Origin of the sequence: Actinomadura chokoriensis (assembly GCF_039529475.1) — a bacterium.
Classification (GTDB): Bacteria; Actinomycetota; Actinomycetes; order Streptosporangiales; family Streptosporangiaceae; genus Spirillospora; species Spirillospora bangladeshensis.
The window spans coordinates 1-220886 of sequence record NZ_BAAAMW010000007.1 but is presented as its reverse complement, the minus strand read 5'-3'; the positions used below and the strand labels follow the sequence as shown (position 1 = coordinate 220886).

Sequence of the window (220886 nt, the reverse complement as noted above, 5' to 3'; positions counted from 1 at the left end):
CCGGACCGCACGCGGGACGGGCGCCCGCGCCCGGGGAGAGCACCGGAGGGACGGCGTCATGACCCCGGCCCTCACCGCGCCCGCCGAACGGTGCCGTACACCCGCCGCCGGGCGCGTCCGGCGGCTGCTCCTCGGCGGCGACGCCGACCCCCGCTGGGCCCGCCCCGCGTTGTGGGCGGTCCTGGTCCTCGCCGCCGCGCTGTACGGGTGGGGGCTGCCGGAGGCCGGATACGCCAACTCCTACTACTCCGCCGCCGTCAGGAGCGGCACCGAGAGCTGGAAGGCGTTCTTCTTCGGCGCCCTGGACGCCGGCTCCTACATCACCGTCGACAAGCCGCCCATGGCGCTGTGGGTCATGGGCCTGTCCGCCCGCGTCCTCGGGTTCGGGACCTGGAGCCTGCTGCTCCCGCAGGTCGTCGAGGGCGTCGCCGCCGTCGCGGTCCTGTACGCGGCGGTGCGGCGGGCGTTCGGGCACGCCGCGGCGGTCACCGCCGCCGCCGTCCTGGCGCTCACCCCGATCACCGTCGCGATCAACCGCGACAACAACCCCGACACCCTGCTGGTCCTGCTGATGGCCGCCGCCGCCTGGGCGTGCCAGCGCGCCATTGCGACCGGGCGGCCGCGGCCCCTGCTGCTCGCGGCGTTCCTGGTCGGCTGCGGCTTCAACACCAAGATGCTGCAGGCGTTCCTGGTCGTCCCCGCGTTCGCGCTGGCCTACCTGATCGCGGCGCGGCCCCCGATCGTGCGGCGGGTCCTGCACCTGGCGGCCGCCGGCGCCGTCCTCGCGGTGTCGTCGCTGTGGTGGGTGCTGGCCGTGGACCTGATCCCGGCCCGCTCGCGCCCCTACATCGGCGGCAGCACCGACGGCACCGCCTGGGACCTGGTCATCGGCTACAACGGCCTCGGCCGCGTCCTCGGCCAGGACGGCGGACGCGGCGGACCCGGGGGAGGCGGCGGGTTCGGCGGCCGGGCCGGCGCCGGGCGGCTGTTCAACGACATCCTCGGCGGGCAGATCTCCTGGCTGATCCCGTTCGCCGTCCTCGCCCTCGCGGCCGGGCTCGTCCTGCTGCGGCGCCGCCCCCGCACCGACACCGGCCGCGCCGCGCTGATCCTGTGGGGCGGATGGCTCGCCGTCCACTACGCCGTGTTCAGCTTCGCGCAGGGCACCTTCCACCCGTACTACTCCACCGCCATGGCGCCCGCCATCGCCGCGCTCACCGGCGCCGGAACCGTCCTGCTGCTGGCCGCCCACCGGCGGTCGGCGGCATGGGCGTGGGTCCTGCCCGCCGGGATCGCCGCGACCGGCGCGTGGGCGTTCGTCCTGCTGGACCGCACCCCGGACTGGCATCCATGGCTGCGGTGGCTCGTCGCCGCCGCCACCGCCCTCGGCGCCGCCGCGCTGGTCATCGGACGCCTCGTCCCGCGCGCCGGGACCCGCACCCGGACCCGCGCGGCCGTCGCGGGGCTCGCGCTCGCCGCCGTCGCGGCCCTGGCCGGGCCGGGCGCCTACGCCGCCTCGGCCGCCTCCACCGCCTCCAACGGCACCAACCCCCTCGCCGGGCCCGCCACCGGGAACGGCTTCGGCATGCCCGGCGGCCCCACCGGCCCGCCCGGCGGAATGCCCGGCGGAATGCAAGGCGGGCGCCCCGGCGCCATGACCGGCGGGCCGGACGGCCGGCGTCCCCCGTGGCAGAACGGCGACGACCAGAACGGCGACGGGCGCGGGCGGCGCACCGGACCCGGCGGATTCGGCGGGCCCGGCGGGGGCGCCGACTCCCAGATGATCTCCTACCTGCAGCGCAACCAGGGCGGCGCCACCTGGCTCGTCGCGGTCCCCAGCGCCCAGGAGGCGTCCTCGATCATCCTGCGGACCGGGCGGCCCGTCATCGCCATGGGCGGGTTCACCGGCGGCGACCCCGCCATGACCGTCGACAAACTCCAGCGGTACGTGCGGGAGGGCGAGCTCCGCTACATCCTGCTCGGCGGGCGCATGGGGCCGGGCGGCGGCGGAAGCTCCGCCGTCACCGCCTGGGTCCAGCAGCACGGCACCCTCGTCGACGCGAGCGAGTACGGCGCGTCCACCAGCTCCGATCCCTCGGGCACCGGCTCCCCGAGCATGCCCACCGGCGCCCGGCTGTACCGGCTGGGCTGACCCCGACCGACCACGGGAACTCCAGATGACCTCCACGATCCAGGCCGCCCCGCCCGCGCACCGCACCCCGCGCGGGCGGCGCGGCCTCCCCGGCCGGGTCCTGCGCCGGGCCCTGCGCGGCCCCGCCGCCGACCCCGCCTGGGCCCGGCCCGCGCTGCTGGTGCTGCTCGCCGCGACCGCCGTCCTGTACCTGTGGGGGCTGGGCGCGTCCGGGTGGGCCAACGCGTTCTACTCCGCCGCCGTCCAGGCCGGCGCCACCAGTTGGAAGGCGTTCTTCTTCGGCTCCTCCGACGCCGCGAACGCCATCACCGTCGACAAGACCCCGGCCGCGCTGTGGCCGATGGCGCTGGCCGCCCGCGTGTTCGGCGTCAACGCCTGGAGCATCCTGGTCCCGCAGGCGCTGATGGGCGTCGCGACCGTCGGCGTCCTGCACGCCGCGGTCCGGCGCCGGTTCCCCGCGTGGGCGGCGCTGCTGGCCGGGGCCGCGCTCGCGCTGACCCCCGTCGCCGCGCTGATGTTCCGGTTCAACAACCCCGACGCGCTGCTGGTGCTGCTGCTGTCCCTCGGCGCGTACGGGACGGTCCGGGCGCAGGAGACGGCGAGCACCCGCTGGCTGCTGTTCGCCGCCGCGTGCGCCGGCACCGGGTTCCTGGCCAAGATGCTGCAGGCGTTCCTGGTCGTCCCGGTGTTCGCGGTCGTCTACCTGGCCGCCGCGCCGGCCCCCGTCCGGCGGCGGCTGTGGCAGCTCGCGGCGGCCGGGGGAGCGCTGCTGGCGTCGGCCGGATGGTGGGTCGCCGCCGTCGCGCTGGTGCCCGCCTCGTCCCGCCCCTACATCGGCGGGTCGCAGCACAACTCGGTCCTGGAACTGGCGCTCGGCTACAACGGGATCGGGCGCCTGAACGGCGAGGAGACCGGCGGCCTCGGCAATCTCGACCAGGACGCCGGATGGGCCCGCATGTTCGGGCCCGTCATCGGCGGCCAGATCTCCTGGCTGCTGCCCGCCGCGCTGGTCCTGCTCGCCGCCGGGCTGTGGGCGACGCGCCGCGCGCCCCGCACCGACCCCGCCCGCGCCGCGCTGGCGGTGTGGGGCGGGTGGCTGCTGCTCACCGCCGCGATCTTCAGCTTCATGCGGGGGATCTTCCACGAGTACTACACCGTCGCGCTGGCGCCCGCGATCGCCGCGCTCACCGGCATGGGCGCCGCGCTGCTGTGGGAGCGGCGCCGCACCGCCGGGGCCGCCGCGGCCCTGTCGGCGGCCGTCGCCGTCACCGCGCTGTGGGCGTACGTGCTGCTGGGGCGGTCGCCGGACTGGCATCCCCGGCTCGCGCCCGCGGTCGCCGCCGCCGGGCTGACCGCGGCGGCGGGTCTGGCGGCCGTGCGGCTGCTGCCCGGCCGCGCCCTGGCCGGGGTCGCCGCGCTGGCGGTCCTGTCCGGGCTGGCGGGGCCCGCCGCGTACGTGGCCGAGACCGTCCGCACCCCGCACACCGGCGCCATCGTCACCGCCGGTCCCGCTGTCTCCGGCGGGACCGGTCCGGGCGGACGGCCCGGACGGCCCGGGCGCGGCGGCCCCGGCGGCGGGAACCGGGGCCCGGCCGCCGCCCCGCCGCCCCAGGGAACCGGGCAGGCACCCGGACAAGGTCCGGGCCCGCGGCTCAGGCAGCGGTTCGGGCAGGGGTTCGGGGCGGGCGGCGGCGGGCGGGGCGGGCTGCTGAACGCCGGCACCCCCGCCGCGGCCGTCACCGCCGCGCTGAAGCGGGACGCCGCCTCCTACACCTGGGTCGCGGCGGCCGTCGGATCCAACACCGCCGCCGGCTACCAGCTCGCCACCGGCGAGCCGGTCATGGCCGTCGGCGGGTTCAACGGCACCGACCCCGCGCCGACCCTCGCCGGGTTCCAAAGCCTCGTCCGCCAAGGGAGGATCCACTACTTCATCGGGACGGGACGCGGCGGCGGCATCGCGATGCGCGCGCAGAGCGGCAGCGACGCCGCCCAGCAGATCAGCGCATGGGTCGCCGCGAACTACGCCCCCACCACCGTCGCCGGCACCGTCCTGTACGACCTCGGCGGCCGGTGACCGGCGTGATGTAGTGGGAAGGAGAACGGCACCAGCGCCGAGGGACAGGGAGTGAGCAGATGGCCGGCACGCTCGATGACACCGCCGTCGCCGAACGCCTGGGCGGGCTGCCCGCCTGGGTCCGCGACGGCGAGGCGATCCGCAGGCAGGTGGAGGCGCCCTCGTTCATGGCCGGGATCGACGTCGTCGCCGACGTCGCCCGCGCCGCCGAGGACGCCGACCACCACCCCGACATCGACATCCGGTGGCGGACGCTGACGTTCACCTTGTCCACCCACAGCGCCGGCGGCATCACCGCCAAGGACTTCGACCTCGCCGCCAGGATCGACGAGATCGCGACCCGGCACGGCGCCGGATAGGCGCGGCGTGGCCGTCCAGGTGGCGGTGTGCGGGCCCGGCGAGTGCACCGAGCGGGAATGGGACCTGGCCCACGAGACCGGGCGGCTGCTCGCCGGGCGCGGCGCCGTCGTGCTGTGCGGGGGGCTCGGCGGCGTGATGGCCGCCGCGGCGGCCGGGGCCCGCGCCGGCGGCGGGACCGCGGTCGGGGTGCTGCCCGCCGCCGACCGCGCCGCCGCCTCGCCCGACCTCACCGTCGCCGTCCCCACCGGGCTCGGGCAGGCCCGCAACAACGTCCTCGTCAACGCCGCCGACGCGCTCATCGCCGTCGGCGGGTCCTGGGGGACGCTGTCGGAGATCGCCCTGGCCATGCGCGGCGGCCGGATCCCCGTCGTGCAGGTCGGCGGATGGCGCGTCCACGACGAGGAGGGGCGGCCCGCCGGCGGGATCGTCCACGCCGCGGACCCGGCCGCCGCCGTCGCGGCCACCGGCCTGTGGGACTAGCCGGCGGGCCCGTATCGGCGGGGCGGGTCAGTGGGCGGAGAAGCCGCCGTCCACGAAGATCGACTGGCCGGTGACGTAGGCCGCCGACGCCGACGCCAGGAACACCGCCGCGCCCGCGAAGTCGTCCGCCAGACCGTTGCGGCCGACCATGGTGCGGGCGGCGAGCGCCTCGACCTTGACCGGGTCCGACGACAGCCGCTCGTTCAGCGGCGTCATCACGAACCCCGGCACGAGGGTGTTGGCGGTGACGCCGCGCGGCGACCACGCCTCGGCCTGCGACCGGGCCAGCGCCACCAGGCCCGCCTTGGACACCCCGTAGGCGCCGCTGGTCACCGACGCGCGGAACGCCTGCTGCGAGGCGATGTGGATCAGCCGGCCGAAGCCGCGCTCGGCCATCCCGGGGCCGAACCGCTGCCCGAGCAGGAACGGGGCGTCCAGGTTCACCGCCATCGTGGTGTCCCACACGTCGGCGCCGAGGTCGTCCATCGGCGGGCGCAGGTTGACCGCCGCCGCGTTGACCAGGATGTCGGGCTCCCCGAACGGCGCCGCGGCCGCGTCGGCGGCCTTCGCGACCGCGTCCCGCGACCCCAGGTCGGCGCTGACGGACGCGGCCCGGCAGCCGTGCCCCTCCAGTTCGGCGACGGTGGAGGCCAGCTCCGCCTCCCGCCGGGCGACGACCACGACGGACGCGCCCGCGCGGGCCAGCGCCACCGCGATCGCCCGTCCGATCCCGGAGCTGCCCCCGGTCACGACCGCGACGCGGCCGCGCAGGGAGAACAGCTCCGACAGGTACGGGAGAGGGGAGGGCCGTTCGCTCATGACGGCAGAGTCTACGGTTCCCGTGGCCCCTCGTCCGGCCCCTCGTCCGGCCCAGCGTCCTGCCCTCCGCTCGGGCTCTCATCGGGGGCGTCGTCGCCGCGGCGGCGGTCCCGCCAGATCACCACGGCGATCACCGCGACGACGACGAACGTCGGGACGAAGAACGGCACCGCCGAGATGATCGGGTGGGTCGCCAGGACCCCGTCCGCGACGACCGGGGCTGCGGTGATCACGGGGCCTGCGCCGGGAGCCGGCGGGCGATGCGCGCGACGCCCCAGCCGAGCGCGATCACCAGCGCGAGCGTGCACGCCAGCACCACCGCCGAGCACACGCCCCACAGCCAGCCCGGCACGTCGGTCTTCAGCTCCCGCTGCAGGATCGACCGCTCGCCCTGCACGTCCCGCGTGAACTCCGCCGGGGCGGGCAGCTCCCCGGCGCCGATCGCCGGGTCGGCGGGCAGGTAGATCGGGACGCCGGCGAGGGTCCGGCCGTCGTGGACGCGGACCAGCGTCTTCCAGCCGCCGTGCAGCGGCATCGGCTCGCTCGTCCGGTAGACGCCGTCGCGTTCCCTCACCAGCCGGTCGACGTGCAGGCCCTTGCCCTGCCAGCCGGTCACCGTCACCCACGCCGCCCCGTCGACCGCGTCGGCGGGGGAGAAGGCGATGCGGGCGCCTGCGGTGCGGTGCGCGGCGTCGCCGCGGACGCCGGTGAGCGTCACCGTCGCGGTCCGGGCCGCCGGGACGTCGATGACCAGGCCGTTGGCGACCGCCGCCGACACCGCCAGGATCGCCCCCGCGAAGACCCCGCGCGCCAGTGCCGGGCGCGGCGACCGGCCCGCCAGCCCCTCTCCGAGCAGCGCCCCGCACAGCCCGCCCGCGACGCCGCCGGTCACCGCCATGAGCATGCCCTCGGTGAGGACGTCGGGCGTCCACGGCAGCCGGAACGCCGCCTGCCCGTAGGCGTACTCGGCGCCGAACCCGGCCGTCCCGATCAGCAGCCCCGACACCGCGCCGGCACCAGCGCCGCGGCCTCCACGCACAGCGCCTCGGCGAAGTACAGCGGCACCGCCGCCCACAGCTCCCCGATCACCCCGGCGACCGCGACCGACACCCCGCCCCGCACGACCATGTAGAACCCGACGGCGGCGAGCGCGGCGCCGCGTCCGGCCCACAGCCGCACCGCGACCAGCGCGCAGCCGGCGGCGAGCGCGATCAGCAGCGGCTGGTGTCCCGAACCCGGCCTCGCCGCGGCCGCGTGCGTGCTCATCGGCTCCACCGGGTTCGACGGCATCACCCGCACCACCTACTGGCGCGACAACGTCGACCCCTCCAGCGTCGCCGCCGGGACCGTCGGGCTCGCCGCCGCGATCGGCGCCGTCGCGGTCCTGTACGCCGCCGCGCTGCGGCTCAGCGCGCGGCTGACCGGCCAGGACCCGGCCGCCCTCCCCGGGCGGTTCGCCGCGACGCTCCTGCCGATCGCGCTCGGCTACACCCTCGCCCACTACTTCTCGTTCTTCGTCCTGGAGGGGCAGACCACGTTCATCCTCGCCAGCGACCCGTTCGGGACGGGCGCGGACCTGCTCGGCTCCACCGGCAACCGCATCGACTACGGACTCGCCGGGCCGACGCTCACCGCGCAGGTCCAGGTCAACGCCATCGTCCTCGGCCACATCGCCGGCACCGCCGCCGCGCACGACCTCGCCCTGCGCGGCCCCGGCGGAACCCTGCGCGGGCAGCTCCCGGTCGCCGCCGTCATGGTCGCGCTCACCTGCGCCGGCCTGTTCGCCCTGCTCAGCGGCTGACCCGGGGCGGCACCGCACCTCCCCGCCCGCGACCCGCCCGCGGCCGTGGCGCGGAGTCGCGCAGGTCAGGACGCGAAGCGCCAGCGGGCCGCGCCGTAGGGCTCGACCGTGCTCAGCGCCACCACCGTGTGGAAGTCGAACCGGTACAGGTGCCAGGGCGGCGGGCCCGCGCTCTGCGCGCTGAACGGCGCGGTGAAGGCGTCGCCCTCGACCCGCGCGGGCCAGCCGCCCTCCCGGTAGGCGGCGGCGACCGGCTCCAGCACGCCCGGGTCGGTGACGCGCTCGGCCGTCCCCTCCAGCACCACATCGCCGCTCGGCGTGCGGACCGACAGCGTGCACGCCGGGTTCTCCGCCAGATTGCGGGACTTGCGCGTGCCCGGCCCGCTGACGAAGAAGATGTCCCCGTCCCGCCACAGCGGGCCGATGCCCGCCGAGTGCGGGCGCCCGTCCGGGCGGACGGTCCCCAGGAACGCCGCCGTCTCCATCTTCGGCAGCGCCGCCACCAGCGCGTCCCGGACACCGTCCCACGCCAGCTCCGGGCTGCCGTAGATGTCGAGATTGCGGGCCTCCACGGGCTCACGGTCGGTCATCGCGTCCTCCTCCTTCGGCTCGGCGCCCGCGGACTCCCGCGAGCTCTCCCGGTGCAGACCGCGCGGCGCCGCCGGACTCATCGGCGCCCCGGTCCCTAGAGTGGGGATCATGGCTCCTTCGATCGCCACCGCCGACCGCGTCTGCCGCCCCGAGCTGCTGGACTTCCTGCGGCCCCGCCACCGCGCCCTGCTGTCCACCGCCCGCGCCGACGGCCGCCCCCAGATGTCGCCGGTGACCTGCGGCGTCGACGAGCAGGGCCGCATCGTGGTCTCCACCTACCCAGAACGCGCCAAGACCCGCAACGCCCGCCGCGACCCGCGCGTGTCGCTGTGCGTGCTGTCGGACGACTTCAACGGCCCCTACGTCCAGGTCGACGGGACCGCCGAGGTCATCGACATGCCCGACGCCGCCGACGCGCTCGTCGGCTACTACCGCTGCATCGCCGGGGAGCACCCCGACTGGGACGAGTACCGCGCCGCGATGCGCCGCCAGGGCAAGTCGCTGATCCGCGTCACCATCGACCGGTGGGGCCCGATCGCCACCGGCGGCTTCCCCGCCCGCCTCGCCGCCGGCGGCTAGATCGTCCCCCACGCGGGCGCACCGTCCCGGCCCCGCGCCCGCTCCAGCAGCGGCGGGCAGGACGTGCCCGGCGGCGTGCCGGCAGCCTCGCCCCACGCGTCCGGTGCACGTCCAGCACCGCGCACATGCCGCGGCCGGCGTCGCCGATGGCGCCGTGCGCGATGTGCAGCGGCAACACCTTCCACACCGGCGTCGCCGCGCGCCCGGAAACGGACGGCGCCGTACCTGACAGGAGATGTCAGCTTCTCCTGGAAGTGTGAGGGGCGTTCCCGAGATGAAGGAGTCGCACATGTCCGGTATCGCGGAGTTCGCCGCCGTCACCATCGACTGCCCGGAGCCGCCCGCCCTCGCGGCGTTCTACGCGGCGCTCACCGGCGGCGAGATCACCTACGACACCGCCGAGGCCGCCGCCGTCACGCTGCCGGGCGGCCTGGACGTCTACTTCCAGGGCGTCGCCGGGCACCGCCCGCCGACGTGGCCCGAGGGGGACCGGCCCCAGCAGTTCCACCTCGACCTGTACGTCGACGACCTGGACAAGGCCGAGGCGCGGGTCGCCGAGCTCGGCGGCACCCGGCCGGAGTTCCAGCCCGGCGAGGACCGCTGGCGGGTGCTGGCCGACCCGGCCGGGCACCCGTTCTGCGTGTGCCTGCGCCAGGGCTAGAGCACCCGCACGGGCAGGCCGCCGCGCGGCCGCATCGCGGTCACGCTCGTCGGGGTGACGGCGGGGGAGAGCAGGCGCAGCCGGGTGCGGCGCAGCAGGCACGCCAGCATCGTCTTGATCTCCACCGTCGCCAGCGCCGAGCCGATGCAGCGGTGCGGCCCGCCGCCGAACGGCAGGTACGTCGAGGCGGTGGTGGGGCGGTGCAGCTCGCAGGACGGGTCCCAGCGGTCGGGGCGGAACCGCCCCGCCAGCGGCCACACCTCCGGCATCCGGTGGGTGACGAACGGGGAGTACAGCACCATCGCGCCCGCCGGGATCCGGTGCCCGCCGTAGGTGAAGTCCTCCACCGGGACGCGGGCGCTGAGCACCGCCGGCGGGAACAGCCGCAGGGTCTCGTTCACCACCCCGTCCAGGTAGGTCAGGGCGGGCAGGTCGGCGGCCGTCACCGGGCGGTCGCCGACCACCTCGGCGACCTCGCGGCGCGCCCGCTCCTCGGCGCCGGGGTGGGTCAGCAGCGCGTACACCGCCCACGCCATCGCCGCGCTGGTGGTGTCGTACCCGGCGGAGATGAGGCTGATGACCTGGTCCTGCAGCTCCTGGCGGGTCAGGCCCGTGCCGTCCTCGTCGCGGGCGGCCATCAGCATCGCCAGGACGTCGCCGTACCCGCCCTCGCCCCCGTCTTCGACGCCGTCCCCGACGCCGTCCCCGGCCCGGGACTCGCGGCGGCGGCGGTCGACCTCCTCGTCCACGCGCCGCGCCACCTGCGCGCGGGCCGCCGCGACCCGCCGCATGGAGGGGTTGGGCACCGACCGCAGCGCCATCTGCAGCACGAAGTTCCGGTCGATCGCGGCGAGCGCGACCTGCAGCCGCCGCCCGATCACCTCGGCGTCGGCGGCGAGCCGGTCCCCGAACAGCACCTCCACGGTGCTGCGGCGGATCACCGACCGCAGCTCGGCGTAGGCGTCCAGCGTCCGGCCGGGCCGCCAGGACTCCAGCGCCGCGTCGGTGTTGGCCGCCATCCGCGCCACGTAGCCGCCGACGCGGCGGTGGTGGAACGCCGGCTGGACCAGGCGGCGCCGCCGCCGGTGGTCGGCGCCGTCGCTGACGATCAGCGCGGTCTCCCCGTTCACCGGCACCAGCAGGTCGAACGCCTCCCGCCACCGGAACAGCCCCGAGTTGGCGAACACGAACGCGTTGGCGTCCGGGCCGAACAGGTGCACCAGCGGGCGGCGGCGCGTCCCGACGGCGGCGACCGGGCCCGCCTCGGCGTACAGGCGCAGCAGGCTCGCGCACGGGTTGCGCGCGAACGCGATGCCGTGCCGGGCCGTCAGCGACGGCGAGGGCCCTCGGGCCCTGCGGGTCGTGGATCGGGGGGTCTCGCGCACCGGGGACTGGGGGGCCACCCGCCCACTATGGCACGCCCCCGGGCGGGGCGGCGGCGGGCGCGGTGGGAGGATGGGACCCGTGACGGACGACATCGGCGCCGTCCCCGGCGCGCGGACGCGGGAGCGCACGGAAGGGGCCCCTCGGCCCAAGCCGGGAACGCAGACCGTGGACCGGTCGGTGGCGGTACTGCGCTCCTTCGAGGACGCCGACCGGCAGACCCCCACCGAGATCGCGCACCGGCTCGGGCTGTCGGTCAGCACCGCGCACCGCATCGTGCACGCCCTGCAGGCCACCGGGATGCTGGCGCAGGACCCGGCGACCGAGCGGTACTTCCTCGGCCCGACCACCGCGATCCTCGGCCGGCTCGCGCTGGAGCGGATGGGCGCCACGCTGCTGCAGCCGGAGCTGACCGCGCTGCGCGACGGCACCGGCGAGTCGGTCAGCCTCGGCGTGCGGGCCGGCGACGAGGTCGCGATCCTGCTGCACCTGCCGTCGGTGCATCCGCTGCGCTACGACCAGCCGCCCGGCGACCGCAACCCCATCCACACCTGCGCGATGGGCAAGGTGCTGCTGGCCTACGGCGGCGACCCCGTCGCGATGGACGAGCCGTTCCACCGCTACACCCCCGCCACCCTCACCACCCGCGGCGGGCTGGAGGACGACCTGCGGCGCGTCCGCGCCCGCGGCTACGCGCTCAACGACGAGGAGCGCCTGGTCGGGGTCCGGGCGGTGGCCGCGCCGGTCCGCGACGGCGGCGGACGGGTGTTCGCGGCGGTCGCGCTGCAGGGCCCGGCGGTGCGGTTCGGCGACGACCGGCTGCCGGGCCTGGCCGAGGCCGTCCGCGCCGCCGCCGGCCGCCTCACCGGCCTGCACCGGCACCTGTCGGCGACGTAGACCCCCCGGCGGAGGCGACCACGGCGTCCGACGAGGCGTCCGACAAGGCGACCGGGGCGGCGGAGGCGGCCGCGGCGACGGCGGTGAGCTCCTCCAGCAGCGCCGCCACCGCGGGCGGGCGCGGACCGGCCGCGACGACCGCGCTGATGCGGCGGCTTCCGACGGCGGGCACGTCGGGGACGGCGACGCCCGGCTCGGTGTGCAGGCCGAGCGCCAGCGCCGGCAGCGTCGTGACGGCCAGGCCCCGCGCGACCAGCCGCTGGATCGCGACGTGGTCCTCGGTGGCGAACGCGATGTCGGGGACGAACCCGGCCCGCCCGCACGCCCACCGCAGGTGGTCGCGGCACCGGGCGCAGCCCGACGCCCACGTCTCGCCGGCCAGGTCCTCCAGCCGCGGCCGCTCCGCCGCCGCCAGGGGGTGCCCGGCGGGGACCAGGAGCCTCAGCGGGTCCTCGGCCAGCACCACCTCCCGGAACCGGGCGTCGGCGTCGGGCGGGGTGTGCGCGTAGCGGAACACGACCGCGATGTCGGTGTCGCCCGCGCGCAGCAGGGACAGCGCCTGCGGCGGCTCGGCGTCCACCAGCGTGACCGCCACCCCCGGCGCCCGCTCGGCCAGCCGCGCCAGCGCGTCCGGCAGCAGCCCCGCGACCGCCGTCGGGAACACCGCGACCCGGACCCGTCCGGCGCGCAGCCCGGCGATCGCCGCGATCCGCTCCCGCGCGTCGTCCATGCGGGCCAGGACGTCCTCGACGTGCTCGACCAGGACACGGCCCGCCTCGGTCAGCCGCACCCCGCGGCCGTGCCGCACCACCAGCGGCGTGCCGACCTCGGCCTCCAGCCGCGCGATGTGGTGCGACACCGCCGGCTGGGTGTAGTTCAGGGACCGCGCGGCGGCGGTCATCGACCCGAGCCGCGCCACCTCCCGCAGGATCCGGCCCCGGTGCAGGTCCAGCATCCCCGCAACATATCAACCGCGTTTATGGGACGCCCAGGAAACCGTACTTTGTGCTATGGGACCTCGGGGGACGACGATCGGGGCATGACCCTTTCCATCGCAGCGGCGCAGCGCGAGTTCGGCGCCGGCGTCGCCTACCTCAACACCGCCACCTACGGGCTGCCGCCGCGCGCCGCGCACGAGGCGATGCTCGCCGCCGAACGCGGCCGCGCCGCCGGGCTCATGGTCCCCGCCGACCTGGACGAGGCCGTCACCCGGTCCCGGGAGGCGTTCGCGCGGCTGCTCGGCGTCCCCGCCGACCGGGTCGCCTGCGGGCCGCAGGTGTCCTACTTCACCGGGCTCGTCGCGGCGTCGCTGCCCGCCGGCACCGAGGTGCTGGTCGCCGACGGCGACTTCACCTCCGTGCTGTTCCCCTTCGCCGCCCGCCCGGGGCTGGCCGTCCGGTCGGTGCCGCTGGAGCGGATCGCCGCCGAGGTCCGCTCCGGCACCGGCCTGGTCGCGGTGTCGGCGGTGCAGTCCGCCGACGGCCGCATCGCCCCCATGGACGACCTCATCGACGCGGCCCGCGCGCACGGCGCCCGGATCCTGCTGGACGCCACCCAGGCCGCCGGATGGCTGCCGCTGCCCGCCGGCCGCGTCGACTGGCTCGTCGCCGGCGGCTACAAGTGGCTGCTCGGCCCCCGCGGCACCTGCTTCCTCACCGGCGCCGCCGAGGCCCTGGACGCGCTGCCGGCCATCGGCGCCGGCTGGTACGCCGGCGCCGACATCTGGGACTCGGTCTACGGGCTGCCGCTGCGGCTGGCCGCCGGCGCGCGCCGCCTGGACCTGTCCCCGGCCTGGCAGAGCTGGGCCGGGCACGCCCCCGCCCTGGAACTGCTCGAACGGGTCGGGATCGCGGCGATCCACGACCACGACGTCGCGCTGGCCCGCCGGTTCCGCGCCGGGCTCGGCCTGCCGCCCGGCGACTCGGCGATCGTCGCGGTCGCCGTCCCCGACGGCACCGACGCCGTGCTGCGCCGCGCCGGGGTGATCGCCTCCGTCCGGGCGGGACGGCTGCGCTGCGCGTTCCACCTCACCACCACCGAGGCCGACGTCGACACGGCAGTCGGACTGCTCGCCCCCCTCACCGCCGCGTAAGCCGCGGGGCGAAGTTCTTACAAGGTTCGAACAAGGTGCGCCCCCAGGGCCCGGCGGGCCGACCCGGGCGCGCCGCGCGGCCTACGTTCGTCGCCATGAACGTACTGCTCACCGGGTCGGCCGGATTCATCGGCTCGCACATCGCCGCGGCGCTGACCGCCGCCGGGCACCGCGTCCGCGGCCTGGACGCGCGGCCCGACGGGCTCGGCGGCCCGCCCGCCGACGTCCGCGACGCCGCGGCCGTCGCCGCGCGGCTGGCGGGCGTCGACGCCGTCTGCCACCAGGCCGCCAAGGTCGGCCTCGGCGTCGACATCGGCGACCTGCCCGACTACACGTCGGCGAACGTGCAGGGCACCGCCGTGCTGCTGGCGGAGATGGCCCGCGCCGGCGTCGCCGTGCTCGTGCTGGCGTCCTCCATGGTCGTGTACGGGGAGGGCGCCTACTCCTGCGACCGGCACGGGCCCGTCCGGCCGGGGCCCCGCCCCGAGGAGGCCCTGGCGGCCGGGCGGTTCGAGCCCGGCTGCCCCGCCTGCGGGCGGCCCCTCACCCCCGGCACCGTCGGCGAGGACGACCCGCCCGGCCCCCGCAACGTCTACGCCGACACCAAGCTCGCCCAGGAGCACCTGGCCGCCTCGTGGGCCCGCGCGACCGGCGGGACGGCCGCCGCGCTGCGCTACCACAACGTGTACGGGCCGCGGATGCCGCGCGACACCCCCTACGCGGGCGTCGCCGCGATCTTCCGGTCCCGGCTGCTGAACGGCGAGGCGCCGCTGGTGTTCGAGGACGGCGGGCAGCGCCGCGACTTCGTCCACGTCCGCGACGTCGCCCGCGCCAACGTGCTGGCGCTGGAGCGGGCCGCGGCCGGGCCGCCGCGGCCCGGCGGGCTGCGCGCCTACAACATCGCCAGCGGCGAGCCCCGCACCATCGGCGCGATGGCGGACGCGCTCGCCGCCGCCGCCGGCGGTCCCGCCCCCCGCGTCACCGGCGGCTACCGGCTCGGGGACGTCCGCCACATCGTCGCCCGCCCCGACCGCGCCCGCCGCGAGCTGGGCTTCGCCCCGGCGGTGGCGTTCGCCGACGGCATGGCCGAGTTCGCCCGGACGCCCGTCACCAGTTCGTAAGGGTCGCCGACCCGTCACCGAAAGTAGCGTCGGACCCGTGATCGATGTCGTTCTCCCGTGCCTCGACGAGGCCGAGGCCCTGCCCTGGGTGCTGACCCGGATGCCCGAGGGGTTCCGGCCCCTGGTGGTCGACAACGCCTCCACCGACGGCTCCGCCGCCGTCGCCGCCCGGCACGGCGCCCGCGTCGTCCCGGCCGCCGACCGCGGCTTCGGCGCCGCCTGCCACGCCGGGCTCCTGGCCGCCCGCACCGAGGTCGTGTGCGTCATGGACGCCGACGCCTCCCTCGACCCCGCCGAACTGCCCCGGCTGGCCGCCGCGCTCGCCGGCCTCACCAGCCCGGTCGGCCCGGCCGGCCCGGCCGCGGGCGGCGGGCCGGGGCTGGTGCTCGGGCGGCGGCGGCCGACCGGGCGCGGCGCCTGGCCGCCGCACGCCCGCCTGGGCAACGCCGTCCTGGCCCGCTCGCTGAACCGCCGCGCCGGCACCCGCCTGCACGACCTCGGCCCCATGCGCGCCGCCCGCCGCGCCGACCTGCTCGCCCTCGGCGTGCGCGACCGCCGGTTCGGCTACCCGCTGGAGATGGTGCTGCGCGCCGCCCGCGCCGGCTGGCGGATCGGCGAGATCGACGTCGCCTACCGGCCCCGCACCGGCGCCTCGAAGGTCACCGGCACCCTCGGCGGGACGGTCCGCGCCGTCCGCGACATGCGCCGCGTCCTGGCCGAGGTCGCCCCATGAACCCCGTGAACCCCGTGAACCCCGGGGGCCCGGCGGGCCCCGCCGACCTGATCGTGATCGCCAAGGAGCCCGTCCCCGGCCGGGTCAAGACCCGCCTGACCCCCGCCTACACCCCGTGCGAGGCCGCCGCGCTCGCCGAGGCGTCCCTGCGCGACACCCTCACCGCCGTCGCCGCCGCCCCGGCCGTCCGCCGGACCCTCGCGCTCGACGGCGCGCCGGGCCCGTGGCTGCCGGGCGGGTTCACCGTCGTCGGCCAGCGCGGCGCCGGACTGGACGAGCGGCTGGCCGCCGCGTTCGACGACGCCTGGGCCGGCCGCCCCCTCGTCCTGATCGGGATGGACACCCCGCAGGCCACCCCCGCGCTGCTGGCCCGCGCCGCCCGCGGGCTGGGCCGCTGCGACGCGGTCGTCGGGCCCGCCTCCGACGGCGGGTTCTGGCTGCTCGGGCTGCGCCGCCCCGACGCGCGGCTGCTGCGCGGCGTCCCGATGTCGCGGTCCTACACCGGCGCGGTGCTGCTCGCGCGGCTGCGCGCCGCCCGGCTGCGCACCGGGTTCCTGCCGCGGCTCACCGACGTCGACACCCCCGCCGACGCCCGCGCCGCCGCCGCGGCCGCGCCCGGCGGGCGGTTCGCCGCCGCGCTGCGCGGCCTGCGCGCCGGGAGCGTCCCGGCATGATCGGGGAACTGTACGAGGAGGCGCTGCGGGGCCGCGGCCCCGTCGAGATCGAGCACGCCGACGGCCGCCGCCCGCTGCCCCTGCAGGACTGGCTGTCGGCCCGGCCCGGCGACGGCGGCCTGCTGGACCGCTGCCGGGGCGCCACCCTGGACGTCGGGTCGGGGCCCGGGCGCCTCACCGTCGCGCTCGCCCGCCGCGGCCTGCCCGTCCTCGGCATCGACCTGGCGCCCGCCGCGGTCGCGCTGACGACCGCCGCCGGCGGGCCCGCGCTGTGCCGGGACGTGTTCGGCCGCGTCCCCGGCACCGGCCGCTGGCGGACCGTGCTGCTCGCCGACGGCAACATCGGCATCGGCGGCGACCCGGCCGCCCTGCTGCGCCGCGTCCTGGCGCTGCTCGCCCCCGGCGGCCGCGTCCTGATCGAGGTCGGCCCGCCCGGGACCGGGGCCCGCGTCGAACCGCTGCGGCTGCGGTCGGGGCCCTCGGTCGGCGAATGGTTCCCCTGGGCGCACGTGTCCGCCGACGCCGCCGCCGCGCTCGCCGCCGCCTGCGCCGCCACCGTCACCGAACTGTGGGAGGAGGCCGGCCGATGGTTCGTCGCCCTGCGTTCCTGAGAGCGGCGCTCCCGAGACCGCCCGCGCTGGTCACCGCGCTGCCGGGGCGGTTCACCAGCCGCCTCCACGACGAGCGGACCGCGTCCCTGCTCGGCATCGCCCTCGGCGCCGCGGTCGCGGTCTCGTTCGGGACCGGTCTGGTCTCCCACTTCATGCAGCAGCCCGCCGGATGGATGGACTGGCCGTCGCGCCCGGTGAACCTGTACCGGGTCACCCAGGGCGTCCACGTCATCGGCGGCCTGGCGACGGTGCCGCTGCTGCTGGCCAAGCTCTGGACGGTCTACCCCAAGCTGTGGCAGTGGCCGCCGGTCCGCTCCATCGGCCACGCCGTGCGGCGGCTGCTGGTGTTCGTCCTGGTCGGCGCGGCGCTGTTCCAGTTCGTCACCGGCGTGCTGAACATCGCCTACTGGTACCCGTTCCGGTTCTTCTTCACCACCGCGCACTACTGGACGGCCTACATCCTCGCCGGGGCGCTGCTCATCCACATCGCCAACGAGGGCGCCAAGGCGCGCCGGGCCGTGATGACCCGCCCGCAGGACGCGGTGGGCCGCCGCGGGTTCCTGCTCACCGTCGCCGCCGCGAGCGGCGCCATCGTCCTCACCACGGCGGGGGAGGCGGTCACGCCGCTCGCGCGGCTGGCGGTGCTGGCGCCGCGCCGGCCCGGCACCGGGCCGCAGGACGTCCCGGTCAACAAGTCGGCCGCCGCGACCGGCGTCACCGCCGCCGCCCGGGACCCCGGCTGGCGGCTCACCGTGACCGGCCGCGTCGCCCGCGAGGTCACCCTGTCCCTGGCCGACCTGCGCGCCCTGCCGCAGCGCACCGCGCGGCTGCCGATCTCCTGCGTGGAGGGCTGGAGCGTGGAGGCCGACTGGCACGGCGTCCGGCTGCGGGACGTCCTGCGCCTGGCCGGCGCCGACCGCGGCGCCCGGGTGCGGGTGGAGTCGCTGGAGCGCGGCGGCCGCTACCGCGCCTCGCGGGTCGACCCGCCGCACTGGCACGACCCGCTGACCCTGCTGGCCCTCGGCATGAACGGCGCGCCGCTCGCCCTCGACCACGGCAGCCCCTGCCGGCTGATCGCACCGAACCGGCCCGGCGTCATGCAGACCAAATGGGTGCACCGGCTGGTGGTGTCGTGACCGCCCGGGTCCTGGCCTACGCGGCGGGCCTGGCGCTCATCGGCCTCGGGCTGCGCGGCGTCGTCGCCGACGTCCCGGCCGCCCGGTGGGCGGCGTGGTTCGCCGGGCCGGCGGTGCTGCACGACGCCGTCCTGGTCCCGCTGGTCCTGGCCGCGGGCGTGGCGACCGGGCGGCTGCCGGGACGCTACCGGCGCATCGCGCGGGCCGCGCTCGTCACCGCCGCCTGCGTCACCGCGGTCGCGCTGCCGCTCGTCCTCGGGTACGGGCGCCGCGCCGACGAGCCGTCCCGGCTGCCGCTGCCCTACGGCCGCAACCTCGCGATCGTCGTGGCGGCCGTCGCGGTGCTCGCCGCCGCCGCGGCCGCCGCGCGCTTCGCCGCCGACCGCCGCAGGGGGCGGGGGCGGTGACCCTCACCGGCGAGCGGTCCCCGGCCGGGACGGCGCGGCGGGCTCGGCGGCGCACCGGGTGGGTCGCGGTCGCGGTGTGGGCGGCCGGGATCGCGGCGGCGTTCGCGGTGGGCTGGTACCTGCGCCGCGCCGGCCTGGCGACCGAGGACCGGCTGCCCCCGCTGCACGCGCGGGCCCGGCCGGTGCCGCTGACCTGGCGGCTGGTGCCCGCGGCGGGCGCCGCGGCGGCGGCCGTGGCGGCCCTGCCCCCGCTCGCGGCGCGGCTGCCGTGGCGCGCGCTGCCGCCGCTGGCGTGGGCGGGCTCGGCCGCGTGGACGGTGGCGCTGGCGGCGAGCGACGGCTGGGGCGCGCTCGCGGCGCCGCTGGACGCGCCCACCGAGTACCCGGCGGGGCTGGCGCAGGTCCGCCCCGACCCGCTGGAGTGGCTGCGGACCTTCACCGACCGGCTCGCCGGCTACACCACGCACGTGCGGGGGCATCCGCCGCTGCCGACGCTGCTGCTGTGGGCGCTGGAGCGGGCCGGGCTCGGCGGCACCGGCTGGGCGGCCGCGGCCGTCATCGCGGCGGGCGCGTCCGCCGCCGCCGCGGTCGCGGTCACGGTCCGGTGCGCGGCGGGGGAGCGGGCGGCGCGCGCGGCCGTGCCGTTCCTGGTGCTGGCGCCGCTGGCGGTGTGGATCGCGACCGCGATGGACGCGTTCTTCCTGGCCGTGGGCGCGTGGGGGACGGCGCTGCTCGCCCTGGCGGCCCGCCGCGCCGCCAACCGGGCCGCCAACCGGGCCGGTGCGGGGGCCGCCGCGGGGGGCGGGGTTCTGGCCGGGGCGGGCGGGCTGCTGCTGGGCTGCCTGCCCTACCTGAGCTACGGGCTGCTGCCGCTGTTCGCGGTGCCGCTGGCGGTGCTGCTGCTCACCCGCCCCCGACCCGCGGTGCTCGCGGCCCTGGCCGGGGGCCTGGCCGTCGCGCCGGCCGCGTTCACGCTGCTGGGGTTCTGGTGGCCGGACGGTGTCGCCGCCACCCTCGACACCTACCTGGTCAGCCGCGGGTCGGCGCAGCGCTCCTACGCCTACTTCGTCCTGGCGAACCTGGCCGTGCTGGGACTGCTGACCGGCCCGGCGACCGCCCGCGCCCTGCCCCGCGCGGCGGAGGCCCTGCGCGGCGCCGCCCGGGCGCGGGCCCTGCCCCCGCAGGCCGCGGTCGCCTCCCTGGCGGCGGCGGCGCTGGTGGGCGTGCTGACCCTGGACGCCTCCGGCGTGACCAGGGGCGAGGTCGAGCGGATCTGGGTGCCGTTCGCCGCGTGGGCGGTCGCCGCCGCCGCGCTGCACCGCCCCCCGGCCCGCGGATGGCTCGCCGCGCAGGCCGCGACCGCCCTCGCCCTCCAGGCCCTCGTCCTGTCCCCCTGGTGACCGGCCTCGGCCGGGACCGGGCGGCTACCAGGGGACGGGGCCGGCGTCGTCGAAGAAGCCGCCGGTGGGGCCGTCGGCGTCCAGGGTGGCCAGGCGGATCGCGATGGCGGCGCCCTGCTCGGCGGTCCGGTCGGTGCTCCGGCCGGTGACGCGGGTGAACTCGGCGGTGAAGTCGGTGGCGCAGGCGCCGGGCGCGGCGGCGTTGACCTTGACGGCCGTGTCGCGCAGCCGCTTGGCGTACTGGATCGTCAGCATGTTCAGCGCCGCCTTGGACGCCGGGTAGGCGGCGGACGCGGCGGTGTCCCAGAAGTAGTGGCCGGGGTCGGTCATCGCGGCCATCGAGGCGGTGCCGCTGGAGACGTTCACGATCCGCCCCGCCGGCGCGCGGCGCAGCAGCGGCAGCATCGCGTTGGTCACCCGGTACACCCCGAACAGGTTGGTGTCGAACACGCGCCGCACGACGTCCAGGTCGGCCTCGTCGGGCGGGTGGACCGGGCCGCCGGAGATGCCGGCGTTGTTGACCAGCACGTCCAGCCGCCCGGTCTCGGCGGCGACGCGCCCGGCGGCGGCCCGCACCGACGCCGGGTCGGTGACGTCCAGGGCCACCGCGCGGACGTCGCGGCCGCCGTCCCGCAGCCCGGCGGCGGCCTTCTCGCCCAGCGCGGGGTCGCGGGCGCCGAGCAGCACGGTCATGCCGCGCTCGGCCAGCCCCCGCGCGATCGCGAACCCGATGCCCTTGTTCGCCCCGGTCACCAGGGCGGTCCGGGGAGTGGTGCCGTTCGTTTCGTCCATGCCTCCAGCCCACCACCGCCGGCGCCGCCGGATCCAACACCGATCGCACCCCGATCAATACCCTGGAGGTATGGACGTGGTGGAAACGCGTGAGCTCACCTACTTCCTCGCGGTCGCGCGGGAACTGCACTTCGGCCGCGCCGCCGAGCGGCTCGGCATCGCCCAGCCGCCGCTGTCGCGGGCCATCGGCCGGCTGGAGCGGCGCCTCGGCGTGACGCTGCTGGAGCGCACCTCCCGCCGCGTCGCGCTCACCCCGGCCGGCGAGACGCTGCTGGCCGAGGGCGCCGCCGCGCTGGACGCCGTCGCCGCCGCGCCGGCGGCGCCGGGCCCCGGCTGGTCCTGGCGATGAAGCCCGGCGGGGACGGCGGCGGCCTGCTCCCGGCGATCCTGGCCGCCTACGAGCGCACGCCGGACGCGGTGCCGGTGGAGATGCTGCTCGGCTACGGCGCCGACCGGGCGCTGCGCGACGGCCGCGCCGACGCCGCCCTGCTCTACACGCCGCGGCAGGACGTCACCGGCCTGGCCGTGCAGGAGCTGCTGGAGGAGCCGCAGGTCGCCGTCCTGCCGCGCGGCCACCGGCTGGCGCGCCGCGCGGAGCTGGCGCTGGCGGACCTGGACGGCGACGACGTCCCGCCCGCCCGCTACGGGCACGCGCTCGGCGCCGCGCCGCGGATCGGCGACGGCGGGCAGCTGATGCAGCTGATCGCGCTGGGCCGGGCGGTGGCGGTGCTGCCGGCGTCGATGCGGGGCCTGCTGCGCGACGACCTGGCCGCGGTCCCGGTGCCGGACGCGGCCCCGTCCACGCTGGTGCTGGCCTGGCCGGAGGCGTCCCGGTCGCGGGCGCTGGCGGCGTTCGTGCGGGCGGCCTGCGAGGCCGCCGACGGGGCCGCCGCGCGCCGCCGCTGACCTGCCGCGCGCCGCGGCGGGCGCCCGCGCGGGGTCAGGCCCGGCCGGGCAGGAGGGCGCGGAGCTCCGCGGTGAGGGCCTCGGCGGCCTCGGGGCGGCCGTGGTAGGCGGCGGGGGTGTTCTGGAACAGCACGGCCCGCCACCGGCCGCCGTCCCGGGCGGCGGTGAGGGCCTGCACCGCGTTGGCGGCCGGGTTCAGGTCGGACGCGCCGGGCGGGACCATCCCGGCGACGGCGCGCAGCACGGCCGCGCCGGGCGCGATCAGCCGCACGTCGCGGACCGCGGCGACGTAGCGGGCGGTGGCGTGGTCGGCGAACACCCGGTCCATCCGCGCGGCGATCTCCGCGCGGCCCGCGTGCAGGCTGCCGTCGAACCCGATGCACGCGCCGTCGTCGCCGAACGGCGCGGCGAACGCGGCGCCGTCGCGGGCGTTCCAGCCGTCCAGGATCCGCCGGTGCAGGGCGCGGACGGCGTCCAGCTCGGCGGCGTCCGCGTCGGCCGTGGCGCCGCCGGGATCCCCGGTGCTGATCACGGCCGCTCCTCTCCCTCGGTCCCGTCCCGAACCTAACGGGGCCCGCCGACGACCGGCAAGGGCCCGGGGGCGCCCCGGCTGAAGGGTTAGTCGGGCGGCCAGGTGATGAGGGTGTGGCCCCAGGTGACGCCCGCGCCGAACCCGGCGAGCAGCACCAGGTCGCCGCCGTGCAGGCGGCCGCCGCGGACGGCCCGGTCCAGCGCGTAGGGGATGCTGGCGGCGCCGATGTTGCCGACCTCGTGCCCGACGATCGCCAGTTGCGCCGGGTCGAGGCCGGCGCCGGCGGCCAGCGCGGCGACCAGCCGCGGGTTGGGCTGGTGCGGGACGACCAGGGCCAGGTCGGCGGGCTTGACCCCCGCGGCCTCGGTGGCCTCGGCGACCAGCCGGGGGAAGATGTGCTCGATGAAGCCGCGGACGGCGCGACCGTCCATGTGGATGGTGTGGCCGAGCCCGGCCAGGGTCTCGGCGGTGGCGGGCGTGCGGCTGCCGCCCGCGGGGATGAGCACGTCGTCGGTGCCCGAGCCGTCGGACCCGAGCGTGACCGGCCCGATCCCGTAGGGCGCCGGGACGGGCCCGATGACGGTGGCGGCGGCGCCGTCCCCGAACACCGCGACGGTGCCGCGGTCGGCGGGGTTGAGGAACCGCGAGTACACCTCGACGCCGACGACCAGCGCGTGCTCCCCGGCGCGCCCCCGGCCGGGGCGGCCGGCGGCGTGCTGGGCGGCCAGCCAGCCGAGCGCGGCCTGCAGCCCGAACACGTACCCGGTGCAGGCGGCGGCGACGTCGAACGCGGCGGCGCGGCGGGCGCCGAGCAGGGCCTGGACGCGGCAGGCGGTGGACGGGGCGACCAGGTCGGGCGTGGAGGTGCCGAGCACCAGCAGGCCGATGTCGTCCGGCTCCAGCCCGGCGGCGTCCAGGGCCCGCGCGGCCGCCGCGGCGGCCAGGTCGGAGGCGGACTGCCCGGGCGCGGCCAGATGCCGGCGGCGGATGCCGGTGCGGTCCTCGATCCACGACGGGTCGAGGCCCAGCGAGCGGGACAGCTCGTCGCTGGGCACGCACCGCTCGGGCAGGCAGGACCCCGTCCCGCGGATCGCCCATCCGGTGCCCTCCCTCACGGCTGCGCCCACCGCGGTGCCCACTGCCGTGCTCGCTGCCATGCTCGTTTCCCCCTCGCACCACGGACGGTTGTCAGACCCACTGCACGAGTGAATAATCCCATTTCACGGCCTATGTTCCATATCTGCGTTTTAAGCGGCCTTTATTCCTTAATAGGAAAGTCGGCCTTCCTTCCAGGTAAGGAGACCCCGCGTGCCGTCCACCGCAACCGGCCCCGCCGCAACCGACACCGCCGCAACCGATCCAGCCGCAGCACTCGAACCCGGCGACCTCTGCGCCTTCCTGTTCCCCGGCACCGGCTCGTCCGGGGTGCCCGACCTGCCCGCCCTCGCCGCGACCGGGCCGGGCGCCGCCCGCGCCGTCGCCGACGTCCTGGACGCCGTCCAGGAGGGCCTGCCCGCCACCGGATGGCCGTCCCTGCGCGCGGTCCTGCTGGAGGACTCCGCCCAGTACCGCGCCGCGTCCCGCACCCCCGGCGTCGCGCAGCTGTGCGCCTACGCCGCCTCCGTCGCCGTCGACCGCGCCCTGCGCGCCGCCGGCGTCCACCCCGCCTTCGCCGTCGGGCAGAGCTTCGGCGAGATCGCCGCGCTGGTCAGCGCCGGCGCGTTCACGATCACCGACGGCGCCCGGATGGCCGTCTCCGCCGTCGGCGTCCTGGCCGACCGCGGCCGCGGCGGCGGCATGGCCCTGCTGGAGACCGGCGAGGACGGCGCCCGCGCCTGCATCAAGTCCGCCGCCGCCCCCGAGGTCGTGGTCGCCTGCCTCAACGCGCCCTCGGTCACGATCGTGTCCGGGCCCGACGGCCCCCTGGACACCGTCGTGGACGCCGCCAAGGCCGGCGGCGTGCGCGCCGTGCGGCTCGCCGTCCCCTACCTGTCGCACCACCCCGCGATGGCCGGCGCCGACGACGAGTGGTACGCGATGATCCGCCACCTACCCCAGCGGCCCCTGGAGCTGCCCGTGCACTCCCCGGTCCGCGGCCGCGCCTACACCGACGACGACGACCTGCACCGCGCCATGGCCGACTGCATCGTCAAACCCGTCCACCTGCCCGCCGCCCTGCGCGCCGTGCGCGCCGCCGGCGCGACCGTGTTCGCCGAGGCCGGCCCCGGCGACGCGCTGTGCCAGTGCGCCCGGCTCGCCGTCCCCGGCGCCCGGACCCTGGCGCCCCTGCGCGACCTGCCCCGCCACGGCCGCACCGGCAAGGCCGCGCCCGGCGTCGCCCCCGGCACACCCCCGGAAACACCTCCCGGAACAGCCCCCGGAACACCGCCCGGACGGGAACCGGGGCACGCGGGCCGCGGGGGAGGGGAGCGGTGATGGACGCCAAGACGCGGGCCCGGCTGGAGGAGGCCGTCCCCGAGGAGTTCTTCACCTACCCCGCCGACCTCACCGCCCGCGAGCACCAGGCCCTCACCTACGCGCGGCTGCGCCGCGCCGGCCTGGCCGCGCCGCCCGCCGCCGACCTGCTCGCCGACCCGCCGGCCCTGTGCGCGCTGCTGGACCGCGCCGCGATCGCCGACCCCGCCCTGTTCCACCTCATGCTGCTGCACTACACCCTCGCGCTCGGCCCCATCCTGCGGTTCGGCGCCGGCCAGGACGGCGCGCGCGAGGCCCGGGACGCGCTGGAGTCCATGGACGCCGCCGGGACGCTGCTGATGACCGAGGTCGGCCGCAGCAACAGCCACCTGTCGCCCCGCACGATCGCCCGCCACGACCCCGCCACCGGCGGGTTCGTCCTCACCACCCCCGACCCGCGGGCCGCCAAGTTCCCCACCAACACCGCCCACCCCGCCGTCGCCAAGACCGCCGCCGTCTACGCCACCCTCGTCCACGGCGGGCAGGAGCGCGGGGTGTTCGTGTTCGCGGTCCCGCTGCGCCGCCCCGACGGCACCGTCCCGCCCGGCGTGCGGATCGTCCCGGCGCCCGAGACGACCGGGCTGCAGATCGACTACGCCGCCGTCCTGCTCGACGGCGTGCACGTCCCCTACGGGGCCTGGCTGCGCGACGGCGCCCGCATCGACGCCGGCGGCGCCTTCCACGACCCCGCCGGGTCCCCGGCGGCGCGGCTGACCCGCTCGATGGGCATCGCCCCGCCGGTCTGGCGCGCCGTCATCTCCGCCTCCGCCGCGATCACCCGCGCGTCGGCCGGCATGCTGCTGGCGCACTCGGCGGGACGCACCACCCTCGGCCGGCTCGCGCCCCGCCGCCCCCTGACCGACTACCGCAACCAGCAGGAGGCCGTGCTCGGCGCCCTCGCCGCCGCGTACGCGCTCACCGCCGTCGCCGCGCACGTCACCGAACCCCGCCCCGCCGCCCCGCACACCCCGGACGGCGACTCGGACGGCGACTCGCCTGGCGGAGGCGGCCCCGCCACCGCGTGGGCGCCGTGGTCGGCCGTCGACCGCGACCTGGCCCTGCTGAAGGCCGCCGCGACCTCGCAGGCGCAGGAGACGGTGTCGGCGTGCCGGGTGCACAGCGGCGCCCCCGGCTTCGCCGCCGTCGAACGCCTCAACGCCTACCGCGGCCTCGCGCACGCCTACCAGAACGCCGGCGGCGACAACGAGCTCATCCTCTACGACACCGCCCGCGCCATGGCCGACCTGGACCGCTACGCCCCGCCCGAAACGGGCGCCGAACCGCCCGACGGCGGCGACCCGCACTCTCCCCGCGTCTGGCTCCACCTGGCCCGCGACGGCGAACGCCGCATGCGCGACCGGCTCGCCGGCCGCGTCGAGGCCGCGCTGCGCGACGGCGGCGACGCCTTCACCGCCTGGAACGCCAACCTCGTCCTGGCCGCCCGCACCGCCTCGGCGTGCGCCGACCGGATCGTCCTGGAGATCTGCGCCGCCGGAGCCGAATCCGCCGGAGCGGGATCCGCCGCGTCCGAGCCGACCGGGACCGGGGCCGTCCTGCGGCTGCACGCCCTCAACGTCCTGGAGCGCCGCGCCCCCGACCTGCTCAACGAGGGCGCCGCCCCGCCCGGCCTCCTGGACCTGCTGTGGGAGGCGCGGCGCCGGACCTGCGACGAACTGGCGCCGCACGCCGCGGAGCTGGCCGCCGCGCTCGACCTGCCCGCCCCCGTCACCGCCCCCACCGCGTTCCTCACCGGGCCCACCGGCCCATGACCGCGTCCCCTACGCTCGGCACCGGACGAAACGGCACGCCACGCCGCGAATTCGCCAAGGAGCGGGGGGAACCGGCGAGGGATGGCTACCGTTCTCGTAAGACAGACCGATCGCGGGTGGAACCCCACCCGCAGTCCGATACGGAGGTAGACAACAGTGGGAGTCAGTCTGAGCAAGGGCGGCAACGTCTCGCTGACCAAGGAGGCTCCCGGACTGACCGCCGTCGTGGTCGGTCTGGGCTGGGACGTGCGGACCACCACCGGGACCGACTTCGACCTGGACGCCAGCGCCCTGCTGGTCTCGGCGGAGAACAAGGTGCTGTCGGACCAGCACTTCGTGTTCTTCAACAACCTCAAGAGCCCCGACGGCTCGGTCGAGCACACCGGTGACAACCTCACCGGTGAGGGCGAGGGCGACGACGAGCAGATCAAGGTCGGGCTCAGCACCGTCCCGGCCGAGGTCGCCAAGATCGTGTTCCCGGTGTCGATCTACGACGCCGACGGCCGGCAGCAGAACTTCGGGCAGGTCCGCAACGCGTTCATCCGCGTGGTGAACCAGGCCGACAACAGCGAGATCGCCCGCTACGACCTGTCGGAGGACGCCTCGACCGAGACCGCCATGGTCTTCGGCGAGCTGTACCGCAACGGCGCCGAGTGGAAGTTCCGCGCGGTGGGCCAGGGCTACGCCTCGGGCCTGTCGGGCATCGCCTCCGACTTCGGCGTGAACGTCTGACCCGACCGCAGGCCGAATGGGGCGCCCCGGTTCGTCCGGGGCGCCCCGTTCCATGCCCGGAGCGGGCCGGTCTGCGGGCCGGGGGTCAGCCGGCGGGGACGACGGCCATGGCCTCGATCTCGACGAGCAGATCGTCGCGGACCAGCCGGGACACCTCCACCAGCGACGCCGCCGGGGCCACGTCCGCGGGCACGAACTCGGCGCGGACCGCCCGCACGACGCCGACGCCGCCCGCGTCGCGCAGGAAGTAGCCGAGCCGCACGACGTGCTCCCAGCCGGCGCCGGCGGCGGTCAGCGCGGCCTGCAGGTTGGCGAACACCTGCCGCGTCTGCGCCTCCAGGTCGCCGGGCCCCACCAGGTTCCCGGCGGCGTCCAGGGCGATCTGCCCGCTGACCACCACCAGCCGGCCGGGGACGTCGACGGACACGGCGTGGCTGTAGCCGGGGCCGGGCGCCAGGCCGGGCGTCTCGACCCGCCGGACGCCGGGCCGCGGATCACTGCTCGTCACAAGATCATCCTACCGGGCGGGGCCGCGGTCACCCGAGGAGCCGCTCCCGCAGCCGCGTCTTGAGGATCTTGCCGCCGGGGTTGCGGGGGAGCGGCTCGTCCTGGAACCACAGGTGCTCGGGCACCTTGAACGCGGCGATCCGCCCGCCGAGGAACTCCCGCACCTCCCCGGCGGTGACCTCCGCCCCGGGGCGCGGCACGATCACCGCGCCGACCTCCTCGCCGAGGACCTGGTGCGGGACGCCGATGACGGCGCAGTCGGCGACCGCCGGATGCTCGTACAGGGCGGCCTCGACCTCGGCGCAGTAGATGTTCTCGCCGCCGCGGATCAGCATGTCCTTGGCGCGGTCGACGATGTAGACGAACCCGTCGGCGTCCAGGCGGGCCAGGTCGCCGCTGCGGAACCAGCCGCCGGTGAACGCCTGCGCCGTCGCCTCCGGCTTGTTCCAGTAGCCCTTGATGACGTTCGGGCCCTTGATCAGCAGCTCGCCGACCTCGCCGGGCGGCAGCTCCTCCCCGGCCGGGCCGACCACCCTGACGTCGCAGACCGCGACGGGCGGGCCGACGCTCTCGGGCCGCTCCAGGTAGTTGACGCCGCCGTTGTAGGTGGTGACCGAGGACGTCTCGGTCAGCCCGTAGCCGTTGCCGGGCACCCGCTGCGGCAGCCGCTCGCGGATCGTGTCGAGCAGGGCGGGCGCGGCCGGGGCGCCGCCGTAGCTGACGCCGGTGAGGCTGGAGGTGTCGTAGTCCCCGAACTCGGGCGCGGTCAGCACCTGCCACGCCATGGTGGGGACGCCGCCGAACCCGGTCACCCGCTCCCGCTCGATCAGCTCCAGCGCCCGCCGGACGTCCCACTTGTACATCAGCACGACCGTGCCGCCCTGCAGCGCGCTGGTCACCAGCACCGAATGGCAGCCGGTGGCGTGGAAGAACGGGACGCTCAGCAGCGTCACCCGCGGCTGCGGCGCGGTCAGCTCCTCGACCGTCCGGCCCGCCCGCACCCCCGCCGACATGATCCCGTAGGCGAGGCTGACGGGGTTGGTGGCGATGTTGCGGTGCGTGCCGAGCGCGCCCTTGGGACGTCCCGTGGTGCCGGAGGTGTAGAAGATCGTGGCCTCGTCGTCGGGGTCGATCGCCACGTCCGGCGGCGACGCCGCGGCCGGGTCGCCGGGGTCGCCGAGGACGCCCTCGAACGGCTCGGCGCCCTCGGGGAGGGGCCCGTCGGGCCGCGCGACCAGGCACGCCACGCCCAGCCCCGGCAGCACCCCGGCGAGCCGCTCGGCGCGCTCGGCGTCGGCGATGAGGACCTTCGCGCCGCTGTCGGCCAGCCCGTACTCCAGCTCCGCGGCGCTCCACCAGGCGTTCAGCGGCACCACGACCGCGCCCGCGACGGCCGCGCCGAAGAACGCCACCGACCATTCGGGGTAGTTGCGCATCGCGATCGCGACCCGGTCGCCCTTGCCGACCCCGTAGCGGTCGGCGAGCCGCCGCGCGAACGCCGCCGCGGCCGCGTAGTGCGCGGCGAAGGTGAGCCGGTCCTCGCCGTAGACCAGGAAGTCGGCGTCGCCGTGCGCGCGGGAGGCCTCCAGGATCTCGCGCAGCGTGGGCGGGGCGTTCTTCCACACCCGGGTCCGCACGCCGCGGATCTCGACCTCGTCCATCTCGAACAGGCTCCCCGGCGCGGTCATCGCCGCCCGGACCTCGGCGATGCCCGGCAGCCCGCCCTCCGCCACATCGGCGACCCGGTCACCGCCGACCCGAACGTCACCGTCCTGCCTGTCACGGTCCTGCACGTCACGGTCCTGCACGTCACGGTCCTGCACGTCACGGTCCTGCACGTCACGGTCCTGCACGTCACGGTCCTGCACAGCGCGCCTCCCGCGGGGTGGACGGCGCGCCGCCGCGCGGCCCGACCGCCGAACACGATTCGGTGCGCCGTCCCGAAAATCTATGATCCACGTCACCCGCAGGTCAACGCCCCCGCGCCGGACCGCGGACGGGGCGGGGCGGTCCCGGCGAAGATCCTCACCTGCGACAATGGGGGCATGAGCGAACGCGGGCCGATCCAGTACTGGCTGTCGGACATGGACGGGGTCCTGGTCCACGAGGGACGCCCCGTGCCCGGCGCCGAGGAGTTCATCCGGCGGCTGTCGGCGGCCGGCACGCCGTTCCTCGTCCTCACCAACAACTCGATCTACACCCGCCGGGACCTGTCGGCCCGGCTCGCGGCCGCCGGCCTGCAGGTCCCGCCCGAGGCGATCTGGACCTCCGCGCTGGCCACCGCCCGGTTCCTGGCCGACCAGCGGCCCGAGGGCTCGGCGTACGTGATCGGGGAGGCGGGGCTGACCACGGCGCTGCACGAGGCCGACTTCGTCCTCACCGACATCGACCCCGACTACGTGGTGCTGGGCGAGACCCGCACCTACAGCTTCTCCCAGATCACCCGCGCGATCCGGCTGATCGAGGGCGGCGCCCGGTTCGTGGCGACCAACCCCGACCCGATCGGCCCGTCCCCGGAGGGGTCGCTGCCCGCCTGCGGCGCCGTCGCCGCGATGATCACCCGCGCGACCGGGGTGGAGCCCTACTTCGTCGGCAAGCCGAACCCGCTGATGATGCGGACCGCGCTGAACGTGGTCGGCGGGCACAGCGAGTCGACCGCGATGATCGGCGACCGGATGGACACCGACGTCGTCGCCGGCATCGAGGCCGGGCTGGAGACGATCCTGGTGCTGACCGGGGTGACCCGCAAGGACGAGATCACCCGGTTCCCGTTCCGCCCGAACCGCGTCGTCGCCTCCATCGCCGACCTCATCGACCTGGTCTGACCGCATCTGTCCGCGTCTGTCCGGGCGGCGTCCGGCCGCGCGGGGTCAGCCGACGGCGCCGAGCGCGGTCATCAGGCTGAGCGCGTCCGACACGACCCAGTACTCGGTGAACCGGCCGCCCTCGGCGCGGAAGAGGTCGTGCCCGCGGAACGACACGCGGGTGCCGGGCGCGGCGGTCGCACCCGGAATCCCGCCCCGGTAGGAGCCGTGGAAGCTCCACGCGGCGGCGACCATGCCGTCCCCCCGCGAAGCCCCCGCCGCGGAGCCGGGTGCGGGGCCGATGACCGGGCCGGCGTCCAGGGCGGTCCGGACGTCGGTGAAGTACTCGTGGGACCGGCGGACCTGCTCGGCGGCCTCGGCGGGGCCGTGCACCTCCAGGCCGGGCCAGTGCCCGGTGAAGCCGGGGGCGAGGATGTCCCCGGCCGCCGCGTGGTCGCCCTGCCACACCTCGAACAGCCAGCGCCGGTACAGCGCGTCCAGAGGGTCCATGCGGGCCGTCCTTCCCGGCGGCGCGCACGGCCGAACATAGACTCGGAGGCGCCATGCGCATGATCAGACAGGGCGGGTCCCGGGAGCTGGAGATCCGCAGGTCCCGGTTCGCGTGCACGCTCGCCCGCGTCGCCGACGAGGCCGAGGCGGCCGCGTTCATCGCCGCGCACCGCCGCGCGCACCGCGACGCCACCCACAACTGCACCGCCTACGTCGTCGGCGAGCACGGCGAGATCACCAAGAGCAGCGACGACGGCGAACCGGCCGGGACGGCAGGCGTCCCGATGCTGGAGGTGCTGGTGCGGCGCGGCCTGACCGGCACCGCCGCGGTCGTCACCCGCTACTTCGGCGGGGTGAAGCTCGGCGCGGGCGGCCTGGTCCGCGCCTACACGCAGGCGGTCGCCGAGACCGTCGACGCGGTCGGGGTCGTGGAGCTGCGCCCGGTGGTGACGGTCACCGTCGGCGTCGACCACGCGCTGGCCGGGCGGTTCCTCGGCGACCTGCACGCGCGCGGGCACCAGCCCGCCGACGTCCGCTACGGGACGGCCGTGGAGGCCGACGTCGCGGTGCCCGCCGAGGACCTGGCGGCGTTCCGGGCGTGGGCGGCCGAGGCCACCGCCGGGCGCGCGACGCTGCGGCGCGGCGCGTCCGGCCACATCGAGGTCCCGGTGACCTGACCCTCCGGCCCCGCCCCCTCCCGGCGGCCGGGGCAGCCGGGTCGGGCCGGCTCAGGCGAGGAAGTCGGCCAGGACGGGCGCCAGCGCCTCGGGCGCGACATCGTGGGTCTGCCCGTCCAGGACCCGCTCCGCCCCGGCGGGCAGCAGCGCGGCGACACGGCGGGCGGTGTCGCGCATCCACGCGGGGCTGTCGCCGCCCGCCACGACCAGCGCGGGAACGGTCACCCGCCGGATGAGGGCCTCGGGCATCGCACCGCCCTCGGCGTCGTCCATGACCGCCGAGTCGTAGGCGAGGGTCGGCGCGAGCGCCTCCAGCGCCGGCCACATCGGCGCGCCGCGCGCCTGCGCGACCATCTCGGGCGGCATCCCGACACTGCCCATGAACAGCGCGAGGGCGTCGCCGCGGCGGCCGTCGGCCAGCAGCCCGGTCAGCTCGGTGTTGTAGGCGCGGGACCGGATGAGCCGGTCGTCGTGGCCGGCATGGAACGGCGGCTCGTACAGCGCGAGCCGGGTGACGGGCAGCCCGGCCGCGGCGGCGCGCAGCGCCAGCACCGCGCCCGACGACATCCCGTACACCGCGGCGGACCCGCCGGCCGCGCCGATCACCGCGGCCAGGTCCTCGATCTCGCGGTCCACGGCGTAGGGCGGGGTGTCGCCGCTGCCGCCGCGGCCCCGCCGGTCGTAGGTCAGGACGGTGTGCCGGCCGGCCAGCAGCCCGGCGAGGGCGGCGGCGGAGCCGCGGTCGTTGAGCGCCCCGCCCACGCAGACCAGCGCGGGGCCGCTGCCGGTCCGCTCGAAGGCGATGGGCGTTCCGTCCCTGGAGTGCACGGTTTCCATGAGGGTGTCCTTCCCAGATCGCGCGGCTTCGGCGGCCCCGTCCCACCCCACCACCGAACGCGACGCGCCGCCACCGCACCCGCCGCGGCGGGTGTACCCTTTCCCGCGATGAGCAGCGGGACGGTCGCCGGCGACCCGGTGAGGGCGGGGATCCTCCAGGCCGCCGCCGCGGTGCTGGCCGAGCGGGGCGGGTCGGCGGGCATGGCCGACATCGCCGCGGCCGCGGGGGTCGAGCGCGCGGTCCTCGACCGCTGCTTCCCCAGCCGCGACGCGCTCCTGCACGCGCTGTACGAGGCCGCGCTGGACGACCTGGCGTCCCGGCTGGAGAGCGCCCGCCTGGACACCGTCCCGATCGAGGAGGCCGTCGCCCGGATGACCCGCGCGACGATCGCCGCGGCGTGCAGGCACCGGGTGCTCGGGCTGCTGGAGGGCGCGCCGCGCGAGGCCCGGCGGGTCGAGCGGCGGCTCGCCGGCCCGGTGCGCGCGGTGTTCGAGCGCGGCGCCGCGGGCGGCCACTTCCGCCGCGACCTGCCCGTCCACACGCTCGCCGAGATGTACTTCAGCCTGCTGGAGGGCGTGGTGTCGCGGGTCATCCGGAACCGGCTGGACGTGGAGGAGGCCGGCGCCGCGGCGACCACCCTGTTCCTGTCCGGGGCGCTGGCCCCGCCCCCGCCGGCCGAGTGACGGCCCGGACGGCGGGCGGCGGCATAGCCTGAGGCGCGGACGTCCGGCGAAGGCGAGGTGCGTGGGCGGTGGCGGGGCTGGAGCCGTGGGTGCTGGCGGGACTGGTCCTGATCGGGCTGGCGGCCGGTGTCGGGATCACCGCGGTGGGGCCCGGCGGAGTCCTGGTCACGGTGGGGCTGTTCGCGTTCACCGACCTGTCCCCGGCGCAGGTCGCGGGCACCGCGATCGTCACCAATGTCGCGACGGGGCTGCTGGGCACGGCCGTCTACACGCGGTCGGGGCAGCTGCGGGACCCGGGCACCCGCCGGACCGCGGCGCTGCTGGCGGGCGGCGCGGTCGCCGGGACACCGCTGGGCGTCCTCGCGAACGGCCTGGTCACCGGCCGGGTGTTCGGGATGCTGCTGGGCGCGTTCCTCGCGCTGGTCGCAGTGCTGGTGCTGTGGCGCCGCCCAGGCGACGCGGCGGCCGGCGGGACGGGCGGCGGGGCGATCGGGTGGCCGGTGGCCGTCGCGGTCGGCGCGGGCGTCGCGGTGGTCGGGGCGATGTTCGGGGTCGGAGGGCCGCTGCTGTGCGTCCCGCTGCTGATCGCACTGGGGGTGCCGGTGCTGCCCGCGCTGGCGGCGGCGCAGGCCCAGTCCGTGGTGATCGCCGCCGCCGGGACGGCCGGGTACGTCGCGGCGGGCGCCATCGACTGGCCGCTGGCGGCGCTGGTGGGCGTCCCGGAGCTGGCGGGCGTGCTGGCCGGGTGGGTGATCGCGCGGGCGGTCCCGGCGGCGGCGCTGAAGGGCGCGCTCGTGGTGAGCCTGCTGGCACTGGCCCCCTACGTAGCCCTGCACGGCTGACCCCACCCTCGGCGCGCTTGCCTCACGGCGCGCTTGCCTCACGGCGTGGGTGATCCATGGCGTGGGTGATCCATGGCGTGGGTGATCCATGGCGTGGGTGATCCATGGCGTGCTTGGCATACGGCGTGGCTGACCTACGGCGGTGGTCGACCTACGGCGTGGCTGAGCCACCGGGTGGGTGGGCGGGGGTCAGGGGCGGGCGCGCAGGCGGCGGAGCATGCGGGCGTCGGTGAACCCCACCGCGCGGGCGGCGGCGTCGGTGGTGGCGCCCTGCGCGATGAGCTGCTCGGCGTGCTCGAGCCGCAGCTCCTGCTGGTAGCGCAGGGGTGTGAGGCCGGTCGCGGCGGTGAACCGGCGGGTGAGGGTGCGTTCGCTGACGCCCGCGGCGGCGGCGAGGCGGTGCAGCGGCAGCGGACGGGTGTAGCCGGCGTCGATGAGGTCCTGGGCGCGGTGCACGGGGTCGGACAGGTGGGAGCGGTGCCGGAGCATGGCGCCGGCCTGCGGCTGGTCGCCGTTGCGGCGCGCGTACACGACCATGGCGCGGGCGACGCGCGCGGCGGCGGCGGGGCCGTGCCGGGCGGCGACCATGTGCAGGGCCAGGTCGATGCCGCTGGCGATGCCGGCGGAGGTGACGACGCGGCCGTCGGTGACGTACAGGACGTCGCGGACGACGGTGGCGCGGGGGTGGCGGCGGGCCAGGACGTCCTGCAGCTCGTGGTGGGTGGTGCAGCGGCGGCCGTCGAGCAGGCCGGCGTGGGCGAGGGCGAACGCGCCGGCGCAGACGCTGGCGACGGTGCCGCCGGCGGCGTGGTGGGCGGCCAGGCGGCGGGCGGCGCCGGCGGAGACGGGCGGTGCGTGGACGGGGCCGGGGCCCCACCGCCAGCCGGGGACCAGGACGGTGTCGGCGGCGGTGAGGTCGGGCCAGGCGGCGGGCGCCCGCAGCGGCACGCCCTGCGCGGTGGGCACCTCCGGCTCGTGGTCGGGCCCGCCGGCCGGCTCGTGGTCGGCGATGTAGGCGAGCCGGTAGGGCAGGCCGGTCTCGGCGGCGGTGGAGAACACCTGCGCGGGGCCGGCGAGGTCGAGCAGGTGCAGGCCGGGGACGAGCAGGAAGGCGATGCGGTTCACGATCCGGTCAGGCTACCGCGCCCCGCCCGCCGGGACCGCCGAGCCCTCGGGGGCGAGGTCGCCGAGGGCGGCGATGGCCGCGAAGCGTCCGGCCAGCGCGTACTCGGTGCGGGCGATGACCTGGTCGGCGTGCAGGGTGGCGGGGTCGGCGAGGATCTCGGCGACGGACCGGCCGGGCGGGGCGTCGCGGTGCGGGATGGGGAAGGTGGCGGTGGCGTCGGTGACGAAGGTGACGCGGTAGCCGAGGTCGGCGGCCAGCCGGGCGGTGGTCTCGCAGCACTGCTCGGTCTGGATCCCGCAGACGGTGACCTCGCCGATGCCGCGGGCGGTGAGCAGCTGCTGCAGCCCGGTGGTGGTGAAGGCGTTGCGGGAGGTCTTGGTGAGGACGGGCTCGCCGTCCGCCGGGGCCAGGCCGTCCATGAGGCGGACGTGGCCGAGGTCGGGGTCGAACGGGCCGCCGGTGCCGGGTTCGGCGTGCAGGATCCACACGACCAGGTCTCCGGCGGCGCGGGCGGCGGCGGCCAGGCGGGCGGCGCGGTCGGCGATGTCGGGCGCCGAGACCGCCTCCCAGCGGGGCAGGCGGCGGAAGGACTCCTGGACGTCGATGACGAGAAGCGCTCGGTTCATGCCTGCGATCCTGGCCGGTCCGGGCCCGCCGGGGCAGACACGATCGCGGCGCGATGCGGAACGATCCGGTCACCGCCGGGCGGCGGACGGAAAGGATCTTGGCGGGTGGCGGGAGGGGACGTCCTGGACGGGCATCCCCCGGGGGACGGGGTGCGCACGATCGAGGGGGCAGCACATGGGCGTGCACGGCACGGGCGGTCCCGGCGCGGGCGGCCCGCGCGCGGCCGGCGGCGGCGCGGCGGCGCCGAGCGTCGGCGTGGAGGAGGAGTTCCTGCTGGTGGACGCGGTGTCGGGGGAGTGCGTCCCGGACGCCGAGGGCGTCCTCGCCGCGGCCGGTGCGCACCGCTGGGCCGCGACGGGCGGGTCGTTCCAGGCCGAGCTGCTGACCTCGCAGGTGGAGGCGGCGACGGGCGTGTGCCGCGACCTGGCCGGACTGGGGGAGCAGCTGCGGTTCGGGCGGGCGCGGCTGGCGGCGGCCGCGCGGTCCCGCGGCGCGCTGCTGGTGGCGTCCGGGACGCCGGTGCTGGACGGCCGCCCGCCGCCGCCCGCGTCCGGCGACCGGTTCGCCGCGATCATGGCCGCCTTCGGGGACGTGGTGGAGGACTACCAGGCGTGCGGCTGCCACGTCCACGTCGGCGTCCCCGGGCGGGAGGCCGCGGTCGCGGTGGTGAACCATCTGCGGCCGTGGCTGCCGGTGCTGCTGGCGCTGTCGGTGAACTCGCCGTTCGACCGCGGCCGCGCGTCCGGCCACGCGGCGCGCCGGATCGTGGAGATGGCGCGGTTCCCGGGCGCGGGGGTGCCGCCGTGGTCGGCGACGGCGGCCGAGTGGGACGCGCGGGTCGCGGCGCTGGTCGAGGCGGGCGCGCTGGTGGACGCCTCGATGACGTTCTGGCTGGCGCGGCCGTCGCCGCGGTGGCCGACGGTGGAGGTGCGGGCGGCCGACGCGGCGGCGACCGCGGACGAGGCGGTGCTGCAGGCGGCGCTGGTGCGCGGCCTGGTCGGCGCCGCGCTGGCCGATCTGGCGGCCGGCCGGGAGGCGCCCCGCGCCGACGGGCAGCTGTGCGCGGCGGCGCTGTGGAGCGCGGCCCGCCACGGCCTGGACGGCGCGCTGGCGGACCCGGTCACGCGGCGGCCCGTCCCGGCGTGGCGGCTGGTGGACGACCTGGTCGCCCGCGCCGCCCCCGCCCTGGAGGACACCGGCGACCTGGCCACCGTGTTCACGCTGCTGGAGGCGCTCCGCCGCGCCGGGACGGGCGCGGACCGGCAGCGCCGCGCGGCCCGCGCCGGCGGACCCCGCGCCGCGGTGGAGATGCTGGCGCGCCAGACCCGGTCGGGCCGCCTCACCGGGCTCGGCGGGCGCCCGTCCGGCGGCCTGTCGGGCGGGGCGCCGGACGCGCCTCCCGAGCCGTCGCCGCCGCCCGATGAGACCCAAGGGGAGAAAACGGGCGTATGGGACGCGCGTGAGCGGGTACCGGAGCCGGACGCCCCCATGACGGACGCCCCCCTCACCACGGAGGACACATGACCGCTCCGCAGGCCCCGGCCCGGGCCCGCGCACGCTCCGGGACCGCGCACCACGCGGCCGCGCCCGCCGCGCCGGCGCCGCGGGCCGCGCCCCCGGCACCGCCGCCGCCGCGCGGCCCGCTGTCACAGGCCGTGACCGCGGCGCTGGCGGCCGGACCGCCGCCCGGCGGCCCGGCCCGCCTCCCCGGCGCCGCCGAGGCCGCGTCCGCCGACCCCTACGGCGACGACCTGCAGCTGGCCCTGCACACCTGCTACGAGCTGCACTACCGGGGCTTCGCCGGCGTCGACCCCGCCTGGGAATGGGACCCGGACCTGCTGCGGCTGCGCGGCGCCCTGGAAACGGTGTTCCTGGACGCCCTGCGCCGCGACACCCCCGCCGGCGGCGACGTCGACGCCGCCCTGGAAGAGCTGCTGGTCGAGCCGGTCGACGCCCGCGGCGTCTCCCACCACCTGCGCGACGGCGCCCCCCTGTGGCAGCTGCGCGAGCACGCCGCACTGCGGTCGGTGTACCACCTGAAGGAGGCCGACCCGCACGCCTGGGTCATCCCGCGCCTGCACGGCCCCGCCAAGACCGCGCTGGTCGCGGTCGAGAACGACGAGTTCGGCGGCGGCCGCCCCGCCATGATCCACCAGGGCCTGTACGCGGGTCTGCTGGACGACCTCGGCCTCGACCCCTCCTACGGCGCCCACGTCGACGCCGCCCCCGCGCAGATGCTCGCGACCGTGACCATGATGTCGCTGTTCGGGCTGCACCGCTCCCTGCGCGGCGCGCTGGTCGGCCACTTCGCCGCCGCCGAGATCACCACGGCGCCGTCCGCCCGGCGGATGGCCGCCGCGCTGGAACGAGCCGGCGCAGGCCCCCGCGCCCTGCTGTTCTACACCGAGCACATCGAGGCCGACGCCGTCCACGAGCAGGTGCTGCGCCACGACGTGATCGGCGCGCTGCTGGCCGGCGAACCGGACCTGGCCGCGGACGTCGCACTGGGCGTCCACGCGACCCGGCTGCTGGAGGACCGCCTGGGCGCACACCTGCTGGACCGCTGGCGGGCCGGGCGGACGGCACTGCGCCGCCCCCTGCCAGAGGCACCGCCCGAGGCACCGCCCGAGGCACCGCCCGGGGCGCCCGACGGCGGCGGAGAGGGGGAGGGGCGATGATGCTGCTGAGACCGCCCGGGGTGTACCGGCCGCAGTCCGACACCTCGCTGCTGACCGGCGCGCTGAGCCGGACCCTCGCCCGCGCCGGGATCCCGGCCGGCGCGCGGGTGCTGGAGCTCGGCACCGGCAGCGGCGCGGTCGCGCTGGCCGCCGCCCGCGCCGGCTGCGACGTCGTCGCGGTGGACGTGTCCGCCTCCGCCGTGCTGACCGCGCGGATGAACGCGCGGGTGCGGGGCCTGCCGGTCCGGGTGCTGCGCGGCGACCTGTTCGCGCCGGTCGCCGGCGAGGTGTTCGACGTGATCGTCGCCAACCCCCCGTACGTGGCGGGCGACATCGACCCGGCGGCGGCGCGCGGCCGCGCCCGCGCGTGGGAGGCCGGACCGGACGGCCGCGCGCTGCTGGACCGCATCTGCGCGCGGGCCCCGCGGCACCTGGCACCGTCGGGGACGCTGCTGCTGGTCCACTCGGCGCTGAACGGGGTCGCGGCGACGCTGGTGTCGCTGCGCGCCTCCGGGATGCGGGCGTCGGTGGTGGCGCGGCACCGCGAGCCGTTCGGGCCGGTGATGCGGCGCCGCGCGGCGCGGCTGGCGGCGCGGGGCCTGCTGGGGCCCGGGCAGCGGCACGAGGACCTGGTCGTGGTCCGCGCCGACCTGATCGCGGCGCGGACCGGGCCCGTCGAGGGCGGTGAGGGCCATGCCCGCGAGCACCAGCCCGCCTGACCCGCGCCCCGGGCCCGCTGCCGGGCCTGGCGGTGGCGCTGATGTGGCCGCCGGGGACCGGCGGCGGGTGCGGATCGTGCCGGGCGGCCCGATGCTGGTGGAGGGCCCCGTCGAGGTCGTCCTGGAGGACGGCTCCACGGTCGTGTCCGACCGGTGGCTGGTGGCGCTGTGCGCGTGCCGCCGCAGCCGCTCCTACCCGTTCTGCGACACCAGCCACCGCCGCCGCGTCCGCACGTCCCCCGACGCGCGCTCACCCGACGCGCGCTCACCCGGCGCGGGCCAGACCGGCGCCGGGTGAGGCGGAGGGGGCACGGTCAGCCGCCGAGGCTCTCCAGCGCGACCTCCAGTCGCTGCGCCAGCGCCTCGATCCGCTCCTCGTTGGCGCCGGTGTCCAGCTCGGCGATGACGGCGTCCCGCGTGGTGATCACCAAGGCGTCCTCGGGGCCGCCGCCCGCGCTCGGATCGCCCGGGACGACGGTGGCGCGGCCCCCGACCACGACGAGCGCGGCGTCGCGGTCGGTGGAGGCCAGCAGGGTGTGCAGGTGGTCGGAAGTGATCGTCGGCATCGGGTGACCTCCAAGGAGAGCGGTGACGATGGCCAGGGAAACCCTGGGGAACCCAGGGGAACTGCGCGGGCGAACGCCGCGGGAAGCGGTCCGGTCAGGGGCGGCGGCCGACGCCGGAGGCGAACTCGCGGGCGCGGGCCGGGCCGCCGGTCCCGGGCGCCAGCGGCGGCGTGTCGCGCCCCGCGCCGGCGCGCAGCCCGTCCAGGAACTCGCCGAACGCCTCGCGGGCGCTGTGCCGGGGCGTCCAGCCGAGCTCGGCGCGGGCCCGCCCGGTGTCCATGACCGGGATCTGCATCGCCAGCTCGAACAGGCCCGGCGACGCCGGCACCAGGTGCAGGTTCCACGCGGCCGCGAGAAGCGCCCGCACCCCCCGCTGCGGCACCCGGACCGTCCGGGCGCCCAACAGGTCGGCGATCTCGGCGGCGTCCATGACCGGGTCGGCGGCGATGTTGAACGCGCCGCGCACGTCGCGGGTCGCGGCCAGCCGGAACGCCTGCCCCGCGTCCGCCGAATGCAGGAACTGCATCCGCAGCCCCGGCATGTCCGGCACGAACGGGATCAGGTCCGGCCGGACAAGCCGGCCGGGCAGCAGCGGCCCGGCGAACAGCCGCCGCTGCTCACTGGCGCTCTGCCGCTCGAAGACGAACCCCGGACGGATCCGCACCACGCGTCGGCCCGGATTCGCGGCCTCGAACGCGTCCAGCAGCCGCTCCACATACGACTTCTCCCGCGAGTACGCGGCACCGGGCCACCCGTGCGTCGGCCACGACTCGTCGACCGCCCGGTCCTTGGGGCCGGGGGAGTAGGCCCCGACCGACGAGGAGTACACCACCGCCGGCACCCCCGCCTCGGCGGCGGCATCGAACACCCGCCCGCTGCCGACGACATTGGCGTCCCACGTCACCGCCGGCCGGTGCGTCGGCTGGAACAGCCACGCCAGGTGGATCACGACGTCGGCGCCGCGCAGCAGCGGCACCAGGTCGCTGTCGGTGACGTCGGCCTCCGCCCACTCGATCTTCCCCGTCCCGGCCGGGTCGGTCTCCCGCGCCGCGCCCGGCCCCGGCGCGCGGCGGGACAGGCCGGTGACGGCGGTGACGGCCGGGTCCTCGGCGAGCGCGCGCAGCGTGCTGGTCCCGATGTTGCCGGTGGCGCCGGTGACGACGACGCGCATGGCGATCTCCCCCTCGTCGGCGGTGCTCGGTGCGGGACGGGCGCACGGCCGCGCCCCCGCAGGTGGACGCCCCATTCCCGGCCTGCGCCGATCTATGCCCCGCCCCCCGCACCCCCCAGCACGCCCCCCGGGCCCGGCGCCCCTGAGGGACGGTCAGGCAGGGCGGCAGTGCAGGCACGGCCGGTACCCCGCCGACCGCGCCGCCGCCAGATCACCGAAACCGCGCCGGTGCCCCGGCGTGATCCGCCGCGCGTCCCCGCACGTCGGATAGCACACGATCCCCGTCGTGTCCGAACCGACCAGCCGCACCCCGCGCCGCGCCAGCTCGGCGGCCTCCTCCACGTCCACGTCCTCGGCGCGCAGCAGCCGCTCCTTGGCGTCCGCACCGAACACGTACTCGCCCAGCGACCCGTCCGACCGGGTCACCCGGTGGCACGGGATCAGCAGCGGCACCGGGTTGCGGCCCAGCGCCGACCCCACCGCGCGGACCGCCTTCGGCCGCCCCGCCAGCCGCGCCACCCACGCGTACGGGCGGGTCTGCCCGCGCGGGATCTGCGCCGCGGCCGCCAGCACGGCGGACTCGAACTCGCTCAATCCCCGCAGGTCCAGCGCCAGCCCGCCCGGACGGCCCCGCCGCAGCGCCGGCAGCAGCCCCGCCGGCGGACGCGCCCCCGGCAGCAGCGGACGCGCGAACCGCGCCCGGAACGCCTCGGCGAACTCCCGCTCGCCCATCCCCGCGCGCAGGTAGGCGACACCCCGGTCGGTGAAGGCGACCTGCAGGTCGCCCAGCGGCCCCTCCTCCAGCGGCCCGGGGACGCGGACACGGCGCGCGGCGATGCGGTCCAGCAGACCGGGCGGCGCGTCGGCGGCCAGCCCCGCCAGCTCACGCGCCAGCGGATCCGCCCCTCCAGCCGCTCCGGCGGCATCGGTACCGGTCATCGCGGACCTCCCTCCCACTCGTCCCGCCGCTGCCCCTCCCGGGCGGCGCGCAGCCTCCGCAGCCGCGCCAGCCCCCGGGAGACGTGCGATTTCACGGTGCCCTCCGGCAGCTCCAGGACCGCCGCCACCTCCGCGACCGGCAGATCGGTCACGTGCCGCAGCACCACCGCGGCCCGCTGCGCCTCCGGCAGCTCGGCCAGCAGCCCCGCCAGCTCCCGCCCCGTCTCGCGGCGCGCCGCGGCCTCCTCCACCCCCTCGCCCGGATCGGGCGGATCGGGGGCGTCCTCGATCGGACCCGCCGCGGCCGGCCGCCGCGCCGCCGACCGGACGCTGTTGCGCCACACGTTCGTCAGGATCATCAGCAGCCACGCCCGCGGCCGCAGCTCGGCGATCCGCTCCGGCCCGTACCCCGCCAGCGCCCGGTAGGCGCGCAGGAACGCCTCCGCCGACAGGTCCTCCGCCTCCGCCCACCGCCCGCACAGCCGCAGCGCGGTGGAGAACACCGCGCCCCGGTACGCCTCGTACAGGTCGGCGAACCCGGCGTCCAGGTCCCGCGCGAGCGCCGCGGCGACCTCCGCGCCCGCCGCATCGGCCGCACCCGCATCCCCACCGCCGCCGGCACCGCCGCCGGCACCGCCGCCGGCACCGCCGCCGGCGGTGTCGCGGGTGCGGGAGGAAGCTTCGTCCGTAACCGTCACATCCGTTCAACACCGCCCCGGCCCGCCCGGTTGCGCCCGCGGGATCAGCCGAGCCAGCCCGGACGGATCACGCCCATCTCGTAGGCCAGCACCACCAGCTGCGCCCGGTCCCGCGCCCCCAGCTTGGCCAGGATACGGCTCACGTGCGTCTTCGCCGTCGCCGGCGACAGCACCAGCCGCCCGGCGATCTCCTCGTTCGACAGGCCCGCCGCCACCAGCTCCAGCACCTCCCGCTCCCGGTCGGTGAGCGCGTTCAGCTCCACCGCGGGCGGCGGCGCGGTGATCCGCGACGCGAACTCGGCGATCAGCCGCCGCGTCACCGTCGGCGCCAGCAGCGCGTCCCCGCGCGCCACCACCCGCACCCCGTGGATCAGCTCCGGCGGCTCGGTGTCCTTCACCAGGAACCCGCTCGCACCCGCCTTGATCGCCCCGTACACGTAGTCGTCCAGATCGAACGTCGTCAAGATCACCACCCGGACGGACTCCAGCCGCGGATCGGCGATGATCCGGCGGGTCGCCTCCAGCCCGTCCAGCACCGGCATGCGGATGTCCATCAGCACCACGTCGGGCCGCAGCTCGCCCGCCCGCGCCACCGCCTGCTCCCCGTTCCCGGCCTCGGCGACGATCTCGATGTCGTCCTCGCCCTCCAGGATCGACCGGAACCCCGCCCGCACCAGCGTCTGGTCGTCGGCCAGCATCACCCGGATCACGCGCTCTCCTCCATGTCCTCCACCTCGCCCTTCCCCGCCCGATCATCCCGGCCGCCGCCCAGGGGCAGCCGCGCCGCCACCCGGAACCCGCCCGCCGCCCCCGGCCCCGCGGTCAGCTCCCCGCCGACCGCCGCCGCACGCTCCCGCATGCCCCGCAACCCGTTCCCCTCCCCGGCCGCGCCGCCCGGCACCGGCCCGTGCCCGTCGTCCTCGACCAGCACCCGCACCTCACCCGGCAGGCACCGCACCTCCACCGTCACCACCGCCGCCCCAGAATGCCGGACGGCGTTGGTCAGCGCCTCCTGCACGATCCGGTACCCGGCCGCCCCCACCGGCGCCGCCACCGCCTCCAGCGCCGCCGTGCCCGCCGCCCCCGGCTCCGGCAGGTCACCCGCCCGCCGCACCGAGAGCCCCGCCTCGGCGGCCCGGTCGAGCAGCTCACCGACCCGCGCCAGCGACGGTGCCGGCGACGGCGCCACCGGCCCGCCGGGTTCCGCGCCGCCGTCGCACTCGTCGACCTGCCGCAACACCCCCAGCACCCCGCGCAGCTCCCGCAGCGTCTCCTTGCTCGCCGCCTTGATCGCCTCCAGCGCCGCGTACGCCCGCTCCGCGTCGTCCCGGCGGTGCAGCGCCGCACCCGCCTGCACGTTGATCAGCGACATCTGGTGCGCCAGCACATCGTGCAGCTCCCGCGCGATCCGCAGCCGCTCGGCCACCGCACGGCGCCGCGCCTCGGCCTCCCGGTCCCGCTCGGCCTCCGCCGCGCGCCGCTCCGCCGCCTCCGCCCGGTCCCGGCGGCTCCGCACGTACTGCCCCAGCGCCACCGTCACCAGCAGCCCCAGCGACAGCGACGCCACCCCCCGCGCGTCGGTGACCGCGTCCGGGTCGCCGCCGTCGCCGCCGCCCCGCGCGAACGCCACCGCCAGGAACCCCGCGTTCACGACGATGACCGCGCCCAGCGACACCGCCAGCCGGCACTCCACCGCCGCGTTGAACAGCGCCACCCACAGCACCGCCGCGACCGGCCCGTCCGGAAACCCCATCGGGTAGTACAGCACCGCCACCGCCACCGCGACCACCAGCACCGCCACCGGAGCACGCCGCCGCCACGCCAGCGACACCGCCGCCACCGCGATCAGCGCCAGCCCGCCCGGCCACAGCGACCGGTCCCCGGGCTTCGCCGCCGCCGCGCTCATCCACACCGTCACCACCAGCACCGCCGCGGCGAACGCCGCGTCACCCGCCGGACCGCGCGCCAGATCGCGCAGCCGGCGGAGCGGGAACCGCATCGGGGGCGCCGTCACCCGCCCAACCGTAGTTCAGCCGCACCCCGCCCCGCGATCTTCAACCACCCCCCACCCTGACTTTCGGCAGTAACACCGCATTTCACCGGCCAGTAGCGTGGAGCCCGTGAACGACTCCGCGGCCACCGACCCCCACCCGGGCGACCCCCACCCCGGCGACCGCGGCGCCGCGGCCGCCCGGACCCGCCGCGCCGCCGCCGACGACGCCCGCGGCACCGCCCGCGCCAGGGCGCACACGCTCGCCTCCACCGCCGCGCGCACGGCCGCGCGCACGGCCGCCTGCACCGGGCGGGCGCTGCGCCCGTCCGCGCTGCGCGCCGCGGTCCGCCGCCCCACCCGCGCAGCCCTGCTCAAAGACGCCGCCCTCTACACCGTCCTGGCGTTCCCCGTCGCCGCCGGCCTCGTCACCCCGCTCGAACCCGGCCGGGCCTCCTGGTGGCTGGAAGCGGCCGGCCTCGCCGTCCTCGCCGCCGCCATCGCGGTGTCCCGCGCCTGGCCCACCGCCGCGCTGCTCACCGCGATCTCGCTCACCGCCGTCCACGGCAACTTCGTGTTCGCCATGCCCGTCATGTCCTACCTGACCGGCCTGCGGACCCGCCGCGCGCAACCCGTCCTGTGGGGACTCACCGCCGTCCTCATCGGCGGCACCGTCCTGTCGGTCGCCCGCGGCCTCGCCGTCACCACCTGGTTCCCCTCCACCGTCTGGCTCGTCCTCCTCGGCGTCCTGCCCTGGCTCATCGGCCGCTACTGGCGCCAACACCAGGAACTCCTGCACGCCGGATGGGAACGCGCCGAACGCCTCGAACACCAGCAGCGCATCATCGCCGAACGCGAACGCCTCCGCGAACGCACCCGCATCGCCCAGGACATGCACGACTCCCTCGGCCACGAACTCGCCCTCATCGCCGTCCGCGCCGGCGCCCTCCAGGTCGCCCCCGGACTCGACGGCCGGCACCGCGCCGCCGCCGCCGAACTGCGCACCGGCGCCGCCGACGCCACCGACCGCCTCCGCGAGATCATCGGCGTCCTCCGCGAAGACGCCGGCCACACCCCCGAAGACGCCCCCGCACCCGTCCGCCCCGCCCGCGAGAGCATCACCGACCTCGTCGACCGCGCCCGCGCCTCCGGCGTCCCCGTCCACCTCACCGGCGCCGCCGCCCTGCACGGACTCGCCCCCATGGCCGCGCTCACCGCCCACCGCATCGTCCAAGAGGCCATCACCAACGCCGCCAAACACGCCCCCGGCGCCCCCATCACCATCACTCTCACCCGCCGCGCCGGCGCCCTCCACCTCACCGCCGCCAACGACCCCCCGCCCGGCCGCACACCCCTCCTCCCCACCGGCGGACGCGGACTCACCGGCCTCACCGAACGCGTCCGCCTCCTCGGCGGCACCCTCGACGCCGCCCCCGACCCCCGCGGCGGCTTCACCCTCACCGCGCACCTCCCCGACACCCCGCCCCCCGCAACGGCACCCGCCCCCGGCACACCGCCCGGCGCACCACCCGTCCCGGCGGGGGAGTGGCCCTCCGAATCCGCCCTCCACCTCGCCCGCGAACGCCTCCAGGTCCGCCGCGGCCTCATCACCGCCATCACCGTCCCCATCGCCCTCATGGCCGCCCTCGGCGCCGTCATGGCCGGCTACTACATCTACGTCACCCTCAACTCCGTCCTCCCACCCGCCGACTACGCCGCCCTCCGCGTCGGCACACCCCAGCACCAGGTCGAACAGACCCTCCCGCGCCGGCAGACCCTCGACTCCGGCGTCGTCCACGCCGCCGTCCCCGAACCGCCCGGCGCCGACTGCCGCTACTACCGCCCCGACGCCAACCTCCTCGGCACCGCCCGCATCTACCGCCTCTGCTTCACCGGCGGACTCCTCACCGGCAAGAACAGCTACGACACCCACAGCCTCGACCCCGACCGCACCGACCGCGACCACCCCGACCGGGAGAACGAGTGATCCGGGCCCTCCTCGCCGACGACGAGACGATGATCCGCGCAGGCGTCCGCGCCATCCTCACCGCCGACCCCGGCATCGACGTCGTCGCCGAGGCCGCCGACGGCCGCGAAGCCGTCGACCTCACCCTCCGCCACCGCCCCGACGTCGCCCTCCTCGACATCCGCATGCCCCGCCTCGACGGCCTCGCCGCCGCCGCCGAACTCCGCCGCGCCGCCCCCGCCACCGGCGTCATCATGCTCACCACCTTCGGCGAGGACGACTACATCGCCCGCGCCCTCGCCGGCGGCGCCAGCGGCTTCCTCCTCAAATCCGGCGACCCGCACGAACTCATCGCCGGCGTCCACGCCGTCGCCGGCGGCGCCGCCTACCTGTCCCCGAAGGTCGCCCACCGCGTCATCACCCACATCGCCGGCAGCCGCCTCGACGGCGGCGCCCGCGCCCGCCGCCGCACCGACACCCTCACCCCCCGCGAACGCGACGTCCTCACCCTCCTCGGCTCCGGCCTGTCCAACGCCGAGATCGCCGCCCGCCTCCACCTCGTCGAAGGCACCGTCAAGGCCTACGTCAGCGCCATCCTCACCCGCCTGGACGTCCGCAACCGCGTCCAGGCCGCCGTCCTCGCCCACGAGGCCGGCCTCGTCGACACCACCCCCGACACCCCCTGACCCACACCACCACCGCGTGCCCCCTCCTGCCGGTTCAGTGGGTGTCCGCAGGCCGTCACAGAGGCCCCGGGCGGGACGGTTCGTCGTCAACCGCGCATGTCAGCAGGACGGACGCGTTTCAGGCGCCCGGGCGGCACCGACCAGCCTGCCGCCAACTCCAGCACCCGCCCGCGCAGCCGGCGGCCTCGCAGCCGACGGCCTCACAGCCGACGGCCTCGCGCCCGGTGCCCTCGCGTCACGTGGCCTCGCAGGCGGCGGCCATGCACCCCCGCGGCCATGCATCCGCGCCCGGGGGAGGAGACGCCGAAGGGCCGCCCACCGGTGGTGCCGCGGCACCACCGGTGGGCGGCCCCAACGAGGCCCGTCCCGGCTAGGGGAGAGGGCCCTGGCGGCGCGTCACACCGCCCATCACGTCCGGCATCGTCACCGCCGCATCGTCCATCGGCGCGTTCACCGGAGCGGCGCCCATCGCCGGACCGGCACCGGCATACGGCGCCCGCGCACCCTGCCCGACCGGCACTCCCAAGCCCGGCGAACCCGCACCACCTCCAGTGGCGGCCGGACCCGCGCCCAGCAGCACCGCGCCCGCCGCCACGCCCCGCAACCCGTCCACCAGCGGACGCAGCACCCGCACCAGCACCAGCGCCACCAGCGGAGCCACCACGACCCCCACCAGGAACCCCGCCGCCACATCATGCGGATAGTGCACGCCCACGAACACCCGCGAGAACGCCATCAGCGCCGCCAGCGGCAGTACCAGCGGCGCCAACGCCCGCCACGCCACCACGATCGCCGCCGCCGACGCCGCCGCGATCGTCGCGTGGTTGCTCGGGAACGACCAGTCGCCCTGCGGCGGACACGCCGCGATGTGCACCGCCCCCGCCACCGCCCGGCACGGCCGCTCCTCCTGGATGAAGCTCTTCGACACCTCGCTCACCAGGTACGCCGACACCACCGCGAACGGCGCCGCCAGCGCCAGCCCCATCGCCCGCGCGTCCAGGCCCCGGGCCCGCCACCAGCCCGCCACGAACAGCACGGCGAACAGCAGCAGCCCCGCGTCGGTGCCCACGTCCGCGACCTCATGCACCCAGGACGGCGTGCCCTGCGCGAACTCGGTGATGTCCCGGTACAGATCGGCGCTGAAATCCGGCGCTCCCATGCTCTCCCTCACGCTCACAGGCGGCCCACGCCCGACACCCTTGAGACACCGGGCCGACCGCCGAAGTTCACCCTATGGCCACCATCGTGCGAAGCCTGTCACTTTCCCGCGATCAACCGCCGGACAACGGCCCCACCCGCGCCACCCGATCCCCGTCCGGCCGCGACTCCGACTGAGACTCCGACCGCGACTCCCGCTGAGACCCCGGCTGCGGCTCCGGGACGGTCGTGCGGCGGTGCCGTACGAAACGCACACCCTCCACCACCGCCGTCACCGACAACGCCAACCCCAGACCGACCGCCACGCCCTTCACCGGGTCGTCCTCGAACGCCACCCCGCCCACATAACCCAGCAGCGCCCCGTACAGACCCCACGACACCGCCGCCACCGCCGCGAACAGCGAGAACCACCGCAGCGGGTACCCCACCGCGCCCATCGTCACCGTCACCGCCGTCCGGCCGCCCGGCACGTACCGCGCCACCACCAGGATCAGCCCGCCCCGCTCGGCCATCGTCCGCCGCGCCCACCCGAACGCCGCATGCCGCCGCGTCCCCGGCCGCAGCCCCCGCACCCAGCGGCCGCCCGCCCGCCGCCCCACCAGGTACGACACATGGTCACCGGTGAACGCGCCCAGCGCCGCCAGCACCACCACCGGCACCAGCTCCGGCTCACCCGACGCCGCGTACACCCCCGCGGTGATCACCAGGCTCTCGCTCGGCACCACCGGGAAGAACCCGTCGATCGCCGCGACCGCGAACAGCACGAGGTAGAACCACGGCGACGTCACCGCCGTGTCCACCAGACCCAAGATCCCGTCCATGCCCCGACGCTAGGAAACGGCCGCCCCCCGGCGGATCCCGCGAACGGCCACCGCCATCCCCGACTTTCGGCAGGGGCCCGCCCCGCGACCTGCGAACGAAGGACACCCCGTCCCTCCTACCGAAGGACGACCCCACACCCCCCGCCTCGGACGACACCACCCCCGCAGAGAACCCCGCCCCACACCGCCCGGCACTCGCGCACCGGCTGAAAACCGTTCGCCCCGCCCCGCACCCGTCCGGCACACTTCACCCACTGTGGGACACCTGCACATCTTCGACATGGACGGCACCCTCCTCGCCGGCACCACCGCCAACCTCGAAATCGCCCGCCACCTCGGCACCCTCCCCGAACTCCGCGAACTCGAGGCCCGCTTCGCCGCCGGCACCCTCGACACCCGCGGCTTCTCCACCGAGATCCACCGGCTCTGGCGCCACCTCACCCCCGACATCGTCGCCACCGCCTACACCGCCGCCACCTGGCTCACCGGCATCGCCGACGTCTGCGCCGACATCCGCGCCCGCGGCGAGCACTCCGCCGTCATCACCATGTCGCCCGACTTCTTCGCCCGCCACCTCCTCGACCTCGGCTTCGACGACGTCATCGCCTCCCGCTTCCCCCCGATGCCGTTCACCGGCACCCTCGACCCCGCCGGCATCCTCACCCCCGCCGACAAGGTCGGCATCGCCGACCGGCTCCGCGCCCGCCACGGACTCGCCCCCGCCCAATGCACCGCCTACGGCGACTCCATGTCCGACGCGCCCCTGTTCCGCCACCTCGCCAACACCGTCGCCGTCAACGCCGACCACCACCTCGCCGACATCGCCGCCCTCGACTACCGCGGCACCGACCTCAGCGAGGCCTACGCCCTCGCCCGCACCCTCCACCCCGCCTGACCGCCCCGGACAAGGTGCGCGGCGGGGGAGCGGCAGGGGAGCGGCGCGTCAACCGCCCCGCCGGCCCTCCACCGGACCCAGCAGCGGATGCACCCGCATCGCCGCCTCCAGCTCACCCGGCAGCTCGTCCCGGTACCGGCCCAGCGTCGACAGGTCCGCATGCCCCAGCACCCGCCGCACCGCGTCCATGTCCGTCGCCGCCGCCAGCAGATGCGTCGCCGTCGTATGCCGCAGCCCATGCGGCGTCACACTCCGCCGCCGCACCGGCTCCACCCGCTCCAGCACCCGGTCGATCACCCCCTGCACATCACCCCGCGCCAGCCGCCGCCCCCGCCACGACAGCAGCAGCGCCTTCGGCTCCCGCCCCCGATCCAGCAGGCGCCGCCCGTCCGCCAGATACGCGTCCAGCACCTCAACCACCGGACGGGGGAGCGGCACGTCCCGCGTCCGCCCGCCCTTGCCGAAGATCCGCCAGTACCGCGTCCCGCCGTTGACGAAAAAGTCCTCCGCGTTCGCCGCCGTCAGCTCCGACACCCGCGGCCCCACCGCCGCCAGCAGCAGCACGATCAACCCGTCCCGCAGCTCCGTCCGCTGATCCCGCCGCCGCGCCGCCACCGCCGGCCCGTCGGCCAGATCACGCGCCGCCCCCAGCAGCCCCTCCGCCTGCTCCACCGTCAGCGCCCGCCGCTCCGCCCGCAGCCCGCCCCGCTGCTTCGGCCGCACCGTCACCGCGTCCATCGGGTTCAGCTGCACCCACCCCGCCACCACCGCGTACCGGAAGAACGCCGACACCGAACGCCGGAACCGCGCCTGCGACGCCGCACTCTGCGACGGCCCGCCGCCCGGCTCCGCCGGCGGCCGCCCCCGCCGCCGCTCATCCGGCTTGCGCGCGAACCGAAGCAGCACCTCATCGACGTCCTCACCCGTCAGATCGTCCAGCACCCGGTCGGCGCCCGCCAGCGCCGCGAACGTCACCACGTCCCGCGCGTACACCTCCGCCGACGCCGGCGCCAGCGCACCCGTCGACGTCTTCGCCCGCACCATCTCCCCGTAACGGTCCACGCACTCGGCCACCGTCAGCCGCTGAACATCGGAAGGTCGCACCCGCCGGACGCTACCGCCCGCCCCCGACAGAACGCCCGTAGGATCGGCACGGTGACGGACCTCGCACTGTTCGACCAGGTCGGCGAGATCATCCGGGGATCGGCGCCGCCCGCCCTCGGCCACCCCCGCGTCCAGGTGCGCCACAACGGCGTCAAGGCATGGTTCGGCGACCCCGAACCGCAGCGCGAGCACTACGAGGCCCAGATCATCCCCGCCGAGCTGGCCCCCGGCGCCCGCGCGCACGCCGTCGAGATCGGCTTCCACGCCGAGTACCGCGACGAACCCGCCAACCAGGCCGTCCTCGCCCGCCTGCTCACCTCCGAACCCCGCTGGCGCGCCGAACTCGGCGACGACCCCGCCACCGGCCCGTTCCTCGGCCGCACCACCTGGCGCCGCGTCTCCGAGACCTGGCCCGACCTCGACCTGGACGGCCCGGACCTCCCGTTCGAGATCGGCGTCCGCCTCGTCGACTACATCCGCGCCCTGGAACCCGTCCGCCGCGGGGTATGACCACCGCGCGGCGCACCGGACGAGGGGGAGGGGCCGATGCTCATCGGCACATCGGGATGGCAGTACGCCGACTGGCGCGGCGTCCTGTACCCGCCCGGCCTGGCGCAGCGCCGCTGGCTGCACCGCTACGGCGAGGTGTTCGCCACGGTGGAGAACAACAACGCCTTCTACCGGCTGCCCGGCCGCGGGACGTTCGAGCTGTGGCGCGACGGCACCCCGCCCGGGTTCGTCATGGCGGTCAAGGCCAGCCGCTACCTGACCCACATGAAACGCCTCAACGACCCCGCCGAGCCCGTCGCGCGCCTCATGAACGCCGCCGCGGGGCTCGGCTCCAAGCTCGGGCCCGTCCTGCTGCAGCTCCCGCCGACCCTGCGCGCCGAACCGGGCCGCCTCGCCGCCTGCCTGGGGGAGTTCCCCGGGAGCGTCCGCATCGCCGTCGAACCCCGCCACCCCACGTGGTGGACGGACGAGACCCGCCGCGTCCTGGAGGACCACGGCGCCGCCCTGTGCTGGACCGACCGCCTCGGCCGCCCGCAGACGCCCCTCTGGCGGACCACCGGATGGCTCTACCTGCGCTTCCACGAGGGCCCCGCCGAGCCCTGGCCGCACTACGACGACGAGACCCTCAAGAGCTGGGCGGACGAGCTCGCCGGCGCCGACGACGGCTACGTCTACTTCAACAACGACCCCGGCGGCGCCGCCGTCCGCAACGCACTCCGCTTCGCCGACCTCACGCGCGGCCACTGAACTGGATTACCTTGGACAAACTACACAAACCGGACAGAAGCTGGATTCTGTCCGGTTTGCCGTCGGAGAGGGGACACGGCCCCCGGCGGAGGAGGGGCCGTACCAGCCGCCCTCATTTCTTGTACGGCGCCACCTTCTCGCGCAGTTCCTGCATCGTGCCCTGGAGCAGCTGCCGCAGCCGGTCGCGGTCGGCGCCGTCGGCGTCCGCGTAGTCGTCGATGTCGATCAGCTGCTTCTTCGTCGCGGTGATCGAGTTGAGCTGGTGGTCGAGCTTGACGTCGCCGAACCAGGGGCTGCGCAGCATGTTCGCCATGTCGGTGCGGAACATCGCCACCAGGTCGTCGGGGTCGGCGATGTGGTTCTTGACCTCGGCCACGAACGTCAGCGTCGCCTTGCTGCCGAGCACCGCCTGCTGCAGCGCGCCGTCGCCGGTCTTGCGGTCCAGCACGATCGTGAAGCTGTAGAGGACCGGGTCCTTGACCGGCTTGAACCGCACGTACTGCAGGTCGCCGCCGGACTTGATCCCGATGACGGGGCAGCCCAGGTGCGCCATCGTGAAGACCATCTCGCCGATCAGCGCCTCGTCCTTGCTCTCCCGCGCCTCGGCGTTGTTCTTGAACTTGTTGATCATCGAAAGCATGGCGGTCTCCGGTTCAGGCGGCGATGCGGCCGTGCAGGTACTTCGCACAGGCCTGGGTGACGGCGGCGATGTGCTCCTGCAGCACCGGGTACTTCACCGTGTAGTGGTCGGCGAAGTACGGCTCCAGGTCCAGCAGCAGGGGGACCTGGACGTACACGTACCCGGTCCCGAGGTCGGCGTCGACGGTGAGCACGCCCGGCTCGCCGACATCGAGGAAACCGCTCTTGACCTCCGACTTCAGCGCCTGCCACACCGTCCGCGCGTCCTGGACGTACTCGCCGTAGGCCATCGTCACCGACGCGTGCTGGCCCAGCGTCCTGGCCGCGGTGACGCCGCCCGCCAGGTGCGTCAGCTGGAACATCAGCCGGTGCTTGTGCTCGCGGTGCTGGAAGCGCAGGTAGTGGTGGTTGCCGTCGGAGTTCAGGTCGATGAGGGCGTTGCCCTGCGCGACCGCCGCGGTGATGACGGCGCCGACCAGCAGATCGTCGATCTCGCGCGTGTGGAGCTGCTCCGAGAACCGCTGCCAGCTGCGGTTGACGAGCCGGCCGAAGACCTGGTCGAGGTGCTCGCTCACGGTCACCTTTCGTCGTGTCGATCGGGGGACGGGAGGTGAGACTCTCCGGCCGCGGAACCGGTTTCATCGGATTCCGGCAGAATCGCCCCATGAGCGATCCCGTCCCGCCACCGCGCCTGACCGCGCCGACGACGGCGGTGCGCGAATCGTTCCTGGCCGGGGAGTGGGCCGACCACCTGGCGGACGGCGTCTCAGCCGAGTGGCTGGACGAGGCGCACCGCGACTTCGGCGCGTTCGTCGCCCGGCGCCGGGGCGTCCAGGAACGCTGGGGCGTTCCGTGTTCGACGTTCTGGTACGTCTCTGGCCAGGACTACCTGGGCACGCTGATCGTCCGGCACCGCCTGACACCGGAACTGGCCGAGGTCGGCGGGCACGTCGGCTACCACGTCGTCACACCCTGGCGGCGGCGCGGCCACGCGACGCGGATGCTGGCCGCCGGCCTGGTGGAGTGCCGCCGGCTCGGCCTGGACCGCGTCCTGCTGACGTGCGCGTCCGACAACGAGCCGTCCCGCCGCGTGATCACCGCGAACGGCGGCGTCCACGACGGCCGCGTCCAAGGCGAAGACCGCTACTGGGTCACCTTGACCCCGCCCACCACCCGATGACCGCACCGAGCGACGAACGACCCCAAGATCATTACGCGGGGTTCACGGGAACGGCCTCGGACCGTCCCGCGAAGCTCTTGATCACCCCGCCCCACGAGAGATCACCGCGCTGCACCCCACGAGCAACCCCTGGCGCGCCGCAGCACGGCACTGAGGGACGGCGCTGACGGGACGGCGAAGGAGAGCCGAACCCGCGCACAAGCACCCCACGGCGTCCGATTCGCCCCGCTCCCAGCGAGTCTGATCGTTGGTCGATAATGTACATTATGTTAAGTAGAGCCGATCGGGGCACCAGAAAGCACCCCCTCGGCCGATTCGCCGCCAACCGCCTTGCCCGCAGTCTCGCGCCCAGCGGCGGACGTGCGGCCTTTCTCTGACCTGCTTCGCCGGCCGTGCGCTTTCCACGGCAACAAGGCGACGCCGGCGCTCGTGGCCGAGGTCATCAAGAACCACATCGCCGCCCCTGACGACATGGTGGCGATGTTCCGCGCCAGCATGGCGAAATGGTCACCTCATCCACAGTGACCCCTGTCGCCGACGGTGGTTCTCCGAGCAGTTCCGCGCGCGCGAGATCGTTGCCTCGTCGTCGACGCTGCCGTGGCGGTCGCGCAGGGCAACGCCCTCATCTAGTACCTGCGCTCCAGCGCCGCGAGCGTAAGCGTCGGCTCCCCCGCAGGGCCGACCCGGATCTTCGGTGCGCGCGGCATGGCCCCCGCCGCTGCGGACCGCATCACTCCTGACGGCTGCTGCGACGGCGTCCTCCCCTCGATCGCCGCACTGGCCCACTCGCACCCATGGCCTCTACATCGGGCAGTGCTGTATGTGGGCCGAGTCTGGGTGCGGTGACGTCGCCGCTGGCACGGCCGCCGGTCTCTTAGCTGGCGTCTCCCCTGGCTTGGCTGCGGGGTCTCGACACTGTCTGTGGTGTCGCCGCGATATATTCCTTGACAGGAATATTCGTTACGGAGAATACTTTGGGGCATGGAAGTTGTGCTTGCCGCGTTGGCCGATCCGGTTCGTTGGCGGCTTGTCGGGTTGCTGGCCGAGCGGCCTCGGTCGGTGGGCGTGCTCGCGCAGCTCGCCGGGGCGCGGCAGCCGCAGACGACCAAGCACCTGCAGGCCCTGGAACGCGCGGGGATCGTCACGTCGCAGCGCACCGGGCAGCGGCGCATCTACGCGCTCCGGTCCGCTCCCCTACGGGAGCTGGCGGGAGAGCTCGGACGGCTCGCCGACACGGCGGAGCTGGACGGCGGGCCGCGTGACACCTTTGAGCGGTACGGGCGCAGCCTCGATGCGGAGCGGGCCGCCGCACGGGAGCCGGGGTGGGCGGACGGGCGTTCGTTCGCGTTCCGGCGGTCGCTGGCGGGAAGCCCCGGGGCGGTGTGGCGCCATCTGACCGAGTCCGATCTGCTCGCCCGCTGGTGGGCGCCCGACGACCTGCGCGTTTCCGAGCTGGTCTTCGAGGCGCGGGAGGGCGGCCGGATCGTCCAGGAGTACCGCGACGCCGAGGACGCCGACGGTTCGGATGCGGTCGCCGGGCGTGCGGAGGGAGTGGTCGAGGCGGTGCGGCCCGGTGAGCGTCTCGCCTACCGGCTGTCGCCTCTGCTGCCCGGCGGCGGGGTCGCCTTCACCGGTCATCTCGACTTCGAGCTACGGCGCACCGACGCGGGCACGGACCTCGACGTCCAGTACCGGGTCACCGGCAGCACGGTCGGTTCCGCGGACTTCATCGCGGGGATCGAGATCGGTTTCGGCCAGAGCCTCGACAGGCTCGCGGCCGTGTTCACCACGGAAGACAGCGAGACGAGGAGCGGGAAATGACGGAGCAGACCGGCGGCCGCAGGGTCGTCACCAACATCGCCGTATCCCTGGACGGCCGGTACGCCAAGCCGGGCGATCCGCAGGACATGGGGTGGGTGATGCCGTACGCGGTCACCGACGTCGCGCGCGACCACCTGACCGCGCTGTGGGAGCCGGCGACGACGGCCGTGCTGGGGCGGGTGAACGCCGAGGGGTTCCTGGGCTTCTGGCCGACCGTGATCGGCATGGAGGGCGCCGATCCGCGCGATGAGGAGTTCGCGAAGTGGCTCGTCGGCACCGACAAGGTGGTCCTGTCCTCGACGCTCGCGGAGGCGCCGTGGGAGCGGACGGCGGTCGTCGACCGGCCGGCGGCCGAGGTGGTCGCGGAACTCAAGGCGGCTGAGGGCGGTGACATCTTCGTGCCGTCCAGTCCGAGTGTCATCAAGGCGCTGCTGGCGGCCGACATGGTCGATCGGCTGGCGCTCACGGTCTTCCCGGTGTTCCTCGGCGGTGGGCCGCGCCTCTTCGAGGACGGTCTGCCGGAGGGGCGGTGGTCGCTCGCCGGTCAGGCCGGGGGCGAGCACGGCACGTTGTCCCTGGTCTACGACCGCGTTCGCTGATCCGGTCGGCGGCCTCCCGGAGAATCGGGGGCCGCCGGCCGGGGGGATCGTTACATTGGCGGGGTCCGCGTGGTGGTGACCGACTCCGGGGTGGTGTCGTGGTTCCTGAGGGTTTCGTGCGTGCGCTGGACGGGTTCGAGGCGGTGCTGTCGGCGGTGCCCGCGGATCAGTGGTCGTCGCCGTCGCCGTGCGAGGGGTGGGCGGCGGTGGACGTGGCGGGGCATGTCACGGCCGGGCTGCTGGTGGTCGAGATGCGTGCGGCGGGGCGGCCTCTCCCCCGGGACGATCCGGATTGGCGGGAGGTGGCCGGTGCGGATCCGGTGGCGTCCTGGCGCGAGGTGCGGGCCCGGATGATGGCGGCGCTGACGCCTGAGGCGCTGGATCGGACGGTCCCGCTGGCCTTCGGGGACGCGACGATGCGCGAGTGGCTGGAGGGGTATCCGCTGGAGTTGCTGGTGCACACGTGGGATCTGGCGCGGGCCACCGGTCAGGCGGTCGAGTTCGATGCGGATCTGGTGCGTTCGGCTCTGGAGACGGCGGAGCGGATGGCGCCGCGCGGGCGTGAGGCGGGGATGGTGGGGGCGGAGGTCGCCGTCGCGGACGATGCCTCGGATCAGGCGCGGCTGCTGGCGCTGTTCGGGCGTGACCCGGCTGCGTGAGCCGCCCGCGTGAGCCGCCCGCGTGAGCCGGCCGCGTGAGTCGGCCGCGTGGGCTGCTCCCCCTCCCCCGGCGGTGATGGGGGGTGCGCGGGGCGCGGGCGGGCGGTTAGGGTGCGGGTATGCGCCGACGACATTGATCTTCACCTGAGGCTGGACTCGCGCGGAGGCTGTACTCCTACGCGTTCCTTGAGGATTTCGTCCTTCTGTATCCGGTTTATGCGGTGTTGTTCGCCGATACCGGTTTGTCTCCTGCTGCGATCTCGTCGCTGTTCGTGATCTGGTCGGTCACGACGTTCTCACTCGAACTGCCGTCCGGTCTGTGGGCGGATCTGTTCTCGCGCCGGCTGCTGCTGGTCGCCGCTCCCCTGCTGGCGGGGGCGGGGTTCGCGCTCTGGGCGTTCTTCCCCTCGTATCCGGCGTTCGCCGCGGGTTTCATGCTGTGGGGCGCGGGGTCTGCGCTGCGGTCGGGGACGATGCAGGCGCTGGTGTACGAGGAGCTGGAGCGCGTCGGGGCGGCGGGCGCGTACGCGCGGCTGATCGGACGGTCGGAGGCCGTCTCCCTGCTGGCGGTGGTGGCCGCGTCCGCAGTGGCGTCGCCGGTACTGGCGGCGGGCGGGTACCGGGCCCTCGGGGTGGCGAGTGCGGCGGCCTGCGCGGCGTGCGCGGTGGCGGGATGGTTCCTGCCCGAATCGCGGGGCGGGGCGGAGGACGCGCCGTCGCTGGGCGCGGTGGTGCGCGCCGGGTGGGCGCAGGTGCGGCGGGAGCCGGCGGTGCGGTGGGCGCTGGTGCTGGTGATGGTGCTCGAGGGCGTGACGTCGCTGGACGAGTACGTGCCGCTGCTGGTGGCGTCGACCGGGGCGGCGGGGGCGGCGGTGCCGCTGCTGGTGCTGGTGGTGACGGCCGGGGACGCGGTGGGCGGCTGGCTGGCGGGTCGGCGTGCCGGGTGGCTGCCGCCGGTGCTGGTGGCGGGCGCGGTGTGCCTGGCGGCGGGGTCGCTGGCCGGGCGTCCGGGCGGGCTGGTGGGGGTCGCGGTGGCGTTCGGGGTGTTCCGGTGGGCGATGGCGGCGGCGGACGCGCGGCTGCAGGACCGGATCGGTGACGGTGCGCGGGCGACGGTGACGTCGGTGGCGGGGTTCGGTTCGGAGACGGTGGCGGTGCTGGTGTACGCGGGGTGGGCGCTGGGGTCGCGGTGGGCGGGCGCGGATGTGCTGATGGCGCTGGCGGCGGTGCCCTACGCGGTGGTGGCGGTCGTGCTGGGGTCGGGTGCGTGGCGGGGCCGTGTACATCGGGAGATGTAGGCGCGGGGGGTCGGCTACGCCAAAGGCGCAGCGCGGTTGCACGCTCGCGCCTGATTCGCCGCCGGTGGGTGCGCCCCGAGGATCGTGGCGTCGGTTTCGGGTCGATTCTTGGAGCGTGTGGCGATGGGCGGGGACCCGCTGATGCTGGCGCGGGTGCAGTTCGCGTTGACGGCCGGGACGCATTTCCTGTTCGTGGCGCTGACGCTGGGGCTGGCGACGCTGGTGGCGTTGACGCAGACGCGGGCGACGGTGTCGGGCAGCGCGGTGCACGCCCGGATGGTGCGGTTCTGGGGCCAGCTGTATGTGATCAATTACGCGGTGGGGATCGTCACGGGGCTGGTGATGGAGTTCCAGTTCGGGTTGAACTGGTCGGGTCTGTCGCGGGTGTCGGGGAGCGTGTTCGGGGCGCCGCTGGCGCTGGAGACGATCATCGCGTTCTTCGTGGAGTCGACGTTCCTGGGGCTGTGGATCTTCGGGTGGGACCGGCTGAACCGGTGGGTGCACCTGGCGCTGATCTGGGTGGTGACGCTGACGGCGTACCTGTCGGCGTACTTCGTGCTGGTGGCGAACGGGTGGCTGCAGCGTCCGGTGGGGTTCGAGATGGTGGACGGCACGGCGCGGCTCACCGATGCGGGGGCGCTGCTGGCGAACCCGACGGCGCTGCTGGCGTTCTTCCACGTCCTGTTCGGGGGGCTGCTGACGGCGGGCTTCTTCATGGCGGGGGTGAGCGGGTTCCATCTGCTGCGGCGGACGGCGGAGGTGGAGTTCTTCCGGCGGTCGATGCGGATCGGGCTGCTGACGGTGGTGGCGTCGGTGATGCCGGTGGTGGTGTTCGGCGGGATGCAGTTCCAGTACGTCCAGCCGACGAAGACGGGCGGGGACGACGCGGCGGCGGCGGCGGCGGTGGCCGACTTCACGGCGCGGTTCGGGCCGGGCGACTACACGCCGCCGGGGCTGGCGGGGGCCGGTGAGGCGCTGATGACGACGATGTGGTCGCTGATGATGCTGGTCGCGGCGATCGCGCTGGTGAAGCTGCCGTTCGGGCGGTGGCTGGTGCGGGGCCGGGTGTTCCACGTGCTGATGATCGCGGCGGTGCCGCTGCCGTACGTGGCGATGGTCGCGGGCTGGGTGTTCCGGGAGGTGGGGCGGCAGCCGTGGATGGTCTACGGGGTGCTGAAGACCGAGGACGCGCTGTCGCCGGGTGCGGGCGCGGGGACGGTCGCGGTGTCGTTCGCCGCGTTCTCGGTGCTGTTCGCGGCGCTGTTCGGGGTGAACGCGTGGCTGCTGGCGCGGTTCGCGCGGCGGGGGCCGGAGGGTGCGGGGCTGGGCGCCGCTCCCCCGGTGGAGCCCGCGGCGCCGGCGCTGAGCCCGACGTTCTGATGTCCGGCGTTCCGGTGCCGGGTGTTTCCGTGCCCGGCGTTTCCGAGGCCGGCGTTTCCGAGGCCGATGGTCCGATGCGCGGCGTTTCGACAGGAGCTTGATGATGGATGTGCTCGCGGTGGTGTTGCTGGCGGTGTTCGCCGGCGGGTACCTGGTGCTGGCCGGCGCCGACATCGGGGTGGGGATGCTGTTGCCGTGGCTGGGCCGTGACCAGCGGGAGCGGCGGCTGGTGATCGCCTCGTTCGCGCCGTTCTTCCTGGGCAACGAGGTGTGGCTGGTGGCGGCGGTGGGTCTGGTGGCGGGCGCGTTCCCGGGGCTGGAGCACCGGCTGCTGGAGGAGCTGTACCCGCTGGTGGTGGTGCTGGTGATCGGCTGGGTCGTGCGGGACATGGGGCTGTGGCTGCGGGGCCGGGTGGACGCGGCGGCGTGGCGGTCGGTGTGGGACGGCGCGATCGTGGCGGGCAGCTGGGCGCTGGCGCTGGCGTGGGGGTCGGTGCTCGGTTCGGTGCTGGCGGGCGGCGGGTTGAACGCGGGCAGTGTGGCGGGGCTGCCGCTGGCGGCGCTGTTCGCCTGGCACGGGGCGGGGTTCGCGCGGTGGCGGCTGCCGGCGGAGCTGGCGGCGCGGGCGCGCCGGGTCCCGTCGCGGTACGGGTTGTCGGCGCTGGTGATGGGGTGTGCGCCGGTGGTGGCGGGCGTGGAGGTGCCGTGGTCGCAGGTGGTGGCCGAGGGCGGCGGGCTGGCGCTGACGGTGGTGGGGACGGTGGTGGTGCTGCCGTTCCTGCTGGCGTCGCAGGCGCTGGTGTGGTGGACGTTCCGGGGCCGGGTCCAGGCCCCTTCGTACCTGTAGGGGGCGGCGGTGCGGGCGGTCGAGCGGCGTCTGCTGGGGCTGCTTCCCCGGCGGGTGACGGTGCTGCTGGGGGTGCTGGCGGTAGGGCAGGGCGTCCTGCTGGTGGTGCAGGCGGAGCTGCTGGTGCGGGCGGTGGCGGGGCTGGACGCGGATCCGCTGCCGTGGCTGGCGGGCGCGGTGGCGGGACGGGCGGTGCTGGCGTGGGCGTCGGCGCTGGCGGCGGGCCGTGCGGCGGCGCGGGTGAAGCGGGGCCTGCGGGAGAGGCTGCTGGGGCGTCCCGCGGGTGAGGCGGGGTCGCGGGTGACGCTGCTGACGCGGGGGCTGGACGGGGTCGACCCGTTCTTCACCGGGTACGTGCCGCAGCTGCTGGCGGCGTGCGTGGTGCCGCCGCTGGTGCTGGCGCGGCTGGCGGCGGCGGATTGGGCGTCGGCGGTGGTGGTGGCGGTGACGGTGCCGCTGGTTCCGGTGTTCGGGGCGCTGGTGGGGATGCGGACGGCGGCGCTGACGGGCCGGCAGTGGGGGCTGCTGCACCGGCTGGGCGGGCATTTCCGGGACGTCCTGGCCGGGCTGGGGACGCTGCGGGAGTTCGGCCGGACCGGGCACCAGTCGCGGGTGGTGCGGGAGCTGGCGGGTGAGCACCGGCGTGCGGCGGTGCGGGCGCTGCGGGTGGCGTTCCTGTCGTCGCTGGTGCTGGAGCTGGTGTGCGCGCTGTCGGTGGCGCTGGTGGCGGTGCCGGTGGGGTTGCGTCTGCTGGAGGGGCGGATGGTGCTGGCGACGGGGCTGCTGGTGCTGGTGCTGACGCCGGAGGTGTATCTGCCGCTGCGGGCGCTGGGGCAGCGGTTCCACGCGAGTGCGGAGGGGGTGGCGGCGGCGGAGGCGGCGTTCGCGGTGCTGGACGAGTCCGCTCCCCCGCCGCGCGGCGGGGTGGTCGCGGCCGGGTCGGCGCCGGAGATCGTGCTGGAGGGGGTGACGGTGCGGTATCCGGGTGCGGAGCGGGCGGCGCTGGAGGGGGTGTCGCTGCGGGTGGGGCCGGGTGAGCGGGTGGCGGTGACGGGTCCGTCGGGTGCGGGCAAGTCGACGCTTCTGCTGGTGCTGGCGGGGCTGGTCGTGCCGGAGTCGGGGCGGGTGCTGGTCGACGGGGTCGATCTGGCGGATCTGGACGCGGAGGCGTGGCGGTCGCGGGTGGGGTGGGTGCCGCAGCGTCCGCACCTGTTCGCGGCGTCGGTGGCCGACAACGTGCGCCTGGCGGCGCCGGGCGCGAGTGACGCGGAGGTCGCGGAGGCGGTGCGGGCCGCGGCGGCGGCCGGGTTCGTCGAGGAGCTGCCGCGCGGGTTGGAGACGCCGCTGGGCGAGGGCGGGGCGGGGGTGTCGGCGGGGCAGCGGCAGCGGCTGGCGGTCGCGCGGGCGTTCCTGGCGGGCGGTCCGGTGATGCTGCTGGACGAGCCGACGGCGCGGCTGGACCTGCACAGCGAGCGGGTGCTGGTGGACGCGGCGGCGCGGCTGCTGGAGGGGCGGACGGCGGTGGTGGTGGCGCATCGTCCGGCGCTGTTGCGGGCGGTGGACCGGGTGGTGCGGTTGGAGGGCGGCCGGGTGAGCGCGCCGGCCGGGATGGAGGCGGCGTGAGGGAGGCAGGCGATACCAGGGAGACGGGCGGCGTCAGGAGGGCGGGCGGCGTGTGGGGTGCGGTGCGGCCGCAGCTGGTGCGGCTGGTGGGCGCGGGCCTGGCGGGTGCGGCGGCGGAGCTGTGCGGGCTGGGGCTGATCGCGGCGGCGGCGTGGCTGATCGCGCGGGCGGCGCAGCGGCCGGAGCTGGCGGCGCTGTCGCTGGCGATCGTGGCGGTGCGGGGGTTCGCGCTGGCGAAGGGGTCGCTGCGGTACGTGGAGCGGCTGGCCGGGCATGACGCGGCGCTGCGGGCGCTGGCGGAGCTGCGGGGCCGGGTGTTCGACGCGCTGGCGGCGGCGCGGCCGGCGGCGCGCGACCGGGGGCGGGTGCGGGACGGGGACGCGCTGACGCGGCTGGTGTCGGATGTGGACGCCGTCCAGGACCTGCTGCTGCGGTGCGTCCTTCCCGCGGTGGCGGCGGTGGCGTGCGGGGGCGCGGGGGTGGCGGTGTGCGCGGCGGTGCACGGGCCGGCGGGTGCGGTGCTGGCCGGGGGTCTGCTGGTGGCGGGGGTGGTGCTGCCGCTGGCGGCGGCGTGGGCGGGCGGCCGTGCGGCGGCGCGGGTCGCGGCGGGGCGTGAGGCGCTGGCGGTGCGGTCGCTGGACGTGCTGGAGGGTGCGGCGGACCTGGCGATGGCGGGGGCGTCGGCGCGGTTCGCGGCGCGGGCCGGGGAGGCCGCGGCGGGGCTGGAGCGTGCGGAGCGGTCGGGTGCGCGGGTGGCGGCGCTGGTGTCCGGGGCGGGGTTCGCGGTGCAGGGCGTCGCGGTCGCGGCGGTCGCGTGGGTGGGGCTGCGGGCCGGGGTGGACGAGGTCGGGGCGGCGGTGCTGGCGTTGACGGCGCTGGTGGCGGTGGAGTCGGTGCTGCCGCTGGCGGGGGCGGCGCAGCGGCTGCGGGAGGTGTGGCCGTCGGTGCGGCGGGTCGGTGCGGTGCTGGCCGCTCCTGCGGAGGTGGCCGTGTCGCGTCCGGTGGCGGTGCCGCGGGGGCCGCTGGAGGTGGAGCTGCTGGGTGTGCGGGTGTCCTACGGCGGGAGCGTGGCGCTGGACGGGGTGGATCTGCTGGTGGAGCGGGGCCGGCGGGTCGCGGTCGTCGGGGCGAGCGGCGCGGGGAAGAGCACGCTGCTGGCGGCGGTGGCGGGGCGGGTCTCGGCGGGGTCGGGTGCGGTGCTGCTGGGCGGGCGGCCGCTGGCCCGGTACGCGCCCGGGGACGTGCGGGCGGCGGTGCGGGGGCTGGCGCAGGACGCGCACGTGTTCGCCGGGTCGGTCCGGGCGAACCTGCTGCTGGCCCGTCCGGACGCGAGTGAGGAGCAGGTGCGGGCGGCGGCGGTGCGGGCCCGGTTCGCCGAGGTGGTGGAGGCGCTGCCGGAGGGGTGGGACACGGTGGTCGGCGCGGGCGGGCGGGGCCTGTCGGGCGGGCAGCGGCAGCGGCTGCTGCTGGCGCGGGCGCTGCTGGCCGATCCGCCGGTGCTGCTGCTGGACGAGCCCGCGGAGGCGCTGGATCCGGTGGCGGCCGACGCGCTGACGCGGGACCTGCTGGGGGCGCCGGGCGGGGGGACGCTGCTGCTGGTCACGCACCGGCTCGCGGCGCTGGAGGCCGCCGACGAGGTCGTGGTGATGGACCGGGGCCGGATCGTGCAGCGGGGCCGGCACGCCGATCTGCTGGCGGTGCCGGGCGCCTACCGGGACCTGCGGGACGCCGAGCTCCTGGCCGCCTGACCGGTCCGCGTGCCTCCCGGCCGGGTTCCGAGGGCGCGGCCGATGGCGGCGACGCCGTCGGCGATGGCGGACGCGGTCGCGGCGGCGTAGCCGAGGACGAGGCCGGGCGGTGCGGGCCGCTGGGCGTGCCACGACAGCGGCTGCGCCTTGACGCCCTCGTCCAGGGCCGCGGCGGCGAGCGCGGCGTCGTCGAGGCCGGTGAACGCGGGGCCGTCGAAGGTGATGGTGAGGTGCAGGCCGGCGGCGGCGCCGTGCACGGACGCGCCGGGCAGGTGCGCGGCGATCGCGTCGATCATGGCGTCGCGGCGGCGGCGGTGGCGGCGCCGCACCAGCCGCAGGATCCGCTCCATCTCCCCCGAGGCCATCAGTTCGGCGAGGACGAGCTGGGGCAGGGCGGCGTTGCCGAGGTCGGCGAAGCGCTTCTCGGCGACGACCGCGTCCAGGAACGCGGGCGGGGGCAGCAGCCAGCCGGTCCGCAGCGCGGGGGCGAGCAGCTTGGAGGCGCTGCCGGCGTGGAAGACGCGGTCGGTGAGCAGGGAGCGCAGGGCGGGGACGGGCGGCCGGTCGTAGCGGTGCTCGGCGTCGTAGTCGTCCTCGATGACCAGGCCGCCGTCGGCGGCCCAGCGCATGAGGTCGCGGCGGCGGTCCCCGGCCAGGACGGCGCCGGTCGGGAACTGGTGGGCGGGGGTGAGCAGCACGGCCGGGGCGCCGGTGCCGCGGAGGCGGTCGACGCGGACGCCGCCGGCGTCGACGGGCACGGGCGGGGTGTCCATGCCGCCGTGCCGCAGGTGCTGGCGGACGCCGAGGGAGCCGGGGTCCTCGACGGCGACCGCGCCGATCCCGGTGCGGGCGAGGACGCGGGTGACCAGGCCGAGGGCCTGCGCGGTGCCGGCGGTGACGACGATCTCGGCGGGGTCGGCGCGGATGCCGCGGGTGCGGGCGAGCCAGGCGGCGACGGCGGTGCGCAGCGCGGGGGCGCCGCGGGGGTCGCCGTAGCCGAGGGCGGCGGCGGGCAGGTCGCGCAGGACGGTGCGTTCGGCGCGCTGCCAGGCGGCGCGGGGGAACGCCGACAGGTCGGGGGCGCCGGGGGTCAGGTCGATGCGGGCGGGTGCGGCGCGCAGGGCGTCGAAGGCGTCGGCGGCGGGCTCGCCCGCGAACGGGACGGGGGGCGGGGCGGGGGGCGCCGGGTCCGGAGCGGTGCCGGCGGGCGGGGTGAGCGGGGCGGCGACGACGACGGTGCCGGCGCGGCCGCGTCCGGCGATGTGGCCGTCGTCGACGAGCCGCTGGTAGGCGTCGGTGACCACGCCGCGCGAGACGCGCAGGTCGGCGGCCAGGACGCGGGTCGGCGGGAGGCGTCCGCCGACGGGCAGGCGGCCGTCGGCGATGGCGTCGCGGAGTCGCCGCGCGAGCCAGTCCGACAGGCCGCCGGGCGGGGCGTCGGCGGGGTCGAGCTGCAGGAAGTCAGACCCCCCGGTTATGGCCCGGTCGGGCTCGTCGCCATTGGACCTGTGCACCGGACCATTGTGGCCCCAGGGTGAACCTCATGGAGATGACGGACACGACCACGGACACGACCACGACCGCGGCGCCGCCCGGATATGTGCACGGGTACTCGGGGCGGGAGGCGCGGCGGCTCGGCGACCAGGCCGACGCGCTCGCCGACCTGCTGCACGCCGGGACGTCCTATCCGGCGGGGAGCCGGGTGCTGGAGGCCGGATGCGGGGTCGGCGCGCAGACGGTGCATCTGGCGGCCCGCTCCCCCGGCGCGCACGTGACCGCGGTGGACGTGTCCGCCGCGTCGCTCGCGCAGGCCCGCGCGCGGGTCGCGGCGCGGCGTCCGGGCGCGCGGGTGGAATGGCGCCGGGCCGACCTGTTCGACCTGCCGTTCGGCGACGCGGTGTTCGACCACGTGTTCGTCTGTTTCGTGCTGGAGCATCTGCGGGACCCGGGCGGTGCGCTGGCGGGGCTGCGGCGGGTGCTGCGGCCGGGCGGGACGCTGACGGTGATCGAGGGCGACCACGGGTCGGCGTTCCTGCACCCCGACAGCGCCCACGCCCGCGCCGCGATCGGCCATCTGGTGGCGCTGCAGGCCGCGGCGGGCGGGGACGCGCTGATCGGGCGGCGGCTGCGGCCGCTGCTGGCCGACGCCGGGTACACCGGGATCGCCGCCGGGCCCCGCACGGTGTACACCGACGGGGACCGCCCGGGGCTGGCCGAGGCGTTCACCCGCGACACCTTCACCGCGATGGTGGCGGCGGTGCGCGGCGACGCGGTCGCGGCGGGGCTGGCCACGCCCGCCGACTGGGACCGCGGCGTCGCCGACCTGCACCGCGCGGCCGGGCCGGACGGGACGTTCCACTACACGTTCTTCAAGGCGACCGCGGTGAACCCTGGCTGAGCCGCCCCCGGCCCGGCCTGTGCTCAGTCGTCGGGGAGGAGCGGGCCGAGCGGTCCCAGGTCGAGGTTGAGGTCGTGGTCGTCGAGGTCGAAGTGGTCCTTGAGCTTCGTCATCGCCTCCTCCAGCCGCATCAGCGCCAGCCCGAGGTCCTCGACCTGCCGGTCGGTGAGGTCGCCGCCCTCGGCGCGGCGCAGCGCCTGCCGCTCCATCAGCTGCCGGATCAGCTCGACCAGCGTCAGGACGAGCTTGACCAGGTCCCGCTCGACCGTCTCGGGGTCGGACCGCAGGCGCTGCATCGTCCGGGACGAGCGCTCCCGCAGGTCCCGCTCGCGGGCCGGCGCCGCCCGCACCGGGGCGGACGCGGAGGCGCCGCCGGTGCGGCCGGCGAGGATGTCGTCGGTGAACGGGTCGCCCACCGCGGGGTCGCGGACCGACACCTCCCCCGTCACCGGCTCCCGCGCGCGGCCGCCCTCACGGTCGCGGCCGGCGGGGTCGCGGGGGTCGCGGGGGTCGCGGTCGGGTCGGGTCACGGGTCCTCCTCCTCGGGCAGCAGCTCGTCGCGGACGGTGGTGACCAGCGCCCGCAGCGACACCTGCACCAGGTCGACCCCGGCGATCGAGATCACCAGGTCGCCGGCGATGACGACGCCGCCCGCCAGCAGCCGGTCCAGCAGGTCGACCAGCGCGATCCGCTCCAGCGGGGCGTCGCCGGCGTGGTCCAGGACGGCCGTCACGCGTCCCCCGGCGTGCGGGCGGGCGTCGCGGCGGCGGTGTCGATGAAGGAGTACGGCGGCCACGGCCCCGTCACCTCCACCTCGATGCCCGCCAGCCGCTCCCCCGCGGCCCGCGTCACCGCGAGGAAGCCCTCGACCTGCTCCTCGTCCAGCAGGTAGGCGGCGTTGAGGATCTGGGTGCCCGGCCGGCCCGACAGGCGCGGGTCCTGCGGCGGATGGTGCCGGGACGCCACCGCGCGGTCGGCGAGTTCGGCGTGCACGGCGCCGGCCTGCTCGCTGACCCGGCGCCCGGCGTCGGCGCGGCGGCGCCGCTCCTGCTGCCGGCGCCGCAGGTACGCCGTCCCGACCCCGCCGCCCGAAGAGCCGGCGGCGGGCCGGGGGCCGGTGAGGGGCTCGGCCCTGGGCGCGAGCCCCCCACCGGGATCGGTGCCGCCGGCGGGGGCGGCGTCATCGGCCGCGTCATCGGCGGGGGCGTCGCCGCGCATGACCCCCGGGGCGGCGTAGGCCTTCACGCCCCACTCCGACCGGCCGGAGATGAGGTCGAGGACGTCGGTGAACCGGTCGGCCTGCGCGGCGAGCACCTCGGCAACGCGGGCGTCGTCGCGGTAGATCGTCGCGATCCGCACCGGCGCGGTCGGCGCGGCGTGCGCGGCCAGGTCCACCACGTCGTGGTGGGCGCGGGCCGTGGCCTCCAGCCACGCCAGGTCCTCCAGGTTGGCGCGCAGCGCCGCCTCCCCGTACTCGGCGAGCGCGACGGTGCTGACCAGCGCGGTCAGGCCGCCGGCGGCCACGCCGCGGACGGGCGCGCCCGCCACGCCGCGGACGCCGCCGAGCGCGGCGGGGTCCAGGCCGCGCGTCACCCCGTACAGGTAGACGCCGGTCTCGGCGCCGGCCGAGGCGCCCGCGGTGGTACCGGTGGTCGTGCCGGTCATGGTGTCTGCTCCTTCCCCCGTGCCGGGCGGGCCGCCGCGTCCCCGCCGTCCGAGCCGCCGTCCGAGCCGCCCCGCGGACCGCTCTCCGACGCGGCCTCCAGGGCGGCGAGGCGTTCGCGCAGCCGCCGGTTCTCCTCGCGCAGCTCGCGGTCGGCGCCCCCCTCCGCGTCGATCCCGTTCTGCCGGGCCTTGGACGACAGCGACGGGTCGTGCTCCCACCAGTCGATGCCCATCTCCTTGGCCCGGTCCACCGACGCCACCAGCAGCCGCAGCTTGATGGTCAGCAGCTCGATGTCGAGCAGGTTCACCCGGACGTCCCCGACGATCACGATCCCCTTGTCGAGGATGCGCTCCAGCAGGTCCGCCAGGTTGGCCGAGGTCCGCTCACCGGCCATCGACCGCGCCGGGGACCGGGCGCCGGTCCAGGAGATCTCACTCACTCGGTCAGTCCCTTTCCACTCGGCCGCGCGGGTAGCGGCGGACGCGGCGGTAGGCCACCAGGTCGCCGTCCGCGTCCACCTCGGTGTCGTAGCAGGCGAGGATGTCGGCGGAGTCGGGGATGCGGCGCGTCTCCACGACCTCCACCGTGACCCGCCAGCCGCCGTCGCCGGCGCGCTCGATCCCCACCACGCTCTCGGCGCCGCGGCCGGTCATCGCGGTGACGTGCTCGGCCGCCCTCTTGGCGGCCTCGGACGCGGACATCATCGGCGGCCTCCCTACGGGCCCGGCCGGTAGCCGCGGGCGCGGCCCTCGTTCAGGCGGCGGATCAGGTCGTCCTCGCGGGCCGCGGCCTCCTCCTCGGTGATCTCCCCCGCGGCGACCTCGTCGGCGACCTCCTGCATCTCCGCGGCGATCCGCCCCGGGTCGTACAGCTGCGCCTCGGCCTGCTCGGTGAGGGTCTCGGCCAGCCACATCACGCCCTTGACGGGCGCGAGCGGCAGCGTCACCAGCCCGGTGAACAGTCCCATCGCCCTCACGCCTCCGGGACGAAGTCGTAGGGCGGCAGCGGCCCGATCAGCCGGATCCGGATCCGGTCGCCGTGCGCCCGGCCCAGCTCCTGCACGGCCTGCTCGAACCGGTCGCGGCGGTCGGCGCGGACCAGGAACGAGGCGTCCAGGACGTCCTCCTCCCGGGCCGGGGTCTTGCGCGCGAACGCCTCGGCCGCCGGGGCCGCGGCCTCCAGCAGGACCTGCCCGTCGCGTTCGCGGCGCCGCTCCATCGCCTGCGCGATCAGCTCGCCGAGCCGGATGCGGTCGTAGTAGACGGCGTCGGCGGCGTCCGGCGGGACCTCCCGCAGCCGCCGCGACAGCTCGGCGATCTCCGGTTCGGCCGCCATGATCTCGCCGAGGACCTCGTCCTGGACGTAGGTGGCCTTCAGGCGCAGCTCGATCCGGCCGTCGAGGCCGTCCAGGACCTGCCCGAGCCGCTCGGAGTTCCCGGCGAGCAGTTCCTTCTCCACGGCGTCGCGGTCGGCCAGCGCCGCCCCGAACCGGAACGGCAGGACGACGGTGCCGGCGTCCACCAGCGCGTTCAGCACCCGCTGGTGCGCGACCAGGTCGGCGCGCTCGCCGAGCGGCCGGTCGGCGGGCAGGTCGCTGACGAGCGCGGCGCACGCGCCGCCGGCGCGGACCAGCGACACCGGCCGGTCGTCCAGGCCGGCCACCTCGCCGGGCAGTTCGGCGTCGGCGCGGACCACCCCGTACACGTACTGCGGGACCCGGTCGCCGGACGCGGGCCCGGCGGGGGGCTGCGGCGTGGTCATTCTTCCTCGTCCTCCTTCTTGCGGGACGAGCGGCGCCGCGCGGGCTGCTTCTCCTCCTCCGAATCGTCGGAATCGCCGCCGAAGGTCTCCTTCAGCCGCTCCTGCGCGCCCTCCAGGGCGCCGCGGGTCTTCTTCTTCGCGCCCGACTCCTGCATGCCCTCGACGAACTGCGGCAGGCCCTGGGAGGTCCCGTCGTGGGCGATGTCGAGCCGGTCCACGGCCTCGGCGAACCGCAGGTAGGTGTCGACGCTGGCCACGACGATCCGCACGTCGACCGTGAGGATCTCGATGCCGACGAGCGACACCCGCGCGTACAGGTCGATGACCAGGCCCTTTTCCAGGATCAGGTCGACGACGTCGGCGAGGCTGCTGCCGGAACGGCCTTGCTGGACGTACTTGCTGCCCGAAGTCTGCTGGGCGATCGGCCCAGTCATGTCATCTCCTCGTTCAGGGGGTTGGGTAGGGGGTTCGGCACGCACCCCGGTGTACCCACACTGATCTCTCTAAACGGGCGGCCCGGTTTCGGTCATCGGCAGGTCAAGGAGCGTGGTCGGCGCGTGACAGCACGTGGCTGGCGGGACGTGGCGGGACGGGACGGCGGTGCCCGGGGGCTCGGGCATGCGGCGGCGCCCCGCGTGGGACGGGGGCGCCGCAGGCTGTTCGGGACGGCGCCGCTGCGCGTCCGGTGGTCGTGCCGCGTTCGTGAAGCGGCCCGGGGTGGCCGGGGGTGGTCGGGGCTGTCAGCGGCGGCGGGAGCGGGCGGTGAGGCGGCCCACGACGACGCCGGCGACGGCGGCGGCCGCGACCGGCGCGGCGCGCAGGAACCGCCGCAGCGTCACCAGCCTGACCACGGCCGTGGCCCGGCCGGGCAGCGCCGTGACCAGCCCGCCCGCCTGCCCGGCGGCGCGCCCGCCGTTCTGCGCGGTCGCGGCGGCGGCCCCGGCGGTCTCCCGCCCGGCGCTCTCGACGCCGCCCGCCGCCTCACCGGCCGCCGCACCGGCGGCCATGCCCGCTTCGCCCGCCTTGCCGGCGGCCCCGCCGGTGCCGTTGCGGGCCTTTCCCGGCACGTCGCCGGGGATCGAGGGGGTGTTCATCCGTGCGTCCTTCCATTCGGGGAACCATGGGGCCGGGAGGTCAGCCGCCGCGCAGCCGCGGCAGCACCTCACCGGCGTAGAAGTCGAAGAAGCCGCCGGCGTCCGGGCCGATCTGGCTGACGAACACGGCGTCGTAGCCGGCGTCGGCGTAGGCGCGCAGGGCCCGCTCGTGGACCCGCGGGTCGGGGCCGCAGGGCACCCGCTCGGCGACCATGTCGTCGGTCACCAGCTGCGCCAGCTGCCGGAACTGGCGGGGCTGCGGCAGCAGCTGGTTCGCCTCGCCCGGCAGGTAGTCGCTGCCCCAGATCCGGCGGGCCGTCGCGCGGGCCCGCGCCTCGTCGGGGCCCCAGCACGCCTTCAGGCCGCCCTGCACCGGCCTGCCCTCGCCGCCGGCCTCGCGGTACTCCCGCACCAGGTCGGCGTCGGGCATCATGCAGATGAACCCGTCGGCGATGCGGCCCGCCAGCGACGCGGCCTTGGACCCGAACCCCGACATGAAGATCGGCGGCGGCTCGTCCGGCAGCGTGTACAGCCGCGCGGTGTCCAGCCGGTAGTGCTCGCCGCGGTGGGTGACGAGCCCGCCGGCGAACAGCCGCCGGATCAGCGCGACGGCCTCCTCCAGCATCTCCAGCCGCTCGGCGGCCGGCGGCCACCGCGAGTCGACGATGTGCTCGTTGAGGAACTCGCCCGTCCCGACGCCGAGGGTGAACCGGCCGCCGGTCATGACCGCGCTGGTCGCCGCGGCCTGCGCCACGATCGCCGGGTGGGTGCGCACCAGCGGGCACGTCACCGCCGTCCCGATCGGCAGCGACGTCACCTGCGACAGCGCGCCGATCACCGACCAGGCGAACGGGGCGTGGCCCTGCTCGTCCAGCCACGGGTGGAAGTGGTCGGAGATCCACAGGGCCTCGAACCCGGCCTCCTCTGCCATCCGCGCCTGCCGGACCAGCTCGGCGGGCGTGTGCTCCTCGGTCGACAGGAAGTACCCGTACCTGGTCATCGACGCCTCCCCGGTGCCCGTCGGGTTCGCTGAACCGGCCCGTATCGCGCCCTACCCGCGCGGAACACCGCAAACATGGCGCCGTACCGGGCCGGGCACCGGTGGCGGGGCGGGACGGTTGGAACCGTCGGTCCGGGTATGGCGAAGGTCATGCCCGCCCCAAGACACGCCCACGGGCCCGGTGCGGATCGGCCGCACCAGGGCCGCACCCCGCCGCCGCGCACCGGACGCCTCACCGGGCGCCTTACCGGGCGCCTCGGGGACGTCCGCCGCGCCGCCGAGCCGCTGGGCTGGTGGACGGTGCTGCTGGCGGTGTACCTGGGCCTGGTGCCGACGATCTCCGTCACCGAGATCACCGTCGGTGCCCTGGCCTCCGCCGCGGGCGCCGCCGCCGCGGTGGCCGGGCGCCGCGCCCTCCTCGCAGACGGCACCGCCCGCGCCCCCGGCCCCGGGCGCGGGGTCGGGGCCGCCGGGGTCGCGGCGGCGCTGGTGCGGCTGCCCGGCCAGGCCGCCGCCGACACGGCCCGGATCACGGTGCGCGGCGCGTCCGGCGGGTCCTGGACGCCGCTGCCGGTGGCGTCCGGCCCGGCCGCGCGCGGTGCCGCGACACTGCTGATGTCGGTCACGCCCGGCACCTACGTCGGCGGGATCGACCCCCGGCGCGGGCTGCTGCGCGTCCACCGGCTGGCCCCCGCCCCGTCCCCGTTCGAGCGGCGCCTGCGCGCCGCCGGGCTGGTCGGCGCCCCCGGGGAGGCGCCGTGACGCCGGACGTGCCGAACACCGCGGTCCCCGCCCTCGCCGTCATGGCCGGCGGGCTGCTGCCGGCACTGCTGGCCACGCTGCGCGGCCGCCCCGCCGGGCGCCTGGCGGGCCTGATCGTCACCGGGCCGCTGGTCACCCTCGTGCTGGTGCTGCTGGCCGCCGCCTACGGCCGCCCCGCCTACCTGGACGTGGCGCTGGTGCTGGCGCTGCTGTCGTTCGCCGGGGCACTGGTGTTCGCCCGGTTCCTGAGCCGGACCCTGTGACCCTTCCGCGAAGGAGGACCCCCCCGATGAGCCTCGACGCGCTGGCCGACGTGCTGACATGGGCCGGTGCCGCGGTCGCCGTCGCCGCCGGGCTGCGGCTGCCCTTCACCCGCGGCGCCGCCGCCCGCCTGCACGCCGTCGCGCCCGTCACCGTGCTGGCCGCGCCGCTGCTGATCGCCGGGACGGCGCTGCGGCCCTGGTCGTCCTGGCACGACGTCGCCAAGCTCGCCGTCATCGCCGTGCTGCTCACCGCGACCGGCCCGCCCGCCGTGGTCACCGCCGGGCAGGCCGTCGAACGCGCCGCCGGCGGATCGGAGTGAACCCGCCATGACCGCCCTCTCCCCGGACGCCCTGCCTTCGGACGCGCTGTCGGGGCCGCTCGCCGACGCGCTCATCGCCGCCGCCCTCGCCCTGGCCGCGCTGATGGCCACCGCGGTCGTGCTGACCCGCGGCACCGTCCGGCAGGCGATCGTGCTGTCGGGGTACGGGATGGTGCTGGGGCTGCTGTTCCTGATCCTGCAGGCCCCCGACGTCGCCATGTCCCAGATCGGCGTCGGGACCGTGCTGCTCCCCCTCATCGTCGTGCTGGCCCTGCACGCCACCCGCCGCTACCGCGACGGCGGCGCGGGCGGCGCGGGCGGCGCGGGCGGCGCGGGCGGCGCCGGGGAGGGCGGCGGGGAGGGCGGCGGGGAGGGCGAGCGCCGCCCCGGTGGCGGGGAGGGGGCGCGCCGGTGAAGCCGTCCCCCCGCCTCCTGCTGTTCGCCGCCGGTGCCACCGGAACCGCCGCGCTGTTCACCGCCGGGGTCCTCGGCCTGCCCGGCTTCGGCGGCGGCCTGCACCCCTACGCCGACCGGGCCGTCCGGCACGCCGTCCAGCAGGGCACTCCCAACGCCGTCGCGTCGGTCACCTTCGACCAGCGCGCCTTCGACACCCTCGGCGAGGAGCTGATCCTGCTGTCGGCCGCGCTCGGCGCCGTCGTGCTGCTGCGCGCCGTGGACGGCGAGCGGGAGGACGACGGCGGCGCGCACCGGCACGGTCCCGCCGAGGTGCCGGACGCGCTGCGCATCGTCGGGTACCTGCTGCTGCCCCTGACCCTGCTCGCCGGCGTCTCCATCGTCGCGCACGGCCACCAGTCCCCCGGCGGCGGCTTCCAGGGCGGCGTGGTCCTCGGCACCGCCGTCCACCTGCTCTACCTGGCCGGGGACTACCGCGCGCTGCAGCGGCTGCGGCCCGTCCCGCTGCTGGAGTCCGCCGAGGCCGTCGCCGCCGCCGCGTTCGTGCTGCTGGCCCTGGCCGCCGCCGGGCAGGCCGCCACCGGCCGCGTCCCCGCCCTCAACACCGCCGTCGGCGCCGAGGTCGGCTGCGCCCTGGTGCTGCTCCTCGGCAAGTTCTTCGACCAGGCCCTCCTCGTCCGCGACACCGGCTCCCGCACCGGCACCGGACGCGACGGGGGCCGCACCGGGGAGTCCCCGTGAGCGTGCTGCCCTACCTCACCGCCGGCTGGATCATGCTCGCCGGCATCTACGGGATCGTCACCAGCCGCGACCTGATCCACGCCGTGGTGTGCCTGTCGGTCACCCAGTCCGGCACCTACGTGCTGCTGCTGGCCATCGGCCACCGGTACGGGGCCACCGCGCCGGTGTTCTCCGACCGGCCGCCGCCGCCCGCCGGGCGGCCCGTCACCGACCCCGTCGTGCAGGCCATGGTCCTCACCGACATCGTCGTCGGCGCCACCGTCACCGCGCTGCTGCTCGCCCTGGCCGTGCAGGTCGCCAAACGGCGCGGCACCCTGGACCCCGGCGCGCTGCGCTCCCTCGAATCGTGATCCTGCAGGCCACGATCGCGCTGCCGGTCCTGGTCGCGGCGCTGCTGGCCGCCGCCGGGCGGTGGCTGCCGCGGCCGGCCGTGGACACCGCCGCGCTCGCCACCGCCGCCGCCGTCACCGCCCTCACCGCGCTCACCCTCGCCCGCTCCGGCCGCGACCCGCAGGTGACCTGGCTCGGCGGCTGGGGGCCCGGCACCGGCGTCGGCATCCCCCTCGCAGCCGACCCCCTCGCCGCCGGGCTCGCCTGCGTCACCGCCGCGCTCACCCTGGCCGCGCTGGCGTTCTCCTGGCGGTACTTCACCGAGATCCAGGCGATCTTCCACGCGCTGGTCCTGCTGTTCCTGGCGTCGATGTGCGGGTTCGTCTACACCGGGGACCTGTTCGACGCGTTCGTGTTCTTCGAGCTGATGAGCGTGGTGGCGTTCGCGCTGACCGGCTACCGGTCCGAGGAGCCCGCCACCGTCCACGGCGCCCTGAACTTCGGGATCGTCCAGTCGATCGGCGCGTACCTGTCCCTCGCCGGGATCGCGCTGCTGTACGGGCGCACCGGGCAGCTCGGCCTGGCCGCCCTCGGACGCCACCTCACCGGCGGCCCCGCCGGGGACGGGCCGGGCGACGCGCTCGTCACCGCCGCGTTCGTGCTGGTGTGCACCGGCTACCTGGTCAAGGCCGCCGCCGTCCCGTTCCACTTCTGGCTCGCCGACGCCCACGCCGTCGCGCCCACCCCCGTGTGCCTGCTGTTCTCCGGCGTCATGGTCGAGCTCGGCGTGTACGGGGTGGCGCGGACGTACTGGGCGGTGTTCGCCGGGCTCGTCCCGCTGCGCGCCATCGCCGTCCTCGGCGCCGCCGCCGCGCTGCTCGGCGCCGTGATGTGCCTGCTGCAGCACCACATCAAGCGGCTGCTGGCCTACTCCACGATCAGCCACGTCGGGCTGATGCTGGTCGGCGTCGCCGCCGGCACTCCCGGCGCGCTCGGCGGCACCGCCTACTACCTGGCCGGGCACGCGGGGGTGAAGGGCGCGCTGTTCCTGGCCGCCGGTGCGCTGCTGAACCGGCACGAGACCGTCGATGCCCGCGAGCTGCGCGGACGCGGACGCGGCATGCCCGTCACCGGTGCCACGTTCCTGGCCGGGGCGCTGTGCCTGGCCGGGCTGCCGCCGTCGGGGCTGTTCGCCGGGCACGCGGTCACCGAGCACGCCGTCCTGGAACTGGGCTGGTGGTGGTACACGCCGCTGTCGGCCGCCGCGTCCGCGCTCACCGCGGGCGCCGTGCTGCGGGTCTGGCTCACCGTGTGGCGCGGCACCCCCACCGAGCAGGGCTCCGGTTCGAGCGGGGACGGCGGGCACGAGGACCCCGAGACGCCCGGCGGGCTGCGGTCGGTGCCGTGGACGATGGTGCTGCCGGGGGCGGCGCTGCTCGCGGCCGGGGCCGCGGCCGGGCTCATGCCCGGCGGGCCGGTCGCCGCCGCCGCGCACGTGTTCGCCGACCGGGACGCCTACGCCGGGCTCGTCCTGGACGGCGTGGTCGCGCACCCGCACGCGCCGCCCGACGACCCGTGGACCCTGGCCGGGTTCGCCGGGTTCGCCGGCACGCTGCTGCTGGCCGCCCTGATCGCCGCGTCCGGCGTCCGGCACCCCGCCGTCCTGCGCGTCCGCGCGGCCGTGCGGACCGGCGGCGGCCGGATACCGGGACGTGCCGCCGACGCCGCCGCGGCGCGGCTGCACGCGCTGCACTCGGGGCACATCGGCGACTACGCGGCCTGGCTCACCGCCGGCGTCGCCGTCCTGGCCCTGCTCACCGCCCGCCTCTGACCCCGCCTCTGACCCCGGCCTCAGGTGCTCCACAGGCGGCGCTTGCGGTAGCGGGGCTCCCACATCACCCGGTTGCGCTCGCGGACCGGCCCGGGAAGCGCGGTCAGGAACCGGCTGCGCGCCACCGGCGCGATCCCGTCCACGACCCACGGGACGAACAGCGGCGCGCCCGCCCCGCAGCGGAGCTCGGCCTCGGCGGCCAGCTCCCGCCACTGCGCCGCGTCCAGCACCGACTCCGCCAGCGGCAGCGCCGTCGCCTCCTCGTGCCGCAGATGCGACTCCAGCACGTCCCGCAGCGCCGCCACCGCCGCGACCGCCGCTATGGCCCCGCCGCCGGTGCGGTCCGCCAGCGCCGCGTCGACGCGGGCGGACGGCGGCCCGATCCGGGCGTGCTCGGCGCGCATCTCCGCCAGCACCGCCAGGTCGGCCGGGCGGCCCGCCACCGCCCGCTCCACCCGCGGCCACAGCAGCCGGTCCTCCAGGTCGTGGTGCATGCGCAGCTGGTCCTTGAGGTTGTCCCAGCCCGCGCGCACGTGCGCGGCGTCGCCCTTGCCCGCCGCCACCGCCGCCGCGAGCCGGTCCAGGTCCCGGCGGAACGCGTCGTGCGGGGCGTACAGGAGGGCGCGGCAGGTCGTGTCGCGTGCCCGTCCAACGGAAACTCCCATGCCCCCAGGACGACGCGGGCCCGCCCGGATGTGACGCGCCGGGACCGGGAAGAGACCGGTCTCACACCCCGGCGGGCCGCGCCCTGGCCAGGATCTCCAGGTAGCGGGGGTCGGACATCACGCCGAGGACGTTCCCGAACGGGTCCGCCACCGGCGCCGTCACGAACCCCGTCCCCTCGCCCCGCTCGGTGGTCTTCCCGTGCACGGCGGGCACCCGTCGCCAGCGGCCGCTCCACCGCCGCGCCCAGGCCGCCGACGTGCCGGTACACGACCGCCTCGCCCGCGCCGTACGGGACCTCCCGCACTCACCCGGCGGGCGCGTCATTCCAGGGAGGTGTCGCCGAGCGACTCCAGCAGCGTGCGCAGCGCCCCGGCCAGCCGCTCGCGGGCCGCCGGGTCCAGCGCGGCCAGCAGCCGGTCCTCGTGGGCGGCGTGCAGGCCGACCAGGTCGTCCACCGTCTCCAGGCCGAGCGGCGTCAGCCGGACCCGCACCGACCGGCGGTCGCCGGTGTCGCGGACCCGCTCGACCAGGCCCTTGGCCTCCATCCGGTCGATCCGGTTGGTGATCGCGCCCGAGGTCACCATCGCGGCACGCAGCAGCGCCCCCGCCGTCAGCTCGTAGGGGGCGCCGTGGCGGCGCAGCGTCGCCAGGACGTCGAACTCCCAGCTCTCCAGCCCCCGCTCGGCGAAGAACGCCTTCAGCCGCCGGGCCAGCAGCAGCTCCGCACGCGAGATCCGCCCGATGACGCCCATCGGGGACACGTCCACGTCGGGGCGCTCCCGCCCCCACTGCGCCAGGATCGCATCGACCGCGTCCGCCATCGCCCCTCCCGCATCTCAACGTTGAGATTATCAACGTCCAGTGTTCCCGGGGCGCGGATCGGGCGGCGCGCGGGTGCCGGGGCGGCGCGGCGGTATGGCACGATTCATCGGGTGAGCAGCAGATCGGGCGGGGCCGAGCACCTGCGCGACCTGGCGCGGCTGCGACGCGTCCGCGACCGGATCGACCGCGAGTACGCCCGGCCCCTGGACGTGGAGGCGCTGGCCCGCGGCGCGCACATGTCCGCCGGGCACCTCAGCCGCCAGTTCCGCCGCGCCTACGGCGAGTCCCCCTACGGCTACCTGATGACCCGGCGCATCGAACGGGCCATGGCGCTGCTGCGCCGCGGCGACCTCAGCGTCACCGAGGTCTGCCACGCCGTCGGGTGCGCCTCCCTGGGCACCTTCAGCACCCGCTTCACCGAACTGGTCGGCATGCCGCCCGGCGCCTACCGCCGCCGCGCCGCCGCGGCCGCCCGCGTCCCGTCCGACACCTTGCCCGACGCCTCGTCCGCTGATCCCTCGGGCGTGCCGGTGGACGTCCCCTCCGGCGTCCCGTCGTGCATCGCCAAGCAGGTGACCAGACCGGTCAGGAATCAAGAAGCACCCGCCCGGCGGCCCCGGCTAGCCTGATCGCCACGGCCGCCTCCCCCGCCCGCCGGCACGGACGACGGCTCGGACGACGGCGCGGCGCCGGGCCGCCCGGCCGCACGGGGTGATCGCCGCGCCGAGCGGGCGGCATACCGGACGTTCCGGGCCGCGGAGCCGGCCCCGGGCCGGTCGGACCGAGCCAGGCGACGTCGACGCAGACACGACACGATGACACAGATGGAGAAGAGATGAGCATGGCCACGGGGACCGACGTGCGACCGCCCGCGCCGCACGCCGCCGACAGCCACGACCTGATCCGCGTGCACGGGGCGCGCGAGAACAACCTCAAGGACGTCAGCATCGAGATCCCGAAACGCCGGCTGACGGTGTTCACCGGCGTCTCCGGCTCGGGCAAGAGCTCCCTGGTGTTCAACACGATCGCCGCCGAGTCGCAGCGGCTGATCAACGAGACCTACAGCACCTTCGTCCAGGGGTTCATGCCGACGCTCGCGCGGCCCGAGGTGGACGTCCTGGAGGGGCTGACCACCGCGATCATCGTCGACCAGCAGCGGATGGGCTCCGACCCCCGCTCCACCGTCGGCACCGCCACCGACGCCAACGCCATGCTGCGGATCCTGTTCAGCCGGCTCGGCGAGCCCTACATCGGCCCGGCCAAGGCGTTCTCCTTCAACGTCGCCTCGATCAGCGGGGCGGGCGCGGTCACCATCGAGCGCGCCGGCAAGACGGTCAAGGAGAAGCGGGCCTTCAGCATCACCGGCGGCATGTGCCCGCGCTGCGAGGGCCGCGGCTCGGTCACCGACTTCGACCTGACCGCGCTCTACGACGACGCCAAGTCGCTGCGCGAGGGCGCCCTGACCATCCCCGGCTACAGCATGGACGGCTGGTACGGCCGCATCTTCATGGGCTCGGGCTTCCTGGACCCCGACAAGCCGATCCGCGAGTACACCGGCACCGAGCTGCACGACCTGCTCCACAAGGAAGCGACGAAGATCAAGGTCGACGGCATCAATGTCACCTACGAGGGCCTGATCCCGCGGATCCGCAAGTCGTTCCTGGCCAAGGACCGGGAGGCGATGCAGCCGCACATCCGCGCGTTCGTGGACCGGGCGATCACCTTCACCTCCTGCCCCGACTGCGGCGGCACCCGCCTCACCGAGGCCGCCCGGTCCTCCAAGATCAAGGGGATCAGCATCGCCGACGCCTGCGCGATGCAGATCAGCGACCTCGCCGACTGGGTGCGGGAGCTGGACGAGCCGTCGGTCGCGCCGCTGCTGGCGACGCTGCAGCACACCCTCGACTCGTTCGTGGAGATCGGGCTCGGCTACCTCAGCCTGGAGCGCCCGTCGGGCACCCTGTCGGGCGGCGAGGCGCAGCGCACCAAGATGATCCGCCACCTCGGGTCCTCCCTCACCGACGTCACCTACGTCTTCGACGAGCCGACGATCGGGCTGCACCCGCACGACATCCAGCGGATGAACGGCATGCTGCTGCAGCTGCGCGACAAGGGCAACACCGTCCTGGTCGTCGAGCACAAGCCCGAGGCGATCGCCATCGCCGACCACGTCGTCGACCTCGGCCCCCACGCCGGCACCGGCGGCGGCGAGGTCGTGTTCGAGGGCACCGTCGACGGGCTGCGCGCCAGCGACACCCTCACCGGGCGGCACCTGGACGACCGCGCCTCCCTCAAAGCGTCCGTGCGGTCTTCGTCCGGGGCCCTGGAGGTGCGCGGCGCCTCCGCCCACAACCTGCAGGACGTCGACGTCGACATCCCCCTCGGCGTGCTCGTCGTCGTCACCGGCGTCGCCGGGTCCGGCAAGAGCTCGCTGATCGGCGGGTCGGTCGCCGGGCGGGACGGTGTGGTGTCGGTCGACCAGACCCCGATCAAGGGGTCGCGGCGCAGCAACCCCGCCACCTACACCGGGCTGCTCGACCCGATCCGCAAGGCGTTCGCCAAGGCCAACGGGGTCAAGCCCGCCCTGTTCAGCGCCAACTCCGAGGGCGCCTGCCCCGCCTGCAAGGGCGCCGGCGTCGTCTACATGGACCTGGCGATGATGGCCGGCGTCGCCACCACCTGCGAGGAGTGCGACGGCAAGCGGTTCCAGGCGGCGGTGCTGGAGCACCGCTTCGGCGGCCGCGACATCAGCGAGGTCCTGGCGATGCCGGTCGCCGAGGCCGAGGAGTTCTTCGGCTCCGGCGAGGCCCGGATCCCCGCCGCCCACAAGATCCTGCAGCGGATGTCGGACGTCGGGCTCGGCTACCTGCGGCTCGGGCAGCCGCTCACCACCCTGTCCGGCGGCGAGCGGCAGCGCCTCAAGCTCGCCACCGAGATGGGCGGCAAGGGCGGCGTCTACGTCCTGGACGAGCCCACCACCGGCCTGCACCTCGCCGACGTCGAGCAGCTCCTCGGCCTGCTCGACCGGCTCGTCGACTCCGGCAAGTCGGTCATCGTCATCGAGCACCACCAGGCCGTCATGGCGCACGCCGACTGGATCATCGACCTCGGCCCCGGCGCCGGCCACGACGGCGGCCGGATCGTGTTCCAGGGCACCCCGGCCGACCTGGTCGCCGACCGCTCCACCCTCACCGGCCGGCACCTGGCCGACTACGTCGCCACCTGACCGCCGCCCGACCGACACCGTCCCCCCGGGCGCCGCGCACCGCCGGCGCCCGGCGGGACGGGTCACCGGCGGCGTGCGTCCTCGCGGCCGGGGCTTCCTGCTGGACGGCTACCGGGCCAACGACCCGGACCTGGTGGCGGCCGCGCTGCTGGATCCGCTGCTCGCCCGCCGCAACCGCTTCACCCTGGACTGGCGGGGAGCCTGGCGGCTGCACACCCCGCCGGACACCCCGCCGGTGCGGGCCGACCGGGCGTGGCCCGTCCGGGTCGAGGTCGTCTTCGACGACCCGGTGCCGGTGCGCCCGGACCGGCTCATCGCCCGCGCACTCGAACTCAGCAGAAATGAGGTGCCGCACCGGATCAAATGCGACATCCCGCTGCGCCGTCCGACCAGTACCGGCTTCACCTTCATCGTGATGCCCGGCGACTAGCGGCGACGCTGACCGCGGGCCGCGCCGCCCCGGCGGGTTAACCGGGGCGGCGCGGGCGGCGTCACGCCACGGCCGTCCCCTCCAGCTCGACCATCAGGGTGGGGATCGCCAGCCGCGTCACCCCGAGCATCGTGGTGGCGGGCGCCGCCCCGGCGGCCCCGAGTCGCGACGCCAGCACACCGTAGTGCCGGAAGAGCAGGTCGACGTCGGTGGTGTAGACGTTGAGCCGGACCAGGTCCGCCAGGGACATGCCGGCCTCGCCGAGGACGGCCTCCAGGTTGGCCAGGCTCAGCGCCAGCTGCGCCTCCAGGTCGCCCTCGTGCTGGGGCACGCCGTCGCCGCTCATCGCGGTCTGCCCGGAGCAGTACAGGGTCCGGGCGTGCCCGGAGACGAGCTCGCCCTGGTTGAATCCCATCTCGACCGACCAGGTCACCGGGTTGACCGCCGTTCGTTCCATTGCCGTGTCCACTCCGTTCGATTCGTTCGGCAGAACGGGCGCCCGCCGGCACGATGACCGCGCTCCCGGACGCCCCGGTGACGAGCCTCCCAGCGAATCACGACATCCTCTGTCGTGTATTTCAGTAGATTCCTCGCATGCGCGCCGACCGGCTGGTCTCACTCGTCCTCCTGCTGCGGCAGCACGGGCGGCTGACCGCGGCCGTGCTGGCACGCGAGCTGGAGGTCTCCACCCGCACCGTCCTGCGCGACATCGAGGCGCTGTCGGCGGCCGGCGTCCCGGTCTACGCCGAACGCGGCCGGCACGGCGGGTTCGCGCTGCTGCCCGGCTTCCGGACCGAGCTCACCGGCCTGAACCCCGACGAGGCCCTCGCCCTGCTGGTCGCCGGATCGCGGCGGGGCGCGCAGGCGTTCGGCCTCGGCTCCGCGCTCGCCTCGGCGATGCTCAAAGTGGTCGACGCGCTCCCCGACGGCTACCGCGACACCGCGGCCGGCGCGGCGGAGCGGCTGCTCATCGAACCGGAGACCGACCTGCTCTCGCGCCGGCGGACCACCGAGGACGTCCCCGACGCCGTCGCCGCCGAAGTACTGCGCGCGGTGCTCACCGGGCGCAAGCTGCGGATCCGCTACGCGGCCTGGGACCAGGCCCCCAGATGGCGCACGGTGGACCCGGTCGGCCTGGTCACCATCCGCGACCGGGGCTACCTGCTGGCCACCAGGTCGGGCGAGGACCGCACCTACCGGCTGTCGCGCGTCCTGGACGCCGAGGCGCTCCCCGAACCCGCGCAGCGCCCCGACCGCGTCGACCTGGACCGGGCCTGGCAGGAACGCGGCACGCGGTTCCGGACCGGCGGCGACCAGGTCGCCGTGCAGCTCCGCCTGTCCCCGGCGCGGCGGGAGGAACTGCTGGCCACCGCGCTGGCCGTCCTCACCGAAGAACCCGATGCCGACGGCACGCTGCGGCTGGAGGTGACCTTCCAGGACGCCCGGCACGCCGTCTGGGCGCTCTGGCAGCTCGGCACGGACGCCGAAGCCCTCGCGCCCCAGTGGCTGCGCACCTCCCTCCGCGACCGCGCCGCCGCACTCGCCACCCGCTACGCCCCCCAACCCTGACAACCGGCCACCCACCGAGCCCCGCCCCGCCTGCCTACGGCGCCGGAAAGGCGCCGAGCGGAGCGAGCGGGTGCTTTTCCTGGTGGAGGCGGTGCACGACCGCCTGCCGCAGCGGGACCTGCTGGACGTCCTCACCCGCACCGCCTACCAGCCGGGCTGGCGCCACCACTCCGGGCCCTGCTCCGGCGCACTCTGGACCAGGTCATCGCTCCGAAGCGGACGGCGCGGCGAGCACGTCCCCGCCGCAGTAGGCGCGCCGGCGTCGGCCGCAGGGAGCGCGTCCTCCCGATGGTTCGGCCGAGGCCGCCGTCCGGGGGTGGACCGGGCGCCTGGGCGGGCGGGTGTCAGGTGAGCGGCCAGTTGCGCAGGGCCGCGTCGGCCATGGCCTGGAGTTCGCCGGGGCCGACGCCGCTCGCGGCCTGCACGGCGATGCCGAACGCCAGGGTGGTGACGTAGCGGGCCAGGAGACCCGGGTCGGTGCCGGGCGGGAGGTCGCCGTCGTCGACGGCCCGCTGGAACCGCTCCCGCAGGCGCGAGCAGCCGTCGTTGCGCCAGGCGGCGAGGAGGTCGCGGACCTCGCGTCCGGGGTCGCCGGTGGCCAGGGCGCCCTGGACGCCCAGGCAGCCGTGGGGGCGGGACGGGCCGGTGGTGGTCCGGACGACGCCGGCCAGGATCGCGGTGGCCGCGCCGAGGGCGGTCGGTTCGGCGAGGGCGCGGGCCAGGTACGCGCTGGGGCCTTCGGTGTAGCGCTCCAGGGCCTTGCGGAACAGCTCCTCCTTGTTGCCGAAGGCCGCGTACATGCTGGTGGTGGAGATGCCCATGGCGCCGGTCAGGGCGGCCAGGCTGGCGCCTTCGTAGCCGTGCTCCCAGAAGACCAGCATGGCGCGCTCGAGGGCTTCGTCGGCGTCGAATCCGCGCGGCCGGCCGATGCGGCCGCTCTGTCCGGTCTTCACGCCCGCAGTCTACCTCGTTCCGCATCGATCGCTACGGAAGTGCTATCGTCCACTTCTGCATTGATCGATACAGAAGTGTGGGGAGGTCGTCGACCATGGGACTGCTTGAGGACAAGACCGCTCTCGTCACCGGGGGCGGCAGCGGGATCGGCCTGGCCGCCGCCGTCCGGCTCGCGGCGGAGGGCGCGCACGTCGTCGTCACCGGCCGGCGCAAGACCGAACTGGACGCCGCCGTCGAGGCGATCGGCCCGGCGGCCACCGCGGTGGCCGGCGACATCTCGGACCTGGCCGACCTGGACCGGCTCTACGAGACGATCCGGCACCGGGGGCGGGGGCTGGACGTCCTGTTCGCCAACGCCTCCGTCGCCGAGTTCGCGACGCTCGAACAGCTCACCGAGGAGCACTTCGACACCCTGTTCGGCATCAACGTCCGGGGCACGGTGTTCACCGTCAAGAAGGCGCTGCCGCTGCTCAACGACGGCGCCTCGATCATCTTGAACGGCTCCACGAACGCCGACGCCGGGGACGAGGCGTTCGGCGTGTACGCGGCGAGCAAGGCCGCCACCCGGTCGTTCGCCCGGACCTGGGCCAACGAGCTCAAGGGACGCGGCATCCGCGTCAACACCATCACCCCCGGCCCGACCGACACACCCGGCCTGTCGGGCCTCGCTCCCGACGCCGAGCAGGCCGCCGGCTTCAGGCGGCAGCTGGCCGCGAACGTGCCGCTGGGGCGGCTCGCGCGCCCGGAGGAGATCGCCGCCGCCGTGGCGTTCCTCGCCTCCGAGCAGTCCGGCTTCATCACCGGTTCGAGCCTGTACGTCGACGGCGGCCTGCAGCAGATCTGAGTTCTCGCATCCGACTCACCCAGTGGAGGTGAAGGACCCATGACAGTCATCGGCATCATCGGCGCCGGCGAGGTCGGCGGCCAGATCGCGCGCGCCGCGATCGCGACCGGCTACGAGGTCGTCATCGCCAACTCGCGCGGACCCGAGACGCTGAAGGACCTCATCGACGAGCTCGGCCCGCCGGCGCGCGCCGCGACCGCCGCCGGCGCCGCGGCCGCGGGTGACTTCGCGGTCGTGGCGGTCCCCTTGAAGGTGGTCAATGACATGCCCGCGGAGGAGCTGGCCGGCAAGATCGTGCTGGACACCAACAATTACATGGTGTGGCGCGACGGCCATATCCCGGTCATCGATTCGGGTGAGAAGACCGTCCACGAGCTGCGTCAGGAGCACCTTCCGCGGTCCAAGGTCGTGAAGGCGTTCACTCACATCCAGGCTCCCCGCATCACCACCGCGGGCCTCCCGGCGGGCACGCCGGGCCGTCTGGCACTGTCGGCGTCGAGTGACTTCCCCGAGGCCGTGGAACTGGTGACGCGGCTGTACGACGAGTTCGGGTTCGACACCGTCGACAACAGTCCGCTCAGTGAGTCGTGGCGCAGCGGGCCCGGCCAGCCGGCGTGGCTCGCGCACGCGCACCAGACCCGTGCCGACCTGGTCGCCAACCTCGCCGGCGCGCGGCGGATCACCGTGAGCTGAGCCCGCCCGGGCCCGTACCGGTCTGGCGGACCGGTACGGGCCCGGGGCGGACGGGACAGGCGGCTACCCCAGATGCCGGGCGAAGAACTGGGCGGCGGCGTCCCCCGCGAACCGCGGGACGCCGGTGTGCCCGCCCATGTTGGCGTGCAGCGTCTTCTCCTTGCTGCCGAAGGCGTCGAACAGGTCCAGGGCCGCCTGGCGGTCGTTCCCCTCGTCGTCCCACTGCAGCAGGACGTGCAGCGGAATGGTGACCTGGCGGGCCTCCTCCAGGATGGCGCGGGGCACGAAACTCCCGGCGAACAGGACGGCGGCCGCGATGCGCGGCTCGACCACCGCCAGCCGGACGCCGATGGAGATCACCCCGCCGGAGAACCCGACCGGGCCGCCGATCTCGGGCAGCGCGAGGAGGGCGTCCAGGGTGTCCCGCCATTCCGGGACCGCCTTCTCCACCAGCGGGAGGACGAGCCGGTCGATGATCTCCCCGTCGACCGGACCGCCGGCCGCCAGCGCCCGGCGCAGGTCGGCGCGGGCCTGCTCGGCGGCGGCCCAGCGGGGCCGGTCGCCGCCGCCGGGGAGTTCGATGGCGGCCGCGGCGAAGCCCTGCTCCGCCGATTGCCGGGCGCGGGCGGCCAGCCGGGGGCGCATCCCGTCCAGTCCGCCGGGGTGGCCGAGCAGGATCAGCGGCGCGGGCGCGGAGGTGGCACCGGGCGTCCACAGGACGCCGGGGATCTCGCCGAGGGTGAAGTCGCGTTCGAGAACGCCGTCGTCGAGGCGCCGCTCGGAGGTGAATCGCATGGTCGTGCCTTTCGGGAGTGCTGCTGGACGGCGCTCCCGGACGACCTATCGCCCGACCGTGACTCCCGAGGGGAGCACCCATGTCGATACTGCGTTCACGGGTACCACCTCCTCGTTTCTCCGGCACGGCCTCCGGCAAGGTAGCAGCGGCCTCCGTTCCGTGCCAACGGGTTTTCGCGGCATCGGCCGGGACGCTGGGGGGGTCTCCGGGAGGCGTGCCCGCAGGAGGTGGCGCACATGATGACGAGGCGGGTCGGCGCCGCCCACGAAGCGCGTCCAGGACGGGTGACCCCGGGGGAAGGCCGTCCGCGCGGCGATCGCACCGCCGGGCGGAGGCGGCCGTCCCACGGTTCAGCCCCGCAGCGCGGTGATGGCCTTCTCGATGCGGCGCAGGCGCGTCTCGGGCTTCTTCGCGCTCTCGATGGCGCGGACGTGCTCGCGCTTGCGGCCGTCGGTCAGAGCGTCGTAGGCGGCGCGGGCGGCCGGGTCGGCGTCGAGGGCGCGGGCGAAGTCCGCGGGCTCGGTGACGACGCGCGGCTCGGTGTCGAGCTCCAGGCCGACCTCGACCTCGTCACCGACCGCGACGCCCGCGGCCGTCCGGTTGGCGTTGCTGAGGCCGAGCAGGTGCCGGCCGCGCATGATCGCGACGCGGCTCCTCCAGGTGTGCCCGTTGACGGTGATCGTCACCGGCGGCCGTGCGCCCGCGCCGAGCGCCTCCACGACCTCGGGCGGGACTTCCAGGCCCCGCATGGGCTCGGGCGGCTCGACGATGGTGCGGAACTTCACGGGGTACTCCTTGCCGGTCGGCGCGGGTTCGAGGGACGGGCGGCCGGGGTGGTGCGCGGACCCCGTCCGGCACCGGACGGGGTCCGGCGTCGGCGCGATCGCGTGCCGACGCCGAACCCTACCGGGGCGCGCCGGTCATGCCGCTGGTGCGCCCGGCGGTGACCGGGTCTCACGCACGCCCGGGGCTTGCCGGGCGGTTACTCGGCGTAGGGCTGGTCGTTTCCGCGGGGGCTGTGGCTGAGGCTCCAGATGTAGCCGTCCGGGTCCGCGAAGGTGCCGCCGTACCCGCCCCACGGCAGGGCGCCGGCGGGCTTGAGGATCGTGGCGCCGGCCTTCTCGGCCTCGGCGATGATCTCGTCCACCCGCGCCTCGCTGCGGACGACGTAGGTGAGGACGAGTCCGCTGAAGCCGCTGCCCTCGGGGCTGGCGCCCACCTGGTCGGCCAGGCCGTCACGCCCGTAGAAGCCGACGGGCGAGGCCCCGTCCGATTCGAAGAACACCGAGATGCCGTAGTCGTCCTTGATCTTCCAGCCGAGCCCGTCGGTGTAGAACCGCTTGGACGCGTCCATGTCCTTGACGCCCAGGAGGATGGAACTGACGTGCGCTTTCATGGCTCGTCTCCTTGATGCTCGAAGTGGTCGCGCCGCCGGAGACCGGCAGCCCGGCCGGCCCGACGCCGGGCCGGCCGGTCACATCGGCGGTGGTCCGCCGGTCAATCAGTAATGACCGGCTAGACGGAGGAATGTGACAGATGGTCGAGCAGGATTGGGTGGGCGAGCGGTTCACCGAGCACCGGGACCGCTTGCACGCGGTGGCCTACCGGATGCTCGGCTCGCCCGGCGACGCCGAGGACGCCGTGCAGGAGGCGTGGCTGCGGGTCAGCCGCGCCGACACCGGCCGGGTGGAGAACCCGGGAGGGTGGCTGACCACGATCGTCGCCCGGGTGTGCCTGAACATGCTCGAGGCGCGCCGGAACCGCCGCGAGGAGGCGGCCGGGGCGCTGCCGGCCGAGCCGCGCGCGGACGTCCGCCCGCCCGGGCGGGGCGGTCCGGAGGACGAGGCGCTGCTGGCCGACTCGGTCGGCGTCGCGCTGACGGTGGTGCTGGACGAGCTGGCTCCGGCCGAGCGGCTTGCGTTCGTCCTGCACGACGTCTTCGCCGTGTCGTTCGCCGAGATCGGGGCCGTCCTCGACCGCTCCCCCGCGGCGGCGCGGCAGCTCGCCAGCCGGGCCCGGCGCCGGGTGCGCGGGGCGGCGGACGCGTCGGACGCCGCGCGATCGGCGAAACGGGAGATCGTCGAGGCCTTCCTGGCCGCCTCCCGCAGCGGGGACTTCGAGGCACTGCTGGAGCTGCTCGATCCCGGCGCCGTGGTCGGCGACCTGCGCGGCGGCAGGGACGTGGCGACCTTCTTCACCGGGCGGGCGCAGGCCGCCCGGCTCGCGCTGGTGGACGGCGTCCCGGCGGCCGTCTGGTCGCACCTGGGCCGGCCCAAGGCGGTCATCACCTTCACCGTCGACGGCGGCAGGATCACCCGGATCGACGTCGACACCGACCCCGACCGGATCCGGGGCCTCGACATCGTCGTCCTTCCCGCCGACGACGAGGAGCGGCGTTGAACCGCGCGGACTTCAAGCTCTCGTCGTGCGCTCTGGCCGTCCACGACCTGGACGAGGCGGTCGGGTTCTACCGTGACGTGCTCGGCTTCGAGGTGCACGCCGACACCGGCCCCGCGGGGACGCGGCGGGTGAACGTGGGCCCGCCATCGCAGCCGGACCTGCGGATCCTCCTGCAGTCCCCCGCGTCGGACCCGGTCGTCCCGCCGGCGGCCCGGCGCACGATCGTGGACCTGGCGGCCAGGGGGCTGCTGGGCTGCCTCGTCTTCGTGACCGCCGACTGCGACGCCGCCTTCGAGCACCTGGAGGCCGCGGGCGCCGAGGTGATGCAGGAACCGATGGACCGGCCCGGCGGCGTCCGCGACTGCGCCTTCCTGGATCCGTCCGGCAACCTTCTGCGCTTCACCCAGCCGCAGCCGCCGTCCCCGCAACGCAACCCCGGCGCCCGCAGACCGCAATGACCCCTCGAACACCCGAACGCGCGAAGTAGCCGACATCGCAGCAAACCCTGGACGTCACCGGGGCGGACCGAGCAGTCACCAGGCCCTCCATCAACTCGTGCTGGGAGGAGGAGCGCCGGAGCCGGGTCCGCCGTCCCGCCCGTCGCCCTGGTCATTGGAGGTGACCGGGCGGCCGGGCACGGCGGCGGCTTCGGCGCGGGCAGCGCGTTCGCGTTGCGCGGCGGCTTCGGCGCGGGCCGCCGCCAGATCGGTCTCGAGCCGGTCGCAGAGGGCCTGACGGGAGGCGAGCGCGTTCTGCGCGGCGGCCACCTGCCGGGCGGCCTGCTCGGCGGTGGACTGGGAGGCTTGCCGCCGGCGTTCCAGGGCCTCGGCGCGGGCGGTGGCCTCCTGTCCGCGCCGTATCGCCTCGTCGCGTTCCCGCTCGGCGGCCTCAGCCCTGGTCACCTGCGCGCGTGCCTCGCCCTGGGCGGTGGCCAGCGCCTCTCGGGCGGCCGCAAGCGTCGCCGCGCTGTTGGCCAGTTCGTCCTGGACGGCCTGCAGTTGGCCGGTCTGCGCCCGGATGGTCGCCTCGAACCGGGCGCGTTCCCGCTCATGGGCGTTGCGGACGTCGCGCAGTTCGGCGGCCTTGGCGTCGCGGGCGGCCTCAGCGATGGCCTGGGCCTGCCGGGCGGCGTCGCGGGCACTCTGGTGCGCGCCGACGGCCTCGGCGGTGTCGGCGCGGACCTGCTCTAGGGCCGCATGGTCGCGGGCCGCGGCCTGCTCGGCGGCCCGCTGCGCGGAGCGGGCGGCCTCGGCGGCCGTCACCGCTTCCCTGCGGGCTTTGTCGGCGGCGAGGGCGCGGGCGTCGGCGTCGGCTTCGGCCTGGGCGGCCGCCGTCGCCTCGGCCTCGGCCCGCTGCACCCGGGACAGCGCTCCGTCCTGCGCCTTGGCGAGGAAGTCCTGCAGTGCGGACAACTGGGCCTGCAGGGCGCTGATGGCCGCCGGTACCTGCCGGGCGAGCGCTTCGGCGTGCTGGAGCGGTTCGTCGACCGCGGCGGCGTCGGCGGCGCGGCGGTCCCGGCTGGCCTGGTCGGCGTGGGCCTTGCTGCAGTACTTGGCGGGCCGGCCGCGGCCGCGCACGGGAAGCGGTTCGGTGCAGCCGGCCAGCGCGCACTCGCCCGCCGGCGCCGCCTCCGAGGTTGCAGCCGCCGCCTGTTCCCCGGTTTGTCCGACGAGCTCCGCGTCACCGTCGACGGCGAGATCGCCGGGGAGCGTCGCCGGGGGCCCGCCCTGACCGGACGTCAGTCCGCTTTGTCGCACGGACGATCCGCCCCCGGACGAAGCCTCCGCAGCGGCCGGGAACGTGCCCGGTGAGGCCTGTGCCGGCGCGACCGGGGTGTCGCCCGGTCCCCCGGCCGGCGGTGTGACCGGCGCGGTGCTCGCGGTCTCCGCAGAGTCGTCGGTGGCGCCGTTCTTCCTGCTCGTCTCACTGCTCACCCGCTCACCCTAGCCATCTTTTCACTGCGCGCGCCGTTAAACGAGTAACGCGACACGCTTAACGCGTAATACGAGCCCTGTTGAGGCTCCGGGATAATGACGGTTATCCTGGTGTGCATGATCAACAGCGGCGACCGGCCCGCGATCGGTGCCATGCCCGACCCCACGGGCGAGTCGTGCCCACCATCCGAGGGGCAAGGGCCGGAAGCGTCCGAGAGTGCCTCCGCGCCGCACGCGCCAACGCGATCGCAAGCCGAGACAGTGGCGACCGGACCCGAAACCGCTGGTGAGGGCGTCGTGGTGGAGCGCTCGGCGGCGCACGCGCTGGTGGCGGGCGGCATGAGCGCCGGCCCGCGACCGGTTCCGGAGGCCGCGTTGGAAGCCACCACGCTGTTGCCGGCGCCCGCGACGGCTCCACCAGCAGCCATGTCGCCGGGGCCGGAACCGGCGCGGGATCCGGTCATGGAGGCCGTCGCGCTGCTGCCCGCACTCCCGGCCGACGACCCCGGCGACCGTTACGGCCTGCGGCTGCTGACCGCCGCCTGGCTGCGCAGCCAGCGCAGCGACGCCACCCGCCGCGGCTACTACCGTGACCTGGGCGACTGGCTGGGCTACTGCGCCCGCACCGGACTGGATCCGCGGGCGGCACGGCGCGCGGACATCGACGACTGGTCGGCGTCCATGACCGTCACCGCCGGCGGCCGGTCACGCCCGCCGAGCGCCGCGACCCATGCGCGGCGGCTGGCGGCGGTGTCGTCCTGGTACACCTACCTGCAGTCCAACGACGTCACCGACCGCAACCCGACCCGTCTGGTGAAGCGCCCGAGCAGTGCGCAGATCGCCGCGTCCGCCCGGAAGGCGCCCACCCTCAGCGCTGCCGAGACCGCGCGGCTGCTCGACACCGCGGAGGGCCGCGCCACCGAACTGGGCACCGAGGCCGCCTGGCGCGATGCGGCCGTCGTCGCCCTGCTCTTCTACACCGCGCTGCGCGTATCGGCGTTCACCGGCGCGGACCTGGCGGACCTGGACACCGAGGCCGGGTACCGGGTGCTGCGGTATGCGGCCAAGGGCAAGGGCCCCGACGGCCGCGACTACGTCCGCCTGGACGGCGAGCTCTGCCGGGTCCTGGACGCCTACCTCGCCGTCCGTGCCGGGCGGCATCCCGACGGCGAGTGCCCGCCCGGACCCCTGCTCGTCACCACCCCACACCCCTACGATCGGGCCAAGCGCGGCGACAAACGGCTGACTCAACGAGATGTCACCAACATCCTGCGCCGACAGGCCGGGCTCGCCGGGCTGCCGACCGCGTCCCGTCTCAGCCCGCACAGCGGCCGCCGCACCGTCATCACCACCCTGCTCGGCAACGACGTCCCCCTCGCCAAGGTCCAAGACCTGGCCGGACACGCCGACCCGCGCACCACCCGCGGCTACGACGACACCAACCACAAACTCGCCTCCTCCCCCGTCACCGACCTCACCCGCATCCTCGCCCGCCACCGCACGACCTCCGACTAGGGCCGGCATCCCGACAAGCCCGCGAACCATTTCAAGCTGTACGGACTGCTGTGCATGGAGGTGCTCAACCAGCTCGACTTCGTCTCCCGACCTTCCTCTGGGCCGAGGAACGCCGCATGCGACGTGCCGACCGCAGCAGCGACCGCAAACCGGTCCGTGTCCGTCGCCGCCGGGTCGTCGTCGGTGACGACCGTGGGGCTACCGCCCCGGCCACCGCGCTGCGCGCGCGCATCGACCACCGTGACAAATGGCCAGGACATCAGCACCGTGTGCGTATCAGGTGACAGACGCCCAGCGATGGCCGGGCCCGCTGGTCAGTCGATGCCTTCGACGATGCGGAAGTCTCGCTCGACGCCGTCGGGGAGGGCGACCAGCGCCTTCTGGTATGCCTCGCTCTCGCATGCCGCGACGGCCTGTTCGAAGCTGTCGAACTCGATCAGAACGACGCGTTGCGTGATTCCGGCTTCGTGGGCGACGACTCGACCGCCACGGGACGGGAGGAGGGCCAGGTTGCGCCCGCCCCCGGCCTGGACAGCCGGACCGGCCAGCTTGTCGTAGGCAGCCAGCCCCTCAGGGTTGGAAATGGCGGGGTAGACACTGACCCAATAGCCCTTAGCCATGGAAACCTCCAGTGTTCGGCCGGACACTTCCGGCTTCTAATTGACCAGATCGATCGATCCCGGCGACCGGCACTGCGGTCGGCTGAATCGCCATATGCGCAGGTTAGGACTTGATGTGCGGTCGAGGGAAAGACCGGTACGAGATAAACTCAGAACGGATCGTTATCAATCGACGGGGAGGGCACGTGGCGCCGGATACGGTGAGCCTGCGGTACTTCCTGGTGCTGGCGCAGGAGTTGAACTTCACCCGCGCGGCCGCACGGATTGGTATCGCACAGCCCGCACTCAGCGCCCGGATGCGCCGATTGGAGGCGGAACTCGGCACGGCCCTGCTGGTCCGCGACACGCGTAGCGTCGTATTGACTACAGCCGGTGCGGCTCTGGCGGAGTGCGCGCCGCCCGCGCTGGCGGCGCTGGACCGGGCCTGGGACACCGCCCGGAGCGCGGCGGCCGGTGAACTGGGCACGCTGCGCATCGGATACAGCCTCAGCACCGGGGCCGAGACGGCACCGGCCCTGGTGGACAGGCTGATTCGCGGCAACAGCGGACTCGAGGTCGGCGCGGTCCCGATGGGGACACCGGAGATCTCCCCCGCGGTGGCCGACGGCCGCATCGATGCCGGGATCACCCGCGGTGAACAGCCTGGCCGCGGTGTGCGCCGGTTCTTGCTGCGGCGTGAGCGCGTCGGGGTTCAGCTGGCGCAGCACCATCCGCTGGCCGAACACACGGAGATCGAGATCGCCGACGCGGCCGCGTATCCCCTGCGACTCGCCGACCGTGCGGCCAACCCCGTGGTTCACGATCAGCTGTCCGCACTGTTCCAATACACCCGGCCACACCCCCGATTCCACACGCCCGCAGTCTCTTTCGACATGTCTCAGCGCGACCTGCTCGACGGGGTCACACTCGCCCCGGCCGGAGAAGCCGCGGTCACAGCGCAACCGGCCGGTCTCACCTGGCGACCGCTGCGGGGCGCGCCCAGCCTGACGATCCACCTGGTCCTCCCACGCGAGCAGTCGCCGCTGCACCGCCGCATCCGTACCGTCGCCAAAACCCTGGCGCACGAGCTGAACTGGCTGCCGGGCTGACGCGCAGGAGGTCAGGCGAGACGGACGCCTGCGGTGGCGAGGCCGAGGAGCTCGCGCCCGGCGGACTTCGCGGCGATGATGACGGCGGCGGTCTTGCTGAACGTCCGACTCCCGCCCCGTCTGCCCCGCCCCCGGGTGCGGGGTCAGGTGGTCAGCGGAACTGCTCGGCGTGGTGGGCGGTCGATGGCGCGGGCGAGGACGCGGGTGCGCTGGACGGGGGTTGCTGGACGGGGGCGAACGACCGGGGCCCAGTGATCTCGTGGGCCTGGCCGACATGGGCGTCGTCGAGCAGCGCGGCGACGGCGGCGATGTCGCGTTCGTCGATCAAGGCGACGGCGGAGGTGATTGTCGGGCGCTGCCAGCGACGCCTCGGCGTTGTGGAACAAGACGTTCTCCTTGCCCACCACGCGCTTGAACGGTGCGATGGCTCCGACGTGCGGGTCGTGTCCTGGTGAGCGCTTAAGGTGCACTGTCGTGGACGCTGCTGATCTTGACTACCGGGTCCGAACGTTGACCGGCTGCATTCCTCCCCGGCTGGTGGCGCGGCTTCTCGAACTCGGTCATGAGCGGGAAGTGGAATTCCAGGCCGGCCGCGGCGAGTGGTTCTGCGCGCTGGAGTGGGCGCGGCTGCTCGGGCAGCGGGGCCGGCGCGGGCAGGCGTTGGAGGTGCTCGCCCCGTACATCGCCACGAACTGGTGGACGGCGGCCAAGGCTCGGGCAGAGCTGCTAGAGGGGTGGGGCCGGGTGGAGGAGGCGGTCGCGCTGTCCCGCCCGTACGCGGAGGCAGGTGACCGGCTGGCGCTGGTCTTCTTCGCGCGCCTGCTGGCCCGCCACGGCCGCAGCGGCGAGGCGTTCATGCTGCTGCGCGCCGGGATCCAGGACTGGTTCCTCGCCGAGTGCCTCGTCGACGTCGCCGAAGCGGCGGGCATGGACGAGGAAGCGGCGGCCCTGCTGGAGGCCCGGGTGGAAGCGGCGGTCCCCGCGTGCGACGACGCCGACTGCACCGACCTGCGGATGGAACCGTCCAACGCGGTCGACCTCCTCGCCACGATCAGAGAGCGCCAGGGCCGGATCGAGGAGGCGATCGCCCTGCTGGGCACCCGCGAGGCCACCTCCGTCAACGGCCGTGACCAGCTGGCCGACCTGCTGGCCAGGCACGGTCGGATCACGGAACTGCGTGCGTATGCGGCGTCGGACTTCCACGGGCACGCCGTGCAGCGCCTCGCCGAGGTGCTGGAGGAACGCGGCGACGTGGAAGGCGCGATCGCCGCCTACCGCACGTTCGGTGCTGCGCCGGACGGTATGTGGCATGTGGCCGTCCCGCTGTCCGAGCTCCTGGTCCGGCACGGACGGGCCGGCGAGGCGATCGAGGTGGTGCGCGCGCTCGCCGAACGGCCCGGTGGCGCGGAGGACTGGATCGTCCGCACTCTTTGCACCCTGTGCGCCGACCACGGCCGGCCCCGGGAGGGCCTGGCCCGCCTCGATGCCCTCAAGGCGCGAAGCGGCGGCCAAGAGGAATGGGACTTCTTCCGGATGCGGCTTCCGCTCATGGCCGACTGCGGCCTGCTCGATGAAGCGATCGAGCAGGCACGGGCGCATCCCGAGGGCAACACCTGGTATGCGGCCTGGGCCCTGTCCGACGTGCTCGCCGCAGCCGGCCGCACCGAGGAGGCCGCCGCCGTCCTCGAACAGCACCCGTCGTTCAACAGCTCCCTCCGTGCCGAGCGCCTCATCGACCTCGGCCGCATCGACGACGCTGTACGAGTCCTCCAGCAGCCAAGGGCCAAACCGACCACACCCCCCTGGGACGGCGCCTACTCCACCGAACCACCGTTCTGACAGCTCGGGCTGGTACGGGCCGCACGTTTCCTGGGACCGCACTTGCCCGCGACCAACTCCAACTCGTCATCCAGCACCGTCCAGTGCTCGACAAGCTCGCCCATTCCCACCGATTGCCGTCCCATGGCGGGTCACGTCCAGTGGAGACCACACGGGCGCGCTGGACATGGACCTCCTCGGCGGCGGGCTGGTCGTAGACGGTGCGCACCAGCGTGGCCATCCACGCCTGCGCCGCCTTGGGGAAGCGTGCTCGCACCGAGGCGCTCGCCGCGCCTGCGGGTCGCACGTCGCCGACGGCGAGGCGCAGCATCGGGCCGCCGGATCTGCCTGCGAGCAGGCCCTGCGCCCGGGGCGAGGTGGAGAAACTGCGTGCGGAGCTGGGGCGCCTCCGTGCGCAGGTCGCTCGGCCGGCTTGACCTGCGTGGCGCACTCGGTTGGGCTGGCCCGTGCACGGGACGCTGTTTGCGGCGGGGCCGTCGCCGTGCGGGAATGTGTCGTCACTGATGAACTCGCCGACCGAGGCGCCGTTCGCTAGGACAGGCATCACCTGCGGGGTGGCGGGGTTAGCGGTGTCGTGCCGAGGAGGTGAGGCCGGGGATCAGGACGGCCGCTACGACCAGGTGCAGGGCGGTCAGGATGAGCAGGGACCCGGTGTCGGTGGCGCTGCTGAGGGGGCCGGTCAGTGACAGGGCGAAGACGGTGAGCGCGATGATCGTCCACGTGCGGCGCGGGCGGGCGGGCGGTGGGACGGCGAACACACACTCAGAAGCGGAAACCGGCAGCTCAAACGGGACATGTTCCTCTCAGCCTTCGCCGTCCTGCACGACCCCGCCTCCCGCACCTACTACGACAAACGCCGAGCCCGCGGCAGAATCCACACCCAAGCCCTGCTCGGCCTGGCCCGCTACCGCATCAGCGTACTGTTCGCCATGCTCGGCGACGGCGCCTTCTACGGGCCTCGTCGCCCCCAAGCGACGGCTGCATGAGCCATGCCCGCAGGCAGTCGGCCCAGATCAGCACCTTGTGCCGCCTGTCCAGGCCGAGATATCGGCGGCACCCCGACGGACGGCTTCGTCCGGGTCCCGGACGAGCTTCCCGCAGGCTGCTGCGACGTCCCGCATACCATCCGGTCCCACGAGCGCGTCGAGTATTCCAGTCTGCAGCCAGTCGGCTTGGTTGTCGTCAGCCTCGGTAACCGCGAGAGCGATGAGCCTCATAGCGGCCACCGTCCCCACCCGGGCCAAGGCCTCTGCCGTCTGTCGAATCACCGCCGTGTCCTCGACATCCAGCAGCAACCCCACCAGCGCTTGCGCAGCCTCAGGAACATCAGCGAAGGGAACAAGGTCACGCCCGGCCCGAGCGCGTTGCTCCCACCGAGGAGACAGCGCCTCAGCCAAGGCCGCCTCCAACCCACTCATCATCTCCGGCACGACCCGACCGTCTCATGCCCCCGAACAAGATCGAACCCCGGACCGAAGCTGCCCATTCGCTTGACGAAGAACATAGAGGCACCCCCGACGCACCGCTGCCGACGGCGAGGTGCAGCGTCGGGCCGCCGGGTCCGCTCGCGAGCAGGGACCGGCGCCCGGGGCGAGGCGGGGAACCTGCGCGCGGAGCTGGGGCGCCTCCGTGCGCAGGTCGCTGGGGCGGCTTGACTCGCGTGGCGCGCTCGGTTGAGTCGGCCGTGGGCGGGACGCCGCCTGCGCCGGGGCCGTCGCCGGGCGGGAACGTGCCGTCACCGGTATTCGCAGACAAAGACGCTGTTCGCTAGGACGGCCATCGCCTGCGGGCTAGGGGTGTCGTGGTGAGGAGGTGAGGCCGGGGATCAGGACGGCCGCTACGACCAGGTGCAGGGCGGTCAGGATGAGCAGGGACCCGGTGTCGGTGGCGCTGCTGAGGGGGCCGGTCAGTGACAGGGCGAGGACGGTGAGCGCGATGATCGTCCACGTGCGGCGCGGGCGGGCGGTGGTGCGTTCCAGGAGGGCCAGCAGCGCCCAGGCGGCCAGTCCCGCCGTGAGGGGCGCGGCGGCGACGGCGGCCGCGCCGATCGGCTGGGGGCGGGCGCCGGTCTCGGCGGACGGGTCGAGTCCGGCGACCGGGACGGTCAGCGTCCACAGCGTCAGGGCGGCGAGGGTGGCGGCGGCGACGGTCGCCGCGCGGCGGACGCGGGTGCGCCTGGTCGGGGTCGGTTGAGTCAGGGGGCTGCCGGACATGTCGGTCTCCTTCGTTCGTGTCCGGTCACGGTCGCCGTCGCGGCGGGGTGGGCGCATCGGGCGCGAGGCCAGGGGCGATCCGTCCCTTGGTGGGGCGGGCACCTACTTTGGTCGGTGTCGGCGGCTCGGGGCCCGTGGCTAGCCTTTGGCCGGTGGACGAGGTGACGTTCGGCCGGGTGGACGCCGGCCCGGCGGGGCGGCGCAGGCGCGTCGGCGCGGTGATCCTGCTCGCGGTGTCGGCCGCGCTGGTGGGGCTGACGGTCTGGGGCCGCTGGAGTTCGGGCGGCTCGCTGCCGCTGGACATCGCGGCCGGTGCGGCGGGCTGCGCGCTGGCGCCGCTGCTGCTGTGGCGGCCGGTGCCGGTGGCGCTGGCGCTGTGCGCGCTGGCGGGGCTGTCCCCGGCGGCGACGCCGGTGGCGAGCATGGGGGTGCTGCACGTCGCGCAGCGGCGCCCGTTCCCGGTCGCGGCGGCGGTCGGCGCGGCGGCGCTCGCGGCGCACGTCGTGCAGGGGCTGTGGCAGCCGAGCGGCGGGATCTCCTTCGGCTGGTGGCTGCTGCTGGTGGCGCTCGGGGACGGGGCGCTGGTCGGCTGGGGCGCGCTGGTGCGGGCGCGCCGGGCGCTGCTGCTGTCGCTGCGCGAGCGCGCGCGCCGCGCCGAGGCCGAGCAGGGCCGCCGGGTCGCCGAGGCGCGGATGGCCGAGCGGACGCGGATCGCGCGGGAGATGCACGACGTGCTGGCGCACCGGCTGTCGCTGCTGGCCACCTACGCCGGGGCGCTGGAGTACCGGCCGGACGCGCCGCCCGAGCGGCTGGCCGAGGCCGCGGGGGTGGTCCGGGCGGGGGTGCGGCAGGCCCTGGAGGAGCTGCGGGAGGTGATCCTGCTGCTGCGCGCCGACGACACCGGCGAGGACGACCGGCCGCAGCCGGTCCTGGCCGACGTGCCCCGGCTGGTGGCCGAGTCGCGGGCCGCGGGCGGGCGGGTGGAGCTGAACGACGGGACGTCCGGCGCGGACGGCCTCCCGCCGGCCGCCGGCCGGACCGCGTACCGGGTGGTGCAGGAGGCGCTGACCAACGCCCGCAAGCACGCGGCGGGCCGTCCCGTCCGGGTGGTGCTGGAGGGCCGTCCCGGCGACGGGCTGGTCATCGACGTCCGCAACCCGCTGCGCGCCGACGGCGGCGACCCGCCGCCCGGCAGCGGGACGGGCCTGGTGGGGCTGACCGAGCGGGTCCGGCTGGCCGGGGGCAGGCTCGACCACGAGGCCGCCGGGGACGAGTTCCGGCTGCGCGCCTGGCTACCATGGCCCGCGTGACCCGCCCCCTGCGCGTGCTGATCGTGGACGACGACGCCCTCGTCCGCGCCGGGCTGTCGATGATGCTGGACGGAGCGGGCGGCATCGCGGTGGCCGGTGAGGCCGCCGACGGCGACCAGGTGCCCGCGGCCGCCGACGCGCACGCGCCCGACGTCGTCCTGATGGACCTGCGGATGCCGCGCGTGGACGGCATCACCGCGACCCGGCGGCTGCGGGCCAGGGCGGACCCGCCCGAGGTCATCGTGCTGACGACGTTCGACTCCGACGAGAACATCCTGCGGGCGCTGCGCGCCGGGGCCAGCGGGTTCCTGCTGAAGGACACCCCGCCGGACCGGATCGTCCAGGCCGTGCACCGCGTCGCCGCCGGTGAGCCGATGCTGTCGCCGGCGGTCACCCGCCGGCTGATGGACCGCGCCGCGACCGAGGCCGGCGCCCACCAGCGGGCCCGCGCGGCGCTGGCCGGGCTCAGCCCGCGCGAGAACGAGGTGGTCCTGGCGATCGCCAGGGGACGCTCCAACGCCGACATCGCGGCCGAGCTGTTCATGAGCGTGGCGACGGTGAAGGCGCACGTGTCCAGCGTCCTGACCAAGCTGGACATGGACAACCGCACCCAGATCGCGCTGCTGGCCCACGACGCCGGCCTCGCCTGACCGCCCCCGCGGCGCGCGCTTCTCGGCGTGCCCCGTGCGCGGGGGATGGTGTCGAGAGGGGCCGCGCGGCTCCGGCGTCTCCTGCGCGAGGCGCCACCGCCGCGCAGCCCGGCCGGGCAGCGCTACCTGAACGCCCGCGCCGGCCCGCCTGCCGCCCGCCTGCCGCCGTGACCCGCGGCGGCGCGGGTCACGGCGCCGGCGGCGGGACGAGGATGCCGGCGCGTGCGGCGGCGCAGGCCGCGGCGGCGGCGCGGTCGGCGGCGGTCTCGTCGACCGGCTCGCCGGTGATGAACGCCCGGTGGTACAGGGGCGCGACGGCGGCCCGGACGACCTCGGCGGGGTCGGTCCCGGCGGGGACCTCGCCGCGCCGGGCGGCGCGTTCGGTGATGGCGGCGGCCTGCTCGTGCCGGCGGGCGTAGAAGGCGTGCAGGGCGCGGGCCGCGGTGTCGCTGTGCGCGGCGGCCAGCACGAACGCGCGCGTGAGCGGGGCCTGCTCGGGGTCGGTGAGGCCGGTGAGGACGAGCCGGGCGAGGTCGCGCAGGTCGCCGGCGAGGGTGCCGGTGTCGGGCACGGGCCACGGTTCGGCGGCGGCGCGGGCGAGGGCGTCGGCGATGAGGCCGTCGGCGCCGCCCCAGCGCCGGTAGACGGTGGTCTTGTGCACGCCGCAGCGGGCCGCGACGCCCTCGACGGTGAGGCCGCGGTAGCCGTGCTCGGCCAGTTCGGCGAGGACGGCCTCCCGGACGGCGTCGCGCACCCGCGCGGTGCGGCCGCCGGGACGGACGGTCCCGGGCTCCGGGCTGGTCATCCGCCGCCCCCGCGGCGCCGGTCGGTTCCCGGGGTTGAGGAACCTGCGGACAGCCGTTAGCGCTGAGAATGATCTTTGGGGTGAGTGTTCCGTTAGGGGATCCCTCACCGGAACACCGGCCAGCCGGGGCGGTGCCCCAGGTCGAGGTGTTCCGTAAGAGTGTTCCGCGAACTGTCCCGGTGACGGGGCCCTATCCGGAACACTTGAGCGCGTGAACGCCGCGAACGCTACGGCTCCCGGCACGATCCGGGTCGGGTACGCCCGCTGTTCCACCGACGAGCAGGACGTCGTCGTCCAGACCGAGCAGCTGCTCGCGCTCGGTGTCCCGGCCGATCGGATCTACATCGATCGGGGCTTCTCCGGGACGACCCGCCGCAACCGCGGAGGTCTGGACCAGGCCCTCGCCGCGGTGTGGCCGGCCAGCGTGTTCACCGTGACCAAGTTCGACCGGTTCGCCCGCAACATGGCCGAGGCCAACCAGATCCTCACCGACCTGTCCGACCGCGGCGTGCTGTTCGGGCTGGGCGGGTCGGTCTACGACTGGAGGGACCCGTTCGGCCGGCTGTTCCTGCAGACCCTGGCGATGGTCGCCGAGTTCGAGGCGAACCTGGGCCACCTGCGCACCCGCGAGGGCATGGCGCTGGCCAAAAAGAACGGCAAGCTCAAAGGCAAGCAGCCCAAACTGCCCGAGTCCGCGCGGCGGTCGATCCGCCGCCGCTACGCCGAGGGCGAGGTGTCACTGGCCGACCTGGCGACCGAGTACAGCGTCGGCCGCTCCACCATCCACCGCGTCATCCACGGGCAGGGAACCCCCGGGTAGAACACGGTTCACACCCGCACTCCGCTCCGCCCTCACTGTTGATGCCGGCCGCTGATGCCGGAGACGGCGGGCCGGGCCGGTCGTGGGTGGCCGGCCTTGGCGCGGATGGTGAGCAGGTTGCTGGATTTTGGGCGGGCAGCGCAGGGGCTGGCCGCGCCGTTGCGCGGGGTTGCGGAGGGCGCGGCCCGGGTCACGGGTGGAGGGTGAGGGGGAGGTGGGCCAGGCCGCGCAGGGCGATGCCGGGGCGTCGTTGGGGTTGCGTCGGCCGGGTGATGGCGGCGTATGCGGGGCTGAGGAGGTGTTCCAGGACGATCTGGGTTTCCAGGCGGGCCAGGTGTGCGCCGAGGCAGAAGTGGATGCCGGAGGCGAAGGACAGGTGGGCGGGTTCGGGGCGGGTGACGTCGAGGGTGTCGGGTTGTTCGACGAGGTCGGGGTCGTGGTTGGCCGCTCCGAGGAGCATCACGATGACCTGCCCGGCTTTGAGGTGGGTGCCGGCGAAGTCGGTGTCGTGCAGGACGGTGCGGGCGTCGACCTGGACGGGTGAGTCGTAGCGCAGGAACTCCTCGACCGCTGTGGGGATGAGGGCGGGGTCGGCGCGCAGGGCGGCTTGCTGGTCGGGGTGGTCCAGGAGGGCGTGCAGGGTGTTGCTGAGCAGGTTGGTGGTGGTCTCGAACCCGGCGCCGAACAGCAGCAGCGACGTGGAGATCATCTCCTGTTGCGACAGGCGTGCCTGCTCGGGTGCGGTGGCCATCCGCGACAGCAGGTCCTCGTGCGGGTCGGCTCGTTTGGCGGCGAGGAGATCGGTGAAGTAGGCGACGAGGTCGGCTTCGGCCGCCGCGGCGGCGGTGATGGCCTCGGGGTCGGCGGCGGGTTCCAGGAGCGCGACCATCTGGCGGACTTTCGGGGTGAACACCATCCGGTCGGCTTCGGGGACGCCGAGCAGGTCGGCGATCACGTTGACCGGCAGCGGCAGGGCGAGGGTGTCGACGAAGTCGCCGCCGGACCGGCGGGCGAGTTGGCCGAGGTGTTTGCGGGTGCGGTCTTCGATGGAGGCCCGCAGGTCCTGGATGTGCCGGGTGGTGAACACCGAGCCGACCGAGCGGCGCAGCCGGGTGTGCTCGGGCGGGTTGGCGAACAGCATGCTGTGCCCGAGCCGCCCTTGGGCCTGGCGCTGTTGTTCGCCGGCGCCGCCGGGGAGTCCGAAGCCCGCCAGTTCGTTGCCCTTGCCGAACGAGCGGTGCCGCAGCGCCGCGTCGCACTCGGCGAACCGGGTCAGGACCAGGGTGCCGTCACCGGTGAGCAGTACCGGCGCGGTCTCGCGCAGCCGCCGGTAGGCCGGGTAGGGGTCGTCGCGGGGGGTCAGGAAGATCTCGAAGAACAGCTGCTCGGCGGCCGGATCGCTGGTCGCCGTGCCCAGGGCCGTGCCGTTCGGGGATGTCATGAGGGGGTCCCGTCGTCGAATTGGCCGATGGCCTCCCAGACGCAGTCTTCCGCTGGGCTGGTCGCGGTGAGCCGTGCCCAGCTCTGTCCGGCCTCCACGGAGGCCAGCCGCGCCACCAGCAGGTAGGGCGGGCCCGCGGCCGGACACTGCGTCCAGGTCAGCCAGATGCCCCGCAGCCGCAGCGGCGCTTCGATCAGCGACCCCAGGTGCGTCAGCGTCACCGCGCACACGCTCATCACCGCGCTGGGCTGCGGTTGGTCGGCCGGGCCGCCGGGCAGCACGGCCAGCGCCCAGACCTCGCCGCCGACCGCCCTCCATGCCAGTGATCGGGGTGCGTGGGGTGGATCCGATGGGGGAAGCGGTTCGCGCCAGACCAGACTCTGTATCCCATCCATACCCCCACCATTTGACACTCAAGCCCTCTATGTCAATGAAGAGAACACGATTGTTCTGACTGTCAACCAGTCCATTGCCCGGGGTTTGCGGACACCGGGGTTGTTGCGGTCATCGGTGTGAGCACCCCGGCAAGCCGTGCAGGCGCGCGGCTGGATGCCGGGCACCCCCTCCGGCCACAAGGGGTACCGGTCAGAACCGCGTCACGGGCGTGTTCGCCCCCGGGTTCGGTCTGCCCCCGGGTTCGGTCTGCGGGGGCCTGGCGGGCTGTGTGGTGTGAACCTGGTCCCGGCGGGCGCCTCCGCCGGGACCAGGGGCCTATGGGGTGCGGGGGTGGTGCGGCTGCGGGGTGGAAAGTTCACCGGAGGGCGGCTCGGTGTCTCCGGTGGAAGGCCGAGTGGCGTCTTCGGTGGCGTCTTCGGTGGCGGGGGTCCAGGCGAAGGCGAGGGAGCCGCCGGTGAGGGCGAGGAGCATGCCGATCAGGAAGCCGCCGAAGTTGGTGTAGAGGAAGGAGGCCAGGGCGGCCAGGAGGACGATGACGCTGAGCAGGGTGTGGTGGCGGGGCTGGTACCACAGCAGCAGGCCGGTGAGGGTGATGATGCCGCCGAGCAGGAACCCGGCCAGGCCCGCGGTGCCGGGCAGCGACAGCACGGTGTACAGGTCGGCGGGCAGCAGCAGGATGGCCGCGCCGCCGGTGGTGGTGAGCAGGCCGCCCCAGAAGGGCCGGCTGCGGCGCCAGGACCGCCAGCGCCGCCAGTGGTTGCGCAGGCGGCCGGTGAGCGGGGTCGCGGCGTTCAGAAGCATTCTTTGACGTCGCCTCCCATGGTCATGTCGATCCCGGCGAGTTTGAGTCCGCTGGCGGTGACCCAGCGGACCTGGCCGTGGATGCGCAGTTTGAGGTCGGTGCCGGTGATGGGCAGGGTGCCGGGCGGGCCGGTCTGGACGGGGATGTCGCCCAGGCCCTTGACGGGAGTGGTGCCGCCGCGGCCCAGGGCGATCCCGCCCCCGACGACCTCGACGTCATCGATGGACTCCAGGGCCAACTGGAGTTCATCGAGCTGGAGCCGCTGCCCGGGTTGAGTGGTGATGCGCAGCACCCGCGAGCCCAGCGGGCTGGAGACCTTGCCGGAGGCGCAGATGCCCTCGGCCCAGGTGTCGCGCAGCGCCAGGGCGACCACGGTGCGCCGGTCGCCGTCGCGGGTCTGGAAGAACCGGGGGAAGGACCCGCCGGCGTTGGTGGACAGCCGCTGGATGGTCAGTTTGATGTTGGTCTTGCCCTTCAACCCGGCCGAGACCGGTAGCGCGCCGCGCAGCACCCCGACGACCATCACCGCGACCACACCCAGGACCGGAACCAGGACCGCGGCGAACCTCCTCCACCGGGTCCGCCCCGCAACGGTGGGGAGACTGGGCGGGGTGTCCAGCGGAGCGTGGCGGCGCCGCCACAGCCGGTCGATGAATCTCACCCCGCCACCTTTGACAATCAGTCGCGACTTGTCAATGCCACGCACATCATTGGTTGGAATGTCCTCGGCGGGGGTCGAGGGGTGTCCGGCCACTGGACACCCGGCTTGTTACTGTCGGCGGCGTGAACACTCACGTCCCGGCCGACTTCCAGACCCGCGTGCGCCACCAACTCCGCAGCGACGCCCTGGACGCCGCGTTCGCCCTGATGACCGACCAGGGCTGGTCGGCGGTCACCATGACCGCGGTCGCCGCGGCCGTCGGCGTCAGCCGCCAAACCCTCTACAAAGAGTTCTCCTCCAAGGACCAGATCGGCCAAGCCCTGCTCATCCGCGAAGCCGAACGCTTCATCGACGGCGTCGCCGCACACGTCGCCGCGCACGACGACGTCGCTTCCGCGATCGAGGCCGCCGTCCGCTACACCCTCGACCAGGGCGCCACCAACCCGCTGCTACGCACGATCCTGTCCGGCGACCGCGGCGGCGACACCCTGCTGCCCCTGGTCACCACCGACTCCCAGCCCCTCATCGCACTGGCCGGCCAGGTCCTCAGCCAGCACATCACCGCCCGCGCCCCCGGCCTGGACGACGAAGACATCGCCGCGACCGCCGACGCACTGGTCCGCCTCACCGTCAGCCACCTCCTGCAACCCCTGGACGACACCGGCACCACCGTCACCCGGCTCACCCGCCTGGCCACCCGAGGCCTCGGCCTCCCCTAAAACCCCGATCCCCGACGAGGGAGCGGACGGCGTCATCTCCGGCGGCGTTCAGGTCGCCGACGAGATCGGTGGCCCGTTCCGCCAGGTCGAGCACGGGATTCTGATTGGATCGGCCAAGGGGCGCAATCACTCGATTCCGCCCCCGCGGGTGGTCTCGGCGCTACTGGGCGGCGCCTGCTTGCGCGGTCTGCGCCCGGCCGCCGAGCGGCAGGCGCTTGGCCACGTCCAGCCGTACCTCGCCGTAGGGCTGGACGTGCTGCCAGAACAGCGGAGTCAGCCCGCGCCGGTCGGCGGGCTTGAGCAGTTTGGACCATTGGGGGTCGGCGAGGACGTCTTGCAGCATCAGGGTGTTGATGTAGACGAGCGCGGCCTGCAGGATGCGCAGGCACAGGACGGTCATCTCCAGTTCCTCGCGCCGGTTGGTGGCGATGTCGCCGCCCTTGCCGTAGAGGATGACCGAGTTGGCGCCGTTGGAGGACTCCACCACGTTGAGACCTTCCTGGATCTCCCGCTGGAGTTCGCGCAGGCGCAGGTAGCGGGCGATGAAGATGGTCTTCTGCGCGCGGCCGACCTCCAGCATGGCCTGGTAGACCGGGTGGGAGGCGGCCTCGGTGAACCGGCGCAGGATCGCCTCGGTGGAGGCGGTGCCCTGTTTGATCGCAGTCGCGTACTTGATCATCTGGTCGTAGTTCTGCTCGATCACCTCCCAGCGGACCGGCCGGGTCATCGCCGGTGCCAGCCGCGGGTACAGGTCGCTTTCGCCGCTCTCGACGCGGTAGAGCTTGACCTTGTTGATCTGCTTGATGCGCGGCAGCAGGTCGAAGCCCAGCAGCCGGGTCACGCCGAACCCGATCTCGGTCTGGCCGTGCGAGTCGACGTAGTTGCCCTCGACCTTCATGGCGGTGCCGTGCCGGACCGCGCCCTCGATCATCGCGTGGACCTCCGAGGCCGAAGCGCGCAGGGTCTGGGAGTGCACGACCATCGACCCGCGCTCGATGTGCCAGTAGATGAGGATGCCGCGGCCCCCGTAGCGGGAGTGCCACTCGGTGAAGATGTTCTGGTCGTAGGCGCGCACGTGCGTGGAGTCGGAGGCGACGGTGGTGGTCGCCTCGCCCCACAGCGCGGTGTCGCGGGCGGTGAAGGTCGCGTTCGCGATGGCGATCGCGATGTCGGCGGCGACCTGCGGGGTCAGGTAGCGGCGCCGCACGTAGCGGATGTCGTCCTCGCTGTGGGCGTGGCCGCCGGCGGCGACCGCCCGGATCCCGGTGTTGGTGCCGTACCCGAAGATCGCCAGCATCAGGCGCTCGGCCAGGACCTCGGGCCCCAGGGTGGAGTTGCCCGCCACCGAGGTGACGGCGTTCAGGCAGCCGGTGCGCAGCACCGCCTCCTTGAGCATGTCGATCAGCGGGACCGCGCCCCAGCGGCGGCTCACCTCGTTCTTGATCTTGCGTAAGTTCCGCGGCTCCTCCGCCGGGCCGATCTTCGTCAGCTTGATCGCGCCGGACTTGCGGCCGGAGATCTCCACCCAGTCCAGCTTGGGCAGCGCGGTGTCCAAGGCCTCCAACTCGGCGCGCATCTCGGCCTTCAGTTCGGCGATGAACTCCTTGGGGTCCAGCGGCTTGCGCAGCTCGGCGTAGTTGGCGGCGCGGCGGGCGGCGAAGTCGGCGGGCAGGTCCTCCTCCGGGTCGCGGAAGGAGTCCGCGCCGACCACCCAGATCTCTTTGCAGCGCAGTGCCTCGCGCAGTGCCTGGAAGGTGACGATCTCGTACACCATCCGCACCACCCGCCGACGGCCGCGCTTGTCGCTCTTGAACACCAGGTCCTCCCAGGCGCCGGCGGTGCCGCGATGCTCAGGCACCCGCTCGCCGCGCGGGTAGTAGGTGGTGTTGCCCGCCTTGGCGTAGCGGCGGACCAACTCCAGCGCCTCGATCACCGGCTGGTAGGCGGTGTTGTTGCTCTTGAACTCCAAGGTGTCCAGCAACGCGATCAACCCGCGCCGGTAGTGGTTGGTGTAGGAGGCGCGCAGCGTGGTCTGCACCGTGGTGCGGTACGCCGGGCCCTTGGTCTTGAACTCGTGCACCAGGTCCTTCAGCGTCTGCTCGCCGCCGGTCACGGCCGGGAAGATGACCGCGCGGACCGGATCGTCGGGACGACCGAGCGCGGCGTCGGCGACCCTGAACAGGATGTTCTCCTTCCCGGTCACCCGTTTGAAAGCGTTGATCAGCTCCTTGGTCACCTTGCTGTCGGCCCGCGCCTTGATCCGATGCACGGTCGCGATCAGCAACTCCACCAACGTGTCGGTGACCTCCCGCTCCCGCTCGCAGACCAGCGCCGCCAACAACAGCACCGTCAGCTCACGCGGGTGCGTGCGCATGTGAGAGGGAGCCTCCACCGCCGCCCGAGCCCGCCAGGCCGCCAGCACCTTGGGCGCCACATCGGCGAACAACCCCAGCGGCAACCCGATCGAACGCACCGCCTCCAGCTTGCGGATCTCGGTCATCATCGACTCCAGGCTCACGTTGCCCGGAGCCGACTTGATCAGCGCCAGCAGCCCAGAAACGCCGTCGTCCTCCTCCGCCGTCGCCTCGGCCGCCTCATCCTCGCTGTCCTCGTCGTCGACGCCATCGTCGATGCCGGCCAGGGCGCAGATGCGCCCGGTGGTCTCCGCACTCAGCCGAGAAGCGATCCGCACCGACCAGGTGACCTCCGCGTTGTGCAAGGCCGAGGCCACGATCCGAGAGATCCGCCCCGAGGTCGGCGGTTCGATCCGCTCCTCACGCAGATACTTGAGCAGCTCCTCACGAACCCGCTCGGGCCGGCGCTCGGCGTGGGCGACATTCTCGGCCAGCCACACCGTGACCTTCTCCGCGTCCACGGTCGTGCAGACGCGAAAGTCCAGGTGGGTACGGATCTGACCACGGTGATACTCGATCGTGGAACCAGACCACTCGTAGAAGCCGAACTCCGAGGCGGGCACCTGGACCTGCTTAGCCACATGCTCGACAGCCTCGTCGGCCAACTCCGAACGTCCTCGCGGGAAGCGCCCGTGCTGCGTATAGAACTTCAGCAAGACCGCGAATCCGAGGCGCGTGGCGCCACGCTTCCCGGCGATCAGCTCACGCTCCTCGTCCAGAACCGTCCAGTGCTCGACAAGCTCGTCGATGTGCATCGGGGGGTGCGCCATAGCCGCCCAGCATCGACCAGCCAAATCACAACAAGATCAACGCCGTTTGGGGCTCATGACGCGTTTCTTACCGACACCCCTACTTTGGGGCTGGGGTCAGCTTCGGGAGTAGGACGCCGAATCGTGCGAGCGACACCGCGAACCGCCCCAGGCTGGCGAGGGCCGAAACCCTCTCCCAGAAGCGGTGAGAACGACGATGCTTCACCGGATCATCACCCCTTTCTCTCTCCCGTCCCCTGTAGACGGGCGCCCTGACGACAGGGCTCCGGGAGATCCGGAGGGGTGCTCCACCAGTCGGCCCTCCACTCGGGTCCGCGCGACCAGATGAAAGGTAGCTCTGCGTAACATCTCTGGCGAAACCCCTCCGGTGGCGTGTTTGCGGTGGTGGGGGGCCGGCGGGTGGGGGTGTGGGGCGCTGTCTGGGGTAGGCCTTGGTGATCGTTGTTTCCGTTGGTGTCGTGATCGGGGGGTGAGGGCGTGGCTGGGCGGTCGGTTTCGGGTGGGCCCGGGCCGGGTCGGGGTGGGGAAGGGCCGCCGGGGCGGGATGGGCGGTTGCCGGATCTGGGCGGCGACGACTTGGACGAGATTCAGGCCGGGCTGCAGCGGCTGGCGGCCGAGCACGGCCGGTTGCAGGAGTTGTTGAACGCGGTGCTGGCGATCAGCGGCCATCTGGAGCTGGAGGAGGTGCTGCACACCATCGTCGAGGCGGCGCGGGAGCTGGTGCGGGCCCAGTACGCCGCGGTGGGGGTGTTGGACGACCAGGGCCAGTTCACAGAGTTGATCACTTCGGGGTTCGGGGTCGACCAGTTCGCCGAACGGGTGGGCGAGTTGCCGCACGGGACGGGGCTGCTGGGAGATCTGGTACGCGATCCGCGGCCGCTGCGGGTGGAGGATCTGCCCTCCCATCCCCGCGCTGCGGGGTTCCCTGCCGGACATCCGGTGATGACCACGCTGCTGGGCGTGCCGATCCGGGTCCGCGACACCGTCTACGGCAACCTGTACCTGGCTGACAAGGCTGACGGGCCGTTCACCGACCGGGATGAGGAGGTGGTGTCCGCATTGGCCAGCGCGGCCGGAGTGAGCATCGAGAACGCCCGGCTGTACGCGCGGCTGCGCGCGGCCACTGAGGACTTCCAGCGGCGGCTGCTGCCGCAGATGCCTCAGCTGCACGAGTGGGAGCTGCAGGCCCGGTACCAGCCGTCCAGCCAGGCGCCGAGTGTCGGCGGCGACTGGTACGACGTCATCCACCTGCCCGACAGGGTGCCGTGCGTGATGGTCGGGGACGTGATGGGCCACGACCTGCGGGCGGCCACGGTGATGAGCCAGATCAGCAACATGCTCCGAGTGATCGCCTTCGACCAGCGCGAGCCGCCCAGCCGGATCCTGCAGCGCCTGGACCGGGCGCTGCACGAGTTGCACGGCGGGCCGATGGCCACAGTGATCGTGGTGCGGCTGGAAGGCGACGGTGCAGGGCGGCAGCTGCGGTGGGCCAGCGCCGGGCACCTGCCGCCGCTGCTGGCCGTCCCCGGCGAGCCCGCCCGATACCTGGAGGCCGATGTCGGGCCGCCGCTGGGGGTCGATCCCGACGTCGTCCGCCCCGACCACGAGCATCGGCTGCCCGTCGGCGCGACCGTGCTCCTGCACACCGACGGACTGATCGAGGACCGGGCCCACACGCTGGACGAGGGCATGCGGGGAGCCGCTCGTATCGCCACCGGCCACGCCGACCGGCCCCTGCCGCAGCTGTGCGACGCCCTGCTGGCCCGCTGCCGGCAGGGCGGTGAGCACGACCTCTTCGAAGACGACGTCGCCCTGCTCGCCGCCCGGCTGAAACCCTGAGCGGCAGCTCGTCGAGCCCGGGGCGGAGGGGCCGGTCGGAGCGGGGGGCGGGCATCGACCCTTGCCGGGGCCGTTGGGAGCCCGGCCGCAGGGACCTTCTTCCCTTCAAAGGGCCTGGTGGGAGCTGCGAGCCTGGAGGCATGTGTTCAGGCGACCGGTGGCCAAGAGCACGGCCCGCCACGCGGACGCCCGTGGAGGAAACGGGGTCGTCCCCGGCACCGCTCGGGTGGTGGCGGGCCAGAGAGCTGCTGGCCTCGGCGGGCGTGGGCCGGCTGGTGTTCACCGAGCAGGGGCTGCCCGCGGTGCGGACGGTGCCCTTCACCGTCGAAGGCACGGTGATCCGCATCGAGCTGCCCCCCGGCGCCGGGCTGGCCCGCACGATGCGGCACGCCATCGGCGCGGTGGTCGCGGTGCACGCCGACCGGCTGGACGATCCGGGCGGCGGCTGGGAGGTCACCGCAGTCGGCACCGTCCGGACCGGCGACACCGGCGACCGCATCGGCCCAGCCGGCGCCCATCGGGATGCGCCCCACGGCCGCAGCGGGGACGGGTCGCTGCTCATCGATGTCCGGCACCTGTCCGGCCGCCGGGTTCCCCGCCGGCCGGAGCCGCCCGGCCAGCCGCGGCGTCACCTCAGGGCCGTGTGACCACCCTCCCCGCCGGGCCACCCGGTACAGGTACCGCAAACCGGGCATTGCGGGCGTGGTTGTACCGCCGTCCCGGGGTACACCATGCCGGATGATCCACGCACCTCCCGACAAGAGGGGCTGAAAGGACTATGGCGTACCCGTCACCCGAACCTGGGCGTGCTCGGAGCGAGGACGGCGCGGGGGGCCGGCCCGACCCCGCCGCGGTCCACGCCGCAGCACGGGAGGTGGCCCGGCAGTTGAGCGCTGACCCGCACCGCGTCGCTCACGAACTGGCCGACCAGATCACCCACCGGCTGTTCGCAGTCAGCCTGGAACTGCACGGCGCGCTGGCCCGCATCCACGACCCGCACGCCGCCCAACGCGTCCACACCGCGCTGGCGGGCCTGGACGACACCCTCACCGAACTGCGCCACGTCATCTTCGACCTGCACGCCACCCCCGGCGGGCCAGGGTGAGCGTCCGCCATGAAGCCGACGACGCCGGCTCGCGCCGCGGACCGACCGGCTCCGGTCAGGGCGGGGAGTTCCGCCCGAAGGACCGCAGCATCCGCGCCGCCCGGGACAGCCGGCCGCGACACAGGTCCTGATTGAGGACGATGGCCGTACCGCCGTCCTGGTCCCACCGGTAGCCCAGCAGCGGGCCGGGCATCCGGGCGCGCGCGAACGGGCCGATCCGGCCGCCCGGCGGCTCCGCCGCCTGCAAGTACCGCCACACCTCCCCCGCCGCGTCCCCCCGCACCCCACCGGCGGGGCCGGCAGCGACCGGGTCGGCGGCGATGAGGATCAGCGCCGACCGGCCGGGCACCGGAACCCGCAGGCACTGCCATCCGCCCACCCAGCCGAACGCCCGCTCCAACTCAGGCGGCGGGTTCCCCGCCCCGAGCGCCGCCAACTGGCCGCGCAACCAGGCGTTCTCCCGGGCCAACCGTTCACTTTCCGCCCTCAACCCATCCACGACCGACACATCCATGGGAGCCTCCCAGGCGGCGCCCCGGACGCGCCGGCGATCGCCTCCGGCTCAGACAGGACCGGAGCCCCGCTCTTGCCGGGCGCCGATACCCGGGCGGCGCGGGCATATGCCGCCCCGCCCCCAATATCCACACAATGGCCGATCCGCAAGAGCGGGGACGAGCCCGCGCCGACTCGGAGGGGGCACATGAAAGACATCCGGGCCCCGCGTCCAGATGTGACTGGACTTCCTGGGTGAGTGAGGAGCAGCGGGCGTACCCCGATCCGGATGTCGGCCGACGGCCGGTCGTCGGTAACCGGTGCCGGCGGCGGAGTGCCGGGCCGCCACGGGGTTGCGGGCGCACGGTCGGCCGGGGCCGCCACCCGCAGCAGCCTCGCCAGCCGGGGAACCTTGGTGAACCGGCCGGTGTGGCAGGACGCGTTCGGGGTTGTCCACAGGGGCTCCGGTCCCGGCGGTTCCGGGGGGCGCCGGGACCGGTGACGCCGCGATCGCGGGCCATGCGGGCGGCGGTCGAAGGCCGCTACAGCCCGCAGGGCTGGGTACTTCACGACCGCGGCCGGCGCCTAGGGCGGCGGAGGGTGAGGTGTCGACCGACCAGGCCATCGCGCTGATCGCGGCGCTGCCTGGTGACCAGGCCGAAGCGCTGCTGCTCCGGGTGGTGCTCGGGCTGGACGCGACCGCGGCCGCGCGGGTCATGGGCACCAGCGCAGCGGCTGTGCACACCGCATCGGTGCGGGCGCTGAGCAACCTTGCTCAGGTTCTTCGGCACTGCGCGGGTCTCCCGCAGAACTAGAGGGGTTGCGCGAAGGAGGGACCTGCCGGGAACTCCACGCGCCCCGGCCCCGCTACCGCCCATGGCCGGCCGGCTGCTGCCCCAGGGCCTCCTGGGTGCTCGCGGAGCATGCGCAAAACGGTGACGGGCGAGTATCTGGCCCGGGCCGCCGAAGCCGCGGACCACGACTGAGGGCCGCCCGTGGCCTGGGCTGCCCGGCCCTACGGGCCCTACGGCCCGACCCCGGCGGCCGGGTCGCCGGGGTCGGGGGCCGCGGGGATGTCGCCGAGTTCGCGCAGGCCCTCGGCGGGCGCCGAGGGCGCGATGGAGTAGCGGCCCAGGCAGTTGAGGTGGGCGTGGCCGAGCGGGCTGAGCCGGGCGGCGTCGGCGTCGTTGACCGGGATCCCCTGGGCGCGCAGCCGGTCGACGGCGGCGGAAAGGTAGCGGGAGTTCCACAGCGCCACGGCGTTGACGACCAGGCCCAGCGCCGCTAGTTGATCTTCTTGGCCTTCTCGGTAGGGCTGGCGGATCTGGCCGCCTCCGGCGTGGCAGATCTTGCGGGCCAGGCGGTGCCGGGATTCCTGGACGGTGAGCTGCTTGTTCAGCGTGCGGCGGTAGCCGTCGTCGATCGGGTCCAGGATGTCCAGCAGGTGCAGGGTCTTGTCGATGCGGCCGTACTCGGCGAACGCCTGCCCGAGCGGGGTGGGGCGGCCGCCCCGGGAGAACATCCGCAGCAGGTCGTAGGCGCGGACCTGGTTGGTGACCAGCGAGCCGGCGACCCGGGTCATGTCCGACCACTGGGTGCAGATCCTGTGCCGGTTGATCTTGTTGCGGGCGATCGCCTCCAGCGGGCCGTATCCGGGGGTGGTGCCATCAGGCAGGTCGGCGCGCCAGAACCGCTGGTCGCCCAGGTCGGCGAAGCGGGGCGCGAATCGGTAGCCGAGCATGGAGAAGATCCCGAACACCATGTCCGAGTCGCTGGCCTGGTCGGTGGTGACCACCTCGGGTTTGGGGCCGGCGTCGATGTTGATGAGGGTGTCCAGGATGAACAGCGAGTCGCGCGGGGTGCCGGGCACGACCATCTGCCCGATGCCCATCACCTGGTCGTTGACGGCGTTCAGCAGCGTGATCCCGCGCTTGTAGCCGAAGTACTTGGGGGAGGGCCCGGCGTTGATGGTCTGCACGGGGACCACGAACCGCAGCCCGTCGACCGAGGCCAGCAGCCCGCCGCCCCACAGCGCCACGATCGGCACCTCGCGCTGCGCCTGGACCAGGACCGCGTTGGCCGCAGCGTGGGTCTCGGCCCGTACATAGTTCTGGTCCACGTGGGAGAGCCGACCGCGGGTCAGCGCCTGGTCCCCTTCCTTGATCACCGGTGTCAGCCCGACGTTGCACGCCTCGGCGATCAGCAGCGCCACCAGCGATCTGGGAAGGTCTTTCATACCGGTGGAGATGTCGGCCAGGTGCACGTAGGCGTCCAGGAACCCGGTCCAGGCGTGCACCTCCAGCAGCAGCTCGGGCAGATCGACCCGCGGCAGCATCGCCTGGCACGCGCCGCGCAGCCACCTCAGCGACGGGCTCTCGCCGAGCGCGCCGAGTTTCTCCACCGACAGCCGGGCGTGCCCGCCGGCGCCCTCTGGTGGGGCGACCACGCGGACCAGGGCGTCATCGCCGGCCTCTTCCAGGCGGGTGGCCATCTGCCGCCAGGCCGCGTCCAGTGCCAGGACCCGGCCGTCCAGATGGTCGCCGACCGGGTCGGTGAGCGACAGCGACGCCAGCACGTCCTCGCTGATCGCCTCCCACTGGCGCCCGTCCAGCAGGTGCGCGCGCGGGTCGGCCCACCGGTTGGACGGCGCCGCGAACACGTCCCGGACCTGCAGCGCACGAAACAGCGCCTCCAGCACGCACACCACGTAGGCGTCGCGGTCGACCGCCCTGACCGGCAGGTCGGGATTGGCGTACACCGGGCGCCTCCACGCCGCGGTCACCAGCGAGGCGTCGATCTCCCCCGGCAGCAGCGGCTTGCGCGACACCTGGCGGCGCGCCAGCTCCGGCAGCCGCCGCACCGCCGCCAGGACCTTGCGGCCGCCCGCCGCCGCGCCCAGGGCCTGCGACTCGCCCAGCAGCTTCAAGAACGGCCGCACGGTGCTGTACTTGTCCACCAGCGCCGCGCGCAGCGCCGCCTCCGCGGCGCCCTCCTCGACCGGGACGAGTTCCTCCACCGACGCAAACGCGGCCATCACCTGCTGCCGGGTGGTGCCGGCCTGATCGGTCACCGCCGCCCACAACGCCGCCACGTCCACCTCGGCGCCGACCTCGGCGGCCAGGTCGAGCTGCTCCACCAGCACCCGCCCCGCCTTCGACAGCAGCCGGGACGCCCGCTCCAGCCTCGGCAGCATCGCCAGCCGCTCGCCCGCCGACTTGCGGCGCGCCGGAGAGATCAACCGGGTGGCCATCAGCAGGGTGAACAGGTCCAGGGCGTCATCGATCGCCTCAGCCTCCAGGCTCCGGGTCACCGCCAGCAGCGTCGCGGTCTTGCGCGGCTCGCCCAGGCGAGCCAGCGCCGGCGCCTTGCTCCCCGCCCCGTACCGGGCGAGCGTCTTCATCCGCCGGACCGGCACCTTGCCCACCTGCACCCGGCCCAACTCCAACCCGGCCAGATCATCGACCCGTCGAAGCGCCCGCACCATCTCGGTCCCCGACTGCCGCTTGGGCGCCTGCCGTAACCGCTCCAGCTCCGAGACCCGCGCCCCGTCGGGGACCTCCAGCAGCCCCGCCAACGCCAGCGGCAACCCTGCTCCCGCCCGCTCGGCCTGGCGGGCCACCACCGCGTACATGCGCTCATCCGCGCGTTCGCGCACCCCACCCACCAGCCGCTCCAGCACCGTCACCCCCGGCAACAGCACCCGATGCCGACGCAGCCACGCCACCGACTGATCGAACAACGCCGTCGGGCCTTCCGCGTGCGTCCACGCACGCCCGTGCAGAAACGCCAGGAACCGCTTCGACACCTGGCGCGCCTCCCAGCTCTCCCGGTCCTCAAAGACGTGGAAGCCGTAGGCGTCCCTGATCATCCACGTGTGCTCATACGCCGTCTGCGCACGCACCGTGTACCTCTTGACCTGGGATGGATCACCGATCTCCAGTTGCTCGGCCAGGTAGTCCACCACCGGCCACGGCACGTCCAGAGGGTCGGCCAGGAACAGCCCCTTGTAGCGAACCGTCGCGATCTGCACGGCAACACCCAGGCGATGCGAATCGGCCCGCGACCGAGCGATCACATCCCGGTCGAACGCGTCCAGGAAGAAGAACTTCTCCAGCTCCGACTGTGTCGGCAGCTCCACGAACGACGTATACGCCGCTCTTTGCTCATCTGACAGAAACTCCGCAGGCATAGCCCCGCAAAGTAGGCCCGGCCCACCAGCGACTAACTCATAGTGACCAATACGTTACGAAGCGAACGTTCCAAGTGGCCAACTCTCAAGATCATTCTCAGCGCTAACGGCTGTCCGTAGGTTCCTCAACCCCGGTTCCCACGCCGCCGATCCTAACGCGACACCGGTTGCGTTAACGCTGCTGCTGGAAGGAAACAGCTGTTGTGGGACAAGGGGGGACGATCCATGCCGCAAGGTTCGCATGCCACGATCAGGGAATTCACGGTCTCCGACCCGGGCGCGGGCCCGCACGGCGTCACCGCCGGACCGGACGGCGCGGTGTGGTTCACCCTCCCGCACCGGGCCCGGATCGGCCGCCTGGCACCCGGCGGGGACCCGGTCCTGCACGGCCCCTCCCCCGCCGGGCCGCTGGCGATCACGACCGGCCCGGACGGCGCCCTGTGGTTCACCGCGCTCCACGGCCACGCGATCGGCCGGATCACGACCGCGGGCGAGATCACCGCGTTCCCGGCCCCCGAGGGCTGCGGCCCCTGCGGGATCGCCGCCGGGCCCGACGGCGCCCTGTGGTTCACCCAGGCGCACACCGGCCGCATCGGCCGCATCACCACCGACGGTCAGATCACCGAGTTCCCGGTGGCCGCCGGCGACGCGGCGCCGTCGGCGATCACGGCGGGCCCCGACGAGGCGCTCTGGTTCACCCTCCGCCGCGGCAACGCGATCGGCAGGATCGCACCGGACGGCGACGTCACCGTCCACGCGCTGCCCACCGAGGGCTCGTCCCCCGAGGGCATCGCCGCCGGCCCGGACGGCGCGCTGTGGTTCACCGGACCCGGCACCGGCCACGTCGGGCAGATCACCACCGACGGGAAGGTCACCGAGTTCCCGCTGCCCGACCCGGGCGCCGGACCGCACGCCATCGTCGCCGGCCCCGGCGGGGACCTGTGGTTCACCGAGCGCGGCACCGCCCACATCGGCCGCGCCACCTGCGACGGCCGCGTCCACGAGCATCCGCTGCCCGGGCCCGGCCGCACGCCGCACGGCATCGCCGCCGGCCCCGGCGGCGTGCTGTGGGCGGCGCTGGAGTCCGGTGCGCTCGCCCGCGTCTGCGCCGCCGGGTGACGGTTCGAGCCGCGCCGAAACGTCGGCGGGCCACGGTGGAGGCATGAGCTCTGCGAACCCCGCCACCGGGCGGACCGCGGCCGGCGCGCCGGGCCCGGTGCCGCGCCGCGGCGCGATGCTGGCGATCCTGTGCGCCGGGATGTTCCTGGTGCTGCTGGACGTGACGATCGTCAACGTCGCACTCCCCGGCATCGGCCGGGCCCTGGACACGGGCCTGCCCGGCCTGCAGGGCGTCGTGGACGGCTACGCGGTCGCGATCGCGGGGCTGCTGCTCGGCGGCGGCGCCCTCGGCGACCGGATCGGGCACCGCCGCGTCACCGTGGCGGGGTTCGCCCTGTTCGGGGCGGCGTCGCTGGCCTGCGGCGCCGCGCCCGGCGCGGGGCCGCTGGTCGCGGCGCGGGTCGTGCAGGGCGCGGGCGCCGCGCTGCTGCTGCCCGGCAGCCTGGCGCTGATCACGGCGCTGTATCCGGGGCGGGCCGAGCAGGCGCGGGCGCTCGGGGTGTGGGCGGGCGTCTCCTCCACGGCGCTGCCGGCGGGTCCGCTGCTGGGCGGGCTGCTGGTCGACACGGCCGGGTGGCGGTGGATCTTCCTGCTGAACGCGCCGATCACCGCGGTGGCGGCCGCGGGGGTGCTCGCGCTCGTCCGCGAGCCCCGCCCGCCCCGGCCGGACGTCCCGCTGGACCGCGCCGGCATGGTCCTGGCGCCGCTGGCCCTCGGCGGCCTGGTGTGGACGGTCATCGCCGCGGGCCACGGCCACCGGGCCAGTGCCGTGGCCGCCGCCGGGATCGCGGTCGCGGCCGGGGCGGCGTTCGCCGTCGCCGAGCGGCGCGCCGCGGCGCCCATGATCCCGGGCGGGCTGCTGCGGGCCCCGGCGTTCCTCGGCGCGAACGCCATCGCGTTCATCATGAACCTGGTCAGCAACGGGGTGCTGTTCGTGGCGACGCTGCGGCTGCAGCAGGCCGGGGACCGCTCCGCGCTGGCCGCCGGGGCGATGCTGCTGCCGATGGCCGTCCCGCTGGCGCTGCTGGCGCCGGTCAGCGGCCGCCTCACCGCCCGGTTCGGCACGCGGGTGCCGCTCGCGGCCGGCACCGCGATCGCCGCGACCGGGTCGCCCGCCCTGCTCGCCGCCGGCCCCGGCGGCGGGTACGGGGCGCTGCTCCCGGTGCTGCTGGCGGTCGGGATCGGCGACGGCCTGATCGTCACCGCCGTGGTCGCCGCCGCGATGCGCGCCGCGCCGCCCGCGCACGCGGGCCTCGCCGGCGGGTTCAACAACACCGCCCGGCAGGCCGGGACGGCGCTGGGCGTCGCGGTGTACGGGGCGGTCGCCGGCCCGGCCCTGCGCCCCGCGTTCGTCTCCGGCCTGCACGTGCTGGCGTGGGTGAGCGCCGGGCTGTGGCTGATCGCGCTCGCGCTGACCCGCATCGTCCCGTCCCGCTGAGCGCCGTCCCGCTGAGCCCCGCCCTGCGGGCCCCCGCAGGGCGGAGCCGGGGCGAAAACCGGTTGGCGTGATCACCGGGGCCCGCTACAACGGACGGCATGCTCCGCAAGTACCCCCGGACCCGGCACATCGCGGGATCGCGGCTCCAGCCCGGCGACCACGACCTCGCCGCGGCGCCGTTCGCGGCGATCGCCGGGCGGCACCTGGTGGTGGAGGAGAAGCTCGACGGCGCCAACGCCGGCATCAGCTTCACCGCCGCCGGGGAGCTGCGGCTGCAGAGCCGCGGGCACTACCTGGCCGGCGGGCCGCGCGAGCGCCAGTTCGGGCCGTTCAAGGCGTGGGCGGCGTCGGTGCAGCACGTCCTGCGCGAGCGGCTGCGCGACCGGTACGTGCTGTACGGGGAATGGCTGTACGCCAAGCACACCGTCTTCTACGACGCCCTCCCCCACTACTTCTGCGAGTTCGACGTCCTCGACCTGCGCGACGGGACGTTCCTGTCGACGCCGCGGCGCCGGGAGCTGCTGGAGGGGACGCCGGTGGTGCCGGTGCCCGTCCTGCACGAGGGGCCGCTGCCGGACCTGGCGGCGCTGACCGCGCTGGTCGGCCCGTCCACCTGCCGCACCCCCGGCTGGCGGGACGCGCTGCGCGCGGCGGCCGAGGCGGGCGGCGCCGACCCCGGCCGCGTCGCCGCCGAGACCGACTCCTCCGACGACATGGAGGGCCTCTACATCAAGGTGGAGGAGGACGGCCGTACCGTCGGCCGCTACAAGTGGGTCCGGGCCGGGTTCCTCACCGCGATCCTGGACGCGGGCACCCACTGGCTGGACCGGCCGATCGTCGCCAACGGCCTCGCCGACCCGGAGGTGCTGTATGCGGGTGTTTGAGGAGCTGTGCCCGGCCCCGCCGCACTGGGAGGTGCCCTGGCGCGGGATCCGGGACGCGTTCGGCTGGGTCCGCGACCTGGCCGGCGTCCCGCAGGACGCGGTCTTCCACGGCGAGGGCGACGTCGAGGTCCACACCCGGATGGCGTGCGAGGCGCTGGCGTCGCTGCCGGCGTGGCGGGCCCGCCCGGCCGCCGAGCGGGTCCGGCTGTTCACCGCGGTGCTGATGCACGACGTCGCCAAGCCGCACTGCACCGCCACCGGCGACGACGGCCGCATCACCGCGCGCGGCCACTCCCGGCGCGGCGACCTGATGGCGCGGCGCATCCTGTGGGAGCTGGGCGCGCCGGTCGCCTGGCGCGAGCACGTGGCGGCGCTGATCCGCCACCACCAGGTGCCGTTCTGGGCGCTGGAGCGCCCCGACCTGCAGCAGATCGTTTTCCGCGCGAGCCTGCTGGCCCGCAACGACGACCTGGTGCTGCTGGCGTCGGCCGACATCCTCGGCCGCGTCTGCCCCGACGCCGCCGAGCTGCTCGACAACGTCGCCCTGTACGGGGAGTACTGCGCCGAGCAGGACTGCCTGGACGCGCCGCGGGCGTTCCCGTCCGACCACGCCCGGTTCTGGTACTTCCGCACGCCCGGCCGCGACCCCGCCTACGCCGCCCACGACGACACCCGCTGCACCGTGACCGTCCTGTCGGGGCTGCCCGGCGCCGGCAAGGACCACTGGATCGCCGCCAACCGCCCGGACCTGCCCGTCGTCAGCCTGGACAGGCTCCGCGCCGACCTGGGGGTGTCGCCCGCCGGGGACCAGCGCGCCGTGGCCGCCGCCGCCCACGAGCAGGCCCGCGGGCACCTGCGCGCCGGGCGGTCGTTCGTGTGGAACGCCACCAACGTGTCCCGGCGGCAGCGCGAGGCGTGCACGGGCCTGGCCGCCCGCTACCGGGCGCGGGTCGAGGTCGTCGCGCTGGAGGCGCCGCCGCGCGTGCTGTGCGACCGCAACCGGGCCCGCCCGGCGCCCGTCCCGGACGCGGTCGTCGACCGGCTGCTGCGCCGCTGGGAGACCCCCGACCCGACCGAGGCGCACCGGGTCGACTGGCTCACCACCGCCTAGCCGCCCGCCCCCGGCCGCAGCCGGCGCCGTCTCCGCCGGCGGCGATAATGGGGGCCGGCCGGGACAAGGGGAGGCGGGCCATGGGCGGACGGGTGGCGCTGGTGACCGGCGCCGGATCGGGCATCGGCGCCGCGGTCGCGGCCGCGCTCCTGGCCGCCGGCTGGCGCGTCGCGCTGACCGGCCGCCGCGCCGAGCGGCTGCACGAGACCGCCCGGGACGCCCGCGCCGGGGACGCCCTCGCCGTCCCCGCCGACGTCACCGACCCCGGTTCGGTCCGCGGCCTGTTCGACGCGGTCGCCGGCCGGTGGGGGCGGCTGGACCTGCTGGTGAACAACGCCGGCGTGTTCGGGGCGTCCGCGCCCGTCGAGGACTACTCCCTGGAGGAGTGGCGCACCGTCCTGGACACCAACCTCACCGGCGCGTTCCTGTGCGCGCAGCAGGCGTTCCGGATGATGAAGGAGCAGGACCCGCAGGGCGGCCGCATCATCAACAACGGGTCGCTGTCGGCGCACACCCCGCGTCCCCGCACGGTCGCCTACGCCGCCAGCAAGCACGCCGTGACCGGTCTCACCAAGACCCTGTCGCTGGAGGGCCGCCCCTACCGCATCGCCTGCGGGCAGATCGACGTCGGCAACGCCGCCACCGACATGACCGGCGGGTTCGGCACCGGGACCCTGCAGGCCGACGGGACGGTGCGGGCCGAGCCGGTGATGGACGTCCGGCACGTCGCCGACGCCGTCCTCTACATGGCCGGCCTGCCGCTGGAGGCCAACGTCCAGTCGATGACGGTGCTGGCCACGGCGATGCCGTCCCACGTCGGACGCGGCTGACCCGCCCCTGACCCGCCCCCGGAACGCGGCGCGGCACGCGTGGCGGCCCGTGTTCACCCTTTGTCGGGGAGCGGACACGTTTAGCCTCTGACGAGGGGGAACTCCTGCTTCAGGCGTCGAAACCAGAACGCGGAGGAGGCCTGAGGCTATGAGCATCGTGCGGCCGACGCATGACGGCGAGACCGCGGCCGAGAACCTGGGCGCCCACAGGCAGACCCGGGCGCACGCCCCGGAGTTCCACGGCGGACGCGGGGAGGCGGGCACCGGAGAACTGGTCCGGCAGGCCGCGCAGCAGGTGTCGGAGCTGATGCGCGCCGAGCTGCGGCTGGCCGTCGCCGAACTGAAGGACAAGGGCCGGCACGCCGGCACCGGCGCCGGGATGTTCGGCGGCGCCGCGCTGGTGGCCCTGTACGGGCTGGCGGTGCTGCTGGCCGCGGCCGTCGCCGCGATCGCGCTGGCGCTGCCGGTGTGGGCGGCGGCGCTGATCATCGGCGGGTTCCTGATGCTGGTCGCCGCGGTCCTGGCGCTGCTCGGCCTCTCGCAGACCAAACGCGCCACGCCCGCCAAACCGGAGCAGGCCATGGACGAGGCCAGGCAGGCCGTGGCGGAGCTGAAGGAGAGGGCGACGCACCGATGACCATGCAGCGCAAGCACGGCGCCGAGGCCGGCACCGAGGAGCTGCGCCAGGAGGTCGACCGGGCGCGCCACGAGCTCGGCGAGACCGTCGAGCAGCTGGCCGCCAAGGCCGACGTGAAGGCGATGGCCCGGGAGAAGGCCGAGCAGGCCAGGAGCCGGGCCCGGGACGCGGCGGCCTCGGTGCGGCGGGCCGCGGGCTCGGAGGAGACCATGGCCCGGGCCCGCCAGGGCGGCGTGGTGATCGCCTCGGCGGGCGCCGTGGCGGTGGCGGCGGTGTGGATGCGCCGCCGCCGCGCGACCACCCGGCGGATGGGGCCCGTGCGGGTCCGCGTCTCGACCGGGCGGCGCCGCGCCGTCAAGGTGCGCCGCGGCAAGGGCCGCCGCCTCGGCCGCTCCCGCTGACCGCGCCCGCCGACCCGGCGCCGCATTCGCCCCTGCGCCGCACTGACCCTCGCCGAGAGGACGGCCGATGCCCAGCGTGCCCGCCCCCCGCGTCATCGCCGACGCGCCGCCCACCTCGTGGGTGGGTGCGCTGAAACGCACGGTGCGCGAGTTCCAGAACGACAACCTGACCGCGTGGGCGGCCGCGCTCACCTACTACTCGATCCTGTCGATCTTCCCCGCGATCCTGGTCGTGGTGTCGCTGGTCGGGCTGGCGGGCAGGTCCACGACCGACGACCTGATCGCCAACATCGGCACGATGGCGCCGGGCGCGGTCCGCGACCTGCTGGTCAGCTCGGTGCGGCAGCTGCAGGGCAGCAGCGGCGGCGCCGGCGCGATCGCCATCGTCGGCCTCCTCGGCGCGGTGTGGTCGGCGTCGGGGTACGTCGGCGGGTTCATGCAGGCGTCCAACATCGTCTACGACATCCCCGAGGGCCGTCCGATCTGGAAGACCCTCCCGCTCCGCATCGGCGTCACCCTCGTCACCCTGGTGCTGCTGTCGGCGTCGGCGATCGCGGTCGTGGTGACCGGGCCGCTGGCCCGCAAGGTCGGCGATGTGATCGGCGCCGGGTCGCAGGCGGTGACGGTGTGGAACATCGCCAAGTGGCCGGTGCTGCTGCTGGTCGTGGCGTTCCTGTTCATGCTGCTGTACTGGGCCGCGCCGAACGCCAAGCGCGGGTTCCGGGGGCTCGCGCCGGGCGGGCTCCTGGCGATCGCGCTGTGGCTGGCGGCGTCGGCGCTGTTCGCGGTGTACGTGGCGAACTTCAGCTCCTACAACAAGACCTACGGCAGCCTCGCGGCGATCATCATCTTCCTGGTCTGGCTGTGGATCACGAACCTGGCGATCCTGCTGGGCGCCGAGCTGAACGCCGAGCTGGAGCGGGGCCGCGCCATCGCCGGGGGCACTCCGCCGGACGAGGAGCCGTACGTGGAGTTCCGCGACACCCGCGGTTTCGACGAGGCGGAGCGCCGCGAGACCGGCGTGGAGGACGGGACGAACGACCAGAAGCCGGGCGGATCGCCGGGCGGATCGCGGGGCAGCGAGGGGGGCGCCGGGTCCGGGCCCGGTGCGAGCCGCGTGCGGCCGCCGGAGGGCCGCTCCTAGCGGTACCCGGCGGGCTACCGGGGATTCACGGGTCGCACGAGGGCGAATGCGGTGAATAGGATCACCGTATGCTCCGTCCCGTGTACCCGATCGAGACCGGGCGGCTCGCCCTCCGCCCGTTCCAGGAGAACGACCTGGAGGGCCTGTACGCCTACCAGTCCCTGCCGGAGGTGGCGCGCTACCTGTACTGGGAGCCGCGCACGCTGGAGGAGTCGCGCTCGTTCCTGAAGCAGAAGATGGGCGCCTCCACGGTGGAGAAGGAGGGCGACTGGCTGGTGCTGGCGGTGGTGCGGCGCGACACCGGCGACCTGATCGGCGAGGTCAACCTGCAGTGGCGCAGCCGCGAGCACCGGCAGGGCGAGATCGGCTACATCTTCAACCCGGCCTTCCACGGCAAGGGGTACGCGACCGAGGCCGCCGAGGTGGTGCTGCGGCTCGGGTTCGAGGGCCTGGACCTGCACCGGGTGTGCGGGCGGCTGGACGGCCGCAACGCCGCCTCCGCGCGGGTGCTGGAGCGGCTCGGGATGCGCCGCGAGGCGCACCTGGTGCAGAACGAGATGGTCAAGGGCGAGTGGACCGACGAGGTCGTCTACGCGATGCTGCGCCACGAGTGGGACGCCCGCTCGGCCTGACCCTTCCGCGACCGGCCTTCCGCGACCGGGCCGCCGCGGTCCGTGCCCGGGTTCACCGGGCGGCCTGCTCCTCCAGTGACCGGGCGAGGTCGCGGATGTGGCCGCGCAGCTCGTCGGGGCGGCGGACGGTGAAGCCGAACCCCAGCCCGGCCAGCATCCGCGCGGCCCCGTCCAGGCGTTCGGCGCGCATGGTCATCACCACTCCCCCGTCTTCGGCCGCGGCCTCGGTGAGCGTTGCGACCGATGCGGGGATCCGGCGGCGGGCCTCGTCGAGGGCGGCGTCCAGCACGACCTCGACCTCGTGGGTGTAGGGGACGCGCGCCAGTGACGCGGTGACGTGCCGGACGGGGTCGACGTCGCCGGGGACCTCGAAGGCCGCGGTGCCCGGCTCGGCGGCGGTGATCCGGTCGACGCGGAACGTGCGGGTCTCGCCGCTGCGGTGGTCGTGGCCGGTGACGTACCAGCGCCCGGAGTGGAAGACCAGCCCGTAGGGGTCGAGGTCCCGTTCGCTGTCCTCGCCGCGCCAGGACCGGTACCGCACCCGGACGCGGCGCCGCTCCCGGGCGGCGGCGGCCAGGGTGAGGACGGTGCCGGTGCCGGGTGCGGCGGCCGCGGGGGCGGTCCGGTCGGGCGCGGTGAACCCGAGCGTGTCGCGCAGTGCCTGGATCCGGTCGCGCAGCGCGGCGGGCAGGACGCGCTGCACCTTGGCCAGGGCGGTCTCGGTGGCCTGCCCGGGCAGGCCCATCCGCCGTCCGGCGAGCAGGCCCAGGAGGACGGCGGCGGCCTCGTCGTCGGTGAGCATCAGTGGCGGCAGCTTGTAGCCGGGCATGAGCCGGTAGCCGCCGTGCCGGCCGCGGTCGGCGGTGACGGGGACGCCGAGGTCGTCCAGGCGGGCGGCGTAGCGGCGGACGGTGCGCTCGTCGACGCCGAGCCGCCGGGCCAGTTCGGCACCGCCGATGCGGTGGTGGGCCTGCAGCAGCTCCAGCATCGCCAGGACGCGGGTGGTCGGGTGGGACGGCTGTGGCACGGGTCACTCCCCTGATCCGGGCGGATCCTGTCCGGTATTCACCGTAGCGTGCGGGTGTACCCACCGATGAGAGGACGCCCGATGAACACCGAAGCGACCACCGGCCCGACCGCAGACCCGACCGCGGGCATGGACGCGGGCATGGACGTCCGGCCGGGGGCGGCGACGTTCGTCCTGGTCCCCGGGTACTGGCTCGGCGCGTGGGCGTGGGACGAGGTCGCGGCCGTGCTGCGCGCGGCGGGCCACGACGTCCGCGCCGTCACTCCCGCCGGGCAGGCCGAGCGGGCCGCGGAGCCCGCGCCCGGCCCGGGCGGCGTCGACGTCGACGCCCAGGTCGCCGGGATCGCGCGGGTCATCGAGGACGGCGGCCTGCGCGGCGTCGTCCTCGTCGCGCACAGCGGCGCGAACATGGCGGTCACGGGCGCCGCCGACCGGATGCCCGACCGGATCGCCCGGGTCGTGTACGTCGACACCGGCCCGATGCCGTCCGGGATGGCCGCGATCGACTTCCACGACCCGGACGCGCGCGCGGAGCTGGAGCGGGCGGTCGCCGAGGAGGGCGGCGGCCGGTGGATCCCGGTGCCGCCGTTCGACCCGGACGCCGACCCGGTGAACCTCGCCGGGCTGACCGCCGCGCAGCTGGCCGCGATGCGCGAGCGGGCCACGCCGCAGCCGTTCGGGACGGCGACGCAGCCGGCGGCGCGCCCCGATCCGCTGCCGGACACGCCGCGGACGCTGATCGCCACCACGATCCCGCTGGCCGCGGTGCGGGAGATGGGCGGGGCCGGGCACCCGGTGTTCGCGGGGATGACCGGCCCCGGCTGGACCTACCGGGAGCTGCCGACCGGGCACTGGCCGATGTTCTCCAGGCCCCGGGAGCTGGCCGCGCTGCTGGCCGAGGCGGCCGGATGACTCACTTCTCCACAGCGCCGCGCCCATTTCTTGTAACCCGCCCATGTAGATCATTTCGGCTCGGGCGAGGACACTCTCCCGGAGTCGCGCGGCCACGGGGGTCGGGCCTGATCGCGAGGTGAGCAGATGACACCCACCCTCCGCCGCCGGTCCCACCGGGTGCACTGGCGGCGTTCGCTGGCGTCCGGCGCGATCGGCGTCGTCCTCGTCGCCGGGATCGGCGCGGTGGGCGCCGGGTCGGCGCAGGCGCTGGCGGGGCCGGTCAGGGCCGACGACGGTGCGCGCATCACCGCGGAGAAGAAGATCGCCTCCCGCGAGGTCGACATCACCATCGACTCGCCGGCGCTCGGCACGTCGGTGAAGGCCCGGCTGCTGCTGCCGGCGAACTGGAAGCGGGACTCGTCCGCGACGTGGCCGGTGCTGTACGCCTTCCACGGCGGGCAGGACGACTACACCTCCTGGACGCGCAACACCGACATCGAGGCGTGGGCCGCCAAGTACAACGTCATCGTGGTGATGCCGGAGGGCGACAACGGCTCCTACACCGACTGGTACAACTACGGCAAGGGCGGGACGCCCAAGTGGGAGACCTTCCACACCGCCGAGGTGCGCCAGCTGCTGGAGCGCAACTACCACGCGGGCGCGCTGCGCGCGGTGATCGGGAACTCCTCGGGCGGCGCGGGCGCCATGGCGTACGCGGCGCGGCACCCGGGGATGTTCAGGTACGCGGCGTCGCTGAGCGGGATCCTGTCGATGCGCTCGATCGGGATGCCGGCGATGCTGATGTTCACCAACGCCGGCAACGGGCAGGACCCGTTCGCGATCTGGGGCGTCCCGTGGGCCGACGACGCCAACTGGCAGGCGCACGACCCGGCGACGCTGGCGCCCAAGCTGCGCGGCACGGGGCTGTTCTTCTCCGCCGGGACGACGGGGCGTCCGGGCCCGGGCGACCCGGACGTGGCGCCGTGGGACATCGGCCTGCTCAGCGAGATCGCGGTCGGCGCGAACAACAAGGACTTCCAGAAGCGGCTGGACGAGCTGAAGATCCCCTACACGGCGCACATCTACGGCGACGGCCGCCACAACTGGCCGGCGTGGGTGCGCGAGTCGAAGTTCATCTGGCCGACGCTGATGAAGTCGATCGGCGCGCGGCAGGCGTGACCCCGGTGCCCCGCCTCCGCCGGTCGGCGGCGGGGCGGGGGCGTGTGCGGGACGGTGCCCGGCCCGGTTCCGCGGCGGCTGCGGCTGCCGCCGCGGAACCGGGCCGCCGCCTTTTCCGTCCCGCGGTCCGGGCGGGGTCCGGGCGGGGGTCAGTGCGGGGGTCAGTGCGGATAGCGGAGGCCGTGCCCGAACGGGTAGAGGACGGTGCCGGGGTCGTCGCGGGCGGGGATGGCGACGGGCAGCCGCCCGGACGGGTTCAGCTCCCCGAACAGCGCCTTGCCGGCCGACCGGAGCGCTTCGGCGGTGTAGGAGTAGGTGGCGAGGTAGGTGGCGGCCTCGGGGAACCAGGCGATGTCGTAGGGGTCGCGGACGGCGATGACGACGACGGGTTTCCCGGTGGCGATGAGCGCCTTGACGAGGTTCATCTGGCCGGGCCCGTTGTGGCCGGGTTCGTCCTCGGCGTCCCAGGCGCGGTTGGTGACGGCGACGACGAGGTCCTGGTCGCGGGCGGCGGCGACGGCCTGGTCGATCTGGGCCGGGCCGGGGCTGATGCCGGTCTGCCGGACGGTGGCGGTGGCGCCGCGCCGGGCGATCTCGGTGCCGATCGCGGCGGTGGTGGCCACGCCCCATCCGGTGACCAGGACGTCGCGGGGGCCGGGCCGCAGCGGCAGGACGCCGGCGTCGTTGCGGACGAGGGTGGTGGTGCGGTCGGTGGCGCGCTGCGCGGCGGCCAGGTGCGCGGGCGTCCCGACGGTCCGGCCGACGCGGGACTCGTCGGCGTAGGGGTCGCGGAACAGGCCGCGGCGGCGTTTGAGGTCCAGGATCCGGTAGACCGACGCGTCGATGCGCCGCTCGGTGAGCCTCCCGGTGCGGACGGCGTCGACGACGGCGGCGAGCTGGCGGGGGAACAGGCCGGTGCCGTCGGCGTCCGCGGGCGGTTTGAGCAGGACGTCGGCGCCGGCCTCGAGGGCCAGGACGGGGATGTTCTCGTCGCCGTACTTGTCGCGGACGCCCTGCATGTCGAGCGCGTCGGTGACGATGACGCCGCGGTAGTGCAGCTGCTCGCGCAGGATGCCGGTGAGGATGGGCCGCGACAGGGTGGCGGGGTCGCCGGAGGGGTCCAGGGACGGCACGACGATGTGCGCGGTCATGATCGCTTCGGCGCCGCGGGCGATCGCGGCGCGGAACGGCGGCAGGTCCAGGCGCTCCCATTCGGCGCGGGTGTGGTCGATGGTGGGGACGCCGGTGTGGCTGTCGGTGGTGGTGTCGCCGTGGCCGGGGAAGTGCTTGACGGTGGCGGTCACTCCGCCGGCCCGGTATCCGCCGAGCTGCGCGGTGACCATGCCGGCGACCAGGCCGGGGTCGGATCCGAAGGAGCGGACGCCGATGACGGGGTTGGCGGGGTCGGTGTTGACGTCGGCGTCGGGCGCGTAGTCCTGGTTGACGCCGATGGCGCGCAGTTCGCGTCCGGTGATGCGGGCGAGGGCGCGGGCGTCGCCGGTGCGGCGCCCGGCGGCCAGGGCCATGGCGCCGGGCGACTGGGTGGCGGGCGGCTGGATCCGGGCGACGATGCCGCCCTCCTGGTCGGTGGCGATGGTGGCGGGGACGCGGTGCGGCTGGGCCAGCGCGGCGCGCTGGATGCCGTTGGAGAACGCGGCGACCTGCGCGGGGTCGCGCACGTTGTCGGAGTAGTAGATGAACCCGCCGGGCCGGTAGCGGGCGATGACCTGCGCGGCGTTGTCGACCCCGTAGAGCCTGCGGTTGGCGGCGACGGCGGCGGGGTCGGAGGTGTCGGCGGAGGTGCCGTAGACCTGCAGGACGAACAGCTGGGCGGCCTTCTCCTCCAGCGTCATCGACCGCAGGATCCGCAGCAGCGCCGGGTCCCGGCCGTGCGCCCCGGGGCCGCCGGGGCCGCCGGGGCCGGGTGGGGTGCCGGCGTGGGCGCCGGGCGCGTCCAGTGCGTTCAGCGCGGTGACGGCGAGGATCCCGGCGGTGAGCCCGACGGCCCACCGGCGGCGCGTGCGGGGACGGTTCATGACGGCTCCCTCCGGCCCCCGAGCTGCCCGATGATCATGCTTCTCCTCCGGCACGCTAACCCGGCGCGGCGGCGCCGTCCACGGCAATGCTCGACGAGGCGTCCGCCGGCACCGGGCCACGACACCGGGCCACGACGCCGGGCGCCGACGCCGGCCGGGACGCGGGCCCGGACGCGGGCTCCGGGGCGGGCGGTCATGAGCGGCGCAGCCAGCGCCACCAGCGGGCGCCGGGGCGGTCGGGCTCGGTCAGCGGATGCTCCTCGATGTCGTAGCGGCGGACGTAGGCGCCGGCGAACGCCTGCACGCTGGCGCCGAGCGGGATGGCCAGCAGCACCCCGAAGGGCCCGGCGACGGCGGCGCCGGCGAGGATGAGCCCGAACGCGACGGCGGGGTGCATGTCCAGGGTCCGCGCGGTGATGCGCGGCTGCAGCAGGTAGTTCTCCAGCTGCTGGTAGGCGAGGATGAACAGCAGGATCCACAGCGCGGTCGCCGGGGAGGCGGTCAGCGCGATCAGGACGGGCACCGCGCCGGCCAGGTAGGTGCCGATGGCGGGGATGAACTGCGACACCACCCCGACCCACAGCGCCAGCGTCGCGGCGTAGGGGACGCCGAGGACGGCCATGGCGATGTAGTGGGCGACGCCGGAGATGAGGGCGAGCAGCCCGCGGGAGTAGATGTAGCCGCCGGTCTTGTCGACGGCGATCTCCCAGGCGCGCAGGACCTCCCGCTGGCGGCGCGGCGGGAGCAGGGAGCAGACCGTCCGGCGGAACTGGGGCCCCTCGGCCGACAGGTAGAAGGTGAACAGCAGGACGCCGAGGCCCTTGAAGATGACGCCGAACGCGGTGGCGCCGATGCCCCACACGTTCTGGGCGAGGGAGGTCAGGTGCCGCGACAGGGCGCCGGTGACGGTGGGGAGCCGCTGGAACAGGGTGTCCTGCGACAGCCGCGTCCCGAAGGTGTCGTTGACCCAGCCGATGAGGTGGCGGACGTAGCCGGGGAACCCGTTGATGAGGTGGGTGGCCTGGGTGGCCAGCAGCGACCCGATGCCGCCGAGGAACCCGGCGGCCAGCACCCCGACGACGACGAACATCAGCGCGGTGCCGGCGCCGCGCCGCCAGCCGTGCCGGGCCAGCCAGTTCACCGCGGGCTCGATCGCGAAGGCCAGGAACAGCGAGGTGAGCAGGAGCAGCAGCAGTTCGCGGAGCCGCCCCAGCAGCCACAGCACCGCCAGGAACGCCAGTACGACCGTCCCGGCGAGGACGAACGCGCGCGGCAGCCACGGCGGCATCCGGCGCGGCCCGTCGGGGCGCCTCGCCGGCGCGGGCGGGCCGCCGGGGCCGCCGGGGCCGCCGGGGTCGTCGGGGTCGTCGGGCGGCGCGTCGGGCGGGACGTCGGCGGGCGCGTAGGCGGGGGTGTCCCCGGGAGTGCCCTCGGGGGTGCCCTCGGTCCTGTCGCGGGACGGGTCGCCGGGCGTCTGCGGCATTCACGCACGGTAACCGCCCCGCTCCGCCCATAACGGTCATGTGCCCGCGAGCCGGGGCAACCTTTGCCGAGGTTTCAGCCGCCCGGAGAAGTCCGGAAGAAAATTCGCCCGCCGTGTTGATCCGGGGCATCCTCGTTCGACCTAGGGATGGGAGGGGGCCGCAGGGCCCCCGGGACGATCCGGGAGCAGGACGATGAAGTACATGCTGATCATGCGCGCGACCGACGAGGCCTTCGCCGGGATGGCCGACACCGACTTCGGCGAGATGATCGAGACGGTGGGCCGCTACAACGAGGAGATGATCCGGGCCGGCGTGCTGCTGGCCGCCGAGGGCCTGGACGACGCCGCCGAGGGCGTGGTCGTCGACTACTCCAGCGAGCCGCCCGTGGTCACCGACGGCCCCTACGGGGAGACCAAGGAGCTGTTCGGCGGCTTCTACATCCTGAACGTGTCCTCCAAGCAGGAGGCCGTGGAGTGGGCGAAGCGGTCGCCGATGACGGGCCCGGGCTTCAAGACCGAGATCCGGCGGGTCACCACGATCGACGAGTTCCCGCAGGACAACGAGTGGGTCAAGAAGGAGCGGGCGTGGCGCGAGGCCACCGGTCAGCTGTGACCGGACCCGCTGTGACCGTGCACGCCTTGGTCCGGGGCGCCGTGGCCGTGGGCGCCGTGGCCGTGGGCGCCGTGGCCGGGGGCGCCGTGGCCGGGGGTGCGGGCGGATGAGCGGGGCGACGGGCCGCGAGGCGGTCGCCGCGGTGTGGCGGATCGAGTCGGCCCGGATCGTCGGCGCGCTCGCCCGCTACACCGGCGACTTCGCGCTGGCCGAGGACCTGGCGCAGGAGGCGCTGGCCGAGGCGCTGGTGACGTGGCCGCGCGACGGCGTGCCGGGCAATCCGGCGGGGTGGCTGCTGACGGTCGGGCGGCGGCGCGCGATCGACGCGTTCCGCCGCCGGGCCGTCCGCGACGACCGGTACGCCGCCCTCGCCCGCGGGCTGGGCGAGGGCGGCGCCGCCGCGGGCGCCGTCCCCGCCGGGTCCGCCGGGCCGGCGGGGACGGGGGACCCGGCGGACGGGGACGTGCTGTGGGATCCGGACCGCATCGACGACGACGTGCTGGCGCTGATGTTCATCTCCTGCCACCCGGTGCTGTCGCGGGAGGCGCGGGTGGCGCTGACGCTGCGCGTGGTCGGCGGCCTGACCAGCGACGAGATCGCCCGGGCGTTCCTGGTGGCGACCGCGACCGTCCAGGCCCGCATCACCCGGGCGAAGAAGACCCTCGGCGCGGCGCGGGTGCCGTTCGAGGTGCCGCCGGCCGCGGAGCGGGCCGGGCGGCTCGGCTCGGTCCTCAACGTGATCTACGTGGTGTTCACCGAGGGCGCGTCGGCGAGTTCGGGCGCGGAGCTGATCCGCGCGGAGCTGGCCGGGGAGGCGCAGCGCCTGGCGCGGGTGCTGGCGCGGCTGATGCCCGGCGAGCCGGAGGTGCACGGCCTGCTGGCGCTGCTGGAGCTGACCGCGGCGCGGTTCCCGGCCCGCACCGGCCCGGACGGCGAGCCGGTGCTGCTGGAGCGGCAGGACCGGGGCCGCTGGGACCGGGCCGCGATCGGCCGGGGCCACGCCGCGCTGGCCCGCGCGGTGCGGGCCGGGCGGGGCCTCGGCCCCTACGGCCTGCAGGCGGCGATCGCCGAGTGCCATGCCGTCGCCCCGTCGGTCGAGGCGACCGACTGGGACCGGATCGTGGTGCTGTACGAGGCGCTCGGCCGGCTGGCGCCCTCGCCGGTGGTGGAGCTGAACCGGGCGGTGGCGGTGTCGATGGCGCGGGGCCCGGCGGCGGCGCTGCCGATCGTGGACGGGCTGGCGGCGGCGGGGGCGCTGGCGGAGTCGCATCTGCTGCCGACCGTCCGCGGGGAGCTGCTCACCCGCCTGGGGCGCGGCGGCGAGGCGCGCGCCGAGCTGGAGCGCGCCGCGCGCCTGTGCGGCAACGAGCGGGAGCGGACGGTGCTGGAACGCAAGATCGCCGCACTCCCCTGACCGGCGCCCGCCCTCCGGCCCGCCCGGTCGTGCCCGAGGGGCGGGGCGCCGGTCAGGCGGGGCCGCCGCCGGGCGGGGTGACGAATTCGGGCTGGTCCAGGACGCGGAGCCAGCTGCCGTCGGGCTGGCGGCGGACGACCTGGGCGCGGGCGCCGGCGCCGTCGCGGGGCGGGGTGGAGGTGAGCGCGAGGTCGCCGCTGATCAGCGTGGGCAGCGGTTCCTCGGGCTCGAAGCGGGGGCGGGCGGCCAGCACCTTCTCCCACAGCGCGCGGATCGCGTCGCGTCCGACGGTCTGCGAGCCGGGCGGGTAGGCCATCACGGCGCCGGGCTCGTAGAGGGCGGCGACGCCCGCCGCGTCGCCGGCGTTGGAGCGTTCGACGAACAGCCGCGTGATGTCCTCGGGCCGCATGGCCTTCTCGTATTCGGTCATGGTCTCTGTCCTCCGTGTGCGTGGTCTGCCTTCCATGCTGCTCGCCGCATGCCCAGAAGTCCAAGAGATAGATGTTCTCGCCACTAGAAGCGGTGCTTATGAAGCGGTGGCTGCGGGTCCGGCGTACGCGGGATGAGGCAGGATGCCCGGTATGGCGGACGTGTTCACGCATCGGCTGCGGGTGCGGTACAGCGAGTGCGATCAGCAGGGCGTGGTCTTCAACGGCCACTACCTGTTCTTCTACGACGTGGCGCTGACGGAGATGTGGCGGGCGCTGATCGGCGACTACGGCGCGATGGTGGACGGCGGCTACGACCTGGTGGTGGCCGAGGCGCGGATCCGCTACCGGGAGGGCGCGCGGTTCGACGAGGTGCTGGCGGTGTCGATGCCGGTGGCGCATCTGGGCACGACGAGCATGATCGTGCGTCCGGTGTTCCGGGTGGGCGAGCGGCTCATCGCCGACGGGGAGGTGCGACACGTGTTCATCGACCCGGCGTCCAAGGCCAAGCGGGAGATGCCGGCGCGGGTCCGCGCGGCGTTGGAGCCCCATCTGGACGCGGCGGCCGAGACGGCCGGCACCGGCCCGGCCTCCTAGCCCGCCGCACCGCCGCTCCCCCGCCTCGACCGCCCTCCGGCTCAGGCGGCGAGGCCGGCGGTCAGTCCGTCGGCGCGGCGTTCGAGGTCGTCGAGGCGGGCGTGCAGGGCGGTGCGGAGCCAGGGCGCACCGGCGGCGCAGTGCGCGAGCATCCACGGCAGCAGCGCGGCGGCGTCGTCCCGCTCCCCGATCGAGCGGTGCGGCGGATACGGCACCGCCGGCCCCGGCGCCGGATCGGCGTCGGCGGGCAGCGCGCGGCACACCACCACCGGGGTGGTGATCCCGCCGCCGGGCAGGGCGGCGGCGAGGCGGGCGAGGCCGCCGGGGAATGCGGCGCCGCAGACGACGGCGACCAGGTCGGGGCCGCGGGGGCCGCCGGTCTCCAGGGCGTCCAGGACGCCGGCGGCCGGGTCGGCGATGTCCTGCGGGCCCGGGCCGGTCTCGATGACCTCCAGCCGGTCGCAGACCCGCTCCAGTGCGGCGCGCAGCATGGCGGCCTGCGGCGGGGGCGCCGGGGCGTCCAGGACGAGCGCGACCGTGCCGGTGAAGCGGGGGAACGCGGCGGGGACGGCGGGCAGGGCGGGGCGGCGGGCGGCGATGAGCGCGTCGGCGGCGGGGTGCTCCAGGACGAACCGCAGCACGGCGCGGGTGGTGTGCTTGTGGTTGGCGCGCAGCCGCCGCAGCGCGAGCAGGGCGGTGAGGGCGTGCGCGGGCGGCAGGCCGAGGCTCAGGACGCGGGCGGCGCGGGCCTGCACGGCGCGGGCGGCGCCGTCCATGCCGGCCTGGGAGGCGGCGAGGACCTGCAGCAGCACGCGGGCGCGCTGCCAGGGCGCCGCGGCGGGCGCGAGGCCGAGCAGCGCGTAGCCGTCGGGGTCGGCGGCGTGCGCGGCGCGGTGCAGGTCCGCGTCGTCCCAGTGCGGGGCCGCTCCCCTGGGCAGGGTGAGGGCGGTGCCGTGGTGCTCCAGGTGGGCCAGGAGCGTGGGGGTGTCCATGATTGTTCGCCTCCGCGATCACGGAGTGTAGGAACGATCGGGGACTGCCCGGAACTCAATTTCCGGTGCCGGGCGGCGCGGGGGGTGCGGCGGGGGGTGCGGCGGCGTAGCCGCCGAGGCCGTGTTCGAGGAGGTCGAAGGTGCGGGCGGCGGCGGCGTAGACGTCGTCGCGCATCTCCTCCAGGGTCTCCCCGGCGCGCTTGCGGGCGGCGATCTCGGTGACGAGGGCGCTCTGGGCGGCGTGGATCATCGCGGCGGCGGCGCGGGGGGTGAAGTCGTCGGGGCCGGCCCCGGTCTCCTCGGCGAGCAGCACGGCGAGCTCGTCCTCGATCCGCTGGCCGAGTTCGCGCATGCGCGCGGTGAGGGCGGGGCTGTCGTGGACGGCCTGGAGCCAGGCGTCGGCGCCCTCGTGGAAGGCGGTGCGGTACTCGCCGGCGTCCAGGCCCTCGAAGAACCGGCGGCGGAACAGGGCGACGACGCTCTCGCCGGGGCGGCGGTCGCGGACGTCGCGGGCGGCGGCCTCGACCATCTCGTCTTCACGGTCGAAGAACAGGTCCTCCTTGGTCTTGAAGTAGTTGAAGACGGTGTTGACCGACACGTCGGCGGTGCGGGCGACGTCGGCAATGGTGACGTTGTCGAATCCGCGCATCAGGAACAGGCCGGTCGCGATGTCGGCGATGCGGCGGCGGGTCTCGCGCTTCTTGCGCTCGCGCAGGCCCAGCCCCGCCTCCGGCCGCGCCTCCCGTCCGGCGCCGGGCCCGGTGCTCGGGACGGTCTCCTCTCCCATGCCCGCATCCTACCTTCGCTGGTGCCACTGAAAACTTGGAGTGACTGCAAATTTGTGGTTACTCTGTCGAGCATCGTCGTGAGGAGGACATCGTGATCGAGACGCGCGGGCTCGCCCGCACCTTCGCCACCGGGCACGGCCCGGTCGAGGCGGTCCGGGGCGTGGACCTGCGGGTCGCGCCTGGCGAGATCGTCGGGTTCCTCGGCCCCAACGGGGCCGGGAAGACCACCGTGCTGCGGATGCTGACGACGCTGCTGGCGCCGACCGCCGGGACCGCGACCGTCGCCGGCCGGGACCTGCGCCGCGACCCGGCGGGGGTCCGCCGCCGCATCGGCTACGTGGCGCAGGGCGGCGGCACCGACCCGTCCGTCCCGGCCGGGGAGGAGCTGGACCTGCAGGCCCGCCTGTACGGGGTGCGCGGCCGGGCCGCGCGGATCGCCGGGCTGTGCGCCCGCCTGGACCTGGCGGGGCTGCAGGCGCGCCCGGCGGGGTCGCTGTCGGGCGGGCAGCGCCGCCGCCTGGACATCGCGCTCGGGCTGGTGCACCGCCCGCCGCTGCTGTTCCTGGACGAGCCGACCACCGGCCTGGACCTGCAGAGCCGCGGCAACCTGTGGGACCACATCCGCGCCATGCGCGACCGGGACGGCACCACGGTGTTCCTGACCACGCACTACCTGGACGAGGCCGACGCGCTGTGCGACCGGCTGCTGATCATCGACCGGGGCCGGATCGTCGCCGAGGGCGCGCCCGCCGAGCTGAGGCGCCGCGTCGCCGGCGACGTCGTCACCCTGGAGCTCGCCGACCCCGCCGCCGCGGGCCCCGCCCGCAAGGCGCTGGCCGGGCACCCGGCCGTCCGCGAGGCCGCCGTCACCGGGTCCCGCGTGCGCCTGACCGTCGAGGACGGCGAGACCGCGCTCATGGGCCTGGTCCGCGCCCTGGACGGCGCCGGAGTCGAGCTGGCGTCGCTGAACCTGGCGCGTCCCACGCTCGACGACGTGTTCCTCACCGTCACCGGCCGCTCCCTGCGCGACGCCGCCTGACCCGGACCCCCATTCGAGAGGAGAACCGAGATGTCGTTCACGCGGACGGTGTCGGACACGCGGCTGATCTTCCTGCGGTGCCTGCGGCAGACGCTGCGCAGCAAGGTCGCGGTGGTGTTCGGCGCGCTGCAGCCGCTGCTGTACCTGGTGCTGTTCGGACCGCTGCTGCCGGACCTGGCCGAGCTGCGCGGCTCCGGCGGCGGGTCCGGCGGCGGAGCCTGGCGGGTGTTCGTGCCGGGGATCCTGGTGCAGCTCGCGCTGTTCGGCGCCGGGTTCGTCGGGTTCGGGCTGATCGCCGACCTGCGGTCGGGGGTGCTGGAGCGGCTGCGGGTCACCCCGGTGAGCCGGACCGCGCTGCTGCTGGGCCGCGTGCTGCGCGACACGGCCGTCGTGGCGGTCCAGGCGGTGCTGCTGGTGGCGGCCGGGCTCGCGCTGGGGCTGCGCGCCCCGGCGGGCGGCATCGCGGTCGGGCTGGTGCTGGTGGTGTCGCTCGCGGTCAGCGTCGCGTCGCTGTCCTACGTCCTGGCGATGCGGACCCGCGACGAGGACGCGTTCGCGCCGCTGCTGTCGGCGGTGACGCTGCCGCTGATGCTGCTGTCGGGGATGCTGCTCCCGATGAGCCTGGCACCGGGCTGGCTGGACGCGCTGTCGCGGTTCACCCCGTTCCGGTACGTGGTGGACGCGGCCAGGGCGGCGTTCCTCGGCGACTACGCGACCGCGGCGCTCGCCGAGGGCGTGCTGGTCACCGTGGTGCTGCTGGTGGTGTCGGTGGCGCTGGGCGCCCGCCGCTTCCGCGCCGACGACACCTGACCGCCCGGCGGGGCCCCGCGTCCCCCGTCCCCGCTATCGCCTCCCCCGCCCGGTCGGGCGGCGGCGCGGCCGGCGGCGCGCTGGGCGATGTAGGCGCCGGTCAGGACGATCGCGCCGCCGGCCATCTGCGGCGGGGTGAGGCGCTCGCCGAGCACGGCCCAGGCGATGAGGGCGGCGGCGACGGCCTCGGTGTAGCAGATCGCGCCGCCGACCTGCGCGGGCAGCCGCTGCAGGCCCGCGACGCCGGTGAGGTAGGCGATGACGGTGCTGACGATCCCGATCCAGGCGACCAGCGCCCAGCCGGGCGCGGTGTGCCCGGCGAAGGGGACCTGCGCGGGCAGCACCCCCCACGGCAGCGCCCACGGCGCGGCGAATGCGGTGAGCGCGGCGGCGCCGACGACGCTGCCGGCGGTGGTGATGACCAGGGGGTCGACCCGCCCGGTGAGGCGGTCGACGATGAGGAAGTAGCTGGCCTGGCAGGCGGCAGCACCCAGGCCCGCCGCGAGGCCGACCGGGTCCAGGGACAGGCCCGTCCACACCTGCACGACCAGCGCGAGCCCGGCCATGGCGGTCGCGACGCCGGCGGCGGCGGTGCGGTGCACCGGGACGCGGCGCACCAGCCGCAGCCACCCGAGCACGATGACCGGGCCGCTGAACTCCAGCAGGATCGCCACGCCCACCGGCAGCCGCGACGCGGCGACGAAGTAGCACGCCTGGCAGCCCGCGACCCCGGTCAGCCCGTACACGATCAGCGGGCGCGCGTGCGGCCGCAGCCCGGCCAGCCCGCTCCGCAGCGCCCGGCCCCGCACGGCGGCGGCCAGCGGCACCAGCACCAGCGCGGCGACCGCGATCCGCAGCCACACCGCCTGCAGCGGGCCGAGGCCCGCCTCGATCAGCGCCTTGCCGAACGGCCCGGACGCGCCGAAGCACACCGACGACAGCAGCACCAGGCCGAGGCCCGCCGCCCGGGTGCGCGCCGCGCCGTCCATCGCCACTCCCCGCCGCCCGGTGGACCCGCCCCCGCGGCGAGCTCATGAGCATCCTGCCATAACAGTCCTTACACGCCGAAGGGGCGGATACCGGCCCGTAACTCGGGCGATGCCGGACGGACCATGCCGGGCGACTACTATTCGCCGGATGAGCTGGCAGGCGGCCGGGGCGGGGCCCGGCGGAACCGGAGGCGGCCCGAGCGGCGACCTGTTCGCCTCGGTCGAGGGCAACGTGCGCGAACTGGTGGCCTCACCGTGGTGGCAGACCGCCCAGCCCGCCGACCGCGCGGCCCAGGTCGCCGCGCGGATGCTGTGGGGCGCCGGCGAATGGTGGCTCTACGGCGCCTGGGGCCGCTGGTACCGGTGCGGCCTGGACGGCGCCTGGCACCCCTGCCCGCCGCCCGCCGCGTTCGAGGACCGCCGCGTCGCCGTCCCCGCCCCGCGCGGCGCCGGGACCCCGCCGGTCCCGCCGCAGCTGTTCCCCACCGGCCCCGACCTGGCCGCCGGCCGGGTCGCGCCGCTGGGGTTCCTCGGGCCCGTCCCCGACACCGCCGTCGTCGCGCGGATCTCCCAGGCCCTCACCACCGCCCTGGCCGTCGACCCGCAGCAGTTCGCCCAGCGCGACCCCATGTTCCAGCCGGGCACGCCCAGCACCGTCGCCGCCGCGTGGGGCGCGCTGCTGTGGTGCGCCGGATCCCCGGTCGCGCTGACCGAGCACCCGCTGATCGAGTCGTTCATCCCGTTCCTGACCACCTCCGCCGAGCGGCTGCACTGGATGATGCCGCCCGACTTCGCCACCCTCGCCGGCTACTACGTCCACCGGCTCGGCGCCGGCGACGGCGGCGGCGCCGCCCACATCGCCCGCGTCATGTACGAGGTCGCCGCCGGGCTGCGGGCCGACCCCCGGTTCCGGCCCGGAGCCGACGCCCTCGCCGCCATCACCGGGGCGTCGCTGCGGATGGTCAACCAGGACATGGCCACCGTCCGGTACGGGCCCGACGCCGTCCTGCAGGAGTGGCGGCGCCGCTGCCCCGCCGAGTACGCCACCCCGATGGTCCGCGACACCGCGCCCGGCGAGTACCTGCGCCTGGCCCTGTACGACCTGCAGCAGATCGTCGCCGGCCTCACCGGCCCGCGCCCGTCCGCGCCGGGCCGCGGCCACGACGAGGTCCGCCGCGCCGGGATCGCGGTGCTGGCCGCCGACCTGCAGGCCGCGCCGGGCGCGCTGCCGGCGCTGCAGCGCTGGCTCGACCCCGACAGCGCCCGCACGCTCCAGGCCGTCCTGGCCGACCCCGCCAACCCGCTGCGGTCGCTGTGGCCGCGCGACGGGCGGCTCCCGGACGCGCTGCGCGGCGACGACGCCGACGCCCTCGCCGCGCTGCTGGCCACCACCTACACCCTCGGGCTGACGTGGTGCCGGCTCGCGCAGGTCGCACCGCCCGCGACCGGGTTCGCGGTGCCGCAGGCGGTCGCGGCGGAGCTGACGTCCCCGGCGATGCACAGCCCCCCGTCCACCGACGAGCTGTCGGCGTGGGACATCATCAAGGCCGCCCGCGCGCACATGGCCGCCGAGCGCGCCACGTCCGGCACCGACCAGCCGGTCGCGCCGGTGCCCGAGCCGCCGCAGGCCGCGCCGGACCCGCCGCCGGCGGAGGCGCCCGCCCCGGCGGCGCCCGCCCTCGAACCCCCCGCCGCCCCGGCCCCCGAACCGCCCGCGGTCCACCACGAGCAGCCCGCACCGGCGCCCGTGCCCGCACCGGCGCCGCCCGAGCCGCCGGCCGACCCCTACGCCGCGGACGCGCCCCCGCCGCGGATCGCGCCGCCGCCTCCCCCGCCGCTCCCCGAGCCCGCGCCGCAGCCCGACCGGGCACCGGACCCGGTACCGCCGGCGGACGCCACGACCGCCGACGCGGCCGGCGCGGCGCTCTACCCGCCGCCGGCGCCGGAGCCGGCGTGGGCGGCCGAGGCGCAGCGCACGCAGCTGGACACCGACGCATTCAAGACCCAGCTCGACCCGGGCCCGGCCTGGCCGGGGGCCGCCAGCCCCGCCCCGCCGGTGCCCCCGCCCGCCGCCCCGCCCGCGTCACCGCCGGTGCCCGATCCCGAGCCCGTCCGGCACACGACCCTGCCGCCCCCGCCGGCACCGGTGCCCGAGCCGCCGCCCCCGCTCCCGGCCGCACCGGTCGCCGAGCCGGACCCGCAGGTCGCCGAGGCCTACGGGATCCGGTTCCTGTGCGGCGCCGACGACATCGGCCGCGTGGTCACCGAGGTGCGCCGGCGCGGCAAGTGGGCGCGGCGGCTGCGCGGGCAGGAGGTGTCGAGCGCGTCGGCGCCCGCGCTGCTGCTGATCGGCGCGCCGTCCAGCGGGCAGCGGCGGCTGGCCCGGATGGCGGCCCGCGCCCTCGCCGAGGTCGACGCCTCCAGCGGCGAGGTCCACTCCGTGCACGCCGAGGACCTGCGCGAGAACGGCCCCGACGGGCTGCGCGCCGCGCTGGAGGACCACGCGGGCCACGTCCTGCTGCTGGACGGCCTGGACGGGCTGATCCTGGACGAGGCCGACGGCGCCGCGTACGCGTCCGTCCTGTACCGGACGCGGCTGGAGGGCGTCAACGACACGGCGCTGCTCGGCACGTGCGAACCCGACCGGGTCGGGGAGCTGACCGCGGCGGCGCCGGAGCTGACCGCGGACCTGCGCGCGGTCCGGCTGCCGGACCTGGCCGGGCCGCAGGCGCGCGCGGCGCTGGTGCGGCTGCTGGCCGAGGAGCGCAGCCTGCGGCTCGGCGCGGACGCGTGGGCGGTGGTGAACCGCGAGGTGGGGTCGCTGCGGCCGCGCGGCCGGCTGACCGGCGCCCGCCTGGTGGAGGCCTACCTGGACCGCGCCGCGACCCGGCACCTGGGCAGCGCGGAGGCGACCCAGGCGATCGGCAGCGCACTGTCACTGACGGCCGCCGACTTCGAGGGCCTGGCAGCGGAACTGTCCGGCCGCTGACCCCCGCACGCCCGCCGAGGCACCGGAAGCACCCGCTGATCGGGTTTCCGCGCGGGTGAGTGAGCACGCGGCGGGGCTTCGCGCGGTCGGCTTTCGTGCGCTCGGACCAGCGGCAGTAGGTCGTGGACGGGATGTCGGCGGCGACGCCCGGCCAGATGTCGCGTCTGCGTGGTCGCGCCCTCGGGGACGGGGGGCGCCGCCTGTGGTGCGGGGGCGGCCCGGTGGCGGGTTTCGCCTTGCCGGTAAGGGATTTGGGTCCCTGGGGGACGGCGGATTGTCGGTGGCTCGCGTCACGATGGGGGCGTGGATCGCGTTGACCGGCTGCTGGCGCTCGTCGCCGAGTTGCGGGCGGCCTCGCCCGAGCCGCTGGGGCCGGCCGTGCTGGCGGCGCGGCTGGGGGTCGCCGAGCGGACCGTCCGCCGCGACCTGTCGCTGCTGGCGGGCGGCGGGCTGCCGGTGCGGGTGGAGCGGGGCCGCGGCTACGTGCTGCCCGGCCCGCAGGAGGAGCCGGCGCCGCTGAGCGAGGTGGGGTCGCTGATGGGGCCGGTGCGCGGCACGCTCGACGCGGCGGTCCGCACCCGGCGGGTCGTGCGGCTGGCCTACACCGATCAGGCGGGGGCGCGCAGTTTCCGGGACGTGGAGGCGCACGGCCTGGTCATCGCCCCCTATGGGGAGTACCTGGTGGGGTGGTGCCGGATGCGGGACGGCCCGCGGATGTTCCGGCTGGACCGGATCGGCGCGGCGTTCCTGTCGGGGCGGGCGGCCGAGGTGCGGGATCTGGACGGGCTGCTGGCGGCGCTGCGGGTGCCGGTGCCGCGCCCGGGGGACGGTGCGGGGCCGCGGGGCCCGGCCGATCATGTGCGGGCGCGGGCGTGGACGCTGGACCGGCTGGAGTTCGTCCGGTCCCGGCTGCGCGACGCGGCGGCCGAACTGCGCGGCCCGGCGCGGCCGGCGGGGCGGGGGCCGGGCGCGGCGGCGCTGCGCGGGGTGCTGGGGCATCTGGCGGAGTGGACGCGGTGGCAGGCGGCGGCGGTCCGGTCGGCGGCGACGGGCGAGGAGCCGGTGCCGGCGGGCCGTCCCCCGGCGTTCCCGCCGGTGTTCGGCCGGGAGCTGCCCTACGAGGTGCGGGAGCGGATGATCCAGGACGCGATGGCGCTGCGGTCGCTGGGCGAGGTGGCGCGCGATCTGGAGGAGGTGCTGGATTCGGTGGGGCACTGGGCGGCGGGCTGCGACGACGCGCTGTGGCTGGAGGAGCTGCCCGACCCGCGCCCCTACGGGCCGCCGGGTCCGCCGCGTCCGCTGGCGGACCTGCTCGCGGGCTGGCGCGGGCCGCTGGCCCACATCGAGTGGCATCTGGACCGGCTCACCGACGAGCCTCCGGAGCCGCCGCCCGGTGACGGCGAGGAGGTCTGGATGGTCGACCGCTGCCCCCTGCAGGCGTGACCGCCCCGCTGCGGCTGCGCGCGGCCGCCGCCGTGCGGGTACCGGCCGGGTGGGGTGAGGCGGGTCAGCGGGCGGGAGCGTGACCCGGTTCGGGGCGGCGGGGTGCGGGCACGGCGACGCCCGATTCCGCGTCCGATTCCGCGATGCCCGATTCCGGGCGGCCCCCGGCACCAGGTCCGCGGCCACGGGCGGTGGCGCCGTCGCGCCCAGGCTCGGCGCGGAGGTCCGCGGCGCGGGGTTCGGGGGCGCGGTGGGCCGTGGTGCCGGGGCCGGTGGGGGCGAGGTCGCGGGTGAACCAGACGGTCTTGCCGGGGGGCCGGGGGCGGGCGCCGAACTCGGTGGCGAGGGCGGCGACGAGGAGGAGCCCGCGGCCGGCCTCGGCCCAGTCCAGGACGCGGGGCGGGCCGCCGGGGACGGCGGGTGCGGCGGGGTGGGCGTCGCTGACCTCGGCGGTGAGGAGCGTCCCGTCCAGGCGCAGGGCGAGGCGGACGGGCCCGGTGCCGTGGACGACGGCGTTGGTGACGAGTTCGTCGACCATGAGGACGATGTCGCCGGTCGCCGCGGGGTCGCCGGTCTCGGCGGGGTGCCAGCGGCGCAGGGTGCGGGCGGTGAGGTCGCGGGCGCGGGACGCGGCGCGGGCCTCGGCGGGCAGGTCCCACGCGGCGGCCGCCGTGTCTGTGGTGGTCATGGTGTCGTCCCCCGTTTCGTGCCGGCTCGTCCGGCGTGCGGTCATAGTCAGGGACGCGTCCGGTGGCGGGGCGGTGCACGGGCGCAGGCAACCCTCACTCCGGGGTGAGGTGGAGGGCGCGCGGGGTGCCGGTGGAGCGGTCACCCGCCCGGAGCCGTTACAGTGGGATGCGTCGGTGTGGCATGTGTCCCCCGGGCTCTACCTGATGCCTTCGGGGAATACCGCCGGTCCCATGCGGTCCGGGCTGGAGCTTCGTTGTGCCTTTCGCCGTGAGGCGACCACCACACCGGCTTGAACGCCGAGGCCCCGGCGAGTTCGATCTCGCCGGGGCCTCGGCGTTCGCGTGTGCGGTGCGGGGTGGGCGGGCTGGGGAAGCGGGTGTTACAGGACGGCCGCCGCGATGCCTGCGGCGATCGCGGCCAGGACGATGATGACGGCGGCGGCGGTGAGGACGATGGTGCGGGTCCGGCGCCCGCGGGGGGTGCCGTGGCGGGCGAGGCGCTGGGCCAGCCGCGGGTCGTCCTCGCTCAGGCGGACCTCGATCTGGGTGAGGATCCGCTGCTCCTCCATCGACAGCGCCATGCTTCAGACCTCCGGGGGTGATCAGGTGACTGGTTCCTCCCCGCAGATCATGATCATTATCCCTTCGGGGCGGTGACCGTTGCGCCGCGTGCGGGGGCGCTCTCGTGGTGGAGGCGGTTCAGGGCGGTGACGTAGTAGGTGTAGGCGCGGCCGGGTTCGGCGGTGGGGTCGATGATGCCGCCGCCGCGGACGTCGGCGATGAGGCGCTCCGGGTCGACGGGGGCGCAGCCGGGGCCGGTGCCGTCGACGCGGTAGACGGCGTAGGAGGAGGCGCCCTCGGAGGGCTGCCAGGTCACCTTGACGCCCTTGTCGGCGGGGACGGCGGCGGTGCCGTGCACGGGCGGCGGCGCGGCGTTCCCGCCCTGCCCCTTGCCGCTGCCGGCCTCGTCCACGGCGGGGAGGATCGCGGGGCGGGTGTAGTGGTCGTCGCGGAGCCGGGCGGCGAACCCGCGGCGGTTGGCGGCGATGTCGGAGGCGCTGAAGTACACGTCGCCGCGGACCTGCGGGTACTTGGCGTTCAGGGTGAGGTGCCGGGACAGTTCGGCGGGGTCCTTCCAGGCGGCGTCGGCGCCGACGCGGTAGGCGCCCTGCCCGATGGTGAGCTGGACGCCGGTGCCCTTGACCTGGTCGGCCCACCACGCGACGAGCTTGGCGTAGTCGGCTCTGGGGTCGCCGATCGGCCAGTACAGCTGGGGGGTGACGTAGTCGAGCCACCCCTTCTTGATCCATTTGCGGGTGTCGGCGTAGACGTCGTCGTAGCTCTGCAGGGCGCGGGTGGGCGATCCGGCGGGGTCGCTGGTCTTGTTGCGCCAGACGCCGAAGGGGCTGATGCCGAACCGGACCCAGGGTTTGGCGTCGTGGATCTTCTCCGAGAGCGATTCGACGAGGGTGTCGACGTTCTTGCGGCGCCAGTCGGCGCGTTTCATGCCGCCGCCGTAGGCCTTGAAGGTGGCGTCGTCGGGGAAGTCGCCGCCTTCGGGGTAGGGGTAGAAGTAGTCGTCGAAGTGGACGGCGTCGATGTCGTACTTGGTGACGACGTCCATGACGGCCTTGGTGGCCAGGTCGCGGACCTGGGGCAGGCCCGGGTCGTACCACAGGCCCGTCCCGTACTTGCGGACCCAGTCGGGGTGCTGCCGCGCGGGGCTCTTGGGCGACAGCTTGTTCACGTCGTCCTGGCGGGACACGCGGTAGGGGTTGAACCAGGCGTGGAACTCCAGGTTGCGGGCGTGGGCCTCCTTGAGCATGAAGGCCAGGACGTCGTAGCCGGGGTCCTTGCCCTGCGTGCCGGTGATCCACTGCGACCAGGGCTCGTAGGGGGAGTCGTAGAAGGCGTCGGAGTTGGGGCGGATCTGGACGAACACCGCGTTCATGTTCATCGCCCCGGCGGTGTCCAGGAGCCGGGTGTACCGCTTCTTCTGCGCGGCGGCCGAGCCGGCGTCGCCGGGCCAGTCGATGCCGCCGACGGTGGCGATCCACATGCCGCGCAGCTGCCGGTGCCGGGAGTCGCCGGGCGCGGGGACCCGGGTGCATTCGGCCTTGGCGCCCGGCGGCAGGGGGCCGCGCCCGCCGGCCTCGCGCTCGCCGAAGGCGGGGATGCCGCACGCGGCGAGCGCGCCCGCCGCCACCGCGGCCGCCACCGCCGCCGTCACTGCCCGGAACCTGGATCGCGTAGCCATAGCGGCTCATTGTTACGCACCCGTTGCGATGCTCGCGCCAGAACAGCGATGCCCGTGTGCTCCCCAACCATCCTGTTCGCCCCGCTCCACGCCTTGCGATCTTCGAACAGACGCTCAATACTCTCCGTATCGTATTGGATCGTCAGCGTGTTCGAGGGGGTGGGTCATGAGCGCGGGATCCGCGCACCGCGACGGGACCGGTGCGGCCTCGTCGCAGGACCAGGGGCTGGACGGGCGCACGCCGATGCTCATGGCGGACGGGCGCACGAGGCCACTGCGTGCGTTACGGCCCGGCGACCGGGTGTACGGCACCCGGATGGAGGGCCGCTACCGGCGATACATGATCACCGAGGTCGTCCGGTGCCAGGAGGTGCTCAGCACCGCGTTCCTAGTGACGTTGGAGGACGGTACGCGGCTCGCACTCGGCGCGGATCAGCGCCTGCTCAGCGACCGGGGCTGGAAGCACGTCACCGGAACCGAGCAGGGCGGCCGCAGGCGACCGCATCAGGAATGGCGAAAGGGATTCCTGGCCGGAGTATTCGACGCCGAGGGGTCCTGCAGCGGGGGCATCCTGCGGATCTCGAATTCCGACCGGCAGATCCTGCGCATGACGGACGGCTGCCTGCGTCATTTCGGTTTCCGCTCCGTGCGGGAGGAGCCGCGGACGCCCGCCAACGTGCCGGTGTCGGTCATCCGGCTCACCGGCGGCCTGCGCGAGCGGATGCGGTTCTTCCACGCAGTCGACCCGGCCATCACCCGCAAGACGGCCATCGAAGGCATGGCGCTGAAGAGCGACGCCGCGCTCGGGATCACCGCCATCACCCCGCTCGGGCTCAGGTGCTCGCTGCACACCCTCGTGACCGCCGCGGGGGACGCCGTCGCCGACGGCATCATCGTCGGCGCGCCCCGGGCATCCGCCCCGTGACCGACGCCGCCGGCCCGGCGGCGGGGCGGCGGGGCGCGGCGGGCGGTGAAGGTGCGGCCGACCGGGTCAGGCGGGTTCGGGGTCGAGTTCTACCGGTTCGGCGATGACGTCGACCATGGCGCCGTTGCGCAGGACGGTCACGGGCAGCGGACGGCCGATGGCCTCGGCGAACATCAGCTTCTGCAGCGACTGGGCGTGGGAGACGGGCGCGCCGCCGGCGGTCAGGACCAGGTCGCCGCGGCGCAGCCCGGCCCGGTCGGCGGGGCTGCCGGGCACGACCTCGGCGACGCGCAGCGCGTCGTCCTGCCCGGTGCGGGCCCGCAGCGCCGCCGGGACGGGCACCGGGGCGGCGGCCAGGCCGAGGAACGCGCGGCGGACGCGGCCGTCGCTGATCAGTGCCGCGATGATGCGGCGGGTGGTGGCGTTGATCGGCACCGCCAGGCCGAGCCCGATCCCCGCGACCGCGGTGGCGACGCCGACGACCCGGCCCGCGGAGTCGGCGAGCGCGCCGCCGGAGTTGCCGGGGTTGAGGGCGGCGTCGGTCTGGATGACGTCCTCGATGACGCGGACGGCGGTGCCGGTGCGGGTGGCCTGCCGGGTCGGCAGGGACCGGCCGAGCGCCGACACCACCCCGGCGGTGACCGACCCGGCGAGGCCGAGCGGGTTGCCGACGGCGACGACGAGCTGCCCGACGACCAGGGCGTCGGCGTCGCCGAGGGTGACCGGCCCGGGGATCGGCCCGTCGGCGCGGACCACGGCCAGGTCCGACAGGGGGTCGGTGCCGACGACGGCGAAGTCGGCGGTGTCGCCGCCGGAGAAGGCGGCCTGCCCGCCGGCCGCGCGGCCGACGACGTGGGCGTTGGTCAGCAGGAACCCGTCGCCGGTGAACGCCACGGCCGACCCGGAGCCCTCGCCGCGGCGGTCCCGGACGCGCAGCGCCGCCACCCGCGGGGTCAGCTCCCGCGCCACGGCCGACACCACGCGCGAGTAGGCGTCCAGCGGCTCCGTCATCGCCACCTCCCGAATGATTACAGCGTTACACGGTAACCATCGAAGAGGAAGAGGTGTTCCCGGTCACAGATCGCCGCGCAGCACGCTGTACAGCACCTCGTCGCGGTACCGGCCGCCCAGGAAGCTCCAGCCGCGCATCACGCCCTCGCGCGTGAACCCCGCCCTCTCCAGCGCCCGCTGCTCGGCGAGATTGTCCACGTCGGTCTCGGCCTGGACCCGGTGGGCCGGGGTGTGCGCGAACAGGTACTCCACCAGCAGCCGCTGCGCGCGGGTCCCCGCGCCCCTCCCCCGCGCCGCCGGCGCCAGCGCGATCCCGATGCTCCAGCACCACGACCGCGCCGTCGTCGCCACGCGGCGGTAGGACACCACCCCGAGCCGGTCGCCGCCCGCGGCCACCAGCAGGGTGCCGGTGTCCTCGCCGAGCATCCCGTCGGCCTCCCACCGGCGCCGGAACCGGCGGACATCGAACCAGCCCTCCCACAGGAACGGCCCGGCCAGCTCCGGATCGGTGCGCAGCCGCTCGATGAACGGCAGATCGTCCTCGGCGACGGGCCGCAGCCGCACAAGATCGTCCATGGGCGTCCACCGTAGGACGGCGCGGCCCCGCGCACCACCCGGTCTCAGCGCAGCGTGGACAGGCCCCCGTCGACGTGCAGGACCTGCCCGGTGATGTAGGACGCGCGGTCCGACAGCAGGAACACCGCCGCGTCCGCGACCTCCCACGCCGTCCCCTGCCGGTGCATCGGGATCAGGCGCGCCACCTGCTCGCGGGAGGCGTTCCCGGACGAGGCGTCCCGCCCCATCACCGTGTCGATCAGGCCCGGCGCCACCACGTTCGCGCGGATCCCGCGCGGCGCGCCCTCGGCCGCGATGTGCCGCGCCAGCCCTGTCAGGCCCGCCTTGGACGCGTCGTAGGACGGCGACCGCGACCCCGGCTTCGTCCCGGCCAGCGACCCGATGAACACCAGCGACGCGCCGGCCTCCAGCGCCGGCATCGCGGCCTTGCCGACCAGGAACGGGGCGCGCAGGTTCACGTGCAGGACCCGGTCCCAGTCGGCCAGCGCCGTCCCGGCCAGCCCGTACCCGATCCCGATCCCGGCGTTGAACACCACCCCGTCCAGCCCGCCGAGCCCCTCGCCCGCCCGCGCCACCACGCGGTCGCAGGCCGCCGGGTCGGTGACGTCGGCCGCCACCGTGCACGCCCGCCCGCCCTCGCCGGCGATCATCGCGGCGGTCTCGCCCGCCGCGTCCTCGTCGACGTCCGCGCACGCCACCGCCGCGCCCTCGCGGGCCGCGGCCACCGCGATCGCGCGGCCGTTGCCGACCGGCGCGTCGGGATCGGCGCTCGGCCGCGTCCCCGCGCCGACGACCAGGATCCGGCGTCCGGCCAGCAGCCCGCCGGAGGGGCGAAGATCGGGCATGCCCGGCACCGTAGCCGACACCGCCCGCCCCCGCCCAGACCCGTCCCGCCCCGCGGACGCGGGACGGCTAGGGTGCGGATCATGGCAGCAGGCACGGTGGGAGGCACGGCGGCGGGTGGCGCGGCGGCGGCGTCCGGGGAGCCGGTGGTCGTCGAGCGCGCCGCCGGCGTCGGCGGCGAACTGGTACTGCGCCGCGCCGGCGCCCACTACGAGATCATCAGCAACGGCGTGTTCCTCATGGACACCCGCAACGGCGAGTCCGAGCGGATCCTGGTCCGCACCGCCGTGGCCGGCCTGGACGGGCCCGTGCGGCTGCTCATCGGCGGCCTCGGCGTCGGGTTCTCCCTCGCCGAGGCGCTCACCCTGCCCGCCGTGGCGCACGTCACCGTCGTCGAACGCGAACCCGCCGTCGTCGGCTGGCACGCCGGGCCGCTGCGCCCCTGGTCGGGCGGCGCGCTCGACGACCCCCGCGTCACCGTCCGCCGCGACGACCTCCTCGACGTCGTCGCCGACCCCGCCGCGGGCCCCTTCGACGCCCTGTGCCTGGACATCGACAACGGCCCCGACTGGACCGTCACCCCCGGCAACGCCCGCCTCTACGCCCCCGCCGGCCTGGACCGCCTCGCCCGGCTGCTGACCCCGCGCGGCGTCCTGGCGGTGTGGAGCGCGAACGCCGCGCCCGCGTTCGAGGCGCTGCTGCGCGGACGGTTCGCCCGGGTGGAGGCCCGGCCGGTGCCGGTGCCGCGCGGCGAACCCGACGTGGTGTACCTCGCCTCCCGCCCCACCGGGTGACCGGCCCACTGACCGGCCCCTACAAAGCGGCGCCGCTCGTTTTGGCGGCCCACCTGATCCGCCCCCGAAGACCAGTTCGCTAGGTTTCGGCCTGACAAAACCTTTTTGGGAGGATCTGTGGCTACTGCCCACGCAACCCAGCGGCGCCCCGCCGTCCTGGGCGACCTGCTGCCCGGTTCCCTGGCCCGCGACGCCGCCCTCGTCGCCGGCGCCGCCGCGTTCGTCGGCGTCGCCGCGCAGATCGCGGTCCCGCTGCCCGGAACCCCCGTCCCGGTCACCGGGCAGACCTTCGCGGTGCTCCTCGCCGGCGCCGCCCTCGGCACCGGCCGCGCCGCCCTCGGCATGCTCGTCTACCTGCTCGCCGGCATGGCCGGCGTCCCCTGGTTCACCGACGGCACCTCCGGCGCCGGCTTCCCCACCCTCGGCTACATCATCGGGTTCATCGCCGCAGCCGCCGTCGTCGGACGCCTCGCCGAACACGGCGGCGACCGCACCCCGCTGCGCACCGTCGGCACCATGCTGGTCGGCACCGCCATCATGTACGCCGCCGGCGTCCCCTACCTGATGGCCGCCCTCCACGTCGACCTCGCCAAGGCCGTCGACCTCGGCATGACGCCGTTCCTGGCCGGCGACGCCCTCAAGGTGCTGCTGGCCGCCGGGCTGCTGCCCGCCGCCTGGAAGCTCACCGGCGCCGCCCGCCGCTGACCCGCCCCCTCCGCCCGTCCCGCCCCCGGCGCCCGCGCATGGGGACGGGACGGACGGGCATGGTGCCCCCGCACCGCCGAACCGCGCACCGCCCGCCCGCCTGCCGCGCGCCGGTGTGGCGCACACCTCACACCGCACCCCCGCCCCCGCCGTTTGAACAGGTTCAAATCTGGCGTACAGTGGCCCGTGTGAAGCTCGCCGTGACAGCACCGGACCGACTCACCGTCCGCACCGTCCCGATCCCCGACCCGGGCGACCTCATCGCGCGGCTTCCGCACCCCTCCGCGCTCGCCTGGATCCGCCACGGCCAGGGCATCGTCGGCTGGGGCGAGGCCGCCCGCCTCACCCTCCCCGGCGGCGAAGACCGCTTCACCGCCGCCGCCCGCCTGCTCGGCGACCTGTTCGGCGCCGCCGCCGTCGACGACCCCGTCGCCGTCCCCGGCTCCGGACCCGTCGCCTTCGGCTCCTTCGGCTTCGACCCCAAATCCCCCGACTCCACCCTCATCGTCCCGCGCCGCGTCCTCGGCCGCCGCGACGGACACGCCTGGCTCACCACCATCGGCGACGACACCGACCCCCTCACCCTCGCCAACCCGCCCCGCCCGCCCGCCGGCCTGCACTGGAGCGACGGCGCCCGCACCGAAGACGACTGGGCCCGCGCCGTCGCCGCCGCCGTCGACCGCATCCGCGGCGGACGCCTCGGCAAGGTCGTCCTCGCCCGCGACCTCACCGCCCGCGCCACCGCCCCCATCGACGCCCGCGTCCTCCTGCAGCGCCTCGCCGCACGCTTCCCCGGCTGCTACACCTTCTCCTGCGCCGGCCTCGTCGGCGCCACCCCCGAACTCCTCATCCGCCGCACCGGCGACGCCGTCGAATCCCTCGTCCTGGCCGGCACCACCGCCCGCGGCGCCACCCCCGACGACGACCGCGACCGCGGCCGCCGCCTCTTCGCCTCCGCCAAGGACCGCGAGGAGCACGCCTACGCCGCCGAGATGGTCCGCGACGCCCTCACCCCCCTGTGCGCCGACCTCACCGTCCCCGACCGGCCCGAACTCCTCACCCTCCCCAACGTCCTGCACCTCGCCTCCCCCATCCACGGCCGCCTGGCCGCCGACCGCTCCGTCCTGGACGTCGTCGCCGCCCTGCACCCCACCCCCGCCGTCTGCGGCACCCCCACCGCCACCGCCCTCGACCTCATCCGCGAACTCGAGGGCATGGACCGCGGCCGCTACGCCGGCCCCGTCGGCTGGGTCGACGCCCGCGGCGACGGCGAATGGGGCATCGCCCTGCGCTGCGCCGAGATCGACGGCACCCGCGCCCGCCTCTTCGCCGGCTGCGGCATCGTCGCCGACTCCGACCCCGCCGCCGAACTCGCCGAAGCCCGCGCCAAATTCCGCCCCATGCAGTACGCCCTCCAAGGCTGACCCGCCCCGCACACCCCCACCGGGCACCCGCGGAACAGGGCACACTGGGACGATGCGTGCGAGCCGGCTGCTGTCCCTCCTCCTGCTCCTGCAGACCCGCGAACGCATGACCGCCCGCGAACTCGCCGCCGAACTCGAAGTCTCCGTCCGCACCGTCTACCGCGACGTCGAATCCCTCAGCGCCGCCGGCGTCCCCGTCTACGCCGACCGCGGACCCGACGGCGGCTACCGCCTCCTCGGCGGCTACCGCACCCGCCTCACCGGCCTCACCGAAGCCGAAGCCGCCTCCCTCCCCCTGTCCGGCATCCCCGGACCCGCCACCCAGCTCGGCCTCGGCGACGTCCTCGCCGCCGAACTCAAACTCCTCGCCGCTCTCCCGCCCGCCCTCCGCACCCGCGCCACCCGCATCCGCGAACGCTTCCACCTTGACGCACCCGGCTGGTTCCGCACCCCCGACGACGTCCCCCACCTGCACGCCATCGCCGACGCCGTCTGGAACCAGCACCGCATCCAGGTCCGCTACCGCCGCTGGCAGCGCCCCCAGCAGGTCACCCGCACCCTCGAACCCCTCGGCGTCGTCCTCAAGGCCGGCTCCTGGTACCTCATCGCCCGACCCGCCGACCCCACCGCCGACCCCACCGGCGACCCGCGCACCTACCGCATCTCACGCGTCCTCGCCCTCACCTCCCTGCCCGACCGGTTCGACCGCCCCGACGGCTTCGACCTCGCCGCCCACTGGACCGCCTACACCCAGCGCTTCGAAGCCGACTCCTACCCCGAACACGCCACCGTCCTGATCTCCCCCGACGGCCTCACCCGCGCCCCGACCCTGCTCCCGCCCGCCATGGCCCGCGCCGCCCTCGACACCGCCGACCCGCCCGACCCCCGCGGATGGGTCCGCGCCGTCCTCCCCATCGAATCCGTCCGCCACGCCCACGTCGAGTTCCTCAAACTCGGCGCCGACGTCGAAGTCCTCCACCCGCCCGAACTCCGCGCCATGATCACCGACACCGTCCGCGCACTCGCCGCCCGCTACACCCCCGCACCCGCTCAACTGCGATAACGACCCGCACCCGCGCGCCCGGCGACCCCACCGCGCCCGGTACGGTCGTGTACGACCCCAGAACAGCGAGACGGAGGACGAAGCACCGTGGACGTCGAACGGACCGCTTTGCCCGGAATCGGCCTGCAGCACGTCATGACCACCGGACGCGGCCGCCAACTCGGCGTCATCTCCCACCGCACCGGACGCCGCGACCTGGTCATCTACGACAAAGAAGACCCCGACAGCTGCATCGCCACCGTCGCCCTCACCGCCGAAGAGGCCAACGCCATCGCCGAACTCCTCGGCACCGGACGCATCGTCGAACACCTCGCCGAACTCCACCGCCAGGTCGAAGGACTCGTCACCGAGCAGTACCCCATCTCCGCCGGCTCCCCCTACGACGGACGCCCCCTCGGCGACACCCGCGCCCGCACCCGCACCGGCGCCTCCATCGTCGCCGTCGTCCGCGAAGGACAGGTCCTCGCCAGCCCCCGCCCCGACTTCACCTTCACCGCCGGAGACATCGTCGTCGTCGTCGGCACCGGAGAAGGCACCTCGGCCGTCGCCCAGATCCTCGCGACCGGCTGACCGCGCATGCACGCAGCCGTCCAACTCATCGAACTCGGCGCCATCATCCTCGCCCTCGGACTCCTCGGCGCCGTCTCCGTCCGCTTCTCGATCTCCCCCATCCCCCTCTACCTCATCGCCGGCCTCGCCTTCGGCTCCGGCGGCATCCTCCCCCTCACCACCAGCGAGGAATTCGTCTCCATCGGCGCCGAAGTCGGCGTCATCCTCCTGCTGTTCAGCCTCGGCCTCGAATACACCGCGAGCGAACTCGTCGGCACCCTGCGCACCAACGCCCCCACCGGCCTCGCCGACATCGCCCTCAACGCCGCCCCCGGCGTCGCCGCCGCACTCCTGCTCGGCTGGGGCCCCGTCGCCGCCGTCGCCATGGGCGGCATCACCTACGTCACCTCCTCCGGCATCACCGCCAAGGTCATCGGCGACCTCGGCTGGATCGGCAACCGCGAAACCCCCGCCCTGCTGTCGGTCCTCGTCTTCGAGGACCTCACCATGGCCGCCTACCTCCCCATCCTCACCGCCCTGCTCGCCGGCGCCGGACTCATCGGCGGCGCCACCACCCTCGCCGTCGCCGCCGCCACCATCACCGTCATCCTCTACATCGCCCTCCGCCACGGAAAGCTCGTCGAACGCTTCGTCGCCAGCCCCAGCGAAGAAGTCCTCCTCCTCAAAGTCCTCGGCCTCACCCTCCTCGTCGCCGGCATCGCCCAGCGCCTCCAGGTCTCCGCCGCCGTCGGCGCCTTCCTCGTCGGCATCGCCCTGTCCGGCACCCTCGCCCACACCGCCCAGAAACTCCTCACCCCCCTGCGCGACCTCTTCGCCGCCGTCTTCTTCGTCTTCTTCGGCCTGCGCACCGACCCCGGCGACCTCCCACCCGTCCTCGGCGTCGCCGCCCTCCTCGCCGCCGCCGGCATCTTCACCAAGATGGCCACCGGCTGGATCGCCGCCCGCCGCGCCGGCGTCGCGACCACCGGACGCCTCCGCGCCGGCGCCGCCCTCATCCCCCGCGGCGAATTCAACATCGTCATCGCCGGCCTCGCCGTTAGCGCCGGCACCAACCCGCGCCTCGGCCCCCTCGCCGCCGCCTACGTCCTCATCCTCGCCGTCGCCGGTCCCGTCCTCGCCCGCGGCACCGAACCCCTCGCCGCCCGCCTGCGCAAGCACCGCGCGCAACGCCGCGCCCCGCAGACCGACGACGACGTCCCCGTCATCACCCGACCCGCCCACACCACCCACACCGCCACCGGCGACACCGGCCCCACCCCCACCGTCTCCTGACCCGGCGGGACGCCGCACCCCGGCACGTCACACTGCACGACGCCACACGGCGGCACCTCACACGGCGGACGGCTGGCACCCCGGACACCAGAACAGGTTCCGCGACGCCACCTCCGCCGCCGCCACCGGCGTCCCGCACACCAGGCACGGCAACCCCGCACGCCGGTACACGTACACCTCACCACCGTGGTCGTCCACCCGCGGCGGACGCCCCATCACCTCCGGCGTGTGCTCCGGACGGACCGTGTCGATCCGCCCCGCACGTACCCCTTCCGCCATCAGCAGCACCAGATCGTCCCAGATCGCCGCCCACTGCCCCGCCGACAGCCGCCGCCCCGGCAACCGCGGATCGATCCCCTGCCGGAACAGCACCTCCGCCCGGTAGATGTTCCCCGGCCCCGCCACCACCGACTGATCCATCAGCAGCACCGCGATCGGCGTCCGCGCCCGGCTGACCCGCCGCCACGCCAGGTCCGGATCGGCGTCCGCCCGCAGCGGATCCGGACCCAGCCGGTCCCGCAGCAGCTTCACCTCACCCGGCTCCAGCACCTCGCACGTGTTCGGACCCCGCAGATCCGCGAAATGCTCCCCGCCCACCAGCCGCAACCGCACCAGCCCCACCGGCTCCGGAGCCGGCAGCGCCCCGAACCCGAACCGCCCGTAGATCCCCAGATGGACGTGCAGCGTCAACTCGTCGTCGAACCCCAGCAGCAGATGCTTGCCGTGCGCGTCCGCGTCCGCCAGCACCCGCCCGTCCAGCCGCCGTGCCCCCTCGGCGAACCGCCCCTGCGGACTCGAGGCCGCGACGGCGAGGCCGCCGAACATCCGCTGATGATCGGCGGCCAGGCGATGAATCGTGTGTCCCTCCGGCATGGCCCGGAGCATAGCCCCGCCCCTACCGCAGCGGCTCCCCGATCTCCCGCATGTGACCGAGAGCCTCCCGGTACGACGCGATCAGGCCCGTCTCGGTGTAGGGCAGGCCCACCGCCGCGCAGTGCTCCATCACCAGCGGACGCACCCGCCGCAGGCTGCACCGCGGCACCCCCGGGAACAGGTGGTGCTCGATCTGGTAGTTCAGCCCGCCCATCAGCCAGTCGGTCGCCACCCCGCCCCGCACGTTCCGCGACGTCAGCACCTGCCGCCGCAGATGCCCCCACCGCTCACCCGGCTCCGGCATCGCCATCCCCTTGTGGTTCGGCGCGAACACCGCACCCAGATGCACCCCGAACAGCGCGTGCTGCACCGCGATCAGCGCCACCGCCTGCGCCGGCGGCAGCAGCGCGAACGCCAGCCCCAGATACCCCGCCGCGTGCACCAGCAGCAGACCGCCCTCGACCAGCTGAGCGCGCCGCGAACGGCCCCGCAGGAACAGCAGGCTCCCCACCTTCAGGTTGACGCCCTCCAGCGTCAGCAGAGGGAAGAACAGCGCCGCCTGATGCCGCGCCACCCACCGCAGCACGCCCCGCTTCCGCCCGGCCTGCTCGCTCGTCCACGCCAGCACGCCCTCCCCCACGTCCGGGTCCTTGCCCACATGGTTCGGATTGGCGTGATGCCGGTTGTGCTTGTCGTTCCACCACCCGTGCCCCATCCCCAGCAGCAGGTTGCCCAGCAGCAGCCCCAGCCACCGGTTCGCCCGCGCGCTCCGCGCGATCTGCCGGTGGCCCGCGTCGTGCCCGAGGAACGCCGTCCGCGCCGCCAGGACGGCGAGGGGAACGCCCAGCAGAACCGTCCACCAGCCGTCCCCCGCCCACGCCACCGCGCCCCACACCGCGGCCGTCGCGGCCAGGTTCAGCCCGATCGCCCGCGCGTAGTAGCCGCGGCGGCGCTCCAGCAGCCCGCTCTCGCGGACCCGCCGCGCCAGCGGAGCGAAGTCACTGCCGGCCCGGCCCTCCGGCACGGCGGGCGACGGGGACGGAGCGTGCAGGGTCGCGGGCATGAAGCCTCCAGTTCGAGCAGGAAAGTACGACTGCTCGAACGCTACGGAGCGTGAGGCCGCGCGGTCGCCACGCTGCGGAGCCAACCGTCCCCTGGCTCGCAGGTCCCGGTACGGGCCCGCACCTCACCCCAAGGGCGCCCTTCCGGCCCGAACGGGACCCTGCGTAAAAGACCGGCCACTGCGCCCCTATAAGGTCATAAGTCATGGACGATGGCACGCGGTGGATCGAACTGGACGGAGCCGTCAACGCCCGAGACCTCGGCGGGCTCCCCACGGCCGACGGCAGAACCACCCGGTGGGGCCGCGTGCTCCGCTCCGACAACCTCCAGGACCTCTCGGTCACCGACATCCGGATCCTGCTCGACGACTACGCCCTGAAGAACGTCATCGACCTGCGCAGCGACGCCGAAGTGCGCCTCGAAGGCCCCGGACCGCTCACCCGCATACCGACCGTGACCGTCCACCAGCTGTCGCTGTTCCCCGAGGCCGGCCGCCACACCGACGTCGCCGCCGACACCGAGCCGGACGCGGACGTCGACAAGGCGCTCCCCTGGCAGGACGACCGCTCCACCGACCACTACCTCGGCTACCTCACCGACCGCGGTGACTCCATCGTCGCCGCCCTCCGCGTCATGACCCGCACCGACGGCTCGTCACTGGTGCACTGCGCCGCCGGCAAGGACCGCACCGGCGTCGTCTGCGCCCTCGCCCTGGACGTCGCCGGCGTCACCCGCGAGGCCATCGTCGCCGACTACGTCCAGACCGGCGAACGCCTGGAGGCGATCCTGCGCCGGCTGCGGGCCAGCGACACCTACGCCGCCGACCTCGACTCCCGCCCCGCCGACACCCACAGGCCGCACGCCGCGCTGATGGAGAAGCTCCTCGCCCGCGTCGACGAGGAGTTCGGCGGGACGCTCGGCTGGCTCGCCGGGCACGGCTGGACGCCCGAGGACACCGACGCCCTCCGCGACCGCCTCCTGACCCCCTGACCAGCCCCCTCTCCGGCACGACGGGGTCTCGCCGTCGGGGGAGGTCTTTGTGCGGTCGAAAGGTGAGGGTGGTGCCACGGCCCGGCGCCTTTACATTGTAAATTGAAGGCTGAAACGTTCGGCGGCGCGGGCCGGCGGCGGAGCTCAGGCGAGGGTCTCGCGGACGGCGGCCTGGGCCGCCGTGCGGATGTCGGCGTGCAGGGACGCGTTCGCCTCCCTGTCGGTGCGGGCCTCGATGATCCGCAGCCCCTCCCCCGCCATCGCCTTCGGCAGGTCCGCCGCGGCCTCCAGCCGCCGGTACGGGACGCCGTGCGCGGCGGCGACGGTCTCCACGTCCACCTGGTGCGGGGTGCCGAAGACCCGCTCGAACGGCCCGTGCAGCGCCGCCTGCGGCAGCAGCGAGAAGATCCCGCCGCCCCGGTTGTTCACCACGATGACCGCCAGGTCGGGGCGCCGGTCGTACGGGCCGATGACCAGGCCGTTCTGGTCGTGCAGGAACGCCAGGTCGCCGAGCAGGGCGTAGGAGCGGCCGCTGTGCGCCAGCGCGGCGCCCATCGCCGTCGAGATCAGCCCGTCGATGCCGCTCGCCCCCCGGTTCGCCATGATCCGGATGCCGCGGCGCGGGCGCATCACCTGGTCCAGGTCCCGGATCGGCATGCTCGCCGCGGTGAACAGCAGCGACCCGCCCGGCAGCCCGGCGACCAGGTCGCGGGCCAGCCGCGGCTCGCTCACCTGCGGCACCGCGTCCAGGACGGCGTCCACCGCCGCCGCGGCGGCCAGGTCCGCGGCCCGCCACGACCTCAGCCACGCGTCGTCGCCCGACACCACCGGGATCTCCACCTCGGGCGCCACCTGCGTCGCCGACCGGACGGGGTCGGGCCAGCGCGCCAGGTCCGGGGCGAGGACGATGTGCTCCTCGGCGCGCCGCAGCAGCGACAGCAGCGGCCGCGACAGCCCCGGTTTCCCGAGCGTCACCACGACCTCGGGGCGGTGCCGCTCCACGAACTCCGGGACGCCCAGCAGGAAATGGTGCGACGACAGGGCGTGGTCGCCATAGCGGGCGTTGCCGTTCGGCTCGGCCAGCACGGGCCACCCGGCCATCGACGCCGCCGCCACGTACCGCTTGACGTTCGCCGCCCCGTCCCCCACCACCAGCACGCCGCGGCGGGTCGGCGGGACGTGCAGCACCGACCCCGGCGTCGCCGGCCGCACCTTCGTCCACGCGCCGGTCGCGTCCCCGTCGAGGGGCTCGCACCACGTCTCGTCGCCGTCGGGGATCAGCGGCTCGCGGAACGCCGCGTTCAGATGCACCGGCCCCGGCGACGGCGCCTGCGCCGCCCCCCACGCGCGGCTGACCAGCGACCGCCAGTACGCCACCATCCCCGGGCGGTTCTCCGGCACGCCGACCTCGGTGCTCCACCGCACCGCCGTCCCGTACAGCTTCACCTGGTCGATCGTCTGGTTCGCGCCGGTGTCGCGCAGCTCCGGCGGCCGGTCGGCGGTGAGCACGATCAGCGGGACGCCGGACTCGTGCGCCTCGATCACCGCCGGATGGAAGTTCGCCGCGGCCGTCCCCGACGTGCACACCAGCGCCACCGGGCGGTTCGACCGCTTCGCCAGGCCCAGCCCGAGGAACGACGCCGACCGCTCGTCGATCCGCACGTGCAGCCGCAGCCGCCCCGCCTCCTCGGCGGCCTGCAGCGCCAGCGCCAGCGGCGCCGACCGCGACCCCGGCGCCAGCACCGCGTCGCTCATCCCGCACCGCAGCAGCTCGTCGACCAGGACGGTCGCCAGCGCGGTCGCCGGGTTCACCGCGCCACCTCGATCACCGCGGGACCGGCCAGATGCTCCTGCGCGGCCAGGGCGCGGTCCCGCCACGCCTCCGCGGGGACCTCCCAGCGCCGCAGCGCCTCCTCGTCCAGCACGGGCCGCCGCACCTCGATCTCCCCCGCGACCGGCCGCAGCGGATCGCGCACCACGTCGCCCTCCAGCAGCGACAGCGTGCCCAGCCCGCACGCGTACGGCAGGTCCGGCAGCGCGGCGGCCAGCGCCACGCCCGCCGCCAGCCCCACCGACGTCTCCACCGCGCTCGACACCACCACCGGCAGCCCGCACGCCTCGGCGACCCGCAGCGCCGCCGCGACGCCGCCGAGCGGCTGCACCTTCAGCACCGCCACGTCGGCGGCCCCGGCCGCCCGCACCTTCAGCGGGTCCTCGGCGCGGCGGATCGACTCGTCCGCCGCGACGGGCACGTCCACCCGGCGCCGCACCCGCGCCAGCTCCTCCAGCGTCGCGCAGGGCTGCTCGACGTACTCCAGCTCCCACCGGTCCAGCGCCCGGATCATCCGGGCGGCGTGGTCGACGTCCCAGCGGCCGTTCACGTCGACGCGCACGCGGCCGTCCGGCCCGATCGCGTCCCGGACGGCCTCGACCCGCGCCATGTCGTCGGCGTCGCCCTGCCCGCGCTCGGCGACCTTCACCTTCGCGGTGCGGCAGCCGGACTCCTTGGTCATCGCGAACGCGCGCTCCGGGTCCACCGCCGGGATGGTCACGTTCACCGGGATCCGGTCGCGGACGGGCTCGGGCCAGCCCTCGTGCGCGGCCTCGCGGGCGGCGGCGAGCCAGCGGGCGCACTCGGCCGGGCCGTACTCGGCGAACGGCGAGAACTCCCCCCATCCGGCGGGGCCCCGCACGAGGGCGCCGTCCCGCCGCGTCACACCGCGGAACCGCGTCCGCATCGGGATGGAGAAGACCCGCACCCGCCGAACCCCCTGACCTGCCGATGATCCGCCCGCCGAATCACGGTATTCCGGATCACGCCGTGCGTATGAACACTTAGTAGTACCACGGGAAACGCGACCAGTCGGGGTCGCGCTTCTCCAGGAACGAGTCGCGTCCCTCGGCCGCCTCGTCGGTGCCGTAGGCCAGCCGCGTCGCCTCCCCGGCGAACACCTGCTGGCCGACGAGCCCGTCGTCGACCAGGTTGAACGCGAACTTCAGCATCCGCTGCGCCGTCGGGCTCTTGCCGTTGACCTTCCGCGCCCACTCCAGCGCCGTCGCCTCCAGCTCGGCGTGCGGGACGACCGCGTTGACCATGCCCATCCGGTGCGCCGCCTCGGCGTCGTAGGCGTCGCCGAGGAAGAAGATCTCGCGGGCGAACTTCTGCCCGACCTGCCGCGCCAGGTACGCCGACCCGAACCCGCCGTCGAAGCTCGCCACGTCCGCGTCGGTCTGCTTGAACCGGGCGTGCTCGCGGCTGGCGAGGGTCAGGTCGCACACCACGTGCAGGCTGTGCCCGCCGCCCGCGGCCCAGCCCGGCACCACGCAGATGACGACCTTGCCCATCATCCGGATCAGCCGCTGCACCTCCAGGATGTGCAGCCGCCCCGCCCGCGCCGGGTCGATCGTGTCGGACGTCTCGCCCTCGGCGTACTTGTAGCCGTCCCTGCCGCGGATCCGCTGGTCGCCGCCCGAGCAGAACGCCCAGCCGCCGTCCTTCGGCGACGGCCCGTTGCCCGTCAGCAGCACGCACCCGATGTCGCTGGACATCCGCGCGTGGTCCAGCGCCCGGTACAGCTCGTCCACCGTGTGGGGGCGGAACGCGTTGCGCACCTCCGGGCGGTTGAACGCCACCCGCACCGTGCCGTGGTCGACGGCCCGGTGGTAGGTGATGTCGGTGAAGCCGAACCCCTCGACCTCTTTCCACGCGTCCGCGTCGAACAGCTCCGAGACCATGTGTTCCTCTCCCTGAAGCGCCCGCGCCGGCCGGGTCGCGGGCGGTCGTGCCCCATTCAACCGCTCCCCCGTTTGAACGCGTTCAGCGGGGTCGTCTAGGCTGATGAGATCATGGATCGCCCGCTGCACGCCGTCGTCCTGCCGCCCGGCCCCCGCCTCCTGGACGCCCTGGCCGGCGCGCTCGACGGCGGCCCCGCGATCTGCCCGCTCTCCCCCGACCTGCCCGAGCCGGCCCTCCGCGGCCTGCTGGACGCCCTGGCCCCCGACGCGGTCGAGACGCCCGGAGGGCTCGTCCACCGCGCCGCCGCCGGGCATCCGCCCGCCGACGCCGGCACGGCCGTGCTGATCGCCACGTCCGGGTCCACCGGCGCCCCCAAGTTCGTCGAGCTGTCCGCGGACGCGCTGCGGCACTCCGCCGCCGGGACCCTCGCGCGGATCGGGGCGGGGCCGGGCGACCGGTGGCTGTGCTGCCTGCCCACCAGCCACATCTCCGGCGTCCAGGTCCTCGTCCGGTCGCTGCTCGCCGGCACCGGCCCGGTCATCGCGCCGCGCTTCGACGCCGCCGCCGTCGCGCGGGCGGACGGCTTCCACGTCTCCCTCGTCCCGACCCAGCTGCGCCGCCTGCTCGACACCGGCGCCGACCTGTCGCGGCTCGGCGCCATCGTCCTCGGCGGCGCCGCCGCCGCGCCCGGCCTGCTCGCCGAGGCCCGCGAGCGCGGCGCCCGCGTGTTCACCACCTACGGCATGAGCGAGACGTGCGGCGGCTGCGTCTACGACGGGACGCCGCTTGACGGCATGCGCGTCGCGCTCGGCGACGGCGGCCGGATCCGGCTGGCCGGCCCGTCCCTGTTCACCGGCTACCGGCTGCGCCCCGAGCTGACCGCCGAGGTCAGGGACGGCGACTGGTTCGTCACCCAGGACCTCGGCGCCCTGGAGGGCGGCCGGCTCCGCGTCCGCGGCCGCGTCGACGACGTCATCAACACCGGCGGGGAGAAGGTCGTCGCCGGAGAGGTCGCCGCCGCGCTGTCGCGGCACCCCGCGATCCGCGACGTCGTCGTGGTCGGACGGCCCGACCCCGAATGGGGCGAGCGCGTCACCGCCGTCGTCGTCCCGGCGGCCCCGGCCGTGCCGGAGCTGACCGAGCTGCGCGCGTTCGTCCGCGAGACGATGCCCGCCTACGCCGCCCCCCGCGAGCTGGACCTGGTGGAGGCGATCCCGCTGCTGGCGTCCGGGAAACCCGACCGCGCCCGCCTCCGCGCCCCCGCATCCTGACCCCCGCCCCGCGGCCGGCCGCGCATGACCCGCCGACCGGACGGGGAGAGGACGACCATGGCCGGACAGCGCAGCGGGCAGGAGACGGACGGCGGGCACGGGGAGGGCAAGGAGAACGAGAGCGGTCTCACCGTCCTGCTCACCCTCGGCGCCAACCTGGGCATCGCCGTCGCCAAGGGCTTCGCCGCGCTGATCACCGGTTCGGCGTCGATGGCCGCCGAGACCGCCCACTCGGTCGCCGACACCTTCAACGAGCTGCTGCTGCTCGTCGGGCTGCGCCGCAGCGGCCGCCCGGCCGACCGCCGCCACCCCCTGGGGTACGGCAAGGAGCGCTATACCTGGACGCTGCTGGTCGCCGTCGCGATCTTCGGCATGGGCGCCCTGTTCTCCTTCTACCAGGGCTTCCAGACGCTCACCGGGCACCGGCGGGGCGAGGAGTCCGGCACGCTCATCGCCTTCGGCGTCCTCGGCGTCGCGTTCGTGCTGGAGGGGATCTCCTGGCAGCAGGCCGTCCGGCAGGTCCGCGACGCGGCCCGCGCCGAGGACCTGCCGCTGCTCGCCCACATCCGCCGGACCGACGAGCCCACTTCGGTCAGCGTCCTGCTGGAGGACTCGGCCGCCCTCATCGGCGTCCTGATCGCCGCGGGCGCCCTCGGCCTGCACCGGCTGACCGGCTCGGCAACCTGGGACGGGGTCGGGTCGCTGCTCATCGGCGTGCTGCTCACCGCCGTCGCGCTGGTCCTCGGCCGCATCAACCTCAACCTGCTGACCGGTACCCAGGCCGACCCCCGGATCGTCGCCGACGTCCGCGCCCGCCTCGGCGCGGCGCCCGAGGTCGAGTGGGTCGTGGACATCATCACCGTCACGTTCGGCGCCGACCGCGTCCTCGCCTGCGCCCGGCTGGACTTCCGCGACGACCTCACCGCCGGCGACGTCGAGCGGGCCTGCGTCCGGATGGCGCGCGAACTGCACGACGCGCACGAGGAGATCGACGAGGTGTTCCTCGAACCCGTCCCCCGGGACGACCCTGAGCTGCGAGAACGCGTGATCGCGCGCTATGGGCGGACGCTGCGGCCGAAGGACTCCGGCGGGTAGTGGCGTTCATCACGCCACAACGGCCCGCCGCCTTTACGCAGTAAGGTGAGATCGGTTCTGGTCAGAGGTATGAAACGGCCCATTCCGGGCACCAGCAGCGTCTGGATCGTTCCTCCGCGATCCGCCGGCGGGCCGCCGGTCGCGCGGCCGTGGGAACAATGACCCGGTCGTGCGACGTTCCGATAAGTGCGTGCGCCACCAGCGAACAACAATCCGCGCCGCACTCACACACCGAAGGGAGGGGGGTGTCCCCATGCCGCGAAGCGCCGTCGAGACCCCGCTCACGGAGTCGGCGGGCCCCGCGCTCAGCGAGCTCCTGAAGCGTGGCCGGGCCCAAGGGCGCCTCTCGCTCGACGAGGTGCGAGGGGCCTTCGAGAGCGCCGGGATCAGCCCGGCCCAGGGCCGTTCGATCCTGCGCGAGCTGTCGGAGGCCGGCATCAGCCTGGCGGGCGAGCCGGACACCGTCCGCAAGATGGCCGCGGCCGTCGACCACGACGGAGGCGAGACCGCCCAGGCGACGCCCTCCCCCGCCAAGAAGCGCGCCTCCCGCAGGACCTCGGCCAAGGCGAAGGCCGCCGGCAAGCCCGCGGCCGCGCCGGCCTCGGGCACCGCGGGCACCGCGGGCACCGCGGGCACCGCGGGCACCTCCGAGGACGAGTTCGAGGTCACCGAGGTCGAGGCCGCCGAGGTCGAGGCCGCCGAGCCCGCCGCCGACCTGGACGACCAGTCGACCACCATGGGCGACTCGGTCCACACCTACCTCAAGGCGATCGGGCGCCGCCAGCTGCTCACCGCCGAGCAGGAGGTCGACCTCGCCAAGCGCATCGAGGCCGGGCTGTACGCCGAGCACAAGCTGGAGACCGCCGACTTCTCCCCCGCCCTGCGCGCCGACCTGGAATGGGTCGCCGCCGACGGCCGCCGCGCCAAGGCCCACATGCTGGAGGCCAACCTCCGCCTCGTGGTGTCGGTCGCCAAGAAGTACTCCGACCGCGGCCTGTCGCTGCTGGACGTCGTCCAGGAGGGCAACCTCGGCCTGATACGCGCCGTGGAGAAGTTCGACTACTCCAAGGGCTACAAGTTCTCCACCTACGCGATGTGGTGGATCCGGCAGGCCATCCAGCGCGGCTTCGCCGACTCGGCCCGCACGATCCGGCTGCCCGTGCACGTGCTGGAGATGCTCAGCAAGCTGAGCCGCGTCGAGCGCGACATGCACCAGCGGCTCGGCCGCGAGCCCACGCCCGAGGAACTGGCCGTCGAGCTGGACAAGAGCCCCGAGCAGGTCCGCGAGCTGCTGCGCACCAGCCGCCAGCCGATCAGCCTGGACTCCACCATCGGCGAGGACGGCGAGACCCGCATCGGCGACCTCATCGAGGACACCGACAGCCCCGAGGCGTCCGAGCTCGTCGACCGCCAGCTCATGGCCGACCAGCTGCGCCGCACCCTCGACATCCTGTCCCCGCGCGAAGCCAAGATCATGGCGATGCGGTTCGGGCTGTACGACGGGACGCCGCGCACCCTGGACGAGATCGGCAAGGCCCTCGGGCTGACCCGCGAGCGGATCCGGCAGCTGGAGAAGGAGTCGCTGTCCAAGCTGCGGCACCCCAGCAACGCCCGCCCGCTGCTGGACTTCGCCGTCTGAGCGCTCGGCAGAGGCGCGCACGCGAGTGAGGCCCGCCCGGATCAGCAGCCCCGGACGGCGAACGCCAGGAACTCGGTGACCTCCCCCCGGTCGAAGTTGTCGTCGGACGCGGCGACCAGCGTGCACTCCCCCGACCTCAGCCGCGGCCCCCACGCCAGCGCCTCCAGGTTCTGCGCCGGGGACGCGAACGCGCCGAGGTCGGCGACGAGCCGCTTGCGGACCGGGCGGAACGGGGCGCCCCCGGCGAGGGAGTCGCGGCGCAGGACGTCGGTGGCGCCCCGCACGTCGAACTCGTACAGCCGGACCTTGTAGCCGACGCCCTCCAGCCAGGACCGCTCCAGTGCCAGGAACCGGTGGCCGCCCGCGGCGAGGATCTCCGACACGCCGCTGTCGGCGGCGCCGGTGGGCGGCTCCGGCGCGGCCGGGAGCCGCTCGACCGGGTAGGCGTACTGGGCGCGGACCCGCCCGGCGCGGTCCCACAGCGTGAGGCGCGTCAGGGCGCCGTGCCGCACCGTCGGCGGCTCGCCGTCCTCGTAGCGGGGGCCCTCGACCATCGCGGCGATACCGTGCGGGGTGAAGGTCAGCGCCTCGAACCCGAAGTTGCGGCGCGGGCCCCGGTGCCCCTCGGTGAGCCGCAGCGCCGGCGGGACGCGCAGCGCGCCGGCGTACCGCCCGTCGGTCCGCGCCCAGTCCAGCGACATCTGCGACAGCGGGATCCCCGGGGCGGCCTCGTCGGGCCGGTCGCCCTCGCTGCCCCACAGGACCCGCCGGGTGCGGGGGTCGAAGCGGATCGTCTCCGGGTCGGCCGACCCCGGCTTGCCGAAGCCCGGGTAGGGCCCTCCGCCGGGGCGCTGCAGCGTGACCGAGCCCGTCACCCGTACCCCGGTGAACTTCCCGGTGGCGGGGTCGATGTCGAGCCGGCCGGTGTAGAAGCGGGCCGGGTCGTAGCGCCACCGGTCGTCGGAGATCAGGTACCAGGTGCCGGTGCGGGGATCGCGGTCGATCCCCGACACCCCGCCGAAGGTGGTGCCGCCGGCCTTCATCATGTGCGGGAGCCGCTGCTCCCCGAGGAAGCGCGTGATCTCCAGCCCCTGCGCGGCGGCCCGGGGCGCCGCGCCGCCGGCGGCCTCCGCCCGGGGCCGCCCGTCCGCGAGCGCCCCGCCCGCCACCGCCGCCAGGACGGCGGCCGTCGCAGCCGCCGCCCGCCACATCACCCTGTTCACGTCCACGTCGACTAATATCACCCTTCGCATCCGGACGAGCGCGCTCCGTGCGCAGGGCAAGTATGCGTCAGCGCGGACGTGGCCCGGGGGTGATTTCTCAGTCGGCGCGGCGGAACTCCACGATGGCCACCGCCATCAGGCCGAGGCCCATGCCGAGCACGATGAGGATCTCCAGCCAGATCGGCACCGTCCAGCCGCCCCAGGTGACGCCCGGGTCGAACGTGCGCAGCAGCCGCTGCGAGACGTCCAGGTGCGCGAACACCACGTGCCGCATCGGGTCGACCGCGTAGGTGAGCGGGTTGAACCGGGTCAGCACGCTCAGCCACGTGGGCAGGCCGTTCAGCGGGTACAGGGCGCCCGACAGGAACATCATCGGCATCATCGCCATCTGCATGAGGCCGAAGAACGCCTGCATCTGGGTGATCCGCGCCGCCATCATCACCCCGAACCCGGTCAGCGCGAACGCCCCGATGAACATCAGGCCGATCAGCTGGAGCATGAGCACCGGGTCGTAGGGGACGCCGGCGAGCGGCGCGAGCAGCACGATCACCACGCCCTGCAGGGTCGCCACGACCGCGCCGCCGATGCACTTGCCGATCACGATCGCGCTGCGGCTGACCGGCGCGACGAGCATCTCGCGCAGGAACCCGAACTCGCGGTCCCACACGATCGAGCCGGCGGAGAACATCGCGGTGAACATCACCGACATCGCGCACACGCCGGGGTAGATGAAGGTCTTCAGGTCGACGCTCCCGGCCGGGCCGCCGCCGCTGGTCACGAGGTTGGACAGGCCCGTGCCCATGACCAGCAGCCACAGCACCGGCTGGACGAGCCCGGACACCATGCGCAGCTTGTCCCGCCAGAACCGGATCAGCTCCCGGTGCAGGACGATCTTCACGGCGCGCAGGTCCTGGCGCAGGCCGCGTTCGGGCACCCGCACCCGGACGACCCCGGCCGCCGCCGCCCGCTCGGCCTCTTCCGCGGTGCTCGCCACCGTCACCTCCTCGCCGCGCGCATCGCCATGCGCATCCGGTCGCTCCCGGACGCCTCGGCGTCCCGGATGGTGGAGCCCGTGAAGGACATGAAGACGTCGTCCAAGGACGGGCGCGCCACGTTCACCGACCGGATCGGGACGCCCAGCTCGGCGAACAGCCGCGGCACGAACGCCTCACCGGAGGCGACCGAGAACGTGACCGCGCCCTCCGACACGACGGCGGCCAGGCCGAACCGGTCCTTGATGGCGGCGATCGCCGCCTCGTCGTCGTCCGTCCGAATGCGGATCCGGTCCTCGCCGACGCCCGCCTTGAGCGCCTCGGGGGTGTCGAGGGCGACGATCCGCCCCGAGTCCATGATCGCGATGCGCTCGCAGAACTCGGCCTCGTCCATGTAGTGCGTCGTCATGAAGATCGTGATCTCCTCCGCCCGCTGCAACTGGCGGATGTACTCCCAGATCGACGCGCGGGTCTGCGGGTCCAGGCCGACGGTGGGCTCGTCCAGGAACAGCACCCGCGGCGAGTGCAGCAGGCCGCGCGCGATCTCCAGTCGGCGCTTCATGCCGCCGGAGAAGGTCTGTACCAGGTCGCCGCGCCGGTCCCACAGGTTGACCATCTCCAGCACCTGCCGGATGCGCTCGCCCGTCACCGCGCGCGGCACCCCGTACAGCTCGGCGTGGAAGCGCAGGTTCTGCTCCCCCGACAGGTAGCCGTCGAGGGTCGGGTCCTGGAACACCAGCCCGATGTTGCGGCGCACCGTGTCGCGCTCGGTGACGACGTCGTGGCCCGCGACGCGCGCGGTGCCGCCGCTCGGGCGCAGCAGCGTGCAGAGCATGTTGATGGTGGTGGACTTGCCGGCGCCGTTCGGGCCGAGGAAACCGAAGATCTCCCCCGGCCGCACGGTGAAGTCGATCCCCCGCACGGCCTCCACGTCGCCGAACTTCCTGATGAGGCCGTCGACCTCGACGGCGGGTCCCCCGTCCGGCATGGGGCCTCCCTCGCATGGACGCGCACCCGTTTCTTGGGCCATCCAACGGTAGGAGTACCCTATCTCTCACGTCAAGAGAAATAGGACGTCCCCAGCGAATCCGAGGAGCCGGACGTGACCGACCAGTCCGACCCGATGTACGACTCGCCCACCTACCTGATGTTCGAGACGGTGCGGCTCGTCCGGCGCACCGCGGCGCGGCTGCTCCCCGGCCAGCCGCGGCTGCCCCACCTGCTCGTCCTGTGGTGCGTGGCGCGGTCCGGGCCGCTGTCGCAGCGGGAGGTCGCCGAGCGGCTCCGCATGGACCCCGGCGACCTGGTCGGCATCGTGGACGCACTGGAGCGGGCCGGCCACGTCGAGCGCCGCCGCGACCCCGGGGACCGGCGCCGGTACGCGCTGGACGCCACCGAGGACGGCCGGCTGTTCCTCGGCGAGAGCCTCGACGCCCGCGTCCGCCTCAACGAGGTCCTCTTCGAGCCGCTGTCACCGGACGAGCGGCGCCTCTTCCGGGAGATGCTGCTGCGCGTCCTCGCCCACCACGACGACCGGTTCACCGCGCCGGAGCGCGCGGCGGAGGCCCGTCAGCGCGCGCAGGCCGGTTCGCCCACGCGCGACCGCGCCTCGTCGTAGCGGCGCAGCACGAGCCGCGCCGCCGCGTCGTGCGACCCGATCGGCGCGGCCACCGCGTCGGCGCCGCAGGCCCGCGCCCGGTCCAGGAAGCGGCCGGGCGCCAGCAGGTACGGCGCCACCACCACGCGCCCGGCGCCGCGCCGCCGCAGCCGCGCGACGGCATCGCCCAGCGCGGGGCCGCCCTCGGCGACGAACCCGCAGGTGACGGGCCGCCGCAGCCGCCGCGCCAGCAGCTGGGCGGCGGCCCGCACGTCGGCGGCCCCGGCCGGGTCGGCGGACCCCGCCGCGCCCAGGACGACGGCGTCCGGGCGGCGCGGCGGGATCCGGGTCCGTGCGCCCAGCCGGTCGGCCAGGACGTCCGCCAGCAGCGGGTCCGGGCCGAGCGGCCGGGAGGTCACCGCGCCGGGCAGCAGCCGCGCGGCGCGGTCGGGGATGTCGATCAGCGCGTGGTAGCCGCGCGCCAGCAGCAGCGGCACCACGACGACCGGGCCGCCGGCGAGCCCGGCCGCCGCCTCCTCCAGCGACGGGCGCGCCAGCTCCCCGTACGCCTCGGCGACCCGCAGCCCCGGCCGCAGCGCCCGCACCCGGTCCAGCAGGCTCCCGATCACGGCGGGCCCGGCCGGATCGCGGGTCCCGTGCGCGACGGCCAGCAGCGCCGGGCCCCGCCCGGCCGGGTCAGCCACCGGTGCCCGCCGCGAGCCGGTCGGCGAGGCGCGGGTCGCACGCCAGCCGGTAGCCGCGCTTGACGACCGTCTCGACGATCCCCGGCCGGCCGAGGCCGCGCCGCAGCCGCGCCACGGCCATCTCCACCGCGTGCTCGTCGGCCTGCGGCCGCGCGTCCCGGCCGCGCGCCGCGCCGGCGCCGACGGCCCGGCTCGGCAGCGCGCCGCACAGCTCCGCCCGCGACACCACGTGCCCGGGGCGGCGCGCGAGCGCCCGCAGGATCGCCATCGGCGCCGGCGCGATCGGCCGCAGCTGCCCGTCCAGCACGACGGCGTGCCCGCGCAGCTCCAGCGACGACCCGCGCACCGACAGCCGCCGCGACCGGCGCACCGGCAGCCCCGTGACCAGCGCACGGACCAGCGCGCCGAGCCGCGCCCGCTCCGGCTGGACGGTCGGGACGCCGCGCTCGGTCAGCGTCCCCGCGGTGACCGGCCCGACGCACGCCGCCACGACGTGGGTGCGCATGGCCTCCAGCAGGGCGTCCTCCAGCCCGTCCTCGGCGGCGACGGCGAGCGTCGCGCCGACCGCGGGCGCGCTGGTGAACGTGATCGCGTCGACCGTGCCGGTCACCGCCTGCCCGACGAGCCGGCGCAGCGGCGTCGGGTCCTCGGTGCGCGACCACCGGTACACCGGGATCTCGATCACCTCGGCGCCCGCCGCGCGCAGCGCCCCGGTCAGCTCCGGCTGCCGCTCCCCGTACAGCTGGACGGCGACTCGGGCGCCCGCGAGGTCGCGGCCCAGCAGGTGGCGGGCCACCTCGGCGCAGCCCTCCGACTCCGGCGACCACGCCTCCCGCAGCCCGGCGGACCGGATCGCACCGCGCGCCTTCGGGCCGCGGGCCACGATCTCGGCGCCGGCGAGCCGGGCGACGAGGGCGTCGCGCAGCCCGTGCCCGTCCGCCGTCTCCAGCCACGCCCGGAACCCGATGCCGGTCGTGACGACGACGTGGTCGAGGGGGCCGTCCGCGCACGCCCGGGTGGCCGCCAGCAGCCCGGCGTCGTCGTCGAGCGGGACGAGGCGGATGGCGGGGGCGAGCACGACCCGGGCGCCGCGCCGCTCCAGCAGCGTCGCGAGCTCCTCGTGCCGGCGGGCCGCGGTCACCCCGACCGCGAACCCGGCCAGGGCCTCACTGCCGGTGCTCATCGGCGAGCGCCACCTCCACCCGGTCCCCGGCCCGGCGGACCGCGAAGACCGGCACCGCGACCCGCGGATCGTCCAGGCACGCCCCGGTCCGCAGGTCGAACACCTGCTTGTACATGGGGGACGCGACGGTCGGCGTCCCGTCGCGGGTGCCGAGGATCCCGCGCGACAGCACGTAGGCGCCGCTGAACGGGTCGAGGTTCGACAGCGCGTGCAGGGCGCCGTCGAAGACCCGGAAGACCGCAACCTGCGTGCCGTCCACCATCGCGCAGACCCCCCGCTCGGGGATCAGGTCGGCGTAGGAGCAGATGTCGAACCAGCGGGCCGCCGGCCGGCCCGCCCGGTCCCTGGTGATCGTCGCTTCGGGTGTCGTGGTCATGTCCTGATCCTCCGTACGGGCGGTTTCGCCGCTGGGTCTCCTTTGTCACCGCCGTGTTAAAAGGGACTCACTCCCACGCGGACGGCGCACACCTTGAACTCCGGCATCCGCGACACCGGGTCCAGGGCGGGGTTGGTGAGCAGGTTCGCCCGCCCCTCCCCCGCCCAGTGGAACGGCACGAACACGGTGTCGGCGCGGACCGCCTCGGTCAGCCGCGCCCGGACGGTGACCGCGCCCCGGCGGCTCTCCACCCGCACCCGCGCGCCGTCCTCGATGCCGAGCCGCTCGGCCAGGTCGGGGTGCAGCTCGGCGAACGGCTCCGGCGCGGCCGCGGCCAGCGCCGGGACGCGGCGGGTCTGCGCGCCCGACTGGTACTGCGCGAGGACCCGCCCGGTCGTCAGGTACACCGGGTGCGCGGCGTCCACGTCCTCGGCCGGACCGCGGTGCTCGACCGGGACGAACCGGGCGCGCCCGTCCGGCGTGGGGAACCGGTCGAGATAGGGCCGCGGCGTGCCGGGGTGGCCGGGCGACGGGCAGGGCCAGAACACGCCGCCCTCGGCCTCGATCCGCGCGTAGTCGATGCCCGCGTAGTCGGCGGCGCCGCCCGCGCTGGCGCGGCGCAGCTCGCCGAACACCTCCTCCGGGTCGGCGCTCCACTCCCCCGGCGCCTTCAGCCGCTCCGCGAGCGCGGCGATGATCTCCAGGTCGGTGCGGACGCCGGCCGGCGGGCGGACGGCCCGGCGGCGCCGCAGCACCCGGCCCTCCAGGTTCGTCATCGTCCCCGACTCCTCGGCCCACTGCGCGGCCGGCAGCACCACGTCGGCGCGCCGCGCGGTCTCCGACGGGACGAAGTCGGCGACCACGAGCAGGTCCAGGGCGTCGAGCCGCTCCTGCACGCGCGCGGCGTCCGGCGCCGACACCACCGGGTTCGACCCGAACAGCAGCAGCGCCTTCGGCCCGCCGCCGGTGCCGAGCGCCGACAGCAGCTCGTAGGCCGACCGCCCCGGACCCGGCAGATCGGCGGGGTCCACGCCCCACACCGCCGCGACGTGCGCGCGGGCCGCCGGGTCGTCGATCCTGCGGTAGCCGGGCAGCTGGTCGGCCTTCTGCCCGTGCTCGCGGCCGCCCTGCCCGTTGCCCTGCCCGGTCAGGCACCCGTAGCCGGAGCCGTCGCGGCCGGGCAGCCCGAGCGCGAGCGCCAGGTTGATGAACGCGCTGACGGTGTCGGTGCCGTCCGCGTGCTGCTCGCCGCCCCGCCCGGTCAGCACGTGGGCGCGGCCGGCGCGGGCCAGCAGCCGGACGGCCTCGCGCATCGCGGGGACGGGGACGCCGGTGATGCGCTCCACGCGGTCCGGCCAGTAGGCGTTGACGACCGTCCGGACCGCGCCGAACCCGGCGGTGCGGGCGGCGATGTAGGCGTCGTCCGCCAGGCCCTCGGCGAGCGCCAGGTGCAGCAGCCCGTTGGCGAGCGCGAGGTCGGTCCCGGGCACCGGCTGCAGGTGCAGGTCCGCCTGGCGGGCGGTGGCGGTGCGGCGCGGGTCGACCACGATGAGGGCCCCGCCGCCGTCCCGCATCTCCGCCAGATGCCGCATGAACGGCGGCATCGTCTCGGCCGGGTTCCCGCCCACCAGCAGGACGGCGCCGGACGCGGCGAGGTCGGTGACCGGCCCCGGCAGCCCGCGGTCCATGCCGAACGCCCGGCCGGACGCCGCCGCGGCCGACGCCATGCAGAACCGGCCGTTGTAGTCGATCTGGGACGTGCCGAGCGCGACCCGCGCGAACTTGCCCAGCTGGTAGGCCTTCTCGTTGGTCAGGCCGCCGCCGCCGAACACCGCGACCGCGTCCGGGCCGTGCAGCGCCCGCAGCCGGGCGGCCCCGGCGGCGACGCGGTCGAGGGCCTCGTCCCAGGAGCAGGGCTCCAGCGGCGCGTCCCGGCGGCGCCGCATCATCGGCGCGGCCAGCCGGTCCGGGACGGTGAGCAGCTCCGCGGCCGTCCAGCCCTTCTGGCACAGCCCGCCGCGGTTGGCGGGCACGTCGTCGCGCGGCTCGATCCGCACCGCGCGCCCGCCGGTCCCGTGCAGGGTCATGCCGCACTGCAGGGCGCAGTACGGGCAGTGCGTGGGTGTCCCGTTCATGGGCCGAGACTCGGCGGGCGCGGTTTCGCCGCCGAGTCCCCGGTGTGACCCCGCCGTTAAATGCGGTTCACGCGGCCGCGTCCGCCGAGGTCAGGGCGCGGGCGGACACGACTCCCCGGCATGTCGCTTCCTGACGCGCACGTGTCAAGCGTTGTCGATCCCTGTCATGGGCATTTCGTCGTCTTTTACCCGATCTCCGAACGGATTCGCGGTGCCCCGCTGATCTCCCGGACGGATGCGGCCCCGCACCCGCCCCCGCCCCGACCGCCCCGCAGTGATCACGCCTAACCTCGGTACATGCCCGACCTTGCTTACTACGCCTCACTGCCGCGCGCCCGCGGCGCCGCGGCGGCCCTGCTCCTGGACGACCTCGGGCGGGTCCTGCTGGTCAAGCCCACCTACAGCGAGGGCTGGTATCTCCCCGGCGGGGTCATCGAGGCCGACGAGTCCCCGCTGTCGGCCTGCCTGCGCGAGTGCGAGGAGGAACTCGGCCTCGTCCCCCGCCTGGACGGCCTGGCCTGCGTCGACTGGGGCTCCCCGCGCGACGACGGCGTCGACGCCGTCAACGTGTTCGTCTTCGGCGGCACCATCACCGGCGCGGAGATCGCCGCGATCCGGCTGCCGCCCGAGGAGCTGTCCGACCACGTCCTGGTCGCGCCGGAGAAGATCCCCGAGCTGGCGCCGCCGCACGTCTCCCGCCGGATGGACCCCAGCCTGCGGGCCATGGCCGACGGCCGCGCCGTCTATCTCGAAGACGGCCGCGAGCAGCCCTTCGGCGCGCGCCGCGCCTGACCCGCGCCCCTGGACGGGCCCCTCGGCCCGGGGTCAGACCGGGACCGCGTCCTGGATCTGGCGGGCGCCCTCCGGGTCGACCGCCCGGGCGCAGTGCGCGCAGCAGTAGAAGTGCCCGCTCACCTCCACGCCGTGGCCCAGGATGCGGCACTGGCAGTGCTCGCAGATCGGTGCCATCCGGTGCACCGCGCACTCGAACGAGTCGAACGTGTGCACCTCGCCCTGCGCGTGCACCTCGAAGGCCATCGCGTAGTCGTTGCCGCAGACCTCACAGGTCGCCATCGGTCCTGTCTCCGTTTCCCCCGCCGCCTCGCGACCACCTGCCTACCCGGCGCGGCCCGGGTCTACCGCCCCCCGCCTCACCACCGGCGGGGACGCGCGGTGCGGCGGAGTTAGCACCCGCGTACGACCCGTCACACGCGCCCGAAACCTCGCGCTCCTACGTTCGGTCTTCCGAACCGACCTGGGAGAGCGCCGATGACCGTCACCACCCGAGCCGCGCGCGGGGAGCGCACCCGCCCGGACAAGGGCCGCTGGATCGAGGACTGGCGGCCCGAGGACCCCGCCTTCTGGACGGCGCGCGGCGCCCGGACCGCCCGCCGCAACCTGGTCCTGTCGATCTTCGCCGAGCACATCGGGTTCTCGGTGTGGACGCTCTGGTCGGTCCTCGTGCTGTTCCTCGGGCCCGCCTACGGCATCGACCCGGCCGGCAAGTTCACCCTCACCGCCGTCCCCGCCCTCGTCGGCGCGGCGCTGCGCATCCCCTACACGCTCGCCGTCGCCCGGTTCGGCGGCCGCAACTGGACCGTCTTCAGCGCGGCCCTGCTGCTCGTCCCGGCGGTCCTCGCCGCGACCCTGATCGAGCCCGGCGTCTCGTTCACCACGCTGCTGGTCCTCGCGGCCGTCGCCGGCGTCGGCGGCGGCAACTTCGCCTCCTCGATGGCCAACATCAACGCGTTCTACCCGCAGCGGCTCAAGGGCTGGGCGCTCGGCGTCAACGCCGGCGGCGGCAACCTCGGCGTCGCCGCCGTCCAGCTCGTCGGGCTGCTCGTCCTCGCCACCGCCGGCGCGGGCCACCCCCGCCTGCTCGCCGGGATCTACATCCCGCTGATCGTCCTCGCCGCCCTCGCCGCCTGGTTCCGCATGGACAACCTGGCGCGGGCGCGCAACGACCGGCGCGCGATGCGGGACGTGTGCCGCGACGCCCACACCTGGATCATGTCGGTGCTCTACATCGGCACCTTCGGATCGTTCATCGGGTTCGGCTTCGCGTTCGGGCAGGTCCTGCAGATCCAGTTCGCCGACGACTTCGCCACCCCGGCCGAGGCCGCCTGCCTGACGTTCCTCGGGCCCGCGGTCGGGTCGCTGATCCGCCCGGCCGGCGGCCGGCTCGCCGACCGGCTCGGCGGCGCCGCCGTCACCTTCTGGACGTTCGTCGCGATGGCCGCGTCCGCCGGCCTGGTGCTGGCCGCGTCGCAGCGCGGGTCGCTGCCGCTGTTCCTCACCGGCTTCGTCCTGCTGTTCGCGTGCAGCGGCGTCGGCAACGGCTCCACCTACAAGATGATCCCCGCCGTCTTCCGGGCCAAGGCCCCCGAGGACGAGGCGCGCCGGCTGTCCGGGGCGCTGATCGGCATCGCGGGCGCCGTCGGCGCGTCCGGCGGCGTCCTGGTCAACATCGCCTTCCGGCAGTCGTTCCTGGCGTCCGGGACCGGCGACGGCGCCTACCTGGCGTTCATCGCCTTCTACGCCGTGTGCTGCGTCCTCACCTGGGCGGTCTACCTGCGGCCCCGCCCGGGCAGGCTGGAGGGGGTCTGACGGGCGGCCCGCCGCCGCGCCCGCCCCGGCCGGTCGTCGCGCTCCGGCCAGCGCGGCGACCGGCCCGACGAGCGCAGCACCGCCTCCCACGGGTCGCCGGCGGCGAGCGGCAGGTGCGGGACGCCCCAGTGCCACGCCGACACCAGCAGGTCGGGATCGCGCGGCCGGTAGTCCCCGCCGGCCGCGCGGGCCATGTCCCAGGCGTGCAGGTGCCACTCCACGCACGCCGCGCCCGCGTGGTCGCCGACCGTGTACTTGGTGCCCCGGTAGATCAGGTGCGTCCGGTCCCACATGTCCGGCATCAGGTCGGCGTACGCGCCGGCCGACACCCCGAACGCCATGATCCGGTCGGGGCCGGGCTCGCGCGGCAGCACCGCGAGCTCGGTCGCGTTCTGCCGCGCCTGCTGCCGGATCAGCACCGCCGTCGCCGCGTCCTGCGCGAACAGCGTCGCGAGCCGACTGTCGGGCGCGTCCTGGAGGTACTCCAGGAAGTTCTCCGCGACGCACCGCAGATGCCCGGCGAGATCGATCAGCCGCCAGTCGGCGCAGGGCGTCGGCACGTCCCAGTCGCCGACGCGCTCCGCCAGCGCGCGGATCGCCTTCACCCCGTCCTGGTAGGACTCGAGTACGCGGCCCCGGTCAGGCGGCGTGCGCTCCACGTGACATCCCCCAACGTCCAGAGCACCGTGTGCCCTCTCCGCCGGGGCGCGTCCGCGCGCACGTCATCGACCCCGCGACGTGCGGTGGGACTCCCCCGGCGTTCCCCGAGAGGGCAGACTCTCAAAGTTCGGTGGCCGGTGCCACCCGGTGACGCTGTGTCGCCACACGTCCCGGAAACGGCTCAGCCGAGCGCGGACGGCACCGTCTTGAAGCTGAGGCGGTGCGCCTCGCGGGCCGTGCGCAGGCGGTCGACCTCGTCCGTCCACGGGCGGACGGCCGGGCGCGCCTTGGCCTTGCGGTAGGCGATCTCGGCGGCGCGGCGGGTCTTGGCGTCCTGGGTGTCGGCAGCGTAGACCCTCGGGCCCATCGCGACCCGCTCGGACGCCTCGGCGGCGGCGAGCGCCGCCGTCATCGCCCGGTCGAACGCGAGGGTCAGCACCCGCAGCTCCGGCAGGGGCGCGTCGGCGGACTGCGCGTCCCGCAGCGCCCGCTCGGCGTCGCCGGCCGCCGCGAGCCGGTCCTCGTACTCGGCGGCCAGCCGCTGGTCGGCCTCGTACGGCTCCGCGACGTCCTTGCTCACACGGCGGCCCAGCGGCATGGTGGTACTCCCTCGACGGTCGGCACTGTCCGGTCGAGGGTAAGCGTACGCGGGGTTCCGGCGTGTCGTGGCGGCGGACACCCGGCTTCGGCCCTTTACGCAGTAAGGTCGGTTCTCATGGTCCGGCAGCCCAGCATCAACGCCCAGCACCGCGCGCCGCTGTCCACCGAGCGGATCATCGAGGCGGCCCTGCACATCGTGGACGGCCAGGGACTCGGCCGCCTCACGATGCGCCGCCTCGGGGACGCCCTGGAGGTCGAGGCGATGGCGATCTACCACCACCTCCCCCGCGGCAAGGAGCAGCTCCTCGACGGCCTCGTCGCGCACGTCGCCTCCGCGCCCGCCGCCGACGCGCCGCCGCGGCGCTGGCAGGACGTCCTGCGCGGCTGGGCCGGCGACTACCGGGGCCGGCTGATGGCGCACGCCGGAGTCCTCCCCCTGGTCGTCACGCGCCGCAACCCCGCGGCGCTCACCACCACGGTCGCGTCGCTGCGCGAGGTCATGCGGCGCGGCGGCGTCGCCGACGGCGCCGCCGCCGTCGCCGCGCACACCCTGCTCGCCTACGTGATCGGCCACACCGCCCTGGAGGCGCGCGGCACCGACGAGGACGGCGCCGACCGCGCCGTCGACTGGGACGCCCGGTTCACCGCCGGCCTCGACCTCGTCATCGCCGGCGTCCGCTGACCCGCGGCCGCCCGGCGGCGGGCGCCGGGCGGGCCGGTCAGGGCGCCAGGAGGCCGTCCTCGACGACGAGGACCTCCAGATGGCGCGGGCCGTGGACGCCCTCGACCCTGCGCATCTCGATGCCGTGGGTCGCCGACGGGCCGCTGATCCAGGTGAGCGGCCGCGCCGGGTCCACCCGCGTGACCGCCTCCGGGACCGTTCCGACGATCTGGTCGGCGTGCACCACGCACAGGTGGAAGCCGGGCACGAGCGTGAGCACCCGCCTGCCCTGCCCCCGGCCGCCGTCCAGGACGACCGTGCCCGTCTGCGCGATCGCCGCCGCGCACCCGGTCACCACGGCGTCCACCCCGGCGAGGGCGCCGACGTCCAGGGGCGGGGTGTCGGCCAGGGCGCGGACGCCGTCCAGCTCGGCGAGCCACCCGTACGGCAGGTCCGCCGGGACGGCGATCTGCTTGGCCTCGCGCGCCCACAGCGCGGCGGCCACCGCGGTGCCGAGCTCGTCCGCGCCGACGTGCCGCACGGCGGCCCGGTTGTCGGCGACCCGCTCGGTGAACAGGGCGACGACGTCCGCCCGCGTCGCCGCCTCGGCCTCCGGCAGCCGGCGCGCGTAGCCGCGCGGGACCGGCGGGCGCGCGCCCCGCGCCCCGCCGAGCGCCTCCCGCACCCGCCGCAGCATCTCCTCCCGCCCGCTCACCGCCGCCTCCCGTTCCACCAGGCGCGGAAGGTCTCCGCGGGCGGCGCCGGCAGGTCGCGGGCCTCGGTCCACGTGCCGAGCAGGCCGGGCAGCCGGCGGATCCGCCCGCCGCGCGACAGCAGCCGCGCCCACCGGGTGCCGCTCCGCAGCGCGGCCTCGTGCCGGCGCGGGTCGCCCATCGTCCAGGCCAGGCCGCGCATCAGCACCATCTCCGGTGTCGGGACGGGCCGCCGGCGGCGCGACTCCACCACCTTGCCGCGCAGGTGGACCAGCACGTCCGGAATGTCGATCTTGACCGGGCAGACGTCCGCGCAGGCGCCGCAGAGCGTCGAGGCGTACGGCAGCGAGGCGGCCGCCGCGCTCTCCACCCCGCGCAGCTGCGGGGTGAGGATCGCCCCGATCGGGCCCGGATAGACCGGCCCGTACGGGCCCCCGCCCGTGCGCTCGTAGACGGGGCAGACGTTCAGGCAGGCCGAGCAGCGGATGCAGCGCAGCGCGGCGCGGCCGACCTCGTCGGCGAGGGCCCTGGTGCGGCCGTTGTCGAGCAGGACGAGGTGGAACGCGCGCGGCCCGTCACCCGGCGTCACGCCCGTCCAGGACGAGACGTACGGCGTCATCCGGTCACCGGTCGACGACCGCGGCAGCAGCTGGAGGAACACCTCCATGTCATCCCATGTCGGGACGACCTTGTCGATACCGGCGACGCAGATCAGCGTCTCCGGCAGCGTCACGCACATCCGCGCGTTGCCCTCCGACTCCACCACCACGGCCGTGCCGCTCTCGGCCACCAGGAAGTTCGCGCCGGTGATCGCGACGCCGGCGCGCAGGAACGGCTCCCGCAGGTGCGCGCGGGCCGCCGCGGCCAGGGCCTCCGGATCGTCCGGCAGACCGGCCCCGGCGGCGGGCATCGCGCGCCGGAACAGCTCCCTGATCTGCGCCCGGTCGCGGTGCGCGGCCGCGGACAGCAGATGGGACGGCTCGTCCTCGCCGAGCCGGACGACCAGGTCGGCGAGCGCCGTCTCGCGGACGGCCACCCCCATGCGGGCCAGCGCGCCGTCCACGCCGATCTCCCGGACCGCCAGCGACGCCGCCTTCACGACCTCCGCCGCCCCCGCCTCCCGCACCAGCCCGGTGACGATGCGGCGCGCCTCGGCGGCGTCCACCGCCCAGTGCACGGTGCCGCCGGCCTCGGTGACCGCCCGCTCCAGCTCCTCCAGGTGCACGTCGAGGTCGCGGAGCGCCGCCTCCCCGATGGCGCGGCCGGCCTCGCGCAGCTCCTCCCAGTCGGCCGGCTCCGCGGACGCGGCGGCCGCCCGCTCCCGCAGCACCGCGGTCGCGCCGCGCAGGGTGCGGCGCAGGCCGGTATCGGCCAGCGCGGGGCGGGCCGCGGCGGCGAACTTCGGCATCGGCAGCGGGACTGGCCCGCCCTGCGGCGCCCCGGTCACGACGGCCCCGCCGAGGCGAGGATCTCGGCCAGGTGCAGGGTGCGGACGCCGGCGCGCAGCCGCGACAGCGCCCCGCCGATGTGCGCGAGGCAGGAGTCGTCGACCGCGCACACCACGTCGGCGCCCGTGCCGCGGATGTGCCGGACCTTGTCGGCGACCATCGCGACCGACACGTCCGCGTTCTTCATCGCGAACGCCCCGCCGAACCCGCAGCACTCCTCGGCGTTGGGCAGCTCCACCAGGTCGATGCCCCGCACGGCCCGCAGCAGCCGCAGCGGCCGGTCGCCGGCCCGCAGCGTCCGCAGCGACTGGCAGGACGGGTGGTAGGTGACCCGGTGCGGGAAGTAGGCGCCGACATCGGTGACCCCGAGGACGTCCACGAGGAACTCGGTCAGCTCGTAGACGGCGAGGCCCTCGGCGGCGCGGGCCAGGCCGGGGTCGCGGGCCGCCCGCGCGAGCCGCGGGTAGGCGTCCCGGACGGCCGCGGCGCACGACGCCGACGTCGCGACCACGACGTCGCCGCCCGCGAACGCGGCCGTGTACGCGCGGGCCAGGTCGGCGGCCTCGCGGTGGTAGCCCGCCGACCAGTGGATCTGCCCGCAGCACGTCTGCCCCGATGGGAATACCACGTCATGGCCGAGGCGTTCCAAAAGGACGGTCACGGCCCTCCCCGCATCGGGGAACAGCGCGTCATCGAAGCACGCGACGGACAACGCGACCCGCATCGGCCTCACTCCCCCTACGCCCTGAGGCGTTCCCCGAGCGACATCGTAGGGGTTTCCGGCCCGTCGGCGTGTCGTTCTCCGTCCGTTATCGCGCGGGAGGGACCCTATGCCTGGCACCTCGGAGTGAGGGCGGTCACATCCGCCCGGTACTCGCGTACCAACGGACAACCGTCCCAACGGGCTATAGCCGATGGGCGCGAACCACTTCACACTGGGGTGCGTCAATTAAGGAAAGCCACGACCGACCAGTAGTTGAGACCGGAGGCACACCATGTGCCCGCACCAGCCGCCCTGTCCCTCGCACCACGCACCCGACCGCGACGCCGCCCGGACGCTGGCCGCCCACCCCGAGCAGGGGTGGAGCCTGCTGTGCAACGGCGTCGTGCTCTTCGAGGACACCGGTGAGCTGCTGCCCGACGGGGGAGTCATCGCACCGCACCGGCCGACGGACCTGCAGGCGCCGTCCGCCGCTTGAGCGGTCTCCACGGGGGACTAGTTCAAACGGGTGATCATCCTCGGGGGCACTGCCCACCCTGCCCTTGACCTCCGGGCCCGCACCGGGCCCGGAGCGGCCCACCGCTCCCGGCCCGTCCGCGCGGACGGGCCGTTCGCATGTCCGGCGCCGGCTAGCGCGCCGCCCATGTGCGCAGCCACGGCTCCGCCGCCCGGCCCACCGCGGCCGGGTCCTTGTTCAAGTCATGCCGCTCCCCCGCGAGCACCACCACGTGGGCGGCGTCCGCCTCGTCCGGCACGCCGAAGGGGTCGCGGTCGCCGTTGACGACGAGGACCTCCACCCCCGCCGCGCGCAGTTCGCCCACCCGCGTCTTCTCCGGCCTCCCCGGCGGGTGCAGCGGGAACGCCAGCGCCAGCACGCCCGCCGCCCCGGCCGCCGCCGCGGTGCGGCACGCCACCCGCGCGCCGTTGCTGCGGCCGCCCTGCACGAGCGGGACGTCGGCGAACCTCCCCCGCACCAGGCCGACGATCTCCAGCCACGCCTCGTCCTGCTTGGCCGGCGAGCCGGGCGCCCGGCGGCCCGCGTACCGGAACGGCTGCGTCACCCGCGCGACGGCGCCGCCGAGCCCGAGCGCGGTCTCCCGGACGGCGAGCAGGTCGGGCGCGTCCACGCTCCCGTTCGACCCGTGCGTCAGGACCAGCAGGAACGCCGGACCGGCGGTCTCGTCCAGCGCCACCTCGGCGGGCCCGTGCGCCGTCACGACCTCCATCTGCCACCCTCCATGCGCCCACCGTAGCGGCCCCGCCCGGCGATCTTTCCGGCAGACTGGCCGCATGGAGAAGATGACGGAGAGTGAATGGCGCGCGTTCGTCATGGAGGGCACCCGCACCGGCAAGGCGGGCGTCATCCGCAAGGACGGCACCCCGCACGTCACGCCGATCTGGTTCGTCCTCGACGGCGACGACCTGCTGTTCAACACGAGCCGCCACACCGTCAAGGGCCGCGCCCTGGCCCGCGACCCGCGGCTGTCGGTCTGCGTGGACGACCAGGCCCCGCCCTACTCGTACGTGCAGATCCAGGCGGAGGCCGCCCTCGTCGAGGACCTGGACGAGATGCGCCGCTGGGCGACCGCGATCGGCGGCCGCTACATGGGCGCCGATCGCGCCGAGGAGTTCGGGGCGCGCAACGCCGTCCCCACCGAGTACCTCGTCCGCGCCCGCATCACCCGGGTGGTCGCGGAGCGCGCCATCGCCGGCTAGGCGTCCGGCCAGCCCGGGACGGGCGTGCCCATCGCCAGCCGGAACCGCTCGGCGAAGCTCTCGTGCAGCAGCGGCCCCCACAGGTAGCCGCTCGGGACCCGCACCGCGCCGCCGAGCACCTCGTGGGCGTCGTCCGCGCGGCGCTCGGCGTACCGGACGGCGAGCAGCGCGTACATGTGGTCGAGGGCGCCGAACGCCTCCCCGGCGAGCGCGGGCAGCGTCCCGTCCGACACGGCCTGCTCGACGACCGGCTCCCACCACAGGTCGGCCTCGCCGTCCTCCTCGCCGAAGTCGCGGCGGATCCGCGCCCGCACCTGCGGCGCGATGCCCGGGTCGGCCAGCCCGCGCCGCCACACCTCGCCCGCCTCCGCGCCGCGCCCGCGCAGCGGCAGCGTCCGCGCCAGCAGCTCGGTCGCGAGCGGCCCGGCCTCCGGATCGGACGGCTCGGCCGCCAGCGCCGCGCCGAACGCTCCGATCGCCTGGTCGAGGTAGGAGATGCCGAGCGCGACGGCGAGCCGCGCGTACGCGTGCGGCGCGGCGGCCCGGTCGACCAGCCGGAGCCCCGCCGCCAGGACCCGCTGGGCCCGCGCCGGGTCGCCGCGCTCCAGCAGCCGCTGCGCGAGGTCGTGCGCGGCGAGCGGCCCGTACTCGGCGTCGCCCGTCCCGACCGCGGCCTCCCAGTGCTCCCGCGCCGCGTCGAAGTCGCCGGCGTCGTCGGCGATCCGGGCGAGCGCCAGGTGGGCGGGCGGCAGGTAGGCGGCGTTGCCGAAGTCGACGACCGCGCCCCAGGCGGACGCCGCCCGCTCGGGCTCCCCGGCGCGCTCGTGCGTGAGCGCCAGGTGGTAGGCCGCGCGCGGCCCGTACTCGGGGTCGCCGGTGGCGATCGCGACCGCGTCCGCCTCCCGGGCCCGGGCCACCTCCCCGGCGTCGTCGAGGACGACGGCGAGCCCGAGCGCCGCCCGCGCCCGGCAGGGCGTCTCGCCCATCGCGAGCACCTTCTCGAACAGCAGCGCCGCCCGCCCGGCCTCGCCGTTCTCGGCGAGGTCGCGGGCCTCCTCGCACATCTGCGCCGGGTCGGACGTCTCGTCCGGCAACTCGCTCATCGGCCTCTGCCCTCTGCGGCTTCCACGAACTCCGCACCGAGACTAGCGACCCGCCCCCGCCGCGTCCCGCGACGACACGACGAACCCCCATCAAGATCATGAATTCGCCCAGGGGGGCGGCTCCGTCAGTCCTCGAAGGCCTCCGGGGGCGGGCAGGAGCAGACCAGGTTGCGGTCGCCGTAGGCCTGGTCGATGCGGCGGACCGGGGGCCAGTACTTGTCCTCGCGCAGGGACGGGACGGGGTAGGCGGCCTCGTCCCGGGTGTAGGGGTGCTTCCAGTCGTCGGAGATCAGGCAGGCGGCGGTGTGCGGGGCGTTCTTCAGCGGGTTGTCCTCGCGGTCGTAGCCGCCGTCGGCGACCCGCCGGATCTCCCGGCGGATCTCGATCATGGCGTCGCAGAAGCGGTCGAGCTCGGCGAGGTCCTCGGACTCGGTGGGCTCGATCATCAGCGTGCCGGCCACCGGGAAGGACAGGGTCGGGGCGTGGAAGCCGTAGTCGATGAGGCGCTTGGCGACGTCCTCGGCGGTGATCCCCGTCTCCTTGGTGATCTTGCGGAGGTCGGCGATGCACTCGTGCGCGACGAGTCCGTTCCGGCCGGTGTAGAGGATCGGGTAGTGCGGGGCGAGCCGGGCGGCGAGGTAGTTCGCGCCGATGATCGCACCCTCGGTGGCGGCGCGCAGGCCGTCCGGGCCCATCATCGCGATGTAGGCCCAGGAGATCGGCAGGATGCCCGCCGAGCCCCACGGCGCCGCGGAGATCGGGCCGACGCCGGTGTCCGGGCCCGCCTCGGCGCGCAGCGGGTGGTTCGGCAGGAACGGGGCGAGGTGCTCGCGGACGCCGATCGGGCCGACGCCGGGGCCGCCGCCGCCGTGCGGGATGCAGAACGTCTTGTGCAGGTTGAGGTGCGAGACGTCCGAGCCGAACTCGCCCGGGCGGGCCAGGCCGACGAGGGCGTTGAGGTTGGCGCCGTCCACATAGACCTGGCCGCCGGCCTCGTGCACGGCCGCGCACACGTCGGTGATCGTCTCCTCGAAGACGCCGTGCGTGGACGGGTACGTCACCATGATCGCGGCGAGCCGGTCGCGGTGCTCGCCGATCTTGGCGTGCAGGTCGTCGAGCGCGACGTTGCCGCCCTCGTCGCAGGTCACGACGACGACGCGCATGCCCGCCATGACGGCGCTGGCGGCGTTGGTGCCGTGCGCCGAGGAGGGGATCAGGCAGACGTCGCGGTGCTCCTCGCCCCGGGAGGCGTGGTAGCCGCGGATCGCGAGCAGCCCGGCCAGCTCGCCCTGGGAGCCCGCGTTCGGCTGGACGGAGACCTTCGCGTACCCGGTGATCTCGGCGAGCGCGTCCTCCAGCTCGCCGATCAGCTCCACGTAGCCGGCCGCCTGGTCGATCGGCGCGAACGGGTGGACGTTCGCGAACTCCGGCCAGGTGATCGGCTCCATCTCCGCGGTCGCGTTCAGCTTCATCGTGCAGGAGCCGAGCGGGATCATGGAGCGGTCGAGCGCGATGTCCTTGTCCTGGAGGCGGCGCAGGTAGCGCAGCATCGCGGTCTCGGAGCGGTGCGCGTGGAAGACCGGGTGGGTCAGGTAGGGGCTCTCGCGGCGCAGCGCGTCCGGGATCGCCTCGGCGGCGGTCTCCGCGGGGGCGGCGCCGAACGCCGCCAGGACGGCGGTGACGTGCTCGGGCAGCGTGGTCTCGTCGCAGGCGATCCCGACCCGGTCGGGGCCGTCCGGGCGCAGGTTGATCCCGCGCTCGCGGGCGGCGGCGACGACCTCGGCGGCCCGGCCGGGCACGCGGGCGAGGACGGTGTCGAAGAACGCGCCGTGCACGACCTCCACGCCGGCGGCGCGCAGCCCCGCGGCGATCTCGGCGGCGCGGCGGTGGGCGCGCTGCGCGATCGCGGCCAGCCCCTCGGGGCCGTGGTACACCGCGTACATGCTCGCCATCACGGCGAGGAGCACCTGGGCGGTGCAGATGTTGCTGGTGGCCTTCTCGCGGCGGATGTGCTGCTCGCGGGTCTGCAGCGCCAGCCGGTAGGCGGTCGCGCCGTCCGCGTCGACCGACACGCCGACGAGCCGTCCGGGCAGCTGCCGCTGGATGCCCTCGCCGACCGCCATGTAGCCGGCGTGCGGGCCGCCGAACCCGTAGGGGACGCCGAACCGCTGCGCGGACCCCACGGCGATGTCGGCGCCGGACTCCCCCGGCGGGCGCAGCAGCGTCAGCGCGAGCAGGTCCGCGGCCACGACGGCCTTGGCGCCGCGCTCGTGCGCCTGCGCGATGACCGGCGCGAGGTCGCGGACGGCCCCGGACGCGCCCGGGTACTGGAGCAGCACGCCGAAGAAGTCGCCGTCCGGCAGCCCGCCGGACAGGTCGGCGGTGACCACCTCGATGCCGAGCGGGACCGCGCGGGTCCGGACGACCTCGATCGTCTGCGGCAGCGCGTCGGCGTCGACGAGGAACGCCCCCGGCTCCCTGCGCTTGGACACGCGGTGCGCGAGCGCCATCCCCTCGGCGGCGGCGGTGCCCTCGTCCAGCATGGAGGCGTTCGCGACGGGCAGCCCGGTCAGGTCGGCGACCACCGTCTGGAAGTTCAGCAGCGCCTCGAGCCGGCCCTGCGAGATCTCCGGCTGGTAGGGCGTGTAGGCGGTGTACCAGCCGGGGTTCTCCAGGACGTTCCGCATGATCACGCCGGGCGTGGTCGTCCCGTGGTAGCCGAGCCCGATCATGGACGTCAGCACGGTGTTGCGGGACGCGAGCTCGCGGAGCCGGTCCAGCGCCGCGGTCTCGCTCAGCGCGGGCGGCAGGCCGAGCGGGCGGGCGGTGCGGATCGCGGCGGGGACCGCGGCGTCGATCAGCGCCTCGGCGCCGGAGTAGCCGATGGCGGCCAGCATCCGGGCCTGCTCGTCCGGGCCGGGGCCGATGTGCCGGTCGGCGAACGCCGAACGCGGATGCTGCGGCGCGGCCACGGGCGCGAAGAACTGGGCGGTCATGGAGGGCCTCCTGGCTGCTGCGGTCGCTCAGGTCCGCCGCCGGCACGGGCCGGCGGCAGGTCTCCCCCTCTGTCATCGGCACCTGAGAGCTTCACCCGCGCGGCGGGGTTTCCCCTTCGGTGAGCCGCCCTTCCCCGGCTGCGGGGATCGACGCCTGCTTTCCAGAGGTGCCTCGCCCGAGCGGTCCTTTTGCCTGAGAGGTTCCGGGGAGGTTGCCCCTTCGGCGCCCCACGCTGGCCGCGTGGGGTCTCTCCCGCACAGGGTCGACGGCATGTCCTAGGCGAAACCCTACCCAAAACCGGCTCCGGGCCGTCGTCCCGCCCCGGACACGGGTGCCGCCGCCGCCCTCCCCCGGGTCGTACCGGCCGGTACGATGTGCACACTCACCTGGGACAAGACGGACCTCGGGCCACGGGGGCGGAGATGGGGCTGCGGGGTGCACGCGCGACCGGCCGGACGCCGGCCCGGCACTCGACGCCGCGCCGCCGCTTCTGGGACGCTGATCACGATGACGGACGGTCGGGGCGGCGGTACGGCGTGACACAGACCCGCGACGGCATGGTGCGCCCGCGGCACGGCGCGACCGCCGGCGTGCCCGTCGACGAGCCCGCCCAGCCGGACCGGATCCGGCGGCCCGCCGACGCGATCAGGTTCGCCGGCTCGGTGGTGGGGCTGGCCGCGGTGATGCTGCTGGTGTCGATCGCGCAGCAGACCACGCACGGGTTGCAGACCGACATCGCGCAGGGCACCGCGCACGCGCCGCGGCTGCTGCTGACGCTGGCGACGCTGGTGTCCAGCTTCGGGGTGCTGGCGGTGCCGATCGCGTTCGCGGTCGAGCGGCTGTTCCACAAGGACGGGACGCGGGTCGCGATCGCGCTGCTGGCCGCCGTGATCGCGTTCGGCATCACCGTCGGGCTGGACGACCTGGTGGTGCGGGCGGCGCCCGGCGGCGTCCTCGACTCGCTGATCTGGGGCGGCACCGAGACCGCGCCCGTGCACACCGACATCGCGCCGGTCATCGCGTTCGTCAGCGCGGTCGGGATGGCGGGCCGCGCCCGCTGGCAGGCCGCGACCTGGACCATGATCGGGCTGGCGGCGCTGACCGGGCTGACCGCGTCCTACGCCTCCGTCGCCGCGCTCGCGGCCACCTACCTCCTCGGCCGCGCCATCGGCCACGGCACCCTGTACGCCGTCGGCACCCCGAACCCGCGCCCGACCGGGGCGGCGGTCGTCGCGTCGCTGGAGCGGCTCGGGCTGCGGCCGAAGCGGGGCGCGCGGCTGGACGAGCCGTCCGACGACACCGAGGACGGACGCCGCTACGGCGTCGTCCTGGCCTCGGGCGCCGCCGCCGGGTACGGCCCCCGCCCGCCGCTCGGCCGGAGCGCCCACGGCGAGTGGGACCTGGAGGTCCGCGTCCTGGACCGCGACCAGCAGACCGCCGGGCTGCTGTACCGGATCTGGCGGCTGCTGCGGCTGCGCGCCACCACGACCGGGCGCACGCTGCGGTCGCTGCGCCGGTCGCTGGAGCAGGAGTCGCTGATGGCGTACGCGGTGGACGCGGCGGGCGTCCGCACCCCGCGGCTCATCGGCACCTGCGAGGTCGGCACGGAGGCGGCGCTGCTGGCCTACGAGCGCGTGCCGGGGCGGCGGCTCGGCGACGTCCCGGACGAGGAGATCACCGACGATCTGCTGACCGACGTCTGGCGGCAGTTCCGGTCGCTGCAGGCGGGACGGCTCGCGCACCGGCGGCTGGAGGGCGGCGCGCTGCTCATCGGCGAGGACGGCCTCGCCTACGTCACCGACCTGCGCGCCGGCGAGACGGCGGCGGGCGACCTCGCGCTGCGGCTCGACCTGGCGCAGCTCCTCACCACGCTGGCGCTGCGGACCGGGCCGGAGCGGGCGGTGCGGACCGCCGCGGCCGTGCTGGGCGAGGAGGCCCTCGGCGCCGCGGTGCCGCTGCTGCAGCGGGTCGCGCTGTCCCGGGCGACGCGGCAGGCGCTGCGCCGCGACCGGGAGCCGCTGACCCGGATCCGGGAGCAGATCGTCCGGCTGAAGCCGGAGGTGGAGGCGGCGCCGGCCCGGCTGGAGCGGTTCCGCCCCCGGACGATCTTCAGCGTGGTGGCCCTCTCGTTCGCCGCCTACATCGTCATTCCGCAGGTGACGAGCCTGGACGTCGGCTACCTGGCGGCCACGGCGAGCTGGCACTGGGTCGTCGCGGCCCTCGGCGCGGCCGCGCTGAGCTACGTCGCGGCGGCGTTCATGCTGATGGGCTTCGTCCCGGAGCGCCTGCCGCTGGGCCGGACGGTCCTGGTGCAGGTCGCCGCGTCGTTCGTGAAGCTCGTCGCCCCGGCCGCCGTGGGCGGCGTGGCCGTCAACACCCGCTACCTGCAGCGCTCGGGGGTGCGCCCCACCCTCGCGGTGGCGAGCGTCGGCGCGTCCCAGCTGGTCGGGATGGTCACGCACATCCTGCTGCTGGTGCTGTTCGGGTTCCTCACGGGCTCCTCCACGAAGGCGACGCAGGACCTGGCCCCGTCGCGCACGATCGTGATCGCCGTCCTGGTGCTCGGCCTCGTGGCCGGCCTGGCGCTGACGGTCCCGCGCGTCCGCCGCGTCGTCACCTCGCGGCTGAAGAGCATGTTCTCGGGCGTGGTGCCCCGCCTGGTGGACGTCCTGCAGTCCCCGAAGAAGCTGTTCACGGGCATGGGCGGCACGCTGCTGCTCACCCTGGCCTTCGTGCTGTGCCTGGACGCGTCGATCCGCTCGTTCGGCGGCTCGCTGCCGTGGACGACCGTGGTCCTGGTCTTCCTCACCGCGAACGCGGTGGGTTCCGCCGCGCCGACACCGGGCGGGCTGGGGGCCGTGGAGGGCGCCCTCACCCTGGCGCTGACGATCTCGGGCCTGTCCGCGGAGACCGCGACGTCGGCGGTCCTGCTCTACCGGCTCTTCACCCTCTGGCTGCCGGTGCTGCCCGGCTGGGGGGCGTTCACCTACCTGCAGCGCAAGGAGTCGCTCTGACCGTCAGCCGGTGCGGCGCGCGCGCCGCCGGTTGGCGAGCTCATCGTGGGGGTGTTCGGGAGGGTCCGCGGCGGCCCGCTCACCGGGCAGCTCCGCGAGACTGCCCTCCACCTCCTGCCAGACCCGGCCGAGCGCTATGCCGAACACGCCCTGCCCGCCCTGGAGCAGGTCGACGACCTCGTCCGCCGACGTGCACTCGTAGACGCTGACGCCGTCGCTCATCAGCGTGATCTGCGCGAGGTCCTGGACACCGCGGTCGCGCAGGTGCGTCACGGCCGTCCGGATCTGCTGCAGCGACACTCCCGTGTCGAGCAGCCGCTTCACGACCTTGAGCACCAGGATGTCGCGGAAACTGTACAGCCGCTGGCTGCCCGACCCCTGCGCCGCGCGCACGCTGGGCTCCACCAACCTCGTCCGCGCCCAGTAGTCGAGCTGCCGGTAGGTGATCCCCGCCGCGGCGCACGCCGTCGGGCCGCGGTAGCCGACATCCTCCGGCGGCACCGACACCTGCGTGTCGAAGAGCAGCCCCTGCTCTCCGGCACGGCGGGACGCCATGTGCCTGTCGGGGGTCGCCTTGCCCTCGCCGCTGCTCACCGCCACGCGGACCTCCGGCTTCTATCATCCCGTGGCGGTTCGTCAAGGGGGTTTGACGAATTACACCACGGGTGTTCCACCAGCACGGTAGGTGCCGGTCAGGGTGTGGTCAACGTTCACCGTCGGCGCGTCGCATGCCCGGATGAACCGGCTTCACGTGGGCAAACTGCGCACCTCCGCCACCTACGCACTCCTACCCCGATGCGCCGCCGCCAAAAACCACCAGGTCCAGGACGATGCGCGCATTTATTACACCCCTCCCCCAATACCACCCGCACCCAGCACCCCCAGGCCACGCCCCTGTAACCCCACCGCCCCCAACCCACCCCCGAGACCACCCACCTCGCGCACCGCTCCGGCCCAGGAGCGAGCGCGCGCTATCGGGACCGCGAGTTCCCGATGACTGCGTCCCAAGGTCCACATGACGGTCAGTGACCATGGCGGGAAACCCGGCCTGCGAGCACGCTCTCCCGCCCGAATCACCAGCGGAGCTCACAGTGGGCGCTGCCCCGCGCGGTGCCTGGCCTGTCCGGCGAGCTGAGCCGGGAGGGGGTGCGGGGGCGGAGCCCCTGCATCGGGGGTGCCAGGGGGTCGTCTCCCTGGGCGGGCACAGGGCGCGCGAGAGCGGGGAAGCAGCTCGCTGCGACCACACCTCTCCCGAGCAGCGGCCTATCCGGCGCGGCCGAAGTCCTCCGGGGAGATCGTGTCGAGGAACTCGCGGAACTTCTCGACCTCGTCCTCCTGCTCGTCGGGGATGGCGACGCCGGCCTCTTCGAGGACGTCCTCGCTGGCGAAGATCGTGGCGCCGGTGCGCAGTGCCAGGGCGATGGAGTCGGAGGGGCGGGCGCTGACCTCGACGCCGTTGGAGAAGATCAGGTCGGCGAAGAAGATGCCCTCGCGCAGGGCGGTGATGTTCACGGTGCGGAGCTGGACGCTGAGGGCGTCCAGGACGTCGCGGAACAGGTCGTGGGTCAGCGGCCGGGCGGGCAGCACGCCCTGCTGCGCGAAGGCGATCGCGGTCGCTTCGACCGCCCCGATCCAGATGGGCAGGTAGCGGTCGCCCTCCGTCTCCTTCAACAGGACGATCGGCTGATTGGAGGGCATCTCGACCCGGACGCCGACGACCTCCATCTGCTTCACAGCGGCTCCCTGCCGGTTCTCGGTGTCTCGATCACCATTCGCAGCGGATCGACTCCTGACCGAACCATGTAGCCAACGTACACCCAGGGTCGGACAGCTCGTCCTGCCGCAGGTGGGGGAATATCCTGCGCGGCGGCCATGATCAGTGGTCGAGGCTTTCGCGGAGCCCCGCGCTGACCAGCGCGGAGTGCAGGCCGACCGACAGCGCGGCGATCTCCCGGGCGGTCTCGGCGGCCTCCTCGTGGGCGCCGCGGCTGCGGCGGCGCAGCTGCGGGGCGACCACCTGCTCGATCAGGCCGACCTGCCGGTCGGCGGCGGCCTTGACGGCGCGCAGGTGCCGGACCTCGAAGCCGAACTCGCCGAGCGCGGCGGCGATCCGGCAGATGCCGAGGGCCTCGCCCTCGTAGTGGGCGCCGGTGCGGTGGACGAGGCCGTACTCCTCCAGGCGGGCGAGCAGCGCCTCGTCGATCCCGGCGCCGTCGAGGAGCTGGCGGCGGGTGAGCCGGACGGCCGGGTCCGGGGCGGTGGTGTCGGCGGCGACGAGGGTGCGGGGGCGGCGCCGGGACGGCTCGCGGTCGCCGAGCCCCGGGACGTTCTCGCCGCGGTCGCGGGCCTCCAGGTGCTGCCGGATCACGCGCAGCGGCATGTAGTGGTCGCGCTGGGCGGTGAGGACGAACCGGAGCCGCTCCACGTCGGCCGCGCCGAACTTGCGGTAGCCGGAGGGGCTGCGCTGCGGCTCGACCAGCCCCTCGGACTCCAGGAACCTGATCTTGGAGATGGTGATGTCGGGGAACTCGGGCCGCAGCTGCCCGAGCACGTCCCCGATCGTCATCAGGGACCGGGCCGGCTCCGCGTTCAACGCCCCTCCCGTTCCGTCAGCCGTGCGCCGGGTTGGTCAGGAACACCAGCCGGAACTTGCCGATCTGGACCTCGTCGCCGCCGGACAGGGCGGCCTGGTCGATCCGCTGCCGGTTGACGTAGAGGCCGTTCAGGCTGCCCACGTCCCGGACGGAGAAGGCGCCGCCCTGGCGGGTGAACTCGGCGTGGCGGCGGGACACGGTGACGTCGTCCAGGAAGATGTCGCTCTCGGGGTGCCGCCCGGCGGACGTGCGGTCCTTGTCGAGCAGGAAGCGGCTGCCGGCGTTCGGTCCGCGCTTGACGACGAGCAGCGCGGTGCCGGGGGGCAGCGCCTCCATCGCCATCTGGTCGGGACCGACCTGCTCCTCGGCGCCCGTGTCGGTGTCCAGCGCCTCGAACCCGCCGATGGAGATCGTGGACGTGGACTCGCCGGGCGACTCGCGGTACGGCGGCGGCGCGGCCGGACTCCGGGTCAGCGGAGTGCCGCAGTTCGAGCAGAAGCGGGCATCATCCGGGTTGGCGTGACCGCACTGCGTGCAGTAGACGCTCGGCATCGATCGGCTCGGCCTCCTACCATCGGCGTGCCGCACGCGGACGCCCCGCCGCAGCGGGAGCCGCCTGCGCCACGCGCATCCTTCACCCAACCCACGCCGGGGATCCGCCCCGACCACGGTCCAACTCACCACCCGCTTACGCGACGGTCGCCGCAACTTACGCGGGTATGACCCGAGGGGTCAACTCGAACGGTGAACCGGCTGGACCAAACTACATTCGCCAATGATCGCAGGTCTACGCCGCCGCGCGGACCGACGCGTTCACGGCGCCCGAACCGGGCGCCCGGTTCACCGCTCCCCCGTTCCCCCGGGTTCCCTCTTAGGGAGACCGTACCGCGCCGACGGCCACTTTCGCGCGCGGGGTGATCAGGACGGTGGCCCCGGTTCCGCGCAGCGTCCTGACGAGGCCGCCGGGGATGTTGAGCGCGGTGGTCATCGTGTGGGGGTCGCCGATGGCGAGGAACCGGTAGGGGGCGGTGAGGGTCCGCCCGTCGGTGCGGACGCCGTTCCGGCCGTCCAGGAAATAGGTGTCGACCCCGACCCGGACGTCGTTGATCTGGAGGACCTCGGCCCCGGCGTCGCGCAGTTCCTGCAAGGCGTCCAGGAGGTTGACCGCCTTGACGCGGCCGCCGGGGTCGTCGATCAGCATCTCGATCCCGGGCCCTTCGGCGGGGAGCGTCCCGGCGAGCAGGCCGTACTCGGTCGCCCGCTCGCGCGCCTCCTCCAGGGCGGTCCCGCCCTCGGCGTCCCGCTCCAGCCGGGCCCTGGTGGCCTCCAGGTCGCGCAGATCGCCGGTCAGCCGGTCGGACCGCTGGCCCAGATCGGCCAGGATGCCGACGAGTTCGTCCTGCCGCGCCGTGGCGAACGTGGAGTCGCGCTTGGTCGACTGCACCTGCGCGGCGATCGCGAAGCCGAGCACGAGGCACAGCGCTCCGGCGGCGATCCGGCCCATGCCGAAGTGGGGGCGCAGCAGGCCGAGGAGCCCGCGCGGCCCCGGCGGGCGCCCGTCCCCGCCGGTCATGCGCCGAACAGCTTCCGCCGGATACCGGCCGCGTTGGAGAAGATCCGGATGCCGAGCACGACCACGACGCCGGTGGACAGCTGCGAGCCGACGCCGAGCTGGTCGCCGAGGAGGACGATCAGCGCGGCGATCACGGTGTTGCCGACGAAGGAGACCACGAAGACCTTCTCGTCGAAGATGCCCTCCAGCCGGGCCCGGACGCCGCCGAACATGGCGTCGAGCGCGGCCACGATCGCGATGGGCAGGTAGGGCTGGAGCCAGAGCGGCACGTCCGGCTGGAGGACGAGCCCCAGCGCGACGCCGATGACGAGGCCGATCAGCGCGATCACCCTCGGGTCACCTCTCCCCTGCTCCCCGGCCGCCCGCTCACTGGCCGTCCTCCGGGCGCGGGACGGCGTACCGCGGCCGCGCGGGCCCGGCGGCGGGCAGCCGCGCCGCCGACGTGCGGCGCACGTCGTACCGGATCCCGAACCGGCCGTGCAGCGCGGCGAGCCGCCGGTCGGCCGCCGAGCCCGCGAAGGCGCCGCGCAGCCGGTCCGGGTCGCCGAGGGCCGTCACCGCGTAGGGGCCGGTCAGCGGCCGGTAGTCGACCAGGATCGCCTCGCCGGCGGCGCGGATCGCGGTGGTCGGCGCGAGCCGCTGCCCGTTGACGCCGATGGCCTCGGCACCCGCCGCCCAGAGCCCGTTGACCAGGACCTGGAGGTCCTGATCATAGACCCGGCCGGCCTCGGCGGCGCGTCCCCGCGCGGCGGGCGCGGTGCGCGTCGCGTCGGCGAGCGTGACGACGATGCCGGTGCCGGTCGCGGGCGCGGCGGCAGCGGCGGCGCCGGCCCGGGCCAGCCGCCGCCGGACCCGGCGGCCCTCGTCGCTGCGGGCGAGCGCGGCCGCCCGGTCCCGCTCCGTCCGGGCGCGCAGCACGTCGTCGCGGCGCTGGAGCCCGTCGGTCTCGGCGGTGCGGGCCCGGATCTCACCGATCAGCCGGGACCGCTGCTCGGCCGCGCCCGGCTCCCCGCGGCGCGTCTGGACCCCGGCGACGGCGATCAGCGTGCCCGCGAGCGCGAGGACGAGCAGGACGCCCGCTCCGCGGAGCCGCCGGGGCGGGGCGCCGCCGGCGGCGGCCCGCCGCGCCGCGGCCTCCGCGTAGCCGTGGTCGAGGAGCCTGCCGGCGAGCAGGTCGGCGAGCAGCGACATCGAGGCGTCGGGCCGCCGCCCGAGCGGCCGCCGGTCGCCGGGGTCGTCCCGTCGTGCGATCACCGCCCCATCATGGCAAGCCCGGAGGCCGCGGGGCCCGAAGGGCCGCGGCGGCTCAGGACGCGGCGGGGCGGTGCAGGCCGATCTGCACGGCCAGCCCGGCGAGGACGGAGCCCAACACGTAGCGCTGGGCGCGCCGCCACCCGGGCCGGCGGCCGAGGAAGGCGGCGATGCCGCCGGCGCCGAGGACGATGAGCGCGTTCACGGTGATCGCGATGGTGATCTGCAGCAGGCCGAGCAGCAGGATCTGGACGGCCATGCCCCCGCGCTCCGGGTCCGCGAACTGCGGCAGCAGCGACACGTACAGGATCGCGATCTTCGGGTTGAGCAGGTTGGTGACCAGGCCCATCGTGAAGAGGCGGCGCGGCGGGTCGGCGGGCGGGTCCGCCGGGGCGAAGGCCGCCGTGCCGCCCGGCCGCAGCGCCTGCCAGGCGAGCCAGAGCAGGTACGCCGCCCCGGCGAGCTTGATCACCGTGTAGAGGGCCGGGACGAGCGTGAAGACGGCGGTGAGCCCGGCGGTGGCGGCGGCGACGTAGACCAGGAACCCGGCGGCGACGCCGCCGAGCGAGACCAGCCCGGCGCGGCGGCCCTGCGTCACCGACCGCGACACCAGGTACATCATGTTGGGCCCCGGGGTCAGGACGACCCCGAGGGCGAAGGCGGCGACGGCCGCCGCGGCGGTGAGCGAGACCATTTCCCCTCCCGGATCCAGAACCGATCCGAGGCTAGATCTCCGTGGTTTCTCGGTGCAATACTCTGCATTGCACTCGGAGCAATGAGGGGACGCATGGAGGACTTCCGCCGGGTCGCCGACGAGGTGGCCGCCGCCATCGCCGCGGGGCGGCTGCGTCCCGGCGACCGGCTGCCGCCGCAGCGGGCCTTCGCCCGCGACCGCCGCATCGCCGCCTCCACGGCGAGCCGCGTGTACGGGGAGCTCGCCAGGCGCGGCCTGGTGGTCGGCGAGGTGGGGCGCGGCACGTTCGTCCGGGCGGCGGAGCCCGCACCCGTCCCGGCGCTCGCGGAGCCCGCCGGCGCCAAGGTCGACCTGGAGCTGAGCAATCCCGTCCTCCCGGAGCAGAGCGCGCTGCTGGCCGCCGGGCTGGGGCGGCTGCTGCGCCCGGACGTGCTGGACGCGGCGCTCGGCCCCGGACGGGTCACCGGGACCGCCGCCGCCCGGGAGGCCGCGGCGGCGCTGCTGGCCGCCCCCGGCTGGCGGCCCGCCCCCGGGTCGGTGCTGTTCGCGGGGAACGGCCGGCAGGCGATCGCGGGCGCCGTGGCGGCGCTGGTGCCGCCGGGCGGGCGGCTCGCCGTGGAGGCGCTGACCTATCCGGTGGTCAAGGGCGTCGCGGCCCGGCTCGGCGTCACGCTCGTCCCCGTCGCCGCCGACGAGGACGGGCTGCGCCCCGACGCCCTCGCCGACGCGCACCGCGCCGCGCCGTTCGGCGCGGTGTACCTCCAGCCGACGCTGCACAATCCGCGCGGGACGACGATGCCGCGGCGGCGCCGCGCCGAGGTCGCCGCCGCCCTGGAGCGGCTCGGCCTCCACGCGATCGAGGACCGCGTCTGGGCCTTCCTGCCCGCGGACGGCCCGGAGCCGCTCGCGGCCCTGGCCGGGGACCGCACCGTCGTGGTCGACAGCCTGTCCAAGCGCCTCGCGCCCGGCCTGACCCTCGGGTTCGCCGTCCCGCCCGCCGCGCTGGCCGGGCGCGTCGCCGCCGCGCTGCGCTCGGGCGCCTGGGGGCCGGCGCGCTTCGCGCTCGACGCGGCGACCGGCTGGATCGCGGGCGGCGCGGTCGAGGAGATCACCCGCGCCAAGCGCGCGGACGCCGCGGCCCGCTCGCGGATCGTCGCCGAGCGGCTCGCGGGCGCCGCCGCCCGGTCCGGGCCGCCCTCCTACTTCCGCTGGTGGGACCTGCCGCCGCAGTGGCGGGCGGAGACGTTCGTGGCGGCGGCCGCGCGGCACGGGATCGCCGTCACCCCGGCCGCCGCCTTCGTCGTGGGGACGGGCGCCGCGCCCCGCGCGGTCCGCGTCGGCCTCGCGTCCCCGCCGCTCGAGACCCTCGGGCGCGCCCTGGACGTCCTCGCCGGGATCGCCGCGGGCGGCCCGGAGGACGTCCCCGTCGACTGACCGCGGCGCGGGCCCGTCAGGAGCCGGCGCGTTCGACGACGGCGGCCCACTCCTCCAGCAGGACCTGGGCGGCGTCGGCGTCGGGCCCCTCGGCCCACAGGTGGGTCACCGCCTCGGCCGGGTCGGGCAGGACGAGGACCCAGCGGCCGTCGTCCTCCACGACGCGGACGCCGTCGGTGGTGTCGATCGTGCGGTCCCCGGCGGCCTCAACGACGTGCCGCATCACGCTGCCCTTGGCCGCCCAGGGGGTCGGGACGGAGCGGCGCAGCAGGTGCGCGTCGGGGATGCGGCGGTCGATCTGGGACAGCGTCAGGCGGGTGCGGGCGACCAGGCCGACGAGGCGGACGAACGCGGCGATCCCGTCGACGGTGCCGCTGAACTCGGGCATCAGGAAGCCGCCCCGGCCGTCCCCCGCGAAGATCACGCTGGGCTGCGCGGCGGCCTTGGTGAGGACGTCCTGCGACGTGGACGTCCACTCGACCTGGACGCCGTGGAACCGGCACACCTGCTCGGCGACCCGCGTCGTCGTCACCGGCAGCGCCACCTTGCCGCCGCGCCGCTCGGCCGCGACGAGGTCGAGCATGACGAGCAGGGCGCGGTCGTCGCCGACCAGCTCGCCGTTCTCGTCCACCAGGGAGATCCGCTCCCCGACCGGGTCGAAGCGGACGCCGAACGCGGCCCGCGAGGAGGAGACGAGGTCGCCGAGGCGCTCCAGGTCGCGCATCCGCTCGGCGAGCGTCTCGGTCGGGTTGGCCTCGTCCAGCCCGGCGTTGCGGGTGAGGACCTCGACGCCGACCTTGCCGAGCAGGTTCGGCAGGACGAGCGAGGCGACGCCGCCGGCGCAGTCCAGGACGATCTTCAGCCCGGCCTCGCGGACGCCGCGGATGTCGACGCGGCGCAGCAGGTCGCGGGTGTAGGTCTCCACGACGCGCGGCGGGTAGGTCAGCTCGGCGATCTCGCCGGGGAACGCGCGCCGGTACTCCTGGCGGCCGAAGACGCGCTCCAGCTTGCGCTGCGCCGCCTGGGACAGGTCGGCGCCGCCGGCGTCCAGGAACAGGATGTCGACGCCCTGCGGGTCGCCGAGCGTGGTGCGGATGTAGATGCCGCCGACGGCGTCCTCGCGGCCGGTCTCGAACCGGGCGACGGTCAGCGGGGTCGCCTCCAGGTCGTTGACGTTGATGGCGCTGGCGGTCAGCGCGCTGTTCACGGCGCGCTTGAGGGTGCGGGCGGCGCGGGAGACGTCGCGGCCGGTGACGACCGTGGTGCCCTTCTTCAGGGTGGTCGCGTAGGCGCTGGCGAGCCGCACCGCCAGTTCGGGGGTGATCTCGACGTTGACGAGCCCGGACACGCCGCGCGGCCCGAACAGGTTGCGCTGCCCGCGCGACTCCCAGATCACGCTGGTGTTGACGACGGCGCCGGCCTCGATGGTCTTGAACGGGTAGACCTTCACGCCGCTGGAGACGTACGCCTCGGCCTCGATGACGCACTCGTCGCCGATGACCGCGCCCTCCTCGACGCGGGCGCCGGCCATGATGTCGGTGTTCTTGCCGACGACGCAGCCGCGCAGGTTCGTGGACGGCGCGACGAACACGTTGTCGTGGACGACCGCCCGGTGCAGGAACGCGCCCTCCTTGACGACGACGTTGCTGCCGAGGACGGTGTACTCGCGCAGTTCGACGCCCGCCTCGACCTTGGCGTAGTCGCCGATGTAGAGGGGGCCTTTGAGGACGGCCTCCGCGTCGACCTCGGCGCCCTCGGCGACCCACACGCCGGGTGACATCTCGAAGCCGTCGAGTTCGATGCCGACCTGGCGGGACAGCATGTCGGCCTGGGCCTTGAGGTAGCTCTCGTGCGTGCCGACGTCCTCCCAGTAGCAGTCGGCCACGTATCCGAACAGGCGGGCGCCCTCGGCGAGCAGCTTGGGGAACACGTCCCCGGACCAGTCGACGGACTCGCCCTCCGCGACGTGGTCGAGGACCTCCGGCTCCATCACGTAGATGCCGGTGTTGACGGTGTCGGAGAACACCTGGCCCCACGTCGGCTTCTCCAGGAACCGCTGCACGCGGCCCTCGTCGTCCACGATGATGATGCCGAACTCGAGGGGGTTCGGGACGCGCTTCAGCCCGATCGTGACGAGCGCGTCGTTCTCCTCGTGGAACCGCACCATGTCGGTGAGGTCGATGTCGGTGAGCGCGTCCCCGGAGATGACGAGGAACCGGTCGTCGCGCAGCGCCTCCTCGGCGTTCTTGACGCTGCCGGCGGTGCCGAGCGGGATCTCCTCCGTCGCGTAGCTCAGCGACATGCCGAGCTCCTCGCCGTCGCCGAAGTAGTTGCGGATCAGCGCGGCCAGGAACTGGACGGTGACGACGGTCTCGGTGAACCCGTGCCGCTTCAGCAGCCGGAGCACGTGCTCCATGATCGGCCGGTTGACGAGCGGCAGCAGCGGCTTGGGCTGGTTGGCGGTCATCGGACGCAGCCGCGTCCCCTCGCCACCCGCCATCACGACGGCCTTCATCGGGGGGTCTCAGCTCCCTTCTGGTCGCCGGCCGGCGGTTCCGCGCCCGGTTCCCGGTCACCCGGGCCGGGCGGGGCGTCCGGCCCGGAGGCCGGGGGCGAGCCGCGGCCGGCCAGCACCAGTTGCCGCGTCTGCGTCCAGTAGAGGACGGCCGCCCACCAGTACAGGCCCGTCCCCCAGATCGCGAAGGACCATCCGACGACCTTCGCCGCGGTCGCCGCGCCGCCGCCGTGGTCGCCGAGCAGCAGCAGCGGGAACGCGTACAGCAGGCACATGGTGCCCGCCTTCCCGATGAAATGGACGGGAAGCGTGCCGCCGTACCCGAGCCGCCGCACGATCGGCGCGATCGGCAGGATCGCGAACTCCCGGGCGACCAGCAGCACCACCAGCCACAGCGGGATGATGTCGCGGATCGTGAGCCCGACCAGCGTCGCGAGGATGTAGAGCCGGTCGGCGGCCGGGTCGAGCACCGTCCCGAGCCTGCTGGTCTGGTTCAGCGCGCGTGCCAGCTTGCCGTCCAGCCAGTCGGACAGGCCGGCGAACACCAGCACGCCGAGCGCCCACCAGTCGGCCTCGGCGAGGACGAGCCACAGGAACAGCGGGACGCCCACGAGCCGCGCCATGCTCAGCACGTTGGGCACCGTGAAGATCCGGTCCTGCGGGGCCTCCTGCAGTGTGCTCACCGACGCGTTCGCCTCCCCTGGTCCCCTTGATCCTGACCCTACCGGTAAGGGTTTGAAAGACCTCGGCGGCGTCCGCCCGGTGAGTCGGGCGCGGCGGGGACCGCCCGGAGGCGGTCCCCGTCAGTGCGGGCTGACGGCGTCCGCGAGGGGGAGGACGGCCGTCACCACGAATCCGCCGCGCTCCCCCGGACCGGCGTCGAGGGTCCCCCCGACGCTGCGCGCCCGCTCGATCATCCCGAGGATGCCGAACCCCTCGGGAGCGCCGCCGGGCGGGCCGCTCCCGTCGTCGGCGACCCGCACGACGAGCCCGCCCGCGTCCCGCGCCAGCCGCACCGTGGCGCGCTTCGCGGCGGCGTGCTTGACAACGTTGGTCAAGGCCTCCTGGACGATCCGGTACGCGGCGACGCCGATCTCCGGCGGCAGCGTCCCGAGTCCGTCGTCCGACAGCTCCACGTCGATGCCGCCGCCGCGCGCCGCCCGCACGAGGTCGCCGATGCCGCCGGGGCCGGGCAGCGTCCCCGGCGCGGCCACGTCGGTGCCGCGCAGGACCTGCAGGGTGCCGCGCAGCTCGGTCCGGGCGTCCCGGCAGGTGCCCGCGATCGAGGCGAGCGCCTCGGCCAGCTCCGCCCGGTCGAGCGGCCGGTCCCCGCGCACCAGGTGGGCCGCCGCGCCTGCCTGCACGCCGATGAGCGTGATGCTGTGCGCGAGGAGGTCGTGCAGGTCGCGGGCGATCCGCAGCCGCTCCTCGGCGACCCGCCGCCGCGCCTCCTCCTCGCGCGTGCGCTCGGCCCGCTCGGCGCGCTCGGTGATCGTCGCGAGCCGCGCCCGGTGCACCCGCCACACCTGGACGGCGATCACGACCGACACCACGGCCTCGATGACCGCGACCTGCTCCCGGACGGAGCTGCCGCCCGCCCGCATCGCCATCCCGAGCACGCACACGGCCAGCAGGAACCCGGCGACGCCGAGGACGATCCGCACCCGCCGCCCGAGGACGGCGTAGGCGAACAGCGCGATCACCTCGGCGGGCACGAGCGCGTGGTGCTGGTACTGCGCGAGGTGGTACGGGAGCACGAGGACGACCAGGGCCACCAGCCCCGGCGCCGGCCACCGCCGGATCACCGCGAGCGGCACGTGCGCCGCGACCAGCAGCAGCGCCCCGGCAGCGTCCAGCTCCCGGACGCCGGGCCACGCCACCGCCGCGGCCGCCGCGATGCCCGCCAGCGCCGTCGCGAGCAGGGCGTCCCTGGCCGTCGCATCCACCCGAGGCAGCCTCACCACCCGTCCATCTTCCCGGATCCCGCCGGCCACCGCGCACCGCCCCCGCCCGGTGGACCGCGAGTGGGGCCGTTCACCGGCGGGCGGCCGTCACGCGCCGGGTTCGCAGGCGAGGACCGGCTTCACGTCCAGGACCGGGGTGCCGTCGAGGGCCTCCAGGTCGCGGACGCGGACGCGGCGCCCCGCCACCTCCAGGATCTCGACCGGGTGCAGGCCGATCGGGTTGGGGCGGTCCGGCGAGCGGGTCGCGAACACGCCGCGCATCGGCGCGGACGGGTCGTCGCGCGGGTGGACGCGCAGCACGTCGCGCGGCGACAGGTGCAGCCACGTCAGCACGAAGACCCGGTCGCCGGGGCGAAGGCCCTCCAGCGCCGGGGACACGGCCGGTTCGAAGACCAGCCACGCCTCCGGCGCGCCCTCGCCGCCCTGCTTGGGCGCGGACGCCCGGTCGGTCAGCGCGGACGAGACGCGGGCGACGGGGGTGAGCGTGAACTCCTGGTGCGGGTCGGACATGCCCCGATCCTCTCAGGGCGTCGCGCGGGCGCGTTCTACCCGAGGGGCGGCGGTTGCGGCAATGGGGGTCCGGCGGGTTAGCGTCGGGCACGACAGATCGCGGGGGTCCGGCGAACCGGGCTGAGATAGCGGCTGGGACGGCCGCTGACCGCATGAACCTGACCGGGTAATGCCGGCGTAGGGAGAGATCGAGTCGTCATGACAGAACGCGTGGTTCCAGCCGCCCGCAAGACCTACCTGCAGGGCTCGCGCCCCGACATCCGGGTCCCGATGCGGGAGGTGCCGCTCACCAACGGCGACGCCGTCGTGCTGTACGACACGTCGGGGCCGTACACCGATCCGGCGGCGCGGACCGACGTCCGCCGGGGACTGCCCGCGCTGCGGGAGGCGTGGATCGCCGAGCGGGGCGATACGGCGCCGTACGAGGGACGGGCCGTGCGCCCCGGGGACGACGGGCGGCGGGCGCCCGTGCGGGAGGGCCTGCCGCCGCGGCGGCCGCGCCGCGCGACCGGCGGCGCGGTGACGCAGCGCGCGTACGCGCGGCGGGGCGAGATCACACCGGAGATGGAGTTCGCGGCGCTGCGGGAGGGGGTGGAACCGGAGTTCGTCCGGGACGAACTGGCGGCCGGGCGCGCGGTGCTGCCCGCGAACGTCAACCACCCCGAGATCGAGCCGATGGTCATCGGCCGGAACTTCCTGGTGAAGGTGAACGCGAACATCGGGAACTCGGCGGTGGCGTCCTCGATCGAGGACGAGGTCGAGAAGATGACCTGGGCGACCCGCTGGGGCGCCGACACGGTCATGGACCTGTCCACCGGCAAGGACATCCACACGACGCGGGAGTGGATCCTGCGGAACTCGCCGGTGCCGGTCGGGACCGTCCCGCTGTACCAGGCGGTGGAGAAGGTGGGCGGCGACCCGGCTGAGCTGACCTGGGAGGTCTTCCGCGACACGGTGGTCGAGCAGGCCGAGCAGGGCGTCGACTACATGACCGTGCACGCGGGGGTGCTGCTGCGGTACGTGCCGCTGACGGCGCGGCGCAGGACCGGGATCGTGTCGCGGGGCGGGTCGATCATGGCGGCGTGGTGCCTGGCGCACCACGAGGAGAACTTCCTGTACACGCACTTCCGGGAGCTGTGCGAGATCTTCGCCGCCTACGACGTCACCTGGTCGCTCGGGGACGGCCTGCGCCCCGGCTCCATCGCCGACGCCAACGACGAGGCGCAGTTCGCCGAGCTGCGCACGCAGGGCGAGCTGACGGCGGTCGCCGTCGAGTACGGGAACCAGGTGATGAACGAGGGGCCCGGCCACGTCCCGATGCACAAGATCAAGGAGAACGTCGACCTGCAGCAGGAGTGGTGCGGCGGGGCGCCGTTCTACACGCTCGGCCCGCTGACCACCGACATCGCGCCCGGCTACGACCACATCACCTCGGCGATCGGCGCCGCGATGATCGGCTGGCACGGGACCGCGATGCTCTGCTACGTCACGCCCAAGGAGCACCTCGGGCTGCCGGACCGCGACGACGTGAAGGCCGGCGTCATCGCCTACAAGATCGCCGCGCACGCGGCCGACCTGGCCAAGGGCCATCCGGGGGCGCAGGCGTGGGACGACGCGCTGTCGGACGCGCGGTTCGACTTCCGGTGGGAGGACCAGTTCAACCTGTCCCTCGACCCGGACACCGCCCGCGCGTTCCACGACGCGACGCTGCCGGCGGCGCCGGCGAAGACCGCGCACTTCTGCTCGATGTGCGGCCCGCACTTCTGCTCCATGAAGATCACCCGGGACGTCCGGCGGTACGCCGACGAGCGGGGGCTGGACGGCGGCGCCGCCCTCGCCGCCGGGATGCGGGAGAAGGCCGCGGAGTTCAAGGCCGCCGGCGGGCGGATCCACCTCCCGCTCTCCCCCGGCCCGTCGTGACGTAGGCGCAGGTCGGCGCGGGCCCGCCCCGTCTCGGACACGGCACCGGACGCGGCGGGCCCGGCCATCCCGGCGCGGGCCGGGCGCACCGGCGCGGCTAGTATCGAGGGACCGTTCCAAAGCCGCGGATCCCCCCGAATCGCCGCAGGCCCGTACCCGCCGGGAAAGGACCGACGACCCACGTGACCAGCGACGACACGCCGAAGGCCCCCGCCCGCGCGGTGCGCGCCGACGTGCGCCGCAACCGGGCGCGGCTGCTCGCCGCGGCCCGCGAGACGTTCCAGCGCGACGGGGCCGACGCGTCCCTGGAGGGCGTCGCCCGCACCGCCGGCGTCGGCATCGGCACGCTCTACCGCCACTTCCCCACCCGCCAGCACCTCCTGGAGGCGCTGCTCGCCGACGTCTACGCGGACCTCGCCGCGACCGCCCGCGAGCTGCTGGTCGCGCCCGCGCCGGGCGAGGCCCTGATGACGTGGCTGCGGGCGTTCGCGTCGCGGGTGACGGTGTTCCGCGGGCTGGCCGCCTCGGCGGTGCTGTCGCTGCGGGAGGAGTCGCTGCGGCGGGAGCGGCCGGAGCCCGGCTGCCCCCGCCGGGCGATGTGCGAGGCGGGCGAGGCGCTGTTCGCCCGCGCGCAGCGGGCCGGGGACGCGCCCGCGGGCACGGCGTTCGCCGACGTCCTGTGGCTCACCGGGGCCATCGCGGCGGTCACCGAGCGGGAGCCGGAGGCCGCCGGGCGGCTGCTGTCGCTCGCCGCCGCCGGGATGGCGCCCGGCGCCCGGTAGGTCAGTCCGTCTCCGGGGCGGGCAGGACGCGGCGCGGGCCGCGCGGCGCGTCGCCCTTGCGGCGCCATTCGCGCGGGTAGCCGACCGACACCTCGATGTGCGGGACGTCCCCGGTCCAGATCGTCCGGGGGATGTGCAGGTGCCCGTACACGACCGACACCGCGCGGTACCGGTCGTGCCAGTCGGCGGTGCGCTCGGTGCCGCACCACTGCGCGAACTCCGGGTACCACAGGACGCGGGTGGGTTCGCGGACGAGCGGCCAGTGGTTGACGAGCACGGTCCGCGTGCCCGGTTCCAGGGCGGCGAGGCGCTTCTCGGTGTAGGCGATCCGGGCGTCGCACCAGGCGTCGCGCGTCGGGTGCGGGTCGGGATGCAGGTAGACCTCGTCGGTGCACACGACGCCCGCCTCGTGCGCGACTTCGAGGGCCTCTTCCTTGGTGGACGTCCCGTCCGGCCGGAACGTGTAGTCGTACAGGATGAACAGCGGCACGATCGCCACGGGGCCGCCCTCGCCGTCCCAGACGGGGTAGGGGTCCTCGGGGGTCAGCACGCCGAGGCCCCGGCACATGTCCACGAGCCGCCGGTACCGGGCCTCCCCGCGCAGCCGCACGGGGTCGTCCTTGACCGTCCACAGCTCGTGGTTGCCGGGGACCCAGATGACGGCGGCGTAGCGGTCGCGCAGCGTGCGGAGCGTCCACTCGACGTCGGCGAACCGCTCGGCGACGTCCCCGGCGACGATCAGCCAGTCGTCCGCCGACGCGGGCCGCAGCCCCTCGGTGAACGCGCGGTTCTCCGGGAACCCCACGTGCAGATCGCTGATCGCGTAGACACCGCCCATCCAGAGATCGTAAGCCCGGCGCGAACGCGGAAGCGGCCCGCACGCCGGAGGGGGCGCGGGCCGCTTCCGCGGTCGGTCCCGTGATCAGCCGTTCCTGCCCCAGAGGTAGACGCCCAGGCCCATCGCGAGGACGCTCGCCCAGCTGGACACGGCCCGGACGGTGTTCCAGGCGGTCCAGCGGCCGGAGTAGTCCGACCAGGCTTTCGCGGCCTCGGCCAGGTCCTTCGGGATCGCCGCGCCGTCCAGGTCGTTGTTCATGGGGATGTTCACCGCGAAGCTCGGCACGAGCGCGCCGATGAGGTAGACGCCCGCGGCCACGAAGAACAGGATCGCCGCGGACTTCTGGTCCAGGGTCAGCAGCAGCACGCCCGCCGCGGACGCCAGCACCGGGACCAGCAGGAACATTCCCACGAACACCGGGTTCTGGATCCGCTGGTTGATGGACTGCATGGCGTCGATGGCCGACCCCGGCCTCGCCGCGTTCAACCCCGGCATCACGCCGGTCGAGAAGCCGAAGAACGTCCCGGCCATGCCGGCCGCCATGATGAGGGAGAGCGTCACCGAGACGCCCGCGAGAGCCGATTTCATCGTCGTTCCGTTTCCGATCGGGGTCGGGGTCAGGGGGTCCAGACGCCGCTGTCCGCGGTCTCCCGCGCGTACGCGGCGAAGTCGCGGGGCCCGCGCCCGAGCGCCCGCCGGACGCCGTCGGCGGGCGCGGCGTTGCGGCCGTCCAGCACGGTGGTGAACAGGTACGCCAGGAAGCCGATGACGTCGTCGGGCAGGCCGTGCTCCTTGAGGGCCGCCGCGTAGTCGTCCGCGCCCACCGGGACGAAGGCGATCTCCCGCCCGGCCGCGCGGCCGATCTCCGCGACGGCCTCGGCGAAGGTGAGCGCGCGGGGGCCGGTCACCTCGTAGACCTCGCCGGCGTGGCCCTCCCGGGTGAGCGCGGCGACGGCCACGTCCGCGATGTCGCCGGCGTCCACGAACGGCTCGGGCACCTCTCCGGCGGGGAGGACGACCTCGCCCGCGCGGACGGGGTCGAGGAGGTAGTCCTCGCTGAAGTTCTGCGCGAACCAGGCGGCCCGCACGACCGTCCACTCCAGGCCGGACGCCTGGACGATCCGCTCGCACTCGCGCGCCTCGGGCTCGCCCCGCCCGGAGAGCAGGACGACGCGCCGCACGCCCGCCGCGGCCGCCGTCGCCGTGAAGGCGGCGATGGCCTCGGGCGCGCCGGGCGCCGCGAGGTCCGGGTAGTAGGACAGGTACACCCTCTCGACGCCCCGCAGCACCGGCGCCCAGGTCGCCTCGTCCGCCCAGTCGAAGGGCGGCGACGCCGACCGCGAGCCCATCCGGACGGGAACGTCCATGGCCTCCAGTCGCTCCACCACGCGGCGGCCGGTCTTGCCGGTCCCGCCGAGGACGAGGGTCGGGCCGTTCTCGATCTCCATGGTCGTCATGTCCTCAAGTCAACCGGCGGGCGTGTTCGGCGACCATCGTCGAGAAGCTCGCCTCCATACGCGAGCGTCTAGGCTGGCTGCCATGGACGCCCTCACCGACCTCCTCGACGGCCCGCGCGCCCGGGGGGCGTTCCTGCTCCGCTCGACCCTCGCGCCGCCCTGGTCGGTGCGCATCCGGGACGAGGCGCCGCTGACGCTGCTGTCCATGGTCAGGGACGACGCGTGGCTGATCCCCGACGACGGCGACCCGCAGCGGGTCGCCCCCGGCGACATGGTCGTCTTCCGGGGGCCCGACCACTACACCGTCAGCGACGACCCCGCCACCGAGCCGCAGATCGTCATCCATCCCGGGCAGCGGTGCACCACCCCCGACGGGACGAGCCTGTCGGAGGCGATGGACCTCGGCGTCCGCGCCTGGGGCAACGATCCCGCCGGGACGACCGTCATGCTGATCGGCACCTACCAGATGCGCGGCGCCGTGACCCAGCGCCTGCTGGCGGCGCTGCCGCCGATCGCGGTCGTCCGGGGCGACACCTGGAAGTCGCCGCTCGTCGAGGTGCTCGGCGAGGAGATCGGCAGGGACGAGCCCGGCCAGGACGTCGTCCTCGACCGGCTCCTCGACCTGCTGCTCATCGCGACGCTGCGCGCCTGGTTCTCCCGCCCGGACGCCGAGGCGCCCGGCTGGTACCGGGCGCACGGCGACCCGGTCGCCGGGCCCGCGCTGCGCCTCCTGCACGACGACCTCGCCCACCCGTGGACGGTCGCGGACCTCGCCGCGCGGGTCGGGGTGTCGCGCGCCGCGCTCGCGCAGCGGTTCGCCAAGCTGATCGGCGAGCCGCCCATGGCCTACCTGACCGGGATCCGCCTCGCGCAGGCCGCCGACCTGCTGCGCGAGAGCGACGCGACGCTCGACGCCGTCGCGCGCCAGGTCGGCTACGGCACCGCGTTCGCGCTGAGCACCGCGTTCAAGCGCGAGCACGGCGTCAGCCCGCAGGAGTACCGGGCCGGCGGCGGCGCCGCCGGGTGACCGGCCGCCGCCGGGTGACCGGCCGCCGCCGGGCGACCGGTCAGCCCGCGGCACCGAGGTGCTCGTGGAAGAACGCGGTCATGAGGGCGAGGACGCGCTCGGCGTCCTTGCCGTAGACGGCGAAGTGGTCGCCGTGCAGGACCTCCAGCCGCTTCGGGTGCAGGGCGCGCTCGTAGGCGGCGAACGCCAGGTCGCTGTGGGTGAGCATGTCCTGGTCGGCGATCACCATCAGCAGCGGCGTCGGGGTGATGCGCGCGATGTAGTCGCCCGGCTCGTACTCGGCCGTCATCTCCACCGAGCGCAGGGTGACCTCGTTGCGCCAGGTCTTCAGCCGCTCCGGCTCGATCGTGCGGTACCACTCGTAGGTGGGGCGGTCGGGCAGCGCGGCGAGTTCCCCGGGCGTCTCGGTGATCAGCGGGATCATCGCCGGCGCCTCGCCGCGGAACCGGGCGAGGCGGTCGGCGTCGAACGTCCGGCGGACCTCGGCGAGCGCCTCGGTGGGGATGAACCGCGACATGCTCGTCCCGCCGCTGATCACCGGGACCTGCGCGTAGACGCACTTCACCCGGCGGTCCACGGCCCCGACGACGAGCACGTGGCCGCCCGAGTAGCTGGACCCGAACACGCCGATCCGCTCGGCGTCGACCTCCTCGCGGGTGCACAGGAACGTGATCGCGTCCCGGTAGCCGCGGATCTGCGCCCAGGGGTCGACCTCCTGGCGGGGCTCGCCGCCGCTGGCGCCGAACGACGGGTGGTCGTAGAGCAGGACCGCCAGCCCGGACGCGGCGAGCGCCTCGGCGATGTCGTCGGTGTACTGCTCCTTTACGGCACCGTAGCCGTGGGTGACGACCACGGCCGGGTGCGGGCCGGGGCGCCCCTCCGGCGTGTAGAGCCAGCCTCGGAGCGTCGTTCCGGCGGAGTCGAACTCGATGTCGTGGCGCATTCCGGGTCCTTCCGGGGGTCGGCGCGGCGGGATGTCCGTCCGCGGTCAGGGGGCCTGGTCGGCGGGAGGCGCGAACACTCCGCTCCGGGCGGCGGCGCAGGCCGCGGCGGCGGCGGTCGCGGCGAGGGCGCCGTCCACGGGACCGCGCTGGATCAGCAGCCGGTAGTAGAAGGGCGCGCCGACGGCGGCGCTGACCGCGGCGGCGTCGGTGCCGGGCGGCACCTCGCCGCGCTCGGCCGCGCGCTCGACGATCGCGCCGGCGAGGCGGTTGCGCCCGGCGAACACCTCGCTCAGCGCGGCGGCGGCCGCCGGGGAGCGGACGGCGGCGGCGACCATGCCCTCCACGAGGGCGCGGTACCGGGGCCGGGCGTAGAGCCCGGCGATCCCGGCGGCGAGGGCGCGCAGGTCGCCCTCCAGCGACCCCGTGTCGGGGATCGGCACCTCGCGCGTGCCGACCTCGGCGAGGAGGTCGGCGACGAGGCCCTCGGCGTTCCGCCACCGGCGGTACAGCGTCGCGAGGTGGACGCCCGACCGCTCGGCCACGCGCTCCATGGTCAGGCCGCCGTACCCGGCGTCCTCCAGCTCGCCGAGCACGGCGTCGAGCACGGCGGCGCGCGTGCGGGCCGTCCGGCCCCCGGGTCGGGCGGCCCCAGCGGCCGGTGCGTCCTCGCTCACCCGGCCGATGCTAATGCGAAAGACTTCGCATTAGCAACAGCCGTGCCGGTCACGGCCCCGTGCGCAGGGTGGGCTCGGCCCGGACGGGCGAGTCGTCGGCGGCGTCCGGGATGAACGGGATCACGAACGCGTACTCGGCCAGCACCGCCTCGGGCACCTCCCCCGACTCGCCGAACGCGGCGATCTCGCCCCAGCACGGCGAGCCGAGCGAGCCGCTGCGGTGCCGCACCGACAGCCCGGCGCACAGGTTGGCGAACCGGAGCCGCTCGGCGAGCGGGAGGCCGGCGAGCGTGCCGAACACGAACCCGGCGGCGAACACGTCGCCCGCGCCGGTCGGGTCGAGCGCCTCCACCGGCAGGGCGCCGACCTCGGCCCGCTCCCCCGTCCGCGCGTCGATGGCGATCGCGCCGTCCCCGCCGCGCTTGACCACGACCACCGGCGCGCGCTCGGCGAGCGCCTCGGCCGCGGCGGCCGGGGTGCCCGTCCGGGTGTAGGCCATCGCCTCGGCGGCGTTCGGCAGGAACACGTCCACGTGCGCGAGCCGGTCCAGGACCTCGGCCGGCCAGGCGCCGGTGTGGTCCCAGCCGAGGTCGCCGAACACCAGCGCGCCGCGCCGGCGCATCTCGGGCGCCCACGGCGGCACCGGGCGGTCGACGTCCACGAAGCAGGCCCGCGCGTCCGGCGGCGGGCCGCCGAGGCCGTCCGGCGGGGCCGGGACGGGCTTGACGAAGGTCACCATGCTGCGGTCGGAGTCGTAGGCCATCGACACGGTGACGGGCGTGGACCAGCCCGGCACCCGCCGCGACGGCCCGAGGTCGACGCCCTCCTGCTCGGCGAGGGTGCGCCACAGGTAGGCGCCGAACATGTCGTCGCCGAACGGCGCCGCCAGCCCGACCCGCAGGCCGAGCCGGCTCATCGCGACCGCGATGTTGGCGACGCCGCCCGGCGCCGAGCCGAGCCCGTCGGTGACGATCTCGGTGCCGGGCGGCGGCAGCCCCGGCAGCCCGGTGAAGATCATGTCCATGAAGACCTGGCCGGACAGGAACACGTCCAGGCGCGGGCTGTCCCCGCCGGTGCGCAGCCGGTCCCCCGCCGGCTCCCGCTCCGCGCAGGGGTCGGCGAGGGACGGCTCGGGCGGCCGGCCCGTCGTCGCGGTCTCCTGAGTCACGAGGCCCCCCGTGGCGAGGCGTGGGCGAGGTCTGCCGGACCTTAGCCCCCGCCTCGGACGTTCTTACCTTGGAACGTACAACCGGATGTCGTCCACCTGCGCCTTCCCCTCGTAGAAGTTCATGTGCGGGTCACCGATCATGAACCGGTCCGGGTACGCCGATCCGGCGGGCCAGGTGTCGCGGTCCACGAGGGTGCCGCCCGGCCCCTGCCACGTCCAGTCGGCGTTGAAGCGGCCGTCGTACTCGTCGGGGCGCTGGTTGTAGTGCCAGATCGGCTCGCCGTCCTGCACGAACGCGCGCGTGTAGCGGAGGGTGGCGCGGCCCACGTGCGCGAAGACGCCCGACATCTCCATCGTGTAGGCGCCGCCGCGCCGCTCGATGGCGAACGTGTAGGGCTCGCGCGGCAGCAGCTCGGGCCGCAGGTCGACGGTCGAGACGATCGCGCCGCCCTTCCGGAGCCCGCACTCGCTCTCCATCAGGTACTCGGTGCCGGGACTCGCCGCGTACCGGCGGTCGTCGGTCATGAAGATGGCGTTGACGCCGTTGCCGGTCCCGGCTGAGTACGGCTCGTACTCGCCGGTCGCCGGGTTGCAGTAGAGCAGGCCCTTGCCGGTGTACTTGTAGCGGTTGTAGCCGTCCATGGCGACCTTGCGGTGGCCGTGGACGAAGACGTTGTTGTGCGGCGCCACCCGCCGGTAGTCCATGATCGACATGTAGTAGAAGCCGTTGGAGTCGGTGCGGACGTCGGCCCACGCGCACTCCGGCCGGGAGAAGTCGCCGCCCGACGCCCACGGGAAGTTGGTCTTGCAGCCCTCGGGCGAGTAGCCGTTGATCCGCCCGTCCGGGTAGTCCCACAGGCCGTTGCGCTGCCCGCCGAAGTCGAGGCCGCGCAGCGTCATCTCGACGCGGTACTCGGCGGGCAGGTCGCGGGTGGAGCGGATGACGACGCCCGCCTGGTGCACCGGCTCGTCGATGCGCGCGACGCCCTTGCCGGACGTGAGCGTCGGCGGCGCGTCCGGGCGCCCGTCGCCGTCGGCGTCCCGCGCGGCGAGCTCGGCGGTGAGCCAGCCGCGCTTCCCGAACGTGAACGACTGCCGGTAGGTCTTCATCGTCGCCAGCTGCGTGCGGAACGCCGGCCCGCCCATGGTGTCGAAGTAGGCGCCGTCGTTGTCGTACATGTCGACGTTGTAGGGACTGGACGGGCCGTCGCCGTCCGGCCGCCACGGCACCTTCCCGCTGTCCAGGTGCCGGTCGAACGGCTCGGCGGCGATGAGCCGCCACCCCGCGCGGGCGCCGGGCGGGCCGGTGCCGGGGCCGTCGGCGCCGTGGGCCGGGACCGTGCAGAGGGTCGCGGGCAGGACGAGCGGGAGCGCCAGAGCCAGGGCGCCGCGTGCGAGATTCCTCATGGCGCGACCGTAGGCGGGGCCGCCGGACGCCGGCCACGGCAAACATCGCCAAAGTGGTATTGACCAGTCGGCGCAATCGGACATACGGTGTGCAACCACAGGAACAACGCCCTGGGAGGTGAACGGCGTGCCATCCGCCGGTGAAGCGCGGTCCGGGAGCACGAAACGGCAGGCGGTGCGCCGCGAGCTCGTCGCCATGCTGGACGGCCTGGACGCGGGGGACGTCCTGCCGTCCGAGCGCCGGCTCGCCGCCGAGCTCGGCGTGTCCCGGCCCACGCTGCGGCAGGCCATCGACGGGCTCGTCGCCGAGGGGCTGCTCGAGCGGCGGCACGGCAGCGGCACCTACGTGGCCGAACCCCGGATCGCGGTGTCGCTGACCATGACGTCGTTCACCGAGGACATGATCAGGCGGGGCATGAAACCGGGCGGCCGCGTCCTGTCGTTCCGCACCGAGACCGCGGGGGCGCGGATCGGCAGGCGGCTCGCCCTCCCGCCCGAGGAAGAGGTATTTACCATTCGGCGGCTCCGGCTCGCCGACGGGGCGAGCATGGCCATCGAGACCCTCTACCTGCCGCGGGCGCTGCTGCCCGGCCTGCGGCGGCACGACCTGGAGGGGCAGTCGTTCTACGACCTGCTGCGCGGCGGCGGCATCGTGATCGCCTCGGGCACCGAGACGATCGAGCCGACCGTCACCACCGCCGAGGAGGCCGCCGAGCTCGGGGTGCCCGTGCACACCCCGGCGTTCCTCTTCGAGCGCGTCACCAGGGACGCGGGCGGGCGGCCCCTCGAATACGTCAGATCCGTCTACCGCGGCGACCGCTACCGGCTGGAACTCGACCTCCGGCCGCCGGCGCACTGACCGTCCACCACCCCCCGGGAAGTGAGGCGACTTCACATGGACGTCATCAAGGACATCCTCACCTTCCTGGCCGACAACGTGTTCGGCCAGGTCCCCATCCTCATCGGGCTCATCACGCTGATCGGCCTGATCCTGCAGCGCAAGCGCTTCGAGGACGTCTTCGCGGGCGCCCTGCGCGCCACCATCGGCGTCGTGATCCTGTTCATCGGCGTGGAGGTGTTCACCGGCGGGCTGACCAGCTTCCAGACCGTCCTCGCCAGCGCGATGGACACGACCCCGCCGAAGGCCGACAACACCCTCGCCGACTTCCTCACCCAGCAGGGCGGCACCGTCGCGCTCGTCATCACGGTCGCGTTCCTCGTGCACGTGCTGGTCGTCCGGCTGTTCCCGGCGGCCCGCTACCTGTACCTGACCGGGCACCTGATGTTCTGGATCAGCACGGTGACGGTCGCGTCGCTGGTGACGATCGCGCCGGACGCCGACCAGCTCACGCTGGTGCTGTGCGGGGCCGGGTTCGTCGCCGCGTACTGGACGCTCCAGCCGCTGTGGATGCGCCCGCTGATGCGCCGCGTCATGCCGGACGACCGGTTCGGGTTCGCGCACACCAGCTCGCTCGCCTGCCTGATCACCGGCTACGCCGCGCGCCCGCTCGGCAGCCGCGACAAGCACGACACCGAGAAGCTGAAGCTGCCCCGCCAGCTGTCGTTCTTCAAGGACGTCAACGTCAGCACCGCGCTGATCATCACGGTGATCATGCTGGTCGGGGTGGCGCTCGCCGACGACGGCGTGGTGACCAGGGCCGCGGCGGAGATGGACGACAAACTGTCCCCGTGGGTGTGGGCGATCCTGGTGGGCCTCCGGTTCGCGGGCGGCATCGCGATCCTGCTGTTCGGCGTGCGGATGTTCCTCGGCGAGATCGTCCCGGCGTTCAAGGGGTTCAGCGACCGGGTCATCCCCGGCACCCGTCCCGCGCTGGACGCGCCGACCGTGTTCCCCGTCGCGCCGACCGCCGTCATGGTCGGGTTCGTCGCGTCCACCGCGGTGTTCCTGGTCTGCCTCGGGGTGTTCGCCGGGATCGGCTGGTTCACCCTCGCCCCGCCCATGATCATGCTGTTCTTCGTGGGCGGCGCCGCGGCGCTGTTCGGCAACGTGGTGGCGGGCTGGCGCGGCGCCGTCCTCGGCGGCGTGATCACCGGCCTGATCCTCGCGGTCGGGCAGGCCGTCACCTGGGACCTGTACGAGAAGACCGCCCCCGAGCTCGCCACCCTCGCCGACCCCGACTGGTACGCGATCGCGTGGCTGCTGAAGGCCGTGGACCCGGTCGCCGGCGGCAACGCCGTCTGGCTGGTGCCCGCCGTCGCGCTCGCCGCCATGGTGGCGACGCTGCTGCTCCTCGGCCGCGCCGAGAAGCGCCGGGCGGCCCTGGCGGACGGGGGCCCGGGCGGCAACGGAGACGGGGACGCGGCGCCCGAGGGCACCGCCCCCGCGAAGGCCTGACCGAACCGACGGAGAGGGAAGAACCGAGATGGCACTGGACCGGCAACTGGAGATCCTCGCGGTCTGCGGCGTCGGCATGGGCTCCAGCCTGATGCTGAAGATGACCGCCGAGGACGCCCTGCGCTCGCTCGGCGTGGAGGCGCGGGTGGAGAACACCGACGTGTCCACGGCGCGCGGGATGTCGCCCGACGTGGTGATCGGCCAGGGCATGCACACCGGCGAGATCGCCGACCTCGCGCCGGTGGTGATCACGATCAGCGACTTCCTCGACAAGGAGGGCCTCGAAGCACAGCTCAGGGACCGCCTCACCGAGCAGGGGTGGCTGCCGTGACGTCTCATTCCGAGGAGGCGTCTCCCCAGACGCCCCGGCGACCGCCCTTGGTGATCGCGGCGGCTGACGGCGTCCGAGCGGCGGACTGGCGGGAGGCCGTCCGGGCGGCGGCCTCCGTGCTGGTCGGCGCGGGCGCGGCGGGCGAGGGCTACCCGGACGCGTGCGTCCGGGTGGTCGAGGAGAACGGCCCGTACATCGTGCTGACCAAGGGCCTGGCGCTCGTGCACGCGCGGCCCGAGGAGGGCGGGCTGGCGGTCGGCGTCGGCGCGGCCCGGCTGGCCGCGCCGGTCGAGTTCGGCCATCCCGACAACGACCCCGTCGACCTGCTCCTCGCGTTCTGCACGCCCGAACCGGACGCGCACGTCGGCGTCCTGTCCGCGCTGGCGCGGGCGCTGTCGGGCGGCCTGGCCGACCGGCTCCGCGCCGCGACCGGCGAAGACGACCTGGCCCGCGTCCTGAAGGAGGCCGTACCCGATGCCTGATGCGGCATCGCCCGCCGTCGGACCTGACCGCCGCACCGCGGGGCCGGCCTTCCCGGGCCGGGTGCGGGCCCTGCTGGACGACCTCGACGCGGCCTCGGGCGCGGCGATCGACGCCGCCGCCGCGCTGGTCCTGGACTCGGTCGAGGCCGGCGGGATCGTGCACGTCGCCGGCGCGGGGCACTCCCTCGCGATGGTGTGCGAGACGTTCTACCGGGCCGGCGGGCTCGCCGCCGTCCGCCCGATCTGGGACCCGCGCGTCGTCCCGCTCGACGGCGCGGTGCGCAGCACCCGCGCCGAGCGGGAGGCGGGGGCGGGCCGCGCCGTGGTCGAGGCGGCGGCGCCGGCCCCGCCGGACGCGGCGGTGGTGTTCTCCACCAGCGGCCGCAACCCCTACCCCGTCGAGGTGGCGGCGGAGTGCCGGGCGCGGGGCGTGCCGGTCGTCGCGGTGACCTCGGCGCGGGCCGCGGGGGGCGCGGCGGCGCGGACGGCGACGGCGCTGGCCGACCACGCCGACATCGTGCTGGACACCTGCGTCCCGCCCGGCGACGTGCTCCATCCGGCGGCGGCGCCGCGCACCGCGGCGGCCTCCACGATCCTCGCCGCGTACGCGTGGTCGCGGGTGCTGGCCGCGCTGGACGACCTCGCGGCGGAGCGCGGCGCGGAGCCGCCCCGGTGGACGAGCGCGAACGTCCCCGGCGGCGACGAGGTGAACGCCGCGCTGCTCGCCCGGTACCGGCACCGCGTCCCCGAGCTGATGGGGGACGAACAGCCGTAAACCGGGGCTCTTCCTGCGGCGTTTCGCATATGGCCCGGCTCGCTCCCTATGACATGATGCGTGGCTACCATCGGACAGAACGAGGAGCGAGATGACGACACGACCGACCGAGGACGACCTTCATGCGCTGTTCACCCGCGCGGACCTCGGCGGCGACCAGAGGCTCGACCTGATGGAGTTCACGCTCGTCCTGGACGAGCTCGGACTCGCCTGGACGCGTGCCGAGACGCAGGACAGGTTCGAGCGGGCGGACGGCAACCTCGACGGGTTCATCTCCTACGAGGAGTTCCGCGCGATCATGGAGTCCCAGGGCTGGGCCGAGGGCCCGCTGCCCGGCGCCCGCGCCTGACGGGCGGCCGGCGCACGGGCCCGCCGGCGCACGGGCCCGTCGGCGCGTCCGGCGGGCCCGTTTCCGTCGCGCGGGTCAGACGCGGCGGCCGCGCAGCTCCCGGTACCGGCGCACGAGCGCGGCGGTCGACGGGTCGGGCGCCTGCGCCGGCGGCTCGTCCGAGGTGAGCGCGGGGGCGAGGTCCATCGCCATGACCTTGCCGAGCTCGACGCCCCACTGGTCGAAGGAGTCGATGCCCCAGATCGTCCCCTCGACGAACACGATGTGCTCGTAGAGGGCGACGAGCGACCCGAGGGTCTTCGGGGTGAGCTTCGGCGCGAGGATCGTGCTCGTCGGCCGGTTGCCCGGCATGACCTTGTGCGGGACGACCGCGGCGGGCGTCCCCTCGGCGGCGATCTCCTCGGCGGTCTTGCCGAACGCGAGCGCCGACGTCTGCGCGAGCATGTTCGCGGTCAGCAGGTCGTGCATGCCCGCGGGCCCGTCGACGGCGGGTTCGGCGAACGGCTCGGCGAAGCCGATGAAGTCGGCGGGCACGAGCCGGGTGCCCTGGTGCAGCAGCTGGTAGAAGGCGTGCTGGCCGTTGGTGCCGGGCTCGCCCCAGAAGATCTCGCCGGTCTGCGCGACGACCGGCGCCCCGTCGGCCCGCACCGACTTGCCGTTGGACTCCATCGTGAGCTGCTGGAGGTAGGCGGGGAAGCGGGCGAGCCGCTGGCTGTAGGGCAGCACGGCGCGGGTCTGCGCGCCGAAGAAGTCGGTGTACCAGACGCCGAGCAGCCCCATGATCACCGGCATGTTCGCCTCGAGCGGCGCGGCGCGGAAGTGCTCGTCGATCTCCCGGAACCCGGCGAGCATCTCGCGGAACGCCTCGCCGCCGATCGCGATCATCAGGGACAGGCCGATGGCGCCGTCGACGGAGTACCGGCCGCCGACCCAGTCCCAGAAGCCGAACATGTTGGCGGTGTCGATGCCGAACTCCGCGACCCGCTCGGCGTTGGTGGAGACCGCGACGAAGTGCCGCGAGACGGCCTTCTCGTCGCCGAGCCGCTCGACCAGCCACTGCCGCGCGACCTTGGCGTTGGTGAGCGTCTCCAGCGTCCCGAACGTCTTGGAGCTGATGACGAAGAGGGTCTGCTCGGGGTCGAGCCCGGCGAGCTTCCCGACGATGTCGGCGGGATCGATGTTGGACACGAACCGGCAGGAGATGCCCGCGTCCGCGAAGTCGTGCAGGGCCTCGTAGGCCATCGCGGGGCCGAGGTCGGACCCGCCGATGCCGATGTTGACGACGGTCGTGATGCGCTTGCCGGTGAAGCCCGTCCACTCGCCCGAGCGGACGCGCCCGGAGAAGTCGGCCATCGCGTCGAGGACGGCGTGCACGTCGCCGGCGACGTCCTGCCCGTCCACGGTGAGGGGCTCGCCGGGCGGGAGCCGCAGCGCCGTGTGCAGGACGGCGCGGTCCTCGCTGACGTTGATGCGCTCCCCCGTGAACATCGCCTCGATCCTGGCGCGCAGCCCGGCCCGCTCGGCGAGCGCGGTGAGCAGCCTCAGCGTGTCCCCCGTGGCGCGGTGCTTGGAGTAGTCCAGGTGGAGGTCCCCCGCGGTCACCGTCATGCGGTCGACGCGCCCCGGATCGTCCGCGAACAGGTCGCGCAGGTGCCGGCCGGCGAGCGCGGCGTGGTGCTCGGCCAGCGCGGACCACTCCGGCGACTCGGTGATATCTGCCATTGCCTCTCTCATCTCCTCGCGGGGCGGGCGCGCACTCCCCCGGCACCGTCCCCACGGCGATCATAGGTCGACCGCGCGTGACCGTATCAGGGTCGTCCCCCGCCGCGCAGGCGACCGCCCCGGATGGCGGCGGCCGCCCGGCCGCCGAGTAGGGTCGCGCCACGGCGCCGGTCCCCTCCGGGGCCGGCTGCGGGACGAGGAGCACGATGAGCGACGGCATCACCCGGATGTTCGACCTGACCCCGCTCGGCGAGGACTCCTTCCTCGCGACCTCGCCGCCGGTGGGGCGGCCGAGGCTGTTCGGCGGGCAGGTCGCCGGGCAGAGCCTGCGGGCCGCGTGCCTGACCGCGGGCGGGCGCCCGCCGCACTCGCTGCACGCCTACTTCATCCGCCCGGGGACGCCGGACGAGCCGCTGGCGTTCGACGTGGCCCGCACTCGCGACGGCCGCTCGTTCTCGACCCGGCACGTCACCGCGAGCCAGGGCGGCAAGCCGATCCTGGAGCTGATCGCCTCCTTCCACGCCCCGGAGGACGGCTTCGACTGGCAGGTGGACCCGCCCGCGGGCGTGCCGGGGCCGGAGGGGCTGCCCGAGCCGGTGCTCCCGTCGTTCTTCCGGCATCCGGCCGGCTTCGACATCCGGGTGGTGAACCCGCCCGGCGGCGACGGGTTCCCGATGAGCCACCCGTTCTGGATCCGGGCGTCCGAGCCGGTCGGCGACGACCCGGCCCTGCACGCGTGCCTGGTCGCCTACCTGTCCGACATGGCGGTGGTCAGCAGCGCCCGCGCGCCCGGCTCGCCGAGGCGCCTCGCCACCGCCGTCACGCTGGACCACGCCCTGTGGTTCCACCGCCCGCCGCGCGTCGACCAGTGGCTGCTGTACTCGGTGGACCCGGTCACCAACCACGGTGCCCGCGGCCTGGCCCGCGGAACGCTCCACACGGCGGACGGCACCCTGCTGGCGTCGGTGGCCCAGGAGGCCCTCCTGCGCCCCGAGTCCTGACCGGGGGTCAGGCGTCCGCGGTGGCGAGGGCCGGAGCGGGCCGGGCCGCCGCGGGCGCCGGGGCGGCGGCGCGGGCGCGGCGGACGCGTGCCAGGCCGCAGGCGGCGGCCACCGCCGCGGC

At 75.2% G+C, this 220886-nt stretch carries 233 protein-coding genes, 1 pseudogene and 3 riboswitches (1 of these 237 running past the window's edge); of the genes and pseudogenes, 119 read left to right on the top strand and 115 right to left on the bottom strand.

From position 1 onward, the window contains the following. The 5 genes in view from ABFX46_RS18045 to ABFX46_RS18025 are tightly spaced (at most 59 nt apart) and all read left to right on the top strand, a layout consistent with a single transcriptional unit that may run on beyond the window. A protein-coding gene (locus ABFX46_RS18045; RefSeq protein ID WP_346043714.1) for a GtrA family protein crosses the window boundary here: on the top strand, positions 1-62 show its end. 403 nt of this gene lie to the left of the window's left edge; 62 of the gene's 465 nt are visible here — the last part of the coding sequence; the start codon falls outside the window, past its left edge; its stop codon occupies positions 60-62. Then, positions 59-2152 carry an ArnT family glycosyltransferase gene (locus ABFX46_RS18040; RefSeq protein ID WP_346043712.1) on the top strand — a complete coding sequence of 698 codons (2094 nt, stop codon included), beginning with the start codon at positions 59-61 and terminating at the stop codon, positions 2150-2152. Before ABFX46_RS18045 ends, ABFX46_RS18040 begins: the two co-directional genes overlap by 4 nt. Positions 2153-2177: 25 nt before the next feature. Next, positions 2178-4226, top strand: coding sequence for an ArnT family glycosyltransferase (locus ABFX46_RS18035; protein WP_346043487.1), 2049 nt, complete (start codon positions 2178-2180; stop codon positions 4224-4226). Between the two features lie 59 nt (positions 4227-4285). Beyond that, entirely contained in the window at positions 4286-4585 is a 300-nt protein-coding gene (locus tag ABFX46_RS18030) for a 4a-hydroxytetrahydrobiopterin dehydratase (RefSeq protein WP_346043486.1), read from the top strand. Between the two features lie 7 nt (positions 4586-4592). Then, a complete protein-coding gene (locus ABFX46_RS18025; RefSeq protein WP_346043484.1) occupies positions 4593-5066 on the top strand; it encodes a TIGR00725 family protein in 474 nt (157 codons plus the stop codon). A 27-nt stretch (positions 5067-5093) separates the two neighbouring features. Here the strand turns inward: ABFX46_RS18025 and ABFX46_RS18020 are convergent, their stop codons facing one another. From ABFX46_RS18020 to ABFX46_RS18005, 4 genes are read right to left on the bottom strand one after another with little or no spacing between them, the layout of a single operon-like run. Further along, complete coding sequence (locus ABFX46_RS18020) at positions 5094-5885, bottom strand: SDR family NAD(P)-dependent oxidoreductase (RefSeq protein ID WP_346043482.1); 792 nt, start codon at positions 5883-5885, stop codon at positions 5094-5096. 11 nt (positions 5886-5896) lie between these two features. After that, positions 5897-6118 carry a hypothetical protein gene (locus ABFX46_RS18015; RefSeq protein ID WP_346043481.1) on the bottom strand — a complete coding sequence of 74 codons (222 nt, stop codon included), beginning with the start codon at positions 6116-6118 and terminating at the stop codon, positions 5897-5899. Beyond that, positions 6115-6891 (bottom strand): hypothetical protein, encoded by a 777-nt coding sequence (locus ABFX46_RS18010; RefSeq protein ID WP_346043480.1) that lies wholly within the window; start codon positions 6889-6891, stop codon positions 6115-6117. Before ABFX46_RS18010 ends, ABFX46_RS18015 begins: the two co-directional genes overlap by 4 nt. Beyond that, on the bottom strand, positions 6876-7151 hold the full coding sequence (locus ABFX46_RS18005) for a hypothetical protein (protein WP_346043478.1): 276 nt from the start codon (positions 7149-7151) through the stop codon (positions 6876-6878). The genes ABFX46_RS18010 and ABFX46_RS18005 overlap by 16 nt, the downstream gene beginning before the upstream one ends. Here ABFX46_RS18005 and ABFX46_RS18000 point away from each other — a divergent pair. Beyond that, positions 7144-7686 (top strand): hypothetical protein, encoded by a 543-nt coding sequence (locus ABFX46_RS18000; RefSeq protein ID WP_346043477.1) that lies wholly within the window; start codon positions 7144-7146, stop codon positions 7684-7686. The two genes, ABFX46_RS18005 and ABFX46_RS18000, sit on opposite strands and share 8 nt — an antisense overlap. Positions 7687-7751: 65 nt before the next feature. On the opposite strand, the gene ABFX46_RS17995 is transcribed toward ABFX46_RS18000, so the two are convergent. Then, the gene (locus ABFX46_RS17995; protein WP_346043476.1) at positions 7752-8387 is read right to left on the bottom strand and encodes a pyridoxamine 5'-phosphate oxidase family protein; all 636 of its coding nucleotides are present in this window, start codon (positions 8385-8387) and stop codon (positions 7752-7754) included. On the opposite strand from ABFX46_RS17995, the gene ABFX46_RS17990 reads away from it, so the two are divergent. Both ABFX46_RS17990 and ABFX46_RS17985 read left to right on the top strand, forming a co-directional pair. Next, complete coding sequence (locus tag ABFX46_RS17990; RefSeq protein WP_346043474.1) at positions 8386-8856, top strand: PPOX class F420-dependent oxidoreductase; 471 nt, start codon at positions 8386-8388, stop codon at positions 8854-8856. The genes ABFX46_RS17995 and ABFX46_RS17990 overlap by 2 nt on opposite strands. A 289-nt stretch (positions 8857-9145) precedes the next feature. Beyond that, complete coding sequence (locus ABFX46_RS17985; RefSeq protein ID WP_346043472.1) at positions 9146-9517, top strand: VOC family protein; 372 nt, start codon at positions 9146-9148, stop codon at positions 9515-9517. On the opposite strand, the gene ABFX46_RS17980 is transcribed toward ABFX46_RS17985, so the two are convergent. Beyond that, positions 9514-10920, bottom strand: coding sequence for a cytochrome P450 (locus ABFX46_RS17980; protein ID WP_346043471.1), 1407 nt, complete (start codon positions 10918-10920; stop codon positions 9514-9516). The genes ABFX46_RS17985 and ABFX46_RS17980 overlap by 4 nt on opposite strands. A gap of 61 nt (positions 10921-10981) precedes the next feature. On the opposite strand from ABFX46_RS17980, the gene ABFX46_RS17975 reads away from it, so the two are divergent. Continuing rightward, positions 10982-11797 carry an IclR family transcriptional regulator gene (locus ABFX46_RS17975; RefSeq protein ID WP_346043469.1) on the top strand — a complete coding sequence of 272 codons (816 nt, stop codon included), beginning with the start codon at positions 10982-10984 and terminating at the stop codon, positions 11795-11797. Here the strand turns inward: ABFX46_RS17975 and ABFX46_RS17970 are convergent. After that, positions 11763-12752 carry a LysR family transcriptional regulator gene (locus tag ABFX46_RS17970; RefSeq protein ID WP_346043468.1) on the bottom strand — a complete coding sequence of 330 codons (990 nt, stop codon included), beginning with the start codon at positions 12750-12752 and terminating at the stop codon, positions 11763-11765. The two genes, ABFX46_RS17975 and ABFX46_RS17970, sit on opposite strands and share 35 nt — an antisense overlap. An 84-nt stretch (positions 12753-12836) precedes the next feature. On the opposite strand from ABFX46_RS17970, the gene ABFX46_RS17965 reads away from it, so the two are divergent. The 8 genes from ABFX46_RS17965 (at position 12837) to ABFX46_RS17930 (ending at position 19971) form a co-directional block, all read left to right on the top strand. After that, positions 12837-13889 (top strand): aminotransferase class V-fold PLP-dependent enzyme, encoded by a 1053-nt coding sequence (locus tag ABFX46_RS17965; RefSeq protein ID WP_346043466.1) that lies wholly within the window; start codon positions 12837-12839, stop codon positions 13887-13889. A gap of 95 nt (positions 13890-13984) precedes the next feature. Continuing rightward, positions 13985-15010 (top strand): NAD-dependent epimerase/dehydratase family protein, encoded by a 1026-nt coding sequence (locus ABFX46_RS17960; protein WP_346043465.1) that lies wholly within the window; start codon positions 13985-13987, stop codon positions 15008-15010. Between the two features lie 37 nt (positions 15011-15047). After that, on the top strand, positions 15048-15743 hold the full coding sequence (locus ABFX46_RS17955) for a glycosyltransferase family 2 protein (RefSeq protein WP_346043463.1): 696 nt from the start codon (positions 15048-15050) through the stop codon (positions 15741-15743). Continuing rightward, positions 15740-16417 carry a TIGR04282 family arsenosugar biosynthesis glycosyltransferase gene (locus ABFX46_RS17950; protein WP_346043462.1) on the top strand — a complete coding sequence of 226 codons (678 nt, stop codon included), beginning with the start codon at positions 15740-15742 and terminating at the stop codon, positions 16415-16417. The genes ABFX46_RS17955 and ABFX46_RS17950 overlap by 4 nt, the downstream gene beginning before the upstream one ends. Next, positions 16414-17028: a methyltransferase domain-containing protein gene (locus tag ABFX46_RS17945; protein ID WP_346043460.1), complete on the top strand. Its 615-nt coding sequence runs from the start codon at positions 16414-16416 to the stop codon at positions 17026-17028. Before ABFX46_RS17950 ends, ABFX46_RS17945 begins: the two co-directional genes overlap by 4 nt. Continuing rightward, positions 17004-18164, top strand: a complete 1161-nt coding sequence (locus ABFX46_RS17940; RefSeq protein WP_346043459.1) for a molybdopterin-dependent oxidoreductase — start codon at positions 17004-17006, stop codon at positions 18162-18164. Before ABFX46_RS17945 ends, ABFX46_RS17940 begins: the two co-directional genes overlap by 25 nt. Continuing rightward, a complete protein-coding gene (locus ABFX46_RS17935; protein WP_346043457.1) occupies positions 18161-18571 on the top strand; it encodes a hypothetical protein in 411 nt (136 codons plus the stop codon). Before ABFX46_RS17940 ends, ABFX46_RS17935 begins: the two co-directional genes overlap by 4 nt. After that, on the top strand, positions 18568-19971 hold the full coding sequence (locus ABFX46_RS17930) for a hypothetical protein (protein ID WP_346043455.1): 1404 nt from the start codon (positions 18568-18570) through the stop codon (positions 19969-19971). Before ABFX46_RS17935 ends, ABFX46_RS17930 begins: the two co-directional genes overlap by 4 nt. 24 nt (positions 19972-19995) lie before the next feature. On the opposite strand, the gene ABFX46_RS17925 is transcribed toward ABFX46_RS17930, so the two are convergent. After that, the gene (locus ABFX46_RS17925) at positions 19996-20763 is read right to left on the bottom strand and encodes an SDR family oxidoreductase (RefSeq protein WP_346043454.1); all 768 of its coding nucleotides are present in this window, start codon (positions 20761-20763) and stop codon (positions 19996-19998) included. 70 nt (positions 20764-20833) lie between these two features. Here ABFX46_RS17925 and ABFX46_RS17920 point away from each other — a divergent pair, with 70 nt between their 5' ends. Both ABFX46_RS17920 and ABFX46_RS17915 read left to right on the top strand, forming a co-directional pair. Then, on the top strand, positions 20834-21112 hold the full coding sequence (locus tag ABFX46_RS17920) for a LysR family transcriptional regulator (RefSeq protein ID WP_346043452.1): 279 nt from the start codon (positions 20834-20836) through the stop codon (positions 21110-21112). Then, positions 21109-21669, top strand: coding sequence for a LysR family substrate-binding domain-containing protein (locus ABFX46_RS17915; RefSeq protein ID WP_346043451.1), 561 nt, complete (start codon positions 21109-21111; stop codon positions 21667-21669). Before ABFX46_RS17920 ends, ABFX46_RS17915 begins: the two co-directional genes overlap by 4 nt. Positions 21670-21703: 34 nt before the next feature. Here the strand turns inward: ABFX46_RS17915 and ABFX46_RS17910 are convergent, their stop codons facing one another. Both ABFX46_RS17910 and ABFX46_RS17905 read right to left on the bottom strand, forming a co-directional pair. After that, on the bottom strand, positions 21704-22201 hold the full coding sequence (locus ABFX46_RS17910; protein WP_346043450.1) for an SgcJ/EcaC family oxidoreductase: 498 nt from the start codon (positions 22199-22201) through the stop codon (positions 21704-21706). Between the two features lie 86 nt (positions 22202-22287). Continuing rightward, on the bottom strand, positions 22288-23358 hold the full coding sequence (locus tag ABFX46_RS17905; RefSeq protein ID WP_346043449.1) for a 3-oxoacyl-ACP synthase III family protein: 1071 nt from the start codon (positions 23356-23358) through the stop codon (positions 22288-22290). A 151-nt stretch (positions 23359-23509) separates the two neighbouring features. Between ABFX46_RS17905 and ABFX46_RS17900 the strand changes: the two genes are divergently transcribed. The 3 genes from ABFX46_RS17900 (at position 23510) to ABFX46_RS17890 (ending at position 27177) form a co-directional block, all read left to right on the top strand. Next, a complete protein-coding gene (locus ABFX46_RS17900; RefSeq protein ID WP_346043447.1) occupies positions 23510-24637 on the top strand; it encodes an ACP S-malonyltransferase in 1128 nt (375 codons plus the stop codon). After that, positions 24637-26445, top strand: a complete 1809-nt coding sequence (locus ABFX46_RS17895) for an acyl-CoA dehydrogenase family protein (RefSeq protein WP_346043445.1) — start codon at positions 24637-24639, stop codon at positions 26443-26445. The genes ABFX46_RS17900 and ABFX46_RS17895 overlap by 1 nt, the downstream gene beginning before the upstream one ends. 156 nt (positions 26446-26601) lie before the next feature. Further along, a complete protein-coding gene (locus ABFX46_RS17890) occupies positions 26602-27177 on the top strand; it encodes a TerD family protein (RefSeq protein ID WP_131944859.1) in 576 nt (191 codons plus the stop codon). Between the two features lie 85 nt (positions 27178-27262). Here ABFX46_RS17890 and ABFX46_RS17885 read toward each other — a convergent pair whose 3' ends face one another. Beyond that, complete coding sequence (locus ABFX46_RS17885) at positions 27263-27685, bottom strand: RidA family protein (protein ID WP_346043443.1); 423 nt, start codon at positions 27683-27685, stop codon at positions 27263-27265. Positions 27686-27713: 28 nt separating this feature from the next. Further along, entirely contained in the window at positions 27714-29537 is a 1824-nt protein-coding gene (locus tag ABFX46_RS17880) for a class I adenylate-forming enzyme family protein (protein ID WP_346043441.1), read from the bottom strand. A 192-nt stretch (positions 29538-29729) separates the two neighbouring features. Here ABFX46_RS17880 and ABFX46_RS17875 point away from each other — a divergent pair, with 192 nt between their 5' ends. After that, on the top strand, positions 29730-30509 hold the full coding sequence (locus ABFX46_RS17875; protein ID WP_346043439.1) for an HAD-IIA family hydrolase: 780 nt from the start codon (positions 29730-29732) through the stop codon (positions 30507-30509). Positions 30510-30554: 45 nt separating this feature from the next. Here ABFX46_RS17875 and ABFX46_RS17870 read toward each other — a convergent pair whose 3' ends face one another. Further along, complete coding sequence (locus tag ABFX46_RS17870) at positions 30555-30998, bottom strand: ester cyclase (RefSeq protein ID WP_346043437.1); 444 nt, start codon at positions 30996-30998, stop codon at positions 30555-30557. A gap of 53 nt (positions 30999-31051) precedes the next feature. Between ABFX46_RS17870 and ABFX46_RS17865 the strand changes: the two genes are divergently transcribed. Continuing rightward, entirely contained in the window at positions 31052-31675 is a 624-nt protein-coding gene (locus ABFX46_RS17865; protein WP_346043435.1) for an IMPACT family protein, read from the top strand. A gap of 51 nt (positions 31676-31726) precedes the next feature. Here ABFX46_RS17865 and ABFX46_RS17860 read toward each other — a convergent pair whose 3' ends face one another. Further along, the gene (locus tag ABFX46_RS17860; RefSeq protein ID WP_346043434.1) at positions 31727-32512 is read right to left on the bottom strand and encodes an alpha/beta fold hydrolase; all 786 of its coding nucleotides are present in this window, start codon (positions 32510-32512) and stop codon (positions 31727-31729) included. A gap of 108 nt (positions 32513-32620) precedes the next feature. Here ABFX46_RS17860 and ABFX46_RS17855 point away from each other — a divergent pair, with 108 nt between their 5' ends. Both ABFX46_RS17855 and ABFX46_RS17850 read left to right on the top strand, forming a co-directional pair. Next, the gene (locus tag ABFX46_RS17855) at positions 32621-33196 is read left to right on the top strand and encodes a TetR/AcrR family transcriptional regulator (protein ID WP_346043432.1); all 576 of its coding nucleotides are present in this window, start codon (positions 32621-32623) and stop codon (positions 33194-33196) included. 68 nt (positions 33197-33264) lie between these two features. Further along, positions 33265-34038 (top strand): sulfite exporter TauE/SafE family protein, encoded by a 774-nt coding sequence (locus ABFX46_RS17850; protein WP_346043431.1) that lies wholly within the window; start codon positions 33265-33267, stop codon positions 34036-34038. Positions 34039-34227: 189 nt separating this feature from the next. Here ABFX46_RS17850 and ABFX46_RS17845 read toward each other — a convergent pair whose 3' ends face one another. Together ABFX46_RS17845 and ABFX46_RS17840 are read right to left on the bottom strand one after the other, a co-directional pair. Further along, positions 34228-35163: a GlxA family transcriptional regulator gene (locus ABFX46_RS17845; RefSeq protein ID WP_346043429.1), complete on the bottom strand. Its 936-nt coding sequence runs from the start codon at positions 35161-35163 to the stop codon at positions 34228-34230. A gap of 12 nt (positions 35164-35175) precedes the next feature. After that, positions 35176-35790, bottom strand: coding sequence for a cysteine hydrolase family protein (locus ABFX46_RS17840; RefSeq protein WP_346043427.1), 615 nt, complete (start codon positions 35788-35790; stop codon positions 35176-35178). Between the two features lie 175 nt (positions 35791-35965). Here ABFX46_RS17840 and ABFX46_RS17835 point away from each other — a divergent pair, with 175 nt between their 5' ends. From ABFX46_RS17835 to ABFX46_RS17820, 4 genes are all read left to right on the top strand, one after another. Then, positions 35966-37315: a carboxylate-amine ligase gene (locus ABFX46_RS17835; RefSeq protein WP_346043426.1), complete on the top strand. Its 1350-nt coding sequence runs from the start codon at positions 35966-35968 to the stop codon at positions 37313-37315. Next, the gene (locus tag ABFX46_RS17830) at positions 37312-38469 is read left to right on the top strand and encodes an iron-containing redox enzyme family protein (protein ID WP_346043424.1); all 1158 of its coding nucleotides are present in this window, start codon (positions 37312-37314) and stop codon (positions 38467-38469) included. Before ABFX46_RS17835 ends, ABFX46_RS17830 begins: the two co-directional genes overlap by 4 nt. Continuing rightward, complete coding sequence (locus ABFX46_RS17825) at positions 38466-39188, top strand: HemK2/MTQ2 family protein methyltransferase (RefSeq protein WP_346043422.1); 723 nt, start codon at positions 38466-38468, stop codon at positions 39186-39188. The genes ABFX46_RS17830 and ABFX46_RS17825 overlap by 4 nt, the downstream gene beginning before the upstream one ends. 91 nt (positions 39189-39279) lie before the next feature. Further along, on the top strand, positions 39280-39486 hold the full coding sequence (locus tag ABFX46_RS17820) for a CDGSH iron-sulfur domain-containing protein (RefSeq protein WP_346043710.1): 207 nt from the start codon (positions 39280-39282) through the stop codon (positions 39484-39486). A 16-nt stretch (positions 39487-39502) separates the two neighbouring features. Here ABFX46_RS17820 and ABFX46_RS17815 read toward each other — a convergent pair whose 3' ends face one another. The 6 genes from ABFX46_RS17815 to ABFX46_RS17790 all read right to left on the bottom strand — a co-directional run bounded on the left by ABFX46_RS17815 (position 39503) and on the right by ABFX46_RS17790 (position 44576). Then, positions 39503-39754, bottom strand: a complete 252-nt coding sequence (locus ABFX46_RS17815; protein WP_346043421.1) for a hypothetical protein — start codon at positions 39752-39754, stop codon at positions 39503-39505. A 94-nt stretch (positions 39755-39848) separates the two neighbouring features. After that, entirely contained in the window at positions 39849-40925 is a 1077-nt protein-coding gene (locus tag ABFX46_RS17810; RefSeq protein WP_346043419.1) for an NAD-dependent epimerase/dehydratase family protein, read from the bottom strand. Positions 40926-41078: 153 nt separating this feature from the next. Then, complete coding sequence (locus tag ABFX46_RS17805) at positions 41079-41864, bottom strand: methylated-DNA--[protein]-cysteine S-methyltransferase (protein ID WP_346043417.1); 786 nt, start codon at positions 41862-41864, stop codon at positions 41079-41081. After that, complete coding sequence (locus tag ABFX46_RS17800) at positions 41861-42562, bottom strand: RNA polymerase sigma factor (protein ID WP_346043416.1); 702 nt, start codon at positions 42560-42562, stop codon at positions 41861-41863. Before ABFX46_RS17800 ends, ABFX46_RS17805 begins: the two co-directional genes overlap by 4 nt. A 44-nt stretch (positions 42563-42606) precedes the next feature. Beyond that, positions 42607-43272, bottom strand: a complete 666-nt coding sequence (locus tag ABFX46_RS17795) for a response regulator (protein WP_346043414.1) — start codon at positions 43270-43272, stop codon at positions 42607-42609. Then, positions 43269-44576: a sensor histidine kinase gene (locus tag ABFX46_RS17790; protein WP_346043413.1), complete on the bottom strand. Its 1308-nt coding sequence runs from the start codon at positions 44574-44576 to the stop codon at positions 43269-43271. The genes ABFX46_RS17795 and ABFX46_RS17790 overlap by 4 nt, the downstream gene beginning before the upstream one ends. A 106-nt stretch (positions 44577-44682) precedes the next feature. On the opposite strand from ABFX46_RS17790, the gene ABFX46_RS17785 reads away from it, so the two are divergent. Both ABFX46_RS17785 and ABFX46_RS17780 read left to right on the top strand, forming a co-directional pair. Further along, positions 44683-46539, top strand: a complete 1857-nt coding sequence (locus ABFX46_RS17785; protein ID WP_346043411.1) for a sensor histidine kinase — start codon at positions 44683-44685, stop codon at positions 46537-46539. Then, on the top strand, positions 46536-47204 hold the full coding sequence (locus ABFX46_RS17780) for a response regulator (RefSeq protein WP_346043409.1): 669 nt from the start codon (positions 46536-46538) through the stop codon (positions 47202-47204). The genes ABFX46_RS17785 and ABFX46_RS17780 overlap by 4 nt, the downstream gene beginning before the upstream one ends. Before the next feature lie 370 nt (positions 47205-47574). Here the strand turns inward: ABFX46_RS17780 and ABFX46_RS17775 are convergent, their stop codons facing one another. Both ABFX46_RS17775 and ABFX46_RS17770 read right to left on the bottom strand, forming a co-directional pair. Continuing rightward, positions 47575-48363 (bottom strand): phosphatase PAP2 family protein, encoded by a 789-nt coding sequence (locus ABFX46_RS17775; protein WP_346043408.1) that lies wholly within the window; start codon positions 48361-48363, stop codon positions 47575-47577. 112 nt (positions 48364-48475) lie between these two features. Further along, entirely contained in the window at positions 48476-49183 is a 708-nt protein-coding gene (locus tag ABFX46_RS17770; RefSeq protein ID WP_346043406.1) for a DedA family protein, read from the bottom strand. A 256-nt stretch (positions 49184-49439) separates the two neighbouring features. On the opposite strand from ABFX46_RS17770, the gene ABFX46_RS17765 reads away from it, so the two are divergent. Next, positions 49440-50078, top strand: a complete 639-nt coding sequence (locus tag ABFX46_RS17765; RefSeq protein WP_346043404.1) for an HAD family hydrolase — start codon at positions 49440-49442, stop codon at positions 50076-50078. A gap of 48 nt (positions 50079-50126) precedes the next feature. Here the strand turns inward: ABFX46_RS17765 and ABFX46_RS17760 are convergent, their stop codons facing one another. Then, a complete protein-coding gene (locus ABFX46_RS17760; RefSeq protein ID WP_346043402.1) occupies positions 50127-51182 on the bottom strand; it encodes a tyrosine-type recombinase/integrase in 1056 nt (351 codons plus the stop codon). A gap of 51 nt (positions 51183-51233) precedes the next feature. Here ABFX46_RS17760 and ABFX46_RS17755 point away from each other — a divergent pair, with 51 nt between their 5' ends. Then, positions 51234-51692, top strand: a complete 459-nt coding sequence (locus ABFX46_RS17755; protein ID WP_346043401.1) for a hypothetical protein — start codon at positions 51234-51236, stop codon at positions 51690-51692. Positions 51693-51728: 36 nt separating this feature from the next. After that, positions 51729-52439 carry a DUF72 domain-containing protein gene (locus ABFX46_RS17750; protein ID WP_346043399.1) on the top strand — a complete coding sequence of 237 codons (711 nt, stop codon included), beginning with the start codon at positions 51729-51731 and terminating at the stop codon, positions 52437-52439. A 112-nt stretch (positions 52440-52551) separates the two neighbouring features. On the opposite strand, the gene ABFX46_RS17745 is transcribed toward ABFX46_RS17750, so the two are convergent. Then, on the bottom strand, positions 52552-53079 hold the full coding sequence (locus tag ABFX46_RS17745; protein WP_346043397.1) for a hypothetical protein: 528 nt from the start codon (positions 53077-53079) through the stop codon (positions 52552-52554). 13 nt (positions 53080-53092) lie between these two features. Next, positions 53093-53653, bottom strand: coding sequence for a hypothetical protein (locus tag ABFX46_RS17740; protein ID WP_346043395.1), 561 nt, complete (start codon positions 53651-53653; stop codon positions 53093-53095). A gap of 89 nt (positions 53654-53742) precedes the next feature. Between ABFX46_RS17740 and ABFX46_RS17735 the strand changes: the two genes are divergently transcribed. The 9 genes from ABFX46_RS17735 (at position 53743) to cydC (ending at position 64233) form a co-directional block, all read left to right on the top strand. Beyond that, a complete protein-coding gene (locus ABFX46_RS17735; protein ID WP_346043393.1) occupies positions 53743-54258 on the top strand; it encodes a GNAT family N-acetyltransferase in 516 nt (171 codons plus the stop codon). A 981-nt stretch (positions 54259-55239) separates the two neighbouring features. Next, positions 55240-56079: a metalloregulator ArsR/SmtB family transcription factor gene (locus ABFX46_RS17730; RefSeq protein ID WP_346043391.1), complete on the top strand. Its 840-nt coding sequence runs from the start codon at positions 55240-55242 to the stop codon at positions 56077-56079. Beyond that, positions 56076-56678, top strand: a complete 603-nt coding sequence (locus ABFX46_RS17725; protein WP_346043390.1) for a dihydrofolate reductase family protein — start codon at positions 56076-56078, stop codon at positions 56676-56678. Before ABFX46_RS17730 ends, ABFX46_RS17725 begins: the two co-directional genes overlap by 4 nt. Positions 56679-56794: 116 nt before the next feature. Next, positions 56795-57337 carry a TIGR03086 family metal-binding protein gene (locus tag ABFX46_RS17720; protein ID WP_346043389.1) on the top strand — a complete coding sequence of 181 codons (543 nt, stop codon included), beginning with the start codon at positions 56795-56797 and terminating at the stop codon, positions 57335-57337. A 167-nt stretch (positions 57338-57504) separates the two neighbouring features. Then, positions 57505-58635, top strand: coding sequence for an MFS transporter (locus ABFX46_RS17715; protein WP_346043708.1), 1131 nt, complete (start codon positions 57505-57507; stop codon positions 58633-58635). A 123-nt stretch (positions 58636-58758) separates the two neighbouring features. After that, complete coding sequence (locus tag ABFX46_RS17710; RefSeq protein WP_346043388.1) at positions 58759-60015, top strand: cytochrome ubiquinol oxidase subunit I; 1257 nt, start codon at positions 58759-58761, stop codon at positions 60013-60015. Positions 60016-60115: 100 nt separating this feature from the next. Next, positions 60116-60862, top strand: a complete 747-nt coding sequence (locus ABFX46_RS17705; protein ID WP_346043387.1) for a cytochrome d ubiquinol oxidase subunit II — start codon at positions 60116-60118, stop codon at positions 60860-60862. Between the two features lie 9 nt (positions 60863-60871). Then, complete coding sequence (gene cydD, locus ABFX46_RS17700) at positions 60872-62485, top strand: thiol reductant ABC exporter subunit CydD (protein ID WP_346043386.1); 1614 nt, start codon at positions 60872-60874, stop codon at positions 62483-62485. Continuing rightward, positions 62482-64233 (top strand): thiol reductant ABC exporter subunit CydC, encoded by a 1752-nt coding sequence (gene cydC / locus ABFX46_RS17695; protein WP_346043385.1) that lies wholly within the window; start codon positions 62482-62484, stop codon positions 64231-64233. The genes cydD and cydC overlap by 4 nt, the downstream gene beginning before the upstream one ends. Here cydC and pdxR read toward each other — a convergent pair. Beyond that, complete coding sequence (pdxR, locus tag ABFX46_RS17690; protein ID WP_346043384.1) at positions 64194-65747, bottom strand: MocR-like pyridoxine biosynthesis transcription factor PdxR; 1554 nt, start codon at positions 65745-65747, stop codon at positions 64194-64196. The two genes, cydC and pdxR, sit on opposite strands and share 40 nt — an antisense overlap. Positions 65748-65782: 35 nt before the next feature. Between pdxR and ABFX46_RS17685 the strand changes: the two genes are divergently transcribed. Continuing rightward, complete coding sequence (locus tag ABFX46_RS17685; protein WP_346043383.1) at positions 65783-66631, top strand: methyltransferase domain-containing protein; 849 nt, start codon at positions 65783-65785, stop codon at positions 66629-66631. Between the two features lie 23 nt (positions 66632-66654). On the opposite strand, the gene ABFX46_RS17680 is transcribed toward ABFX46_RS17685, so the two are convergent. The 10 genes from ABFX46_RS17680 to ABFX46_RS17635 form a co-directional block, all read right to left on the bottom strand. Then, on the bottom strand, positions 66655-67161 hold the full coding sequence (locus ABFX46_RS17680; RefSeq protein ID WP_346043382.1) for a gas vesicle protein K: 507 nt from the start codon (positions 67159-67161) through the stop codon (positions 66655-66657). Then, positions 67158-67364 (bottom strand): gas vesicle protein, encoded by a 207-nt coding sequence (locus ABFX46_RS17675; RefSeq protein WP_346043381.1) that lies wholly within the window; start codon positions 67362-67364, stop codon positions 67158-67160. Before ABFX46_RS17675 ends, ABFX46_RS17680 begins: the two co-directional genes overlap by 4 nt. Beyond that, positions 67361-68296 (bottom strand): GvpL/GvpF family gas vesicle protein, encoded by a 936-nt coding sequence (locus ABFX46_RS17670; RefSeq protein ID WP_346043380.1) that lies wholly within the window; start codon positions 68294-68296, stop codon positions 67361-67363. The genes ABFX46_RS17675 and ABFX46_RS17670 overlap by 4 nt, the downstream gene beginning before the upstream one ends. Beyond that, on the bottom strand, positions 68293-68736 hold the full coding sequence (locus ABFX46_RS17665; protein WP_428831271.1) for a gas vesicle protein: 444 nt from the start codon (positions 68734-68736) through the stop codon (positions 68293-68295). Before ABFX46_RS17665 ends, ABFX46_RS17670 begins: the two co-directional genes overlap by 4 nt. Before the next feature lie 4 nt (positions 68737-68740). Further along, positions 68741-69001, bottom strand: a complete 261-nt coding sequence (gene gvpO / locus ABFX46_RS17660) for a gas vesicle protein GvpO (protein ID WP_346043379.1) — start codon at positions 68999-69001, stop codon at positions 68741-68743. An 11-nt stretch (positions 69002-69012) separates the two neighbouring features. Continuing rightward, positions 69013-69264, bottom strand: coding sequence for a gas vesicle protein GvpG (locus tag ABFX46_RS17655; protein WP_131945287.1), 252 nt, complete (start codon positions 69262-69264; stop codon positions 69013-69015). Positions 69265-69269: 5 nt separating this feature from the next. Then, a complete protein-coding gene (locus tag ABFX46_RS17650) occupies positions 69270-70058 on the bottom strand; it encodes a GvpL/GvpF family gas vesicle protein (RefSeq protein WP_346043378.1) in 789 nt (262 codons plus the stop codon). Then, positions 70055-70492 (bottom strand): gas vesicle protein GvpJ, encoded by a 438-nt coding sequence (gene gvpJ, locus ABFX46_RS17645; RefSeq protein WP_346043377.1) that lies wholly within the window; start codon positions 70490-70492, stop codon positions 70055-70057. The genes ABFX46_RS17650 and gvpJ overlap by 4 nt, the downstream gene beginning before the upstream one ends. A 306-nt stretch (positions 70493-70798) precedes the next feature. Next, positions 70799-71152: a hypothetical protein gene (locus ABFX46_RS17640; protein ID WP_346043376.1), complete on the bottom strand. Its 354-nt coding sequence runs from the start codon at positions 71150-71152 to the stop codon at positions 70799-70801. Positions 71153-71192: 40 nt separating this feature from the next. Continuing rightward, the gene (locus ABFX46_RS17635) at positions 71193-72152 is read right to left on the bottom strand and encodes a TIGR03557 family F420-dependent LLM class oxidoreductase (protein ID WP_346043375.1); all 960 of its coding nucleotides are present in this window, start codon (positions 72150-72152) and stop codon (positions 71193-71195) included. Positions 72153-72302: 150 nt separating this feature from the next. On the opposite strand from ABFX46_RS17635, the gene ABFX46_RS17630 reads away from it, so the two are divergent. The 7 genes from ABFX46_RS17630 to ABFX46_RS17600 are packed head-to-tail and all read left to right on the top strand — an operon-like array spanning position 72303 to position 76813. Then, positions 72303-72914 (top strand): hypothetical protein, encoded by a 612-nt coding sequence (locus tag ABFX46_RS17630; protein ID WP_346043374.1) that lies wholly within the window; start codon positions 72303-72305, stop codon positions 72912-72914. Then, a complete protein-coding gene (locus ABFX46_RS17625) occupies positions 72911-73177 on the top strand; it encodes a monovalent cation/H+ antiporter complex subunit F (protein WP_346043373.1) in 267 nt (88 codons plus the stop codon). Before ABFX46_RS17630 ends, ABFX46_RS17625 begins: the two co-directional genes overlap by 4 nt. 26 nt (positions 73178-73203) lie before the next feature. Continuing rightward, positions 73204-73497, top strand: coding sequence for a monovalent cation/H(+) antiporter subunit G (locus ABFX46_RS17620; RefSeq protein WP_346043372.1), 294 nt, complete (start codon positions 73204-73206; stop codon positions 73495-73497). A 7-nt stretch (positions 73498-73504) separates the two neighbouring features. Then, positions 73505-73912 (top strand): Na(+)/H(+) antiporter subunit B, encoded by a 408-nt coding sequence (locus tag ABFX46_RS17615; protein ID WP_346043371.1) that lies wholly within the window; start codon positions 73505-73507, stop codon positions 73910-73912. Further along, positions 73909-74652 carry an MnhB domain-containing protein gene (locus tag ABFX46_RS17610; protein WP_346043370.1) on the top strand — a complete coding sequence of 248 codons (744 nt, stop codon included), beginning with the start codon at positions 73909-73911 and terminating at the stop codon, positions 74650-74652. The genes ABFX46_RS17615 and ABFX46_RS17610 overlap by 4 nt, the downstream gene beginning before the upstream one ends. After that, positions 74649-75002, top strand: a complete 354-nt coding sequence (locus ABFX46_RS17605) for a sodium:proton antiporter (RefSeq protein WP_346043369.1) — start codon at positions 74649-74651, stop codon at positions 75000-75002. Before ABFX46_RS17610 ends, ABFX46_RS17605 begins: the two co-directional genes overlap by 4 nt. Then, positions 74999-76813, top strand: coding sequence for a complex I subunit 5 family protein (locus ABFX46_RS17600; RefSeq protein WP_346043368.1), 1815 nt, complete (start codon positions 74999-75001; stop codon positions 76811-76813). Before ABFX46_RS17605 ends, ABFX46_RS17600 begins: the two co-directional genes overlap by 4 nt. Before the next feature lie 20 nt (positions 76814-76833). Here the strand turns inward: ABFX46_RS17600 and ABFX46_RS17595 are convergent, their stop codons facing one another. The 3 genes from ABFX46_RS17595 to ABFX46_RS17585 form a co-directional block, all read right to left on the bottom strand. Further along, positions 76834-77478 carry a hemerythrin domain-containing protein gene (locus ABFX46_RS17595; protein ID WP_346043367.1) on the bottom strand — a complete coding sequence of 215 codons (645 nt, stop codon included), beginning with the start codon at positions 77476-77478 and terminating at the stop codon, positions 76834-76836. A gap of 61 nt (positions 77479-77539) precedes the next feature. Next, positions 77540-77683 (bottom strand): hypothetical protein, encoded by a 144-nt coding sequence (locus ABFX46_RS17590; protein WP_346043366.1) that lies wholly within the window; start codon positions 77681-77683, stop codon positions 77540-77542. A 116-nt stretch (positions 77684-77799) separates the two neighbouring features. Next, the gene (locus ABFX46_RS17585; RefSeq protein ID WP_346043365.1) at positions 77800-78300 is read right to left on the bottom strand and encodes a MarR family winged helix-turn-helix transcriptional regulator; all 501 of its coding nucleotides are present in this window, start codon (positions 78298-78300) and stop codon (positions 77800-77802) included. A 111-nt stretch (positions 78301-78411) separates the two neighbouring features. Here ABFX46_RS17585 and ABFX46_RS17580 point away from each other — a divergent pair, with 111 nt between their 5' ends. The 3 genes from ABFX46_RS17580 to ABFX46_RS17570 all read left to right on the top strand — a co-directional run bounded on the left by ABFX46_RS17580 (position 78412) and on the right by ABFX46_RS17570 (position 81957). Continuing rightward, positions 78412-78930 carry a helix-turn-helix transcriptional regulator gene (locus tag ABFX46_RS17580; protein WP_346043364.1) on the top strand — a complete coding sequence of 173 codons (519 nt, stop codon included), beginning with the start codon at positions 78412-78414 and terminating at the stop codon, positions 78928-78930. 206 nt (positions 78931-79136) lie between these two features. Beyond that, positions 79137-81527 (top strand): ATP-binding cassette domain-containing protein, encoded by a 2391-nt coding sequence (locus ABFX46_RS17575; RefSeq protein ID WP_346043363.1) that lies wholly within the window; start codon positions 79137-79139, stop codon positions 81525-81527. A gap of 73 nt (positions 81528-81600) precedes the next feature. Beyond that, entirely contained in the window at positions 81601-81957 is a 357-nt protein-coding gene (locus ABFX46_RS17570) for a DUF1062 domain-containing protein (protein ID WP_346043362.1), read from the top strand. 61 nt (positions 81958-82018) lie between these two features. On the opposite strand, the gene ABFX46_RS17565 is transcribed toward ABFX46_RS17570, so the two are convergent. Then, positions 82019-82414 carry a RidA family protein gene (locus ABFX46_RS17565; protein WP_346043361.1) on the bottom strand — a complete coding sequence of 132 codons (396 nt, stop codon included), beginning with the start codon at positions 82412-82414 and terminating at the stop codon, positions 82019-82021. Positions 82415-82551: 137 nt separating this feature from the next. Here ABFX46_RS17565 and ABFX46_RS17560 point away from each other — a divergent pair, with 137 nt between their 5' ends. After that, entirely contained in the window at positions 82552-83526 is a 975-nt protein-coding gene (locus ABFX46_RS17560; protein ID WP_346043360.1) for a helix-turn-helix transcriptional regulator, read from the top strand. Between the two features lie 344 nt (positions 83527-83870). Here ABFX46_RS17560 and ABFX46_RS17555 read toward each other — a convergent pair whose 3' ends face one another. Further along, entirely contained in the window at positions 83871-84479 is a 609-nt protein-coding gene (locus ABFX46_RS17555; RefSeq protein ID WP_346043359.1) for a TetR/AcrR family transcriptional regulator, read from the bottom strand. Positions 84480-84574: 95 nt separating this feature from the next. Between ABFX46_RS17555 and ABFX46_RS17550 the strand changes: the two genes are divergently transcribed. Together ABFX46_RS17550 and ABFX46_RS17545 are read left to right on the top strand one after the other, a co-directional pair. Beyond that, a complete protein-coding gene (locus ABFX46_RS17550) occupies positions 84575-85324 on the top strand; it encodes an SDR family NAD(P)-dependent oxidoreductase (RefSeq protein WP_346043358.1) in 750 nt (249 codons plus the stop codon). Positions 85325-85363: 39 nt separating this feature from the next. Then, positions 85364-86017 carry an NADPH-dependent F420 reductase gene (locus ABFX46_RS17545; RefSeq protein WP_346043357.1) on the top strand — a complete coding sequence of 218 codons (654 nt, stop codon included), beginning with the start codon at positions 85364-85366 and terminating at the stop codon, positions 86015-86017. A gap of 63 nt (positions 86018-86080) precedes the next feature. On the opposite strand, the gene ABFX46_RS17540 is transcribed toward ABFX46_RS17545, so the two are convergent. From ABFX46_RS17540 to ABFX46_RS17530, 3 genes are all read right to left on the bottom strand, one after another. Continuing rightward, positions 86081-86812 (bottom strand): dienelactone hydrolase family protein, encoded by a 732-nt coding sequence (locus ABFX46_RS17540; protein WP_346043356.1) that lies wholly within the window; start codon positions 86810-86812, stop codon positions 86081-86083. Positions 86813-87163: 351 nt separating this feature from the next. Then, entirely contained in the window at positions 87164-87598 is a 435-nt protein-coding gene (locus ABFX46_RS17535; protein ID WP_346043355.1) for a YdeI/OmpD-associated family protein, read from the bottom strand. 197 nt (positions 87599-87795) lie between these two features. Continuing rightward, entirely contained in the window at positions 87796-88209 is a 414-nt protein-coding gene (locus tag ABFX46_RS17530) for a VOC family protein (protein ID WP_346043353.1), read from the bottom strand. Positions 88210-88349: 140 nt separating this feature from the next. Between ABFX46_RS17530 and ABFX46_RS17525 the strand changes: the two genes are divergently transcribed. Both ABFX46_RS17525 and ABFX46_RS17520 read left to right on the top strand, forming a co-directional pair. Then, positions 88350-89213 (top strand): sigma-70 family RNA polymerase sigma factor, encoded by an 864-nt coding sequence (locus ABFX46_RS17525; protein ID WP_346043352.1) that lies wholly within the window; start codon positions 88350-88352, stop codon positions 89211-89213. After that, complete coding sequence (locus ABFX46_RS17520; RefSeq protein WP_346043351.1) at positions 89210-89671, top strand: VOC family protein; 462 nt, start codon at positions 89210-89212, stop codon at positions 89669-89671. Before ABFX46_RS17525 ends, ABFX46_RS17520 begins: the two co-directional genes overlap by 4 nt. Positions 89672-89761: 90 nt before the next feature. On the opposite strand, the gene ABFX46_RS17515 is transcribed toward ABFX46_RS17520, so the two are convergent. Next, positions 89762-91147, bottom strand: a complete 1386-nt coding sequence (locus ABFX46_RS17515; RefSeq protein WP_346043350.1) for a coiled-coil domain-containing protein — start codon at positions 91145-91147, stop codon at positions 89762-89764. Between the two features lie 261 nt (positions 91148-91408). Between ABFX46_RS17515 and ABFX46_RS17510 the strand changes: the two genes are divergently transcribed. Further along, positions 91409-92662: a tyrosine-type recombinase/integrase gene (locus ABFX46_RS17510; protein ID WP_346043348.1), complete on the top strand. Its 1254-nt coding sequence runs from the start codon at positions 91409-91411 to the stop codon at positions 92660-92662. On the opposite strand, the gene ABFX46_RS17505 is transcribed toward ABFX46_RS17510, so the two are convergent. Continuing rightward, complete coding sequence (locus ABFX46_RS17505) at positions 92659-92928, bottom strand: hypothetical protein (RefSeq protein ID WP_346043347.1); 270 nt, start codon at positions 92926-92928, stop codon at positions 92659-92661. The two genes, ABFX46_RS17510 and ABFX46_RS17505, sit on opposite strands and share 4 nt — an antisense overlap. 48 nt (positions 92929-92976) lie before the next feature. Next, on the bottom strand, positions 92977-93282 hold the full coding sequence (locus ABFX46_RS17500; RefSeq protein ID WP_346043345.1) for a DUF1330 domain-containing protein: 306 nt from the start codon (positions 93280-93282) through the stop codon (positions 92977-92979). Between the two features lie 185 nt (positions 93283-93467). Here ABFX46_RS17500 and ABFX46_RS17495 point away from each other — a divergent pair, with 185 nt between their 5' ends. Beyond that, positions 93468-94370 carry a LysR family transcriptional regulator gene (locus tag ABFX46_RS17495; protein ID WP_346043343.1) on the top strand — a complete coding sequence of 301 codons (903 nt, stop codon included), beginning with the start codon at positions 93468-93470 and terminating at the stop codon, positions 94368-94370. 151 nt (positions 94371-94521) lie between these two features. On the opposite strand, the gene ABFX46_RS17490 is transcribed toward ABFX46_RS17495, so the two are convergent. Then, positions 94522-94698, bottom strand: coding sequence for a hypothetical protein (locus ABFX46_RS17490; protein ID WP_346043341.1), 177 nt, complete (start codon positions 94696-94698; stop codon positions 94522-94524). A gap of 245 nt (positions 94699-94943) precedes the next feature. Here ABFX46_RS17490 and ABFX46_RS17485 point away from each other — a divergent pair, with 245 nt between their 5' ends. After that, positions 94944-96209 (top strand): tetratricopeptide repeat protein, encoded by a 1266-nt coding sequence (locus ABFX46_RS17485; protein ID WP_346043340.1) that lies wholly within the window; start codon positions 94944-94946, stop codon positions 96207-96209. Between the two features lie 563 nt (positions 96210-96772). Here ABFX46_RS17485 and ABFX46_RS17480 read toward each other — a convergent pair. Continuing rightward, positions 96773-96967, bottom strand: coding sequence for a DUF6069 family protein (locus ABFX46_RS17480; protein ID WP_346043339.1), 195 nt, complete (start codon positions 96965-96967; stop codon positions 96773-96775). Between ABFX46_RS17480 and ABFX46_RS17475 the strand changes: the two are divergent. Next, a pseudogene (locus ABFX46_RS17475) lies at positions 96953-97195 on the top strand (IS110 family transposase); the annotation flags it as partial. The gene ABFX46_RS17480 and the pseudogene ABFX46_RS17475 sit on opposite strands and share 15 nt — an antisense overlap. 27 nt (positions 97196-97222) lie before the next feature. Here ABFX46_RS17475 and ABFX46_RS17470 read toward each other — a convergent pair. Both ABFX46_RS17470 and ABFX46_RS17465 read right to left on the bottom strand, forming a co-directional pair. Then, the gene (locus ABFX46_RS17470; RefSeq protein WP_346043337.1) at positions 97223-97639 is read right to left on the bottom strand and encodes a hypothetical protein; all 417 of its coding nucleotides are present in this window, start codon (positions 97637-97639) and stop codon (positions 97223-97225) included. Between the two features lie 360 nt (positions 97640-97999). Continuing rightward, positions 98000-98422, bottom strand: a complete 423-nt coding sequence (locus tag ABFX46_RS17465) for a DUF6069 family protein (protein WP_346043336.1) — start codon at positions 98420-98422, stop codon at positions 98000-98002. A gap of 152 nt (positions 98423-98574) precedes the next feature. On the opposite strand from ABFX46_RS17465, the gene ABFX46_RS17460 reads away from it, so the two are divergent. Further along, entirely contained in the window at positions 98575-99732 is a 1158-nt protein-coding gene (locus ABFX46_RS17460; protein WP_346043335.1) for a sensor histidine kinase, read from the top strand. After that, entirely contained in the window at positions 99720-100382 is a 663-nt protein-coding gene (locus ABFX46_RS17455; protein ID WP_346043333.1) for a response regulator, read from the top strand. Before ABFX46_RS17460 ends, ABFX46_RS17455 begins: the two co-directional genes overlap by 13 nt. A 187-nt stretch (positions 100383-100569) precedes the next feature. On the opposite strand, the gene ABFX46_RS17450 is transcribed toward ABFX46_RS17455, so the two are convergent. Then, positions 100570-101187, bottom strand: a complete 618-nt coding sequence (locus tag ABFX46_RS17450) for a TetR/AcrR family transcriptional regulator (RefSeq protein WP_346043332.1) — start codon at positions 101185-101187, stop codon at positions 100570-100572. 211 nt (positions 101188-101398) lie between these two features. On the opposite strand from ABFX46_RS17450, the gene ABFX46_RS17445 reads away from it, so the two are divergent. Then, the gene (locus ABFX46_RS17445) at positions 101399-102007 is read left to right on the top strand and encodes a recombinase family protein (protein ID WP_240808530.1); all 609 of its coding nucleotides are present in this window, start codon (positions 101399-101401) and stop codon (positions 102005-102007) included. 190 nt (positions 102008-102197) lie between these two features. Here ABFX46_RS17445 and ABFX46_RS17440 read toward each other — a convergent pair whose 3' ends face one another. From ABFX46_RS17440 to ABFX46_RS17425, 4 genes are all read right to left on the bottom strand, one after another. Next, on the bottom strand, positions 102198-103448 hold the full coding sequence (locus ABFX46_RS17440) for a cytochrome P450 (protein ID WP_301175875.1): 1251 nt from the start codon (positions 103446-103448) through the stop codon (positions 102198-102200). Further along, positions 103445-103843 carry a hypothetical protein gene (locus tag ABFX46_RS17435; protein ID WP_171069428.1) on the bottom strand — a complete coding sequence of 133 codons (399 nt, stop codon included), beginning with the start codon at positions 103841-103843 and terminating at the stop codon, positions 103445-103447. The genes ABFX46_RS17440 and ABFX46_RS17435 overlap by 4 nt, the downstream gene beginning before the upstream one ends. Positions 103844-104159: 316 nt before the next feature. After that, positions 104160-104645 carry a DUF6114 domain-containing protein gene (locus tag ABFX46_RS17430; protein WP_138641307.1) on the bottom strand — a complete coding sequence of 162 codons (486 nt, stop codon included), beginning with the start codon at positions 104643-104645 and terminating at the stop codon, positions 104160-104162. Next, on the bottom strand, positions 104636-105307 hold the full coding sequence (locus ABFX46_RS17425; protein WP_138641308.1) for a DUF6230 family protein: 672 nt from the start codon (positions 105305-105307) through the stop codon (positions 104636-104638). The genes ABFX46_RS17430 and ABFX46_RS17425 overlap by 10 nt, the downstream gene beginning before the upstream one ends. 122 nt (positions 105308-105429) lie before the next feature. On the opposite strand from ABFX46_RS17425, the gene ABFX46_RS17420 reads away from it, so the two are divergent. Next, positions 105430-106026, top strand: coding sequence for a TetR family transcriptional regulator (locus ABFX46_RS17420; RefSeq protein ID WP_138641309.1), 597 nt, complete (start codon positions 105430-105432; stop codon positions 106024-106026). A gap of 160 nt (positions 106027-106186) precedes the next feature. Here ABFX46_RS17420 and ABFX46_RS17415 read toward each other — a convergent pair whose 3' ends face one another. Further along, the gene (locus ABFX46_RS17415) at positions 106187-109210 is read right to left on the bottom strand and encodes a Tn3 family transposase (protein WP_138641310.1); all 3024 of its coding nucleotides are present in this window, start codon (positions 109208-109210) and stop codon (positions 106187-106189) included. Between the two features lie 552 nt (positions 109211-109762). Between ABFX46_RS17415 and ABFX46_RS17410 the strand changes: the two genes are divergently transcribed. The 3 genes from ABFX46_RS17410 to ABFX46_RS17400 all read left to right on the top strand — a co-directional run bounded on the left by ABFX46_RS17410 (position 109763) and on the right by ABFX46_RS17400 (position 112154). Then, positions 109763-111049 (top strand): PP2C family protein-serine/threonine phosphatase, encoded by a 1287-nt coding sequence (locus ABFX46_RS17410; protein ID WP_301175877.1) that lies wholly within the window; start codon positions 109763-109765, stop codon positions 111047-111049. 191 nt (positions 111050-111240) lie between these two features. Next, positions 111241-111696, top strand: a complete 456-nt coding sequence (locus ABFX46_RS17405) for a pyridoxamine 5'-phosphate oxidase family protein (protein WP_171069411.1) — start codon at positions 111241-111243, stop codon at positions 111694-111696. A gap of 239 nt (positions 111697-111935) precedes the next feature. Next, positions 111936-112154 carry a histidine kinase dimerization/phosphoacceptor domain-containing protein gene (locus tag ABFX46_RS17400; RefSeq protein WP_171069410.1) on the top strand — a complete coding sequence of 73 codons (219 nt, stop codon included), beginning with the start codon at positions 111936-111938 and terminating at the stop codon, positions 112152-112154. A 55-nt stretch (positions 112155-112209) separates the two neighbouring features. Here ABFX46_RS17400 and ABFX46_RS17395 read toward each other — a convergent pair whose 3' ends face one another. Further along, a complete protein-coding gene (locus tag ABFX46_RS17395) occupies positions 112210-112623 on the bottom strand; it encodes a hypothetical protein (RefSeq protein WP_301175878.1) in 414 nt (137 codons plus the stop codon). Between the two features lie 628 nt (positions 112624-113251). On the opposite strand from ABFX46_RS17395, the gene ABFX46_RS17390 reads away from it, so the two are divergent. Beyond that, on the top strand, positions 113252-113461 hold the full coding sequence (locus ABFX46_RS17390) for a sigma factor-like helix-turn-helix DNA-binding protein (RefSeq protein ID WP_240807865.1): 210 nt from the start codon (positions 113252-113254) through the stop codon (positions 113459-113461). Between the two features lie 209 nt (positions 113462-113670). On the opposite strand, the gene ABFX46_RS17385 is transcribed toward ABFX46_RS17390, so the two are convergent. Beyond that, positions 113671-116835, bottom strand: coding sequence for a Tn3 family transposase (locus ABFX46_RS17385; protein WP_138637869.1), 3165 nt, complete (start codon positions 116833-116835; stop codon positions 113671-113673). Positions 116836-117060: 225 nt separating this feature from the next. Between ABFX46_RS17385 and ABFX46_RS17380 the strand changes: the two genes are divergently transcribed. The 9 genes from ABFX46_RS17380 to ABFX46_RS17340 all read left to right on the top strand — a co-directional run bounded on the left by ABFX46_RS17380 (position 117061) and on the right by ABFX46_RS17340 (position 125031). Further along, entirely contained in the window at positions 117061-117954 is an 894-nt protein-coding gene (locus ABFX46_RS17380; protein ID WP_346043331.1) for a Vgb family protein, read from the top strand. 43 nt (positions 117955-117997) lie between these two features. Continuing rightward, positions 117998-119392 carry an MFS transporter gene (locus tag ABFX46_RS17375; RefSeq protein WP_346043329.1) on the top strand — a complete coding sequence of 465 codons (1395 nt, stop codon included), beginning with the start codon at positions 117998-118000 and terminating at the stop codon, positions 119390-119392. Between the two features lie 98 nt (positions 119393-119490). Beyond that, complete coding sequence (locus tag ABFX46_RS17370; RefSeq protein ID WP_346043328.1) at positions 119491-120276, top strand: RNA ligase family protein; 786 nt, start codon at positions 119491-119493, stop codon at positions 120274-120276. Then, positions 120263-121387, top strand: a complete 1125-nt coding sequence (locus ABFX46_RS17365) for an AAA family ATPase (RefSeq protein ID WP_346043327.1) — start codon at positions 120263-120265, stop codon at positions 121385-121387. The genes ABFX46_RS17370 and ABFX46_RS17365 overlap by 14 nt, the downstream gene beginning before the upstream one ends. An 80-nt stretch (positions 121388-121467) precedes the next feature. Beyond that, the gene (locus ABFX46_RS17360) at positions 121468-122217 is read left to right on the top strand and encodes an SDR family oxidoreductase (protein ID WP_346043326.1); all 750 of its coding nucleotides are present in this window, start codon (positions 121468-121470) and stop codon (positions 122215-122217) included. Between the two features lie 148 nt (positions 122218-122365). Continuing rightward, on the top strand, positions 122366-122854 hold the full coding sequence (locus ABFX46_RS17355; RefSeq protein ID WP_346043325.1) for a phage holin family protein: 489 nt from the start codon (positions 122366-122368) through the stop codon (positions 122852-122854). Next, positions 122851-123255, top strand: coding sequence for a DUF3618 domain-containing protein (locus tag ABFX46_RS17350; protein ID WP_346043324.1), 405 nt, complete (start codon positions 122851-122853; stop codon positions 123253-123255). The genes ABFX46_RS17355 and ABFX46_RS17350 overlap by 4 nt, the downstream gene beginning before the upstream one ends. 67 nt (positions 123256-123322) lie before the next feature. Beyond that, a complete protein-coding gene (locus ABFX46_RS17345; RefSeq protein WP_346043323.1) occupies positions 123323-124399 on the top strand; it encodes a YihY/virulence factor BrkB family protein in 1077 nt (358 codons plus the stop codon). A gap of 68 nt (positions 124400-124467) precedes the next feature. Then, on the top strand, positions 124468-125031 hold the full coding sequence (locus tag ABFX46_RS17340) for a GNAT family N-acetyltransferase (RefSeq protein WP_346043322.1): 564 nt from the start codon (positions 124468-124470) through the stop codon (positions 125029-125031). 52 nt (positions 125032-125083) lie between these two features. Here ABFX46_RS17340 and ABFX46_RS17335 read toward each other — a convergent pair whose 3' ends face one another. Next, positions 125084-126058 carry a helix-turn-helix transcriptional regulator gene (locus tag ABFX46_RS17335; RefSeq protein ID WP_346043321.1) on the bottom strand — a complete coding sequence of 325 codons (975 nt, stop codon included), beginning with the start codon at positions 126056-126058 and terminating at the stop codon, positions 125084-125086. Between the two features lie 81 nt (positions 126059-126139). Between ABFX46_RS17335 and ABFX46_RS17330 the strand changes: the two genes are divergently transcribed. Both ABFX46_RS17330 and ABFX46_RS17325 read left to right on the top strand, forming a co-directional pair. Then, positions 126140-126970 carry an alpha/beta fold hydrolase gene (locus ABFX46_RS17330; protein WP_346043320.1) on the top strand — a complete coding sequence of 277 codons (831 nt, stop codon included), beginning with the start codon at positions 126140-126142 and terminating at the stop codon, positions 126968-126970. 126 nt (positions 126971-127096) lie between these two features. Beyond that, positions 127097-128131, top strand: a complete 1035-nt coding sequence (locus ABFX46_RS17325; protein WP_346043319.1) for an alpha/beta hydrolase — start codon at positions 127097-127099, stop codon at positions 128129-128131. 161 nt (positions 128132-128292) lie between these two features. Here the strand turns inward: ABFX46_RS17325 and ABFX46_RS17320 are convergent, their stop codons facing one another. Together ABFX46_RS17320 and ABFX46_RS17315 are read right to left on the bottom strand one after the other, a co-directional pair. Further along, positions 128293-130167 carry a glycoside hydrolase family 3 protein gene (locus ABFX46_RS17320; RefSeq protein WP_346043318.1) on the bottom strand — a complete coding sequence of 625 codons (1875 nt, stop codon included), beginning with the start codon at positions 130165-130167 and terminating at the stop codon, positions 128293-128295. Positions 130168-130360: 193 nt separating this feature from the next. Beyond that, on the bottom strand, positions 130361-131650 hold the full coding sequence (locus tag ABFX46_RS17315; protein WP_346043317.1) for an AI-2E family transporter: 1290 nt from the start codon (positions 131648-131650) through the stop codon (positions 130361-130363). Between the two features lie 193 nt (positions 131651-131843). Between ABFX46_RS17315 and ABFX46_RS17310 the strand changes: the two genes are divergently transcribed. Further along, positions 131844-132263, top strand: a complete 420-nt coding sequence (locus ABFX46_RS17310; protein WP_346043316.1) for a YciI family protein — start codon at positions 131844-131846, stop codon at positions 132261-132263. Between the two features lie 106 nt (positions 132264-132369). Further along, positions 132370-133677: an RNA polymerase sigma factor gene (locus ABFX46_RS17305; protein ID WP_346043315.1), complete on the top strand. Its 1308-nt coding sequence runs from the start codon at positions 132370-132372 to the stop codon at positions 133675-133677. A 52-nt stretch (positions 133678-133729) separates the two neighbouring features. On the opposite strand, the gene ABFX46_RS17300 is transcribed toward ABFX46_RS17305, so the two are convergent. Next, entirely contained in the window at positions 133730-134107 is a 378-nt protein-coding gene (locus ABFX46_RS17300) for a YybH family protein (RefSeq protein WP_346043314.1), read from the bottom strand. Between the two features lie 151 nt (positions 134108-134258). Here ABFX46_RS17300 and ABFX46_RS17295 point away from each other — a divergent pair, with 151 nt between their 5' ends. Next, the gene (locus ABFX46_RS17295) at positions 134259-134702 is read left to right on the top strand and encodes an acyl-CoA thioesterase (RefSeq protein WP_346043313.1); all 444 of its coding nucleotides are present in this window, start codon (positions 134259-134261) and stop codon (positions 134700-134702) included. A 41-nt stretch (positions 134703-134743) separates the two neighbouring features. On the opposite strand, the gene ABFX46_RS17290 is transcribed toward ABFX46_RS17295, so the two are convergent. Both ABFX46_RS17290 and ABFX46_RS17285 read right to left on the bottom strand, forming a co-directional pair. Next, a complete protein-coding gene (locus ABFX46_RS17290; protein WP_346043312.1) occupies positions 134744-135694 on the bottom strand; it encodes a hypothetical protein in 951 nt (316 codons plus the stop codon). A 55-nt stretch (positions 135695-135749) separates the two neighbouring features. Further along, positions 135750-136481 (bottom strand): TetR/AcrR family transcriptional regulator, encoded by a 732-nt coding sequence (locus ABFX46_RS17285; RefSeq protein WP_346043311.1) that lies wholly within the window; start codon positions 136479-136481, stop codon positions 135750-135752. A gap of 92 nt (positions 136482-136573) precedes the next feature. Between ABFX46_RS17285 and ABFX46_RS17280 the strand changes: the two genes are divergently transcribed. Next, positions 136574-137521, top strand: a complete 948-nt coding sequence (locus ABFX46_RS17280) for an ATP-binding cassette domain-containing protein (protein ID WP_346043310.1) — start codon at positions 136574-136576, stop codon at positions 137519-137521. Positions 137522-137551: 30 nt separating this feature from the next. Continuing rightward, positions 137552-138331 carry an ABC transporter permease gene (locus ABFX46_RS17275; protein ID WP_346043309.1) on the top strand — a complete coding sequence of 260 codons (780 nt, stop codon included), beginning with the start codon at positions 137552-137554 and terminating at the stop codon, positions 138329-138331. On the opposite strand, the gene ABFX46_RS17270 is transcribed toward ABFX46_RS17275, so the two are convergent. Beyond that, a complete protein-coding gene (locus tag ABFX46_RS17270; protein WP_346043308.1) occupies positions 138229-139320 on the bottom strand; it encodes an EamA family transporter in 1092 nt (363 codons plus the stop codon). The two genes, ABFX46_RS17275 and ABFX46_RS17270, sit on opposite strands and share 103 nt — an antisense overlap. A gap of 148 nt (positions 139321-139468) precedes the next feature. Between ABFX46_RS17270 and ABFX46_RS17265 the strand changes: the two genes are divergently transcribed. Together ABFX46_RS17265 and ABFX46_RS17260 are read left to right on the top strand one after the other, a co-directional pair. Continuing rightward, a complete protein-coding gene (locus ABFX46_RS17265; protein ID WP_346043307.1) occupies positions 139469-142309 on the top strand; it encodes a hypothetical protein in 2841 nt (946 codons plus the stop codon). Positions 142310-142612: 303 nt separating this feature from the next. Continuing rightward, positions 142613-143752 carry a helix-turn-helix transcriptional regulator gene (locus ABFX46_RS17260; RefSeq protein WP_346043306.1) on the top strand — a complete coding sequence of 380 codons (1140 nt, stop codon included), beginning with the start codon at positions 142613-142615 and terminating at the stop codon, positions 143750-143752. A 64-nt stretch (positions 143753-143816) separates the two neighbouring features. Here the strand turns inward: ABFX46_RS17260 and ABFX46_RS17255 are convergent, their stop codons facing one another. The 3 genes from ABFX46_RS17255 to ABFX46_RS17245 form a co-directional block, all read right to left on the bottom strand. Beyond that, entirely contained in the window at positions 143817-144440 is a 624-nt protein-coding gene (locus ABFX46_RS17255) for an ATP-binding protein (RefSeq protein ID WP_346043305.1), read from the bottom strand. Positions 144441-144821: 381 nt separating this feature from the next. Continuing rightward, entirely contained in the window at positions 144822-145022 is a 201-nt protein-coding gene (locus tag ABFX46_RS17250) for a DUF3040 domain-containing protein (protein WP_131945174.1), read from the bottom strand. Between the two features lie 56 nt (positions 145023-145078). Continuing rightward, positions 145079-146698 (bottom strand): glycoside hydrolase family 10-like protein, encoded by a 1620-nt coding sequence (locus tag ABFX46_RS17245; RefSeq protein ID WP_346043303.1) that lies wholly within the window; start codon positions 146696-146698, stop codon positions 145079-145081. A gap of 166 nt (positions 146699-146864) precedes the next feature. On the opposite strand from ABFX46_RS17245, the gene ABFX46_RS17240 reads away from it, so the two are divergent. Beyond that, the gene (locus ABFX46_RS17240) at positions 146865-147623 is read left to right on the top strand and encodes an LAGLIDADG family homing endonuclease (protein ID WP_346043302.1); all 759 of its coding nucleotides are present in this window, start codon (positions 146865-146867) and stop codon (positions 147621-147623) included. Between the two features lie 66 nt (positions 147624-147689). Here ABFX46_RS17240 and ABFX46_RS17235 read toward each other — a convergent pair whose 3' ends face one another. The 3 genes from ABFX46_RS17235 to ABFX46_RS17225 form a co-directional block, all read right to left on the bottom strand. Next, positions 147690-148634 carry a S1C family serine protease gene (locus ABFX46_RS17235; RefSeq protein ID WP_346043301.1) on the bottom strand — a complete coding sequence of 315 codons (945 nt, stop codon included), beginning with the start codon at positions 148632-148634 and terminating at the stop codon, positions 147690-147692. 63 nt (positions 148635-148697) lie between these two features. Further along, positions 148698-149210 (bottom strand): GNAT family N-acetyltransferase, encoded by a 513-nt coding sequence (locus tag ABFX46_RS17230; protein ID WP_346043299.1) that lies wholly within the window; start codon positions 149208-149210, stop codon positions 148698-148700. A gap of 44 nt (positions 149211-149254) precedes the next feature. Beyond that, positions 149255-150055 (bottom strand): SDR family NAD(P)-dependent oxidoreductase, encoded by an 801-nt coding sequence (locus ABFX46_RS17225; protein ID WP_346043298.1) that lies wholly within the window; start codon positions 150053-150055, stop codon positions 149255-149257. Positions 150056-150136: 81 nt separating this feature from the next. Between ABFX46_RS17225 and ABFX46_RS17220 the strand changes: the two genes are divergently transcribed. From ABFX46_RS17220 to ABFX46_RS17195, 6 genes are all read left to right on the top strand, one after another. Then, on the top strand, positions 150137-150847 hold the full coding sequence (locus tag ABFX46_RS17220; RefSeq protein WP_346043297.1) for a spermidine synthase family protein: 711 nt from the start codon (positions 150137-150139) through the stop codon (positions 150845-150847). Between the two features lie 117 nt (positions 150848-150964). Continuing rightward, positions 150965-151552 carry a biotin transporter BioY gene (locus tag ABFX46_RS17215; RefSeq protein ID WP_346043296.1) on the top strand — a complete coding sequence of 196 codons (588 nt, stop codon included), beginning with the start codon at positions 150965-150967 and terminating at the stop codon, positions 151550-151552. Between the two features lie 188 nt (positions 151553-151740). Continuing rightward, a complete protein-coding gene (locus tag ABFX46_RS17210) occupies positions 151741-152976 on the top strand; it encodes an isochorismate synthase (RefSeq protein ID WP_346043294.1) in 1236 nt (411 codons plus the stop codon). A gap of 52 nt (positions 152977-153028) precedes the next feature. Next, complete coding sequence (locus ABFX46_RS17205) at positions 153029-154039, top strand: helix-turn-helix transcriptional regulator (protein WP_346043293.1); 1011 nt, start codon at positions 153029-153031, stop codon at positions 154037-154039. An 87-nt stretch (positions 154040-154126) separates the two neighbouring features. After that, complete coding sequence (locus ABFX46_RS17200; RefSeq protein ID WP_346043292.1) at positions 154127-154609, top strand: cation:proton antiporter regulatory subunit; 483 nt, start codon at positions 154127-154129, stop codon at positions 154607-154609. Between the two features lie 6 nt (positions 154610-154615). Further along, complete coding sequence (locus ABFX46_RS17195) at positions 154616-155881, top strand: cation:proton antiporter (RefSeq protein ID WP_346043290.1); 1266 nt, start codon at positions 154616-154618, stop codon at positions 155879-155881. 57 nt (positions 155882-155938) lie between these two features. Here ABFX46_RS17195 and ABFX46_RS17190 read toward each other — a convergent pair whose 3' ends face one another. Together ABFX46_RS17190 and ABFX46_RS17185 are read right to left on the bottom strand one after the other, a co-directional pair. After that, complete coding sequence (locus ABFX46_RS17190) at positions 155939-156754, bottom strand: Fpg/Nei family DNA glycosylase (RefSeq protein ID WP_346043289.1); 816 nt, start codon at positions 156752-156754, stop codon at positions 155939-155941. Between the two features lie 22 nt (positions 156755-156776). Beyond that, on the bottom strand, positions 156777-157817 hold the full coding sequence (locus ABFX46_RS17185) for a fatty acid desaturase family protein (protein ID WP_346043287.1): 1041 nt from the start codon (positions 157815-157817) through the stop codon (positions 156777-156779). 203 nt (positions 157818-158020) lie between these two features. On the opposite strand from ABFX46_RS17185, the gene ABFX46_RS17180 reads away from it, so the two are divergent. Further along, the gene (locus ABFX46_RS17180; RefSeq protein WP_346043285.1) at positions 158021-158806 is read left to right on the top strand and encodes a tyrosine-protein phosphatase; all 786 of its coding nucleotides are present in this window, start codon (positions 158021-158023) and stop codon (positions 158804-158806) included. A 144-nt stretch (positions 158807-158950) separates the two neighbouring features. On the opposite strand, the gene menD is transcribed toward ABFX46_RS17180, so the two are convergent. The 3 genes from menD to ABFX46_RS17165 form a co-directional block, all read right to left on the bottom strand. Next, the gene (gene menD, locus ABFX46_RS17175) at positions 158951-160618 is read right to left on the bottom strand and encodes a 2-succinyl-5-enolpyruvyl-6-hydroxy-3-cyclohexene-1-carboxylic-acid synthase (RefSeq protein ID WP_346043284.1); all 1668 of its coding nucleotides are present in this window, start codon (positions 160616-160618) and stop codon (positions 158951-158953) included. Then, positions 160615-161565: an o-succinylbenzoate synthase gene (locus ABFX46_RS17170; protein ID WP_346043283.1), complete on the bottom strand. Its 951-nt coding sequence runs from the start codon at positions 161563-161565 to the stop codon at positions 160615-160617. Before ABFX46_RS17170 ends, menD begins: the two co-directional genes overlap by 4 nt. 76 nt (positions 161566-161641) lie before the next feature. Then, a complete protein-coding gene (locus ABFX46_RS17165) occupies positions 161642-162541 on the bottom strand; it encodes a 1,4-dihydroxy-2-naphthoyl-CoA synthase (protein ID WP_346043282.1) in 900 nt (299 codons plus the stop codon). 111 nt (positions 162542-162652) lie between these two features. On the opposite strand from ABFX46_RS17165, the gene ABFX46_RS17160 reads away from it, so the two are divergent. The 3 genes from ABFX46_RS17160 (at position 162653) to ABFX46_RS17150 (ending at position 166547) form a co-directional block, all read left to right on the top strand. Then, the gene (locus ABFX46_RS17160; RefSeq protein ID WP_346043281.1) at positions 162653-163813 is read left to right on the top strand and encodes an AMP-binding protein; all 1161 of its coding nucleotides are present in this window, start codon (positions 162653-162655) and stop codon (positions 163811-163813) included. A gap of 57 nt (positions 163814-163870) precedes the next feature. After that, entirely contained in the window at positions 163871-164908 is a 1038-nt protein-coding gene (locus tag ABFX46_RS17155; protein WP_346043280.1) for a cation diffusion facilitator family transporter, read from the top strand. Between the two features lie 253 nt (positions 164909-165161). Beyond that, entirely contained in the window at positions 165162-166547 is a 1386-nt protein-coding gene (locus tag ABFX46_RS17150; RefSeq protein WP_346043278.1) for an RNA polymerase sigma factor, read from the top strand. A gap of 41 nt (positions 166548-166588) precedes the next feature. Here ABFX46_RS17150 and ABFX46_RS17145 read toward each other — a convergent pair whose 3' ends face one another. The 3 genes from ABFX46_RS17145 to ABFX46_RS17135 all read right to left on the bottom strand — a co-directional run bounded on the left by ABFX46_RS17145 (position 166589) and on the right by ABFX46_RS17135 (position 169750). Beyond that, positions 166589-167776, bottom strand: a complete 1188-nt coding sequence (locus tag ABFX46_RS17145) for an esterase-like activity of phytase family protein (protein WP_346043277.1) — start codon at positions 167774-167776, stop codon at positions 166589-166591. Between the two features lie 91 nt (positions 167777-167867). Then, positions 167868-168764: an ABC transporter permease gene (locus ABFX46_RS17140; protein ID WP_346043276.1), complete on the bottom strand. Its 897-nt coding sequence runs from the start codon at positions 168762-168764 to the stop codon at positions 167868-167870. Positions 168765-168766: 2 nt separating this feature from the next. Then, a complete protein-coding gene (locus tag ABFX46_RS17135) occupies positions 168767-169750 on the bottom strand; it encodes an ATP-binding cassette domain-containing protein (RefSeq protein WP_346043275.1) in 984 nt (327 codons plus the stop codon). 114 nt (positions 169751-169864) lie between these two features. On the opposite strand from ABFX46_RS17135, the gene ABFX46_RS17130 reads away from it, so the two are divergent. Continuing rightward, positions 169865-170380, top strand: a complete 516-nt coding sequence (locus ABFX46_RS17130) for a MarR family winged helix-turn-helix transcriptional regulator (RefSeq protein ID WP_346043273.1) — start codon at positions 169865-169867, stop codon at positions 170378-170380. Here ABFX46_RS17130 and ABFX46_RS17125 read toward each other — a convergent pair. Genes ABFX46_RS17125 through ABFX46_RS17110 form a run of 4 tightly spaced genes read right to left on the bottom strand, consistent with a single transcriptional unit; the run spans position 170332 to position 174757 of the window. Further along, a complete protein-coding gene (locus ABFX46_RS17125) occupies positions 170332-171063 on the bottom strand; it encodes a sirohydrochlorin chelatase (RefSeq protein WP_346043272.1) in 732 nt (243 codons plus the stop codon). The two genes, ABFX46_RS17130 and ABFX46_RS17125, sit on opposite strands and share 49 nt — an antisense overlap. Next, positions 171056-172246 (bottom strand): uroporphyrinogen-III synthase, encoded by a 1191-nt coding sequence (locus tag ABFX46_RS17120; protein WP_346043270.1) that lies wholly within the window; start codon positions 172244-172246, stop codon positions 171056-171058. The genes ABFX46_RS17125 and ABFX46_RS17120 overlap by 8 nt, the downstream gene beginning before the upstream one ends. After that, positions 172230-172622, bottom strand: a complete 393-nt coding sequence (gene nirD, locus ABFX46_RS17115; protein WP_346043269.1) for a nitrite reductase small subunit NirD — start codon at positions 172620-172622, stop codon at positions 172230-172232. The genes ABFX46_RS17120 and nirD overlap by 17 nt, the downstream gene beginning before the upstream one ends. A gap of 56 nt (positions 172623-172678) precedes the next feature. After that, positions 172679-174757, bottom strand: a complete 2079-nt coding sequence (locus ABFX46_RS17110; RefSeq protein WP_346043268.1) for a molybdopterin oxidoreductase family protein — start codon at positions 174755-174757, stop codon at positions 172679-172681. 297 nt (positions 174758-175054) lie between these two features. On the opposite strand from ABFX46_RS17110, the gene ABFX46_RS17105 reads away from it, so the two are divergent. Further along, positions 175055-175549, top strand: a complete 495-nt coding sequence (locus ABFX46_RS17105; RefSeq protein WP_131943197.1) for an NUDIX domain-containing protein — start codon at positions 175055-175057, stop codon at positions 175547-175549. A 33-nt stretch (positions 175550-175582) separates the two neighbouring features. Here ABFX46_RS17105 and ABFX46_RS17100 read toward each other — a convergent pair whose 3' ends face one another. Then, a complete protein-coding gene (locus ABFX46_RS17100) occupies positions 175583-175831 on the bottom strand; it encodes a hypothetical protein (RefSeq protein ID WP_131943198.1) in 249 nt (82 codons plus the stop codon). A gap of 195 nt (positions 175832-176026) precedes the next feature. Here ABFX46_RS17100 and ABFX46_RS17095 point away from each other — a divergent pair, with 195 nt between their 5' ends. Continuing rightward, positions 176027-177364 carry a nitrate/nitrite transporter gene (locus ABFX46_RS17095; RefSeq protein ID WP_346043266.1) on the top strand — a complete coding sequence of 446 codons (1338 nt, stop codon included), beginning with the start codon at positions 176027-176029 and terminating at the stop codon, positions 177362-177364. On the opposite strand, the gene ABFX46_RS17090 is transcribed toward ABFX46_RS17095, so the two are convergent. Both ABFX46_RS17090 and ABFX46_RS17085 read right to left on the bottom strand, forming a co-directional pair. Beyond that, positions 177325-178023, bottom strand: a complete 699-nt coding sequence (locus ABFX46_RS17090; RefSeq protein WP_346043264.1) for a maleylpyruvate isomerase N-terminal domain-containing protein — start codon at positions 178021-178023, stop codon at positions 177325-177327. The two genes, ABFX46_RS17095 and ABFX46_RS17090, sit on opposite strands and share 40 nt — an antisense overlap. A 182-nt stretch (positions 178024-178205) precedes the next feature. Then, positions 178206-178622, bottom strand: a complete 417-nt coding sequence (locus ABFX46_RS17085; RefSeq protein ID WP_346043262.1) for a plectin — start codon at positions 178620-178622, stop codon at positions 178206-178208. A gap of 117 nt (positions 178623-178739) precedes the next feature. On the opposite strand from ABFX46_RS17085, the gene ABFX46_RS17080 reads away from it, so the two are divergent. Then, positions 178740-179306, top strand: a complete 567-nt coding sequence (locus ABFX46_RS17080) for a TetR family transcriptional regulator (RefSeq protein ID WP_346043260.1) — start codon at positions 178740-178742, stop codon at positions 179304-179306. 37 nt (positions 179307-179343) lie between these two features. Here ABFX46_RS17080 and ABFX46_RS17075 read toward each other — a convergent pair whose 3' ends face one another. From ABFX46_RS17075 to ABFX46_RS17065, 3 genes are read right to left on the bottom strand one after another with little or no spacing between them, the layout of a single operon-like run. Next, positions 179344-180000: a LutC/YkgG family protein gene (locus ABFX46_RS17075; protein ID WP_346043259.1), complete on the bottom strand. Its 657-nt coding sequence runs from the start codon at positions 179998-180000 to the stop codon at positions 179344-179346. Then, a complete protein-coding gene (locus tag ABFX46_RS17070; RefSeq protein ID WP_346043704.1) occupies positions 179997-181406 on the bottom strand; it encodes a lactate utilization protein B in 1410 nt (469 codons plus the stop codon). The genes ABFX46_RS17075 and ABFX46_RS17070 overlap by 4 nt, the downstream gene beginning before the upstream one ends. A 35-nt stretch (positions 181407-181441) precedes the next feature. Next, on the bottom strand, positions 181442-182170 hold the full coding sequence (locus tag ABFX46_RS17065; protein WP_346043257.1) for a (Fe-S)-binding protein: 729 nt from the start codon (positions 182168-182170) through the stop codon (positions 181442-181444). 271 nt (positions 182171-182441) lie between these two features. Between ABFX46_RS17065 and ABFX46_RS17060 the strand changes: the two genes are divergently transcribed. Further along, positions 182442-182645 carry a DUF5999 family protein gene (locus tag ABFX46_RS17060; protein ID WP_346043256.1) on the top strand — a complete coding sequence of 68 codons (204 nt, stop codon included), beginning with the start codon at positions 182442-182444 and terminating at the stop codon, positions 182643-182645. A 151-nt stretch (positions 182646-182796) separates the two neighbouring features. Here ABFX46_RS17060 and ABFX46_RS17055 read toward each other — a convergent pair whose 3' ends face one another. Next, positions 182797-183393, bottom strand: a complete 597-nt coding sequence (locus ABFX46_RS17055; RefSeq protein WP_346043254.1) for an alpha/beta hydrolase family protein — start codon at positions 183391-183393, stop codon at positions 182797-182799. Positions 183394-183457: 64 nt separating this feature from the next. Between ABFX46_RS17055 and ABFX46_RS17050 the strand changes: the two genes are divergently transcribed. Continuing rightward, on the top strand, positions 183458-183883 hold the full coding sequence (locus tag ABFX46_RS17050; RefSeq protein ID WP_346043253.1) for a PPOX class F420-dependent oxidoreductase: 426 nt from the start codon (positions 183458-183460) through the stop codon (positions 183881-183883). Here the strand turns inward: ABFX46_RS17050 and ABFX46_RS17045 are convergent. Beyond that, the gene (locus ABFX46_RS17045; RefSeq protein ID WP_346043251.1) at positions 183880-184986 is read right to left on the bottom strand and encodes a tetratricopeptide repeat protein; all 1107 of its coding nucleotides are present in this window, start codon (positions 184984-184986) and stop codon (positions 183880-183882) included. The genes ABFX46_RS17050 and ABFX46_RS17045 overlap by 4 nt on opposite strands. Positions 184987-185111: 125 nt before the next feature. After that, positions 185112-187982 (bottom strand): aminomethyl-transferring glycine dehydrogenase, encoded by a 2871-nt coding sequence (gcvP, locus tag ABFX46_RS17040; protein ID WP_346043249.1) that lies wholly within the window; start codon positions 187980-187982, stop codon positions 185112-185114. A 59-nt stretch (positions 187983-188041) separates the two neighbouring features. Beyond that, a riboswitch (glycine riboswitch) is annotated at positions 188042-188153 on the bottom strand. Then, positions 188154-188248, bottom strand: a riboswitch (glycine riboswitch). A gap of 271 nt (positions 188249-188519) precedes the next feature. On the opposite strand from gcvP, the gene ABFX46_RS17035 reads away from it, so the two are divergent. Next, positions 188520-190997: a lysylphosphatidylglycerol synthase transmembrane domain-containing protein gene (locus ABFX46_RS17035; protein WP_346043247.1), complete on the top strand. Its 2478-nt coding sequence runs from the start codon at positions 188520-188522 to the stop codon at positions 190995-190997. Between the two features lie 3 nt (positions 190998-191000). Here ABFX46_RS17035 and ABFX46_RS17030 read toward each other — a convergent pair whose 3' ends face one another. The 8 genes from ABFX46_RS17030 to ABFX46_RS16995 all read right to left on the bottom strand — a co-directional run bounded on the left by ABFX46_RS17030 (position 191001) and on the right by ABFX46_RS16995 (position 197109). Beyond that, positions 191001-191597, bottom strand: a complete 597-nt coding sequence (locus ABFX46_RS17030) for a MerR family transcriptional regulator (RefSeq protein WP_346043246.1) — start codon at positions 191595-191597, stop codon at positions 191001-191003. Positions 191598-192260: 663 nt separating this feature from the next. Continuing rightward, positions 192261-192731 carry a bifunctional nuclease family protein gene (locus ABFX46_RS17025; protein ID WP_067468341.1) on the bottom strand — a complete coding sequence of 157 codons (471 nt, stop codon included), beginning with the start codon at positions 192729-192731 and terminating at the stop codon, positions 192261-192263. A gap of 142 nt (positions 192732-192873) precedes the next feature. Next, positions 192874-193590, bottom strand: coding sequence for a transcriptional regulator FtsR (gene ftsR, locus ABFX46_RS17020; protein WP_346043244.1), 717 nt, complete (start codon positions 193588-193590; stop codon positions 192874-192876). Positions 193591-193606: 16 nt separating this feature from the next. Beyond that, entirely contained in the window at positions 193607-194143 is a 537-nt protein-coding gene (locus ABFX46_RS17015) for an FHA domain-containing protein (RefSeq protein WP_131942883.1), read from the bottom strand. A gap of 319 nt (positions 194144-194462) precedes the next feature. After that, positions 194463-195164, bottom strand: a complete 702-nt coding sequence (locus ABFX46_RS17010) for a DUF881 domain-containing protein (RefSeq protein ID WP_346043242.1) — start codon at positions 195162-195164, stop codon at positions 194463-194465. After that, positions 195161-195493, bottom strand: coding sequence for a DUF1290 domain-containing protein (locus ABFX46_RS17005; RefSeq protein WP_163055359.1), 333 nt, complete (start codon positions 195491-195493; stop codon positions 195161-195163). Before ABFX46_RS17005 ends, ABFX46_RS17010 begins: the two co-directional genes overlap by 4 nt. Positions 195494-195530: 37 nt before the next feature. After that, positions 195531-196418, bottom strand: a complete 888-nt coding sequence (locus tag ABFX46_RS17000) for a DUF881 domain-containing protein (protein ID WP_346043241.1) — start codon at positions 196416-196418, stop codon at positions 195531-195533. A 52-nt stretch (positions 196419-196470) separates the two neighbouring features. Then, positions 196471-197109, bottom strand: a complete 639-nt coding sequence (locus tag ABFX46_RS16995; RefSeq protein WP_346043239.1) for a LysE family translocator — start codon at positions 197107-197109, stop codon at positions 196471-196473. Positions 197110-197202: 93 nt separating this feature from the next. On the opposite strand from ABFX46_RS16995, the gene ABFX46_RS16990 reads away from it, so the two are divergent. Further along, entirely contained in the window at positions 197203-198543 is a 1341-nt protein-coding gene (locus tag ABFX46_RS16990) for an aminotransferase-like domain-containing protein (protein WP_346043237.1), read from the top strand. A 16-nt stretch (positions 198544-198559) separates the two neighbouring features. On the opposite strand, the gene ABFX46_RS16985 is transcribed toward ABFX46_RS16990, so the two are convergent. The 4 genes from ABFX46_RS16985 to tsaA all read right to left on the bottom strand — a co-directional run bounded on the left by ABFX46_RS16985 (position 198560) and on the right by tsaA (position 203532). Then, positions 198560-201058 carry a sugar phosphate nucleotidyltransferase gene (locus ABFX46_RS16985; RefSeq protein ID WP_346043235.1) on the bottom strand — a complete coding sequence of 833 codons (2499 nt, stop codon included), beginning with the start codon at positions 201056-201058 and terminating at the stop codon, positions 198560-198562. Continuing rightward, complete coding sequence (gene clsA, locus ABFX46_RS16980; protein ID WP_346043234.1) at positions 201055-201741, bottom strand: cardiolipin synthase ClsA; 687 nt, start codon at positions 201739-201741, stop codon at positions 201055-201057. The genes ABFX46_RS16985 and clsA overlap by 4 nt, the downstream gene beginning before the upstream one ends. A gap of 120 nt (positions 201742-201861) precedes the next feature. Next, positions 201862-203004 carry a sensor histidine kinase gene (locus tag ABFX46_RS16975; protein ID WP_346043232.1) on the bottom strand — a complete coding sequence of 381 codons (1143 nt, stop codon included), beginning with the start codon at positions 203002-203004 and terminating at the stop codon, positions 201862-201864. A gap of 105 nt (positions 203005-203109) precedes the next feature. After that, a complete protein-coding gene (gene tsaA, locus ABFX46_RS16970; protein WP_346043231.1) occupies positions 203110-203532 on the bottom strand; it encodes a tRNA (N6-threonylcarbamoyladenosine(37)-N6)-methyltransferase TrmO in 423 nt (140 codons plus the stop codon). Positions 203533-203621: 89 nt separating this feature from the next. Further along, positions 203622-203735, top strand: a riboswitch (TPP riboswitch). On the opposite strand from tsaA, the gene thiC reads away from it, so the two are divergent. Together thiC and ABFX46_RS16960 are read left to right on the top strand one after the other, a co-directional pair. Next, positions 203731-205452 (top strand): phosphomethylpyrimidine synthase ThiC, encoded by a 1722-nt coding sequence (thiC, locus tag ABFX46_RS16965; protein ID WP_346043229.1) that lies wholly within the window; start codon positions 203731-203733, stop codon positions 205450-205452. Its footprint overlaps the riboswitch before it by 5 nt. 182 nt (positions 205453-205634) lie before the next feature. Further along, positions 205635-206234, top strand: coding sequence for a TetR/AcrR family transcriptional regulator (locus ABFX46_RS16960; RefSeq protein ID WP_346043227.1), 600 nt, complete (start codon positions 205635-205637; stop codon positions 206232-206234). A gap of 1 nt (position 206235) precedes the next feature. Here ABFX46_RS16960 and ABFX46_RS16955 read toward each other — a convergent pair whose 3' ends face one another. The 3 genes from ABFX46_RS16955 to ABFX46_RS16945 form a co-directional block, all read right to left on the bottom strand. Beyond that, positions 206236-207072, bottom strand: coding sequence for a metallophosphoesterase family protein (locus ABFX46_RS16955; RefSeq protein WP_346043226.1), 837 nt, complete (start codon positions 207070-207072; stop codon positions 206236-206238). 84 nt (positions 207073-207156) lie between these two features. Beyond that, the gene (locus tag ABFX46_RS16950) at positions 207157-207660 is read right to left on the bottom strand and encodes an anthrone oxygenase family protein (RefSeq protein ID WP_346043224.1); all 504 of its coding nucleotides are present in this window, start codon (positions 207658-207660) and stop codon (positions 207157-207159) included. 29 nt (positions 207661-207689) lie between these two features. Next, complete coding sequence (locus tag ABFX46_RS16945) at positions 207690-208529, bottom strand: NAD(P)H-binding protein (RefSeq protein WP_346043223.1); 840 nt, start codon at positions 208527-208529, stop codon at positions 207690-207692. A gap of 82 nt (positions 208530-208611) precedes the next feature. On the opposite strand from ABFX46_RS16945, the gene ABFX46_RS16940 reads away from it, so the two are divergent. Then, positions 208612-209556: an AraC family transcriptional regulator gene (locus tag ABFX46_RS16940; RefSeq protein ID WP_346043222.1), complete on the top strand. Its 945-nt coding sequence runs from the start codon at positions 208612-208614 to the stop codon at positions 209554-209556. 40 nt (positions 209557-209596) lie between these two features. Here the strand turns inward: ABFX46_RS16940 and ABFX46_RS16935 are convergent, their stop codons facing one another. The 4 genes from ABFX46_RS16935 to ABFX46_RS16920 all read right to left on the bottom strand — a co-directional run bounded on the left by ABFX46_RS16935 (position 209597) and on the right by ABFX46_RS16920 (position 213749). Further along, positions 209597-210499, bottom strand: coding sequence for an alpha/beta hydrolase (locus ABFX46_RS16935; RefSeq protein ID WP_346043220.1), 903 nt, complete (start codon positions 210497-210499; stop codon positions 209597-209599). A gap of 45 nt (positions 210500-210544) precedes the next feature. After that, positions 210545-211174, bottom strand: coding sequence for a TetR/AcrR family transcriptional regulator (locus ABFX46_RS16930; RefSeq protein WP_346043219.1), 630 nt, complete (start codon positions 211172-211174; stop codon positions 210545-210547). Between the two features lie 49 nt (positions 211175-211223). Further along, positions 211224-212342, bottom strand: a complete 1119-nt coding sequence (locus ABFX46_RS16925) for a carbohydrate kinase family protein (RefSeq protein WP_346043217.1) — start codon at positions 212340-212342, stop codon at positions 211224-211226. Between the two features lie 63 nt (positions 212343-212405). Beyond that, entirely contained in the window at positions 212406-213749 is a 1344-nt protein-coding gene (locus ABFX46_RS16920; RefSeq protein ID WP_346043215.1) for a hypothetical protein, read from the bottom strand. Positions 213750-213876: 127 nt separating this feature from the next. Here ABFX46_RS16920 and ABFX46_RS16915 point away from each other — a divergent pair, with 127 nt between their 5' ends. The 6 genes from ABFX46_RS16915 to ABFX46_RS16890 all read left to right on the top strand — a co-directional run bounded on the left by ABFX46_RS16915 (position 213877) and on the right by ABFX46_RS16890 (position 218042). Next, on the top strand, positions 213877-214608 hold the full coding sequence (locus ABFX46_RS16915; protein ID WP_346043213.1) for a GntR family transcriptional regulator: 732 nt from the start codon (positions 213877-213879) through the stop codon (positions 214606-214608). Between the two features lie 36 nt (positions 214609-214644). Then, a complete protein-coding gene (gene ulaA, locus ABFX46_RS16910; RefSeq protein ID WP_346043212.1) occupies positions 214645-216105 on the top strand; it encodes a PTS ascorbate transporter subunit IIC in 1461 nt (486 codons plus the stop codon). A 28-nt stretch (positions 216106-216133) separates the two neighbouring features. Beyond that, a complete protein-coding gene (locus ABFX46_RS16905) occupies positions 216134-216436 on the top strand; it encodes a PTS sugar transporter subunit IIB (RefSeq protein WP_346043210.1) in 303 nt (100 codons plus the stop codon). Beyond that, positions 216433-216918 carry a PTS sugar transporter subunit IIA gene (locus ABFX46_RS16900; protein ID WP_346043209.1) on the top strand — a complete coding sequence of 162 codons (486 nt, stop codon included), beginning with the start codon at positions 216433-216435 and terminating at the stop codon, positions 216916-216918. Before ABFX46_RS16905 ends, ABFX46_RS16900 begins: the two co-directional genes overlap by 4 nt. Next, the gene (locus ABFX46_RS16895; protein WP_346043207.1) at positions 216911-217693 is read left to right on the top strand and encodes a sugar isomerase domain-containing protein; all 783 of its coding nucleotides are present in this window, start codon (positions 216911-216913) and stop codon (positions 217691-217693) included. Before ABFX46_RS16900 ends, ABFX46_RS16895 begins: the two co-directional genes overlap by 8 nt. A gap of 91 nt (positions 217694-217784) precedes the next feature. Continuing rightward, positions 217785-218042 carry an EF-hand domain-containing protein gene (locus tag ABFX46_RS16890; protein ID WP_131937897.1) on the top strand — a complete coding sequence of 86 codons (258 nt, stop codon included), beginning with the start codon at positions 217785-217787 and terminating at the stop codon, positions 218040-218042. A gap of 75 nt (positions 218043-218117) precedes the next feature. Here ABFX46_RS16890 and pgi read toward each other — a convergent pair whose 3' ends face one another. Then, positions 218118-219764, bottom strand: a complete 1647-nt coding sequence (gene pgi / locus ABFX46_RS16885) for a glucose-6-phosphate isomerase (RefSeq protein ID WP_346043205.1) — start codon at positions 219762-219764, stop codon at positions 218118-218120. 206 nt (positions 219765-219970) lie between these two features. Between pgi and ABFX46_RS16880 the strand changes: the two genes are divergently transcribed. Next, entirely contained in the window at positions 219971-220765 is a 795-nt protein-coding gene (locus ABFX46_RS16880) for an acyl-CoA thioesterase (RefSeq protein ID WP_346043203.1), read from the top strand. Positions 220766-220886 lie beyond the last annotated feature (121 nt).

Bases quoted from the DNA above. Each gene is read 5' to 3' on its own strand.
- ABFX46_RS18040 (WP_346043712.1), top strand. From the start codon at position 59: ATGACCCCGGCCCTCACCGCGCCCGCCGAACGGTGCCGTACACCCGCC.
- ABFX46_RS17550 (WP_346043358.1), top strand. From the start codon at position 84,575: ATGGGACTGCTTGAGGACAAGACCGCTCTCGTCACCGGGGGCGGCAGC.
- ABFX46_RS17925 (WP_346043454.1), bottom strand. From the start codon at position 20,763: ATGGACGAAACGAACGGCACCACTCCCCGGACCGCCCTGGTGACCGGG.
- ABFX46_RS17905 (WP_346043449.1), bottom strand. From the start codon at position 23,358: ATGGCAGCGAGCACGGCAGTGGGCACCGCGGTGGGCGCAGCCGTGAGG.
- ABFX46_RS17860 (WP_346043434.1), bottom strand. From the start codon at position 32,512: ATGGAAACCGTGCACTCCAGGGACGGAACGCCCATCGCCTTCGAGCGG.
- ABFX46_RS17100 (WP_131943198.1), bottom strand. From the start codon at position 175,831: ATGGCGACCTGTGAGGTCTGCGGCAACGACTACGCGATGGCCTTCGAG.
- pgi (WP_346043205.1), bottom strand. From the start codon at position 219,764: ATGGCAGATATCACCGAGTCGCCGGAGTGGTCCGCGCTGGCCGAGCAC.
- ABFX46_RS17595 (WP_346043367.1), bottom strand. From the start codon at position 77,478: ATGGGAGTTTCCGTTGGACGGGCACGCGACACGACCTGCCGCGCCCTC.
- ABFX46_RS16990 (WP_346043237.1), top strand. From the start codon at position 197,203: ATGGAGGACTTCCGCCGGGTCGCCGACGAGGTGGCCGCCGCCATCGCC.
- ABFX46_RS16880 (WP_346043203.1), top strand. From the start codon at position 219,971: ATGAGCGACGGCATCACCCGGATGTTCGACCTGACCCCGCTCGGCGAG.
- ABFX46_RS17960 (WP_346043465.1), top strand. From the start codon at position 13,985: ATGAACGTACTGCTCACCGGGTCGGCCGGATTCATCGGCTCGCACATC.
- ABFX46_RS17725 (WP_346043390.1), top strand. From the start codon at position 56,076: ATGACGGAGCAGACCGGCGGCCGCAGGGTCGTCACCAACATCGCCGTA.
- ABFX46_RS17985 (WP_346043472.1), top strand. From the start codon at position 9,146: ATGTCCGGTATCGCGGAGTTCGCCGCCGTCACCATCGACTGCCCGGAG.
- ABFX46_RS17965 (WP_346043466.1), top strand. From the start codon at position 12,837: ATGACCCTTTCCATCGCAGCGGCGCAGCGCGAGTTCGGCGCCGGCGTC.
- ABFX46_RS16905 (WP_346043210.1), top strand. From the start codon at position 216,134: ATGGCACTGGACCGGCAACTGGAGATCCTCGCGGTCTGCGGCGTCGGC.
- ABFX46_RS16890 (WP_131937897.1), top strand. From the start codon at position 217,785: ATGACGACACGACCGACCGAGGACGACCTTCATGCGCTGTTCACCCGC.
- ABFX46_RS17970 (WP_346043468.1), bottom strand. From the start codon at position 12,752: ATGCTGGACCTGCACCGGGGCCGGATCCTGCGGGAGGTGGCGCGGCTC.
- ABFX46_RS17355 (WP_346043325.1), top strand. From the start codon at position 122,366: ATGAGCATCGTGCGGCCGACGCATGACGGCGAGACCGCGGCCGAGAAC.
- ABFX46_RS17120 (WP_346043270.1), bottom strand. From the start codon at position 172,246: ATGAGCACCGGCAGTGAGGCCCTGGCCGGGTTCGCGGTCGGGGTGACC.
- ABFX46_RS17865 (WP_346043435.1), top strand. From the start codon at position 31,052: ATGCGCATGATCAGACAGGGCGGGTCCCGGGAGCTGGAGATCCGCAGG.
- ABFX46_RS16995 (WP_346043239.1), bottom strand. From the start codon at position 197,109: ATGGTCTCGCTCACCGCCGCGGCGGCCGTCGCCGCCTTCGCCCTCGGG.
- ABFX46_RS17945 (WP_346043460.1), top strand. From the start codon at position 16,414: ATGATCGGGGAACTGTACGAGGAGGCGCTGCGGGGCCGCGGCCCCGTC.
- ABFX46_RS17095 (WP_346043266.1), top strand. From the start codon at position 176,027: ATGACCGTCACCACCCGAGCCGCGCGCGGGGAGCGCACCCGCCCGGAC.
- ABFX46_RS17190 (WP_346043289.1), bottom strand. From the start codon at position 156,754: ATGCCGGAGGGACACACGATTCATCGCCTGGCCGCCGATCATCAGCGG.
- ABFX46_RS17315 (WP_346043317.1), bottom strand. From the start codon at position 131,650: ATGCCGCAGACGCCCGGCGACCCGTCCCGCGACAGGACCGAGGGCACC.
- ABFX46_RS17835 (WP_346043426.1), top strand. From the start codon at position 35,966: ATGGGCGTGCACGGCACGGGCGGTCCCGGCGCGGGCGGCCCGCGCGCG.
- ABFX46_RS17070 (WP_346043704.1), bottom strand. From the start codon at position 181,406: ATGCCGAAGTTCGCCGCCGCGGCCCGCCCCGCGCTGGCCGATACCGGC.
- ulaA (WP_346043212.1), top strand. From the start codon at position 214,645: ATGGACGTCATCAAGGACATCCTCACCTTCCTGGCCGACAACGTGTTC.
- ABFX46_RS17230 (WP_346043299.1), bottom strand. From the start codon at position 149,210: ATGGACGATCTTGTGCGGCTGCGGCCCGTCGCCGAGGACGATCTGCCG.
- ABFX46_RS17710 (WP_346043388.1), top strand. From the start codon at position 58,759: ATGGGCGGGGACCCGCTGATGCTGGCGCGGGTGCAGTTCGCGTTGACG.
- ABFX46_RS17670 (WP_346043380.1), bottom strand. From the start codon at position 68,296: ATGACCGGCACGACCACCGGTACCACCGCGGGCGCCTCGGCCGGCGCC.
- ABFX46_RS17235 (WP_346043301.1), bottom strand. From the start codon at position 148,634: ATGACGGAGCCGCTGGACGCCTACTCGCGCGTGGTGTCGGCCGTGGCG.
- ABFX46_RS16985 (WP_346043235.1), bottom strand. From the start codon at position 201,058: ATGAAGGCCGTCGTGATGGCGGGTGGCGAGGGGACGCGGCTGCGTCCG.
- ABFX46_RS17440 (WP_301175875.1), bottom strand. From the start codon at position 103,448: ATGACATCCCCGAACGGCACGGCCCTGGGCACGGCGACCAGCGATCCG.
- ABFX46_RS17990 (WP_346043474.1), top strand. From the start codon at position 8,386: ATGGCTCCTTCGATCGCCACCGCCGACCGCGTCTGCCGCCCCGAGCTG.
- ABFX46_RS17560 (WP_346043360.1), top strand. From the start codon at position 82,552: ATGCGCGCCGACCGGCTGGTCTCACTCGTCCTCCTGCTGCGGCAGCAC.
- ABFX46_RS17310 (WP_346043316.1), top strand. From the start codon at position 131,844: ATGAAGTACATGCTGATCATGCGCGCGACCGACGAGGCCTTCGCCGGG.
- ABFX46_RS17385 (WP_138637869.1), bottom strand. From the start codon at position 116,835: ATGCCTGCGGAGTTTCTGTCAGATGAGCAAAGAGCGGCGTATACGTCG.
- ABFX46_RS17165 (WP_346043282.1), bottom strand. From the start codon at position 162,541: ATGGTCTCGGAGCTGTTCGACGCGGACGCGTGGAAAGAGGTCGAGGGG.
- ABFX46_RS18035 (WP_346043487.1), top strand. From the start codon at position 2,178: ATGACCTCCACGATCCAGGCCGCCCCGCCCGCGCACCGCACCCCGCGC.
- ABFX46_RS17950 (WP_346043462.1), top strand. From the start codon at position 15,740: ATGAACCCCGTGAACCCCGTGAACCCCGGGGGCCCGGCGGGCCCCGCC.
- ABFX46_RS18020 (WP_346043482.1), bottom strand. From the start codon at position 5,885: ATGAGCGAACGGCCCTCCCCTCTCCCGTACCTGTCGGAGCTGTTCTCC.
- ABFX46_RS17050 (WP_346043253.1), top strand. From the start codon at position 183,458: ATGGAGAAGATGACGGAGAGTGAATGGCGCGCGTTCGTCATGGAGGGC.
- ABFX46_RS17875 (WP_346043439.1), top strand. From the start codon at position 29,730: ATGAGCGAACGCGGGCCGATCCAGTACTGGCTGTCGGACATGGACGGG.
- ABFX46_RS17285 (WP_346043311.1), bottom strand. From the start codon at position 136,481: ATGGGAGAGGAGACCGTCCCGAGCACCGGGCCCGGCGCCGGACGGGAG.
- ABFX46_RS17525 (WP_346043352.1), top strand. From the start codon at position 88,350: ATGGTCGAGCAGGATTGGGTGGGCGAGCGGTTCACCGAGCACCGGGAC.
- ABFX46_RS17015 (WP_131942883.1), bottom strand. From the start codon at position 194,143: ATGCCGAGCGTCTACTGCACGCAGTGCGGTCACGCCAACCCGGATGAT.
- ABFX46_RS17330 (WP_346043320.1), top strand. From the start codon at position 126,140: ATGAACACCGAAGCGACCACCGGCCCGACCGCAGACCCGACCGCGGGC.
- ABFX46_RS17620 (WP_346043372.1), top strand. From the start codon at position 73,204: ATGAGCCTCGACGCGCTGGCCGACGTGCTGACATGGGCCGGTGCCGCG.
- ABFX46_RS16950 (WP_346043224.1), bottom strand. From the start codon at position 207,660: ATGAAATCGGCTCTCGCGGGCGTCTCGGTGACGCTCTCCCTCATCATG.
- ABFX46_RS17805 (WP_346043417.1), bottom strand. From the start codon at position 41,864: ATGACCGGTACCGATGCCGCCGGAGCGGCTGGAGGGGCGGATCCGCTG.
- ABFX46_RS17375 (WP_346043329.1), top strand. From the start codon at position 117,998: ATGAGCTCTGCGAACCCCGCCACCGGGCGGACCGCGGCCGGCGCGCCG.
- ABFX46_RS17255 (WP_346043305.1), bottom strand. From the start codon at position 144,440: ATGACCACCACAGACACGGCGGCCGCCGCGTGGGACCTGCCCGCCGAG.
- ABFX46_RS17775 (WP_346043408.1), bottom strand. From the start codon at position 48,363: ATGGGAGCGCCGGATTTCAGCGCCGATCTGTACCGGGACATCACCGAG.
- ABFX46_RS17060 (WP_346043256.1), top strand. From the start codon at position 182,442: ATGTGCCCGCACCAGCCGCCCTGTCCCTCGCACCACGCACCCGACCGC.
- ABFX46_RS17830 (WP_346043424.1), top strand. From the start codon at position 37,312: ATGACCGCTCCGCAGGCCCCGGCCCGGGCCCGCGCACGCTCCGGGACC.
- ABFX46_RS17630 (WP_346043374.1), top strand. From the start codon at position 72,303: ATGCCCGCCCCAAGACACGCCCACGGGCCCGGTGCGGATCGGCCGCAC.
- ABFX46_RS17530 (WP_346043353.1), bottom strand. From the start codon at position 88,209: ATGAAAGCGCACGTCAGTTCCATCCTCCTGGGCGTCAAGGACATGGAC.
- thiC (WP_346043229.1), top strand. From the start codon at position 203,731: ATGACAGAACGCGTGGTTCCAGCCGCCCGCAAGACCTACCTGCAGGGC.
- ABFX46_RS17245 (WP_346043303.1), bottom strand. From the start codon at position 146,698: ATGGCTACGCGATCCAGGTTCCGGGCAGTGACGGCGGCGGTGGCGGCC.
- ABFX46_RS17270 (WP_346043308.1), bottom strand. From the start codon at position 139,320: ATGGACGGCGCGGCGCGCACCCGGGCGGCGGGCCTCGGCCTGGTGCTG.
- ABFX46_RS17545 (WP_346043357.1), top strand. From the start codon at position 85,364: ATGACAGTCATCGGCATCATCGGCGCCGGCGAGGTCGGCGGCCAGATC.
- ABFX46_RS17225 (WP_346043298.1), bottom strand. From the start codon at position 150,055: ATGCCCGATCTTCGCCCCTCCGGCGGGCTGCTGGCCGGACGCCGGATC.
- ABFX46_RS17185 (WP_346043287.1), bottom strand. From the start codon at position 157,817: ATGCCCGCGACCCTGCACGCTCCGTCCCCGTCGCCCGCCGTGCCGGAG.
- ABFX46_RS17735 (WP_346043393.1), top strand. From the start codon at position 53,743: ATGAGCGATCCCGTCCCGCCACCGCGCCTGACCGCGCCGACGACGGCG.
- ABFX46_RS16940 (WP_346043222.1), top strand. From the start codon at position 208,612: ATGGACGCCCTCACCGACCTCCTCGACGGCCCGCGCGCCCGGGGGGCG.
- ABFX46_RS17840 (WP_346043427.1), bottom strand. From the start codon at position 35,790: ATGAACCGAGCGCTTCTCGTCATCGACGTCCAGGAGTCCTTCCGCCGC.
- ABFX46_RS17275 (WP_346043309.1), top strand. From the start codon at position 137,552: ATGTCGTTCACGCGGACGGTGTCGGACACGCGGCTGATCTTCCTGCGG.
- ABFX46_RS17455 (WP_346043333.1), top strand. From the start codon at position 99,720: ATGGCCCGCGTGACCCGCCCCCTGCGCGTGCTGATCGTGGACGACGAC.
- ABFX46_RS17160 (WP_346043281.1), top strand. From the start codon at position 162,653: ATGGATCGCCCGCTGCACGCCGTCGTCCTGCCGCCCGGCCCCCGCCTC.
- ABFX46_RS16895 (WP_346043207.1), top strand. From the start codon at position 216,911: ATGCCTGATGCGGCATCGCCCGCCGTCGGACCTGACCGCCGCACCGCG.
- gvpO (WP_346043379.1), bottom strand. From the start codon at position 69,001: ATGATGTCCGCGTCCGAGGCCGCCAAGAGGGCGGCCGAGCACGTCACC.
- ABFX46_RS17305 (WP_346043315.1), top strand. From the start codon at position 132,370: ATGAGCGGGGCGACGGGCCGCGAGGCGGTCGCCGCGGTGTGGCGGATC.
- ABFX46_RS17435 (WP_171069428.1), bottom strand. From the start codon at position 103,843: ATGGATGGGATACAGAGTCTGGTCTGGCGCGAACCGCTTCCCCCATCG.
- ABFX46_RS17110 (WP_346043268.1), bottom strand. From the start codon at position 174,757: ATGAACGGGACACCCACGCACTGCCCGTACTGCGCCCTGCAGTGCGGC.
- ABFX46_RS17080 (WP_346043260.1), top strand. From the start codon at position 178,740: ATGGTCCGGCAGCCCAGCATCAACGCCCAGCACCGCGCGCCGCTGTCC.
- nirD (WP_346043269.1), bottom strand. From the start codon at position 172,622: ATGACCACGACACCCGAAGCGACGATCACCAGGGACCGGGCGGGCCGG.
- ABFX46_RS17155 (WP_346043280.1), top strand. From the start codon at position 163,871: ATGGCCGGACAGCGCAGCGGGCAGGAGACGGACGGCGGGCACGGGGAG.
- ABFX46_RS17825 (WP_346043422.1), top strand. From the start codon at position 38,466: ATGATGCTGCTGAGACCGCCCGGGGTGTACCGGCCGCAGTCCGACACC.
- ABFX46_RS17265 (WP_346043307.1), top strand. From the start codon at position 139,469: ATGAGCTGGCAGGCGGCCGGGGCGGGGCCCGGCGGAACCGGAGGCGGC.
- ABFX46_RS17370 (WP_346043328.1), top strand. From the start codon at position 119,491: ATGCTCCGCAAGTACCCCCGGACCCGGCACATCGCGGGATCGCGGCTC.
- ABFX46_RS17320 (WP_346043318.1), bottom strand. From the start codon at position 130,167: ATGAACCGTCCCCGCACGCGCCGCCGGTGGGCCGTCGGGCTCACCGCC.
- ABFX46_RS18030 (WP_346043486.1), top strand. From the start codon at position 4,286: ATGGCCGGCACGCTCGATGACACCGCCGTCGCCGAACGCCTGGGCGGG.
- ABFX46_RS17565 (WP_346043361.1), bottom strand. From the start codon at position 82,414: ATGGAACGAACGGCGGTCAACCCGGTGACCTGGTCGGTCGAGATGGGA.
- ABFX46_RS17220 (WP_346043297.1), top strand. From the start codon at position 150,137: ATGGCAGCAGGCACGGTGGGAGGCACGGCGGCGGGTGGCGCGGCGGCG.
- ABFX46_RS18005 (WP_346043478.1), bottom strand. From the start codon at position 7,151: ATGAGCACGCACGCGGCCGCGGCGAGGCCGGGTTCGGGACACCAGCCG.
- ABFX46_RS17995 (WP_346043476.1), bottom strand. From the start codon at position 8,387: ATGATCCCCACTCTAGGGACCGGGGCGCCGATGAGTCCGGCGGCGCCG.
- ABFX46_RS17750 (WP_346043399.1), top strand. From the start codon at position 51,729: ATGCTCATCGGCACATCGGGATGGCAGTACGCCGACTGGCGCGGCGTC.
- ABFX46_RS17360 (WP_346043326.1), top strand. From the start codon at position 121,468: ATGGGCGGACGGGTGGCGCTGGTGACCGGCGCCGGATCGGGCATCGGC.
- ABFX46_RS17730 (WP_346043391.1), top strand. From the start codon at position 55,240: ATGGAAGTTGTGCTTGCCGCGTTGGCCGATCCGGTTCGTTGGCGGCTT.
- ABFX46_RS17940 (WP_346043459.1), top strand. From the start codon at position 17,004: ATGGTTCGTCGCCCTGCGTTCCTGAGAGCGGCGCTCCCGAGACCGCCC.
- ABFX46_RS17540 (WP_346043356.1), bottom strand. From the start codon at position 86,812: ATGCGATTCACCTCCGAGCGGCGCCTCGACGACGGCGTTCTCGAACGC.
- ABFX46_RS17365 (WP_346043327.1), top strand. From the start codon at position 120,263: ATGCGGGTGTTTGAGGAGCTGTGCCCGGCCCCGCCGCACTGGGAGGTG.
- ABFX46_RS17105 (WP_131943197.1), top strand. From the start codon at position 175,055: ATGCCCGACCTTGCTTACTACGCCTCACTGCCGCGCGCCCGCGGCGCC.
- ABFX46_RS17065 (WP_346043257.1), bottom strand. From the start codon at position 182,170: ATGCGGGTCGCGTTGTCCGTCGCGTGCTTCGATGACGCGCTGTTCCCC.
- ABFX46_RS17815 (WP_346043421.1), bottom strand. From the start codon at position 39,754: ATGCCGACGATCACTTCCGACCACCTGCACACCCTGCTGGCCTCCACC.
- ABFX46_RS16945 (WP_346043223.1), bottom strand. From the start codon at position 208,529: ATGACGACCATGGAGATCGAGAACGGCCCGACCCTCGTCCTCGGCGGG.
- gcvP (WP_346043249.1), bottom strand. From the start codon at position 187,982: ATGACCGCCCAGTTCTTCGCGCCCGTGGCCGCGCCGCAGCATCCGCGT.
- ABFX46_RS17685 (WP_346043383.1), top strand. From the start codon at position 65,783: ATGACGGACACGACCACGGACACGACCACGACCGCGGCGCCGCCCGGA.
- ABFX46_RS17915 (WP_346043451.1), top strand. From the start codon at position 21,109: ATGAAGCCCGGCGGGGACGGCGGCGGCCTGCTCCCGGCGATCCTGGCC.
- ABFX46_RS17615 (WP_346043371.1), top strand. From the start codon at position 73,505: ATGACCGCCCTCTCCCCGGACGCCCTGCCTTCGGACGCGCTGTCGGGG.
- ABFX46_RS17465 (WP_346043336.1), bottom strand. From the start codon at position 98,422: ATGTCCGGCAGCCCCCTGACTCAACCGACCCCGACCAGGCGCACCCGC.
- ABFX46_RS17500 (WP_346043345.1), bottom strand. From the start codon at position 93,282: ATGGCTAAGGGCTATTGGGTCAGTGTCTACCCCGCCATTTCCAACCCT.
- ABFX46_RS16935 (WP_346043220.1), bottom strand. From the start codon at position 210,499: ATGCGCCACGACATCGAGTTCGACTCCGCCGGAACGACGCTCCGAGGC.
- ABFX46_RS17820 (WP_346043710.1), top strand. From the start codon at position 39,280: ATGCTGGTGGAGGGCCCCGTCGAGGTCGTCCTGGAGGACGGCTCCACG.
- ABFX46_RS17045 (WP_346043251.1), bottom strand. From the start codon at position 184,986: ATGAGCGAGTTGCCGGACGAGACGTCCGACCCGGCGCAGATGTGCGAG.
- ABFX46_RS17810 (WP_346043419.1), bottom strand. From the start codon at position 40,925: ATGCGCGTCGTCGTCACCGGCGCCACCGGCAACATCGGGACCAGCACG.
- ABFX46_RS17135 (WP_346043275.1), bottom strand. From the start codon at position 169,750: ATGCCGGACGGGGGACCCGCCGTCGAGGTCGACGGCCTCATCAGGAAG.
- ABFX46_RS17325 (WP_346043319.1), top strand. From the start codon at position 127,097: ATGACACCCACCCTCCGCCGCCGGTCCCACCGGGTGCACTGGCGGCGT.
- ABFX46_RS16920 (WP_346043215.1), bottom strand. From the start codon at position 213,749: ATGAGGAATCTCGCACGCGGCGCCCTGGCTCTGGCGCTCCCGCTCGTC.
- ABFX46_RS17430 (WP_138641307.1), bottom strand. From the start codon at position 104,645: ATGCTTCTGAACGCCGCGACCCCGCTCACCGGCCGCCTGCGCAACCAC.
- ABFX46_RS17340 (WP_346043322.1), top strand. From the start codon at position 124,468: ATGCTCCGTCCCGTGTACCCGATCGAGACCGGGCGGCTCGCCCTCCGC.
- ABFX46_RS17150 (WP_346043278.1), top strand. From the start codon at position 165,162: ATGCCGCGAAGCGCCGTCGAGACCCCGCTCACGGAGTCGGCGGGCCCC.
- ABFX46_RS17240 (WP_346043302.1), top strand. From the start codon at position 146,865: ATGAGCGCGGGATCCGCGCACCGCGACGGGACCGGTGCGGCCTCGTCG.
- ABFX46_RS17350 (WP_346043324.1), top strand. From the start codon at position 122,851: ATGACCATGCAGCGCAAGCACGGCGCCGAGGCCGGCACCGAGGAGCTG.
- ABFX46_RS17195 (WP_346043290.1), top strand. From the start codon at position 154,616: ATGCACGCAGCCGTCCAACTCATCGAACTCGGCGCCATCATCCTCGCC.
- ABFX46_RS17415 (WP_138641310.1), bottom strand. From the start codon at position 109,210: ATGGCGCACCCCCCGATGCACATCGACGAGCTTGTCGAGCACTGGACG.
- ABFX46_RS16955 (WP_346043226.1), bottom strand. From the start codon at position 207,072: ATGGGCGGTGTCTACGCGATCAGCGATCTGCACGTGGGGTTCCCGGAG.
- ABFX46_RS17655 (WP_131945287.1), bottom strand. From the start codon at position 69,264: ATGGGACTGTTCACCGGGCTGGTGACGCTGCCGCTCGCGCCCGTCAAG.
- ABFX46_RS17855 (WP_346043432.1), top strand. From the start codon at position 32,621: ATGAGCAGCGGGACGGTCGCCGGCGACCCGGTGAGGGCGGGGATCCTC.
- ABFX46_RS17380 (WP_346043331.1), top strand. From the start codon at position 117,061: ATGCCGCAAGGTTCGCATGCCACGATCAGGGAATTCACGGTCTCCGAC.
- ABFX46_RS17300 (WP_346043314.1), bottom strand. From the start codon at position 134,107: ATGACCGAATACGAGAAGGCCATGCGGCCCGAGGACATCACGCGGCTG.
- ABFX46_RS17450 (WP_346043332.1), bottom strand. From the start codon at position 101,187: ATGACCAGCCCGGAGCCCGGGACCGTCCGTCCCGGCGGCCGCACCGCG.
- ABFX46_RS17010 (WP_346043242.1), bottom strand. From the start codon at position 195,164: ATGACCGGCGGGGACGGGCGCCCGCCGGGGCCGCGCGGGCTCCTCGGC.
- ABFX46_RS17635 (WP_346043375.1), bottom strand. From the start codon at position 72,152: ATGACCAGGTACGGGTACTTCCTGTCGACCGAGGAGCACACGCCCGCC.
- ABFX46_RS17345 (WP_346043323.1), top strand. From the start codon at position 123,323: ATGCCCAGCGTGCCCGCCCCCCGCGTCATCGCCGACGCGCCGCCCACC.
- ABFX46_RS17770 (WP_346043406.1), bottom strand. From the start codon at position 49,183: ATGGACGGGATCTTGGGTCTGGTGGACACGGCGGTGACGTCGCCGTGG.
- ABFX46_RS17920 (WP_346043452.1), top strand. From the start codon at position 20,834: ATGGACGTGGTGGAAACGCGTGAGCTCACCTACTTCCTCGCGGTCGCG.
- ABFX46_RS17705 (WP_346043387.1), top strand. From the start codon at position 60,116: ATGATGGATGTGCTCGCGGTGGTGTTGCTGGCGGTGTTCGCCGGCGGG.
- tsaA (WP_346043231.1), bottom strand. From the start codon at position 203,532: ATGTCCGACCCGCACCAGGAGTTCACGCTCACCCCCGTCGCCCGCGTC.
- ABFX46_RS17575 (WP_346043363.1), top strand. From the start codon at position 79,137: ATGAGCATGGCCACGGGGACCGACGTGCGACCGCCCGCGCCGCACGCC.
- ABFX46_RS17895 (WP_346043445.1), top strand. From the start codon at position 24,637: ATGGACGCCAAGACGCGGGCCCGGCTGGAGGAGGCCGTCCCCGAGGAG.
- ABFX46_RS17870 (WP_346043437.1), bottom strand. From the start codon at position 30,998: ATGGACCCTCTGGACGCGCTGTACCGGCGCTGGCTGTTCGAGGTGTGG.
- ABFX46_RS17650 (WP_346043378.1), bottom strand. From the start codon at position 70,058: ATGACCACGCCGCAGCCCCCCGCCGGGCCCGCGTCCGGCGACCGGGTC.
- ABFX46_RS17250 (WP_131945174.1), bottom strand. From the start codon at position 145,022: ATGGCGCTGTCGATGGAGGAGCAGCGGATCCTCACCCAGATCGAGGTC.
- ABFX46_RS17290 (WP_346043312.1), bottom strand. From the start codon at position 135,694: ATGGACACCCCCACGCTCCTGGCCCACCTGGAGCACCACGGCACCGCC.
- gvpJ (WP_346043377.1), bottom strand. From the start codon at position 70,492: ATGACTGGGCCGATCGCCCAGCAGACTTCGGGCAGCAAGTACGTCCAG.
- ABFX46_RS17585 (WP_346043365.1), bottom strand. From the start codon at position 78,300: ATGGCGGACGCGGTCGATGCGATCCTGGCGCAGTGGGGGCGGGAGCGC.
- ABFX46_RS17295 (WP_346043313.1), top strand. From the start codon at position 134,259: ATGGCGGACGTGTTCACGCATCGGCTGCGGGTGCGGTACAGCGAGTGC.
- ABFX46_RS17745 (WP_346043397.1), bottom strand. From the start codon at position 53,079: ATGCTTTCGATGATCAACAAGTTCAAGAACAACGCCGAGGCGCGGGAG.
- ABFX46_RS17085 (WP_346043262.1), bottom strand. From the start codon at position 178,622: ATGCCGCTGGGCCGCCGTGTGAGCAAGGACGTCGCGGAGCCGTACGAG.
- ABFX46_RS17640 (WP_346043376.1), bottom strand. From the start codon at position 71,152: ATGAACACCCCCTCGATCCCCGGCGACGTGCCGGGAAAGGCCCGCAAC.
- ABFX46_RS17205 (WP_346043293.1), top strand. From the start codon at position 153,029: ATGCGTGCGAGCCGGCTGCTGTCCCTCCTCCTGCTCCTGCAGACCCGC.
- ABFX46_RS17055 (WP_346043254.1), bottom strand. From the start codon at position 183,393: ATGGAGGTCGTGACGGCGCACGGGCCCGCCGAGGTGGCGCTGGACGAG.
- ABFX46_RS17180 (WP_346043285.1), top strand. From the start codon at position 158,021: ATGGACGATGGCACGCGGTGGATCGAACTGGACGGAGCCGTCAACGCC.